Origin of the sequence: Vreelandella maris (genome assembly GCF_013371085.1) — a bacterium.
GTDB lineage: Bacteria > Pseudomonadota > Gammaproteobacteria > Pseudomonadales > Halomonadaceae > Vreelandella > Vreelandella maris.
The window spans coordinates 1-184219 of sequence record NZ_JABWCV010000008.1; the positions used below are offsets into that span (position 1 = coordinate 1).

At 54.8% G+C, this 184219-nt stretch carries 164 protein-coding genes, 3 tRNA genes and 2 pseudogenes; 109 read left to right on the forward strand and 60 right to left on the reverse strand.

The window, feature by feature from the left end; translation table 11 throughout:
• Positions 1 to 155: 155 nt before the first annotated feature.
• On the forward strand, positions 156 to 1118 hold the full coding sequence (locus HUO07_RS08440; protein ID WP_176303206.1) for a ribonuclease Z: 963 nt from the start codon (positions 156 to 158) through the stop codon (positions 1116 to 1118).
• Positions 1119 to 1159: 41 nt separating this feature from the next.
• On the opposite strand, the gene HUO07_RS08445 is transcribed toward HUO07_RS08440, so the two are convergent.
• Positions 1160 to 1579: a hypothetical protein gene (locus HUO07_RS08445; RefSeq protein ID WP_176303207.1), complete on the reverse strand. Its 420-nt coding sequence runs from the start codon at positions 1577 to 1579 to the stop codon at positions 1160 to 1162.
• Between the two features lie 98 nt (positions 1580 to 1677).
• Between HUO07_RS08445 and HUO07_RS08450 the strand changes: the two genes are divergently transcribed.
• The 4 genes from HUO07_RS08450 (at position 1678) to HUO07_RS08465 (ending at position 4092) form a co-directional block, all read left to right on the forward strand.
• The gene (locus tag HUO07_RS08450) at positions 1678 to 2331 is read left to right on the forward strand and encodes a DsbA family oxidoreductase (protein WP_176303208.1); all 654 of its coding nucleotides are present in this window, start codon (positions 1678 to 1680) and stop codon (positions 2329 to 2331) included.
• A 168-nt stretch (positions 2332 to 2499) separates the two neighbouring features.
• Positions 2500 to 2745, forward strand: coding sequence for a type II toxin-antitoxin system CcdA family antitoxin (locus HUO07_RS08455; RefSeq protein ID WP_176303209.1), 246 nt, complete (start codon positions 2500 to 2502; stop codon positions 2743 to 2745).
• Complete coding sequence (locus HUO07_RS08460) at positions 2745 to 3044, forward strand: CcdB family protein (protein WP_176303210.1); 300 nt, start codon at positions 2745 to 2747, stop codon at positions 3042 to 3044. The genes HUO07_RS08455 and HUO07_RS08460 overlap by 1 nt, the downstream gene beginning before the upstream one ends.
• A 298-nt stretch (positions 3045 to 3342) precedes the next feature.
• Entirely contained in the window at positions 3343 to 4092 is a 750-nt protein-coding gene (locus HUO07_RS08465) for a sulfite exporter TauE/SafE family protein (protein WP_101145774.1), read from the forward strand.
• Positions 4093 to 4360: 268 nt separating this feature from the next.
• Here the strand turns inward: HUO07_RS08465 and HUO07_RS08470 are convergent, their stop codons facing one another.
• On the reverse strand, positions 4361 to 5554 hold the full coding sequence (locus tag HUO07_RS08470) for an E22 family MetX-like putative esterase (protein WP_176303211.1): 1194 nt from the start codon (positions 5552 to 5554) through the stop codon (positions 4361 to 4363).
• A 195-nt stretch (positions 5555 to 5749) separates the two neighbouring features.
• On the opposite strand from HUO07_RS08470, the gene HUO07_RS08475 reads away from it, so the two are divergent.
• Positions 5750 to 6967, forward strand: coding sequence for a PcfJ domain-containing protein (locus tag HUO07_RS08475; protein WP_176303212.1), 1218 nt, complete (start codon positions 5750 to 5752; stop codon positions 6965 to 6967).
• A 20-nt stretch (positions 6968 to 6987) separates the two neighbouring features.
• On the opposite strand, the gene HUO07_RS08480 is transcribed toward HUO07_RS08475, so the two are convergent.
• Together HUO07_RS08480 and HUO07_RS08485 are read right to left on the reverse strand one after the other, a co-directional pair.
• The gene (locus HUO07_RS08480; protein WP_176303213.1) at positions 6988 to 8202 is read right to left on the reverse strand and encodes a PDDEXK-like family protein; all 1215 of its coding nucleotides are present in this window, start codon (positions 8200 to 8202) and stop codon (positions 6988 to 6990) included.
• Positions 8203 to 8211: 9 nt separating this feature from the next.
• Entirely contained in the window at positions 8212 to 9396 is a 1185-nt protein-coding gene (locus HUO07_RS08485; RefSeq protein ID WP_176303214.1) for a UbiH/UbiF/VisC/COQ6 family ubiquinone biosynthesis hydroxylase, read from the reverse strand.
• A gap of 98 nt (positions 9397 to 9494) precedes the next feature.
• Here HUO07_RS08485 and HUO07_RS08490 point away from each other — a divergent pair, with 98 nt between their 5' ends.
• Complete coding sequence (locus HUO07_RS08490) at positions 9495 to 10352, forward strand: NAD-dependent protein deacetylase (RefSeq protein WP_176303215.1); 858 nt, start codon at positions 9495 to 9497, stop codon at positions 10350 to 10352.
• Positions 10353 to 10361: 9 nt separating this feature from the next.
• On the opposite strand, the gene HUO07_RS08495 is transcribed toward HUO07_RS08490, so the two are convergent.
• Positions 10362 to 10973: a DNA-3-methyladenine glycosylase gene (locus tag HUO07_RS08495; protein ID WP_217908837.1), complete on the reverse strand. Its 612-nt coding sequence runs from the start codon at positions 10971 to 10973 to the stop codon at positions 10362 to 10364.
• A 94-nt stretch (positions 10974 to 11067) separates the two neighbouring features.
• On the opposite strand from HUO07_RS08495, the gene HUO07_RS08500 reads away from it, so the two are divergent.
• The 4 genes from HUO07_RS08500 to HUO07_RS08515 all read left to right on the forward strand — a co-directional run bounded on the left by HUO07_RS08500 (position 11068) and on the right by HUO07_RS08515 (position 14816).
• Positions 11068 to 12531, forward strand: a complete 1464-nt coding sequence (locus HUO07_RS08500) for a protein adenylyltransferase SelO family protein (RefSeq protein ID WP_176303216.1) — start codon at positions 11068 to 11070, stop codon at positions 12529 to 12531.
• A 43-nt stretch (positions 12532 to 12574) separates the two neighbouring features.
• Positions 12575 to 13621, forward strand: coding sequence for a DNA polymerase IV (gene dinB, locus HUO07_RS08505; RefSeq protein ID WP_176303217.1), 1047 nt, complete (start codon positions 12575 to 12577; stop codon positions 13619 to 13621).
• Between the two features lie 109 nt (positions 13622 to 13730).
• Complete coding sequence (locus tag HUO07_RS08510) at positions 13731 to 14558, forward strand: alpha/beta fold hydrolase (protein WP_176303218.1); 828 nt, start codon at positions 13731 to 13733, stop codon at positions 14556 to 14558.
• 9 nt (positions 14559 to 14567) lie between these two features.
• Entirely contained in the window at positions 14568 to 14816 is a 249-nt protein-coding gene (locus HUO07_RS08515; protein WP_176303219.1) for a YkoF family thiamine/hydroxymethylpyrimidine-binding protein, read from the forward strand.
• A gap of 70 nt (positions 14817 to 14886) precedes the next feature.
• On the opposite strand, the gene mapR is transcribed toward HUO07_RS08515, so the two are convergent.
• On the reverse strand, positions 14887 to 16296 hold the full coding sequence (gene mapR, locus HUO07_RS08520; RefSeq protein WP_176303220.1) for a GntR family transcriptional regulator MpaR: 1410 nt from the start codon (positions 16294 to 16296) through the stop codon (positions 14887 to 14889).
• A 339-nt stretch (positions 16297 to 16635) separates the two neighbouring features.
• Between mapR and ccoG the strand changes: the two genes are divergently transcribed.
• Both ccoG and HUO07_RS08530 read left to right on the forward strand, forming a co-directional pair.
• On the forward strand, positions 16636 to 18063 hold the full coding sequence (gene ccoG / locus HUO07_RS08525) for a cytochrome c oxidase accessory protein CcoG (protein ID WP_176303221.1): 1428 nt from the start codon (positions 16636 to 16638) through the stop codon (positions 18061 to 18063).
• Between the two features lie 58 nt (positions 18064 to 18121).
• Positions 18122 to 18769 carry a hypothetical protein gene (locus HUO07_RS08530; RefSeq protein WP_176303222.1) on the forward strand — a complete coding sequence of 216 codons (648 nt, stop codon included), beginning with the start codon at positions 18122 to 18124 and terminating at the stop codon, positions 18767 to 18769.
• Positions 18770 to 18884: 115 nt separating this feature from the next.
• On the opposite strand, the gene gabT is transcribed toward HUO07_RS08530, so the two are convergent.
• The 5 genes from gabT to csiR all read right to left on the reverse strand — a co-directional run bounded on the left by gabT (position 18885) and on the right by csiR (position 24705).
• A complete protein-coding gene (gene gabT / locus HUO07_RS08535; protein WP_176303223.1) occupies positions 18885 to 20162 on the reverse strand; it encodes a 4-aminobutyrate--2-oxoglutarate transaminase in 1278 nt (425 codons plus the stop codon).
• Between the two features lie 172 nt (positions 20163 to 20334).
• Complete coding sequence (locus HUO07_RS08540) at positions 20335 to 21129, reverse strand: EAL domain-containing protein (protein WP_176303224.1); 795 nt, start codon at positions 21127 to 21129, stop codon at positions 20335 to 20337.
• Positions 21130 to 21434: 305 nt separating this feature from the next.
• The gene (locus HUO07_RS08545) at positions 21435 to 22649 is read right to left on the reverse strand and encodes a CaiB/BaiF CoA transferase family protein (RefSeq protein WP_176303349.1); all 1215 of its coding nucleotides are present in this window, start codon (positions 22647 to 22649) and stop codon (positions 21435 to 21437) included.
• Positions 22650 to 22719: 70 nt separating this feature from the next.
• Positions 22720 to 23898 carry an acyl-CoA dehydrogenase gene (locus HUO07_RS08550; protein WP_101145785.1) on the reverse strand — a complete coding sequence of 393 codons (1179 nt, stop codon included), beginning with the start codon at positions 23896 to 23898 and terminating at the stop codon, positions 22720 to 22722.
• Positions 23899 to 24000: 102 nt separating this feature from the next.
• Positions 24001 to 24705 carry a DNA-binding transcriptional regulator CsiR gene (gene csiR, locus HUO07_RS08555; RefSeq protein ID WP_176303225.1) on the reverse strand — a complete coding sequence of 235 codons (705 nt, stop codon included), beginning with the start codon at positions 24703 to 24705 and terminating at the stop codon, positions 24001 to 24003.
• Positions 24706 to 25033: 328 nt separating this feature from the next.
• Between csiR and HUO07_RS08560 the strand changes: the two genes are divergently transcribed.
• Genes HUO07_RS08560 through HUO07_RS08570 form a run of 3 tightly spaced genes read left to right on the forward strand, consistent with a single transcriptional unit; the run spans position 25034 to position 28585 of the window.
• Entirely contained in the window at positions 25034 to 25993 is a 960-nt protein-coding gene (locus tag HUO07_RS08560; protein WP_176303226.1) for a TAXI family TRAP transporter solute-binding subunit, read from the forward strand.
• Between the two features lie 28 nt (positions 25994 to 26021).
• Entirely contained in the window at positions 26022 to 26534 is a 513-nt protein-coding gene (locus HUO07_RS08565; RefSeq protein WP_176303227.1) for a DUF1850 domain-containing protein, read from the forward strand.
• A gap of 32 nt (positions 26535 to 26566) precedes the next feature.
• A complete protein-coding gene (locus HUO07_RS08570) occupies positions 26567 to 28585 on the forward strand; it encodes a TRAP transporter permease (protein ID WP_176303228.1) in 2019 nt (672 codons plus the stop codon).
• 92 nt (positions 28586 to 28677) lie between these two features.
• Here the strand turns inward: HUO07_RS08570 and HUO07_RS08575 are convergent, their stop codons facing one another.
• Positions 28678 to 31206 carry a penicillin-binding protein 1A gene (locus HUO07_RS08575; protein WP_176303229.1) on the reverse strand — a complete coding sequence of 843 codons (2529 nt, stop codon included), beginning with the start codon at positions 31204 to 31206 and terminating at the stop codon, positions 28678 to 28680.
• Positions 31207 to 31408: 202 nt separating this feature from the next.
• On the opposite strand from HUO07_RS08575, the gene pilM reads away from it, so the two are divergent.
• From pilM to eno, 12 genes are all read left to right on the forward strand, one after another.
• On the forward strand, positions 31409 to 32470 hold the full coding sequence (gene pilM / locus HUO07_RS08580; protein WP_176303230.1) for a type IV pilus assembly protein PilM: 1062 nt from the start codon (positions 31409 to 31411) through the stop codon (positions 32468 to 32470).
• The gene (locus HUO07_RS08585) at positions 32467 to 33084 is read left to right on the forward strand and encodes a PilN domain-containing protein (RefSeq protein ID WP_176303231.1); all 618 of its coding nucleotides are present in this window, start codon (positions 32467 to 32469) and stop codon (positions 33082 to 33084) included. The genes pilM and HUO07_RS08585 overlap by 4 nt, the downstream gene beginning before the upstream one ends.
• Positions 33081 to 33740 carry a type IV pilus inner membrane component PilO gene (locus HUO07_RS08590; RefSeq protein WP_176303232.1) on the forward strand — a complete coding sequence of 220 codons (660 nt, stop codon included), beginning with the start codon at positions 33081 to 33083 and terminating at the stop codon, positions 33738 to 33740. Before HUO07_RS08585 ends, HUO07_RS08590 begins: the two co-directional genes overlap by 4 nt.
• Positions 33737 to 34273: a pilus assembly protein PilP gene (locus HUO07_RS08595; protein WP_176303233.1), complete on the forward strand. Its 537-nt coding sequence runs from the start codon at positions 33737 to 33739 to the stop codon at positions 34271 to 34273. Before HUO07_RS08590 ends, HUO07_RS08595 begins: the two co-directional genes overlap by 4 nt.
• Before the next feature lie 14 nt (positions 34274 to 34287).
• Positions 34288 to 36366: a type IV pilus secretin PilQ gene (locus HUO07_RS08600; protein ID WP_176303234.1), complete on the forward strand. Its 2079-nt coding sequence runs from the start codon at positions 34288 to 34290 to the stop codon at positions 36364 to 36366.
• Positions 36366 to 36953 carry a shikimate kinase AroK gene (aroK, locus tag HUO07_RS08605; RefSeq protein ID WP_008958864.1) on the forward strand — a complete coding sequence of 196 codons (588 nt, stop codon included), beginning with the start codon at positions 36366 to 36368 and terminating at the stop codon, positions 36951 to 36953. The genes HUO07_RS08600 and aroK overlap by 1 nt, the downstream gene beginning before the upstream one ends.
• Positions 36950 to 38056 carry a 3-dehydroquinate synthase gene (gene aroB, locus HUO07_RS08610; protein ID WP_176303235.1) on the forward strand — a complete coding sequence of 369 codons (1107 nt, stop codon included), beginning with the start codon at positions 36950 to 36952 and terminating at the stop codon, positions 38054 to 38056. The genes aroK and aroB overlap by 4 nt, the downstream gene beginning before the upstream one ends.
• Positions 38057 to 38547: 491 nt before the next feature.
• On the forward strand, positions 38548 to 42990 hold the full coding sequence (gene gltB / locus HUO07_RS08615; protein WP_176303236.1) for a glutamate synthase large subunit: 4443 nt from the start codon (positions 38548 to 38550) through the stop codon (positions 42988 to 42990).
• 36 nt (positions 42991 to 43026) lie between these two features.
• Positions 43027 to 44445, forward strand: a complete 1419-nt coding sequence (locus tag HUO07_RS08620; protein ID WP_035564444.1) for an FAD-dependent oxidoreductase — start codon at positions 43027 to 43029, stop codon at positions 44443 to 44445.
• 278 nt (positions 44446 to 44723) lie between these two features.
• On the forward strand, positions 44724 to 46379 hold the full coding sequence (locus HUO07_RS08625) for a CTP synthase (protein WP_176303237.1): 1656 nt from the start codon (positions 44724 to 44726) through the stop codon (positions 46377 to 46379).
• Between the two features lie 12 nt (positions 46380 to 46391).
• A complete protein-coding gene (kdsA, locus tag HUO07_RS08630) occupies positions 46392 to 47267 on the forward strand; it encodes a 3-deoxy-8-phosphooctulonate synthase (protein ID WP_176303238.1) in 876 nt (291 codons plus the stop codon).
• 82 nt (positions 47268 to 47349) lie between these two features.
• Positions 47350 to 48639 carry a phosphopyruvate hydratase gene (gene eno, locus HUO07_RS08635; RefSeq protein ID WP_176303239.1) on the forward strand — a complete coding sequence of 430 codons (1290 nt, stop codon included), beginning with the start codon at positions 47350 to 47352 and terminating at the stop codon, positions 48637 to 48639.
• 510 nt (positions 48640 to 49149) lie between these two features.
• On the opposite strand, the gene fdxA is transcribed toward eno, so the two are convergent.
• Both fdxA and mutS read right to left on the reverse strand, forming a co-directional pair.
• Positions 49150 to 49473: a ferredoxin FdxA gene (gene fdxA, locus HUO07_RS08640; RefSeq protein WP_176303240.1), complete on the reverse strand. Its 324-nt coding sequence runs from the start codon at positions 49471 to 49473 to the stop codon at positions 49150 to 49152.
• 166 nt (positions 49474 to 49639) lie between these two features.
• Positions 49640 to 52201 carry a DNA mismatch repair protein MutS gene (gene mutS, locus HUO07_RS08645; RefSeq protein WP_176303241.1) on the reverse strand — a complete coding sequence of 854 codons (2562 nt, stop codon included), beginning with the start codon at positions 52199 to 52201 and terminating at the stop codon, positions 49640 to 49642.
• 83 nt (positions 52202 to 52284) lie between these two features.
• Here mutS and HUO07_RS08650 point away from each other — a divergent pair, with 83 nt between their 5' ends.
• From HUO07_RS08650 to HUO07_RS08690, 9 genes are all read left to right on the forward strand, one after another.
• On the forward strand, positions 52285 to 52818 hold the full coding sequence (locus HUO07_RS08650; protein WP_176303350.1) for a nicotinamide-nucleotide amidohydrolase family protein: 534 nt from the start codon (positions 52285 to 52287) through the stop codon (positions 52816 to 52818).
• Between the two features lie 103 nt (positions 52819 to 52921).
• Positions 52922 to 53995, forward strand: coding sequence for a recombinase RecA (gene recA / locus HUO07_RS08655; RefSeq protein WP_176303242.1), 1074 nt, complete (start codon positions 52922 to 52924; stop codon positions 53993 to 53995).
• Positions 53996 to 54019: 24 nt separating this feature from the next.
• Positions 54020 to 54484 (forward strand): regulatory protein RecX, encoded by a 465-nt coding sequence (locus tag HUO07_RS08660; protein WP_176303243.1) that lies wholly within the window; start codon positions 54020 to 54022, stop codon positions 54482 to 54484.
• A 223-nt stretch (positions 54485 to 54707) separates the two neighbouring features.
• Positions 54708 to 57317 carry an alanine--tRNA ligase gene (alaS, locus tag HUO07_RS08665; RefSeq protein WP_176303244.1) on the forward strand — a complete coding sequence of 870 codons (2610 nt, stop codon included), beginning with the start codon at positions 54708 to 54710 and terminating at the stop codon, positions 57315 to 57317.
• 239 nt (positions 57318 to 57556) lie between these two features.
• Positions 57557 to 58807, forward strand: a complete 1251-nt coding sequence (locus HUO07_RS08670) for an aspartate kinase (RefSeq protein WP_176303245.1) — start codon at positions 57557 to 57559, stop codon at positions 58805 to 58807.
• A gap of 193 nt (positions 58808 to 59000) precedes the next feature.
• Positions 59001 to 59189, forward strand: coding sequence for a carbon storage regulator CsrA (gene csrA, locus HUO07_RS08675; protein ID WP_007111501.1), 189 nt, complete (start codon positions 59001 to 59003; stop codon positions 59187 to 59189).
• A gap of 133 nt (positions 59190 to 59322) precedes the next feature.
• Positions 59323 to 59415: transfer RNA gene (locus HUO07_RS08680), tRNA-Ser, on the forward strand.
• Positions 59416 to 59478: 63 nt separating this feature from the next.
• Positions 59479 to 59555, forward strand: a tRNA-Arg gene (locus tag HUO07_RS08685).
• Between the two features lie 43 nt (positions 59556 to 59598).
• A tRNA-Arg gene (locus HUO07_RS08690) sits at positions 59599 to 59675 on the forward strand.
• 200 nt (positions 59676 to 59875) lie between these two features.
• On the opposite strand, the gene HUO07_RS08695 is transcribed toward HUO07_RS08690, so the two are convergent.
• Positions 59876 to 60871 (reverse strand): tRNA dihydrouridine synthase, encoded by a 996-nt coding sequence (locus HUO07_RS08695; RefSeq protein ID WP_246286608.1) that lies wholly within the window; start codon positions 60869 to 60871, stop codon positions 59876 to 59878.
• Positions 60872 to 61049: 178 nt separating this feature from the next.
• Here HUO07_RS08695 and HUO07_RS08700 point away from each other — a divergent pair, with 178 nt between their 5' ends.
• From HUO07_RS08700 to HUO07_RS08710, 3 genes are all read left to right on the forward strand, one after another.
• Positions 61050 to 61307 carry an OadG family protein gene (locus HUO07_RS08700; protein ID WP_101147916.1) on the forward strand — a complete coding sequence of 86 codons (258 nt, stop codon included), beginning with the start codon at positions 61050 to 61052 and terminating at the stop codon, positions 61305 to 61307.
• Positions 61308 to 61397: 90 nt separating this feature from the next.
• Positions 61398 to 63218: a sodium-extruding oxaloacetate decarboxylase subunit alpha gene (gene oadA / locus HUO07_RS08705; protein WP_176303246.1), complete on the forward strand. Its 1821-nt coding sequence runs from the start codon at positions 61398 to 61400 to the stop codon at positions 63216 to 63218.
• A 10-nt stretch (positions 63219 to 63228) separates the two neighbouring features.
• Positions 63229 to 64551, forward strand: coding sequence for a sodium ion-translocating decarboxylase subunit beta (locus tag HUO07_RS08710; protein WP_176303247.1), 1323 nt, complete (start codon positions 63229 to 63231; stop codon positions 64549 to 64551).
• A 102-nt stretch (positions 64552 to 64653) separates the two neighbouring features.
• Here the strand turns inward: HUO07_RS08710 and HUO07_RS08715 are convergent, their stop codons facing one another.
• Complete coding sequence (locus HUO07_RS08715) at positions 64654 to 65271, reverse strand: IMPACT family protein (protein ID WP_176303248.1); 618 nt, start codon at positions 65269 to 65271, stop codon at positions 64654 to 64656.
• Entirely contained in the window at positions 65271 to 65675 is a 405-nt protein-coding gene (locus HUO07_RS08720; protein ID WP_176303249.1) for a LexA family protein, read from the reverse strand. The genes HUO07_RS08715 and HUO07_RS08720 overlap by 1 nt, the downstream gene beginning before the upstream one ends.
• Before the next feature lie 197 nt (positions 65676 to 65872).
• Between HUO07_RS08720 and ccmA the strand changes: the two genes are divergently transcribed.
• From ccmA to HUO07_RS08785, 13 genes are all read left to right on the forward strand, one after another.
• A complete protein-coding gene (gene ccmA / locus HUO07_RS08725; RefSeq protein ID WP_176303250.1) occupies positions 65873 to 66520 on the forward strand; it encodes a cytochrome c biogenesis heme-transporting ATPase CcmA in 648 nt (215 codons plus the stop codon).
• Between the two features lie 86 nt (positions 66521 to 66606).
• Positions 66607 to 67320, forward strand: a complete 714-nt coding sequence (gene ccmB, locus HUO07_RS08730; RefSeq protein ID WP_008957503.1) for a heme exporter protein CcmB — start codon at positions 66607 to 66609, stop codon at positions 67318 to 67320.
• Positions 67321 to 67334: 14 nt separating this feature from the next.
• Complete coding sequence (locus tag HUO07_RS08735; RefSeq protein WP_176303251.1) at positions 67335 to 68102, forward strand: heme ABC transporter permease; 768 nt, start codon at positions 67335 to 67337, stop codon at positions 68100 to 68102.
• Positions 68102 to 68293: a heme exporter protein CcmD gene (ccmD, locus tag HUO07_RS08740; RefSeq protein WP_176303252.1), complete on the forward strand. Its 192-nt coding sequence runs from the start codon at positions 68102 to 68104 to the stop codon at positions 68291 to 68293. The genes HUO07_RS08735 and ccmD overlap by 1 nt, the downstream gene beginning before the upstream one ends.
• Positions 68290 to 68799: a cytochrome c maturation protein CcmE gene (gene ccmE, locus HUO07_RS08745; RefSeq protein WP_176303253.1), complete on the forward strand. Its 510-nt coding sequence runs from the start codon at positions 68290 to 68292 to the stop codon at positions 68797 to 68799. Before ccmD ends, ccmE begins: the two co-directional genes overlap by 4 nt.
• Positions 68800 to 68851: 52 nt before the next feature.
• Complete coding sequence (locus tag HUO07_RS08750) at positions 68852 to 70861, forward strand: heme lyase CcmF/NrfE family subunit (RefSeq protein WP_281362643.1); 2010 nt, start codon at positions 68852 to 68854, stop codon at positions 70859 to 70861.
• Entirely contained in the window at positions 70858 to 71385 is a 528-nt protein-coding gene (locus tag HUO07_RS08755) for a DsbE family thiol:disulfide interchange protein (RefSeq protein ID WP_176303254.1), read from the forward strand. The genes HUO07_RS08750 and HUO07_RS08755 overlap by 4 nt, the downstream gene beginning before the upstream one ends.
• Positions 71376 to 71846: a cytochrome c-type biogenesis protein gene (locus tag HUO07_RS08760; protein WP_176303255.1), complete on the forward strand. Its 471-nt coding sequence runs from the start codon at positions 71376 to 71378 to the stop codon at positions 71844 to 71846. The genes HUO07_RS08755 and HUO07_RS08760 overlap by 10 nt, the downstream gene beginning before the upstream one ends.
• Complete coding sequence (ccmI, locus tag HUO07_RS08765; RefSeq protein WP_176303256.1) at positions 71843 to 73081, forward strand: c-type cytochrome biogenesis protein CcmI; 1239 nt, start codon at positions 71843 to 71845, stop codon at positions 73079 to 73081. Before HUO07_RS08760 ends, ccmI begins: the two co-directional genes overlap by 4 nt.
• Positions 73082 to 73114: 33 nt before the next feature.
• The gene (gene smc, locus HUO07_RS08770) at positions 73115 to 76609 is read left to right on the forward strand and encodes a chromosome segregation protein SMC (protein WP_176303257.1); all 3495 of its coding nucleotides are present in this window, start codon (positions 73115 to 73117) and stop codon (positions 76607 to 76609) included.
• Positions 76610 to 77257: 648 nt separating this feature from the next.
• Complete coding sequence (gene zipA / locus HUO07_RS08775) at positions 77258 to 79120, forward strand: cell division protein ZipA (protein WP_176303258.1); 1863 nt, start codon at positions 77258 to 77260, stop codon at positions 79118 to 79120.
• Between the two features lie 155 nt (positions 79121 to 79275).
• Complete coding sequence (ligA, locus tag HUO07_RS08780; protein WP_176303259.1) at positions 79276 to 81309, forward strand: NAD-dependent DNA ligase LigA; 2034 nt, start codon at positions 79276 to 79278, stop codon at positions 81307 to 81309.
• Entirely contained in the window at positions 81309 to 81584 is a 276-nt protein-coding gene (locus HUO07_RS08785) for a YheU family protein (protein ID WP_176303260.1), read from the forward strand. Before ligA ends, HUO07_RS08785 begins: the two co-directional genes overlap by 1 nt.
• Here the strand turns inward: HUO07_RS08785 and mnmC are convergent.
• Entirely contained in the window at positions 81578 to 83596 is a 2019-nt protein-coding gene (gene mnmC, locus HUO07_RS08790; RefSeq protein ID WP_176303261.1) for a bifunctional tRNA (5-methylaminomethyl-2-thiouridine)(34)-methyltransferase MnmC2/FAD-dependent 5-carboxymethylaminomethyl-2-thiouridine(34) oxidoreductase MnmC1, read from the reverse strand. The two genes, HUO07_RS08785 and mnmC, sit on opposite strands and share 7 nt — an antisense overlap.
• Before the next feature lie 157 nt (positions 83597 to 83753).
• The gene (locus HUO07_RS08795; protein ID WP_035564396.1) at positions 83754 to 84053 is read right to left on the reverse strand and encodes a YciI family protein; all 300 of its coding nucleotides are present in this window, start codon (positions 84051 to 84053) and stop codon (positions 83754 to 83756) included.
• Positions 84054 to 84198: 145 nt separating this feature from the next.
• Here HUO07_RS08795 and HUO07_RS08800 point away from each other — a divergent pair, with 145 nt between their 5' ends.
• On the forward strand, positions 84199 to 85119 hold the full coding sequence (locus HUO07_RS08800) for a PHP domain-containing protein (RefSeq protein WP_176303262.1): 921 nt from the start codon (positions 84199 to 84201) through the stop codon (positions 85117 to 85119).
• 103 nt (positions 85120 to 85222) lie between these two features.
• A complete protein-coding gene (locus HUO07_RS08805; protein ID WP_176303263.1) occupies positions 85223 to 85846 on the forward strand; it encodes an L-threonylcarbamoyladenylate synthase in 624 nt (207 codons plus the stop codon).
• Between the two features lie 13 nt (positions 85847 to 85859).
• On the opposite strand, the gene HUO07_RS08810 is transcribed toward HUO07_RS08805, so the two are convergent.
• Positions 85860 to 86744, reverse strand: a complete 885-nt coding sequence (locus tag HUO07_RS08810) for an ion transporter (RefSeq protein WP_176303264.1) — start codon at positions 86742 to 86744, stop codon at positions 85860 to 85862.
• A gap of 91 nt (positions 86745 to 86835) precedes the next feature.
• Positions 86836 to 87750 (reverse strand): CYTH domain-containing protein, encoded by a 915-nt coding sequence (locus tag HUO07_RS08815; RefSeq protein ID WP_176303265.1) that lies wholly within the window; start codon positions 87748 to 87750, stop codon positions 86836 to 86838.
• A gap of 137 nt (positions 87751 to 87887) precedes the next feature.
• Here HUO07_RS08815 and HUO07_RS08820 point away from each other — a divergent pair, with 137 nt between their 5' ends.
• From HUO07_RS08820 to argA, 3 genes are all read left to right on the forward strand, one after another.
• Positions 87888 to 88568, forward strand: a complete 681-nt coding sequence (locus HUO07_RS08820; RefSeq protein WP_176303266.1) for a TIGR00153 family protein — start codon at positions 87888 to 87890, stop codon at positions 88566 to 88568.
• 11 nt (positions 88569 to 88579) lie between these two features.
• Complete coding sequence (locus tag HUO07_RS08825) at positions 88580 to 89845, forward strand: inorganic phosphate transporter (protein ID WP_176303267.1); 1266 nt, start codon at positions 88580 to 88582, stop codon at positions 89843 to 89845.
• A 211-nt stretch (positions 89846 to 90056) separates the two neighbouring features.
• On the forward strand, positions 90057 to 91370 hold the full coding sequence (gene argA / locus HUO07_RS08830) for an amino-acid N-acetyltransferase (RefSeq protein ID WP_176303353.1): 1314 nt from the start codon (positions 90057 to 90059) through the stop codon (positions 91368 to 91370).
• A gap of 48 nt (positions 91371 to 91418) precedes the next feature.
• On the opposite strand, the gene HUO07_RS08835 is transcribed toward argA, so the two are convergent.
• On the reverse strand, positions 91419 to 91985 hold the full coding sequence (locus tag HUO07_RS08835) for a carboxymuconolactone decarboxylase family protein (RefSeq protein ID WP_176303268.1): 567 nt from the start codon (positions 91983 to 91985) through the stop codon (positions 91419 to 91421).
• 44 nt (positions 91986 to 92029) lie between these two features.
• The gene (locus HUO07_RS08840) at positions 92030 to 93355 is read right to left on the reverse strand and encodes an aspartate aminotransferase family protein (protein WP_176303269.1); all 1326 of its coding nucleotides are present in this window, start codon (positions 93353 to 93355) and stop codon (positions 92030 to 92032) included.
• A gap of 163 nt (positions 93356 to 93518) precedes the next feature.
• On the opposite strand from HUO07_RS08840, the gene HUO07_RS08845 reads away from it, so the two are divergent.
• Positions 93519 to 94406: a MurR/RpiR family transcriptional regulator gene (locus tag HUO07_RS08845; RefSeq protein WP_176303270.1), complete on the forward strand. Its 888-nt coding sequence runs from the start codon at positions 93519 to 93521 to the stop codon at positions 94404 to 94406.
• Between the two features lie 9 nt (positions 94407 to 94415).
• On the opposite strand, the gene HUO07_RS08850 is transcribed toward HUO07_RS08845, so the two are convergent.
• The 3 genes from HUO07_RS08850 to HUO07_RS08860 all read right to left on the reverse strand — a co-directional run bounded on the left by HUO07_RS08850 (position 94416) and on the right by HUO07_RS08860 (position 96997).
• A complete protein-coding gene (locus HUO07_RS08850) occupies positions 94416 to 95675 on the reverse strand; it encodes a type II toxin-antitoxin system HipA family toxin (protein ID WP_176303271.1) in 1260 nt (419 codons plus the stop codon).
• Positions 95662 to 95916, reverse strand: a complete 255-nt coding sequence (locus HUO07_RS08855) for a helix-turn-helix domain-containing protein (protein WP_008959029.1) — start codon at positions 95914 to 95916, stop codon at positions 95662 to 95664. Before HUO07_RS08855 ends, HUO07_RS08850 begins: the two co-directional genes overlap by 14 nt.
• 226 nt (positions 95917 to 96142) lie before the next feature.
• A complete protein-coding gene (locus HUO07_RS08860; RefSeq protein WP_176303272.1) occupies positions 96143 to 96997 on the reverse strand; it encodes an SDR family oxidoreductase in 855 nt (284 codons plus the stop codon).
• A gap of 622 nt (positions 96998 to 97619) precedes the next feature.
• On the opposite strand from HUO07_RS08860, the gene HUO07_RS08865 reads away from it, so the two are divergent.
• From HUO07_RS08865 to HUO07_RS22025, 4 genes are all read left to right on the forward strand, one after another.
• On the forward strand, positions 97620 to 98231 hold the full coding sequence (locus tag HUO07_RS08865; RefSeq protein WP_176303273.1) for a hypothetical protein: 612 nt from the start codon (positions 97620 to 97622) through the stop codon (positions 98229 to 98231).
• Positions 98232 to 98254: 23 nt separating this feature from the next.
• Positions 98255 to 98692: a phage holin family protein gene (locus HUO07_RS08870; RefSeq protein WP_176303274.1), complete on the forward strand. Its 438-nt coding sequence runs from the start codon at positions 98255 to 98257 to the stop codon at positions 98690 to 98692.
• Positions 98689 to 99819 carry a DUF3618 domain-containing protein gene (locus HUO07_RS08875; RefSeq protein ID WP_176303275.1) on the forward strand — a complete coding sequence of 377 codons (1131 nt, stop codon included), beginning with the start codon at positions 98689 to 98691 and terminating at the stop codon, positions 99817 to 99819. The genes HUO07_RS08870 and HUO07_RS08875 overlap by 4 nt, the downstream gene beginning before the upstream one ends.
• Positions 99820 to 100255: 436 nt before the next feature.
• On the forward strand, positions 100256 to 100390 hold the full coding sequence (locus tag HUO07_RS22025; RefSeq protein WP_281362644.1) for a hypothetical protein: 135 nt from the start codon (positions 100256 to 100258) through the stop codon (positions 100388 to 100390).
• 53 nt (positions 100391 to 100443) lie between these two features.
• Here HUO07_RS22025 and xseA read toward each other — a convergent pair whose 3' ends face one another.
• Positions 100444 to 101787, reverse strand: coding sequence for an exodeoxyribonuclease VII large subunit (xseA, locus tag HUO07_RS08880; protein ID WP_176303276.1), 1344 nt, complete (start codon positions 101785 to 101787; stop codon positions 100444 to 100446).
• Positions 101788 to 101896: 109 nt separating this feature from the next.
• Between xseA and HUO07_RS08885 the strand changes: the two genes are divergently transcribed.
• On the forward strand, positions 101897 to 102409 hold the full coding sequence (locus HUO07_RS08885; RefSeq protein ID WP_176303277.1) for an opioid growth factor receptor-related protein: 513 nt from the start codon (positions 101897 to 101899) through the stop codon (positions 102407 to 102409).
• Positions 102410 to 102429: 20 nt separating this feature from the next.
• Here the strand turns inward: HUO07_RS08885 and HUO07_RS08890 are convergent, their stop codons facing one another.
• Positions 102430 to 103182, reverse strand: coding sequence for a hypothetical protein (locus HUO07_RS08890; RefSeq protein ID WP_176303278.1), 753 nt, complete (start codon positions 103180 to 103182; stop codon positions 102430 to 102432).
• Between the two features lie 319 nt (positions 103183 to 103501).
• Positions 103502 to 104092, reverse strand: a complete 591-nt coding sequence (locus tag HUO07_RS08895; protein ID WP_176303279.1) for a DsbA family oxidoreductase — start codon at positions 104090 to 104092, stop codon at positions 103502 to 103504.
• Positions 104093 to 104264: 172 nt separating this feature from the next.
• Between HUO07_RS08895 and guaB the strand changes: the two genes are divergently transcribed.
• The 6 genes from guaB to HUO07_RS08925 all read left to right on the forward strand — a co-directional run bounded on the left by guaB (position 104265) and on the right by HUO07_RS08925 (position 109803).
• Positions 104265 to 105734 carry an IMP dehydrogenase gene (gene guaB / locus HUO07_RS08900; protein ID WP_101147940.1) on the forward strand — a complete coding sequence of 490 codons (1470 nt, stop codon included), beginning with the start codon at positions 104265 to 104267 and terminating at the stop codon, positions 105732 to 105734.
• Between the two features lie 97 nt (positions 105735 to 105831).
• A complete protein-coding gene (gene guaA / locus HUO07_RS08905) occupies positions 105832 to 107409 on the forward strand; it encodes a glutamine-hydrolyzing GMP synthase (protein ID WP_176303280.1) in 1578 nt (525 codons plus the stop codon).
• A 133-nt stretch (positions 107410 to 107542) separates the two neighbouring features.
• Positions 107543 to 107980 carry a hypothetical protein gene (locus tag HUO07_RS08910; RefSeq protein ID WP_176303281.1) on the forward strand — a complete coding sequence of 146 codons (438 nt, stop codon included), beginning with the start codon at positions 107543 to 107545 and terminating at the stop codon, positions 107978 to 107980.
• Positions 107961 to 108200, forward strand: coding sequence for a DUF5320 domain-containing protein (locus HUO07_RS08915; protein ID WP_176303282.1), 240 nt, complete (start codon positions 107961 to 107963; stop codon positions 108198 to 108200). The genes HUO07_RS08910 and HUO07_RS08915 overlap by 20 nt, the downstream gene beginning before the upstream one ends.
• Complete coding sequence (locus HUO07_RS08920; RefSeq protein ID WP_176303283.1) at positions 108200 to 108742, forward strand: ImmA/IrrE family metallo-endopeptidase; 543 nt, start codon at positions 108200 to 108202, stop codon at positions 108740 to 108742. The genes HUO07_RS08915 and HUO07_RS08920 overlap by 1 nt, the downstream gene beginning before the upstream one ends.
• Positions 108739 to 109803, forward strand: coding sequence for a beta family protein (locus tag HUO07_RS08925; RefSeq protein WP_176303284.1), 1065 nt, complete (start codon positions 108739 to 108741; stop codon positions 109801 to 109803). The genes HUO07_RS08920 and HUO07_RS08925 overlap by 4 nt, the downstream gene beginning before the upstream one ends.
• Here the strand turns inward: HUO07_RS08925 and HUO07_RS08930 are convergent.
• On the reverse strand, positions 109783 to 110406 hold the full coding sequence (locus tag HUO07_RS08930) for a sce7726 family protein (protein ID WP_176303285.1): 624 nt from the start codon (positions 110404 to 110406) through the stop codon (positions 109783 to 109785). The genes HUO07_RS08925 and HUO07_RS08930 overlap by 21 nt on opposite strands.
• A 468-nt stretch (positions 110407 to 110874) precedes the next feature.
• Here HUO07_RS08930 and HUO07_RS08935 point away from each other — a divergent pair, with 468 nt between their 5' ends.
• From HUO07_RS08935 to HUO07_RS08950, 4 genes are all read left to right on the forward strand, one after another.
• On the forward strand, positions 110875 to 111825 hold the full coding sequence (locus HUO07_RS08935; protein WP_176303286.1) for a DUF808 domain-containing protein: 951 nt from the start codon (positions 110875 to 110877) through the stop codon (positions 111823 to 111825).
• Between the two features lie 102 nt (positions 111826 to 111927).
• The gene (locus tag HUO07_RS08940) at positions 111928 to 112749 is read left to right on the forward strand and encodes a type IV toxin-antitoxin system AbiEi family antitoxin (RefSeq protein ID WP_176303287.1); all 822 of its coding nucleotides are present in this window, start codon (positions 111928 to 111930) and stop codon (positions 112747 to 112749) included.
• Positions 112739 to 113656, forward strand: coding sequence for a nucleotidyl transferase AbiEii/AbiGii toxin family protein (locus tag HUO07_RS08945; protein ID WP_176303288.1), 918 nt, complete (start codon positions 112739 to 112741; stop codon positions 113654 to 113656). The genes HUO07_RS08940 and HUO07_RS08945 overlap by 11 nt, the downstream gene beginning before the upstream one ends.
• Positions 113657 to 113839: 183 nt before the next feature.
• Positions 113840 to 114124 carry an RpnC/YadD family protein gene (locus HUO07_RS08950; RefSeq protein WP_176303289.1) on the forward strand — a complete coding sequence of 95 codons (285 nt, stop codon included), beginning with the start codon at positions 113840 to 113842 and terminating at the stop codon, positions 114122 to 114124.
• Between the two features lie 40 nt (positions 114125 to 114164).
• On the opposite strand, the gene HUO07_RS08955 is transcribed toward HUO07_RS08950, so the two are convergent.
• Positions 114165 to 114539, reverse strand: coding sequence for a GFA family protein (locus HUO07_RS08955; protein ID WP_176303290.1), 375 nt, complete (start codon positions 114537 to 114539; stop codon positions 114165 to 114167).
• Between the two features lie 302 nt (positions 114540 to 114841).
• Between HUO07_RS08955 and HUO07_RS08960 the strand changes: the two genes are divergently transcribed.
• Together HUO07_RS08960 and HUO07_RS08965 are read left to right on the forward strand one after the other, a co-directional pair.
• Positions 114842 to 115204: a glucose dehydrogenase gene (locus tag HUO07_RS08960; RefSeq protein WP_176303291.1), complete on the forward strand. Its 363-nt coding sequence runs from the start codon at positions 114842 to 114844 to the stop codon at positions 115202 to 115204.
• An 11-nt stretch (positions 115205 to 115215) separates the two neighbouring features.
• Positions 115216 to 117306, forward strand: coding sequence for a pyrroloquinoline quinone-dependent dehydrogenase (locus HUO07_RS08965; RefSeq protein ID WP_176303292.1), 2091 nt, complete (start codon positions 115216 to 115218; stop codon positions 117304 to 117306).
• A gap of 360 nt (positions 117307 to 117666) precedes the next feature.
• On the opposite strand, the gene HUO07_RS08970 is transcribed toward HUO07_RS08965, so the two are convergent.
• On the reverse strand, positions 117667 to 118452 hold the full coding sequence (locus HUO07_RS08970) for an AraC family transcriptional regulator (protein WP_176303293.1): 786 nt from the start codon (positions 118450 to 118452) through the stop codon (positions 117667 to 117669).
• A 107-nt stretch (positions 118453 to 118559) separates the two neighbouring features.
• Between HUO07_RS08970 and HUO07_RS08975 the strand changes: the two genes are divergently transcribed.
• Together HUO07_RS08975 and HUO07_RS08980 are read left to right on the forward strand one after the other, a co-directional pair.
• Positions 118560 to 119369: a TSUP family transporter gene (locus HUO07_RS08975; protein ID WP_176303294.1), complete on the forward strand. Its 810-nt coding sequence runs from the start codon at positions 118560 to 118562 to the stop codon at positions 119367 to 119369.
• A gap of 226 nt (positions 119370 to 119595) precedes the next feature.
• A complete protein-coding gene (locus tag HUO07_RS08980) occupies positions 119596 to 120585 on the forward strand; it encodes a virulence RhuM family protein/type II toxin-antitoxin system death-on-curing family toxin (protein ID WP_176303295.1) in 990 nt (329 codons plus the stop codon).
• 229 nt (positions 120586 to 120814) lie between these two features.
• Here HUO07_RS08980 and HUO07_RS08985 read toward each other — a convergent pair whose 3' ends face one another.
• The gene (locus HUO07_RS08985) at positions 120815 to 121333 is read right to left on the reverse strand and encodes a cupin domain-containing protein (RefSeq protein WP_176303296.1); all 519 of its coding nucleotides are present in this window, start codon (positions 121331 to 121333) and stop codon (positions 120815 to 120817) included.
• Between the two features lie 319 nt (positions 121334 to 121652).
• Between HUO07_RS08985 and HUO07_RS08990 the strand changes: the two genes are divergently transcribed.
• Positions 121653 to 122762, forward strand: a complete 1110-nt coding sequence (locus HUO07_RS08990; protein WP_176303297.1) for a patatin-like phospholipase family protein — start codon at positions 121653 to 121655, stop codon at positions 122760 to 122762.
• 258 nt (positions 122763 to 123020) lie between these two features.
• On the opposite strand, the gene HUO07_RS08995 is transcribed toward HUO07_RS08990, so the two are convergent.
• From HUO07_RS08995 to HUO07_RS09020, 6 genes are all read right to left on the reverse strand, one after another.
• Positions 123021 to 123317, reverse strand: coding sequence for a DUF1330 domain-containing protein (locus tag HUO07_RS08995; protein ID WP_176303298.1), 297 nt, complete (start codon positions 123315 to 123317; stop codon positions 123021 to 123023).
• A 79-nt stretch (positions 123318 to 123396) separates the two neighbouring features.
• Complete coding sequence (locus HUO07_RS09000) at positions 123397 to 123942, reverse strand: hypothetical protein (RefSeq protein ID WP_176303299.1); 546 nt, start codon at positions 123940 to 123942, stop codon at positions 123397 to 123399.
• Between the two features lie 85 nt (positions 123943 to 124027).
• Entirely contained in the window at positions 124028 to 125326 is a 1299-nt protein-coding gene (locus HUO07_RS09005) for a PQQ-dependent sugar dehydrogenase (RefSeq protein ID WP_176303300.1), read from the reverse strand.
• Positions 125323 to 125751 (reverse strand): DUF2231 domain-containing protein, encoded by a 429-nt coding sequence (locus HUO07_RS09010; protein ID WP_176303301.1) that lies wholly within the window; start codon positions 125749 to 125751, stop codon positions 125323 to 125325. Before HUO07_RS09010 ends, HUO07_RS09005 begins: the two co-directional genes overlap by 4 nt.
• Before the next feature lie 237 nt (positions 125752 to 125988).
• Positions 125989 to 126732 (reverse strand): SDR family NAD(P)-dependent oxidoreductase, encoded by a 744-nt coding sequence (locus tag HUO07_RS09015; RefSeq protein ID WP_176303302.1) that lies wholly within the window; start codon positions 126730 to 126732, stop codon positions 125989 to 125991.
• 230 nt (positions 126733 to 126962) lie between these two features.
• A complete protein-coding gene (locus HUO07_RS09020; RefSeq protein WP_176303303.1) occupies positions 126963 to 127355 on the reverse strand; it encodes a RidA family protein in 393 nt (130 codons plus the stop codon).
• A 142-nt stretch (positions 127356 to 127497) separates the two neighbouring features.
• Between HUO07_RS09020 and HUO07_RS09025 the strand changes: the two genes are divergently transcribed.
• Complete coding sequence (locus HUO07_RS09025) at positions 127498 to 128436, forward strand: LysR family transcriptional regulator (RefSeq protein ID WP_176303304.1); 939 nt, start codon at positions 127498 to 127500, stop codon at positions 128434 to 128436.
• 144 nt (positions 128437 to 128580) lie between these two features.
• On the opposite strand, the gene HUO07_RS09030 is transcribed toward HUO07_RS09025, so the two are convergent.
• Positions 128581 to 129483, reverse strand: a complete 903-nt coding sequence (locus tag HUO07_RS09030) for a LysR substrate-binding domain-containing protein (RefSeq protein ID WP_176303305.1) — start codon at positions 129481 to 129483, stop codon at positions 128581 to 128583.
• Between the two features lie 201 nt (positions 129484 to 129684).
• On the opposite strand from HUO07_RS09030, the gene HUO07_RS09035 reads away from it, so the two are divergent.
• Positions 129685 to 130263: an NAD(P)H-dependent oxidoreductase gene (locus HUO07_RS09035; protein WP_176303306.1), complete on the forward strand. Its 579-nt coding sequence runs from the start codon at positions 129685 to 129687 to the stop codon at positions 130261 to 130263.
• Between the two features lie 20 nt (positions 130264 to 130283).
• Here HUO07_RS09035 and msrQ read toward each other — a convergent pair whose 3' ends face one another.
• Both msrQ and msrP read right to left on the reverse strand, forming a co-directional pair.
• Positions 130284 to 130904: a protein-methionine-sulfoxide reductase heme-binding subunit MsrQ gene (gene msrQ / locus HUO07_RS09040; protein ID WP_176303307.1), complete on the reverse strand. Its 621-nt coding sequence runs from the start codon at positions 130902 to 130904 to the stop codon at positions 130284 to 130286.
• Entirely contained in the window at positions 130904 to 131920 is a 1017-nt protein-coding gene (gene msrP / locus HUO07_RS09045) for a protein-methionine-sulfoxide reductase catalytic subunit MsrP (protein ID WP_176303308.1), read from the reverse strand. The genes msrQ and msrP overlap by 1 nt, the downstream gene beginning before the upstream one ends.
• A gap of 261 nt (positions 131921 to 132181) precedes the next feature.
• Between msrP and HUO07_RS09050 the strand changes: the two genes are divergently transcribed.
• From HUO07_RS09050 to HUO07_RS09060, 3 genes are read left to right on the forward strand one after another with little or no spacing between them, the layout of a single operon-like run.
• Positions 132182 to 133153, forward strand: coding sequence for a DUF2157 domain-containing protein (locus HUO07_RS09050; RefSeq protein ID WP_176303309.1), 972 nt, complete (start codon positions 132182 to 132184; stop codon positions 133151 to 133153).
• Positions 133150 to 134244, forward strand: coding sequence for a DUF4401 domain-containing protein (locus HUO07_RS09055; protein ID WP_176303310.1), 1095 nt, complete (start codon positions 133150 to 133152; stop codon positions 134242 to 134244). The genes HUO07_RS09050 and HUO07_RS09055 overlap by 4 nt, the downstream gene beginning before the upstream one ends.
• A complete protein-coding gene (locus tag HUO07_RS09060) occupies positions 134234 to 134758 on the forward strand; it encodes a GDYXXLXY domain-containing protein (RefSeq protein WP_176303311.1) in 525 nt (174 codons plus the stop codon). The genes HUO07_RS09055 and HUO07_RS09060 overlap by 11 nt, the downstream gene beginning before the upstream one ends.
• Positions 134759 to 134843: 85 nt before the next feature.
• Here HUO07_RS09060 and HUO07_RS09065 read toward each other — a convergent pair whose 3' ends face one another.
• A complete protein-coding gene (locus HUO07_RS09065) occupies positions 134844 to 136181 on the reverse strand; it encodes a tetratricopeptide repeat protein (RefSeq protein WP_176303312.1) in 1338 nt (445 codons plus the stop codon).
• Between the two features lie 143 nt (positions 136182 to 136324).
• On the opposite strand from HUO07_RS09065, the gene HUO07_RS09070 reads away from it, so the two are divergent.
• Positions 136325 to 137293 (forward strand): AraC family transcriptional regulator, encoded by a 969-nt coding sequence (locus HUO07_RS09070; protein WP_176303313.1) that lies wholly within the window; start codon positions 136325 to 136327, stop codon positions 137291 to 137293.
• A 202-nt stretch (positions 137294 to 137495) separates the two neighbouring features.
• Complete coding sequence (locus HUO07_RS09075; RefSeq protein ID WP_217908839.1) at positions 137496 to 139250, forward strand: mechanosensitive ion channel family protein; 1755 nt, start codon at positions 137496 to 137498, stop codon at positions 139248 to 139250.
• 82 nt (positions 139251 to 139332) lie between these two features.
• Here HUO07_RS09075 and HUO07_RS09080 read toward each other — a convergent pair whose 3' ends face one another.
• The gene (locus HUO07_RS09080; protein WP_176303314.1) at positions 139333 to 142518 is read right to left on the reverse strand and encodes an acyl-[ACP]--phospholipid O-acyltransferase; all 3186 of its coding nucleotides are present in this window, start codon (positions 142516 to 142518) and stop codon (positions 139333 to 139335) included.
• Positions 142519 to 142621: 103 nt separating this feature from the next.
• On the opposite strand from HUO07_RS09080, the gene HUO07_RS09085 reads away from it, so the two are divergent.
• Positions 142622 to 143491, forward strand: a complete 870-nt coding sequence (locus HUO07_RS09085) for a putative RNA methyltransferase (RefSeq protein WP_176303315.1) — start codon at positions 142622 to 142624, stop codon at positions 143489 to 143491.
• Positions 143492 to 143633: 142 nt separating this feature from the next.
• Here the strand turns inward: HUO07_RS09085 and HUO07_RS09090 are convergent, their stop codons facing one another.
• The 3 genes from HUO07_RS09090 to HUO07_RS09100 form a co-directional block, all read right to left on the reverse strand.
• Positions 143634 to 143840, reverse strand: a complete 207-nt coding sequence (locus tag HUO07_RS09090) for a cold-shock protein (RefSeq protein WP_007111402.1) — start codon at positions 143838 to 143840, stop codon at positions 143634 to 143636.
• A 255-nt stretch (positions 143841 to 144095) separates the two neighbouring features.
• The gene (locus tag HUO07_RS09095) at positions 144096 to 144311 is read right to left on the reverse strand and encodes a TIGR02450 family Trp-rich protein (protein WP_176303316.1); all 216 of its coding nucleotides are present in this window, start codon (positions 144309 to 144311) and stop codon (positions 144096 to 144098) included.
• Positions 144312 to 144376: 65 nt separating this feature from the next.
• The gene (locus HUO07_RS09100) at positions 144377 to 144865 is read right to left on the reverse strand and encodes a DUF6438 domain-containing protein (RefSeq protein WP_176303317.1); all 489 of its coding nucleotides are present in this window, start codon (positions 144863 to 144865) and stop codon (positions 144377 to 144379) included.
• A gap of 396 nt (positions 144866 to 145261) precedes the next feature.
• On the opposite strand from HUO07_RS09100, the gene HUO07_RS09105 reads away from it, so the two are divergent.
• Together HUO07_RS09105 and HUO07_RS09110 are read left to right on the forward strand one after the other, a co-directional pair.
• Positions 145262 to 146524 carry a dicarboxylate/amino acid:cation symporter gene (locus HUO07_RS09105; protein ID WP_176303318.1) on the forward strand — a complete coding sequence of 421 codons (1263 nt, stop codon included), beginning with the start codon at positions 145262 to 145264 and terminating at the stop codon, positions 146522 to 146524.
• 63 nt (positions 146525 to 146587) lie between these two features.
• Positions 146588 to 147064, forward strand: coding sequence for a nucleoside deaminase (locus tag HUO07_RS09110; protein ID WP_176303319.1), 477 nt, complete (start codon positions 146588 to 146590; stop codon positions 147062 to 147064).
• 73 nt (positions 147065 to 147137) lie between these two features.
• Here HUO07_RS09110 and HUO07_RS09115 read toward each other — a convergent pair whose 3' ends face one another.
• On the reverse strand, positions 147138 to 147311 hold the full coding sequence (locus tag HUO07_RS09115) for a YqaE/Pmp3 family membrane protein (RefSeq protein WP_035538925.1): 174 nt from the start codon (positions 147309 to 147311) through the stop codon (positions 147138 to 147140).
• A 153-nt stretch (positions 147312 to 147464) separates the two neighbouring features.
• Here HUO07_RS09115 and HUO07_RS09120 point away from each other — a divergent pair, with 153 nt between their 5' ends.
• Complete coding sequence (locus HUO07_RS09120; RefSeq protein ID WP_176303320.1) at positions 147465 to 149525, forward strand: TonB-dependent receptor family protein; 2061 nt, start codon at positions 147465 to 147467, stop codon at positions 149523 to 149525.
• Between the two features lie 72 nt (positions 149526 to 149597).
• On the opposite strand, the gene HUO07_RS09125 is transcribed toward HUO07_RS09120, so the two are convergent.
• The 3 genes from HUO07_RS09125 to HUO07_RS09135 form a co-directional block, all read right to left on the reverse strand.
• The gene (locus tag HUO07_RS09125) at positions 149598 to 152147 is read right to left on the reverse strand and encodes a glucose/quinate/shikimate family membrane-bound PQQ-dependent dehydrogenase (protein WP_176303321.1); all 2550 of its coding nucleotides are present in this window, start codon (positions 152145 to 152147) and stop codon (positions 149598 to 149600) included.
• A gap of 269 nt (positions 152148 to 152416) precedes the next feature.
• Positions 152417 to 153421 carry an NADP-dependent oxidoreductase gene (locus HUO07_RS09130; RefSeq protein WP_176303322.1) on the reverse strand — a complete coding sequence of 335 codons (1005 nt, stop codon included), beginning with the start codon at positions 153419 to 153421 and terminating at the stop codon, positions 152417 to 152419.
• 259 nt (positions 153422 to 153680) lie between these two features.
• Positions 153681 to 154061: a septal ring lytic transglycosylase RlpA family protein gene (locus HUO07_RS09135; protein WP_176303323.1), complete on the reverse strand. Its 381-nt coding sequence runs from the start codon at positions 154059 to 154061 to the stop codon at positions 153681 to 153683.
• Positions 154062 to 154386: 325 nt separating this feature from the next.
• Here HUO07_RS09135 and HUO07_RS09140 point away from each other — a divergent pair, with 325 nt between their 5' ends.
• Positions 154387 to 155457 carry a hypothetical protein gene (locus HUO07_RS09140; RefSeq protein WP_176303324.1) on the forward strand — a complete coding sequence of 357 codons (1071 nt, stop codon included), beginning with the start codon at positions 154387 to 154389 and terminating at the stop codon, positions 155455 to 155457.
• A gap of 125 nt (positions 155458 to 155582) precedes the next feature.
• Positions 155583 to 156074 carry an NUDIX hydrolase gene (locus tag HUO07_RS09145; protein WP_217908840.1) on the forward strand — a complete coding sequence of 164 codons (492 nt, stop codon included), beginning with the start codon at positions 155583 to 155585 and terminating at the stop codon, positions 156072 to 156074.
• 2 nt (positions 156075 to 156076) lie between these two features.
• On the opposite strand, the gene HUO07_RS09150 is transcribed toward HUO07_RS09145, so the two are convergent.
• Positions 156077 to 156955, reverse strand: a complete 879-nt coding sequence (locus HUO07_RS09150; protein ID WP_176303325.1) for a DMT family transporter — start codon at positions 156953 to 156955, stop codon at positions 156077 to 156079.
• A gap of 101 nt (positions 156956 to 157056) precedes the next feature.
• Between HUO07_RS09150 and HUO07_RS09155 the strand changes: the two genes are divergently transcribed.
• Positions 157057 to 157920 carry a LysR substrate-binding domain-containing protein gene (locus HUO07_RS09155; RefSeq protein ID WP_176303326.1) on the forward strand — a complete coding sequence of 288 codons (864 nt, stop codon included), beginning with the start codon at positions 157057 to 157059 and terminating at the stop codon, positions 157918 to 157920.
• Positions 157921 to 158090: 170 nt separating this feature from the next.
• Positions 158091 to 158648, forward strand: a complete 558-nt coding sequence (locus tag HUO07_RS09160; RefSeq protein WP_176303327.1) for a cytochrome b — start codon at positions 158091 to 158093, stop codon at positions 158646 to 158648.
• Between the two features lie 2 nt (positions 158649 to 158650).
• On the opposite strand, the gene HUO07_RS09165 is transcribed toward HUO07_RS09160, so the two are convergent.
• Positions 158651 to 160459, reverse strand: coding sequence for a diguanylate cyclase (locus HUO07_RS09165; protein ID WP_176303328.1), 1809 nt, complete (start codon positions 160457 to 160459; stop codon positions 158651 to 158653).
• Between the two features lie 229 nt (positions 160460 to 160688).
• Positions 160689 to 161555: a LysR family transcriptional regulator ArgP gene (locus HUO07_RS09170; RefSeq protein ID WP_176303329.1), complete on the reverse strand. Its 867-nt coding sequence runs from the start codon at positions 161553 to 161555 to the stop codon at positions 160689 to 160691.
• 207 nt (positions 161556 to 161762) lie between these two features.
• Between HUO07_RS09170 and HUO07_RS09175 the strand changes: the two genes are divergently transcribed.
• From HUO07_RS09175 to HUO07_RS09195, 5 genes are all read left to right on the forward strand, one after another.
• On the forward strand, positions 161763 to 163058 hold the full coding sequence (locus HUO07_RS09175; RefSeq protein WP_176303330.1) for an imelysin family protein: 1296 nt from the start codon (positions 161763 to 161765) through the stop codon (positions 163056 to 163058).
• A 107-nt stretch (positions 163059 to 163165) separates the two neighbouring features.
• Positions 163166 to 164632 (forward strand): di-heme oxidoreductase family protein, encoded by a 1467-nt coding sequence (locus HUO07_RS09180; RefSeq protein WP_176303331.1) that lies wholly within the window; start codon positions 163166 to 163168, stop codon positions 164630 to 164632.
• Positions 164633 to 164655: 23 nt separating this feature from the next.
• Positions 164656 to 165681 carry an imelysin family protein gene (locus HUO07_RS09185; RefSeq protein WP_176303332.1) on the forward strand — a complete coding sequence of 342 codons (1026 nt, stop codon included), beginning with the start codon at positions 164656 to 164658 and terminating at the stop codon, positions 165679 to 165681.
• A gap of 3 nt (positions 165682 to 165684) precedes the next feature.
• A complete protein-coding gene (locus HUO07_RS09190; RefSeq protein WP_176303333.1) occupies positions 165685 to 166773 on the forward strand; it encodes a DUF1513 domain-containing protein in 1089 nt (362 codons plus the stop codon).
• A gap of 139 nt (positions 166774 to 166912) precedes the next feature.
• Positions 166913 to 168565: a multidrug ABC transporter permease/ATP-binding protein gene (locus HUO07_RS09195; RefSeq protein ID WP_176303334.1), complete on the forward strand. Its 1653-nt coding sequence runs from the start codon at positions 166913 to 166915 to the stop codon at positions 168563 to 168565.
• A 20-nt stretch (positions 168566 to 168585) separates the two neighbouring features.
• Here the strand turns inward: HUO07_RS09195 and fhuF are convergent, their stop codons facing one another.
• The 4 genes from fhuF to HUO07_RS09215 all read right to left on the reverse strand — a co-directional run bounded on the left by fhuF (position 168586) and on the right by HUO07_RS09215 (position 171923).
• Complete coding sequence (fhuF, locus tag HUO07_RS09200) at positions 168586 to 169374, reverse strand: siderophore-iron reductase FhuF (RefSeq protein ID WP_176303335.1); 789 nt, start codon at positions 169372 to 169374, stop codon at positions 168586 to 168588.
• A gap of 137 nt (positions 169375 to 169511) precedes the next feature.
• Entirely contained in the window at positions 169512 to 170279 is a 768-nt protein-coding gene (locus HUO07_RS09205) for an ATP-binding cassette domain-containing protein (protein ID WP_176303336.1), read from the reverse strand.
• 107 nt (positions 170280 to 170386) lie between these two features.
• Positions 170387 to 170998, reverse strand: a complete 612-nt coding sequence (locus HUO07_RS09210) for a cytochrome b (RefSeq protein ID WP_176303337.1) — start codon at positions 170996 to 170998, stop codon at positions 170387 to 170389.
• The gene (locus HUO07_RS09215; protein ID WP_176303338.1) at positions 170991 to 171923 is read right to left on the reverse strand and encodes a siderophore-interacting protein; all 933 of its coding nucleotides are present in this window, start codon (positions 171921 to 171923) and stop codon (positions 170991 to 170993) included. The genes HUO07_RS09210 and HUO07_RS09215 overlap by 8 nt, the downstream gene beginning before the upstream one ends.
• A gap of 173 nt (positions 171924 to 172096) precedes the next feature.
• Here HUO07_RS09215 and fhuB point away from each other — a divergent pair, with 173 nt between their 5' ends.
• Both fhuB and HUO07_RS09225 read left to right on the forward strand, forming a co-directional pair.
• Positions 172097 to 174097 carry a Fe(3+)-hydroxamate ABC transporter permease FhuB gene (fhuB, locus tag HUO07_RS09220; RefSeq protein ID WP_176303339.1) on the forward strand — a complete coding sequence of 667 codons (2001 nt, stop codon included), beginning with the start codon at positions 172097 to 172099 and terminating at the stop codon, positions 174095 to 174097.
• Positions 174098 to 174215: 118 nt separating this feature from the next.
• Positions 174216 to 174830 carry a LysE/ArgO family amino acid transporter gene (locus HUO07_RS09225; RefSeq protein ID WP_176303340.1) on the forward strand — a complete coding sequence of 205 codons (615 nt, stop codon included), beginning with the start codon at positions 174216 to 174218 and terminating at the stop codon, positions 174828 to 174830.
• Between the two features lie 12 nt (positions 174831 to 174842).
• Here the strand turns inward: HUO07_RS09225 and ltaE are convergent, their stop codons facing one another.
• Entirely contained in the window at positions 174843 to 175850 is a 1008-nt protein-coding gene (ltaE, locus tag HUO07_RS09230; RefSeq protein WP_176303341.1) for a low-specificity L-threonine aldolase, read from the reverse strand.
• Positions 175851 to 175964: 114 nt separating this feature from the next.
• Here ltaE and HUO07_RS09235 point away from each other — a divergent pair, with 114 nt between their 5' ends.
• The 8 genes and pseudogenes from HUO07_RS09235 to HUO07_RS09270 form a co-directional block, all read left to right on the forward strand.
• Positions 175965 to 177185, forward strand: coding sequence for an NAD(P)/FAD-dependent oxidoreductase (locus HUO07_RS09235; RefSeq protein ID WP_176303342.1), 1221 nt, complete (start codon positions 175965 to 175967; stop codon positions 177183 to 177185).
• Positions 177186 to 177311: 126 nt separating this feature from the next.
• On the forward strand, positions 177312 to 177863 hold the full coding sequence (gene speG / locus HUO07_RS09240; RefSeq protein WP_176303343.1) for a spermidine N1-acetyltransferase: 552 nt from the start codon (positions 177312 to 177314) through the stop codon (positions 177861 to 177863).
• Between the two features lie 776 nt (positions 177864 to 178639).
• Entirely contained in the window at positions 178640 to 179446 is an 807-nt protein-coding gene (locus tag HUO07_RS09245; protein ID WP_176303344.1) for an alpha/beta fold hydrolase, read from the forward strand.
• 29 nt (positions 179447 to 179475) lie between these two features.
• Positions 179476 to 180237, forward strand: a complete 762-nt coding sequence (locus HUO07_RS09250) for a metallophosphoesterase (RefSeq protein WP_176303345.1) — start codon at positions 179476 to 179478, stop codon at positions 180235 to 180237.
• Positions 180238 to 180459: 222 nt separating this feature from the next.
• On the forward strand, positions 180460 to 181380 hold the full coding sequence (gene kdgD / locus HUO07_RS09255; RefSeq protein WP_176303346.1) for a 5-dehydro-4-deoxyglucarate dehydratase: 921 nt from the start codon (positions 180460 to 180462) through the stop codon (positions 181378 to 181380).
• 59 nt (positions 181381 to 181439) lie between these two features.
• Complete coding sequence (locus tag HUO07_RS09260; RefSeq protein ID WP_246286607.1) at positions 181440 to 182465, forward strand: TRAP transporter substrate-binding protein; 1026 nt, start codon at positions 181440 to 181442, stop codon at positions 182463 to 182465.
• Between the two features lie 76 nt (positions 182466 to 182541).
• Positions 182542 to 183078: a TRAP transporter small permease subunit gene (locus HUO07_RS09265; RefSeq protein WP_176303347.1), complete on the forward strand. Its 537-nt coding sequence runs from the start codon at positions 182542 to 182544 to the stop codon at positions 183076 to 183078.
• A gap of 3 nt (positions 183079 to 183081) precedes the next feature.
• Positions 183082 to 184113, forward strand: a pseudogene (locus HUO07_RS09270) (TRAP transporter large permease); the annotation flags it as partial.
• Here HUO07_RS09270 and HUO07_RS09275 read toward each other — a convergent pair.
• Positions 184108 to 184219 (reverse strand): annotated as a pseudogene (locus tag HUO07_RS09275) (IS630-like element ISHsp2 family transposase); the annotation flags it as partial. The pseudogenes HUO07_RS09270 and HUO07_RS09275 overlap by 6 nt on opposite strands.

The window sequence follows — 184219 nt, forward strand, 5'->3', positions numbered from 1 at the left end:
GTCTTCGCGACCCTGCCCACCCTCGACGATGATGACCTCAACACGCTGCTACCCTGGCAGTGGAAAGAGACATTACCGGTCTAAGCGACATCTGCCTAGATGTGGTTAGTGGCTCGCTTACCAAGCAAGTACATAAGCGAGAGCTCGAACAAGTCATGAACCTATTATTCCTCGGCACCTCCGCCGGAGTTCCCACCAAAACAAGAAACGTCTCCGGCATCGCCTTGCGAGAGAGCAAAGGCAAGAGCTGGTACCTAATCGATTGTGGTGAGGGCAACCAGCATCAGGTCTTGCACACGAAGCTGTCGTTCCATTCCTTGAAAGCCATCTTGATTACCCACGTACACGGCGACCACTGTTATGGGCTGCCGGGCATATTGGCGAGTGCGGGAATGGGTGGCCGGAAAGCGCCGCTTACCATTGTGGCGCCCGCAGGTATCAAGGCATGGCTGGAGGCCACCTGTGAGGCCACGCAGCTATGTTTACCCTTCGCCCTGGAGTTTATCGATTCGGACGAGCTGCCAAGCGTTGAGTTTGAAAGCATTGCGGTTACCACGTTCATGCTTTCACACCGGGCGCCGTCCTATGCTTATGGGTTTACGGAGAGAAAAGTCGACGCCGCCTTGGACGTGGATAAGTTAGCGCAAATGGGGGTTCCGAAAGGGCCGTTGTGGGGGCAGTTGAAGCAAGGGTTTGATGTTGAGTTTGAGGGTGAGCGGTTAAAAAGCCATGACTACCTAGTCTTCAAGCACAAGCCGAGGAAAGTGGTGATCGCTGGGGACAATGACCAGCCTGACTTGTTGATGGATGCCTGCTCAGGGGCCCAGGTGCTGGTGCATGAAGCCACCTACACCGAAGAGATGGCCCAGAAAGCCGGTGATGTGGGGCATAGCTACGCCAAGCTTGTCGCCGCGTTTGCCGAATCGGTACAGCTGCCCAATCTGGTGCTGACGCACTTTAGCCCCCGCTACCAGCACCACCCCCTTGCCTCGCCTTCCATTGTTGAGATCCGCCAAGAGGCCCTGCGCGCCTATTCGGGCTCGCTTTACCTGGCGCGGGATTTTAGCGAATACACCCTGGATAAAGCGGGCCACTTTGCTGAAGTGGCGGGCAAATAACTGCTTTAATCCCGCCGCTCCTTGAGTGCTTGCCGCGCAGATCAGTCGCGGCAATAGCCTTCACCTGTTGCGACTATCAGGCAGTCTTCCTTTTCCAATAGCCACTTCATGCCGGTGGCTTCGCCGTCGCCCGCACTAAGCAGCTGTGGGCCGCCCTCGCGGTTGAAGCGAATGCCCTCGGCGGTGGCCTGTCCTTCGAAGGTGCCGATTTGGTCGTCATCCAGGCCGTAGCGCATGTGAAGGAGATAATGGCCCGGGCCTTCAGGCTCGTCCTTGCTGATTTCCAGGAATAATCCTTCAACGCCAATCCATCGGCCAACCCATTGGTCTGTCATCTGATGGTGGGGCTCGCTTTGCTCGGTTGCAGTATCCGGGGCGGGCGCGTTAGATGAAACGGTATTGTTGTTACTGCACGCGCTTATCAGCAGCATGGCTATGAGTGCTAACGCTGCTTTTTCCATGGCTGTCTCCTTGTCAGTACTGCCGTTACTCACTATATACACGTACCATGCTTTCTTTAGTTTGATCGAATTTTGAGAGATGCCGAAGGGGTATACAAATGCAAAGGGTAAGAATTGACCTAGTATCCGATGTGGCTTGCCCATGGTGCGCCATTGGCTACCGGCGCTTGGAGCAAGCGCTAGAGACACTCGATGGCGAGATCGACGTTGAGCTGGTCTGGCAGCCCTTCGAGCTCAACCGCGATATGCCGCCTGAGGGCGAGCCGATCTTGGAGCACTTGTGCCGCAAGTACGGCAAGGACGCGGCGACCATGGAGCAGTCCCAGCGCGAGATTATGGCCGCTGCCGAAGAGCTTGGGCTGGATTTCCGTGGTGCCCTGGAGCGTCGGGCGAATAATACCTTCGCTGCTCACCGCGTGCTGGCGTGGGCCGGAACGCAACACCAAGAGACGGCGCTTCAGTTGGCGCTGTTCGAGGCTTACTTCGGTGAGGCGAAAAACCCCGCCGACCCAGCGGTGCTGCGCGAGAAGGCCATTGAAGTGGGGCTTGACGGCGACACCGCCGAGGCCATCGCCCGCTCCGATCAGTACACTAATGAAGTACGTGAAGCCGAGCAACGCTTTATGGACGCGGGGGTGAGCGCGGTGCCGGGCTTTATCCTCGATGGCCGCTACCTGATCTCGGGTGCTCAGCCCGCCGACGTGTTGGTCGATGCGCTGCGTCAGGTGGCCGAGGAAAACGCTAGCCGCTAATGTCCCGCCGCTCTTTAGTGATCACCGAGCAGGTTAGTCGCGGCAATAGCCTTCACCTGATTTCACTACCAGGCAGTCTTGCTTCTCCATTAGCCACTAGAATAGCAAATTGATGCGCTATAAATATGCGCATATAGTAAGTGCATTGTTATGTGCGAGGAGTGAATCATGCAAGCCGCCGAAGTAACCAAATCCATGCGCAAGCCGACGAACCTATCGCTAGATAGTGCGCTTCTAAAAGAGGCTAAAGCGCTGGGAATCAATGTTTCACGATCAGCAGAGGCAGGGATTGCGGAGGCGGTCAAGCTGCATAAGCAGAAGCAGTGGTTGGAGGATAATGCCACAGCCCTTGCAAGCTCGAATGCATATGTTGAAGCGAATGGATTGCCTCTTGCACGGCACCGTCAGTTCTAATGGCCCGTTTCGATATCTTTGAAAATAAGGGAGGGGATGGCTATCTGCTGGATGTTCAGACAAATCTTCTCAGTGGCTTGAACACTCGGGTGGTCGTGCCCCTGCTGCCCAAATCCTCGGCGCTGTCTCCTGCTCAGAGGCTAAACCCGGTGTTCAACGTTAAGGGCCAAGAGGTTGTCATGGCGACTCAGTACATGGCTGCTGTGCCTGAAAGCGAATTGCGTTTTATTGCGGGTAGCCTTGCTGAGCAGCAAGACGAAATTTCTGCGGCGTTGGATATGCTGTTTTTGGGCTTTTAAGGTTGAGCTTGTCGGAAGGCTCTCGGGCGTACCCCGGAAAGCAACCAGAGCCTATTTGGGACGTTCAAAATGAGTCGATTAAATAAAGAAGAGCAGGATATTCTGGACGCATTTGATTCGGGAGAGTTGCAGCGAGCGACAGATGTTGAGTACACGAATACAAGGCATTAGCAGTATGCTGAGGCGATGCTCAAGAAAGATGCCAGCGACCAGCGCGCTAACGGCCCACACCCTTTAATCTGCTGCGACTGAGTGGGCTATCCGATATATTGCTAGTGGCAATGTATCGGAGGCAGACATGGTTGATTTCGCATCCCTGCTAATAGTGGCGGGCACATTCTTGATTGCGGGAAGCGTCAAGGGCGTCATTGGCCTTGGACTCCCGCCAGTTAGCCTAGCGCTGCTTACCGTCGCGCTGGATCTGCCAACGGCCATGGCGCTAATGCTTATTCCCTCATTTGTGACGAACATTTGGCAGTCAACGGTGGGCGGGAACGCAAGAGCAATCTTGGCTCGCATTTGGCCATTCCTGGCGATGGCGACTCTTACTGTCTGGATTGGTGCGGCCGCACTGACTCGCGTCAATCTCACGTATCTGACGGCGCTCCTGGGCAGTTTGCTGATTATTTACGCTGTCGTGAACCTGGCCGGGATCAAGATTGTTGTACCCAGCCGCCATGAGGTTTGGGCAGGGCCGTTAATCGGCTCGGCGAATGGGGTGCTTACCGGGATGACGGGGTCATTTGCGGTGCCGGGCGTGATGTTTCTTCAGGCCATTGGCCTTCCGAAGAATATGCTGATTCAAGCGATGGGCATGCTATTTATGGTCTCCACGGTGGCTCTCGCGGCGGCGCTGCAACAGGCCAATTTTTTGACACTCCAAACGGGCGTAATGTCGGCAGTAGCGGTGCTGCCCGCGCTCGCTGGTATGGTTATTGGCCAGCGAATTAGAGAACGCTTATCCGAGCAGATGTTCCGCAAGGTATTCTTCATTTCACTTCTGATTCTGGGTGCTTACATTATTGTTAATACTCTTCAGAAGCTTTAAGTGCCTTTCAAAATCAATAGTGGGCGCACTAGGGTTTGTACGAAAAGTCGGCGAGCGATGGCTAGACAAGGCAAAAATCAACGAAAAACGGACCGGGCTCGCGTGCGAGTTTACAGGGTGTAAATGAGCATTTTGATCGGACTCGCGCACGAGATGATTTTTAACGCCGTATAGACGAGTGCAGGCAGTTTTCGTACAAAGCCTAAGTGGTTAAGACGACACCAGAATCGAGCGCTGGCTTTTACCTAAAGCCAGCGCTGAATATCACTTAACGCAAAAACGCCCGCAACGTATCACTCGCCTGGTCGATGGATACCACACCATCCAAGTGGCCTCGATTACCTTCCAGGGTTTCAAGCGTCACGTCGGTGCCATCAGCTTCAATCAGCTCGGCGGTACGGCGCACGCCTTGAGGCGCGAAGACGAGATCGTTTTCGCTGTACAGCATCAGAGTCGGTGCTTCGATGGCGGCAAGTCCTGCCTCTAGCGAATCGCCGTGGCCTGCCATAAAGGTTTGGTTGGCACGCACCAGATAGAGCAGGTGATTGGCATCGGAGGTGGCAGCACGGGCGGCGGCGACATCATCCAGCGTTTGCTCGATCGCATAGCGGGCGTTGAGATCCTGGGCCGGGTCTCGCGCTTCGTCGGCCCAGTCGCGATTAAACGTCTCGTTGGCCCACTGCCAGTGGTTGGCGTTGAGCGTCACCAGCTTCAGCGCTTCTTTTAGGCCGTCGGTGGGCGGCTCGCCATCGTAATAGTCGCCTTCGTTCCAGTTGGCATCCAGTCTAATGGGCGCTGCCCAGGCGCTTAGCGTGGCCAGCAGCCAGGGATCGGCAACGCCGCCGCCAATCACTGAGATTAAGCGTTCTACTCGGTCAGGGTAGGCGCTGGCCCATTCGATGGCCTGTAGTGCGCCCATTGAGGCACCCATCACCGCATGTAGTGATTCAATGCCTTGGCTCTCCAGTAGCTCGCGCTGTACCTCGACAAAATCGCGGATGGTAACGACCGGGAAGTCCATGCCCCAGGGCTCGCCGGTATCAGGGTTGATGGACGCGGGCCCAGTGGTGGTGACGCTGGGGTCATTGGCACCGAGATTGACCAGCGTATCCGAGGAGATGATGTAGTACTCATCGGTATCCAGCGGCTTGCCGGGGCCAATGATCGCATCCCAGTAGCCGGTCGGCTGCCCATCTGTCTCATGGCGGCCTGCCGCATGACTGGTGCCCGAGAAGAAGTGGGTAATCAGAATGACGTTATCGCGGGCGTCGTTGAGCTTGCCGTAGGCTTCCCAACCCACCGTCACGTTGGGAATCGTCTCGCCGCCCTGAGTAGTGTAGCTGTCCATTTCGAAGGTTTGTTTCTCGACGATGCCATCCCAAGCCCAAAGAGGAGAGGCCAAGAGCAGGCCAAGGCCGGAACATAGCGTTACCGTAATCACCGTTTGTCGTGTGAAGGTCATAGGGTTGCCTTAAATGAGGGGTTATTGTGATTGTTATGGGCCATCGGCAGTGGCCGCCCTCTCAGCGTAGTCGACCCTAGCGCATTTTGAACGGATTCAAACCGTTGGCTTGCTGCATCATCATTCAGCACCGTTTAACATATCAAATGCTTGAAGAAGAGCGAGCGGCTAACAATGTTCACTGCGGAAGTCATCATGAGTAATACGCGGCTTTGCACCGTCCTGATGAAACTTATATTTGCCCAAGCCAAGTATTACAATAAGAAGCTTTTCTCCAATCAAACCAAACACTGTGGTGAGAGCTCTGGTTGGCGATCATTGGATCTTTCTGCGCAACTTGGGTATCCGCTAGCGCTTGAGATTCAAGGTTGGCATAGCTCCAAGCCCTTTTCGTGGAGAAGTGTCGGCGACGGAGTCGTTGTTGCGGAAAGCCGCTTTCTTCAAGCCCCCGGCCTCCCTTTGGATATTCTATGCACTCAGGACAACGCCCTTGAGCAGGGTATACCTGTAGAGCTTGTATCGTTGGGCGATAACGTCCCTTTTATGCGTTATGCCCTCTACCAAGCCTGTGCCTGCTTACCCGCTGCCAGACAATTAGCGCAAGACTCTCCGTTACTGCTAATTCTCACGCTTGATTGGGCACAGAGGTTAAATATTGAACAAACTGAATTAGCAGTTCGGCTATCCGAAAAGCGTGCTCGGTTGTTGGAAATGATTGGCCTACCGGGTTCCGCTTCTCTTGCTAGGCTGTTAAGCCGTATTCCATTGACGCCAATCACAAGCTGGCAGCTGGATTCTGTTCGGAAATGCTTGCAACACCCTGACGCCTTGGCGCTACTGCGGCATCTCGCCCGGCCCAACCTTAACCATTTATGGTTCCTGAACCGCTTCCCCGACCCCTGGACAAAGCTGCTGGAAATGATTGAGCAGGACGCGCCGTTGCACGAAATCGTCTGGCTTCAACGTATGGTGGAAGACATCCAACGCCTCGCGCCCAACGCCCCCCAGCTCTACCGCGTGAACGATACACAGGCATTGCAGCAACTGCATGACGATCTGGTGGAGCGTTTCAATGCCTTAAGCCAGGTGAACCGTGCCGCTGCACTAGCTCTGCAATACGGTGATTACCCTGAGGAACCCATTTCCGGCAATGCCGATATCGTCGCGCTGGAGAATTGGGACGCCCTGCTGGCCGAAGGCAAACGAATGCATCACTGCATCGGCAGTTATGCATCACAAGTAGGCGCACGTCAGGTATTTGTCTACCACATGCAAGAGCCAGAAGCGCTGACCATCGCGCTCACCTCGCAAGGCGGCAAATGGGGGTTGCAAGAAGCACGCGGTTATTGCAATGCGTTGCCGAGCGAGGCGTCATTGGCGGCGATACAGCGGTGGTTAACCGCTTACTATTAAACTGAGTTATGAGTTTCTGGTTAGAAGGCGTGTTCATCCACCCATTTGGCTAAATCACCTAGTGCTTTCATCGCACCTGTCTTGGTGTACTCCCGGGGCCAAGCACTCAAAGCCAACCAGCGCCCAGCGGTTTCAGGCCAAGTGTCGTTGCCATGGCCTTCTCTGTACCAAGTACAGTCTGGGTGTTTGGTGACAGGCGTTACCTTTAAAAATGCCTGTTCAATTTTTTTCAGCCAAGGGTCACTGCTTACCTGGCTTTCCAAGTAGGCCCGAATTTCAAAACCGATGCTTTCATCACCTTCCGACTCTGATGAAGGATAATAAACGAGGCATATTTGGGAGGCTCCTCTATTACTCCAAGCACTGGGGAAGAAGCGCCATACTCTTGTCTCTTCACTCCAAATTTCCGGCTTTTTCTTGGTATGGATATCGCTGGTAGCTATTTGCAATGCAGCCGCAATATGGCTTTTACCTTCCGCCATCAACTCCTGTTCGAATTGCTCCAAACGCTGAGATGCTTCATACATGTCATTGAAATGCTTCAATGAAAAATTCAGTTCGACTTTCGTCATTGTCTTTTCTTCAGTTGGGTTGGCGATAGAAGTGAGGTGCTGCAACAACTCCTGATAGAAAATTTGCCATTTCGTCTGATCAGATGGGGCTACGTCTTTCCCGTACAGTTCGTAAGCTGAGGCCAATACTTTCGAGTAGGATAACGTCGGCCAGCCTGCGTTATTGGCGGGTGCCCTAACGCCTTCCTTGGAGTCATCTGGGCATAAAACGCATTTGTAGATTTTAACTTCATAGCTTTTCAGTAAGTCGTCATAGGCATAAAACGGATTATTAGTCGCCGAAGCCCATACTTTATGCTCAATGCCCAATACGAAGTCGTTTCCTGAAACCACTAAGTCCAAGCGCTTGGTCGATTCGCTTTCGACATTCCAGCTCCCTGCTTCCCGTTCGGTGGTGACTGCTTCCCAGTCGATTCGCTGTAGATGGTCATGATCGAATCGCTCTTTACGAACGAGTGCATGCAGAACGGCCTTGGCTAACCAGTGAGGCGCTCCGGGATAACCGCCCATAAAGAAGGCCATTAAGTCGGATAGTCGGTTCTCATTCTGATCAGGTCCTGCAACCGAAAACAAATTGGGTGTCAGGGGGGCCGGTTTGGGCAGCAGTGCCAGCTTCTCGAAAAACCGCTCCAAAGCTGCCAAATCAGTCGATTCTGAATACATTGATTAATCCTAATGAAATTTAAACGGATTTAAGCCGTTGGCTTGCTGCATCATCATGCGTTTGGCGAACGGGAAACGCTCGGCAATCTGCAGGCTTAGATCGCCTAGCTGGCGCAGCGGTTTGGATCCGGTAAACAGGTGATGAAACGTGTCGGTAGCGGCGATCATCGCTTGGTTGGCCGCGCGGCGCTGGCACTCAAAGCGCAGTAGGTTGACGTAGTCACCTGGGTCGCGGCCCTGAACGATGATCTCGGCCAGGGTGTCAGCGTCGTGAAGGCCGATATTTAACCCCTGGCCTGCCAGTGGGTGCACCACATGGGCGGCATCGCCAATCAGCGCTAAACGCTTGCTGATATAGCGGTGAGCATGCTGACGCTTGATGGGAAAACTGGCCCGCGCCACGATGCGGATGAGGTTGCCCAGGCGTTTGGGGAAGGCCATTTCGATGGCGGCTTTCAGTGCATCGTCGTCCAACTGCTCGCGCGCTCTGGTGGTCTCTTCTCTGTCGTACCATACCAAGGAGGCGTTATGGCCGGGCAATGGCAGCATGGCCAGCGGGCCGGTGGGGGTAAAGACCTGCCAGCTAACGTCCTGCTGGGGCAGTTCGGTTTCTACGTTAATGATCATTGCACGCTGATGATAGTCGTAGCTGGTCACGCTAATGCCGGCCAGCGAACGCAGCGTCGAACTAGCCCCATCGGCGCCGACAACCAGGCGGGCGCTTAGGGTTTTGCCGTTATCCAGTTCCAGTAGGCGGCGGTTCGTCGCCGAGACTGTGCTTAACGGCGCACACTGGGTGTAGCAGGTAACGCTGGGCAGCTGTTCTATGCGTTGCCATAGCGCATACTGCAGGGCACGGTTTTCGATAAAGATGCCGAAGTCTTTCATGCCGCTATCTTCAGCGGAGAACAGCGAGTGGCCGGTGCCGTCCTGGTTGGAAACATCGATATGGCGAAACGGGCAGCAACGCTCTTCCGGCAGGGTGGTGCCGCTTGCCTTGATAAATGCCAGCGAGCGAGCATTGAGTGATGAGATGCGCAGGTCATAATCGCCGCTAGGTGGGGTGGGGGCATCGCCTTGCTCAACCAAACCCACGGAGAAGCCCGTATGGCCCAAGCGCGCCGCCAGTGCGGCGCCAACCATGCCGCCGCCGACAATGATGACATCATGGTCGTGTTGCTCAGACTGTTGCATCATATGCTCCTTAAAATGAGGTGCTTTTGCGCATTGCGCAGGCGTTGCTTGTCATACAGTATCGTTGAGTTTGAGCAAGATTGCCTAGAGGTGAACGATTGACGCAGGCCGTGGAAATAGCAAATAACGTTACCCAGGCGGGTGAGGAACTGGCAGCGTTTATTCAACAGCATCCCAAACTGTGGGTGATTACCGGTGCCGGTGTGAGTACCGACAGCGGCATTCCGGACTATCGGGATGCAGATGGCCAGTGGAAGCGCCCGCCGCCGGTGCAGCATGGCGACTTTATGAGTTCTCACCACGTTCGCCAGCGCTACTGGGCGCGCGCGCTGATAGGCTTTAGCGCCCTGCGCGAAGCCCAGGCGAGTGGTGCGCACAGGGCGCTGGCCGCGCTGGAGTCGCGGGGGTTTATCCAGCAGTTGGTGACTCAAAACGTTGATCGTTTGCATCAGCGCGCCGGTTCCCGCCGGGTGATCGACCTGCATGGCCGGGCGGACATGGTGAAATGCATGGTGTGCGACTACCAAATGATGCGCCACGCCATGCATGCTGAAATGGCGCGCATGAATCCAAGTTTTACTGATTTGCAGGCAGGGCATGCTCCGGATGGCGACGCCGATTTAGAGACTGACTTCAGCAGCTTCCGCATTTTCGACTGCCCGCGCTGTAGCGGTATCTTAAAGCCCGATGTGGTGTTCTACGGCGATGTGGTACCCGCCGAACGGCGGCTGGCCGCGCAGGTCGCGCTGGCCGAGGCAGATGCGGTGCTGGCCGTGGGTACCTCATTGATGGTGTTTTCCGGCTACCGTTTCTGCCGCACTGCCCATGAGCGGGGAATGCCGCTGGCGTCGCTTTCGCTCGGCGTTACCAGGGCGGATGCGCTATTGACCCACCAGTGGCGCGCGCCGTTAACACCGGTGCTTGAGCAGGCCGTTCGCTGTTTGCAGCCCTCTTAAAGACTGCAACTAGCGCGCTTTCGATACCCACGCATTATCTTCCAACCAAAGCCGCCAGGGGGCATCGCGGTGCTCGGGCTGGGCGTAATCGATGCCTACACGGGGCCCACTGACGATTGAAGCATCGTGGGTTGCTGCGCTAATCCACAGTTTGTCAGCCTGGGTCATATCATGGCCATACAGCGCTTTACCAATCGTTAAAGCGCGCGTGAGCTTGCCGGGGCCATTGCTGAGTTGTTTGCCCGTTGCCTGACGAATAGCGCGCATGGCGGTTTCGTTAACGGTGGGCTCTACCGCACGAATCAACACCGCACAGGGCGAGCCTTCCGGCTCGGTCACCACGTTTAGTAGCCAGTGCATGCCGTAAACGAGATACACATAGGCGTGGCCAGCGGGGCCGAACATCGCTTCGGTGCGTGGTGATCTGCCCCGGTGGGCATGGCAGGCGGTGTCTTCGGCGCCGCAATAAGCCTCGGTTTCGACAATTCTTGCCGCCATCTGCTCGCCGTTATGCTCGCGCACCAGCCAACAGCCCAGTAGGCCTCTCGCCACTTCGAGTGTGTCGCGATTATAAAAGTCGCGGGGGAGGGGCGTTAGCGCGCTGCTTTTAACATTAGGCAAAGTTGGGCACGGTTTTAACATCATCGCCTCGGCGTTTACTTGAGTAGAGTGCTAGGGTATTAGCTAACCACAGCCAATTGAAGCGGAGTGTATCGTGCTGTCATTTGAACATATTTATGCCACCTTGCCTGAACCCCTCTGGGTCGCCACCCAGGCAACGCCCGTGGCCCACCCTGAGCTGATCGCTTTTAATGCGCCACTTGCCCGTGAACTGGGGGCTAACGACGTGCCAGAAGCTGCGACGCTGGCTCAGTGGTTTAGCGGCAACCAGACCATGCCGGGTTCTCAGCCGGGCGCATTAGGTTATGCAGGCCACCAGTTCGGTAACTTTGTGCCGCAGTTAGGCGATGGCCGCGCGTTGCTGCTGGGTGAAGTGATCGACCAGAACGGCGTGCGCCGCGATGTGCAACTAAAAGGCAGCGGCCGCACGCCGTTTTCCCGCGGTGGCGATGGTCGTTCACCGCTAGGTCCGGTGCTGCTTGAGTACTTGGTCAGCGAGTTTATGGCGGCGATGGGCATTCCCACAACGCGCGCCCTTGCGGCCGTCACCAGCGGCGAGCGCGTAGTGCGGCAAATGGCCGAGCCCGGCGCCGTCTTTACCCGCGTGGCGAGCAGCCATATTCGCGTGGGCACCTTTCAGTTTGCCGCTGCACAGCGGGATGAAGCGTTGCTCAAAGCCTTGGCGGATCATGTGATTGCCCGCCACTACCCCGATGCTGCCAATGCCGAAGACCCCTATATGGCGCTGCTGGAAGCGGTGGTTGCCCGCCAGGCCGTGCTGATCGCCCGCTGGATGAGCGTGGGCTTTATCCACGGCGTGATGAATACCGATAACTGCAGCATTGCCGGTGAAACCATTGATTACGGCCCCTGCGCTTTTATGGAGCAGTTCGATCCGCAGAAGGTGTATAGCTCCATCGACCAAGGCCGCCGCTACGCCTTTGCCAACCAGCCGGCGATTGCCCAGTGGAACCTGGCGCGCTTTGCTGAAACGCTGCTACCGGTAATGCGTGAAGAGGGCGACGCGCTGGTGCAGCAGGCCACAGACGTCATTCGCCGGTTTGAATCACGGTTCAGCGCCGAGCAGCTTCGCCTGCATGCCGATAAACTCGGCTTGGCCGCGGAAAGCCCCCAGGCCGCGCCATTGATGGAAGCACTGGAAAGCCAGATGCATCAGGGGCGAATGGATATGACCGCGACCTTTGATGCGCTCACTCACTACGCCCTTGCACCCAGTGATGAGCACCGCGAGGCGCTGCTGGCGCTGACGACTCAGCCTAACGAGTTGACTGCGTGGCTGGAGAATTGGCAAGCCGAGCAGGTCGCCAGTCAAGACAGCCAGCGCTCTGCCGCCATGCGAAGCGCCAATCCGGTGATCATTCCCCGCAACCACCGGGTTCAGGAGGCTATTGATGCCGCTTACGATGGTGATTTTGCGCCTTTCCACTCCTTATTGGCCGTTGTGACCAAGCCGTTCGATGAATCCGTTGAAGCGCGCCGTTTGGCAGCGCCTGCTACGGAAAATGAGCAGGTACTGAGAACGTTCTGCGGCACCTGAGGCTGTGTTAAACTGTGGTTTTTTACAGGTAGAAGGGTAGCCGGTGCGCAAAATCATTCACTGCGACTGTGACTGCTTTTATGCAGCAGTGGAAATGCGCGATAACCCCGCGCTGCGGGATATCCCGATTGCGATTGGCGGCAGCGTCGAGCAGCGTGGGGTGGTGGCCACCTGTAACTATCCCGCCCGCGAGTTTGGCATTCACTCGGCCATGCCCATGGCCCAGGCACTCAAGCGTTGCCCGCATCTCACCGTGATTCGCGGTGAGATGGCCAAATACAAAGAGGTCGCCCGCCAGGTCTTCGCGATTTATCGTGATGTGACTGAACTGATCGAACCGCTCTCCCTGGATGAGGCCTTTTTGGATGTCTCGGAAGTCACGGTGCATCACGGCAGCGCGACGCTCATGGCCGAAGCGATCCGCGAACGGGTCAGCCGCGAAGTGGGGATCACCGTTTCAGCGGGCGTCGCACCCAATAAGTTTCTGGCCAAGATCGCCAGTGATTGGAACAAGCCCGACGGCCTGTGCGTGATTACGCCGGATAAGGTCGATAGCTTCGTGCAACAACTGCCGGTCAAGAAAATCCATGGCGTCGGCCCCCGCACGGCCGAGAAACTGGCGGGGCTGGATATCCACACCTGCGCTGATCTGCGTACCCGTACGCTGACCGACCTGGTCGAACGCTTTGGCCGCTTTGGTCGGCGGCTACACGAGCTGAGCTGGGGGCGGGACGAGCGCCCGGTGAAAACCCACCGTGAGCGCAAATCGGTCAGCACCGAGCAGACCTACGCCCAGGATTTACCCAACCTCGACGCCTGCCGCCAAGAGCTACCCGCGCTGATCGAAGACCTGGAGCGCCGTTACGCCAGGCTTGACCCGCCACTGGCGGTGCGCGGGCTGATCGTCAAAGTGAAGTTCAGCGACTTTACCCAAACCACTGTCGAACACGCCGACCCCGCGCCCAATCTTGCTCAGTTTGAAACCTTGCTCAATATCGGCTGGTCCCGTGGCGAGCGGCCCGTGCGCCTGCTTGGTGTCGGGTATCGGCTGGCGGAAAACACACAGGAACACCAACTACCGCTGTTTTAATTAGCCTGTTAACCCTTCGCCTGATTGACCCCGTGGCAGGGGCGCGCTAAAACAGACGTATGATAGTTTGAATTGTTCATTTTCCGTTTGGTCACCCACGAGCTCCGCCATGTCTGCTGATGCCGCTTCACGCCCCCGTTTAGTGTTTGCCCACGCCAATGGTTTTCCAGGGTTAAGCTACCGCAGCCTGCTGAACCCGCTGGCAGAGATGTTTGACCTCCACCCGCTGGATCGTCTTGGCCATCACCCTGATTATCCAGTGAATCATAACTGGGGCAACCTGGTGGATGAGCTGCTGAGCTACCTGCCGCAGAGTGATAAACCGCTGCTGGGCGTGGGGCACTCGCTGGGCGGCACCTTGATGGCCATGGCCGCCGACAAGCAGCCCGAGCGTTTTTGTGGAGTGATCATGCTCGACCCACCGCTAATGCTGGGGTCGGATGCCTGGGCGATGAAAGCGGCCAAGCGGTTTGGCTTTATTGACCGAATCACACCCGCCGGTAAAACCCTGGGGCGGCGAAGTGTGTGGCCGAGCCGCGAGGTGATGGCGAGTTCACTGGGTCGTCGGGGGCTGTTTAAGCGCTTTACCCCTCAAGCACTCAACGACTACATTGAAGCAGGGACACGCTTGTTAGACGACGGCAGCGCTGAGCTGACCTTTGATCCTGGCATTGAGGTGGAGATTTTCCGCCATCTGCCGGATCACCTTTCGCGCTTGCCGCAGCGGCTGGGCGTGCCGATCGAGCTGGTGGCCGGTAACGAATCGCACCTGCTGACGGCGTCGCGCATCAAACGCTTGAGGCGCAAAGGGTTAGCGGTGAGCGAGGTTCCCGGCACGCATATGTTTCCGATGGAGCACCCGGATGAGACGCGTGCTGCCATTTTGGCTGCTTGGCAGCGCATTGCTAACGCCAAGCAGTTTTCCCACACAGCGTAAGGAGGCGTTATGTACCTTTCCGTACAGCTTAGCTATTACCCGCTGGCCGATGACTTCAAGCCGGTAGTCAAAGAGGTGGTGAAACGCCTAGAGGCGACGGGACTGGAAGTGCACCCGAGCCGCATGAGCACTCAGGTATTTGGCGAGTTCGATGAGGTAATGGCAGCGTTAAGTGATGTGATGAAGTGGTCGTTTGAGACCCATGGTAAGGCGGTATTTACGGCTAACTTTTTGGAAGGCGACCGTCGGCCTCGGTAACTGAAACAGAGCCTCTGCGTTGGATCAGCCGTGTCCATTCGCTTTGTAGAGCGTGCGATTTTTTATATCGTTAAAACAGGCTCAGTAACTTGCCCAGCGTTTCCATACCGCGTTCGCTGCGTTGGGTCCAGGGATGGCCATAGCTTAAGCGCACACAGTGGCGAAACTGTTGGGTCGCGGAAAAAATCGGCCCTGGCGCCAAGCTAACGCCCTGGTCCAGCGCTGTCTTAAAGAGCTGAAGCGAATCCACCTGTTCGGAGAACTCCACCCACAGGAAGTAGCCCCCAGCTGGGCGGGTGATGCGAGTTTGGGCAGGGAAGTAGCGGTCTGCCGCTGCCAGCATGCTGCCCTGCTGGGCTTCCAGAGCGTGGCGCAGCTTTCGCAAATGGCGGTCATAACCGCCGTGTTGCAGGTAGTCGGCAATCGCTGCCTGTGCGGGCACGGAAGGGGAAATAGTGGTCATTAGCTTCAGCCGCGAGATAGCCTGAGCATAGCGGCCGCCTGCTACCCAGCCGACCCGATAGCCAGGCGCCAAGCACTTTGAGAAGGAACTGCAGTGAATCACCAACCCCTCATCATCAAAGGCTTTGACTGGCGCCGGTGGCGTGCTGCCAAAGTACAGCTCGGCATACACGTCATCCTCTAGCATGGGCACTTGATGGTGTTTTAACAGCTGATACAGCGCTTGCTTATGCGCTTTACTCAGGCTGGCACCGATTGGATTTTGCAGGTGACTCATAAACCAGCAGGCTTTGATGGGCAGCGTCTCCAGTCGCTCTGCCAGTACCTCTAGGTCGATCCCTTCCCGTGGGTGTACCGGAATTTCCACGGCGCGCAGTTTTAGACGCTCCAACACCTGCAGGCTGGCGTAAAATGCTGGGGACTCGATCGCCACCAGGTCCCCCGGTTGAGTGACGCACTGCAGGGCTAAATTAAGCCCTTCCATCGCGCCATTGGTAATCACCAGCTCTGCCATCGGCAAGTGTATGCCGCCCAGCATATAGCGCAGCGCAATTTGCCGAAGCAGGTCGGTATGCCCGGTGGTCATTGCGGCTACCACCTGTTGGGGCGATAGCGCACGCAAACTACGCGTCATACTGATACTCAAGCGAGAGAGCGGAAATAGCTCGGGGTCAGGAAAGGCCGAGCCAAAGGGCACCGTTCGATCATCCTGCAGTGAGTCGAGTACCGAGAACACCAGCTCGCTGACCTCCACCTCCGCTGGGTCGGTGGGCTGAAGCGTCACCCGGGGTTCCCCTAATAAGCGGCGCGCATGTTCACGAACAAAGTAGCCCGAGCGTGCCCGCGCGGTAATCAGCCCCCGGTTCTCAAGTAAATAGTAGGCCTGGAAAACCGTCGAAGGGCTAATGCCGTGATGGCGGCTAGCTTGGCGCACCGAAGGGATTCGCTCGCCAGGGCCAAGCACACCTTCGCTAATCAACGTGGCTATCTCATCGGCAAACTGTTCGTAGCGTTTCATTGGATAAACCGTGGGTGCATGAAATGGAACGCCAGTTGGCTCGCCCCATTGTTGGCAGGCACGGCGCGGCTCTCGATTGTTAGAAAGCCTCATTGTGTTTTATTTGGGAAGTGTAGAACAGACTCAAATACAGTCATAAAAAGCGTATCAGAAAGTCAGGATATGAGGATCAGAGGAGATCTGATACGGCTTATTTCTCTAAAACTGCGCCTGTTTGTATGGGCGCTGCCTAGGCATAGTGGCGCCTAACTCAGTCGCTCCATGACAAAGGCATGATCACCTAGTTAGCGGCGCCCCTCGACCGTATAGGCCTCCGTTCCCTCTTTTCTGGATATCGGTATGACGCAACGCATTCCACTGCAAGACCTGACGACAGAGACAGCGGTTGAACACTACACGCCTACGTCTAAGCTGCCCAGTAGCAAGCCACCGAAACTTGGGCATATTTATGTGCGAGAAATAAAGGGCTTTTTTCAGCGCATTCGACGTGGCTCCAACTGGCTGCTGATGGGGCTCTATTTTGGCTTGCCGTGGCTCCAGTGGGGGCATCGGCCAATGGTTTGGTTTGATCTGTCTGCCCAGGAGTTCCACCTCTTTGCAGCAACGTTTTACCCCCAGGACTTTATCTTACTAACCTGGATTTTGATGATCTGCGCCTTTGGTCTGTTTTTGATCACGGTCGTGGCGGGGCGGGTGTGGTGTGGCTACAGCTGCCCGCAAAGTGTATGGACGTTTTTATTTATCTGGTTTGAACACCGCCTGGAGGGGCCACGGCACCGCCGGATACGCCGTGACACATCACCTAACACGCTTGATACGTTATGGCGGAAAGGTGCCAAACATACCGCTTGGCTACTGATAGCCCTGGGAACGGGCATCACCTTCGTGGGTTATTTTACGCCGGTGGGTGGACTAGTCAGGGAGTTGCTTAGTCTGGATGCGCATCCCTGGGCTGTCTTTTGGATCGGCTTTTTTACACTATTTACCTACTTGAATGCTGGCTGGTTGCGCCATCAGGTGTGCCTGCACATGTGCCCCTATTCACGCTTTCAGTCGGCCATGTTCGATAGCAATACGCTGATTGTTTCCTACGATAATGACCGCGGTGAGCCGCGTCGTAACCATCGAAAAGACGTTGAGGAAGCGCCTGCAGGGGACTGTATAGACTGCGAACTCTGCGTTCAGGTGTGCCCTACGGGGATCGATATTCGTGATGGGCTGCAGTATGAGTGCATTGGCTGCGCGGCGTGTATTGATGCTTGCGATAGCGTCATGGCGCGGATCGATAAACCGCTTGGCCTGATTCGTTACACGAACGAGCGCGCCCTGGAGGGTAAAAAGACACGTTTTTGGCGCCCTCAATTGTTGGCGTATACGGCGGCGTTACTCTCCATGGTGGTGCTGATGGTCGGCTTCTTGAATGCTCGGGTGCCAATTGATGTAGAAGTCGCCCGCGATCGTCAGACATTGTTTGAGGAGACGGTAGAGGGTCGTATTATCAACTACTACAACGTGACGCTGCGTAATCAAGATAGCCAGCAGCATCGCTACGCATTATCGGCGTCTGGGTTGCCAGGACTTAGTTTACAAGGAGTCGACACGTTAGAGTTGGCAGCTAATGAAACGCGGTCTTTACGCCTTGCACTGAATGCCGGTGAGGAGGCGCTGACCCAGCCTAGTCATGCCGTGGAGCTGCATATCATTGCTTTAGATGACCCTTCGATTACCTACACCAACGAGACGCGTTTTTTAGGGCCTATTCGTTAGTAAGCGGGTTAGATAAGTTATCATTAAACTACATAAGACATGGGGCGAGGATATCATCATGTTAACAGCGCTAATTTTTTTGATGATTTTGGTGGGAGTGACGATTTCTTGGTATCAAATCTATCAAATGCATTTCAATATTAATACATATGATAGCGTCAAACTTACGGGTAAGAAAAACAGGCAGTTTGAAAAGCTTAGCGTCAACGAAAAGAGAGCCGTTGAAAACCAAGATACCTCCCTGCTTGATGAAGCGGCTGTTGATATATTCGGTAATGATTTTAATGTGGCAGCATTACGAATTGCTTTTTCTAAAGAGGGGCAGGAAACCTACGGCGTGCCGCTTTTAAGGCGTAAGCGTGGTTTGGTTTTAAATGCATCCAGCGAAAAAGGAACGGGCAGGGTAAGTGCTCGCCATGCGCCTGGTTTCAAGACGGGGCTGCCTTCAATCAATCTGAGAAGCTTTTTAATGGTCGCCGTCATTGCTAACGGTGGGTTGATTCAACTATTGGCGGCGATGAGTATCTATACCATTCACTATGAAGTGAGTGTGTCGGTTTTAAAGTGGATTAATCAACCTGTGATGATTATGTCTATGATATTTTTTATTGTGCTCTTGAACTACTTGATCTCTAAAGTGGATGCTTATCTGCATGACCTTTATCAGGTTGGAAAGTTGAATCGGCTGGCGCCTTTATTCAAGTGATGTTGTCAGGTATGACGTTCTTTTAAATGGGGCGATAGCCACATAGATTAGACAAAAGCTGGCTAGACAAAAACGCCGCCCGATTGGGCGGCGTATGTTTGAATATTGATAATTCTTAGGTCAACGATTCCAGGCAGGACTCAATGATATCCAAACCTTCGTTGAGTACGTCGTCTTGAATGGTGACGGGCATCAGGAAACGGATGGTGTTGCCGTACATACCGCATGACAGCAGGATCAAGCCCTCTTCACGGGCTTTCTTGCACAGCGCGGCCGCCAGTTCAGGGTTAGGCGTGTGATCTGCTTTGTTCGATACCAACTCAAATGCGGCCATCGAACCCATATTGCGCACGTTATCGATGCAGTCAAACTTGCCCGCCCATTCATTGAAGCGCTTCGCCAGCTTGTCGCCCAGTGCTTGGCTCTTCTCCAGAATGTTCTCTTCTTCAAACACTTCCATCACGGCCAGCGCTGCGGCACAGGCGGTGGGGCTACCGGTGTAAGTGCCGCCCAGTGAGTTAGGGCCTGATGCGTCCATGACCTTGTCGGTACCGACAATCGCGGAGATCGGCATGCCGTCAGCCATACTCTTGGCCATGGTCATGATGTCCGGTTCAACGCCGCTATGCTCGATGGCAAACATTTTGCCGGTACGGCCAAAGCCCGACTGCACTTCATCGATGATCATCAGCATGCCGTGCTCATCGCAGATTTCGCGAACCTTGTTCAGGAAGCTGGTAGAGGCTGGGTAAAAACCGCCTTCACCCAGTACCGGTTCCAGCACGATGGCCGCGGTATCTTTGGGGTTGGCATCGGTTTTTAGCGTCATCTTCAGGCCACGAATGGCCTCATCTTCGCTAACGCCGTGATAGGGCACTGGGTAGGGCGCGCGGAAGACGGTGCCTGGCATTGGGCCGAAGTCGCTCTGGTAAGGCGCTACCTTGCCGTTCATCGCCATGGTGAAGAACGTACGGCCGTGGTAGCCGCCGTCAAAGCAGATCACATTGGAGCGGCCGGTAGCGGCGCGAGCGATCTTGACGGCGTTTTCTAGCGCTTCAGCGCCCGAGTTAGCCAGCATGACCTTGGCGTGACCACGAACCGGTACGATCTGGCTGAGTTTTTCAGCGACTTTGACATAGCCTTCATAAGGCATGACCGTCTGGCAGGTGTGCATCAGCTTATCAAGCTGGGCTTTTACCGCCGCGACTACTTTCGGGTGACGGTGGCCCACGTTAAGTACGCCAATGCCGCCTGCAAAGTCGATGAAGCGGTTGCCGTCAACGTCCCAGATTTCAGAATTTTCAGCGCGGTCGGCGAATGCCGTTGCGGGGCTAGCAGCGCCAGCAGCGACGTATTTGTGTTTCAACTCGTTCAGTTCGGCATTGCTGCTCATGGCTTACTTCCTAGATTGATGAGAGATTTTCTTTCAGCATAGTGCGTATCTGTAAGCATAGTGCCTAATAGCGTTACTTACATGGGTGACGATGCAATGACAACGCGATTACGCCTCGCCTGTTTAGCTTGCTACATAGCGGTTGCGGCCTGTCCTAACGATAACGGAAGAATTAAGCCCTGTTTAGCGTTTTAACCGCCAGGCGCAACTCTTGAAGGTGCTCCGTCAAGTCGCCGCTAAGGGCGTTCACCGCGGGCCTGGCAAAATAAAATCCCTGCTGGCGGACAATACCGGCCCGGGCCAGCCACAATGCCTCAGCTCGGGTTTCTACGCCTTCGGCGATGAGTGCCATGTCGAGCTCTTGGGCAAGTAAAATGATAGCGTTCAACAGTGCTTGGCGGCGCGGGTTGCTATCGCAGTGCATCACTAATTCACGATCGATTTTGAGCGTGTCAGGGGTTAAATCAGTGAGCAGGTCAAGGTTGGCGTAACCGTTGCCAAAGTCATCGAGCGCCGTTTTGAAACCCATCGAGCGATAGGCATCAATGATATTGCATAGGTGCTGGCGGTCGCGGACACGCTCGGTTTCGGTGATTTCAAAAATGAGCCGGTTCGTTGGCCAGCCCACCCGCTTTGATACTTCTAGCGTTGCCTGAATACAGGCGTCGGGTTCGTAAACGGCGTTGGGCAGAAAGTTAATCGAAAGATTGGTTTGCATGCCCAGTGCACTGGCCATTTCGATCGCTTTCACGCGACAGGCTTGATCGAAGCGGTAGAGCAAATCACTCGTGACTTGCGAAATAACGCTCCCAGCAGACTCGCCTTGCATACCGCGAACCAGTGCCTCGTAAGTGACGACTTCAGCCAGTGATAAATCCACAATCGGCTGAAAAGCCATGGTGAATGCAAAAGGCAATTCGCCTTCACAGCGTTTACAGCTGCCGTTAACGCGTGCGCACTGGCTCATTGCTACTCCTGATGGTGTCAATTGTCGCTAAAGCGTTCATTGGAAAAAAGCGCATTCTTTACGTTATATGGAAGCGCTTTGCGATGCATATTTTTGCGATGCCCAATTTTTGTAATGCTTAGTTATTGCTGCCTAGTTTCTGCAATGACGAGTTTAAATCTTAATACAGTATCGGTATAGGTTTTGTATAGCAATGTTGCTTGTATCGCGCTTTTGCTTACCGCTTTTCTTTCAGTAAAAAGGCATAAAAAAAGCGCCTATTCAGGCGCTAAAGAAAGGAAGTGGTTTTGACGACAAAAACGCGGCTAAATAATGCCCGCTTCGCGAAGCGCCATACGCTGCTCTGGAGTAATCCCAAGCTCTTCCAACACGCTTTCTGTGTGTTGGCCCAAGTGGGGCGGCGCCGTGGTGGCACTCAGTTGAGCGCCATTAAAGCGGATAGGATTGGCCACTAGATCAACGTGGCCCGCTTGGTCGTGGGGCAGGGTCTGTTTGAGCCCGCGCGCTTTTACATGCGGGTCATCGAAGACGCGATCGAGCGTATTGATCGGCCCGCAGGGCACACCGACCGCTTCAAAGGCGGCCAGCCATTCATCGGTGGTGCGTTGGGCCAGCGCCGCTTCCAATTGCGGTACCAGCAGTGCCCGGTGATTCACCCTGGCGCCGTTGGTGGCAAAGCGTGGGTCTTCAGCCAAGGTTGGTAGCGAAAGCACCATGCAAAAACGCTTGAACTGCTCGTCATTGCCGACCGCCATGATCATATGGCCATCTTGGGTGGCGAACGCCTGGTAAGGCACGATGTTAGGGTGAGCGTTACCCAGCCGCTGAGGCACATTGCCCGATGTCAGGTAATTCAACGCCTGATTGGCGAGCACACCCACCTGGACATCCATCAATGCCATATCAATATGGCAACCAACGCCGCTATCGCGGCGCTGATAAAGCGCGGCGAGTATCGCATTGGCCGCATACAGCCCGGTAAAAATATCGGTAAACGCGACGCCGCTCTTCACTGGCCCGCCGCCAGGTTCGTCATCGGGCTTGCCGGTTAGGCTCATAATCCCGCCCATGGCTTGAATCATAAAGTCGTAACCCGCCCGGTGGGCGTAAGGGCTTTCCTGGCCAAAACCGGTAATCGAGCAGTAGATCAGCTTGGGATTTAGCGCTTTCAGGCTGGCGTAATCCAAGCCATAACGCTTGAGTCCGCCGACCTTAAAGTTCTCTATCAGCACATCCGATTGCGTGACTAACTGCTTAATTACCGCTTGGCCTTCGGGCTTGGCCATATCGACGGTTACCGAGCGTTTGCCGCGGTTAGCGCACAGGTAGTACGCCGACTCTTCAGTGCCCGCCAGCCAAGGAGGGCCCCAATGGCGAGTGTCATCGCCGCTGCCGGGGCGTTCAACCTTGATGACATCCGCGCCCATATCCGCGAGCATCTGACCACACCACGGCCCGGCCAGTACGCGGGAGATATCGAGTACTTTAATGCCGGCCAGTGGTTTGGTTGGCTCGCTCATAAGGGGCTTACTCATAAAGGCGGTTTCCTTGGCTGATGGCGTTTAACGGGCGGTCGTCATTCAGGGATTCTTAAAAGAACGCCTGAATACCCGTTTGTGCGCGGCCCAGAATCAGCGCGTGCACATCGTGGGTGCCTTCGTAGGTATTCACCGACTCCAGGTTGACCATATGGCGAATCACGCCGTACTCATCAGAAACGCCGTTGCCGCCGTGCATGTCGCGCGATTGACGGGCGATATCCAGTGCCTTGCCGCAGTTGTTGCGCTTGATCAGCGAGACCATTTCCGGCGCCCAGTTACCGCTATCCATCAGGCGGCCTACCTGCAGCGCTGCCTGTAAGCCCAGGGTGATCTCAGTTTGCATGTCGGCGAGTTTTTTCTGGATCAGCTGGTTCGCTGCCAGCGGGCGACCGAACTGCTTGCGGTCGAGGGTGTACTGGCGTGCGGCATGCCAGCAGAATTCAGAGGTACCCATGACGCCCCACGCAATGCCGTAACGGGCTTTGTTCAGGCAGCCGAATGGGCCTTTCAGGCCACTAACGTTAGGCAGCAGGTTCTCTTCGGGAACGAAGGCGTTGTCCAGCACGATCTCACCGGTAATGGAGGCGCGTAGCGAGACTTTGCCCTCGATTTTAGGCGTGGTGAAACCTTCGGTGCCGCGCTCAACGATAAAGCCTTTGATCTGGTTATCGTGGGCTGCTGACTTTGCCCAAACCACGGCGATATCGGCAATCGGGCTGTTGGTGATCCACATTTTGGCGCCGGTCAGGCGGTAGCCACCGTCGACTTTTTCCGCCCGGGTAATCATGTTGCCAGGGTCGGAGCCGTGGTCGGGCTCGGTCAAACCAAAGCAGCCCACCATCTCGCCGCTGGCCAACTTAGGCAGGAATTTTTGCTTCTGCTCTTCAGAGCCATACGTTTCGATGGGGTACATCACCAGCGACGACTGCACGCTCATGGCGGAGCGATAGCCGGAGTCAACGCGCTCGACTTCGCGAGCAATCAGGCCGTAGGCGACGTGATTAACGCCTGCACCGCCGTACTCGGGGGAAACGGTAGCGCCCAGCAGGCCAAGCTCGCCCATTTCGGTCATGATCTCGCGGTCAAAACGCTCTTCGCGGAAGGCGGTCAGCACGCGGGGCTGAAGGTTTTCCTGGCAGTAATCGTAGGCCGCGTCGCGGATCTGGCGCTCTTCGTCGGTGAGCTGTTGTTCCAGTAGCAGCGGGTCGTCCCAGTTAAAGTGTGTCATGGCGTGATTCCTAAGTTCGTGGGCAGGAATAAATGCAAAATAGCTGACAATCAATGTATCGCCGTTTTTATAAAATATCTACATTTTTTTAAAACGCAGAATTTAGCGAATGCCGCGCGCCTCAAGCACGCGAGTAATGATCGGCACCGGGGTCATCAAATGGTCGCGCATTAAGCTGTCGGCCTGGGCGGTGTCCCTGGCTAGAATGACCTCCACCAGCGCGGCGTGCTCCTGGCGCTTTAGCTCCAGCGCTTGGGGTGACATCACGGTTTCCTGTAGCCATAGGTGTCGGTAGCGCTCCACCTGGTTAAACAGGGTATCGCGCATCTGCAGCAGGTGAGGGGAGTTGCAGCCACTGGCGATAGCGGTATGGAATGCCTTGTGGCGTTGGTCCCAAATGTCGAGCAGCTCATCCGGGGTGCTGACATCGGTGACCTTGGCCAGCCGGTGGGCCGTGGCCAGCACCATGGCTTCCCAGTCGTCATCTCCGCGCTCGATGGCTAGACGCAGGATTAACCCCTCAAGCTGTGCTCGAGCATCGTAAATGTCGTTGAGTTCGGCCAGCGACATTGGGGCCACCCGGTAGCCACGCTGGCTGATCGCCACCACTAAGCGGTCTGCCACCAGCTGTGAGAGCGCTTCCCGCAGCGGCCCGGTACTGGCGCCGTACTGCTCTTTCAGACGGCTCATCAACAGCTTCTGCTCTGGAGCGTACAGGCCTCGAATAATGTCATGCTTGAGTTGCTGGTAAGCACTGATGGCCAGATTCTGGCGCGGAGCGCCTTTCTCAAAAACATTGAGCTCCATAGCGGTAAGGCTCCTGGGCAACTGACGAAAGAGTAGAGTTATCGACTATTATGAGTAAATAATAACAATTTGGCATAGAGGAATATATTTATACAGAATTTCAACATTTTTCTGCGTCGACCTCTATTAAAGCCTGATCTCAAGATCGAAGCCTAATTAAGGGTGGTGCTGCGCTGATAGCCCTCATTAGCATCCAACGCATAAGCCGTGCTAACTTCTCCACCACCGCTTCCGCATACGCCTCTACGGCATGCAGAAGTTGGGGCTTCAACACCTCCTTTTATTGTCAACCATACCTATAAGTCCAAACAGGACGGAGGAAACGCTCATGCGAACTCTAAAATATGTAGCAGCTGCATCTATGCTCGCGGTCGCGCTCCCTGCAAGCGCCCAACAACTCTCTATCGCGACCGGTGGCACAGGTGGCGTTTACTATCCTATCGGTGGTGGTTTTGCCGAAATGATCAACAACCATATCGAAGGCGCCCAGGCGACTGCTGAAGTCACCGGTGCGTCGGTAGAAAATATGGGTCTGATCATGCGCGGGGACGCTGATTTAGCATTGGTACTGGCCGACACGGCTTACCAGGCATTTACCGGCAGCGGTGATTTCGAAGGCCGTCAGATCGAAAATACGCGCGCATTGGCGTCGGTTTATCCGAATGCCGTGCAGTTAGTGACGCTGGCTGAATCTGATATCGAATCGATCGCTGATCTTGAAGGCAAGCGGGTTTCCGTTGGTGCGCCGGGTAGTGGTACCGAATTAAATGCTCGTGCTTTGCTCGAAGCCAATGGCATTAGCTATGACGACTTCACGCCCCAGCGCCTTAACTTCAACGAAACCGCTGATGCGATTCGTGACGGTGATATCGACGCCGGTTTCTGGAGCGTGGGTCCGCCGACCAGCTCTATTCTTAACCTTGCCGCAACACGCGATATTCGCCTGATTGGCCTGTCTGATGAAGAGATTGCCAACGCTCAGGAAGAAGAAGCGGTATTTGCTCCCTATGAGCTTGCAGCCGGTATGTACGACGGTATGGATGAAGCCGTTACTACCATTGGTATTCCTAATGTTCTCGTCGTTAATGCCGACATGGACGAAGAGCTGGCTTACCAATTGACGCAACTGCTGTTTGAAAACACTGACGAGCTAATTGCGGTTCACCCTGCGGCTAATGACACGACAGTCGAGTTCACCATGAACTCTACGCCTGTGCCGCTGCACCCAGGTGCGCTGCGCTATTTCGAAGAAGTGGGCGCTGAAATTCCGGATCGTCTACGTCAGTAACCGCTAAAGTGCATTGAAGGATATTGCCATGCAGTGGCAGCAACGACTGTTGGCGCTACTGATTGCATGTTTGCCGTTCGCCGAAGTGGGGGCTTCCCCCGCTTCGGCGTCGGCGTTTATGCGCCTAGCCGTCGTGACCCAACAAGGCGACACCCTGGTAGATGAAGCGGTACCTGCGGGTGGTCGCTGGTGCATTAAATGGCAGCACTCCGTCGAGCATTTTACGGTGTTGGATTGCTATCGTAATGCGGCCGGTGTCATGCAACTGGAGCGTAGTCATCAACCTGATTTTGCCGCCGGGCTCGGGCATATCTTTGGCCGCGGTGAGCAGGTGTCTGACGGTGAAGGCGGTTACTGGATTAAGGGTATTAACGAGCCAGTCGCCAATAACCGGTATGTGTTGAGAGTTGGCTCTCCTGCCGTCAACCATCGCGTCGTGTGGCCCGATGGGGAGCATGCGCCGGTGAGCCTAAGTGACCACGCGGCTGGGCAACGCGTGACCATTCAGCTAATCGCCCCTCACGCATCCCCGCGTGAATAAAAACGACATTAGTTAACGCTTCCGAGGACTTCATGAACGAATCCAAGCAACCGCCGAGCGTGATGCCGGGCGGTAATGCGATTCAACCCCGCATGGTGCTGTGGTCAATAACCATTGTGGCGGTGGGTCTCTCCCTATTTCAGCTCTATTCTGCGGGTATTCAGCCGTTAGGGCTTTTTTATCAGCGCAGCATTCACCTGGCATTGATCATGATGCTGGCGTTTTTGATGTTTCCCGCCTTTGGCCCGACCCGCAAACGGGGCGTGTTAGGTTGGGGGCTGGACGTGGTGTTTTTAGCCGGTGCGGTGCTGACCGGCGGCTACTTGGTTTTCAACCTGGATGAGATATTCAGCCGTGCCGGGTTTTGGAACAGTACCGATATTCTGGTTGCCTGTATTGCCACGGTAACCGTGCTGGAAGCCAGCCGTCGCGCGGTAGGCTTCGGTATGACGGTGATTGGCCTGCTGGCGATCGTTTATGCCTTTGCCGGGCCGCGGGGTGAGCTGCCATGGCTGGGCGAGTGGATGCCGGGCATTCTGGAACACCGCGGCTACACCTTTGATCGGGTCGCCGGTCAGCTGTACCTGGGGCAAGAAGGCATCTTTGGCCTGCCGCTAGGCGTTGCGGCGACCTATATCTTTATCTTTGTGCTGTTTGGTGCCTTTTTGGAGTGTACCGGGGCAGGCAAGTTCTTTATCGATATGGCCTATGCGGCGACGGGCCGCCAGCGTGGTGGCCCCGCCAAAGCAGCGGTGCTGGCCTCCGCCGGGATGGGGTCTATTTCCGGCAGTGCGATTGCTAATGTGGTCACCACCGGTGCCTTTACCATTCCGCTAATGAAGCGCTTGGGCTACAAGGCCAAGCAGGCGGGCGGTATCGAAGCGGCGGCGTCGACTGGTGGGCAGATCATGCCACCGCTAATGGGCGCCGGGGCGTTCTTGATTGCCGAATACACCAATACGCCTTACCTGGATATCGTCAAAGTCAGTATCCTGCCAGCGATTATGTATTTCGCCACGGTTTACCTGTTTGTTCACATCATTGCGCTTAAGCAAGGCATGCAGGGGTTACCCAAGGACGAACTGCCGCAGATGCGCCAGGTAATGAAAGAGGGCTGGCACTTCCTGCTGCCACTAGCGGTGCTGGTGTGGCTGCTGGCGATGAGCATGTCGCCGATGCGGGTAGGCTACTACGCAGTGGTCACCATGGTGGCCGTGGCGGTGATTCGCTATGCGCTGTGGTTCTTCTTTGTAGCGCCTCGCCAAGGCCAGCCGGTGACTGCCTCGGCGGTGAAAGATACCATCCGCGCCGGTATTGCCAAATTGATCGAAGGTTTGGAGTTGGGTGCGCGTAACGCGGTCGCGGTGTCAATGGCCTGTGCGGTGGCCGGTATCATCGTCGGGATCGTTGGCTTGACCGGTCTCGGGTTGAAGTTCTCTTCCATGATGTTGGCTTTCTCCGGCGGTAATATCTTACTGGCACTATTAATGGTGCTGCTGGCTAGCCTGGTGCTGGGCATGGGGCTGCCGGTTACCGCCAGCTATATCGTCTTGATCGTGCTGGTGGGCCCTGCGCTTACCCAAGAGTTTGGTATCCCGCTACTGGTCGCTCACTTAGTGGTGTTCTGGTACTCCCAAGACTCCAACGTGACGCCGCCCATCGCCTTGGCAGGCTTTGCCGGGGCGGCGATTGCGGGTAGTAAGCCGATGGAGACCAGCTTCCAGGCGTGGAAGTTTGCTAAGGGGCTCTACCTGATTCCGCTGTTTATGGTCTTCAATCCAGAGATCATTATGGGCGGGCCGGTACCCGTGGTGATCTGGAACGCAGTGATCGCTATTTTGGCATTGGGTGCTTTTGCCGCAGCCTTGGAAGGGTACTTGTTTACCCGCATGTCTTGGCTGCCGCGCATCGCGATTACCGCCGCGATTATTGCCGTGTTCTACCCCAATCTGCTCAGCGAGATTGCCGGTGTGGCGGTAATGGTGGTTGCCATTGGTGCTAACTGGTTGGCCAGCAAACGCGAATCACAGGCAACCCCCGTTAGCGGTTGATTGTTAGCGGTGAACGAAAACCCTAGCAAGAAACGAAAAGGCCCGGAGTTTAGCTCCGGGCCTTTTGTTTGGTGAGAGAAAGGTTGGCTGGGTTAGAAGATCGACTCGGCGGTGCCTGACCCCTGTGAACCGCTGGCTTCTTCAAGCTCACGGCTAATGCGGCGCTGCTGGTAATCTGGCAAATGATCCTGATGGAACAGCTCAGAGATACCACCAGACTGACCGTCCGCTAAACGCTGGCCGGTGTTAGGGTCCACGCGTGCCGTAACGATAGTCTCTGGGCGTTCGGGCACGGCACTCGGCGTACCTTCCAAGGCATCGCCCATAAACTCTATCCAGATGGGTAGTGCGGCCTGAGCCCCATATTCAGAAATGGTTTCGTTACTATCCTTACCCACCCACACCGTGGTTACCAGGTTGCTGTTGAAGCCCGCAAACCAGGCATCACGCTGGCTGTTAGTCGTACCGGTTTTGCCGACGATATCGTCACGGTTAAGGCTTAGCGCACCGCGGCCAGTGCCCGAGGTAATAACGTCACGCAGCATATCGCGCAAGATATACACCGCGGCCGGGTCGGCTACTCGTTTGGCGATCGGGTACTCGCGACCATCAATTTCCACCGTCTCCTGACCCTCGGCACAACTGGAGCAGGCAACCTGGGGGGTCGCTTCATCGATGACTTCGTTATCATCATCACGGGTTACTCGCTCAATAAACCAAGGTGACACTTGAAAGCCACCATTGGCGAGCACTGCGTAGGCGTTGGTCATTTCCATCGGCGTTAAGCTGGCACTGCCAAGTGCTAATGATAAGCCGTTGGGGAGTTGGGCGGGGGAGAAGCCGAAACCTTCCAAGAAGTTAATTGTGTAATCCAGCCCCATGGTCTGCAGCACACGGATGGTCACCAAATTGCGCGAGCGGGCCAACGCTGGGCGTAAGCGCATGGGGCCTTGGAAGTCGCGGCTAGAGTTGACCGGCCGCCACAATGAGTTACTGCCATCGTCAAGTACCACGGGGGCATCGTTAACCACGCTGGCGGCGTTCATCTCGCCATTTTCAAGGGCCGCTAAATAAATAAACGGTTTGAAGATTGAGCCCGATTGACGCCGGGCCTGGACAGCACGGTTGAACTTACTGGCATTAAAGTCAAAACCGCCCTGCAGAGCCAAAATAGCGCCTGTTTGCGGGTCTTGCACCACCAGCGAGCCTTCGGCATCCGGGAGCTGAGAGAGGCGCAGCGAGCCATCATCATTCTCAATCACGCGGATTAGATCGCCACGTACCGCAATCTCAGCCGCTGAGCTTGGCTCGGCACCACGGCTACGCGGGCTCAGATAAGGACGAGCCCAGTTCAAGCCCTCCCAGGCAATGGTCTGTAGGCCACCACGGCGGGTAAGCACCTGCATTTCGCGATCGCTGCTCTCGACCACAATAGCGGGTTGGAGAATGCCGTAATTGGGCGTGCGTTCAAGCACCTGGACCCAGTTACTGACGTCACCCTCGATCCCCTCGACCTCCGTTTGGCTGCGCTGGGCGGCCTGACGGGCGGTCTGACGAATTTCCGGCGACTCGGAAAGTTCCTCTTCAAGGCCTTGGGTCGCGGTTTGCTCCTGTGCTTCCACAAGACTGGAGGCAATGTCGCTCTGCTCTGGCCCGCGCCAGCCGTGACGCAGGTCGTAGTCCGTCAAACCATTGGCCAGTGCTTGGCGGGCGTAGGGCTGCAGCTCGCTATCAATGGTGGTGTAGACACGATAGCCGCCGGTGTAAGCCTCATCGCCAAAGCGCTCTACTGCATACTGGCGCGCCATTTCCGATACATAAGCGGCATCAACCTCGGCTTGGGTAAAGTGGCGGCGTGCGGTGACGGGGTCCTGCACCGCGACTTGATAAGTCTCGTCGTCGATATAACCCAGTTCACGCATGCGGAACAGAATCCAGTTACGACGAATGAGCGAACGCTCGGAGTTAGCCAGCGGGTTGAAGGCAGAGGGCGCCTTGGGCAAGCCAGCAATCATCGCTGTTTGTGCCAGATTCAGCTCGGCGAGCGGTTTGTCATAATAAGTTTCAGCGGCGGCAGCGATACCGTAAGCGCGATTACCCAAGAAAATCTTATTGACGTAAAGCTCGAATATCTCCTCTTTATTGAGTACCTGCTCCATTTGCAGTGCCAGCAGAATTTCGCGAATTTTACGCGTAAAGGTCTGGTCCAGCGTCAGCATGTAGTTACGCGCGACCTGCATGGTGATGGTTGAACCACCGGATTGGATGGTGCCGCCACTCTGCACAAGCTCCACCGCGGCCCTGGCTAAACCACGCGGGTCGACACCCGCGTGGTCGAAATAACTGGCATCCTCGGCGGCAATCAAGGCATTGATCATATCCTGTGGGATTTGATCAAAATTGATCGCCATGCGACGCTCTTCACCAAATTCGCCAATCAATTTACCGTCCTGGGTAAAAATACGTAGCGGCGTGTGCAGTTCGAAGTCCTGCAGTTGGCGAACGTCGGGCAGCCCCGGTGCAAAGTAAATGGCGGCGCCTACTACGGCTAACGCAGTGGCACCGACTAGCGATACAATCAGGAAAAAGAGCGACACAATAAGGGTTCGAAGAAACGTCATGTACGAAGGGCACCCTGGAAAGAATAAAAAGATAGGCATCTAAACGGCCGTATCATGCAATTGGCTGCCATTATAGGAACCTGAGGCGGCGGCCACCAGTGTTGATATGCCGTAAGTTGGTTCGCGTGTGACTTAACTAAAAATCATGTAACCTCAAACGACATGTGAAGACAGGCGACAAGTAGGCGGAGCCGAACCCAATATGCGCTTTCTGAAATCTGGTAAAGGGTTGATCGGCGTCGATATTACATCAGCGACCGTAAAGCTGCTTGAGCTAAAACAGTGCCACGATAACTACCAAGTAGAAAGCTACGCGGTGAGGCCGTTACGCGAAGGCGCAGTGGTCGAACGCCGTATTCGCGATATTGATGACGTCGCCAGTGTACTGAGCCGGGCCGTGGAGCATGCCAAACCCTCTACCCGCAAAGCAGCAGTGGCCGTTCCCGCCAGCGCCGCGATTACCAAAACGTTGACCTTTCCTATCGGGCTAAGCGAAGAGGAAATTGAAGAGCGCATTGTGGCTGAATCCGACCGCCATATTCCTTTTCCGTTCAATGAAGTGGCATTCGACTTTGAATTCCTTGGCCCCGCCCCCTTTGACGATGAGCAGCAGCAAGTCATGCTGGTGGCCTGCCGTCAGCAGGATGTTACCCAGCTCACGGAAACGTTAGAGCGCGCTGGCTTAGAGCCTTCGGCAGTGGATGTGGAAACCTTTGCCATGGAGCGTTCGCTTGCCGAATTGCGTCGCCAGCTAAAGGTAGAGAATGACCCGACCGCCTGCGTTGGCTTGGTAGACATTGGCGCTAATATGAACGCCTTTCACGTTGTCCGTGGTGGCCATATTGTTTATACCCGCGACACCGTTTTCGGTGGCCGCCAGCTTACTGACTCGATTCGCGAGCGTTATGACTTGAGCATGGAAGAGGCCGGTTTCGCTAAAAAACGTGGTGGACTACCTGATGATTACCATGAGCGCGTCCTCAATCCTTTTCTTGAAACCGTGGTGCAGCAGGTGGGGCGCTCCTTGCAGCTTTACTATACCGCCGGGCGTCAGCAAGAGGTGCAACACATTGTGTTGGCAGGCGGGTCGAGCGTGATTCCTGGGCTTGCCGAACGGATTGCTGAAGATAGTGGTATGTCGGTGACCATTGCCAACCCCTTCCAGCGCATGCGGGTCAATAAGCGCTTAAACCTTCAGGCGTTGACCAATGATGCGCCGGCGATGCTCACCGCGGGTGGCTTGGCAATGCGGGTGAGCCAATGAGCATGAATATTAACCTGCTGCCCTGGCGGGAAGCGCAGCGTGAGCGAAATACCCGCAAATTTTATGTCGTCGTGATCGGTATGCTGATACTGGGCGTCGCGCTGGGGCTGCTGATCTCCCATTATTACCAGCTTAAATTGGTGGCCCAGCAGCAGCGCAATGCTTATGTGAGTGATCATATTGAACGCCTTAATGCGGATATCGCGGGCGTGTCACGCTACGTAAGTGATGCCGAACGCCTAGGTGAGCAGATTGCGGTGTTTCAGGCGTTACAGAATGAGCAAACAGCCACTGTGCAGTTGTTTAATGACGTGGCTAATAGCGTGGCTAACGGCGTTATTTATCAACGGTTAGCTAAAAACGGCGCTCAAGTCAGTGTCACAGCGGTGGCCGGCAGCGAACGCCAGGTCTCTGAGCAGTTGCGCCGTATTGCAGCGCTGCCAGGGTTGGGCGTGCCTTCGCTGTCGGCGGTGGAGAGCGAACAGAACGGCGCTGGTCGCGTGTTTCGTTTTGATGTGGAGCAGACCACAGTCGCGGTGCCGCAAGGCGCTGCTCAAGATGTGGAAGAGCAGGGTGTGGCAGAACAGGATGAGGAAGAAGAGGGGGCGTCATGAGCCTTAATCGCGAGCAGTGGGCTATCGAGTGGCAGCGCCTGCGCGATGTCGATTGGCGCGATTTAGACATTAAAGAAGCCGGTGGATGGCCATTGCTGCTAAAAGTGTTGAGCTGTTGTTTGGCACTGCTGGCAGCATTGAGCGTTATGCTGTGGTTCGTTGTGAGCGAACAGCGGGAAGCCTTTAGGGCGGCGCAGCGTGCAGAGGTTAGGCTGCTGAGCGAATACCGCAGTAAAGCCTCGGAAGCCGCCTTTTTACCGGAAATGCGCGAACAGTTGGCGACTCTGGAGGGGCAAATAGCGCGTTTACGCACAATGCTGCCCACCGATGCGGAGATCCCTTCACTGCTTGATAGCATTAGCGATGCCGCCGTTGACAACCGGCTCACCATTGAAACGATTCGGCTGCGTCCAACGCTAACCCAGCCCCATTATGTCGAGCAGCCGCTGGATATACAGGTACGCGGTGACTATCACCAGTTGGCACGCTTTAGTGCTGATATCGCGTCGTTACCCCGCATGGTGACCCAGCACGATTTTACCTTGGAGCCGGTAGAGGAGCGTGGCGATACGCTGCGCCTTTCGCTACTGGCCCGCACTTATCGTTACCTGGAACCGGGCGACCAGCCCCCAACTGACGGGGCGGAGCCACTATGACGCGCACAGCTAAGCTCATAGGAATAATGGTAAGTGTGGTGCTGCTCACGGCCTGTGCGGATGCCGAGTTAACTCAGCTGGAACGCACGTTGGCCAATATTCGTCAGTCACCAGGCGGTCAGCCGCCGGTCATTGCGGTTGCGCTGCCTGAAAGTCGTACCTTGGCTTATTTGTATAGCGAAGACCGCAGCCCCTTTTTACCGCCAGATGCCATTGCTCAGGATGACGCTAATCGTAGCGAGGGCGCGCTTGCGCCTGACCAGCAGCGTACCCCTGAGCCACTAGAGCGCTTTTCTCTGCAGGACCTGCGTTTGGTCGGTACGATGCGTATGGCGGGGCGGCAAGTGGCGATGATCGCCTCTCCTGATGGCAATGTGACCAGCGTGAAAGAGGGCAACTATATGGGCACCGACTATGGACGCATTGCCCAGATAAGCGCTCAAGAAATTCGTGTTACCGAGCGTGTCTTTACCCAGCGGGAAGGTTGGCAACAGCGGCAAGTGTCGCTTGCTATCAACGAAAACAACGAGTAAGCGGATATTAGCTCATGGCAGTTACAGTTTGGCGAATCACTTTTTTAATGACCATGGCCGCCCTATTTTCACTGTTGCCTTCATTGGCAGTAGCGTCAGTGTTGACGGATGTTGACGTGCAGCCCGCCGACAGCGGTGGCGCCAACGTTGATCTTAGCTTCACTGGTGGCGTGCCCGAGCTGCGCAGCTACCGTTTGGAATCACCGCCGCGTGTCACGTTTGATTTGGCTGGCACCCAAAATGGGCTCGCCACCCGACGTTTGAGCATTAATAGCCACGGCGTCGAACAAATTACCGCCCTTGAAGGCAATGGCCGCACGCGCTTGGTGGTCAATCTCAGCGAACCGCAGGCATTTACGACCAGCGTGCAGGAAGGTCGGTTACGTATTACCTTTGCATCTGGCGCAACCCCCGCGCCGACCGCATCGCCTAACCCTTCGCCCACGCCCTCAGCCGGTGTTTCTTCGGCGGGGCTTGAAACCGACGAAGGGCCACAAATTGAAAATATCGATTTCCAGCGCGGTGCCGATGGTGCTGGTCGCTTGTTGGTTACCTTTGACCGCGAAGGGGTTGAGGCGAACGTCCGAGAAGGTGGCCCTGACCAAGTGCTGGTTGACCTGCGCGACGTGGCGATTCCGGATTCGCTTAATCAGGTCTACGATGTCACCGATTTTGCCACGCCAATCACCCGGATTACGCCCCGCGCCAACCAGGGCGACACCCAGTTAGCCATCGCCACCCAGGGCGCTTATGCGATGATCTCTTCGCAAAGTGGCCGCACGCTGACAGTGGAAGTGCAGCCCGCCAGCCAGGAGTCACAGCCCTCTCAGGCGACAGGCGAGCGCTTCAATGGCGAACGCTTGAGTCTTAATTTCCAGGATATCGAAGTGCGTTCAGTGCTAGCGACGCTGGCTGAATTTACCGGGCTGAACTTGGTTGCCAGTGACAGCGTCACCGGCCGTGTGACGCTCAACTTAAATGATGTCCCGTGGGATCAGGCGCTCGCACTGATTCTGCAAAGCCAGGGGTTATCGAGCCGTGAACAGGGCAATGTGATTGTGGTGGCGCCCGCCAGTGAGTTGGCTGAGCTAGAGCGACAAGAGCTAGAGGCGCGTAACCAGCGTAAAACCCTTTCCCCGCTGGTGACTGAGTTTATCGAGATCAAGTATGCCAGGGCTGAGGATTTGGCCCTGCTGCTGCGTGGCGGCGATGGCTTTGGGCTGCTCACCGAGCGCGGCCGTGTCAGTATTGATAATCGCACCAATACGCTGCTGGTACAGGATACCGCCGATCAGGTGCGCGATATTGTACGCACCATCGACCGTTTGGATGTCGCCGTTCGCCAGGTACAAATAGAAGCGCGCATTGTCATCGCCCGAGACACCGCTTCACGCGAATTGGGTATTAACTGGGGGATGTCGAGCACACGCGGTTTTCAAGAAGGTGAAGATGGCAATTTCACTCGTCGTGATATCAATCCTAATGGCATCAACCGTGCCCAAGGCGGTTTGGCCGTCGATTTGGGTGCCGCTACGGGGCCAGGCACCGGTTTTAGTTTTGGCTATTTATCTGGCGATATCTTATTGGATTTGGAGCTGCGCGCGCTGGAGAGCGAAGGCAAGAGCCAGACTATCTCCCAGCCTCGCATTATTACCGCCAATCAGCGTACTGCCCGCATCAGCCAGGGTGAAGAGCGCGCCTTCCAGAGCGTGGATGGCAACGACAACCCGGATACCGAGTTCAAAGAAGCCGAGCTCTCGCTGGAAGTCACGCCGCAGATTACCCCGGATAACCGCATTATCATGGATCTGGTCATCAAAAATGATAGCTTCCGTGAATCAGAATTTGGCGGCGAACCACCGATTGATACCAATCAGATTGAGACCCAAGTGCTGGTTGATAACGGCCAAACAGTGGTATTAGGCGGTATTTTAACCACCGAAGAGCTGCGTCAAATTGCTAAAACACCGCTATTGGGTGATATTCCTTTGCTGGGTAGACTGTTTCGCTATACCGAAGAGAGCAATGAGAAGGTAGAGTTGTTAGTCTTTATTACTCCACGACTCCTAGACGATGGCTTAACGGTTCGCTGATGCAGGATTTACCCAATTTATTTCTCATAGGCCCCATGGGGGCCGGCAAAAGCACCATTGGCCGCCTATTGGCGGCGGAGCTTTCGCGCCAATTTTTTGACAGTGACCACGCCATTCAAGACCGCTGCGGGGCGGATATTCCGTGGATTTTCGATGTTGAAGGCGAGCAGGGCTTTCGGCTGCGCGAAATCCATATGATTGATGAGTTAACCCGTCTCTCCCCCGTGGTTGTCGCTACCGGCGGCGGGGCGGTGCTGCGCGAAGAAAATCGCCGCGCACTGCGCGAGCGCGGCACCGTGGTGTATCTGTTGACCACCGTCGACCAGCAGCTAAAGCGGACTGCGAAAGATCGCAATCGCCCGTTGCTACAGTGCGCTAACCGCGAACAGGTACTCAATGACATGTTTGCTCAGCGCGACCCGCTCTATCGTGCCACTTCGGATATTGCTGTGCGCACCGACCGGCGCAGCCCGCGGGCGGTGGTGAATGAGATCCTGCGCCGGGTGCATCGGCTGGTGGACCCGCTTGAACCCTCCTCTTCGCCTCATTCGGCTGGACCGCTTAACCATAATAAGGTATCGCAATGACCTCGACCGCCAGCGCGCAACGCACACTTCAGGTTGCTTTAGATGAGCGTAGCTACCCGATTCATATTGGCACCGGGCTGATCGGTCAAGCGGATACATTGACGCCTTACCTGGCGGGAAATCAGGTAATGGTGGTCACTAACGAGACTATCGCGCCGCTCTACCTGGAAAAACTCTGTGCTAGCCTGCCGGAGCATTTAGATGTGCGCACAGTCGTGCTGCCTGATGGCGAACAGTACAAAACCATTGAGCAGGTCAGCCGCATTTGGGATGCGCTGCTTGAAGCTGGCTTTAACCGCCGCTGTACTCTGATCGCCTTAGGGGGCGGGGTGATTGGCGATATGGTCGGTTATGCAGCCGCTTCCTATCAGCGCGGCGTGGCGTTTATCCAGGTGCCCACCACGCTACTTTCCCAGGTGGATTCGTCGGTAGGGGGCAAGACCGGCGTTAACCATCCACTGGGTAAGAATATGATTGGTGCCTTCTGGCAGCCCAAAGCCGTGCTGGTGGACATCGATACCCTGAAGAGCCTGCCGCGTCGCGAGCTTTCCGCTGGCCTTGCCGAGGTTATCAAGTACGGTTTTATCCGTGATGAAGCGTTTTTAAGCTGGCTGGAAGCCAATATGCCCGCGCTACTCGACGTAGAACCGGAAGTAGTCGCCGACGCTATTGCGCGCAGTTGCCAAATCAAGGCAGATATCGTTGCCGAAGATGAAACCGAGCAGGGTGTGCGTGCACTGCTCAACCTGGGGCACACGTTCGGCCACGCCATTGAAGCCCATCAGGGCTACGGCAATTGGCTGCACGGCGAAGCCGTAGGCGCGGGCATGGCCATGGCGGCTACGCTCTCAAACCGGCTGGGTTGGATCGATGAAGCAGCACTAGCGCGTAGCCTGGCGGTCATTGAGAGCGCCGAGTTGCCGTTAGCAGCACCGGCCAACATGGCGAGTGAAGACTTTTTAGCTCGTATGCGGTTGGATAAGAAAAATATCGATACGCGGTTGCGTCTGGTGCTACTTAACGCCCTGGGCGATGCCTGCGTTAGCGATGCCACGCCCGTTGATGTTCTCCGCACACTGCTGGATGACTATCCGCGCCGCTAAGTGGCCTATCAATTCCTTTCTATTACTTTCTCCTTCCCGGCAAAGCTGCTCCCTAGCGGGGCAGTTTTAACAGTTTCTTTGCGCTGAGAAAGCTGTCTGTAAACTTAACCCGGTTGCTACGTTTTCAATAATCCGTATGCCTTATGCGCTATCGGCATGGGCGGTTTTCTGTGAATGAGACTAAAGTCTAATGGAAAATAAAGAGTCCAAAAGTGTCGTTTCTTTTCGTTACAAGCCTTTGAAGTATATGTATTTTTTTCTTGAATGAGAGTGCAAATACAGGATTTGAAAAGAGTTTCTCTAACGTTATAAGCACCAGATGATTGCGCAACGTGGGCGCTAATCGCTATGCTGACCGGCCATTTTCTTGCGGCAGCGAACGTGGGAAACACCCATTCTGGGCAGGTTATAAGCATCATAAAAAAGCAAAACCGTCCTTTATACCATAAGCACGCTGCTAAAAAAATACGTTGACTAGTAGAGGCACGCCCATGAATAGAGGTCTTCACCAGCCTGGCGAGTTTCGCGATAACTGTGGTTTTGGCCTGATTGCCCATATGGAAGGCCAGGCTAGCCACGATTTGCTGAAAACTGCCATTGAATCATTGACCTGCATGACCCACCGGGGTGGTATCGCTGCCGACGGAAAGACCGGCGACGGTTGTGGCTTGCTACTTAAAATGCCCACTCCTTTTATGCAGGCGCTGGCCAAAGAGGCGTTTGACGCTGAATTGGGCGAACGCTTTGCTGTGGGCGTGGTGTTTCTGCCCAACGATGACGCCCGTGAAGCAAATGCCCGCGATACCTTAACGCGTGAGCTTGAAGCGCGCGGCCTCAACGTGTTGGGCTGGCGCGATGTGCCTACCGACCCCAGCGTTTGTGGCCCCATGGCGCTGGACTGCCTGCCGCGTATTCGTCAGCTTTTTGTACAGCCTGGCCTGGGTGAGCACTTCGATGTTGATCTCTTTATGGCCCGTCGCCGCGCCGAGCAGGCGCTGCGCGACGAAGAAGACTTCTATGTCGCTTCGCTATCGTCGGAAGTCATCTCCTATAAAGGCTTGGTGATGCCAGAAGATCTGCCGGCCTTTTATCACGACTTGAATGACCCGCGCCTGGAAACTGCCATTTGCGTTTTCCACCAGCGCTTCTCTACCAATACCGCGCCGCGTTGGCCGCTGGCACAGCCGTTCCGGCTGTTGGCGCACAATGGTGAGATCAACACGATTGAAGCCAACCGCGGCTGGGCGAACTCGCGTAAAGCCAACTTCGTTAACGAGCGCCTGCCGGATATCGCCGAGCTGGACGAAATCGTCAACACCACCGGCTCTGACTCCTCCAGTATGGATAACATGTTGGAAGTATTGCTGACCGGTGGCATGGAGCTGCACCGCGCGGTACGCATGATGGTGCCGCCCGCCTGGCAGAACGTAGAGACCATGGACGCTGAACTGCGTGCTTTCTACGAATACAATTCCATGCACATGGAACCGTGGGATGGCCCGGCGGGCGTGGTGATGACCGACGGTCGCCAAGCGGTGTGTATGCTGGACCGTAACGGCCTGCGCCCGGCGCGCTGGGTGATTACCAAAAACGGCTATATCACGTTGGCATCGGAAACGGGCACCTACGGCTATAAACCGGAAGACGTGGTGGCCAAAGGCCGTGTTGGCCCCGGCCAGATGCTTGCCGTAGATACCCAGACCGGCGAAGTGCTGCATACCACCGATATCGATGAGCGCCTGAAATCCGCCTATCCTTATAAGCGTTGGTTAAAGCAGGAGGCCAATTATTTAGAATCGGCGCTAACCGAGCTTGCGCGTTTCCAGAGCATGGATGCCGATTCGCTCAACGTTCAGCAGAAACTGTTCCAAGTGAGCTTTGAAGAGCGCGACCAAGTGCTGCGTCCGCTGGCGGAAAGTGGTCAGGAAGCCGTTGGCTCTATGGGCGACGATACACCGATGGCGGTGCTCTCCAGTCGTCCGCGCCTGCTGACGGATTTCTTCCGGCAGAAGTTTGCCCAGGTCACCAACCCGCCGATCGATCCGCTGCGTGAAGCGATCGTGATGTCGTTGGAAACCTGCTGTGGTGCTGAACTCAACGTCTTTAAAGCGACGCCTGAGCACGCGCATCGCTTGATCTTGACCACGCCGGTGCTGTCGCCACGCAAATTTACCGCGTTGGTCAGCCAGGATGATCCGGCGTTTGCCAGCCACACCATGTCACTGGGTTACGATCTTGAGCAGCAGAGTCTTCATCAGGCGCTCAAGGCGCTCTGTGAAGAGGCCGAAGCACAGGTGCGCGCTGGTAAAGTCATTCTGGTACTCACCGATGCCGAGCTGGCGAAAGGGCTGATTCCCATTCAGGCTGCTCTGGCTGTGGGTGCTGTGCACTCTCACTTAGGCCGTTTGGCGCTGCGTCCCAATGCCAATATCGTGGTGGAAACTGGCTATGCCCGTGATGCTCACCAAATGGCAGTGCTGTTTGGCGTGGGCGCGACGGCGGTTTATCCGTGGCTTGCTTATCAGGTCATGGCGGATATGCACCGTACCGGCGAGCTAACCGGTAACCCGGCTGATGGCCGCGAGAATTACCGTAAAGGCCTGCAGAAAGGCTTGTTCAAGATCCTGTCTAAAATGGGTATCTCGACGCTGGCCTCCTACCGTGGCTCGATGTTGTTCGAGGCGGTGGGCTTGGCGGACGAAGTAATGGATCTCTGCTTTGTCGGTATGGCCTCGCGGATTCAGGGCGCCGGTTTTGCCGAGCTGCAGATGCAGCAGGCGCTGCTGGCGAAAGACGCTTGGATTCCGCGTAAAGGGATTTCTCAAGGTGGCATGTTCAAGTATGTTCACGGCCACGAGTATCACGCTTATAACCCTGATGTGGTGATGTCGCTACAGGCGGCGGTTCAGGAAGGCAGCTACACCAAGTGGAAAAAGTTTGCTCAAATGGTTAACGAGCGTCCGGTCGCCACCATCCGCGATCTACTCAAGCTCAAGCCTGCGGAAACCCCGATTGCGCTGGAGGAAGTAGAGCCGGTTGAAGAGCTGCTGCCGCGTTTTGACAGCGCGGGTATGTCACTGGGTGCGCTTTCACCGGAAGCCCACGAAGCCCTGGCCCAGGCGATGAACGAAGCCGGTGGCCGTTCCAACTCTGGTGAAGGCGGCGAAGACCCGGCTCGTTACGGCACTATTCGTAGCTCGAAAATCAAACAGATCGCTTCTGGCCGCTTTGGTGTTACTCCCGCTTATTTGGTCAATGCAGAAGTGTTGCAGATCAAAGTCGCCCAGGGCGCTAAGCCCGGTGAAGGTGGTCAGCTGCCCGGCGGTAAAGTGAACCAGTTGATTGCCCGGCTGCGCTATGCGGTGCCCGGCGTCACGCTGATTTCACCGCCACCGCACCACGATATTTACTCTATCGAAGATTTGGCTCAGCTGATTTTTGATCTTAAGCAGGTCAACCCAGATGCCCAGGTATCGGTGAAGCTGGTGTCTGAGCCGGGTATCGGCACGATCGCTACCGGGGTGGCCAAGGCCTATGCGGATTTGATTACCGTGTCCGGCTATGATGGCGGCACGGCGGCCAGCCCGCTGACCTCGATCAAACACGCCGGTTCTCCTTGGGAATTGGGCTTGCCTGAAGTGCACCAAGCGCTGCGTATCAACGGCCTGCGCGACAAGATTCGCCTGCAGACCGATGGCGGCTTGAAAACCGGCCTCGACGTAGTGAAAGCCGCGATTCTGGGTGCTGAGAGCTTTGGTTTTGGTACTGCACCCATGGTGGCGTTGGGCTGTAAATATCTGCGCATCTGTCACCTCAATAACTGCGCCACCGGTGTCGCGACCCAGGATGATTTCCTGCGTGATGAGCATTTCCGTGGCACCGTGGATATGGTCAAAAACTACTTCCGCTTTATCGCCGAAGAAGTGCGTGAGCTGATGGCCATGCTGGGTGTACGTAAGCTGACCGATCTAATCGGGCGTACCGATTTGCTTGAAGTGTTGGAAGGCAATACCGCTTCTCAGCGTAAGCTTGATTTAACGCCGCTGTTAGCGAATGACTTTGTGCCTAAAGATGCGCCGCAGTTCTGTAAGGTCAGCCGCAACGTGCCGCATGACCCCGGTGCCAAGAACCAGGAAGTGCTGGCAGCGCTGAAAGACGCCATCGAAAATCGCTCGGGCGGTGAGTTCGACTTTACCATCACCAACTGTGACCGTAGCGTGGCAGCGCTAACGTCTGGCGCGATTGCCAAGCGCTATGGTGAAGAAGGGCTGGAAACGGCGCCGATCACTGCTCGCTTTACTGGTGTAGCAGGCCAGAGCTTTGGGGTGTGGAATGCGCGTGGCTTGAACCTGTATCTCGAAGGCGACGCCAACGATTACGTCGGCAAGGGCATGAACGGTGGCAGTATCGTGATTGTGCCGCCCAAGGTCAGTCAGTTTGAGAGCCATAAAACGGCGATTATTGGCAATACCTGCCTTTACGGTGCAACGGGCGGTACCTTGTTTGCCGCCGGTACCGCGGGTGAGCGCTTCGGGGTGCGTAATTCCGGTGCTTCAGCAGTCATTGAAGGCGCAGGCGACCACTGCTGCGAATACATGACCGGCGGCTTGGTCTGTGTGCTTGGTGAAACCGGCGTTAACTTTGGCGCCGGTATGACCGGTGGGTTTGCCTATGTGTTGGATGAAGAGCGCACCTTCGTGGACAAATACAACCACGAGCTGGTGGAGATTCATCGCGTTAACACAGAGGCCATGGAGGCGTATCGTCGTCACCTTCGTGAAATGATCGAAGCCTACGTGGCCGCGACGGGTTCCGCGCGCGGGGCGGCTATTTTGGAAGACTTCAGCGACTATGCGCGCCACTTCTGGCTGGTGAAGCCAAAAGCGGCCAGCTTAGGTAGTTTGCTGGATCAGTCTCGGCGTCAGCCGCAATAACTCGCTTATGCCCCTCACGCTGACAGGAGAGAGATCATGGCTAACCGTTTAAATAACGATTTTCAGTTTGTCGATGTGGGTCGTAAGGACCCACAGAAAAAAGATGCCCGCGCCCGTGCCAAAGAGTTCGCGGAAATTTACGAGCCGTTCAAGCCTACTGATGCGGCGAGCCAGGCGCACCGCTGCCTGCATTGCGGTAACCCGTACTGCGAGTGGAAGTGCCCGGTGCATAACTACATCCCCAACTGGCTGCAGTTGGTGGTGGAAGGCAACATCATCGAAGCCGCAGAACTTTCGCACAAGACCAACTCGCTGCCCGAGGTATGTGGCCGCGTATGCCCGCAGGATCGTCTGTGTGAAGGCGACTGTACGCTGAACGACGGGTTTGGCGCGGTGACCATTGGTTCGGTAGAGAAGTACATCACCGATACGGCGTTCGCCATGGGCTGGCGCCCGGATATGTCTCACGTGACCTGGACCGATAAGAAGGTCGCCATTATTGGTGCTGGCCCTGCGGGCTTGGGCTGTGCCGACATTCTGGCCCGCAACGGCGTCAAGCCGGTGGTGTTCGACAAGTACCCGGAAATCGGTGGCCTGCTGACCTTTGGTATTCCCGAGTTCAAGCTCGAGAAAAGCGTGATGGAGCGCCGCCGCGCGGTCTTTGAGGAAATGGGCGTCGAGTTCCGCCTCAATACTGAAATCGGCACCGATATCGAGTTCGAAACCTTGATGCAGGAGTACGACGCGGTATTCCTGGGAATGGGCACTTATAAATACATGGAAGGCGGCTTCCCTGGCGAAGACCTGCCGGGCGTTTACAAAGCGCTGGACTTCCTGATTGCCAACGTCAACCGCTGCCTGGGCTTTGAAAAAGATCCCAACGACTATATCTCCATGGAAGGCAAGCGCGTAGTGGTGCTGGGCGGCGGCGATACGGCGATGGACTGTAACCGTACGTCCATTCGCCAGAACGCTACCAGCGTGACCTGTGCGTATCGTCGTGACGAGGGCAACATGCCGGGGTCGCGCCGTGAAGTCTCCAATGCCCGTGAGGAGGGCGTGGAGTTCCTGTTCAACCGTCAGCCGGTGGCGGTCGTCGGTGAAGAGAAGGTTGAGGGCGTGAAGGTGGTGCGCACACGCTTGGGCGAGCCGGACGAAAATGGCCGTCAACGTCCTGAAGTGGTGCCCGGTTCTGAAGAGATCATCGCGGCGGATGCCGTGGTTATCGCCTTCGGCTTCCAGGCCAGCCCTGCGCCGTGGTTCGATAGCTCTAATATCCAAGTCGACGAGCGCGACCGCGTCACTGCACCGGAACACGGTCAGTATGCCTTCCAAACCAGCAACGAAAAAATCTTTGCCGGTGGCGATATGGTGCGCGGCTCTGATTTGGTGGTCACGGCAATTTACGAAGGCCGCCAGGCAGCTGAAGGTATTCTGGATTACTTAGGCGTGTAATTTGTCTTAACCCTGGCTGAGTGGGGCCGAATTGGCCCCGCGACTACCCCGGCATCAGGCCAACGCGAGGGCGCTGTGAACCCATCCGTGGGCGCTACTTTCGCCATCCCTGGCGAAAGACCCTCGCTTAGGCCTGATCCCGGCGTCGCTATGTGCAACGATCTATTGGCTATCTTCGGCAGTTCAAATTGAGCCTTAGGTCGTAATCTGCTAGTCTGTCGACCCATCCTGGCGTGGCTTTCTGCCGTGCCTTCTGATCACGTTTCGACAGGTTATCCATGACACGATATATCTTCGTGACCGGCGGCGTTGTGTCCTCTCTCGGGAAGGGCATCGCCTCCGCCTCGCTTGCGGCGATTTTAGAGGCCCGCGGCCTTAAGGTCACCATGCTCAAGCTCGACCCGTACATCAACGTGGATCCGGGCACCATGAGCCCTTTCCAGCACGGTGAGGTGTTCGTCACAGAAGATGGCGCCGAAACCGACCTTGATCTCGGGCATTACGAGCGCTTTATTCGCACCAAGATGACCCAGCGCAATAACTTTACGACCGGCCGTGTTTACGAGCACGTACTGCGTAAAGAGCGTCGTGGCGATTACCTTGGCGGCACCGTTCAGGTCATCCCGCACATCACCGACGAGATCAAGCAGCGCGTTTACGCGGGCGGCGAAGGTTTTGATGTGGCGCTGGTGGAAATCGGCGGCACCGTCGGTGATATCGAATCACTGCCTTTCCTTGAGTCCATTCGCCAAATCCGTAGTGAACAGGGCGCCAACCGTGCGCTGTTTATGCACCTGACCCTGGTGCCCTACATCAAAACGGCGGGTGAGACCAAAACCAAACCGACCCAGCACAGCGTTAAAGAACTGCGCTCCATTGGTATCCAGCCGGATATTCTGATTTGCCGCAGCGAAGTGGAGCTGGAAGAGAGCGAGCGTCGCAAAATCGCCCTGTTCACCAACGTTGAAGAGCGTGCCGTGGTGCCGCTTCAGGATGCCGATACGATTTATCGCATTCCGCTGATGCTTCATGAACACGGTCTGGACGAAATCGTTTGCGATAAGCTGCGTCTGGAAGCCCCGGAAGCAGATTTATCCGAGTGGGTGAAGGTGCTTGATGCCAAGCTCAACCCGCTCAAGTCAGTCAGTATCGCCATGGTCGGTAAGTACATGGAGCTGCTGGATGCCTACAAGTCGCTCAACGAAGCGCTGATTCACGCCGGCATCCAAGGTCGCATTAAGGTCAATGTCGACTATATTGACTCCGAAGACATCGAGCGTCACGGCACTGAGCGCTTGGCGGGCAAAGACGCCATTCTGGTGCCCGGCGGTTTCGGCGAGCGCGGCGTGGAAGGCAAGATTATGACCGCCCAATTCGCGCGTGAAAATAACGTTCCCTATCTAGGCATTTGCCTGGGCATGCAGGTGGCCGTGATTGAATTTGCGCGCAACGTGGCAGGGTGGAACGATGCCAACTCCACCGAGTTCACCCACGATACCCAGCACCCGGTGGTGGGCCTGATTACTGAGTGGTTGAACCCGGAAGGCAAAATCGAGCTTCGCGATGCGGCGTCTGATTTAGGCGGCACCATGCGCTTGGGCGGTCAGGTCTGTCATCTGGAATCCGGCACCAAAGCGCGCGAAGCCTACGGCTCGGATGAGATTGTTGAGCGCCACCGTCACCGTTTCGAGGTCAATAATCAGTTTATTGATGAGCTCGAGAAGGCGGGACTGGTTATTTCGGGTAAGAGCGTCGACCAATCACTGGTCGAGGTTATCGAGCTGTCGGATCACCCTTGGTATGTGGCCTGTCAGTTCCACCCGGAATTTACCTCCACGCCGCGTGATGGTCACCCGCTATTCTCGGGCTTTGTGAACGCCGCGTTAGAGCATAAAACTGCGCGTAATCGCGCCCATGCGCATTCTCAGGAATAAGAGGGCAACAGCATGGCTTCTCAAGAGCGATCTCAAGAAAGAAATCAAGAGCGTCACATCAACGTTGCCGGCCTAACCGCCGGCAATTCATTGCCGTTAATGCTGCTGGGTGGCATGAACGTGCTGGAGTCGGCTGAGCTTGCCGACGAGGTTGCCCAAGCCTACGTCACGGTGACCCAGAAACTGGGTATGCCCTACGTTTTCAAGGCCAGTTTTGACAAAGCTAATCGCAGCTCGATTCACTCCTATCGCGGCCCGGGCATGGAGAAAGGGCTGCAGATACTGGCCGATATCAAAGCCCGCCACAACGTGCCGATCATTACCGATGTGCATGAGCCTTGGCAGGCTGAAGCAGCCGCTGAAGTTGCCGACATTATCCAACTACCGGCCTTTTTGGCCCGCCAAACTGATTTGGTAGTCGCGATGGCCAAAACCGGCGCGGTCATCAATATCAAGAAGCCGCAGTTTTTGGCACCCCATGAAATGCGTCATATCCTGAGTAAGTTTCAGGAAGCAGGTAACGACCAGCTGATGCTCTGCGAGCGCGGCTCAAGCTTTGGCTATAACAATCTGATTGTTGATATGCTGGGCTTTGGCGACATGAAGCAAACCGGCTATCCGGTATTTTTCGATGTGACCCACGCGCTGCAACGCCCTGGCGGCCGTGCCGACAGCGCAGATGGTCGTCGGGCGCAAGTGGCTGAATTAGCGCGCGCAGGCGTGGCTGTTGGCCTTGCAGGGCTGTTTTTAGAAGCTCACCCTGACCCTGATAACGCCAAATGCGATGGCCCTTGTGCACTCCCGCTGGATCAGTTGGAGCCGTTTTTAACTCAGCTTGCCCAACTGGATGCGCTGATAAAAGGGTTTGAGCCGCTAACCATCCGTTAGCGTGTGGTTTGATAAGCCATGTTTTTGCTGATTAGGGCGTTATATTAATAATTTTATCTGACTTACCGTTAAGGAAACTGCCATGACCAAAATTGTTGCTATCAGTGCGTTGGAAGTGCTGGATTCGCGTGGTAACCCAACCGTACAGGCGAATGTGCGTCTTGACAGCGGCGCTGTTGGTGAAGCCTGCGCGCCCAGCGGTGCCTCTACCGGCTCACGTGAAGCATTAGAGCTGCGCGACGGTGACAAGTCGCGCTATCTGGGCAAAGGCGTGCTGAAAGCAGTCGAGGCGGTCAATGGCAAGATTCGCGATGCATTGTTGGGCATGGATGCGCGTGATCAGCGCGGTTTAGACGATGCCATGCTGGCGCTGGATGGCACGGAGAATAAAGCGAACTTGGGCGCGAACGCGATTTTGGCCGTTTCCCTGGCGGCAGCTAAAGCCGCTGCTAACGCCAAAGGCGTACCGCTGTATGCCCACATTGCCGAGCTTTACGGTCAGCCGGGTCAGTACAGCATGCCGGTGCCGATGATGAATATCATCAACGGTGGTGAACACGCGGATAATAACGTTGATATCCAAGAGTTTATGGTTCAGCCGGTGGGCGCGCCTAACTTCCGCGAAGGGCTGCGCATGGGCGCGGAAATTTTCCATGCTCTGAAAAAAGTGCTTTCGGCGAAAGGCCTCTCTACCTCCGTTGGCGACGAGGGCGGCTTTGCGCCGAACCTGGCGTCTAACGCTGATGCGCTGGCAGTCATCAAACAAGCCGTTGCCGATGCTGGCTACGAGCTGGGTAAAGACGTCACGCTGGCGCTGGACTGTGCCTCTTCCGAATTCTACAAAGACGGTCAGTACAACCTTTCCGGTGAAGGCAAAAGCTACGATGCCCAAGGCTTTACTGATTACCTAGCAGGCCTGTGCGCCGATTACCCAATCGTGTCTATCGAAGATGGCATGGACGAGTCCGACTGGGCAGGCTGGAAAGCGCTGACCGACAAGCTGGGCGATAAAGTGCAGCTGGTGGGTGACGATCTGTTCGTGACCAATACCAAGATTCTCAAGCGCGGTATCGATGAGCAGATCGGTAACTCTATCCTGATTAAGTTCAACCAGATCGGCTCGCTCTCCGAGACCCTGGATGCCATCAAGATGGCCCAGGATGCAGGCTTTACGGCGGTAATTTCGCACCGCTCTGGTGAAACGGAAGACACCACTATTGCCGATTTGGCGGTAGGTACCTGCGCCGGCCAAATTAAAACGGGTTCACTGTGCCGTTCTGATCGCGTTGCCAAGTACAACCGTTTGCTGGTGATTGAAGCGGAACTAGGGGATGTGACCTATCCTGGCCTAAAAGCGATCAAAGGTCAGTAAAGTGCCAATATTGAATGAGGTTTGTAAGTGATGTCTCAAGATTTTGTAAGAGATGTCTTACAAAAGCCGACGAGAATCGCTTGGTTTAAGGTAAGAAAAAGCGAAATTTTCCACTAATTAAAATTTAAGCTTTTGTTTTTAAATATAATTATGGAATTAAGGCGAGTCGCCAAGACTCGCCTTTTTGCATTTTGGCTTTGTTGAGAAGCCTACATGATCTGCCACAATACACGCAGGACAAGGGGAGGCAAGGATGCTTCAGACAGGATGCAACGGGATGTAGGACGGATGCGCCGGGCGATGCAGAGAGGTGAGCCCCGGCAGGGAAGACATCTGAGGAAGTTGATACAGGGAGTGGTCAGAGGAAGTGCTTGGAGCGGGCGGCCTACGGGTCGCCTTTTTTTTGCCTCTCATTTGGCAATGCACGCTTGGCAACCCCATAAAAAACCAGCGCTTTTTCCAAAAAAAGCGCTGGTTATAAAGTAGCAGCAGAGCAGGAGTGAGTTAAACTTAGCGCTCTAACTTCTCAAGCTTACCGGGCTTGCCGTCCCACTCTTCGGCGTCAGGCAGCGGATCCTTCCTTTCGGTAATATTGGGCCATACTTCTGACATTTCAGCGTTAATCTCAATAAACGCCTCTTGCCCATCCGGCAGCTCATCCTCTGAGAATATCGCCTCAGCGGGGCATTCTGGTTCACACAGTGCGCAGTCAATACACTCGTCAGGGTGAATGACCAGGAAGTTCGGGCCCTCGTAGAAACAGTCGACCGGGCAGACTTCCACACAGTCGGTGTATTTGCACTGGATGCAGTTCTCGGTAACGACAAACGTCATCTTGCTATCCCTCTTGCAGGGCCAGGTAGCTCCTGGCCATGGTCAATCGTGAATGGTTATAAATCAGCCGTTTTTTATAAGCTAAAAGTTTGAGCGACATTCTAGTGGTGCGCCTACCTGGCGGCAAGCGCCTTATGGGCTTCTGTATAACCTACTATATGTACTATTAGATCAGGTCTCGCCACTGATACAACAGCGCGAGCGCTTCCCGCGGCGTTAAACCATCCATATCGACATTTTCCAATGCCTCCACCACCGGGTGCGGCGCGGCTGCAAACAGGTCGTTTTGCTGGGGAGCCGTTCGTGGCGCTTGCGCTGTGTTATCTACATCGCGCTGCTCCAGGCTCATCAGCTTCTCACGGGCCCGTTTAATCACATGGCCAGGTACGCCCGCTAATTGAGCAACCTGCAAACCGTAACTCTGGCTAGCCGGGCCTGCTTCAATGCGGTGCATGAACACGATGCTGTCGCCATGCTCGGTCGCCGTTAGGTGGATATTGGCCACACCCTCCATGTGTTCAGGCAGGGCGGTCATCTCAAAATAGTGCGTGGCAAATAGTGTTAGTGCACGCCCCTTGGCAAGATGTTCCGCACTCGCCCAGGCCAGCGATAACCCGTCAAAGGTGCTAGTGCCGCGGCCAATTTCATCCATCAAAATCAAGCTTTGCTGGGTGGCATTGTGTAAAATATTGGCCGTTTCGGTCATTTCGACCATAAAGGTGGAGCGCCCGCCCGCGAGGTCATCCGACGAGCCAATGCGGGTAAATATCCGATCCAGCGGGCCGATCTCGGCGGCATCGGCGGGCACAAAGCTGCCGCAGTGGGCGAGCAGAGCAATCAACGCTGTTTGCCGCATATAGGTCGATTTACCACCCATATTAGGGCCAGTAATAATCAGCATATGCTGGTCGGGGTTAAGCGTAACGTCATTGGGCACAAAGGGCGTTTCGCTAACCTGTTCAACCACAGGGTGCCGCCCCGCCTCGATACGAATGCCGGTGGCCTCGCTCAGCGTTGGGCGCACCCAGCTCAACGCCTCGGCGCGTTCGGCAAAGGCGCACAGCACATCCAGCTCCGCTAACGCTTGAGAGGTGTTTTGTAGCGCGTGAAGACTGTTATTCAGTTCACCCAGCAGGCGGTCATAAAGCCATTTTTCACGGGTCAGGGCGCGGGATTTAGCCGACAGCGCCTTATCCTCAAACTCTTTGAGTTCAGGAATGATAAAACGCTCGGCGTTTTTCAGCGTTTGGCGGCGAATATAGTCAGCGGGCGCCTGTTGCGCCTGGGAGCGTGGCAGCTCGATAAAGTAGCCGTGTACGCGGTTGTAGCCGACTTTGAGATTGGCAAGCCCGGTACGTTCGCGTTCGCGGGTTTCCAGCCGAACAAGATAGTCGCCCGCATTCTCGGCCATGCCCCGGTGCTCGTCGAGTTCGGCATCAAAGCCGTTGGCGATTACCCCGCCATCGCGGATCACTACCGGCGGGTTCTCAACTAGCGCGCGGCTGAGCATGTCAGCCATTTCAGGGTAAGGGCGGATATGCGGGCGCAGGCTATCCAGCGCGCTGCCGTTCTCTACCTCGCCCAACTGCTGTTCAAGGGTAGGCAGAGTGACCAGGGCGTCACGCAGACGCGCCAAATCCCGTGGCCGGGCGCTGTACAGCGCGACCCGGGCCAGAATGCGCTCCACATCGCCCACATCGCTCAACGTCTCGCGCAGCGCCATGTAGGCGGCATCCAGGCATAGCAATGCCACGCCTGCATGGCGGTTCTGGACAATCTCTCGTTGGCGCAGCGGACGGTTCAGCCAGCGTTTGAGTAGCCGCGAGCCCATCGCAGTGGTGCAGGTGTCCAGCACGCTCGCCAGGGTGTTGTCGCTATTGCCTCCCAGGTTAATATCGATTTCCAGATTACGGCGGCTGGCGGCGTCGATCACCACCGCATCGTCGCGATTCTCGACGCTAATCGCGGTCACGTGGGGCAGGCGCGAGCGCTGAGTGTCGCGGGCGTAATCAATCAGCACTCCGGCGGCAATCAGTGCGGTGGTTAAGTGTGCGCAGCCAAAGCCGCGTAAATCCTGCACTTCAAACTGATCGCACAGGCTGCGGGTGGCGCTCTCCAAATCAAACAGCCACTCGCCCTGGCGACGCAGGCTGCGCTTTTGCGACCAGGCATCGGGTAGGGTCAGGCTTTCGGGCACCAGCAACTCAGCAGGGGAGAGACGGGTAAGCTCTGCTAGCATCTCCGCTTCGCTCTCGACTTCCAGTACATTGAAGCGGCCGCTAGAGAGTTCCAGCCAGGCAAGGCCCCAGCTATCTTTACCGGGGGAGACTGATACCAGTACGTTGTCGCGGCGGGCATCGAGCAGCGCTTCATCGTGGAGCGTGCCGGGGGTGACGATACGTACTACTTGGCGATCAACGGGGCCTTTGCTGGTAGCGGGGTCGCCAATCTGCTCACAAATGGCAACTGACTCGCCACCGGCGACCAGACGCGCCAAATAGCCTTCAGCGCTATGGTAAGGTACGCCTGCCATCGGGATGGGTTTGCCGCCCGATTGGCCGCGCTGGGTAAGCGTAATGTCCAGCAGTGCGGCGGCGCGCTTGGCGTCGTCGAAAAATAGCTCATAAAAATCCCCCATTCGGTAAAACAGCAGAACCTCGGGGTGTTCGCGTTTGATCTTTAAATACTGCGTGATCATTGGCGTGTTAGGGGGAATGGCCTGTGACATGGGCGTCCTGATTGAGCAATTTCTTTGAGAAAGCTAAACACAGTATTCTACGCTGAACAGACGACTCACTTGAAGGAGCGACCATAGTGCCCAGCGTATCTAGCCTGAAAAATCTTGATTTGACGCTGTTAGCTCAGCGCCTAGGGCGGCTTTGTCAGCAGTTGAAGGTGGAAGTGACCGCCGCTGAATCCTGCACGGGCGGTGGTATCGCCAGTGCGATTACCAGCACGGCGGGTAGCTCTGCTTACTTTACAACTGGCTATGTGACCTATGCGAACGCGGCTAAGACCCGCCTGCTCGGCGTGCCAGACGCTATACTGGCAGAACACGGGGCGGTGAGCGAAGAAGTAGTGAAAGCGATGGTGCAAGGCGCCTGCCGGGAAAGCGGTGCGGGCTTGGGCGTTGCCGTTAGTGGGGTGGCCGGGCCGGATGGTGGTAGTGCTGAAAAGCCGGTGGGTACCGTTTGGATCGCCTGGGGTGATACTGCCAAGCAGCAAGCCGAGTGTTTCCTCTTCCCTGGGGATCGCCAAGCAGTGCGCGAGCAGGCAGTGCGTCAGGCGCTGGCAGGGCTGGTGGCACGCCTGGATGCACAGGTGAAGACAGGCAAGCAGGAGTAGGGAAGGAAAATAGTTAAGAGAAAGCGTGATCAAGGATTTGTTTACGGCACAATCTTTGGCATACTACTGGGTAATTATACAGCTTGTTATGAGGAATCTCTGAATGGCTCAGGATGACAACCGCACTAAAGCGCTAAACGCTGCACTCACCCAAATCGACCGTCAGTTCGGCAAGGGCACCGTCATGCGTCTAGGCGACGCACCGCGTGTGGTCATGCCGTCGGTTTCCACGGGTTCTCTGGGGCTGGATATCGCGCTCGGCATCGGCGGTCTGCCGTTTGGTCGTGTTTGCGAAATCTTTGGCCCGGAATCATCGGGTAAAACGACGCTGACCCTTTCGGTGATTGCTCAAGCGCAAAAGCAGGGCAAAATATGCGCCTTCGTTGATGCCGAGCACGCGCTTGACCCCAGCTACGCAGAAAAATTGGGCGTTAACCTGGATGATCTGCTGGTTTCCCAGCCGGATACCGGTGAGCAGGCGCTGGAAATTACCGACATGCTGGTACGCTCCGGCGGTGTTGATGTCATCGTTATCGACTCGGTCGCTGCGTTGACCCCGCGCGCTGAAATCGAAGGCGAAATGGGCGACTCTCACGTTGGTCTCCAGGCGCGTTTGATGTCTCAGGCGCTACGTAAAATCACCGGTAATATCAAAAACGCCAACTGCTTAGTGATCTTCATCAACCAGATCCGCATGAAGATTGGCGTGATGTTTGGTTCACCCGAAACCACTACTGGCGGTAACGCGCTTAAGTTCTACGCCAGCGTGCGTCTGGATATTCGCCGCACCGGCTCGGTGAAAGTGGGCGATGAAGTCACCGGTAACGAAACCCGCGTGAAAGTAGTCAAAAATAAGGTGGCACCGCCATTCCGTCAGGCTGAATTCCAAATCCTTTACGGCAAGGGTATCTACCACGCTGGCGAGGTTATTGACCTGGGTGTGCAGTGCAACCTAGTCGATAAAGCCGGTGCTTGGTACAGCTATAAAGGCAAGAAAATCGGCCAGGGTAAAGCAAACTCCGCGCTTTACCTGGAAGAGCATCCAGACATTATGATCGAAATCGAAACGCAAATTCGTGAGCAGCTCTTGGCCAAGCCTGATCCTAAAAAGGAGAAGGAAGATGCATCTGCCGAAGCAGCGGCTGAAGTGGATGCCAACGATGACGATCTGCTCTAAGTCTGTTCTAACCGAGACAATCTAATGGCCTTTATGTCTCAGCGCGATGCCACGCCCCGTGACATCGCGATTGGCTTACTGGCTCGGCGCGAATACTCTCGCGCCGAATTAGCCCAGCGCTTGAAGAAAAAAGCCTTCGACGATACCGCTATTGACGAGTGTTTAGACGCTCTGGCCGAGCAAGACCTGCAATCTGATGCTCGTTTTGCAGCTAGTTTCGTACGTTCGCGCATTCTGCGCGGCCAGGGTGTTATTCGTATTAAAGGTGAATTGCGCCAACGCGGCGTCGACCAGGAAACCCTTAACGCTGCTTTTGAAGAGGTGGAGGAGGGGGAGCAGATTGACTGGTTCGAGCTAGCCAGGGAAACACTGACGCGGCGCTTTGATAGCCCCGGCGAAACACCTAAAGAGCGCGCTCGACGCGAGCGCTTTCTGGCTAGTCGTGGCTTCGATTTTGAGCAAATCCGCTATGCGCTTTCCTGTCTGTAATACATTTTCTCTATCTCTGTAATACTTTTCCCCTGCCTATAAAACGCCTGCTCTTACTTTTCTAATAGCGCTCTCATACGCTTTTCTAGCTATTTGTTTGCCTCTCTGCCACTAAGTGCGGCTTTAGTCGTTTGACAACTGCGCTATAATGGCCTCTTTGCGACCCCTGAGGGTAGCGTCGACAGCGCCCTGGGACACCACGCTTTCTTGTTACGGATACCCTATGAAAAGCGCAGAAATTAGACAGGCCTTTCTCACCTTCTTTGAAGAGCAGGGGCATACGATTGTACCCACCAGCTCTTTAGTGCCGGGTAATGACCCGACGCTGCTGTTCACCAATGCCGGCATGGTGCCTTTCAAAGATGTATTTCTGGGTCGCGACCCACGCCCCTACGTGCGTGCAACATCTGCGCAGCGCTGCGTACGCGCAGGCGGTAAGCATAATGATTTAGACAATGTCGGCTATACCGCACGTCACCACACGTTTTTTGAAATGTTAGGTAACTTCAGTTTTGGCGACTACTTCAAGCACGACGCCATACGCTTTGCCTGGGTATTTCTGACCGAAACGCTGGGTCTGCCTAAAGAGAAACTGTGGGTAACGGTACATGTTAGCGATGACGAAGCTGAGCGTATCTGGAAAGACGAGATCGGTGTTGACCCCGAGCGCTTTTCCAAATTAGACGAAGATAACTTCTGGCAGATGGGCGACACCGGTCCTTGTGGCCCGAGTTCGGAAATCTTTTTTGACCACGGTCCAGAGGTATGGGGCGGCCCTCCCGGTAGCCCGGAAGAAGATGGCGACCGCTACATCGAAATCTGGAACCTGGTGTTCATGCAGTTTGATCGTGATAGCCAAGGAACGCTCAACCCGCTACCCAAGCCCTCTATCGATACCGGTATGGGCTTGGAGCGCGTAGCTGCCGTCATGCAGGGCGTGCATTCCAACTACGAAATTGATCTGTTCCAGAGCCTGCTACAGGCGGCGGCTAAAGCGACCGGGCACCCTGATACCACTACACCTTCGCTGCGCGTGATTGCCGACCACATCCGCTCTTGTGCCTTCCTGATTGCCGACGGTGTACTGCCTTCTAACGAAGGGCGTGGCTATGTATTGCGTCGCATCATTCGCCGCGCGATCCGACATGGTCACAAGCTGGGTGCCGTAGAGCCGTTCTTCCACAAGCTGGTGGACGCGCTGGATGCCGAAATGGGTGATGCGTATCCAGAGCTTCGCGAAGCGAATGACCAGATCACTCGGGTACTGTTGAAAGAAGAAGAGCAGTTTGCTCGCACCCTGGACCATGGCATGGGGCTGTTGAATGCAGCCTTAGCCGAGCTGGATGGCAAGGTGCTGCCGGGTGAAACAGTGTTTAAGCTTTACGACACCTACGGCTTTCCTTTTGATCTCACCGCTGATGTGTGCCGCGAACGCGGCGTCACTCTCGATGAAGAGGGCTTTCAGCAGGCCTTAGAGGCCCAACGCGAGCGTGCCCGGGCGGCTAGCCAGTTCGGCGCTGATTACAGCGCCTCTATTGAACTTGACGGTGAGACCGCTTTTACTGGCTATGACCGCCTGGAGGATCAAGCCAAGGTAACGGCACTGGTCGACAGCGAAGGCAATGCGCTGGCTGCGCTGGAAGCGGGGCAGAAGGGCGTTGTGGTGCTAGATCGCACGCCATTTTACGGTGAGTCCGGCGGCCAGGTGGGCGATACCGGCTACCTGTATGTCGACGGCGGTCGTTTCCAGGTAACGGATACCCAAAAGCAGAGCGGGCATCACTTACACCAGGGCATTATGGTGGAAGGTTCGCTGAGTGTCGGTGCTAGCGTACGCGGCGAAGTGGATGCCAGCCTGCGTACCGCCACGATCCGTAACCACTCGGCGACTCACTTGTTGCACAAAGCGCTGCGTATGGTACTAGGCGATCACGTGCAGCAAAAAGGCTCGCTGGTTAATGCTGAGCGGCTGCGCTTCGACTTTAGCCATTTTGAGCCGATGACTGCCGAGCAGTTGGCGGAAGTCGAACGGTTGGTCAATGAGCAGATACTGGCTAATGCGCCGACTAAAACCGAGCAAATGAGCCTGGATCAAGCCAAAGCCAAAGGGGCGGCGGCGCTGTTTGAGGCCAAATACGCCGAGAATGTGCGGGTACTGACGATTGGTGCCGATGACTTCTCTATCGAGTTGTGCGGTGGTACCCACGTGGCACGCAGTGGCGATATCGGCTGCTGTCATGTGATGAGTGAAGTGGGCATTGCCTCCGGTGTACGTCGTATCGAAGCGATTACCGGCGAAAACGCACTTGCTTACTTCCGCGAGCAGGAAGCTCGCCTTGAGCGCTTGGGGGAACGTTTGAAGACCAAACCTGAGCAAGTTGAAGCGCGGGTAGAGTCTCTGGTTGAGCGCAATCGTAGCTTAGAAAAAGAGCTTGAGCAGCTTAAAGCCAAGCTCGCCAGTGCTGCGGGTAGTGACATGCTGAGTCAGGTGCAAGAGGTCAACGGCGTTAAACTGTTAGCGACACAGTTGGAAGGTGTCTCTGGCAAAGACCTGCGCGGTATTCTTGACCAACTTAAGAATAAGCTCAGTTCCGGGGTCATTATCCTTGGGGTTGCCGACCAGGCGGCGGGCAAAGTCAGCCTGATTGCTGGGGTAACCCAAGATTTGACCGGCCGAGTGAAAGCCGGTGAGCTGGTTAACCATGTTGCCTCTCAAGTGGGAGGTAAAGGTGGTGGCCGCGCGGATATGGCTCAGGCAGGAGGTAGCCAGCCCGATGCCCTGCCGGATGCGTTGAAGAGCGTACCGGCATGGTTGGAAAACGCACTTAGCTAAACCAAAAGGCCGGTGGCATGATTGTCACCGGCCTTATTTATTTAGGAGATCTCTGATTAACTATTGCGCTTGTTCATACGACGTTGAAATTAGCTTCAAAATGCTCATTTACTTTATGTAAACTCCGCTTTTTCATCTAATTTCGCCTTGTCTGAACTGCGCTCATTACGTTAATCAAAGACTCCTAGTGATAAATGTAACTTCACCCTCCATTCCCGAACGCATAGGAAAAACGGCATATGGCACTATACGTACAGAAGTTCGGCGGCACTTCGGTGGGCTCTGTCGAGCGTATCAAGGCCGTAGCGGAAAAGGTTAAGGGCTTCCGCGATCAAGGCCATCAGGTGGTGGTTGTGGTCTCGGCCATGAGCGGCGAAACCAACCGCCTCACGGACATGGCTCAGGCACTTAATGACGATCCCGCACCGCGCGAGATGGATATGCTGCTGTCGACCGGCGAGCAGGTGACGATCTCCCTACTCGCCATGGCGCTGCAGCAAATTGGCGTGCAAGCCACTTCACACACTGGCGCCCAGGTAGGTATCCATACGGACAGCGCCTATACCAAGGCGCGTATCCAGCGCATCGAAACCGACGATCTAAAAGCTGACCTGGAAGCAGGGCAGGTAGTGGTCGTGGCTGGTTTCCAAGGGGTCGATGAGGACGGCAACATCACGACCCTGGGTCGTGGTGGCTCTGACACCACGGGTGTAGCTCTGGCCGCCGCACTTGGCGCCGATGAGTGCCAGATCTACACCGATGTTGACGGGGTGTATACCACCGACCCGCGTGTATGTTCCAAAGCGCAGCGCTTAGAGAGCATTACCGTGGAAGAGATGCTGGAGCTGGCTAGTCTCGGCTCTAAAGTACTGCAGATCCGCGCGGTAGAGTTTGCCGGTAAATACAACGTGCCCCTGCGGGTGCTGTCGAGCTTTCAAGACGGCCCCGGTACCCTAATTGTTGCAGAAGCAGACAAAGACGAGGACGCTATGGAAGAACCACTGATCTCCGGTATCGCCTTTACCAAGAATGAAGCCAAACTGACCTTGCTCAACACGCCGGATGTGCCAGGCGTCGCTTCTCGTATTCTTGGCCCGATTGCCGATGCCAATATCGAAGTCGATATGATCGTACAGAACGTTGCCCCGGCTGGTGACTATACCGACTTCACCTTTACGGTTGCCAAAGGCGATTACAAAGCAACCAAGAAACTGCTTGAAGAGACGGTGATCCCGGATTTAGGTGGTGGTGAACTGCGTGGTGATGACAATATCGCCAAAGTCTCCTTGGTAGGTGTGGGAATGCGCTCTCACGCAGGGGTGGCATCAAAAATGTTCCGCGTGCTGGCTGATGAGAACGTCAATATTCGTATGGTCTCCACCTCTGAGATTAAAATCTCTGTCGTGATTGATGAGAAGCATATGGAGCTTGCCGTCAATGCGTTACACAAAGCCTTCGGTTTAGATAAGACAGATATCGAATCTGAATAACATTAATGCCTTAAATCTTCTACGCTGAAGGGGTACTTGCTGCCATGTGGTGGTGAGCTTTCTTTCAACGGGAGGTTGAGGTGTCATGGAGCCGGAGCCGTTGGTGACAGGCAGCACTATGCCGCATAATGGCCTAGTGTTGCCTCGGTCTGACATATCCCGTTGCATAAAACGTCTGAAAAGGAGATCAGCCATGCTCATCCTAACTCGCCGTGTTGGCGAAACCTTGATGATCGGTGATGAAATCACTGTCACCGTACTAGGTGTGAAAGGCAATCAAGTGCGTATTGGTGTTAATGCGCCTAAAGATGTTGCGGTTCACCGGGAAGAGATTTATCAGCGCATTCAGCGTGAAAGAAATAGCGAAAACGAAGTGGAATAAGACTTGCGGGTTTGCATAATGACGCGATGCTTAAGACGTAAGCTGATAGGTAAGATATGGTCGGCGCGAAAAAAATCGGCAGAGGACTAGACACAAGATCCCTAAATCGGTAATATTCGCGCCGTGCCGTTGAGGAGAGGTGGCCGAGTGGCTGAAGGCGCTCCCCTGCTAAGGGAGTATAGGGTTTATAGCCCTATCGAGGGTTCGAATCCCTCTCTCTCCGCCAATAGCATGACCATTAAGTACTTTTAATAAGTACTGCACTGAAAAGTACATGGTCACAAGGTATGCGCCCGTAGCTCAGCTGGATAGAGTACCTGACTACGAATCAGGGGGTCGGAGGTTCGAATCCTCCCGGGCGCGCCACCTACTTAGTGACAGCATTAGTATAGATTAGTTTTAACATTACGCGCCCGTAGCTCAGCTGGATAGAGTACCTGACTACGAATCAGGGGGTCGGAGGTTCGAATCCTCCCGGGCGCGCCAGATTTCAAAACCCGCTCTCTTATCGAGAGCGGGTTTTCTGTTTCCAGTCTGCCTGCTTGTTTCTAACCTGACTGACTATTTTCCAGCCTGACCGGTATATAAGCTCGCGCTCCGGTCTTGCGATCGTGTGTAGCGCCCCCGCTTTGCGGTAGGGCGCTTTTTTTTGGCTATAAACTGATGAGGCGTTGCAGAAAGGAGTGCTAAGCCAGGGCGGCGTGCTGCTCGTCAACCACAAGGCTATCGAGCAGGAGATCCAGTTCGGTAATGCGCTTCACCCGCTGAAAGTTCTGCTCGGCTTTGGCGCTGCCTTGGCGCATTTGGGCAAGCCACTGTTTTACCAAAGAGACGACAACGCGGTCAGGCAGTTGTTGGCGCTGTAGGGCGGCGTACTCCTTGAGTACATTGGCGCGCATTGCCCAGCTGCTTTCGGGCAACCGCTCACCGGTTTGAAGCCAATGGCGAATGCGTGGGGCGAGCCAAGGGTCCGCGAGGGCACTGCGCCCTAACATCACATCGCGACAGCCTGAAAGCGTGCGCGCTTTCCAGTAATCTTCCAGCGTCCAGATGTCGCCATTGGCGACCACCGGAATGCTTACGTTGCGACGAATCTTGCCGATCCACTCCCAGTGCGCCGGTGGGCGGTAGCCTTCATCGCGGGTGCGCGCATGCACCACTAGCTGTGCTGCGCCACCTGCTTCAGTGGCTTGAGCGCAGGCAACCGCTAAGCGGCGATTAGCGAAGCCCAGGCGAATCTTGGCGGTCACTGGGATTTCCCCGTCTAAAGCATCGTGAACGGCTTTAACCGCTTGGAAGACGCGATCGGGCTGGCGTAAGAGCGAAGCGCCGCCATCGTGGCGATTAACCAGTTTGGCTGGGCAGCCGAAATTAAGGTCAACGCTGACTGCGCCAAGCTTGAGCGCCTGCTGTGCATTCGCCGCTAGAGCAGCAGGATCAGAGCCCAGTAGCTGTAAATGCACAGGAATGCCGCTCGGCGTTGCTACCGGCGGTTGCGCAAGTTCCGGGCAATGCTTATAAAACACTCTTGGCGGTAGGCGTGCATCGACCACGCGGACAAATTCGGTAACCGTCCAGTCGAAACCCGCATGACGGGTCAGCAGATCTCGGGTCAGTGCATCAATCACCCCTTCCATCGGGGCTAGGCCGATTCTGCCGTTTTGTAGTAAATTAACAACCATGTCTTCCACTATCGCGCCATTGCATTCTATTCTGGGTGTGGCAGGTTAGTGTATTCCCCTCACTGCGCCAAGCGCCTTTATCGGTATTGGCGTAATGATGCGCGTATGAACTATTTAAAAATGGTACACAAAGACGGTACTTAGAGACACGCTACTTAGAGATATAGGAGAGCGCCTTATGCAGAATCAAGAACTCTTACAAGATGGGTTGGCGTTGATGGCGCTGGGTATGGGCGTGGTGTTTGTTTTTCTTACCCTTTTAGTTATCAGCGTCACACTGATGTCGAAGCTTATTGGGCGGTTTCAACCCGTTCCGGTACCTGTTGAAGCGGGCAGAAAATCGCCGCCGCCGCCAGCCGCTTCCACTGAGAAAGATGAGATCATGGCGGTGATCAGTGCTGCAGTGCATCGATACCGTTCAACACGGCGTCGCTAACTTTCTCGTTTTTTTCATTTCAGCCCTCTTTTGGCTATTTTTTTGTTATTTTTACTACAAACTTATAACTCTCTACGGTGAGCCAAGACCATGAACGAAACAAAACGCCCACTAGGCATTACCGATGTCGTGCTGCGCGATGCCCATCAATCGCTGTTTGCCACGCGTATGCGCTTGGACGATATGCTGCCGATTGCTGAAAAGCTTGATCGCGTTGGCTATTGGTCGCTGGAAACCTGGGGTGGGGCGACCTATGACGCCTGTATCCGCTATTTGGGCGAAGACCCGTGGGAGCGTATTCGTGCCCTGAAAGAGGCCATGCCCAATACGCCCCAGGCGATGTTACTACGTGGTCAAAACCTGCTGGGCTACCGCCACTACGCCGATGACGTGGTCGATAAATTTGTCGAACGGGCGAAAACCAACGGTGTTGATGTCTTCCGGGTCTTTGACGCCATGAATGATCCGCGTAATTTGGAGCGCGCCATTCAGGCGGTGCGTAACGTAGAAGGCCATGCCCAAGGCACCATCTCTTATACCGTGAGCCCGGTACATACCCTGGATAGCTGGGTCGATCTCGCCAAAACCATTGCCGGTTTGGGCGCAGATTCATTGGCTATCAAGGATATGGCGGGGCTGCTGACGCCCTACACGGCGTTCGACTTGGTGACGCGGCTCAAGAAAGAGCTGTCGATTCCAGTGCATTTGCACTGTCACGCGACCACCGGCCTTTCCACCTCCACCATTTTGAAAGCGGTGGAGGCGGGCATTGATAACGTTGATACCTCAATCTCTTCCATGTCGATGACCTACGGTCACAGCCCGACCGAATCTGTCGTGGCGATGCTCAAAGACACCGGCCGCGATACCGGGTTGGATCTTGAGCTGCTGGAAGATATTGCCGGTTACTTCCGCGAAGTGCGCAAGAAGTACGCCGCCTTTGAAGGCTCGCTGCGCGGTATTGATTCGCGCATTCTGATTGCTCAGGTGCCCGGTGGCATGCTGACCAATATGGAAGGCCAGCTCAAAGAGCAGGGCGCGGGCGATAAGCTGGACGATGTGCTGAACGAGATTCCTCGCGTACGCGAAGACCTTGGCTTTATCCCGCTGGTAACGCCCACGTCGCAAATCGTCGGCACTCAGGCGGTAATGAACGTGATGATGGGCGAGCGCTATAAGTCGATCTCCAAGGAAGTTCAGGCGCTGCTTAAAGGTGAATATGGTGCTGCACCAGCGCCCTTCAACGCTGAATTGCAAAAACGCGTGTTGGAAGGCGGCGAGCCAATTACCTGCCGCCCGGCGGATAACCTCTCACCTGAAATGGATAGATTGGCCGCCGAGCTGAAAGAGAAAGCCAGCGCTGAAGGTATCCGCTTGGCCGAAGGCAAGCGCGAAGTCGATGACGTGCTGACCTTCGCGCTATTCCCACAGATTGGTTTGAAGTTCCTTAAGAATCGTGACAATCCCGACGCCTTTGAGCCCGCTCCCCAGGCGGCTGAGGCGAGTGCTGCCAATGCCCCTGCTAAGGCTAAGGCTGAAAGTAAACCACCAGTAGCTGCCAGTGGCCCAGAAACCTACACGGTTAAGCTCAACGGCAAATCCTTTGTGGTCGAGGTTTCTGAAGGCGGTGAACTGGGCGAGGTGCAAGAGCAAACGGCAGCCAGTACTACTGCACCCAAAGAGGAAGCTCCGGCCCCCAGCGGTGAAAGCATCGATGCGCCGCTGGCGGGCAATATCTTCAAGGTCAATGTACGCCCCGGTGAGCAAGTCGCGGAAGGTGATGTGGTCATCATTCTTGAAGCGATGAAAATGGAAACCGAAGTGCGTGCCAGCAGCGCAGGCACTGTGTCTAAGGTGAACGTCAGCGAGGGCGACAGCGTAGCCGTAGGCGATACGTTGATCGAGCTCTAAGGGCCCAGTAATGGATAAATTAGTCACGTTATGGGAAGGGTCCGGGCTCTATAACCTTGAGCTTGGTCAGGCGGTCATGATTCTGGTGGGTCTATTGCTGCTCTACCTTGCCATTTATAAGAAGTTTGAGCCGTTGCTGCTGGTGCCGATTGGCTTTGGTGGCATTCTGGCCAATATCCCTGAAGCCGGGCTAGCCATTTCTGCGCTCGACCAAGCGATTGAGGTGGCCAAGCCGGCGGTGCTACAGCAAATGGCGGCAGCGCTGGGTGCGTCCCTTGACCCACTGGCGAACGCTGAAGCTTGGCGGGAGTCGCTGCAAATGATGGCACACGATGGCGTCGCACCCGACCAACTGCGTGCTGCGCGAGACATCGCCGTGGGCGTTGGCTACAGCGACGGCATGCTTTATAACTTCTATAAAGTCGCAATCGGCTCGGGTATCGCCCCGCTGATTATCTTTATGGGCGTTGGGGCAATGACCGATTTTGGCCCGTTGCTGGCGAACCCGCGCACGCTGTTTTTAGGTGCGGCTGCCCAGTTTGGGATCTTTGCCACGCTGTTTGGCGCTGTGGTGCTTACCTCGATGGGCGTGATGGACTTCTCGCTTAATCAGGCAGCCGCCATTGGTATTATTGGTGGCGCTGACGGCCCAACGTCTATTTACGTTTCTAGCGTGCTGGCACCTGAACTATTGGGGGCGATTGCCGTGGCCGCCTACGCTTATATGGCGTTGGTGCCGCTGATTCAGCCGCCGATCATGCGTCTGCTGACTACCGAGAAAGAGCGGCAAATTAAGATGACTCAGCTGCGGCCGGTCTCCAAGCTGGAAAAAGTGGTCTTCCCACTGATGCTGTTGATTCTGGTCGCGCTGTTTCTACCCGATGCTGCCCCGCTACTCGGCATGTTCTGCTTCGGTAACTTGATGCGCGAGTGCGGTGTGGTCGAGCGTTTATCGGATACTGCGCAGAACTCCCTGATCAATATTGTGACCATTATTCTGGGGTTGTCCGTCGGCTCCAAATTAATGGCCGATAGCTTCCTGACGTTTGAAACGTTAGGCATTCTCGGGCTGGGCATTGTGGCCTTTGGAATAGGCACCGCCGCGGGCGTATTGATGGCAAAGCTGATGAATTTAGTCAGCAAAATGCCCATCAATCCGTTAATTGGTGCTGCGGGTGTTTCTGCGGTGCCGATGGCGGCACGGGTTGCCAACAAAGTGGGCCTGGAAGCAAACCCGCATAACTTCCTGTTGATGCATGCCATGGGCCCCAACGTCGCAGGGGTTATTGGGTCGGCAGTCGCGGCTGGGGTAATGATTAAATACCTGGGTTAACGCAAAAAGAGTGAGACTACGAGCGCGGCGTACTGACAGGTTCAGTATGTCGCGTTTTTTTTGAAGGGCTTTTTTGAAGTGCTGTTTCGAAGGGCTATCTAGCTAGCGAGTGAGAATATCGATAGCGCTCTTCAAGCGGTTTTCTAGCGGGGAAAGGTCAAATGGGTTGTCCCGTGGCCAACCAATGGTCAGACGAACACCGTCGCCATCGTAATCCGCTTGCTCAATGGGAATAGCCTGCTCTTCGCACCAGGCGCGGGCAATCGCTTCGTTGGCAAAACCGAGCCGCAGGGTATAAAGATCGCGCTCGACCACTTCCCGGGTAGGTAGCGTCTCCAAAGCATGGCTAACCGCCTGGGCGTAAGCGCGGGCCAAGCCGCCGGTACCGAGCTTCGTGCCGCCAAAATAGCGGATCACCACGCAACCGATTTGACCTAATTGGCTGCCCTGCAGAACTTGATACATTGGGCGACCTGCGGTGCCGCCAGGTTCGCCATCATCAGAGAAGCCAATCAAATTTTGCTCGCCGGGTGGGCCAGCAATATAGGCCGTGCAGTGATGGCTCGCATTGGGATGCTCGGCTTTAGCCGCCGCCAGCATGCGAGTGAATGCATCAATATCTGAGGCGTGGCAGGTCCAGGTAATAAAGTGACTCTTTTCGACTTCGATGTCGGTTGTCTGCCAAGACGAAAGAGGGAGTTCCGGCACCCGGTAGCGCATTAATGCTCCGTGATAGTAGGCTTGTTTTGCAGGCCAGCTCTTGGATGAGATTCAACACCCATCACCATGCCGAGCACCTGAATATCACGGTTATGCAAAAAAAGCGCTGGCTGCAACGTATCCTCAGGCCATAGCTCTACGCCAAAGCGGCTGATCGAAAGTTGCTTTAAGACGATTTTTTGCTGGTTGATTTCGGCAACGGCGGTTTCTGTTTGGGCATCATGCTGATAACGCCGAATAATAATGACATCGCCATCGAACAAGTTGCAATCACGCATTGCGTTACCACGCACTTTAAGCGCATAGGTATTGCGACGGGTAATGCTAGGCGTTGGCGCATAGGTACGCGGAACCGAGCGTAAGTGGTTAGGCTTAACGGTAGGTACTGCCATCGATATGGTCATTGAGAAATCTCCATTGCATGTTCTTTCATACAGTGGTTTTCAGTATAGACCTGTTTTTGCATACAGTGCTAGCAGTAATTGGTCTTACGCCATATTGATTGAGGTCATGCTGCGACCCAGCGCCGCATAGAGTGAGTGGCGAGAAACGGGCTTTCCGTGTAGAGTTCGACGCGAAATCAATGTGCCTGGAGAGACTCTTGAGCCTGTGTCTACAAGCCCGACAGCTGTCCTGCGAACGTGATGATCGCTCACTGTTTAAGGGGCTGGATCTCGATATTCGCAGCGGTGAAATCGTGCGAATTGAAGGGCCTAATGGCAGTGGTAAAACTAGCCTGCTTAAAATTCTCTCCGGGCAACTGAGCGACTATGAAGGCGAGCTGTTCTGGAATGGCGCTGCGATGCAGAGTGTCCGTGAACATTTTCTCGCTAATTTGCTCTATTTAGGACATGCCCCCGGCATCAAGTCGGGGCTATCCCCCTTAGAAAATTTAGCGTGGTATCAGGCGCTGAGTGGCGAGAGAAGTGGAGGACAGGGCAGCGGGGCGCATGAAGGCGAGGAGCAGCGCCTGGATGCCCTTGAACAGGTTGGCCTGGCAGGCTTTGAAGACGTGCCCGCCGGTCAACTTTCGGCAGGCCAGCAGCGCCGCGTGGCGCTGGCGCGATTGACGCTGACACCCCGCGCGCTGTGGGTGCTAGACGAGCCCTTCACCGCCATAGATCGCCACGGCGTTGCAGCCCTTGAAAGGCAACTGATTAGACATGCTCAAGCGGGCGGCTGCGTGCTAGTAACGACACACCACGAGCTAGCCGCGTCATCGCTGTTAAGACGCATAGCGCTGGGGTAGAGGAGACCGGATTGCAGGAAACAGGGTTGCAGGAAACAGGGCTGCACAGCTCTTCAGATAGCTCTCTAAACGGATCAGATTCCGTCATGGATGCCCCTTCAGTGCCACTGCTTGAGCATCAGGGCGGCCTGATGATCGCGGTGAAGGCCACGTTGGTGCGTGATTTGACGCTGCTGCTGAGACGTCGCGGTGAAGTGCTCAATCCGCTGGTGTTTTTTGCTCTGGTGATCACCCTGTTTCCGATCGCTATTTCACCCGACCCGGAGCTGTTGGCGACGATTGCGCCAGGGTTGCTATGGGTGGCGGCACTGCTAGCCGCGCTGCTGTCACTAGATAGCCTGTTTCGCAGCGACTACGACGACGGCAGCCTTGAGCAGCTGTTACTCGCCCCACAGCCGCTGGCTGCATTAAGCGTGGCGAAAGTGGCCGTACATTGGCTGCTGACCGGGCTGCCGTTAGCACTTATGGCGCCACTGCTGGGCATTATGCTCGCACTGCCTGCGGGTAGTTACGCGGTGTTGGCGTTGTCGCTGGCGTTGGGCACGGCGAGCTTAAGCTTGATTGGTGCCATTGGTGCAGCGTTAACCGTCGGCTTGGCGCGGGGCGGCGTACTTCTCTCGCTACTAGTGCTGCCGCTGTATATTCCGGTACTCATTTTTGGCGCAGGTGCGGTCCAGGCGGCTATTTTGGGCGACGGTGTCTCTGCGCACTTGGCTATCTTAGGCGCGCTGCTGGCGGCCTCACTTATGTTAGCGCCGTGGGCGATTGCCGCATCGCTGCGTATCAGTATTAACGGTTAAGGACAGGACACGCTATGTGGGCCTTTATACACAAACTGGGATCACCCAAGTGGTTCTATGGCATTAGCGCCAAATTACAGCCCTGGTTTTGGGCCGCAGCGGTGCTGTTATTGGTCACTGGCTCGCTGTGGGGGCTGGCGTTTGCGCCTGCGGATTATCAGCAGGGCAACAGCTTCCGGATCATTTATGTTCACGTGCCGGCGGCCTTTTTAGCTCAATCGATTTTTATCTCCATGGCAGTATCTGGGCTGGTGTTTATGGTCTGGAAAATTAAAGTCGCCGATATGGCGGCGGCAGTCATGGCACCGCTGGGCGCTGCGATGACCTTTGTCGCGCTATTTTCCGGTGCGGTATGGGGTGTGCCGACCTGGGGCACCTGGTGGATGTGGGATGCCCGACTTACCTCCATGCTGATTTTGCTCTTTCTCTATTTAGGCGTGATTGCCCTGCGCGGTGCGTTTACCAGCCGCGATAGTGCCTCACGGGCAGCCTCGGTGCTGGCCATGGTGGGCGTCATCAACATTCCCATCATTAAATACTCGGTGGATTGGTGGTACACCCTGCACCAGCCAGCCTCGTTTACATTAACCTCGCGCCCAACGATGCCCACCGAAATGTGGCTGCCGCTGGTCATTATGGTGCTGGGTTTCTACAGCTTTTTTATTGCCTTGACGCTGATGCGCACGCGCAGCGAGATACTACGCCGAGAGTCGAGCAAGCGCTGGGTACAGGATCTCGTTAACGGCCGGGTAGTGAATGCACAGGCAGAGGAGACGCGCTAATGGCATTTGCCTCATTTTCCGAATTTCTCGCCATGGGTGGCCATGCGCCTTACGTATGGTCTGCCTGGGGGGTAACGGCGCTACTGCTGATTGCCACCGTTTGGCATGCGCGCGTTGAACAGCGTCAGTTATTGAATGGCATAAAGCGTCGGGCACGGCGCGCAAATAGCTTGAGAGGGAACGCCCAATGACCCCTAAACGTAAACAGAAACTCTTCGTCATTTTGGGTTTGGTGTCGTTAACCGCGATTGCTGTCGGGCTAACGCTGTATGCGCTACGTGCCAACATTAATCTGTTTTTTAGCCCGGTGCAGATCGCTCAGGGCGATGCGCCAATGGAACGTCAGATTCGCGCGGGTGGCATGGTGAAAGAGGGCTCGGTGTCCCGTGATCCCGATAGCCTGGACGTAGAGTTTACCGTGACCGATTACGTCGATGACCTAGAGGTGTACTACAGCGGCATCCTTCCCGATCTGTTCCGCGAAGGCCAAGGTGTAGTGGTGGTCGGGGAGCTTCAAACCGATGGCCGTTTGTATGCCGATAAAGTGCTGGCGCGTCATGATGAAAACTACATGCCGCCTGAAGTAGCGCAGGCACTTGAAGAGGCGGGCTATTCGCCGGCTGATTATCAGGCCAAGGCTGCCGAAGTGGGTAAGCGGCTTGATGAAGAGGGCGTCCCCCAAGCAAGCGAGTATTAACCCCTATCGTTTAACCGACTTGCCCTACCGCCAGTGCTAATTCGGAGCGCACATGCTGATTAAAATGATTCCTGAAATTGGCCACTTCGCCCTCATCATCGCGCTGTTGATGGCGATGGTGCAGGCAGTGATGCCCCTGGCCGGTGCAGCGACCCGCCGCCCACTGTGGATGGCGTATGGTCAGCCCATGGCGGCCGGGCAGTTTCTGTTTATTGCCATCGCCTACGCCTGTTTGACCGCGAGCTATATGCTGGATGACTTTAGCGTGGCGAACGTAGCGAATAACTCCAATTCGCTGCTGCCTTGGTACTACAAATTCAGCGCGGTGTGGGGCAACCATGAGGGCTCTGTCCTGCTATGGAGCCTAATGCTGGCAGGCTGGGGCTTTGCGGCGAGCCTGTTCACCGGCAACTTGCCGCGGGATATGGTCGCTCGGGTGATGGGCGTAATGGGCATGGTGTGTGTCGGCTTCTTACTGTTCATCCTGATCACCTCTAATCCTTTTGAACGCTTGCTGCCCGACATGCCTCAAGACGGTGCCGACCTCAACCCGCTGCTACAAGACTTCGGGCTAGTGGTGCATCCGCCGATGCTTTACATGGGCTATGTGGGTTTTTCCGTGGTCTTTGCCTTTGCGATTGCTGCTCTCATGGGAGGGCGCCTAGACGCCGCTTGGACGCGCTGGGCACGTCCCTGGACGAATCTGGCCTGGGCGTTTTTAACCGTGGGGATCGCCCTGGGCAGTTGGTGGGCCTATTACGAGCTTGGCTGGGGCGGCTGGTGGTTCTGGGATCCGGTCGAAAACGCGTCGCTGCTGCCCTGGTTAACGGGGACTGCGCTGGTGCACTCGCTGGCGGTGACCGAAAAGCGCGGCTCGTTTAAGAGTTGGACCGTGCTATTGGCGATTTCGACCTTTTCGCTGTCGCTGATGGGAACCTTCCTGGTGCGTTCCGGCGTGCTCACCTCGGTACATGCGTTTGCCAACGACCCGGCCCGTGGCTTCTTTATCCTGATGCTGCTGGCGATTACGGTGACGCTCTCGCTGCTGGTATTTGCGCTGCGAGCCCCACGAGTTAGCCACAAAGTGGGCTTTAACTGGCTCTCTCGGGATGCGCTGCTGCTGGTCAATAATATCTTTCTGGTCATCATGACGGTCACCGTTTTACTTGGCACCGTCTACCCGCTGATTCTTGACTCACTGGGGCTGGGTAAAATCAGCGTGGGCCCGCCTTACTTCAATGCGCTGTTTGTACCGCTCACCGTGATGATGTGCATCTTTATGGGACTAGGCTCGGTAACGCGCTGGAAGGGGATGGCGGTGCGCGACCTAGTCCGTAAGCTCTGGTTGGCGGGCGTTGCTGCGCTGGTGTTGGGCATACTGATGCCGCTGCTGTATCGCGGTGAGTGGAATCTGTTTGTCTCTTTGGGGATCGTCTCTGCGCTATGGATTGTGCTGCCGATGGTGCGCGATGTATTCGATAAAACCCGTCACGCCAGCTCGTTCATCGCCGGGTTACGCAAACTCTCACTCTCTTACTGGGGCATGGTGTTAGGACACATTGGTGTGGCGGTCACGATTGTGGGTGTTGCGGTGGTTTCCAACTACAACATCGAGCGCAACGTGCGCATGTCGCCGGGCACCACGGTCGAAGTGGCGGGTTATCAGTTCACCATGACGGAGTTAGCCGAGCGTCGCGGGCCAAACTTTTTGGCAGACACCACGATCCTTCAGGTACAGCGTGGCGACACCGGTAGCAGTTTCACCATGCGTCCTGAAAAACGCCTTTATCTCGCGACCGGTATGCCGATGACCCAGGTGGCTCTGCGGCCGGGGCTATTCCGTGACCTGTATGTGGCCATGGGCGAAGACCTTGGTGACGGCAGTTGGGCGATGCGTGTCCAATACAAACCGTTTGTGCGCTGGCTATGGCTGGGTGCCCTGTTTATGGCATTTGGCGGCGTGCTGGCAGTGCTCGACAAACGCTATCGTCGCGCCGCAGTCACCCGTGAAATGCCCCAGGCCGCCACTAAAGCCGATTCATCGCAGGAGGCCACTGTATGAAGCGTCGGTTACTGCTATTACTGCTGCCGGTTTGCTTTTTAGGCTTGGCGCTGTTCTTTTTCCAGGGCCTGTCGCTGGATCCTTCCCAGCGCGATTCCGCGCTGATGGCGCGAGAGTTCCCGGCCTTTGAAGCCACCACGCTGCGCGATAAAAATCGGCGCGTGGATCAATCGCTACTTCAGGGCGACGTCACTCTGGTTAACGTATGGGGTGAGTGGTGCCCCGCGTGCAAGCAGGAGATGCCCCAACTGCTGGAGCTGGCCGACCAGGACATTCGGATGGTTGGGGTTAACTACCGGGATACCCGCGAGAAAGGCATGGAGTTTCTCAGCGAATTTGGCGATCCGTTTGAAGTGAATATTTTTGATCCAGAAGGCGAGCTGGGTTTTGACCTTGGCGTTTACGGCGCGCCGGAAACCTTTCTGGTCGATGCCGACGGCGTTATTCGCTATCACCATAAGGGCTATGTATCGCCGCAAGACGTCCGCGAACGAATCCTGCCGGAGGTGGAAAAATGGCGCTAATGCGAACCATGGCAGCGCTACTACTGCTGGTCATAGCGTTTGGTGCAGCAGCGGGGGGGATCGAACTGCGCGAATTTGACGACCCGGTCATGGAAAAACGCTATCACGATTTAACCGCCTCCATGCGCTGCCCGTTGTGTGAAAACCAAGCCATAAACGATTCCGATGCCCCTATCTCGGGGGACATGCGCGAGCGGGTTTACCAACTGCTGCAAGAGGGGCAGTCGGACATCGAAATCGTCAATCATATGGTCCAGCGGTTTGGCGAATATATTCTCTATAACCCGCGTTTAGAGAGTCGCACCTATCTGCTTTGGGGGCTGCCGATTGCGTTGGTGCTGCTAGGCGCTCTGGTGGTTGTGTTAATGATTCGTGCTCGCCGAAATGCCTCTGCTAAAGCGCTGAGCGCCGAAGAGCGCCAGCGTATAGATGCGCTGATTAACCGTAAGAGGTCTTCATGACGCTGCTCTGGATTGCGATTGCCGTTTTACTGCTCCCCGCGCTGTGGCTGCTGGTAGCGCCGCTAAGAAACGCGCATCGTTTACATGATCAACAACACGCATTTGAAACCAATGACACCTCTGCCGAGCAGAATGTGGCGATTTTTAAGCGTCGTTTAACGTCATTAGAAGCGGCGCGAGAGCGTGGCGACATTGACGCCGATCGCTTTGAAGAAGATCGGTTAGAGCTTGAGCGCAGCCTGCTGGAAGACACCGCCGTGCGCGCGCGCCAGCCGCTCAAGCCAGCAGGAGCGGGACGCCTTATGGTGCCTATCGTTATGGTGGCCGTGGTAGTGGTCAGCGTGCTTTGGTATCAGCAGCAGGGCGCCGAGGGCGACCTCGTGTTACTCGCCGTACAGCAAGAAGTACAGAATGACCCCGAAGGCTCGCTGAGCATGTATATCGAGCGCATGGAAGAGCAGGCCGAGCGTCAGCCGGATAACCCAAACGTATGGAGCGCGCTGTTTCCAGTCTATCGCGAAACCGGGCAGATGCCCCAGGCCGTCGATGCGCTTGAACGCTTGATTGAGATTGAGGGCCGCATTCCACCGCTGCTTGCTCAACTAGCGCAAATTCGTTTCTTTATGGCCGAGCGCGAACTCACCGATGAAGTACAGGCCCTGGTCGATGAAACCCTGGCACAAGACCCGCGCCAACCCACCGTGTTGGGTTTGCTAGGGGTTAATGCTTTTGATAATGGTGATTACGAGCAGGCGATTGATCACTGGCGTCGGGCGATTGCCAACATCGAAGATCCCAATACGGTTACCTCACTACGCGAAGGCATTCGCGTAGCTCAGGAGCGCCTGGGTATCGAGCCTGAACAAACCACCGCCGAGAGCAGTGGCATTCGCGTGCGGGTCTCGCTGGATGAAGCCCTCGCTGAACGCGTTGACGGCGATGACACGGTGTTCATTACCGCGCGTGATTTGGAAGGTGAACTGCCACCGCTGGCCGTGGTACAGGCACAAGTGTCTGAACTGCCCATGACCGTCGTCTTAGATAATAGCGTCGCCATGTCGCCACAAGCGCAAATCTCCCAGGTACGGCAGGCACGTTTAGTGGTGCGCGTTTCGCCCTCTGGTCAAGCCATGCCCCAGCCGGGGGATCTATTTGGTGATCTTGAGAGCGTCAGCGTCGGGCCAATCTCAGATGATGAAGCCGCTGAGGTGGTGATTAACCGTGTCTTTGAATAACCCTGCTTTGAATAACAAGAGCACTATCTCGACATGCGTTTAACCTCGATTCGCTTAGTCGGGTTCAAGTCGTTTGTGGATCCCGTGACGGTACCCTTCGATGGCAATATGACTGCCATCGTGGGCCCCAACGGCTGTGGTAAATCCAACATTATTGACGCCGTGCGCTGGGTTATGGGGGAGTCCTCCGCTAAAACCCTGCGCGGCGAGTCCATGGCCGACGTCATTTTTAACGGCTCCACTGGCCGAAAGCCGATCAGCCAAGCTTCCATAGAGCTCAAGTTCGACAACCGCGATGGCGGTATGGGCGGCGTTTATGCGCAGTATGCTGAAATCGTCGTTAGGCGCTTGGTAACGCGGGATGGGCAATCCAACTACTTCTTCAACGGTCAAAAGTGCCGTCGGCGCGATATCGCCGACCTGTTTATGGGCACCGGCCTGGGGCCGCGCTCCTACGCCATTATCGGTCAAGGCATGATTTCGCGGTTGATCGAAGCCCGCCCCGACGACCTGCGCTCGACGCTGGAAGAGGCCGCGGGCATTTCCAAGTACAAAGAGCGCCGCAGGGAAACCGAAAACCGCATGCGGCGCACCCAGGAGAACCTGGAGCGTCTGGACGATATTCGCGAAGAGCTGGATAAACAGCTAGAGCGTCTCAAGCGTCAGGCCGAAGCGGCCAAACGCTATCAAGATCTCAAGGAGCAGGAGTATCGGCTCAAGGGTGAGCTGGCGCTACTGCGCGGCCGTACCCTGCGGGCGGAGCAGTCCCATCAGGAGAGCCGCGTTCGTGAGTTGGAAATCGCGGTCGAAAAAGATGTCTTCGGCGTTCGTCAGTGCGAAACTCGCTTGGAACAAGCCCGCGAACAGCACGACGAACTCTCTGAAGTGCTCGACCGCCACCAACAGCAGTTCTTTGAAACCACCACGCGCATTGCCCGTCTGGAACAGGATCAGGCCCACCGCCGCAGCCGTGAAACCCAGCTCGCTAATGATATTGCCACGGCTCGCCGCGAATTGGACGAGCAGCGCCGGGTTAGCGAAGGTGACCAGACTCGCCTCGCCGCCATTGATGAGCGCTTTGACGATCTGCTTCCCGAGCACGAAGCCTTAGAGGAGCAGCTCGAAAGCCTTGAACAAGCGCTAGCCGACGCTTCTCCGGCCCTGGAAGCCGCTGAACAGCAGTGGGCCGATGCCGAAACCCGCTGGCGGGATGCCAGTCGTGACGCTGATCGTAGCCAGGATCAACTGCGTGACCTGGAGCAGCGCATTCAGCGGCTGCAAGCTGAAAATCAGCGCCGCCGCCAGCAGCGCAGTGAGGTCGCTGACCTCACAGGGCTACGCGAAGAGCATGCTGCATGCGAAGAGCAGTTAGCGGATGCCCAGCAGCAGGCGGAAGGCTTTCAAGCCCAGCGCGATCAATGGCAGCAGCGCTATAGCGATGCCAAGGCGGCCTACCAGCAGGCGACTCAAACACGCGATCATCAGCGCGCTGAACTGAGCCAACGTCAGGGGGAGCTGGCCTCGCTGCAAGCGTTGATTGATGCGGCACTGGTGGATCACGATCCTGCGATAGGCACGACCCTGGAAGCGCATGGATTGGCAGAGGCTCCCCAGCTGGGCGAGGTGTTACAAGTAGCACCAGGTTGGGAAGCGCTTACTTCCTGGTTGCTTGCGCCATGGCTCAATGCACGTTTAGTCACTCGCCATCAGTTAGCGGCCTTGCCCGAGGCCTTAGCCACCGATTGGCGTTTGATCGATCAAACCTCGCCAGCTCCTTCTGCCTCGGGTCAGCGATTAGACAGTTTGGTCAAAGGCGCAGGCGCGCTGGGCGAGTGGTTAGCAAGCATTCACTATACGCAAACGGCCGAAGAGGCAGAGGCGCAGGTAGCGCATTTGGCGCCCGGCGAAAGCGTGGTGAGCCAGGATGGAGTTTGGTTGGGTCGTGGCTGGCTGCATCAGCAGGCCAACGGTGAAGGAATCGACGGGCTGCTATTGACCCGCCGCCGCTACGACGAGCTATCCGCTAAGCGCGAAAGTGAAGAAGAGGCCTTGGCGCTGGCAGAGGAGCAGTGTGAGGCGGCCAGTGAGACGATTGAAGCGCTGGAGCAGGCTCGGGAACAGCAGTCCGAACAAGAGCGTGCCCACGCCACCACCCTGCAGCAGTTGGCGGTGAAAGAGCGCAGTTTGGCCCAGCGCTTGGAACACCTTGAAAGTCGTGCAACGGAGCTCGATGAAGAACTTGCCCAGCTACAAGAGGATGAAGCAGAGTTAGCGCTTACTCTTGATGAGCAGCGTGCCCGCTGGCATGTAGCAATGGAGCAGCTGGAGAGCACCGCTGAAGTACGGGAAACCAGTGCCGAGCAGCGCAACCGGCAGCGCGAGGCGCGTGATCAACTGACCCAGCAGCATGCGCCGCTCAAAGCGCAGCAGCAGGCGTTGGCACTTGAGCGTGAACGCTTAAGCGCTGAGCGGGATAGCCTGCGCTCTCAGCAGGCGCGCTCGAGCGACTCTGAGGAGCGCCTCTCGCTGCGTATTGCCGAGCTTGAAGAGTCGCGGGAGATGTTGGTCGAGCCCGACGAGCTGGCGGGGGAAGAGCTTGAAGAGCTGCTTCATCAGCGTGAGCAGCAGGAGGGGCGCTTAAACGCGACTCGTCAGCAGGCCCAGGCACTGGCTGAGCAACTGCGTAATGACGAACTTGCCCGCCAACAGCATGAACGTAACCTGGAGCAGAGTCGCGAGCAGCTCCAGCAGCGGCGTATGGACGTGCAGGCGCTGGCACTTAAAGCCGCCACCCAGGATGAGCAGCTAACTGAGCTTGGCCATAACGTCGAGACCCTCGCCGAACAGTTGCCCCAGGAAGCGACGGAAACCCGTTGGCAGGAGCGCCTGGAGAGCACCACGGACAAAATTCGCCGCTTGGGGGCGATCAACCTCGCCGCCATTGAGGAGTATGATCAACAGGCTGAGCGGCGAAATTATCTGGAAGCGCAGCACGCTGAACTCACCGAAGCGTTGGAAACCCTGGAACGGGCGATTAAGCGTATTGACCAAGAAACCCGGGTGCGTTTCCGCGAGACCTTTGACCAGGTTAATGCCGGGCTGCAGGCGCTGTTCCCTCGCGTGTTCGGTGGCGGTGCGGCATGGCTAACGCTAACGGGCGATGATCTATTGGAAACCGGCGTGGCGATTATGGCCCGCCCACCGGGTAAGAAGAACAGCACCATTCATCTGTTATCGGGCGGTGAAAAAGCGCTTACTGCACTGTCGTTGGTATTCGCAATCTTTCAGCTCAACCCTGCGCCTTTCTGTATGCTGGACGAAGTAGATGCGCCGCTGGATGACGCTAACGTGGGCCGTTACGCCCGGCTAGTGAAAGAGATGTCCGAGAACGTGCAGTTTATCTATATCACTCACAATAAAATTGCCATGGAAGCCGCCGAGCGCTTGATGGGGGTGACCATGCAAGAGCCCGGCGTATCGCGGTTAGTCTCGGTGGGTATTGAAGAAGCGGCAGCGCTGGTCGATTAACCGCCTTCGCCCTTAGTCTTCAAAAGTCTTGCTGAGCAAGAAATTAACGATGGCCGTTTAGTGCGTGTACTTGATGAGCGTTGGGATATTAAGGTGCATCTACATCTAACATAACCGGCCGCCCCATCCGTGCGCAGTAGAAGAATTTTGGAAGAGACTGTAACTATAAACAGCAGTTTGTTAATCATGGAGTGATAAATATTAAGCAAATACGCAAAAAAATGTCCTAACGCGCTCAAGTTAACTATATTACCTCTATTAATGTTTGGTATTAGAGCGTTAAGCAGCTTATAAATGGATATTGGCAAAGGGGATAATTAGCACGTTAGTAAGCAAAAGGCTGAAACGGTTATGCACTTCCCAGCTGTCAAAATGGCTTTTCTAGCTTTCGAGGTTCCTTTATAAAGCTATGTATAACGATTAAATCAAAGGCTCATGGCACTTTCGGCTGAAGTTAAGGTCGGACTTTTGCCTTAACCGGCTTCAATAACAGTGTCAAAAGCGTGAAAATAGCGTAATTATCAGCAAAAATTGGCCCTTTTCATAGCAATCGCGCTATGCTTGGTGGCAAGTACTTATTAAATAGCAGTTACCCATATTTAGGCATGGTGCCTTAGCAACCGGCAAGATGACCATGGAACGTTCGACATGGAACTAAGAGAGTGGCTAATCATTTTAGGGCTGGCGTTGGTATCGCTCATCGTTATAGACGGTGTGCGAAGGCTTCAACGTCAGCGTCGTGTACCCCGTTTGGATCAGGCGGAAAAGGATCTTTCAGCTAGTCAGCTAGAAGATGATCCCGATGAAGCTGCTAAAGCCGCAGAGATCAATTGGGAGCTACCCAATGGCGGTGCACGAGTCGTTAAGCCCGCTGACTATAGTGGCTTAGGTAATAAACCAAAGTTAGAGCGTCAAGAGCATCCTGGCCCTTCCAGAGTGCTTTCTGAGTTTAGGCGTTCGGCGTCAGCTAAAGCAGCCAAGCGCAAAGCTGCAAAAGCGGAATCCATCGCTAATTCCCAATCAATAGCAGCAGAAAAAACGGAGCGCCCAGCCGTCGCTAAAGCAAATACTGCGACGACTTCACCCTCCATGCCGACTGAGCATGAGCGCCTTGAACCCAGTATTTCTATGGCAAGCACTTCAATGAACAGCACTTCAAAGGCCAGTACCTTAAAGGCTGCTGAAGTTCCTCAGGACAGAGAGGCCGTATCGCAACACGAAGCCGAGCCAACGGCGGCCGCTGATTCTGCTGCAATGGCTAACGCAACCGCTTCTAACGCGAACGCTGAAGCAACTGAGCCTGCTCGACAGGCCGCTATCAAAGAAGACGCAACGACCCGTGAGGCAGCGGCTTCCACTGACGACATGTCTATTCGTGCAAGCGAAACAGAGACGGAAGCCTCTGTTCAGCCTGATTATGACGCTGAACCGGTACTGCGTGCTGAGCCAGAAGATGCCGTATTTGCAAAACAAGCTAATGATCATTCTCCTAAACGTCGTCAGTTGCGCTCCGATACAGCCGGTGAGCACGACGAGCTCGACGATGACGAAGTGGATGAGTACCGGTTAGTCGACTTTGAAGGTATGGGCCGCTCATTGAAGCGCCGGTTGATTGAGCGTCGTAAAGAGAAGCAGCGCAAAAAGGCTGAGAAAGCGCTGCGAGATAAGGAGCTGGCCAAGCAGAAAGCAGAACGTAAAGCAGTGGAAGCGGAACAGCGGCGTGAAGCGAAAGAAGCCGCCGATGCTGAGCGTGCTCGCGTAGCCCAAGAGCAGGCGCAGGCACGTGAAGAGGCAGCAGCCAATGCAGCGGCCGCGGATAGACTGGCTACCCAGCAGCGAGCGGATGATCAAGCTCGTGAAGCGTCTCGGTACGAAGAGCACCTTTACGAAGAGGGCTACGCTGCTGACTTTGACGAAAGCATCGATTATGCCAGCGATGCTGCTTATGATGATCGCGCTGCTGATGAGCGCGTGGGGAATGATAGCGTCCGCATTCATCCCACATTAGAAAAAGCCCTGCGTCACGATGTGAGCGGCGAACACGCCAAAGAGACACTTTCCAGCGCTGAAGAAGTGGTTGTTATCAGCGTTCTCTCCCGTGACCCAGAAGGTTTTGACGGTAGCAAGCTGCTGGAACTCATGATGGTGTGTGGCTTGCGCTATAGCCGTGAAATGGGCATTTTCCACCGCTTTGAAACGGAAAGTGATGACAGCGAGCTGCAGTTCTCCATGGTCAATGTGGTTAAACCGGGCACCTTCCCCATTGAAGAGATGGGCGAGTTTATGACGCCAGGCATCACGTTGTTGATGCCATTGCCGGGTGCGCTCGATAGCGCTGCCGCGTTCGAGGCGATGGTTGAAACCGCCATGGTCGTGGTACGTCATATGGGCGGCGAACTGAAGGATGAAAACCGCAGTGTGATGACCGCACAAACGATCGAGTTTGCCCGTCAGCGGGTGCGTGAATTTGAGCGTCGCCATCGCCTGCATCGGCATATGCAAGTCCGCTAAATCACATCGGCTGTTCAACACCCGCCTTCTTGCCAGAAGGCGGGTGTTTTTGTTCAATAAGCGCTAATTTTACAGTCGTTCAGTTTTCACGTTCGTTCAATTTTTAAATTGCTTAGGTTTTGCGTTGTCGCTGCCGAGTACTGGAACCCATTCTAATGAGCAAGTCTGATTCTCAACCGTTGGAAGAGATTACCCAGCTGCGGGCCGCCCTGGATGAGGCAAACTACCGCTATTACGTGCTGGATGATCCTACCCTTACCGATGCCGACTACGACCGTCAGCTGCAACGTTTACAGCAATTGGAAGCCAGCCATCCAGAACTGATCACCAGTGATTCACCCACCCAACGCGTAGGCGCCGCCCCCGCCGATGGCTTTCCATCAGTGGCGCACGCAATCCCTATGCTGTCATTGGATAATGCCTTTAGCCGCGAAGATATCCATGCCTTTGCCGAGCGGGTGGCAGAACGGCTGGAGTGCAGTGCGGACGAGGTTGAGTTTACCTGCGAGCCTAAGCTGGACGGTGCGGCGGTGTCGCTGGTTTTTGAGCAGGGCATGCTGGTGAGCGGCGCCACCCGGGGCGATGGGCGTGCCGGTGAAGGTATCACCTCTAACCTGCGCACTTTGCGTTCGGTGCCGTTGAAGCTGATGGGCAAAAACGTACCCGAGCTGCTGGAAGTGCGTGGTGAAGTGATTATGCGTCATGCAGGGTTTGAGGCATTGAATGAGCGCGCTCGGGAAGAGGGCAGCAAGGTATTTGCTAACCCACGCAATGCGGCGGCAGGCAGCCTGCGCCAGCTCGACCCGCGTATTACAGCGAAACGTCCGCTGGAGTTTCACGCCTATCAGGCCGCCCGCCTGGAACCTGATTTAGGCGATACCACCCACAGCGAATTAATGGCGCGATTATCTACGTTAGGGTTTCGCGTAAGTGCAGAGCTGAAAGTCGTCAAAGGCCCGCAAGCTGTCGCTGACTACTGCGAGCAGTTGGGTGAAAAACGTGATGCGCTTGGCTTTGATATCGACGGCGTGGTGATCAAGGTGAATGACCTGCGCTACCAGCGTGAGCTGGGCTTTGTCGCCCGCGCGCCGCGCTGGGCGGTGGCGTTTAAATATCCTGCTCAGGAAGAGGTCACCACGCTTAACGATGTCGAGTTCCAGGTTGGCCGTACCGGGGCAATCACTCCGGTAGCACGCCTTGAACCGGTCACTGTGGCAGGCGTGACGGTGTCCAATGCCACGCTGCACAATGCCGATGAGATTACCCGCCTGGACGTGATGATCGGTGATACGGTCTCCATCCGCCGAGCTGGCGATGTTATCCCTCAGGTAGTCAGAGTGCATGTTGAGCAGCGGCCTGCAGATGCCAGGGCCATTGTTTTTCCTGAACACTGCCCGGTATGTGGTTCGGATATCGAGCGCGTTGACGGCGAAGCGGTGGCGCGCTGTTCCGGCGGCCTCTACTGCGCCGCCCAACGTAAAGAGGCGTTAAAGCACTTCGCCAGCCGTAAGGCGCTGGATATCGACGGCCTGGGCGAGAAACTGATTGTGCAACTGGTCGACTTGGGTTGGGTCAAAACCCCGGCGGACTTGTTTCATTTGACTGTCGAGCAGCTAAAAAGCCTGCCGCGCATGGGCGAGAAGTCAGCCAATAATTTGGTCAACTCGCTTGAAAAAGCCAAATCGACCACCCTGGCGCGGTTTATTTACGCGCTGGGGATTCGTGAAGTAGGCGAAGCCACAGCGGCCAACCTGGCTAATCACTTTGGCACGCTTGAAACCGTCCAAACGGCGGAACTGGCAGCGTTGGAAGCAGTCAACGATGTTGGCCCGATTGTCGCTGCCCACGTGCACACTTTTTTCCGCCAGCCGCACAACCAGGAAACCATTGCCGCGCTGATTGATGCCGGTGTGACCTGGCAGGAAGCCGCCGTTACCCAAGGCCCAACGCCGCTAGAAGGCCAGACCTGGGTATTGACGGGCTCGCTTGAGAGTATGACCCGCGATGAGGGTAAGGCGCGCTTGCAGGCATTAGGCGCGAAGGTAGCGGGCAGCGTGTCGAAGAAGACTACTTGTCTCGTCGCTGGTGAAGCTGCAGGAAGTAAGCTAACCAAAGCCGAGCAGATGGGTGTAGAAGTGATCGATGAAGCGACCTTTATGGAACGTTTGGCAGAGTGGGAGCAGAGTTAATGAGCCGTTTTATTGAAGTGCCCGCAAGAATGCTGCCACCGGAAACGCTCGATGCGCTGCTTGAGGCGTTTGTGACCCGCCAGGGTTACGACACGACCGATACCACGGGCGAGGGCATGCATGGTTGGGTAGCCGAGCTCAAAAAGCAGCTTGAGCGTAACGAACTGATCATCGCCCATGACCTTGAGCTGGAGATGACCGAGGTCATGACCCTAGCACGGTGGCGCTCGTTTGGCCGTGACATAGCCGACGACGAAGAAGAGGGCGACTACTGAGTGCGAATAATCGCGCTGATAATGCGCCGCCCTGGGTGCAAGTGATCGACCAGCGGCGCTTCCAGCGGCATCGGTTCATCGCACATTCTTGAAGCAATCACCTCGGCGCATAGTGGTGCGCTGGCTAGCCCGCGTGAGCCATGAGCCGTCGATATCCACAGGCCTGGGTGGTGTTCGCCAGGCGTCTCTGGCACCCGAGTGGCATCTTTAGCTAGCCGCGCATAGTCGGCCTGCCACGCTTCTGCTGCTGGTACAGGCCCTGCATAAGGGGTTTTATCGGGGCTGGCCGCACGCACCGCCGCGCGACCTTGAAGGTGCTTAGGCGTTAATTCACTACCGGCTTTTTCCAGCTCGGCGACTAAGGCGGGCAACATCTGACGCAGCTCATCAATATTGCGTTGATGATCGTCGGCGGTTACATCGGTGGTTGCGTTATTGGGTATAAAGCTGGCGCCAAAGGTCAGCACCCCATCCAGAGCAGGCGCTACGTAGCCGCCGGCGCATATTACGCGGGTTGGGCCTGCTACCCCATCGGGTAATTTTATCTCGCTAATCTGACCGCGGACCGACTGCAGCGGCAGTTCACTGGTTTGCGCAAAGCGGTTAGCCAAATGCGCACTTGCAATTACCACCTGATCGACATTAAGCGTTCTGGCATCGTCTAAATTGAGCTGCCACCCGGCGGCTGTGCGGGTAAGAGAGCTAACGTCACCCTGCTGGACAGTCACTCCTGGCTGACTAAGTAAGTGCTCACATAGTGCCTTGGGCTGAACCCATCCCGCTTGTGGGTAAAACAGCCCATGGGGTGCGTCAATGGGCATGGCCGCTGCTTCGCTTAGCGCCGGGTTGTTTAGCGCAGTGACAACGTTGCTGGGCAGCGGGTGTTGTTCAATAAAACGCTGCTGGCGGCGTGCTTCTTTATCACTACTCGCCAACTGCACCACGCCGCAAGGTTGCCATAAAGGGGGGGGGGATAACGGCTGTGTGGATAGCTGTTGGGTAAGCCAACGCTGGCTGTACAGCAGCCCGGCAAGGTAAACACGGCTCTGGTGATTCGTCTCGGCAGCCAGCTTTACATACAGCGCACCCTGACGATTGCCTGAGCCGCCCGCGCCGGGGGCTTCGCGCTCAACAACCGTTACCTGAATGCCGCGCCGCGCTAACGCTGCCGCCATCGTGCTGCCCGCCAGCCCAGCACCGACTATCGCAACGTGCTTTACGGCCGCCACGGGCGGCGGGGTAAACCAGGGCATTGCCTGGCGGCGCTGGTCCACAGGCGGCGTTTCGATACTGCCCGCAAGCATTTCCCGCTTGCGACCATAGCCTGGCACTTTCTTCCAGCTAAAGCCTGCGGCTTTCAATCCACGTTTGACGATACCAGCGCAGGTAAAGGTGGCGAATGTCGCGCCGGGGCGTGAACGGGCGGCCATGGCGTTAAATAGCGCCGGCTGCCACATATCGGGGTTTTTAGAAGGCGCAAAACCGTCTAAAAACCAGGCGTCGACTTGGCCATCTAACTGCTCCAGGCGCTCTGTGGTATCGCCGAAATGCAGATCAAGCGTGACACGCTCGGTTAAGTGCAGGCGGTGAATGCCGCTCACGGCAGCTGGCCACTGGGCGCATAGCACCTGTGTATAAGCCGCTAGCGAAGGCCAGGCACTAAGCGCCTGTTCCAGCGCCTCAGGTTCAAGAGGAAACTTCTCTGTGGATAACAGGTGCAGCCGCGCATTGGGCGCTGCATGCTGTTCAAAACAAGCCCAGGCGCAGAGCATGTTCAGCCCGGTACCAAAGCCGGTTTCACCAATGACGAACGGCCTTGCTGCTTTCCACTCAGCAAAGCGCTGAGGAAGATGGTTGGCACCCAGAAAAACATGTTCGGTTTCAGCGCGCCCATCGCCACGGGTGAAATAGACGTCATCAAATGCGGTTGCGTGGGGTGCTCCCTCGTTCCAGGTAAGTAGTGGCGTGGTTAACGCTGCGAGGGCAGGCAAAGCATTAGGACGTTGGGTCACGCAGATATCCGTTTAATGAAAAAGTGGTTAAAAAATGATCAATTTGTCGCCGTCGGCGCTGGCTCTGGCTTAGCGCAAAGCGTCCGCCGGGTTTGCACAGAGTTTTCCACAGGCTCTGTGAAAAAGCGGGCGGACCCTCCACACTCGCCTGTTGGGGTCAAGGCAAAACTTTCTTGAACGGCTTAACAATTACCTTGGCATAGACCCCTGCAATCATGTATGGGTCGGCATCCGCCCATGCATTAGCCTCTTCCAGACTCTCAAACTCCGCCACCACCAAGCTGCCGGAAAAGCCAGCATCGCCGGGATTTTCAGCGTCAATGGCAGGATGAGGGCCCGCTAACACTATCCGGCCTTCGTCACGCAGCGCTTCCAAACGGGCGAGGTGATCAGGGCGAGCCGCTAAACGACGCTCTAAGCTATTGGGCACGTCTTCACTCATAATGGCGTACAGCATGTAGATATAACTCCTTGAAAAGAAGGGGATGAAAAGTGAGCGTTCATTGACCGCGCAGACAGATACGCGCACCATATCTTACCCATTGCGAACGATTTATTCACAGCTGAAAAAGCGCATTCTGACAAACTGCTCACACGGCGTCATGCTTATGCCCCGACTTCCTTATACCTTTGATGCCGATCAGCGTTACCCGGTTGATTTGCACATGCACTCCACTGCTTCTGATGGCGCGCTATCGCCCACTGAGCTGGTAACACTGTGCGCCGAACGCGGGCTGACGCATATGTCGCTTACCGATCACGATACCATGGACGGCATTGAAGAAGCGGGCCGCGCTGCCGAGCAAGCAGGGCTATGTCTTATCCCTGGCTGCGAGTTATCCACACGCTGGCAAGGGGTCAATATTCATGTCGTGGCGCTGATGCCCGGTGGCTTGCAGGGGCCGATGGTGGAAGGCTTGATTCAGCAGCGTGAGGCGCGTATCCAGCGTGCGGAAGTCATTGCCGAACGACTGGAAAAAGTAGGTTTACCCGACGCCCTGGAGAAAGCGCGCCTTCACGCAGGCAGCGACCGCCCCCTAGGCCGCCCGGATTTTGCCCGTGCCTTGGTGGCTGAAGGAGTGGTGCCCGACTGGGCAAGCGCCTTTAAGCGTTACCTAGGCAGCGGCAAGAAGGGCGATGTTAAAGCCCACTGGCCGGAAATCAGCGAAGCCGTGAGCTGGATTGTGGAATCAGGCGGCGTTGCCGTGATCGCCCATCCATTGCGCCATGGCCTCACTCGACGCAAGCGTGGCCTGTTGATGGACACCTTCCAGGCGGCGGGCGGCCAAGCGGTTGAGCTGGTTAGCGGCCAGCAGAACCCGGATAGCACCCGTGACTTGGCGCGCCAGCTGGTCGAGCGTGAGTTATATGCCTCCTTGGGCAGCGATTTTCACTTTCCCGGCAGTCATGCAGCACCCGGCAGTATGAGCTTGGTACCGCGCACGGCAGCGCCCCCGATATGGCAGCATCCGCGCTTGGTGCATCTACGCGATGCCGCCCCCGGCCTGTTAGCGATCGGCTAAGTTTTTATTAGCTTAAGTTCTCGTCAGCTTAATTTATCAACAGCCAAGGTCAGCTATGCTGTAGGTACGCGCTGAGCGAGTGAGTTTTCAAAGGAGCAGTTTTATGAGCCAATATTTCCAGATTCACCCGGAAAACCCGCAAAAGCGGCTGATTGATCAGGCGATTGCGATCATTCGTAAAGGCGGTGTCGTCGCTTACCCTACCGATTCAGGTTATGCCTTGGGCTGCCACCTGGGTGAGAAGAAGGCCATTGAGAAAATCAAATGGCTGCGCTCTCTGGATGATAAGCACAACTTTACTCTGGTATGTTCCGACCTATCGCAAATAGGCACCTACGCCAAGGTGGATAATGACGTTTTCCGTTTGTTGAAAGCGCATACACCAGGGCCTTACACCTATATTTTGGATGCGACCTCCGAAGTGCCGCGCTTACTGCTACACCCCAAGCGTCGCTCCATCGGCGTGCGCGTGCCGGACCACCGCATTACTCACGCGCTGCTGGCCGCGTTGGGCGAGCCATTGATGAGCGTCACGCTGATTCCGGTAGGCGATGATCTGCCCATGAACGACCCAGAAGAGATCCGCGAGCGTTTTGGCGCCCATCTGGACGCCATTATCGACGGCGGCGCCTGCCATCTAGACCCCACCAGCGTTATCGACCTGCGTGAACTACCGCCCACCATCATCCGCGAAGGGCGCGGTGATATCGCGCCCTTCCAGGCTTAGGGTTAGGCGCAAGCTAGTCAGAAGCTGGCTCTTCTTTCTCGTCTTTCTTGCGTGGGTCTTCGCTGTCTTCGTCTAGCCAAGTACCGCAGCGTAGGCAGTAGCGGGCACGTTTTTCATGGCGTTCGTGCCCGCAGCCGGGGCAGGCTTCTTCGGAGTAGCGCTCTTCACGAATCGAGCGAATCACCTGCGCGGAGAATACCCCGGTGGGCACGGCGATAATCGAGTAGCCGAGTAGCATCAGCACCACCGTAATCGTTTTGCCCAGCGAGGTAGCTGGCACGATGTCGCCGTAGCCGACGGTGGTCATACTGACGATGGCCCAGTACATCGACATCGGAATGCTGGTAAAGCCCGCCTCAGGAGATTCGATGGTGTACATCAAGGCCGCAAACAGCGTGATGACCATTAAAATGGCGCTAAAAAATAGCAGAATCTGCCGCATGCTGCGTTTGAGCGCGTCTAACAACAGCCGCGCCTCACCGACAAAGTCCATCAAGCGAAGAATGCGGAAAATACGCAACACGCGCAGCAGGCGAACAATCACCAACCCATGCGCGCCCGGCACCAATAGCACTAGCCAGGTGGGCAACACGGCAATTAAATCAACGATCCCATAAAAGCTCTTTAAATAGAGCAGGGGCCTTTCCAGGCAGTAGATGCGTAGCGCCAGCTCGATGGTAAATAGCAGCGTAAAGGTCCATTCAAGGTAGAAAAAAATATGCCCGTAACGCTCGGCATAAATTTCGACACTGCCCAGCATGATGACCGCAACACTGAGCAAAATCGCCCCAATCAGTGCGATATCGAAGGCTTTGGCACCCGGCGTGTCAGATTCGAAAATGATATGGAATAGGCGGGTACGTAGCCCTTCGGCGCCAGGGGTTAAGTGTAAATTCATTGCATCATCCTGAAAGGGGGGCTCAATACGATCCTTAAAAACAGTCCTTAAAAACAGGCCTTAAAAACAGTCCTGAAATAGCATTAAGCCGTTAGCGTAGCTCGGTTTGGTACGCCAAGCGATGGGCGAGTGCCAACGCAGCGTTACCGTAAGCCGTGCTGGGCTGACCATGGGTATCTAAGCCGCCGGTTAACGCCTGAGCATACGTGCGGGCATCGGCATCCAGCGCAGGGTGGTCGGCGAGGGTTGCTAACGCCTGTTGGGCATCGGTTAAAAAGCTTGCCTGCTGGCTGTCGTGGTAGGCGTCCAGCGCCAGCGTTGCGCGGTGTAGCCACTCTGCCGGGGAGTGTGCTTCGGGTAGTGGCCAGTGCTGGTTGCTAAGTGCATTACCCCGAGATGCTTTGCTGCTATCTGAAGGGCGCAGCGGCACCTGCTCTGAAAGTGTCAGCGCCAATGCCCACAGCGCCTCCGGGTCGCCGTCCTTTAATTCAAGTTCTACCTCGCGGATGGGTGTGCTGTAGCCACCGCTGACAATTTCGCCCTCATCCAGCACCAGCTCGATATGACTGCGCTGGTTGGTTGAACCTGGGTTTACTAAGCCATCGGTTAGCTGCCAGCTGCGCCGCGTGAAATCGGTGCTGAGTTGGGGGGCGAGGGTATTGAGCACGCTGCTAAGCTGGCCTTGAAAGGGGGGCAGTTCGGCAAGGGCTACCAGATCCAGTTCGTGGCCAGGAACTTGCCACTCCCACTCCTGTCGTTGAGATAATCCGCCGCCGCCCTGGCCTGCGGTTTTCACCGTTTGCAGCACTTTGCCATCTATTTTGCGCAGGCGTAGCGCAATATGCGCTTTCGCTAAATCGCCTTCCGGGGTGTCAAAATAGGTATTGGTCAACGTGTGCTGGTGTGAGGGTTTTGACACTAGAAACGGATGGTTACACAGCGTGGCCGGTCCTTCTGGTGCAAGGGCAAGTTTCAGTTCTACTTCCATTGGGATGGGTTTTTTCATAACACTCGCCACCTCGTTATCGTGACATTTAAATGAATATTTGATTACATTTATGAACTTTTCATGACGGCGGCGGGCGCACTCTTTATACTGGCGCCGCCATTTCCAGGCTTCCCGAAAACAGGCTAAAAGGCATTATGGTTACCTCCAATCCTTTTTCTTCGATGTTTGGCCGCTCGCCATTCCAGCCGTTATTGGCCCATATCGTCAAGGCGAATGAATGTGCCGACCAGCTGTTGCCGTTTTTTGAAGCAACGCTTGCCAACGACTGGGACAAAGCAGCCGAGCTGCGCGAAAACGTCACCCGTTTAGAGCATGACGCCGATACGCTGAAAACAGAGCTGCGGTTGAACCTGCCCAACACCATGTTCCTACCGGTGTCACGTTCTGATCTGCTCGACCTGATCAGCGTGCAGGACAAAATCGCCAATAAGACGCGCGACATTACCGGCATTATGCTGGGCCGTAAAATGCGCGTACCGGACGAGCTGGCGGATCCTATGCGCGATTACATCCGTACCAGTGTTGCTTGCGTTGCCCAGGCCCGTCAGGCATTGGAAGAACTCAAGGATCTGCTTGAGTCCGGCTTTGGCAAAAACGTCTCAGACGTCATGCAGAATATGATCCGTGAGCTGCACACCCTTGAGCATCAAGCCGATGATCAGCAGGTGACGATCCGTCGCCAGCTCTTCGCGCTCGAGAGCCAGCTACCGCCAGTAGACGTAATCTTCCTCTACAAGATCATTGAATGGGTTGGTGAACTATCCGATCGCGCCGAGCGCGTGGGTAGCCGCCTGCAGATCCTGACTGCCCGCTAAGGGGACCTTTCATGCAGATTATTGCCCAGCACGGTGACATCTTCATTATCCTGGCCTGTTTGTTTGGCTTCTTCATGGCCTGGGGCGTGGGGGCCAATGACGTCGCCAACGCCATGGGAACCTCGGTGGGGTCGAAAGCGATCACCATCAAACAAGCCATCCTGATTGCTGTCGTCTTCGAGTTCTTAGGCGCGTGGTTGGCGGGCGGCGAAGTGACCAACACGATCCGCAAAGGGATTATCGATCCTGAGTTGTTGCAGGATGACCCGCAGCTGCTGGTATACGGCATGCTGGCAGCGCTGCTAGCCGCTGGCACCTGGCTGCTGGTGGCGTCCATGAAAGGCTGGCCGGTTTCCACGACCCACTCGATTGTCGGCGCGATCGTAGGCTTTGCGGTCGCAGGTCTAGGCCCTGCTACGGTGGACTGGGGCGCGGTAGGCACGATTGCCGCTAGCTGGGTGGTCTCCCCCTTGTTGGCAGGCACCATTGGTTTCGTCCTGTTCAAATCGGTACACCACCTGATCTTCGAGGATGCCAACCCGTTCACGGCCGCCAAACGCTACGTGCCCGGCTATGTATTTCTGGTCGGTTTCATCGTTGCGATGGTCACGCTGACCAAAGGGTTATCCCACGTGGGGCTGGATCTAACCTTCAATCAGAGCCTGCTACTGTCGATACTGCTGGGCCTGGTGATTATGGGCATCGGCTTGATTTTGCAGCGTCGTATCAAGTTTGAGCACAATGCGAACGATCACTTTGGCTATGCCAACGTTGAGCGTGTGTTCGGCGTGCTGATGATTTTTACCGCCTGTGCCATGGCCTTTGCCCACGGCTCAAACGACGTAGCGAATGCGGTTGGCCCCCTGGCTGCTGTCATCAGCGTGGTGCAAACCGGCGGTGAAATTGGCGGCTCTGCGCTGGTACCCTGGTGGGTGCTGGTACTCGGCGGCGGCGGCATCGTGGTAGGCCTTGTTACCTACGGCCATAAAGTCATCGCCACGGTGGGTACGGGCATTACCGAACTCACGCCCAGCCGCGGTTTTGCCGCTACGCTGGCGGCAGCCACGACAGTCGTGTTGGCCTCGGGCACCGGTCTGCCGATTTCCACCACCCACACCCTGGTGGGTGCGATTTTAGGTGTTGGTCTTGCACGTGGCATGGCAGCCCTCAACCTGCGTGTTATCGGTACAATTGCAGCGTCGTGGCTGATTACACTGCCCGCAGGGGCAGGTCTCGCGATTCTGTTCTTCTTTATGTTTAAAGGCATGTTCGGCTAATAAATAGCTAGCAACCACTCAGTACGCCAACGCTCGAACGCATTAAGAACCACCCAAGCAATAAAATAACAGCGGCATCTTCATGTTGATCTGCATTAGATCGCGCAGATTTGCATTAGAAGGTGCCGCTGTTTTTTGTGCTCTGGTAAAGTACCCCATCGGACGTGGACAACGTCGCATGTTTCTTTCACCTGCTGCCGGAGAGCGGCCCTTGGATACGCGCTTCCCCTTTGTTGATTGGTTTCGTAACGCTTCCCCCTATATTAATGCGCACCGGGGGCGAACCTTCGTCATCTTAATTGAAGGCGAAGCGATGGCGTCTGGCCGAGGGGAGCAACTGATTCAAGATTTGGCCCTGCTGCATACCTTGGGCGTTCGGCTGGTCGTGGTGTTTGGTATTCGCCCCCAGGTGCATGAAGCGCTCACCGCGGCGGGCGTAGAACCGACCCGAATCGACGGCCGCTGGGTGGCGGATCGCGCGGTGATGGCCCACGTAGAGCAGGTCGCCGCTCATCAACGGCTATGGCTGGAAGCGCGGCTCTCCCTTGGTCTGCCCAGCACACCGCTGCACGGTGTAGAGCTGAGCGTGATCTCCGGCAACCTGGTGACCGCCAAGCCGCTGGGCGTGCGTGAAGGCGTCGATTTCGACCACAGCGGCGAAGTGCGCCGGGTACGTGCCAGCGCCATTCAGGGCCTGCTGGAAAAAGGTTCGCTGGTGCTGCTGCCCCCGCTGGGCTTCTCCAGTACCGGCGAAGTGTTCGACCTGGACGCCTCTGAAGTCGCTCAGCACGCCGCCGTGGCGCTGAAAGCCGACAAGCTGATTCTGCTCGGCGAATCCGAAGGGCTGGAAGATGACCACGGCGCACTGCTGCGCCAACTCTCGCCAGCGGAAGCCGAGCCGCGCTTGACCAACGCCGTTCCAGGCAGTGAATTAGCCCGCCATCTCCAGGCCGCCTGCACCGCCGCGCGGGAAGGCGTGGCGCGTACGCATCTACTTTCCTGGCACAACCACGACGCTCTGCTGGGGGAGCTGTTCACCCGTGACGGCGTGGGCACCATGATTACCCAGCACCGCTACGAGCAGCTGCGCCCCGCCACACTCAACGATGTGGCGGGCCTGCTAGAACTGCTGGAACCGTTAGAGCGGCGGGGCATGCTGGTCGCGCGTTCCCGTGAGCGGTTAGAGCACGAGATCGATGACTATATGGTAATCGAGCGCGACGGCATGGTGATCGGCTGCGCCGCGTTGCATGTATTTACGGATACCAGCATTGCTGAATTGGCCTGCGTAGCAGTGCACGACAGCTACCGCGGCGGCGAGCGCGGCGAGCGCTTGGTGGAAGCCATGGAGCGCCGTGCTCGTCAGCGTGGGTTGGACGAAATGTTCGTGCTCACTACCCACACCGCCCACTGGTTTGTGGAGCGCGGCTTCCGCGCTGCCAGCCTGGAAGACCTGCCGCCGCTAAAACGCGAAACCTATAACCACGCCCGTAAATCGAAGGTGTTGGTCAAGCAATTAGCGTAATGCGCTTATTCACAGCGCTGGAATAGCTGGTTTGATTACCGGATTGGATTAACTAGTTTCATGCGGCATCAGCGAAAACAGCGCTGGCTGTTGCCGCGCTTCTTGTTGAACAGCGTCATCGATCGGTGTGTCGTAGGTGTTGAGCAGATAGCCCAGCACCGAGTAGAAACCTACCATGGCGATCAGGTCGATCACGGCCTTACGCCGGATCATCTCGGCAAGTTCTGCTTCCTGCGCCTTAGCCAGCATGCGCTCATCGAATAACGCATCCACAGCGCTGACGATAAGACCGTCAAGACCTTCGGGCGTACCACGAATAGCCGTAATGCGGTGTTCGGAGAACCCCAGGGCGAGCGCCCGGCTCACATGATGCGCCCACTCGTAGTCGGAGCCCATACGTAGAGCGGCACGTAAAATCACCACTTCGGTCAGTTCCGGGCCTAACGCACTCTCCTTAACGACGTGTTGGCGTAAGGGCGCCCAGGCGCTAAGCAAGGCCGGGTGATGGGCCATGGTGCGGTACACATTGAGTGCGCCCGCAAAGCTCTCGCGTAAGTCAGCGATCTCCTCAGGCCAGTTAACGTCGGCAATGGGCGGGCAGGGGGACGGTGGCATGGGTGAACTCCAGTTAGATCGTTATTCAGATAGTTGTCGTGTTATTACTCTGCGATAGCCGCGTCGATGGCTTCGGCGATACGCTCAATGATCAAATCGACTTCCTCAGGCGCAATGATATAGGGCGGTGCCAGCAGGATATGGTCACCATGAATACCATCGATAGTGCCGCCCATCGGGTAGCTGATCAGGCCACGCGCCATGGCCTGCCGCTTGATCTTGGCGTGAATCTTTCGAGCCGGGTCAAAAGGCGTTTTGCTTTCCCTGTCCGCGACAATCTCGATACCGCGAAACAAGCCCCTGCCGCGAACATCGCCCACATGGGGCGATGCACCGAGCGCCGCTTCAAGGCCGCTCTGCAATCTCATGCCCATTTTATTAACGTTTGCCAGCGTCTCCGGCCGGGCAATGATCTCGACCACTTTGTTGGCGGCCGCGGCAGCGACAGGGTGGCCCAAATAGGTATGGCCATGCTGAAAAAGCCCAGACCCACTGGCAAAGCTGGCGTAGAGGTTGGCCGATAGCAGCACCGCGCCGATCGGCTGGTAGCCCCCACCCAAACCCTTGGCGATCGTGACGATATCCGGCGTTATCCCATCTTGCTCGCAGGCGAAGACGGTGCCGGTTCTTCCCATGCCACACATCACTTCGTCGAGGATCAGCAGCACGCCGTACTTATCGCAAATAGCCCGCACGCGTTTGAAGTAATCCGCCTCAGAAGCCACCGCCCCTAAGGTGGCACCGACCACGGGTTCGGCAACGAAGGCCATCACCTCTTCAGGGCCAAGTTCGAGAATTTTCGCCTCAAGTTCTTCGGCAAGCCGTGCCGCGTAGGCCTCGGGTGATTCATCGCTGCCCTTATCGCGATACGCATAACAAGGCGATACATGGTGGGTTTCTGGCAGAATGGGCTGAAACTGCTGGCGCCGCATGGCATTGCCACCGGTGGCCAACGCGCCAATGGTATTGCCGTGGTAGCTCTGGCGTCTGGCGATGATGTGACGCCGCTGGGGCTGATTGATCTCGACAAAGTACTGCCGGGCCATTTTCAGCGCCGCTTCAACGGCTTCTGACCCACCCGACACCAGGTAGACGTAATCCAACCCGTCCGGGGCCAAATCCACCAATTTCTCGGCTAGCGCTTCGGCGGCATCGGTAGTGAAGAATGAAGTGTGGGCGTAACAGAGGCTATCGATCTGTGAGCGCATGGCAGCCAGCACTTCCGGGTGGGCGTGACCGACGCTGGTGACCGCAGCGCCTCCTGAGCCATCCAGATAGCGGCGCCCCGCCGTATCCGTGATATAGACTCCCTGTGCTGATGCAGCATGAGGCAACTGCGCGCCGATACTGCGGTGAAGAATACGCGTCATAGTCTCTTTTCCTCATGATCAAAACGGTGAGCAGCTCACATGACAATGAGATTGGCATACTCACAAAGATATTTGCAACAAATAAATCATTAAAATAACATATGAAACATGTAGATCATTTGTTCGCAGAGCCAACCCATATTTCTTCACAGAGCCAACGACTATGCAGCCGAGCGATTCGCTGAGAGAGCAGATGATTGCCCAGTACGATGCCATGTCTGCACAGCTGCAGCAGGCCGCGCGCTACGTGCTAGAGCATCCGCAGGACGTGGCGCTGGTGTCTATGCGTGAGGTAGCGCGCCATGCCGCTGTACAACCCGCCACCATGACACGGCTGGCCAAATTCCTGGGGTTACCAGGCTACGACGAACTGCGGGCGCAGTATGCCGCGGCGTTACGCGATGGGGGCGATGGCTTTGCGGCCAAGGTTCGAAAGCGGGTGGTTGAAGGCAGTGAAAGGGGAGTAAGCGATATCGCCTCGCATATGCTTCAAGGGCTAAGTGCCCAGCTTGCAAAGCTGTGTGAGCCCGATTCGCTACGGCGGCTGGAAGCAGCGGCCGATAGGCTAAAGTCAGCGAGAAAGGTGTACGTGCTGGGTTTACGTTCCAGCCATGCCGTTGCCTGGCACTTCCATTACGTGATGACCCTGCTAGGCGAGCGTTCCGTGCACCTGGATGGGCCTGGAGGAACCGGCGGAGACGCGTTAGTCCGCGCTACCTCTGAGGATGTCTTGCTCGTTATTTCCATCAAACCTTATGCAACCGGGGCGCTGGAACTGGCCCAGTTGGCAAAAGCGCAGGGGGTAGGCATTGTTTCCATTACTGATAGTGAAGTCTCGCCGCTGGTAGCGCTGTCAGAGCAGGCCGTTTTTTGCCCCACAGAAAGCGATAGCTTTTTCCATACGCTAACCCCGGCATTAGCCGTCTCCGAAGTGCTATGCAGCTTATTGGCAGAATTCGATCGGCCCAAAACGCTAGAGGCGTTGCAGCAAGCGGATGAACACCTCTTGCATCTCAATACCTATGCGACGGCTATCCCCAGGCGGCGGTGAGAAGCTGACTTAAACCGACCAGCGTTTTGTCATTTTTTGGCAGTTTTGCTTAATGCGCCGAGACAGGCGCTCTAACAATACATGCTCTGTACCTGGCGTTGCGACCTCCTGCAATGCCTCTATCACAGTGGGTAAAACGCTGAGTATTTCATCGGCGAGACGTTCGCCTAAGCTCATGAAGTATGCAGGTTTAAATCCCAACGCCTGGGCGAGAGAAGCAAGGTGTGAGCGTTCGATACTGCCGGGCTGATCAATGCCAGACACTCGAAATGCAAAGCGGTTCGAGAGACCGCTATAGAGCGTCGTGCACATGAGATCGTAAAACGGGGCTAGTTGAACGCCCTGCGGCGTTTGCAATATAGAGAGGTTTTTGGCGTGGCTGTCATTGTTACCAATAAACAGGGTGAAAAAAAACCACTGCGAAAAACGCAGCAGGTCTTTTGCGGGAACACCCGCCGCCTGAAGTAACTGCCGACACTCAATGAGGCTAGGCCCTCCGTCGCTTTCGTATTTGAGGGTGGAAGGTGTCCCTGCTAATTGGCAAATATCTAGCTGGTGATAACGCTGTAAGTTGCCGTGCTCATCATAAAACCGGTCATAGCGCTTAACTAAACAGGCGCGTGTTTGAGGCTGGAAGGTAGCTTCAGCTACCCCTAGCGCTAACGCGGCGGCTAGTTGCATACAGAGCGTTTCATTAAGCGCAGAACACCACACGCCTTTCAAACCACGGATATCCGGTTTCAAAATATGGCTTGAAGGCGCGGCCCCTTCAGGCAGCGCCGGGCTGCCATCAGCGAGTACCATTAGCAGCAGTTTAGTTTGAGCGCCCGCTAATGAAATTCGCGCTTGGGGAGCAAGTTGCCCGGTTAATTCACCCTGGGTTTCATTATGCAGAAAGTCGTTTATAGCTTCCCAGTCCGTCTTGCGATAGCTGGCTGGTCGAGGCGTTTCACCTTGCGGGAGTAGGGTGTAGCCACTCGCCGTATCACCGCCAATCGACTTTAAAAGACCAAAAACAGTGGTGGTGTGGTGGCGTAGCTCAATATAGCGACGTAGTTCGCCCTCAGGCAGTAGGTTTTCGAAGTAGGCCAGCACACTATCGCCGCTATGTCGTTGTTGAGTCAGCGGTAGCTGGGGCGAAAGGCTATTCGCTTGGTTTTTGGCTAGCCACTCCTGAGTATAGTCAAACCGCAACGGCTGAGTGTTATGCAAACGCCCGACATGCAGTTCCCCCCAGAACAGGTCAAGCGCTTCGCTATGGGCGGCCATGGTGATTCCCTTTGCGCTGTATAATCACTTCCAATCCCATTAGATCCAAAACATCGAGTACTTTTTGTAGCTGCAGGGTTGGCTTGCCGCGCTCAAGGTCGACGATAAAGCGGTTGCCTGTACCCGCAAGTCCGGCAATATCACTTTGCAGCAATGATTGATCACGCCGGGTTTGTTGAACTAGCTTGCCCAGCTCTTCACTGCTGCGAATACGTTTTGCACTCTCTATCTGGGAGGTCATAGCGACTGTCCGATAAAATTACCGTACGGTAATGATAGACCATATTAGTGATCAAAACGCTATGATTATTCCCGATCGGTAACTTTCAGTGATTAGAGAGGCTTTCTGGAAGGAAATATTACCGAACGGGAATATTTCGGTGGTCAGTGATTTTATACGAAACGCATTAACGGGGCAGCCCAAGGCCGCCTCGTTAAAGTGTGCGCTATATCTGAATAACAAACGCTTAGGTATTTAAAATCACGCCACCATTGAGGTGCATGGTCTGGCCGCTCATGTAGGAAGACTCTTCGCTGGCCAGATAAACATACGCAGGCCCCATTTCGCTGGGCTGGCCTGCGCGATTCATCGGTACCTGACCGCCGAATGAGGCTACTTTTTCATCCTCAAAGCTGGCTGGAATCAGCGGGGTCCACACAGGGCCTGGCGCCACGGCGTTTACGCGAATGCCGCGATCCATCAGCGACATCGCCAGCGAGCGCACTAACCCCTGAATAGCGCCTTTGGTGGCGGTGTAATCAATCAGCGTCGCGTTGCCCTTAAAGGCATTGATAGAGGACGTGCAGATGATCGTATCGCCCTTGTCGAGATGCGGCAGGGCAGATTTGGTCAGGTAGAAGTGGCTGAAAATATTGGTCTGGAACGTACGCAGCAGCTGATCATCGGGGATCTCAGTAATATCGTCCCAATCGTACTGCTCAGCGGCATTGTTGATCACAATATTGATCTTGCCGAAGTGATCGAGCGTGCGCTTAACAATATCGCGGCAAAAGTCTGGTTCAGCCACATCGCCTTTTAACACCAAGCAACGGCGGCCTTCCGCTTCGACTAACCGTTTGGTCTCTTCGGCATCTTTATCTTCGTCTAAATAGGCAATCGTGCAGTCCGCGCCCTCGCGGGCATAGTGCACGGCCACGGCACGACCAATGCCGCTGTCGCCGCCGGTAATAATCGCGACTTTGTCTAGCAACTTGTCAGTGCCGCGGTAGCTTTCGCGAATGTACTCAGGCTCCGGGCGCATCGCGTACTCATCACCCGGTTGCTTATCTTGATGCTGGGGAGGTTGCTTTTGATCACTCATGTGCGGTCACTCCATTGTTAGCACGGATGTGTGTCGTTCAAACTGATGATGACTACCTATGACGGATGATTAACAGCGATGGTTAATATCTAAGGCAAACAGTGAATATTCACTCCTCGAATATTCGCCAACCTTCAACGTAGACCAAAGGCGTAGAAACAAGCAAGCCGCCGTTAATTAATGGTCTTTTATAGATTTCAGGGATTTAGCTGAGTTTCAATAACAAGCGTTAAGGTAAAAAACCACTCTATCAAATAAATAACTTATGTTAAGTAAATGGTTGGGTTTTAAATGGCGGCGCGCATAAATTGACAATAATAGAAAGAGCACTATGTTTTAGGGGTACTAGGCTTTAGAAGTGCTGGGTTAAAGAAATACCAGTTTTTAAAAGTACTAACTTTTATAAGCACTTTGCCAAGCACTGTATTTTTAAGGTAATCAATCTATTAAGGAGGATAAGCTCACTAGGAATAAGGGCTTATTTTCTCTAAGTGCATAATTTCATTAACGATTAGGTATTAGCATCGTAGCGTTAATGACATGCACTTAATAGATTCGCAGTGACGCTGATTGTGTTTCACCACGGATGCTGAAAAGTGAGACGACAAGGAGGAAGTGACAAATGACCGATCAAGGAAAGCAGCCCAACACAGGCGCGCCCAACCAGTCCAACCGCTCAACGGAGTCGCTCAAACAGCAAGGACGCGACACGGCCCACGAGGTCAGTGATGCTGCCCATCACCAAGCAGAAAGCTACTTCAATCAACAGCGTGATAGCGCGGCAGAACAGTCCCACAAGTTCACCAGCGTTTTGCAAAAAATGGCTGATGAGTTCGATAACCAGCAGCAGCCCTATTTCTCGAAACAAGCGAGAAAGTTTGCTGATACCACCGAACGGTTTTCCAGCTCATTGCGCGATAAAGATTTACGTACGGTTTGTAATGAAGCGCAAAGCTTTAGCCGTCGTGAGCCCGCGCTGTTTGTAGGCGGCCTGATTGCCGCTGGCTTTTTAGCTTCCCGCTTTCTGCGAAGTTCTAGCCAGCACTCGCATAGTGACGATTCGCACTCACGTTATTCAAATACCACCGACGAGCGCGCAACGGGTCTTCCGATGCAGGAAAACGTACCTGCCGGACAGTCGTCACCAGTTAGCCAATCATCAAGTCTTTCAGGCAGCTCCGTTGCCGGTAATGGAGCAGTAGGTTCATCGGGTCGTGAAAATGGAATGCCCTAACGTAAGGGCCAGGGAGGCATAGAATGGATTCGGATAACAAACCCACGTCGCAAAGTTCATCGGTCGGTACGCTAGTGTCGACGGTGATGCAGGAAATTAGCTCGCTGGTGCGCAACGAAGCCGCGCTCGCCAAGACCGAGATGACCGAGAAAACCCATCAAGCGATGGGCGCCATCGCTTCAATTGCGATGGCCGGTGCGGTACTGATGGGCGGTTTTTTAACCCTGTTGGCAGCGTTAGTCTTTCTGCTTAATGAGGTGCTTCCGCCCGAGACCACACCGTGGCTCTCTGCGTTGATTGTCGGCGTCGTTGTGTCGGTTATCGGTGTGATGATGCTTAAAGCGGGCCAGAAGAAACTGCAGGCGCGTAATTTGATGCCCAGCCGTACGATGCATAGTTTGCAAAGCGACAAAACAACGGCGAAACAGCATCAGCACAACGTCAAGGAGGAGTTGAAATGACGGATCATGACCATCAGCGCAGTCCCGAAGAGATTGAAAAGGATATCAATCAATCGCGCGAGCGCCTTGATTCTACCCTGCATGAAATCGAAGAGCGCTTCTCTCCTCAGCAGCTGTTGAATACCTCCTATGAGTATATTCGCCATGGGGGCGCTAATGAATTCGTGTCTAATTTAGGCACCACCATTAAGCAGAACCCGCTGCCGTTTCTGGTCACCACTGCTGGTCTTGGCTGGTTAATGCTGGCCCAGCGTCACCCAAATGAGCCACGCCATAAGCAGCAGTACGCGTCTGATATGGACCAGCGCTTTTACACTGGCGGGCAGTCTTCATCGGGTACTAGCGGCTCTCATGGCACGCCAGGTATACCCGTACACGAAGGCACACATCCTAATGCTGGAACGCCCACTTACAGCGGTGGTTCAGAAAGCCATAGCGATGGTAAAGGCCGTATGAGCCGGGCGAAAGAAGGCGCCAGCAGCATGAAAGACGGCGCCAAAGGCAAAGCCCAACACCTTGGCGAAAAAGCCAAGCACACCGCACAGCAATGGGGCAGTAAGGCACACCAAATGGGGGATAATATGCGCAATTCTTCATCCCATCTTCAGCATAGTGCTCACGATCGCATGCACGATATGGAGCATCGTGCTCACCAGTCCAAGAGCCAAGCCTCCGATTTTATCCAGGATCATCCGCTAGTGGTTGGCGCACTCGGATTTGCGCTGGGTGCCGCCTTAGGCGGTCTTTTCCCCGCCACCAAGAAAGAGGATGAGTACATGGGTGAGTATCGCGACCGCGTTATGCATAAGGCCGCCGAAACCGGGCAAGCACAAGCGGATAAGGCCCAGCATACGATCCATGAAAAAGCCGAATCGGCTAAGGGTGATTCCCATCGCGCTAACGATGCGAATGTAAACGCCCCGCAGCATCAGGAGGCGGGAATTGTAGGCTCACCCACCCCAACGCCCACAACGGAGCGCTCTGCACCTGAGAGCCATGACCAAAAGCATGAGCATCAGAAACATGACCATCAGAAACATGACCCTCAGAAACATAGCCAGGGCTTGGCGGGGTCGAGCACACCCTCCGGCAACACCCAAGGGTCGGGAACTAACCACACGCCCTAGCATTGCTGATGTTGCTGATAAAAAATGAGTGAAACCAGTGGCCGCTTAATGCGGCCACTGCTCTTTAGTAGGGACGGTTTTGCAAGAACGGTTTAGCTACAAGAGTTGGCATAAAAAGCCAGCACAAAAGCCGCTAACATCGCTAATCGATAGCGGCAAACCATAAGTGTTATTGGGATTCCCAATACGATCCGTTTAAGGCGTGATTAACTAGCAACTTGCTGTTTTTAAATGACTATTTTAAAAGTGATGATTGATTGGACGTCGCGCTGCTGCATTGCAAGTTAGTCAGTAACAGCTAAGGTAAAAGCAGCTTGGATAGGAGGTGAAATTGATAGCCTTCATTCTTGCGTGTATCACGCTATTCAAGGAGCCCAGTTGGCTGAGTTAGCCAGGGCAATAAAGAAACACAGACCTTCACCATAAGGAAAAAGCGATGACTCAAGCCTCCGAGCACGACAAAAAAGCGCCTAAAGACCGCGACGATCATCACGATGATGCCAACCCAATGCCGGATACCCATCACGTTAATAAGGGCTCCGATGACAAAAAGTCGGATGATAAGAAATAAGCTCTCTAACAATGGCTTAGCATTGTGGATACAGTGCTGAACCAGCGCAGGCGCTACTTCTTGTAGCGCCTTTTAATTTCCACGCTCAACCTTCCTTCTCCCAAGCGCAGCTTTAGCTTCTGACCCGGCTGTGTATCTTCCGCACGTCGAACCACCTGGCCCTGCTCATCCTGGGCAATCGCATAGCCACGCCCCAATACCGCCAGCGGGCTGACCGCATTGAGCTCCCGTGCAGCACTGGTTAAGCGCGCCTGACGGTTTTCGAGCTGGCGCTGCATGGCCGCACCCAAACGGCGCTGTAACTGGCTCACCCGCTCGCTTTCTGTGCGATGCAGCCGCGTCATATCCTGGCTGGCTAAGCGTCTATTCAACTGCGCTATCTGAGCTTTCTGATGGGTAAGCGTTTGCTGCATGGCGCGATTCAAGCGCTGATCAAGGGCGGTCAAGTGTTGGCGCTGGCGGTTAAGCTGCTCGCCAGGGTGGCGCAGCTTGGCGCGCAGGGTATCTAACCGCTGGCTGTCGCGCTCTAACCGTGCCTGCATCGCTCGCTGCAGGCGGCTGTGCTGATGCTCCAACTGGCGCTTGAGGGTGTTCTGATCCGGCACTAAGCGTTCTGCGGCGGCAGAGGGCGTGGGCGCGTGCATATCTGCGGCGAAATCCGCCAGGGTGACATCCACCTCGTGACCCACCGCCGACATCACCGGCAGCCGGGAATGAAAAATCGCCCGTGCCAAATGCTCGTTGTTGAAGGCCCATAAATCTTCCAGGCTACCGCCGCCGCGGGTGATCAAGATCACATCGCGCCCGGGGTCTAATCGCGCCTGACGGTTAAGCAACGCCAGCGCCGATATCATCGCAGGCGCCGCTTCTGCACCCTGTACCGGCACTGGAATCAGCGTCACATCCGCCAGCGGCCAGCGCGCTTCCAGCACCGCCAATACATCGCGAATCGCGGCACCAGTGGCGGAGCTCAAGATCAGCAGTTTGCGGGGCGGGAAGGTCAGCGGTCGGGCGTTAGCAAACACGCCTTCGCCTTCCAGCTGCGCCTTCAAGCGCTCGAACGCCGCCAGCAGTTCCCCCAGGCCCGCGGCCTGAACGGCATCGGCAATTAGCTGGTAGTCGCCTCGCGGCTCGAACAGCGACACCCGACCGCGCAGCTTGACCTGATCACCATCGCGCATCGGCGCCGAGACAAACCGCGCCCGCTGGCGAAACAGCGCACAGCGAATCTGCGCCCGGTCATCCTTCAACGTGAAATAGACATGCCCAGAGGCCGGGCGGGAAACGTTAGAGAGCTCGCCCTCCACCCACACTTCGCCCACATCGCGCTCAAGGGTCTGCTTGGCGCGCTGGTTGAGTTGGCTGACGGAGAGTGTAGTGGGCGTTGGTGCGTTCATTGCTGTCCCTTGTTTTAGGGAATCCGGGAATTTTTACGGCTAGTTGCGTAAAATGGCGTCGTTATTACGAAAAATCATTGTATTACCCAGGAGATGACGAGGAAATGCTATGAGCCACCATCCAACACCGCTGATCGCTTTTTACCGTGGCCAGGCAACGGATCATCAGGGGCGTTATATCAATGACATCTGGGCCTTATCTCACTTCTGGTTGGAGCATACCCACGATTATATTCAGTGGCTTTTTCCCATCCCTGAGGTTGGCCGCTTTAACCATTTTGCCCCGCGGCTGACCGATGTCGAGCGTGAAGTATTTCAAGACGATAGCGCGTTACGTGAAAAGCAGCGAGTCTCGCTGGATGTCATGTTGAGCTTTTTGGGTTTAACTCGGGATGGGATCACCATTACTGCCCAACCGAGCCTCAATATCCGCGATCATATTTGGCTCAAAGCAGGCGGGCATAATCACCTGCGTATCTCGCGGATAATTCGTTCTTTGGCACTTTGTCATCAAGACGATCTGGCGCTAGCTTTGCAGGAAGCTGTGGTGCGGATTGGCACAGAGCAGGGCATTGTTTCGGGCGCCTCAATCCAGTATTGGATCGAGGCGCATAAGGAGTAGCCTGTATTATTCGGATATTGTTACTGGCATGCCGCAATAATAGAAAAGCCGTAAAGCCTTACGTCTGGCGTTCCTTCTACGAGGCAGCCTCTTCGGCGTGACGTGATCACTGGGTCTGTCAGTGGTTGGAAGTAGCTGAAGTGATAATCCGTTGCATCTTCAAAACCAGTATGGGCATCAAGTTGTGCCACAATCTTTTCGTGTGTTTTGGCAGAATGTTCCATCCATTGTGACGAATCATCGTGCTGCCTATTGTCAATATGCAGATAGATGGCCATTGGTAACTTGACGATCTTTCGCTTCAAAGCGTTTCCTAAGCTTTTTTCATCAAGCTCAATGAGCTGCTTAACGGCTTTTTGCCACGGACGAACAAGGCGCTGAGTTGGTGTTATATCTTCATTATCAATACAGCGGCCATTAACAGGCACACGAATGACTTTCAGCTCGACGAGAAAGCTCGTGCGACGGTAATCGAAGATAATGTCCACTCGACCTTTTCCACTAGCTTCATCCATCTGGCGAGTCACTTGAACTTCAGTGGCTATATGACCGACTTGTTTATCAAACGAGTCACTGAGCAACGCCTTGATCACCGTACCGTAAAGCTCTCGCTCATTGGGAATACGCGTATTGCTGATGAAATGACGTGTATCAGGGGCGTCAATCGCTTCGCCGAAAGCACTGCAAAACGTCACCATCATATCGCGAGAAATACGCGCACCCTTGATGTTATCCGGATTGCTGTAATAGAGCTGACCAGGCTGTTCTACCATTATTTTCATTTCTCAAAAATTGGTACAGTATGTATTGCCTAATCGTGCTTTGCTACCCAGCGTTTTGGAAAGGCCTGATGCAACCCCATGATTAAGCTACTCTTGTCCTTGAGTTTACTCAGTAACCGTAACGATCTTTATGCGAGGTGATGTTTTAAACGTGCGCTTCAATACACTCTGTCGCTCATGCCGCAGCGTGTATGCACTGCCTCAATAGGTAGGATGTCTCACCTCGCCCACATCACGCTCAAGGGTCTGCTTGGCGCGCTGGTTGAGTTGGCTGACGGAGAGTGCCTGGGGAGTAGGGGAAGCCATAGGATTAAGCCCGCTCTAATAAATAACGTTTTAACGCCGCAGGATCAGGCACGCCCTGAATCACTTCGCCATCGATCACCAAGGTCGGCACCGACTGAATGCGCGCCTCTTCCACCGCGTGGCGCTGCGCCGCTTGGTGCTGCTCGCGGTAACGGCCTTCGGCCAGGGCATCCAGCACCGCTTGGCGCTCCAGGCCCACCGACTCACCAATATCCGCCAGTACCTCGGGGTCGCCAATATCGCGCTCCTGCTGGAAAAACGCTTTTAAGGCCGCCATTGAATAGGGGTGACCCAATCCCCGCTCTTCGGCCATGGCAAACACTTCAAAGGCTTTATCAGTGCGCGGCTGTGGGGAAATATTGGGCAGCGTAATAGGCACGCCGAGCTTTTCCGCCATGGGGTAAACCGAATCGCGCCAGATCTTGGGCAGGTAAGGGTCTTCCACCTTCAGCGTAGGCACTGGGGCAGGGCGCAGCTCGAAAGGCCGCCAGCGAATTTCTACATCCATACCGTCGGTTGCTTGAACAATCGCCTCTTCCGCCAGCAGGCAGAAGGGGCAAACATAATCGGTATATACAATGATTTCCTGAGGCAACAGAACGCCCTCCGCGTCGTAAAAATGTCCAGTCAGCAGCCTAACATTAAACGTCATTAGCAATTGGTATAAGCACAACAGCCTGACTGCATTGCTGGAGCACCCCTCAAAACGCTATAATAGGCGATTAACCTTTCACGCCCCACTTCCTCTCAATCAGGGTGTTGCCGCTATGCTACGTATGGCCCAAGAAGCACTAACGTTCGATGACGTTCTTCTCGTTCCCGGCTTCTCCGATGTCCTCCCCAAGGATGTCAGCCTCAAAACCCGCCTGACCCGCAATCTATCGCTCAACATTCCGCTACTTTCTGCTGCGATGGACACCGTTACCGAAGCGCGTCTAGCGATTGCGATGGCTCAGGAAGGGGGCATTGGCATCATCCATAAAAGCATGACCATGACCCAGCAAGCCGCTGAAGTGCGCAAGGTCAAAAAGCACGAAAGCGTGATTGTGAAAGACCCGGTCACCGTGAGCCCCAAGGCCAAGCTCGAAGACCTGCTCGCCATGGCGCGGGAGTACGGCTTCTCCGGTTTCCCCGTGGTAGAAGGCGAAACCCTGGTAGGCATCGTGACCGAGCGCGACATGCGCTTCCAGCCTAACCACGGCGACAGTGTAGAAGCGATCATGACGCCGCGCGACCGGCTGATTACCGTCAAAGAAGGCACCGATCTCGAAACCAGCAAAGCCAAAATGCGCGAACACCGCATCGAAAAAATGCTGATCGTCGATGACGAATTCCACCTGCGTGGCCTGGTCACCTTCCAGGATATCGAAAAAGCCCGCACCTACCCCATGGCCGCGAAAGACAGCGACGGCCGTTTGCTAGTCGGCGCAGCGGTCGGCACCGGCCCGGAAACGCCGGATCGCGTCGCGGCACTGGCTGAAGCTGGCGTGGATGTGATTATCGTCGATACCGCCCACGGCCACTCCCAAGGCGTGATTGATCGCGTTCGCTGGATCAAACAGAACTTCCCGGCCATTCAGGTGATTGGCGGCAACATCGCCACCGGCGCCGCTGCCAAAGCACTGGCCGAAGCGGGTGCGGATGCCGTGAAAGTCGGCATCGGCCCTGGCTCAATCTGCACCACGCGCATCGTTGCCGGTGTTGGCGTGCCGCAAATCACCGCGGTTTCCAACGTGGCCGAAGCGCTCAAAGAGTTCGACATTCCGCTGATTGCCGATGGCGGCGTGCGCTACTCCGGTGATTTGGCCAAGGCGATAGCCGCTGGCGCCAGCGCCGTGATGGTCGGTGGCCTGCTGGCCGGTACCGAAGAAGCGCCGGGTGAAGTCGAGCTTTACCAGGGCCGTACCTACAAAGCCTACCGTGGCATGGGCTCCATGGGGGCCATGTCCCAGAACCAAGGCAGCGCCGACCGCTACTTCCAGGATAAGAGCGAAGGCGCCGAGAAACTGGTGCCGGAAGGCATCGAAGGCCGCGTCCCCTATAAAGGCATGATGAGCGCCATCGTTCACCAGCTAATGGGCGGCCTGCGCGCTTCCATGGGCTACACCGGCTGCCGCGACATTCAGGAAATGCGCACCAAGCCGGAATTCGTACAAATTACCGGCGCTGGCTTCAACGAATCCCACGTCCACAACGTGCAGATCACCAAAGAAGCTCCCAACTATCGGGTGAGCTAACCAGCGTTTTTAGTTAAAACGGCGGCGGGCACAACAGCTCGCCGCTTGCTTTTTGGCCTTACCAGCGGCACCCACACCGCTTAACCGAGACCCCGCCATGAGTGACATTCACGCCCACAAGATCCTGATTCTCGACTTCGGCTCGCAGTACACCCAACTGATCGCCCGCCGCGTTCGCGAGATCGGCGTATATTCCGAAGTCCGCGCGTTTGATATCACCGAAGAAGAGATCCGCGAGTACAACCCCAACGGCATTATCATGGCCGGTGGCCCGGAATCCGTGACGGAACTGGACTCCCCGCGTGCACCGCAGTGCGTGTTTGAAATGGGCCTACCGGTGTTTGGTATCTGCTACGGCATGCAAACCATGGCCGAGCAGTTGGGCGGTAAGGTAGAAGGCTCTAACCAGCGCGAATTCGGCTACGCGCAGATTCAAATCGACGAAAACAACGCGCTGTTCAAAGACATCAGAGACCACGTAGACGCGAAAAGCGGCAAAGCCCTGCTGGACGTATGGATGAGCCACGGCGACAAGGTCGCCCAAGCGCCCACCCAGTTCACCGTGACCGCTTCTACACCGAGCTGCCCGATTGCCGCCATGGCCTGGGAAGAGAAGCAGTTCTACGGCGTACAGTTCCACCCGGAAGTGACCCACACCCTGCAGGGCCAGCGCATTCTCGAGCACTTCGTGCTGGATATCTGTAAAGCCGAAAAGCTCTGGACGCCTGCACAAATCATCGAGGACCAGGTACAGCGCGTGCGCGAGCAAGTGGGCGACCGCCACGTACTGCTCGGCCTTTCCGGCGGCGTGGACTCTTCTGTGGTTGCCGCGTTGCTGCACAAAGCGATTGGCACCCAGCTAACCTGCGTATTCGTCGACAACGGCCTGCTGCGTAAAGCGGAAGGTGACCAGGTCATGGAAACCTTCGCCAAGCACATGGGCGTGAAGGTGATCCGCGTAGACGCCGAAGACCTGTTCCTCGGCAAGCTGAAGGGCGAAAAAGACCCGGAGGCTAAACGCAAAATCATCGGTAACACCTTCATCGACGTATTCGATGAAGAGGCCAGCAAGATCGACGGCGTCGAGTTCCTGGCCCAGGGCACCATCTACCCGGACGTGATCGAATCCGCCGCCTCCAAAACCGGCAAAGCGCACGTGATCAAATCCCACCACAACGTCGGTGGCCTGCCGGAAACCATGAAGCTCAAGCTAGTCGAGCCGCTGCGCGAGCTGTTTAAAGACGAAGTGCGCAAACTCGGCCTGGAACTCGGCTTGCCCTACGATATGGTCTATCGCCACCCGTTCCCTGGCCCTGGCCTGGGCGTGCGTATTCTAGGCGAAGTGAAGAAGGACTACGCCGACATCCTCCGCGATGCCGACGCTATCTTCATCGAAGAGCTACGCGCCTCTGGATGGTACGAAAAAACCAGCCAAGCCTTCTCCGTGTTCCTGCCGGTGAAATCGGTAGGCGTAGTCGGCGACGGCCGCCGCTACGAATGGGTCATCGCATTACGCGCAGTCGAAACCATCGACTTCATGACCGCCCGCTGGGCGCACTTGCCCTATGAGCTGCTGGAGAAGGTTTCCAACCGAATTATCAATGAGTTGGAAGGGGTTTCGCGGGTGACTTATGATGTCTCCAGCAAGCCGCCTGCTACTATAGAGTGGGAGTGAGTGCTTACTCGTTAGTCGCACATATAAATCCGCCGAAAGGCGGATTTTTTTATAAATTGAAATTTGGATGTTGGTCGTTATATCATCAAATGAGGTCTCTAAATTAATTTTTCTAAAATAACCTGAGATTTATATGTTAAAAGAAAAGGTTTTTTGCACAAAAAGAAATGCTTTTATGATAAGCCTATTAACTTGCTTAGTTACAACAGTTTTCTTGTTAGCATTTTTTGTGTTTTTTTCTTCTCCTGGTGTGGTTGATAAAATAAGCAACTTTAATCTAATTTCTGTTCTTTCTGCAAAGGATGAATGCTCAAATAATGAGTGTCAGATAACAAAATTACTTCCAGGGGATTCAGAGTCTTTAAGCCTAAAAGAGGTTTGGGGGTTTCAGTCTTCTTTATATCAAACTGTAATAACATTTTTGATAGCTATAAATGGTTTTATAGCTGCATTGTCTGTTTTGTATATAAAAACAAACTCAGAAGATAAGGCTGAAGATGCAGCAAAGAGTTATGTTGAGGGTGATAGTTTTAGTGTGTTTATTGAAAAAAATGCTGACACGAAAAAGTAGGAAAAAGCTACGCCAGCTTCAGCAAGATTATTCCAGCACCATAGAAACATTTGATTTGGAAATTAATGGTATAAGCGATTTAAAGGAAAATGTAGAATCACTTAAAAATGAAAATTCCGATCTAAAGAGGCAGCTTAATATTATATCAAAAAGGTTGGCTGAATTAGATGAAAAAGAAAAAGAAGGTGGTAGTTTTGAACTTAATAGGAGGGCTAGATAGTGGCTTTTATTCGTAAAGGAATGGTTAAGGAAAGAAAACTACCTGAATTTGAGGAGCTATCTACACCTGAGGACTTGATAAAACTGGCTGAGAGCAAAGGGTTAGATACTAATCCAATAAATATTTCAGAGCTAGCTCAAGAGTTAGGAGTGACTGTAAGGTTTGAGCCTCTTGAGGATGAGGTCTCAGGTAGTCTTGTCAAAGAGAAACGCTCTGGAGCCTGGGTCATGACAGTTAATTCTTTGCATCATCCACATAGACAAAGATTTACGATAGCACATGAGCTCGCTCATAGAATATGTCATGCTGCGAATAGTGATAATTTTGAAGATAAAACTTTTTTCAGAAATGGGGACAGTAATTGGATGGAAGCCGAAGCTAATCAATTTGCTGCAGCTTTATTAATGCCAGAAAATAGCTTTGTAAATTATATTGATAACGTTTCAGCTAAAGTTGAAGATTTGGCCAATTATTTTCAAGTTTCATCTATGGCTGTAAGAGTTCGTGCAAGAGTTTTGGGGTATGAAGGACATAACTTATGAGTGAGTTTTTATATTTTCCTATGATAAAAACTAGAGATGCTGAACTGCGTTGCTTTAGCAATATTGAGGAGGACAAATTTAAGAGTTTACTTCCGATATATGAGTTGACGAAATCAAGGAAAACGGTAAAGACTCCAGATGGTGATATTTATCGGCGTATGAAGAACATAGGTGAGATACAAGGTGAAAGACCTTTTATCTTAGACTTGTGTACTGATGATAAATATATAAACCCACAGATTGAACAGCTTCTTTCTCCACATATGGGTTTCAAGGACTGGCAGTATTTTATTTTTGATCTCCATAATGATCTAAATATCATACCCATGATCCATGTTTATGAGGATGAGGGAAAAGTGGCTGCTGAAGTCGAAGCTTTTGTTAAAGCTGCTTCTGAGAGAACTAGTTTTTTAGCTGTGCGCTTACCCTATGATTTAGGTGGAGAAAGCGTTTTTCATTACTTGCAGCCGATTTTTAGTTCATTAAGTGAAGGTTGTAAAATTTATGTGATATTGGATGCTGGATTTATAAGGAATGAAGTGGCTGGTGATGTGGCAGATAAGTTTATTGACAGCTGCTCTGGTTTAGAAAATGTGTCTCAATATGTAGAAGATATTATCATTATGTCGACAAGTTTTCCCTCTAATGTGGCAAAAGAGGGAGGAGGAGACTCTGAAGGTAAGTTTGATATTTTCGAAGAAAATATTTTTCAAAAAGTGGTAGAAGAAGTTGATGTGAAATATGGTGATTATGCCTCTATTAATACTGAGCAAATTGAGATTAAAGGTGGAACTTTCGTTCCTAGAATCGATATAGCAAGCCTTGATGGATTTAGCTTTACATATAAGCGTCATAGACGTAATGCGGGTGGCTATGTGAAGTGTGCAAGAGAGGTTGTTCAAGACGTTTCTAATTATGTATCTTTAGATACATGGGCTGATGATGAAATTAAATTGGCAAAAGATAATACACCGACAGGAATTAGTCCGGCTTTTTGGATATCAGTACGTATGAATTACTATATTGAAACAAGGTTGCGCTTAAGAAGTTCTTCTAAATAATTTAGTAGGCGATTTTTTTGTTAGTGTAAAGATGTCATCTTTATTTATAATGTCTCCTTTTTCTATTTTCACTAGCTTTGAAGCTATTTCATATCTTTCTTTAAAGTTTAATCGTGACCATTTTCTGATTGTTTCAATAGAATATATCGATGAGATGTGTTTGCAAAGTTCATGTTTTGACTTTATTTTTTTTAGAAATGCATTTTTTCTAAGAAAGCTAATTGGGAGAGTGCTGCAAAGACTTTCCTTGTTATGGTTTTTAAATTTATTCGACTTTCTTATATGCTTTATTTCCTTATTTGAAACAATCAAAATACCTATTGATCTTGGTGTGTTGGTTCTTACTTCTTTTAGGTTTGTTTCTTCACACACAACATAGCAATAATCAAAATACGATTTATAGCTATCGAGCTGATAGCTAAGTCTAGCTGTTCTGTCAGTTGCACTCTTGATTTCGTATGAGGTCAACTCCATCTCATTCAGGAGAGCTAAGTCTGCTCTTCTTTCACCAAACTGAAAGGGGAATTCAATACCCATAATATAGTCTGGATATTGATTAGAGATACTGTCTGCCAATATAACCTTTATTTCTAGCTCAGTCATTTTTTGCGCGCGCGAAATTTGAATGTTTCTATTCTAGCATATGCCTTAATGTTTTTGTTCGATAAGCATGCAATTTTTATGATTTTAACTTTATTTGACTGAGCTTGGCTTAGTTGCTTAATACCTTATATGTGGTTTTAAGATCTTTAGATTTTAATGTTTAGTTGCAGGTTGATTGTGGTTTATGTTGATGATGATTGTTATGCCCAATTTGTGATGATATTAATAAAAAACAAGCATTAAATTGCCGGTAAGTATCTGCTTGTTCTCTTTATGAACTTTCCCCTAGATTAGTACCCTGCTCTCAATAAGCCGATCAAACTGATACCACTCATTGAAGAGACGCAATCGGGGCAGTTTAATTGAGCGGGAAGGAATCAAGACTGCCCCTGGCACAGAATGAGTCCGCTCACCCCAACCCGCTATGTGCTTTACTATCTGCACCTGTTATTCACGGAGGAAACATCCATGGCCATAGGCGGCTTGATAGGATTACTGGACGACATTGCCGCATTGGCGAAGTTGACTGCAGCATCACTGGACGATGTGAGTGCCGCCGCTGGGCGTGCGACGGCGAAGGCGGCCGGGGTGGTGGTGGATGATACTGCGGTGACGCCGCAATATTTGCAGGGGGTGGTGGCAGCACGTGAACTGTCGCTTGTGAAGCAGATCGCGCTGGGGTCGATCCGCAACAAGCTGATTTTTATCCTACCGGTGGCGCTGCTGCTGAATCACTTTTTGCCCGCGCTATTGCCGATCATCCTAATGGTGGGCGGTACCTACTTGGCCTTTGAGGGCGCTGAGAAAGTCTGGCACAAGCTTTCCGGCAAGCATGACGACGACAAGCCAGCGGTAGAACAAGGGCCGGAAGCCGAGAAAAAGATCGTGAGTGGTGCTATTCGGACCGACCTGATTTTGTCTGCTGAAATCATGGTGATCGCGCTGGCCACGGTCTCCCATCAGGGGTTCTGGTCACAGCTGGCGAGCCTGGTGGTGGTCGCGTTTGTCATCACTATTTTGGTGTATGGCGTGGTCGCGCTGTTGATCAGGATGGATGATATCGGCCTGAAGCTCGCCCAGCGGGATAGTTCGAGCATGCAGACCCTGGGCCGTGGTCTGGTGACGGCCATGCCCAAGGTGCTAGCGACCATCTCGGTCGTGGGCACCGTCGCCATGCTCTGGGTGGGCGGGCATATCCTGATGGTCAATCTGGGTGCCGATGGCACGGGTTGGTTCAATGCACCCTATGAGTGGGTACACCATATTGAGCTAGGCATTAGCGAGGCCACCGGTGCTTTGGGCGGCACGCTGGGCTGGAGCTTTAATACGCTGTGCTCAGCGGTGATTGGCTTTTTGGTGGGCTCGGTGGTGGTGGGTGTGGTGCATCTACTTCCCGTTAAGAAAGCGCAACATATCTAAATTCTTTAAAAATCAGATATTTTGTTAACTCAAAGTACCCCATATTTAATTTTTTCAAAGAAAGCATGGTTGACCCTTTGGTAAAGTGCTAATTTGTGAACCATGAGTACACATAAAAAAGCAATACTAAAGAGCGTGGTTGACGCCATACCTTCAGGGTTCATGGTGGATACCGCATGGCTTGAACGCTACGGTGTCAGCCGTTTCCTTGCTCGCAAATACGTCGATAACGGCTGGCTGGAGCGCGTTAACCGCGGCGTCTTCCGACGCCCCGCGCCGAACGCAACAACGTCGGCCACCATCGATTGGAAAACCTGCTTGCTCTCCATGCAGCATATTATGCGCTATGACATCCATGTCGGCGGTACAACGGCACTTGCCCAACAAGGCTACGATCACTATCTGCGTTTGGGCAGCAATGCGCCTGTCTGGGTATATGGCGACGCCATACCCAATTGGCTTAGTAAGCTGCCACTCAACGCACCCATCGAAACTCGCAGTACCTCATTGTTCGACAACTCATCGCTTGGGTTGGCCAAGGACAACATCGACACCGAAGACACGCTGCCATGGGAATGGACGCTTAAGATGTCGGCACCCGAAAGAGCGGTTATGGAAGCTATGGACGAGCTGCCCGACCATGAGAGTTTTCACAATCTCGATATGCTATTTGAGAGCCTGACAACGCTGCGCCCGAAACTACTGTCAGCTCTGCTGCAGAGTTGTAAGAAGATCAAGGTAAAGCGGCTGTTCTTTGTCTTTGCCGATCGCCACGACCACCCCTGGCGCAAGCGCCTTGATCCAACAGCATTCAATCTTGGGAGTGGCGACCGTGCACTGGTAAAAGGGGGGAAAATACATCCACGCTATCGCATCATGGTGCCTGAAGCGTTTGTAAGGACGGAGACCAACGATGGCACGTGAAACCTATGAGGCACAGGTCGCACTTCTTGTGCGTATTCTCCCGCATGTCGCCAAGGAGGATGTATTCGCACTCAAGGGCGGCACGGCGATAAACCTGTTCTATCGTGATCTTCCACGCTTGTCGGTCGATATCGACCTGACCTATCTGCCGGTGAAAGATCGAAACGAGAGCCTTTCCGAGATCAACAACGCGATGGATCGCATTGCGGGGGCCATTGAAGGCGGTATCGTGGGATCCAAAACACAACGTATCAAGGGCGGCGGTGGTGGTGCCACTCGTCTTCTTGCCCGCATGGGCGGCGTCGAGATCAAGATCGAAACCTCTCCGGTAACACGCGGCGTCGTTCATGATCCTGAAACGCTTTCCGTCTCCGAAGCTGTTGAAGATGAGTTCGGCTACGCAGAGATGCAGGTTGTCTCCTTCGAAGATCTGTTCGGCGGTAAGTTAAACGCAGCCGTCGACCGTCAGCATCCGCGCGACCTTTACGATGTGAAGCTGCTTTACGATAACGAGGGCCTAACGGATGATCTATTTCGCACCTTTCTGATCTATATTGCGAGTTCGTCGCGCCCCGCGCATGAGCTGCTGAACCCGAACCTAATCGATCTTGATAAGACTTATACTCAAGAATTTGAGGGAATGACCAGAACCTCCGTCAGCCTCGAAGAACTCTTAAACACACGTAAACGATTGATTGCAGATATTCATTCTCGCTTCGATGAGAACACAAAGCGATTCCTACTGAGCCTACATGAAGGAACACCCGATTTTGATGGCATTGATCGACCACAGGCGTCGGAAATGCCCGCCGTACGCTGGAAACTCATCAATCTAGAAAAACTGAAAAACGAAAATGTCGCCAAGCATGCTGAGCAACGGAGAAAGCTGGAAGTGCTGCTAGGGTAGGGAGACCGGAGTGGCGCCCTCGGCGTGATATGGAATGTGGGCATCAAGCTTCACTATTTAAGTCGTTGTTTAATGCGTCCATCGAGAAATCTTCCACGAATCTGCAGGGGCTGCAAAAGCCGTGGATCGGATTGTGGCGATTTAATTATTCAGGCCGATCCCCACAAAGAGCGTATCGACAAGATGTTTACCCGCTGGCTTAAACGCCACTGGCAGCGGCTAGGGGCTGAGGTCAACCTCAATCAGCTCAACAGTTTGGTGGAGGATAAAGACATGTTGGCAGAAAATTTGGAAAACTGGGCTCAGCAAGAACGCCAAGTAGGCATTCAGGAAGGCGAAAAGCTAGGTATTGTGAAAACGGTCCGTAATCTGCTCAAACTAGGGGTGCTGAGTGATGAGCAGGTTGCTGAAGCGACAGGCTTGGCGCTAGATGAAGTGGCTGAACTGCGTATTGAAGGTAAGCGCTGATCGATTGCCTTCTGACCTAAGCGGCAGCCCTTGAACCTGCTCAATCTTGCCGATCCCGGTCATATCGCTCCATGGCAGGGAAAGGCGGCAGCCAATGTTCGCGGCGAATGTTCCAAAGCTCATACGTCGGTTTCAGTTGATTCGGTGCATCAAGGGCACCAAGGTGTATTTCGATTTCTTCCTCGCTTACCGAAAAAACCGACGAACCACATGTCGAACAGAAGTAACGCCCCTGATAACTCTGCGGTTCGCCTTCGATAATGACAGCCTGCTTGGGATAATCAGCAGCCGCATAGAAAAGCGCCCCGTGATGCTTGCGACAATCCATACAGTGGCAAATACCTACCCGAAGCGGCTCGCCATTGGCCACGATTCTGATCTTACCGCAGAGACAGCCACCTGTTAGTTGAGCCATCGTTAATCTCCAGAAGAGTCATACCTCCTGAATTCAAAGTAGGTGGCACTTTCGGTTTTGTCTTGCTGCCATCTCGTTTGTATTTAATGGTCGTCAATTTAATGACCGTAAACTGACATAAATCGAGAAAGACAGGATTTAACACATAAGTTAAACAAGTGATCCTTTACAGGGCCGAGAAAGACTACTTGGATTAAGTAAGAGGGCGCTTCAATTTATAAAGGCATTTTGTAAAAGCATCGCTAGTGGGTTTGCCAAGCGCTCTTGATAGCAATAAACCACGAACAACGGAGGTACTTGGTTTGGCTACCGATAACGCATCTCGGAGTGTGGGCGGTTGGTTTCTGCTCGTGTTCGCCATCATTTTGGTCATCCTCGGCCTGATTCTTGCCGCTGGCGGGATCTGGCTGGTGACGCTGGGAGGCTCCTGGTATTACCTCATTGCCGGTCTGGGGCTGATCATTTCGGGTGGCTTAATGGCCAGGGATTCGCTCACGGGCGTCTGGATCTATTTCTTGGTGCTGTTTGGCACGCTGATTTGGGCCTTATGGGAGGTGGGCTTTTCGCCATGGGAGCTGCTGCCCCGGGTATTCGGTTACATCGTCCTGGGTGCCATCGTCTTGGCGCTCCTGCCTACTCTCAAACGCCGTCAAGCCGCTATATGAGGAGCGCTGCCATGTTCACGTCACAGCGAGTGCTGGCCTATGTCGTCAGCCTGTCACTGGCGACGCATGCCGTTGCCCAGGATGCCGAGGGTGAAACCGAAGCCCCGGAGGGGCCCACCTCAAGCGAGGCCCAGACACCGACCTTCTCGGCGACGCCGCAGCCCAGCGATGACCCAGCGCCCGGCGATTGGGCCGCCTGGGGACGAGAGAGCAGCGCTTCACGTCATTCGCCGCTGGATGAAATCACGCCCGACAATGTCAGCGATTTGGAGGTTGCCTGGACTTATCGCACTGGCGATATGCCGGAAGAAGGGGAGGGCAAATACGCGCCTGAAACGACACCGCTCAAGGTTGGCGACAATCTGTATCTCTGCTCGGCCATGAACATCATGGTCTCCCTGGATGCACGGACCGGCGAGGAGCAGTGGCGCCATGATCCCCAGGTCGATCCAGGTGCCATCCCCTATAGCGCCAGCTGCCGCGGCGTGACCTATTACGAAGTTCCGGATGCCGCCGATGACGAGCTCTGCGCAACCCGCATCATCGAGGGGACGTTGGATGCTCGATTGATTGCCGTCGATGCGCAAACGGGCGAGCTGTGCCAGGAATTTGGTGACGGCGGTACGGTAGACCTATGGGCAGGCATCGGCGAGAAGGTTCCCGGTTGGTACTCCGTCACCTCTCCACCGGTCGTCGTCCAGGGCGTTCTGGTGACCGGTGCCCAGGTCAAGGACGGGCAAGCGGAGGATGCGCCATCCGGCGTGATTCGCGGCTACGATGCCGTTACCGGTGAACTGGAGTGGGCCTGGGACATGGGCAAGCCCAATCTGGATGGGCTGCCACCTGAGGGCGAGACCTATACCCGAGGCACGCCCAACATGTGGACCACTGCTTCCTCCGATGAGGCGTTGGGTTACGTCTACCTGCCGATGGGCAATTCCTCGGTCGACTACTGGGGCGGGAACCGTAGCGAGGAAGAAAATGAATTCTCGACCTCGCTCGTTGCCATCGACGTCAACACCGGCGAACCGGTCTGGCACTTCCAGACCGTCCATTACGATGTTTGGGACTATGATCTCGGTTCGCAACCGACTTTGGTTGATTTCCCACGAGATGACGGCAGCACGGTGCCAGCGATCATTCTGCCCTCCAAACAGGGCGATATTTACGTACTCAACCGTGAAACCGGCGAATCGCTATTTCACGTGGAAGAGGTTGAGGCGCCCACTGGCGGTGTTGAGCCAGATAACCTCTCGCCCACACAACCTAGTTCAGGTTATCACTCCCTCGCTTTCCCGAACCTAGAAGAGAAGGATATGTGGGGGATGACGCCCATTGACCAGTTGTGGTGTCGTATTCAATTCCGCCGAGCCTCCTATAAAGGCATGTACACGCCGCCGACCGTGGGTCAGCGCTTCATTCAGTACCCCGGATACAATGGCGGCAACGACTGGGGCAGTACAGCGGTGGACGCCGAGCGCGGCATCATCATTGCCAATTACAATGACATTCCCAACTTCAACCGTCTCATCCCCCGTGAAGAAGCCGAGGAGCGTAATCTTCGACCCATCTATGCAGGCGGTGACAACACCGATAGAGAGTCGGATGGGCCCGCTGAAGGGGCTGGCGACCCACAAGTAGGTGCGCCTTATGCGATCGACGTCAATGCCGGCTGGCGAGCGCCGGTTACCGGCATGCCCTGTACCGCGCCTCCTTATGGCGGCATTCGCGCCATCGATCTCGCGAGCGGTGAAACGCTCTGGGACGAGCCATTGGGCACGGCACGCAAGAATGGCCCCTTCGGCATACCGTCGCACATGCCGTTCAAGATCGGCACACCCAACAATGGCGGTCCACTACTCACGGCCAGCGGACTGATATTCATCGCTGCTGCCACCGACGATCTGATTCGCGCCATCGACACGGAAACCGGTGAGGTGCTTTGGAACGATGTACTGCCGGCCGGTGGGCAGGCCAACCCCATCACCTATGAGGCGGATGGTCGCCAATACGTAGTCATCGGGGCTGGCGGGCATCACTTTATGGAAACACCGATAGGCGATTATGTAATCGCCTACGCGCTACCGGAAGACGGGAACTAAGATCGCTGTCTTGGCTGAGCCAGTATTCGACTGGCTCAGCTATCAGCCTGTGAGGATGAATATGGGAAGGGCTGACAAGAAAGACAAGCGTCCTAACAAGCCCTCTGAATGCCCATGAGCCGAATATAAACCTTAATCGGCTCATAAAATGATCCGAATAGATGGTGCAATCAGCTCATTTATATTTGGGAATAGCGCAACTGGCCGTCTTTTTAACCGAGTAACTGTGCACCTGCTTCATCGCCGTCCCGTTCATTTGAGTCATTTAAGGCTCATGAGGGCTTTTCTGGGTCTTTAAATGCTCACTGTGGATCAGGCTGGGCGAGGCCGTGACTATCTAACGTCTGTACCAACTACTTTTTACGCTTCCTGCTGACGATTAGCCGCCCGAACAAATGCGCTGGGAGATTGGCCGAGCACTTTGCGAAACATGCTGGAGAAAGCGGCAGGGCTGTCGTAGCCCAGTTCCAGTGCGGTTTGAGTAACGGAACTGCCGGACAGCAGCCTGGGAATCGCCGCCATCAGGCAGGCTTGTTGGCGCCATCGGCCAAAGGAGAGCCCGGTCTGCTGACGAAACAGGCGATTGAAGGTGCGCTGACTGCAATGCAACTGCCGGGCCCACTCTTCGGGAAGGGTGTGAATGTTTGGCTGGCCGAGAAACTCTCTGCACAGACTGGCGAGCGGAAGGTCATGGGGCAGGGGCGCAAACAGTGGCAGGGCCTGAGCCTGTTCCAGTTCGCATAGGAGTAGTTGAGCCAGGGCACCGTCGCGGCCGTTTTCATCATAGAGCGCGGGGATGTGGGCGGAAGCCAGCAGTAGGTGATGCAGGAGAGGCGTCACGACCAGCACCTCACAGCGGCTCGAAGCGCGTGGCGCGACATGGGGCTCGATATACAGGCTTCGGGTGCTCACCCCGTTCATGCGCACTTGGTGCCGTTTGCCCGCAGGTAGCCAGACGCCGCTATAAGGCGGCACCATCCAAGTGCCGTCATCCGTGTTCACCTCCATCACGCCGGTCATGCCATAGAGAAATTGGGCACGGCGATGGGTATGAAAATCGAGCAGTGTGCCGGGGCGGTAGTCAGTGCCGATGGCCACCACGGGCCGTGCGACATGATCCACCTCTGACAGGGGCGTATTTAGCATTAGCGTTAACCTGGCTGAAACGCGGTGATGGTTGTCCGAATGACGAATGTCGGCCAAGCCTCGCCAGCATATAGTGCCTGCTGTTTCGTTTCATCAGGAGAGTGCCGGTGTATAGCGTATTGCTGCTTTGTGGCGGGGTGGCGGGAGTGACCACCGTGTTGTTCGGTTTCGGTGGCGGGTTCGTGGTGGTTCCCTTGCTGTATACCCTGCTGATTGCCGTCCATGGGCCGAATAGTGGTATTGGTCAGGCGGTCATGCATATCGCGGTGGCTACCTCGACGGCATTGATGGTATTTGCTGCTTCCCTGTCCACATGGCGCCATCACCAACGGCAGACCGTGCAATGGCAACTGGTGCGTCCGCTGGTGGGCTATATCGCCGTGGGCGCTGTGCTGGGTGCGGCGGCTGCCGTGTCGTTAAGTGGCGAGTGGGTGCGCTGGGCGTTCATTGGTTATCTAGCCCTCACGATTGTGGATGCCATTTTGCGGCCCGGTTTTCTGCATCAGTCAGGGAGTGATGTGCGTCCTATGCGGCGTGGGGTGACGGCGATGACGGGGACATTGATTGGTGCGGTGGCCGCCTTGCTGGGCGTTGGCGGCAGCGTGATGACTGTACCGCTCATGCGTCGGAGAGGCGCGAGCATGACGGCAGCCACTGCCATGGCCAATCCGTTGTCGTTGCCCATGGCGGTGAGTGGCACCGCGACGTATGTGTTGCTGTCGGCAAATCATCCAGCGTTGGGGGGCTGGTATGCCGGTTATGTGGATCTGCGCGCCTTGCTGGTACTCGCAGTGGGCTCATGGCTCGGTATTCGCCTGGCGTCGACCTGGATCGGGCGCATCCCTGATCGTATGCATGCCAGGGTGTACCTGCTATTGCTGACCATGGTGCTGGTGGTGATGGCTTTTGTGCATTGAAGCGCCCACTTTTGCTAGGCAGTTTTATTTGGTAGAGCCAGGGTAATATTTAGCTGTATGAATAAACAGTTTTTATGATAAGGTTTACTTAACCTCTAATGTTGGGCGCGCTTGAGTCTCTCTTTTAGTATGGAAAGATGAGTACTGCTGGATTGAGCACTGCTTGCTTGGGAGGTGCTTGTTTTGAAAACGTAAAGCGCTTTATGTAAACCTGGGGGCAACACTCATGAATGATCAGCAAATACAGATATTCACCAGCGAAGATGGGCAATCACATCTAGAAGTAACGCTGGAACAAGAGACCGTTTGGTTGAGTTTAGAACAGATGACGAATCTATACGGTAGAGATAAGTCTGTGATATCTCGCCACATTCGCAATATCTTTATTGAGGGTGAGCTTGAAAGGGAGCCAGTTGTTGCAAAAAATGCAACAACTGCCGCTGACGGTAAGATCTATCAGGTTGAGTACTACAATTTAGATGTGATTATTTCAGTCGGCTATCGAGTGAAATCTCAGCGTGGTGTGCAATTTCGTAAGTGGGCAACGCAAGTATTAAAAGACCACTTGGTTCAAGGTTATACCTTAAATCAACGCCGCCTAACCGAACGTGGCATAGAGTTTGAGCAGGCGGTAAGTTTGCTCAGCCGAACCCTGACCAATCAAGGCTTGGTTTCAACCGAAGGCGAAGCGGTAGCCCGCGTGATTAGCGATTACGCTCGTTCCTGGAGCCTGCTGCAAGGTTACGACGAGCAACAGTTAACCGAGCTAAACATCAAACAACCCGGTATGCACTCACTGGCGTTGGAAGAAGCCTTGAAAGCCATTGGCGAGTTAAAACAAACCTTAATTGCTAAAGGCGAAGCAACTGAACTGTTTGGGCAGGTGCGGGGCGACGGTTTGACCTCAGCCTTGGCCACCATCGAACAGGGTTTTGGCGACGAACTGTTTTATCCCAATGTGGCAACCCGGGCAGCGCACCTGCTTTACTTTGTGATTAAAAACCATCCATTGGCCGATGGAAATAAGCGCTGTGGGTCGTTTCTGTTTCTATGGTACTTGCGTCGCAACGCAGCTTTGCTGGCCCGGCCCGTTGAGCAACTGATCAATGATAATACGCTTGTAGCATTAGCGCTGTTAGTGGCTGAAAGCCTACCCGATCAGAAAACGTTGATGATTCGGCTGATCGAACATTTCACACTGCTGAAAGAAGAATGAAGCTATCAATACTGAGGCGCTGAGATCTCATGCGATGCCACGCATAAACTGCATGGAAGAAAGCGTGAAGGCCAACTGGCTTATGAGCCGAATATAAACCGTATTCGGCTCATAAAGTGAGCTAATTAGTTGGTGTGCTGGCGCTTGGAGATGACGCTGCAGCAAAAGATTGTTGAGCTAAGCCCAGCGTCATCTCACTTCTCCATATAAGAGCAGAGCTTTTCGCCGGTTAAGCGCCTTCCCCCCAAAGCGCTGCTAGCGGCCCGCCTACCGGGGAATATCCAGGTAAGGCAACGTCAGCCACTCGCGCTTGTGCTGCTTCCAGCTGTGTGGGGTCGCCGCGCTCTATCTCAGGCTCTTGCCCCGGTGGGTAGGCACCGACCATGCAGAAATCATCGCTTGCCTCCACGCTGGCGTGCCCCATCCCTGCGGGCAGCACTAACACATCACCTGCTTTAAGCACCGTCTCTTGGCCGTTAGGGCCACCCAGCCGCGCCCGGGCCTGGCCACGGAAGATGCCCAATGCCTCGTGGGCAGTGGAGTGGAAGTGGTCGAAGTCGTACAGGTGGTAGCGCCACGCCGGTAGCCAGCCGTGGCGTTGGAACATGGCTTCGAACGACTCGGCTCGTTCTTCTGCGCTGCCAGTGTCGAGCACCTGACGGTAGATCAGTACCGGCAGTGGTGAATTGGGATAGCCGGTCGTTTCATCGCTGTCCAAATGGAGCGTTTCAGGTGGCGGAATTTGCACTATGACCTCCTTGTGCTGATGTTAGCGGCTAAGTGAAGAAACACATGGTTTAGCCTAGCAGCGCTTTTGCCATATTGCCGCTTTGCTGGGTGTTGGTGGCAGCGTGATGACCGTATCCATGACTGAGTATGGTTGGATAGGCTGAACACTAATCGAATGGGATACCCCGCCGTGCAGACATTTACCCTGGCATGTGAAGGTTGAGCTATCTTGATTAGACGCTTGAAGGGGGGAGCAACAAGCCCATTTATCGGTTAATGCCGACGTCTATTGTGCCCCGCGCCTATGGTGAATAGTGGTATTCCGATTGGGAGGTCCAATGTCTGAGCAAAACATACTTATTTTGTCTGGCGGGAACGCGCTGGGTGCTTATCAGGGCGGTGCTTATGAAACACTGCACGAAGAAGGCTTTCATCCTGACCAAATTTTCGCCGTCTCTGTTGGCGCGGTCAATGCTGCGCTGATCGCTGGCAATCCCCCAGAAAAACGTATTGATGCTCTGCGTAGCTTTTGGAATACCGCTGTACAAGAGGGGATCTGGGTTTTTAGGCCTGCCTGGACAACTACATGGGACAGTAAGCGCAGGCGTGCCCTGCAAAGCATGCTGCTTGGCAGCCCTGCTGTTTATTTCGCACGTTTTCCAGGCGCTTTCTCCATGCTACCGGCCATGCCTACCGATACGAGCCTCTTTGATCTCGCTCCCTTGCGTGAAAGTTTAGATCGGCTGGTTGATTGGGATCGGGTGAATAACAGTGACATCCGGCTGGTCATCGTCGCCGTGGATGCCAACAGCGGAGAGGAAATACGTTTCGATACCGCCTCCTCATCTATCAACGTCGACCATCTGCTGGCGAGTTGCGGTTTTATTCCCTTTTTCCCGCCAACGCCGATTGATGGCCAGTTAGTGGTGGATGGGGGAATGACTTCAAACCTCCCTTTAGAGGCGGCCTTGGAGGAAGCGGGTACAGAAGATCGGCTATGTATTGCTCTGGATTTATTCCGGCGCAGTGGACCTGATTTCAAGACGGTAGGGCAGGCGATGGATCGTCAGTTGGAGCTGCTTCTTTCGTCCCAAAGCTGGCGGGCGCTGCGCGCCCTGCGTCAACGTCATGAGCTACGCCGTCAACTACGCCTACTGGCGGAGCAGATCCCCGAACAACAGCGCAAAGACCCCGCTTTGGCGTCAGCCTTGGCAGAAGGGACTCACACTGATAGAGCCACTACGCTACTTACGCTCAGCCACGCGGGCGTGCCCCAAGATACCGAGATGAGAGCCTTCGATTTTTCACGCCCTTCACTTACCGAACGATGGGAGGCGGGCCGTTTAAATATGCGTCACGCTTTGGAGAGTATAGGTGCCCAACGTGCCGCCCCTGGTGAGTTTGTTGTGCACGGGTTTAATGGGGGCGAGCCTAGCGCACTCGTATAGGCATTCGGGCGATTGGCAGTAGTTGTCAGCGTCTAAAACTGATGCGTAACGCTGAAGAAGGTTGCTGTTATTTATAATTCACAAACTGCTGAGCCGCCCGAGCGGAATCATCATCGGTTTCCTTGCCGTTGGCCAAAGCGACCAGTAGCGGGCGGCCAGGTTGAGTTCGTGGAGTACCGAAATCAGGCCTTGGCCGCTTAGTTGTTCACTGTCCAAGTTTATGGGGTCAGTTCATTTTTAGGCGAGGGTTTTGGCGCTTTACGCTTCTTGAACACCATCAACGATAAAGACGCGGTAGTCGGCACCCTGGAAGCGGTGCTTGCGGGCTTCCTGATAGGCGGAGCTTTCATACCAGGCGCGGGCGGCGGCCATATCGGGGAAGCGCAGAATCACGGCCCCTTCCATGGCGCTGCCTTCCAGCACTTCAAAATCACCGTAGAAGGCTAACGGCTGCGGGTCGTGGCCTTCACGAGCGGCTTTTGCCTTCTCGCCGTAGCGCTCCATTTCCTTGGCGTCGTGGGTGTGTTCGCGAGTCAGTACGACATAAGCGGGCATTCAGTTCTCCTGATGTCATCGTTTATCGATCCGCTAGAGCATATCACCGCCTAACAGCGGAGCCACATTAGAAAGATCGTTATTCAGCTTTACTGGAAATATCGGCTGTTAGGGGCGGCACCGGTTCAGGCGCTGACTCTATCAACGCCACAGGCTCCAGTTGCTCGTTTTCCAGCGTTGCCAGGACAATCTCGTAACAATCGTCGATATGGCTGTTGCCCATGTATTTCATGGTGGCAAAGCTGATGCCGCCCGCAACGGCGCTGCCCAGGAAGGGCACATATTTCGACGCACTTTTTGCCGAGATCCTGCCAGCCATTTTTTTGAACATCATCGTGATCAATTTACGGGTGATATATTTACCCGCCATTTTGCTTCCAGTCGTTGAGATGGAGCTCATTACAAATAGCCGGGTCTCTGTATCCAGGCTCTCGATCTGTTCCGGCGATAAGCCAAATTGCTCGTTAATCTTCGGGATCAAGCGCAGCAATATAGCGACGTCAGAACCGATGTTCACACCGGGAATGGGGATAATGGCGGTGCCAGCAGAAAGACTTGAGCTCTTCGTTACCATCGAGCGACACGACTGTTTAACGGCTTCGAGCTCTTCCAGTGATCTGATCATATAAATCCCTTTTAAAACAAACGGAAAAAGCGGCAGCCTAAGTGGCTACCGCCTTCTTCACGCTATTGAATAACACAGAGTGCGGTTAATCATTGCCGTCATAGGTGACGCGCCACACGGCATTGGTCAGGTCATCGGCGATGATGAGGGCGCCGTCTGGGTCGATAGTGACACCGACGGGTCGACCGCGCGTTTGGTCGTCGCCGTTGAGAAACCCGGTAACGAAGTCAATCGGGTCGCCATTGGGTTCGCCGTTGCTGAAGGGCACGAAAACGACTTTATAACCAACAGGGTCATTGCGGTTCCAGCTACCGTGCTCACCGATAAATACGCCTTCCGCGAACTCATCGCCCATCTCGGGTATGGAGAAGGCGAGGCCAAGCGGCGCTACGTGTGAACCCAGGCTGTAATCGGGCACCACGGCTGATTCCACCTTTTCAGGCGCTTGTGGGCGGACGCGTGAGTCGACATGCTGCCCCCAATAGCTATAGGGCCAGCCATAGAAGCTGCCTTCCTGCACGGTGGTGAGGTAGTCAGGAACGAGGTTGGGACCAAGCTCATCCCGCTCGTTGACCACGGCCCATAGCTGGTCAGTCTCTGGCTGAATGGTCAGCGCGGTGGGGTTGCGTAGGCCAGTGGCATAAGGCCGATGCATGCCCGTTTCGGTATCAATTTCCCATACCTCGGCCCGATTAACTTCCGCCGCCATGCCGCGCTCGGTGATGTTGCTGTTGGAGCCGATACCCACGTACAAGTAGTCACCGTCGGCGCTAGCGGTCATCGCTTTCGTCCAGTGGTGATTGATTTCAGCGGGTAGCTTGGCGAGTTCCTCCGGCGGCCCGCTGGCTTCGGTTTGGCCTTCCTCGTAGTCAAAGCGGACGACCGCATCCTGGTTGGCTACATAGAGGTTGTTATCCACCAATGCCAGCCCGTAGGGCGCGTTGAGGTCTTCGGCAAACACCGACTGTTCGTAGTTGCCATCGCCATTTTCATCGCGCAGCAGGGTTAAGCGATTGCCGCTCTCAACACTGGTGGTGCCCTGGCTTTTGATATACCCGGCAATGAAGTCTTTTGGCTTCAACTTGGGGGCATTGCCGCCGCTCCCTTCGGCCACCAGAATATCGCCGTTGGGCAATACCAGCGTTTGGCGCGGTATCTGAAGGTCGGTAGCAATGGCGGTAATGGTGTAGCCGTCGGGCGCGGTGGGCTGCTGGTCACCCCATTCGGCGGGCTCGGGGACTGTCATGTCTGGTAAAAGCCCGCGCTGAGGTTCAGGCAGGTCGGGGTTTGGGCCGTACTGTTGTGCGTCTTGGGCGCTGGCGCTACTTGCCATCAGAAGTATCGAGAGAGGTGCAGCATAGACATAGAGGCTGTGAAGCTTCATGGCTTACCTCCAGCGCCTAGGCGAGAAAAGCCGACCCATGTGGCTGTGCCAGCCAGTAGCACCACAACGATAGAGAGGGCAAAGCCAGCTGGCATCATGGCCCAGGCATCCCGCGCATGCGCCAGCGCATTAACAAAGGCCAGTATCCAGGTAAGCAGTAGTAGCGCTGGGTAAATCATGAGCGCCAAGCCGCGGTGCGAAGAACGAAAGAAGCCAATAATGGCACATAACAATGCAAGCCCTGTGAAGACAAGCCCACCCACGTTTAACCAGGAAGCAAAAGTAGCCCATTGAATATGGTAGGTCGTTGAGTAGGCGTAATCGCATAACATGGCGCCAAGAAAGAGCGGTGTAGACCCAGCAAGCATTACGGCATGAAACGGGTTTGGCCCGTTTCGATAAGTACGATTGTCGGTGGCTGTCACGGCAAACTCCTTATGCAGTTCAAGCTAATTAATTTACCTAAGCTGTCATGACGTATACGCGCATCCAGCCCAGGCAACGACATCATGTTCGTTGTGGCGCAGTATAGTAGACGATTCGGAACTTTCCCAAAGCGGAGCGGGCAGGTGGTTAGCCGCACGTGATGCTCATGAATGCTTACCATAAGAACTCTTTAATGCTGCCACGAGACCGCTTTTTGTGAGGAGATGCGGGGGAAGTCACATCTTACTGAGCATCTCGACCGCTTGATTGAAGTGTCCATCCCGCTCTGCCCAGCGCAGGAACTTCACTTTCTCGACCAAAATTTCCTTGGGTGTCGGTTGCTGGCTAAACAGCGTCATGACTTCTTCGATGTAGTCGTTGAGCGGCATATAGCCTTCACGGGTAGACTGGCCTGGGGTCAGCTCTGTTTGAACGGCAGGGGGCGCAAGCTCGATGATCTCGACCTTCCCCTTGAGCTGTTCGCGAAGCGAAATCGTGTAGGAATGGATGGCCGCCTTGGTGGCGTTATAGGTGGGCGTTCCGCTCAATGGCACAAACGCCAGTCCTGAAGAGACGTTTACGATCACCGCATCGGGTTGGTTGACGAGGTGATCGGTCAGCGCGTTCGTTAGCCGGATTGGCCCCATCAGGTTAGTAACGATGGTCTGCTCGGCATCGCGCAGATCTCGATGGCTGGACAGGTCTTCCCGCCGCATGATACCTGCATTGTTGATCAGCATATTGAGGTTGGGGTACTCAGCGATAACCCGCTCAGCGAAAGCTTCGATGGACGTTGGGTCTTCGACATCGACGACCATCGCATGCATGTTTTGCTGGCCAGCAATGGTTTCCTCCAGCGTTTTCATGTGCCGTCCGGCGACGATAACGGTGTTGCCAAGCGCATTGAAGCGTAAGGCAAGTTCACGGCCAATCCCAGAGCCGCCACCGGTGATAAGAATCGTATTTCCTGATGTTTTCACTGTGCACCTTCCCTTTAACGTGATGATGATATCTGTATGCCCACGGCCATTAGGCGTTGGCATTAACGGTTGAACCACTATCATGTTAATCAATCGGTAATGGCGGGGCTTGTCCTGCTTTGTACAAAACTTGCCTGATCCTGCAGGCATGAGGCTCAGTGCGTTTCACAAGCACTTCAAATACATGAACTCGCTTATGTCGGGGCAGTGCCAGCAGCGGCTGCGCTTGTTTACTCGGGTACCCTAGCAATGACTTTGATTTCAAAGTCGAATCCCGCCAGCCATGTCACGCCGACCGCCGTCCAGTTGGGGTAGGGTTTTTCCGGAAACGCGCGCGCCTTGGCTTCCAACCAGATAGGGAACTGGGCTTCGGGGTCGGTATGGAAGCTCGTCACATCGACGATATCGTCGAAGCTTGCGCCTGCTGCTTCCAGCACACTCTGTAGGTTGTCGAAAGCAAGCTGCACCTGGGCGGCGAAGTCCGGCTCGGGCGAGCCGTCTTCACGGCTGCCAACCTGGCCCGATACAAACAGAAAGTCGCCTAAGCGGATGGCGGCGGAATAGGTGTTCTGCTCATAAAGCGCCTGGCGGCCCTTGGGAAAAACAACGTTACGTTTAGCCATGGTGTACCTCCATCATTAGGTCGAAAGCGACCCCTTGTTGTCGATGAAGTCACTTTAAGCCTGCCTGAGTGGTGGATAAACGGCGAATTCTGTTCAACATTGTTTGTATATATCAAACAATCAAAAGGTGCTTGGCATAGTCATGGATCGTTTTAACGCAATGCAGGCCTTTGCTCGGGTCGTGGAAACAGGCAGCTTTACCAAGGCCGCTGAAACACTACATATGAGCAAAACCAGTGTGACGCAGATGGTGCAACAGCTAGAGGCCCGGCTGCGTGTCAAACTGCTCAACCGGACCACGCGTCAGGTGAACGTCACGGCGGACGGAGCGGCATATTATGAGCGTGTGATAAAGCTTTTAGCCGATATGGATGATGCCGAAACCAGCTTGTCCAACGCCTCGGTGCAGCCGCGCGGACGACTGAGAGTGGATGTGCCCAGCCCGTTTGCGCGAATGATCTTAATCCTCGCTTTCCCCGCGTTTCATGCTCGCTATCCCGATATTCAACTCGACATGAGGGTGAGTGATCGTATGGTGGATCTGATCGGCGAAAGCGTGGATTGCGTGGTGCGCGGCGGGGAGCTTACCGATCTATCGCTGGTGGCACGACGCGTGGGGGATCTAACGCTGGGTGTTTACGCCGCACCAAGCTATCTGGAAAGGAGCGGTCACCCAACGCACCCGCAAGCGCTGTCGCTCCCGCCTCATTATATTGTCGGATTCAGATGGGCACGCGATGGCTTGGCTTTTCCTTATGCTCTGTGCCGCAATGGAGAGCGTGTTGCCGTGCAAGGGCGCCACATGATCTCCGTCGACGATGGGAATGCTGGGCTTGCCGCGGGTCTGGCGGGACTCGGTGTGCTTTGGCTACCTGATTACATGGCTAGAGAGCATGTGTCTCGCGGCGAACTGGTGCGCTTGTTTGACGACTGGTACATCGAACCGATGCCAATGTACATCGCCTTTCCGCCGAATCGGCACGTTAGCGCCAAGCTGCGTGTGTTCATTGATTGGGTAGTGGCGTTGATGGAACAGCATGCGCCTCGGCTAGATCGAAAAAGTAAACCCGCTAACGAATGAGGGAGCGGTTTGTTCTACCATGATGCGCGCCAGGCGCTCCAGGGACAGTTCGAGCCGCTCGATCAAGCCTTCCAACAATACCCGGCGGTCGGCGGGCACGTTGCCGTAATGAAGTCGAACAGGGTTAGCGACGTTATAAGCCCTTTATCCTTGCAAATACTTCCCTGGTAGCCGCTCAGCCAGATACTCCATAAATAAGCGTGTGCGCTGAGAAAGCGTGGCTTGGCGGTAGTAAACGGCGTTCACGGCTTGAGTCTGCAGCTCGGTATGGTCGGGCAATACGTCGACCAGTAACCCCTTCTGGCGGGGAGCGATGGTCATAAAGTCGGCCAGGCAAACAATACCTTCTCCGGCGATGGCTAGCTCTATTAGCGTGCTGCCGCTGGAGGCCGACAGCGTAGGTGTGATGTGTAAACGCTTGCCGTCGGCGCCGGTGAGCGGCCACTGATTAAGGTGTTCTAATTGACTAAAGCCCATCAGGCTGTGTTGCGTTAATTCATCAATGTTTTGCGGAGCACCGTGGCGTTCAATATAGGTGGGGCTGGCGAGAAGTCGCAGCGGGCTATGGCCTAGCAGGCGGGCGTGAAGGGAGGAGTCTTCCAAATCGCCGATGCGAATGGCTAAATCGACCCTCTGTTCCAGCAGGTCGACAAACCGGTCGTGGGTATCCAGTTCGAGCGTAATACCGGGGTAGCGGGCGCGGAACTCGCCAATCACTGGCACGATCACAAACTGCATAAAGCTAGGGGCGGCGTTGACCCGGAGCCTGCCTTGAGGCTGGTTGTGGCGATCCAGCATGGCTTCTTCGGCTTCGTCCACGGCGGCCAGAATACGGCGGCAGTGGTTCAGAAATGTTTCGCCTTCTTCCGTCAGTTCCAAACGGCGCGTGGTGCGACGCAGTAGTGTGGCACCGAGTTTCTGCTCCAGGCGATTGAGCGCACGGCTTACCCCGGAAACGGTAATGCCTAGCCTTTCGGCGGCGCCGGTGATTGAGCCGCTATCCACTACTGTCACAAAGGCTTGCTGCTCTTCAAGGGTACTTTTCATGATGTGCTTCTCTTAACGTGCTTTTCACAACGTTCTCAAACGCCTTAATGATCAGCTAATAGTATTATTGATTTAAAATCAAAAGTGTCTTGCCGCAGCATCGCTTCTTTTTTTTCGCCATAACTCCCACAATACGCGCCATTAACATCATGTCTACTTTCGTTAGCGATGATGATGAACCTCTTTGGGAGAAAGTGCTAAATGAAGATCCTGCTGATTAATGGTGGTAAAGCCTTTGCGCACTCTGGCGGTGAACTCAACAATACGCTACACGGCGTGGCGGTGAGTACGCTGACGGAGATGGGCTACGAAATTCGGGAGACGGTGATTGATCAAGGCTACGATCTTGAAACCGAGGTGCAAAACTACCTATGGGCAGACACGATTGTGTACCAGATGCCTGGCTGGTGGATGGGCGCGCCCTGGATCGTGAAGCGTTACATTGATGAAGTGTTCACCGAGGGTCACGGTTCGCTTTACGCCAGTGATGGCCGCAGCCGCCAAGACCCAACCAAGCAGTATGGCAGCGGTGGTTTGCTACAGGGCCGTCGCTATATGCTGTCGCTGACCTGGAACGCCCCCTTGGAAGCGTTCGAAGAACCGGATAACTTCTTTGAAGGGCGTGGCGTGGATGGTGTTTATTTCCCGTTCCATAAGTCTCAGGAATTTATCGGCCTAGAGGCGCTGCCGACGTTTATTGCCAACGATGTGATGAAAGTACCGCAGGTAGACCGCAACCAAGCCGATTACCGCGACCATCTGCGTAAAGTGCTTGGCTAAGCTTTGCACGTCATATATCCCTAAGCACTACTAAACCGATAACGTAGTTTAGGTAGCGCGCGGGCTACTGGGGGCAGGCGGGTGACCATCACCAGCGCCGCGATAGCGGCATACATCGCCCACTCCTGCATATCCGCGCGCACCACCCAGAAGAAGTGGAGCAGTACCAGACCCAAAATGGCGTAGGAGAATTTGTGCAACGGCTTCCAGCGCTTGCCCAGTCGCTTCATCGCCCAGCGGTTGGACGTGGCGCCCAGTACAGCAAGGCCGACCAGCGCGATCATGCCGACAATAATGTAGGGGCGTTTGACGATTTCGCTGCCTAGCAGCGCCCAGTTGAGGCCGAGAATAAACAGCGCGTAGCTGAGCAAGTGCAGGGTAGCGTAGGCGAGAGTCCAGAGGCCCAGTTGGCGCCGGATCAGCGCAAAGCCTTTCCAGCGGGTGAGTTTGGTTAACGGCGTAAGGCTGAGGGTGAGCAGCAGCATCCACAGCCCACCGATGCCGAGATTCAGCAGCAGGTAGCGCCCCGGTTCTGGACCGGCGGCGTTATTCGCTACCTGCCAGCTCCAGAACAGCAGGGGTGCTAGCGCGGCCAGAAACACGCCCACGCGCCATGCTAACCATATACGTGGGCTGGCCATTAGTAATTTTCCTTCAAATTCATACCCGCATAGAGCTCGGCGACTTCGTCGGCATAGCCATTAAACATTAGGGTATCGATGGTGTTGGGGTTGAAGAGGCTGTTGGGCAAACGACGCTCGGTGGCTTGGCTCCAGCGGGGGTGGTCGACGTTGGGATTCACATTGGCGTAAAAACCGTACTCGTCGGCGGCGATCTTCTGCCAGGAATTCACCGGCTGTTCTTCCGTTAGCGAGATTCGCACAATCGACTTAATGCTCTTGAAGCCATACTTCCAGGGCACTACCAAGCGCAGAGGGGCGCCGTTTTGGTTGGGCAGTTCGCGGCCGTACATACCCATGGCCAGTAGCGTTAGCGGGTTCATGGCTTCATCCAGGCGCAGGCCTTCCACGTAGGGCCAATCAATGATTGAAAACGAGGAGCGCTGCCCGCGCATTTGCTCTGGATCGACGAGGGTTTCAAAGCGTACGTATTTGGCTTTGCTGGTCGGGTCGGCGCGTTTGATGATATCGGCCAGCGGAATACCCAGCCAGGGAATCACCATCGACCACGCCTCCACGCAACGCAGGCGGTAAATACGCTCTTCAAACTGTGACGGTTTGGCGAAGTCCTCTAGGGCAAAGCGACCGCCGTTATTGACCTCACCATCGACCACCACGCTCCAAGGTTCCGTCTTCAGACTGCCCGCATGGCGGGCAGGGTCGCCCTTGTCGGTGCCGAATTCGAAAAAGTTGTTGTAGCCGCTGGCATCATCAAAGGGGGCGATCTTGTCTTTTTTGGGGTCGCTGGGCGTAATCGCGCCCCACTGAGTCTCGCTGATTTTTTCCTTCAACCACGCTGGCGCATTGCCATCAGGAACATCCGAATAATCGGCATTAGCTTGGGCGTGGCCGGAAAGGGCCAGCCCCGCACCCAAACCCGCCATACCCCCCATGAAGCGTCGGCGGGAGAGGTAAATAGATTCCGGCGTGACATCAGATTCGTGTAAGTCACTCGGTTTGGCAATCTTTATTAGCATGGGTGTCTCCTAAGGGGTTAGGCCGGGCGGGCTGTAACACGTGCTATAACAACGTTTTCGATGAGTCTCAATTCGATACTGGAACAAGTAAAAGGTTCTACATAACTTGTAAGAAATAGTCTCTAAAAACAAGTAATGGTGAATCTATTTTACTTGCCGTAGGCGCTGGCTCTACGAATGATAGGAAGGCCTAGTTTAATCCCTTCTACCAAAGACACATTATTAGGCTTGATGTCTCTCCTCTATCGACAAGGAACCCCCATGGCATCTACCCGCCGTGAACTGATATCACTGATAGAGCAGGGCGTGATACCGCCTGAAGAGCTGACGCGCGCGGTGCAAGCCTCTGGGCTGTACCCATCAAATCGCGCCTGGGCCGGGTTTGTTGATCGATTGCTACTGTGGCTAGGCGGGCTGGCGTTGGCCTTCGCGGTGCTGTTTTTCGTAGCTTATAACTGGGCCGAGATGGGCCGTTGGCTGCGCTTTGGCGTGGTACAGGCAGCGTTGGTGCTGGCGGTAGTTGTCGCCACTTGGCCCAAGGACAGCCTCATGGTTCAGCGTGCGGCGCTAACATCGGCCACTTTATTGGTGGGCGTGCTGTTGGCGCTGTTCGGGCAGGTGTACCAGACCGGTGCCGACCCGTGGCAGCTATTTTTTACCTGGGCAGTGCTGACGCTTCCCTGGGTATGGGTGGCACGTTTTGAGCTGCTGTGGATGCTTTGGCTCGGGTTAATGAATCTGGCTATCGGGCTCTATTTCCGCACCTGGGGCGGGCCGTTTGGCGTTTTGGCCAGTAGCGATGCCGCGCTTTGGGGGCTGTTTGAGCTTAACACCCTGGTATTAATCATCTGGGAGTGGGGCGCCCGTTACCGGGGCTGGCCACGGCAGTGGGCACCACGCTTGCTCGCGGTGGGCAGTGGGGTGCCCATGACGCTGTTAGCAGTAACGTTGATCACTGATGTCGGCCTCGTATGGTCGCCAGTGTTGGTGATTTACCCACTCTGGTTGGCGGCGCTGTATAGCATTTACCGCTATTGGCGGCCTGAGCTGTTTATGATCGCGGGCGGCTGTGTCTCGGCGTTAACGGTGACCACACTGCTGCTTGCCAGGCTATTGCTTTGGGAAGGTGATTGGCAGGAGGGAAGCCTGCTGTTGATCACCATCGCGGTGCTGGCGATGGGCGCCGGGGCCGTGGTATGGCTGAAGCGGCTACATCGGGAGCTTGCCCAGTGACGAACAACGTTAATGATTTAAGCGTTAGGCTCAGCCAAGCGGGTATTCCGCTAAACGAGCCCACTTCCCCAGCGCAACTACAAACGCCTTGGTTCGTACGGGCATTGCAGGCCTTTTCAGGCTGGTTGGCAGCGCTGTTTCTGCTCGGCTTTATCGCCATGGGCGTTGTGTTTGTAGTGGAGAGCCCAGCGGCGTCTATGGGCTTGGGGCTTGCGATGATCAGTGCGGCTTATGGGCTGTTTCGCCGGGCTCGCAGCGATGTGCTGGAACACCTGGCGCTGGCCATTAGCTTGGCTGGGCAACTGCTAGTTGCCTGGGCATTGGTGGAGTGGTGGGAAGCCTCTCCTGACTCGCTTTGGGCGCTGCTGGGGTGGTCTCTCTTTGGCCTACAGTGCGTACTGGCGCTGATAATGCCAAGCCAAGTGCATCGCGGGTTTTCTGCCTTTGCCGCCAGCTTGGCTCTCTATATGGCGTTGGCAACGAGTGCTATGGCAGCGGTGGCGAGCGGACTTGTACTGCTGGCAATCACGCTGCTTTGGCTGAATGAGTTTCGTTGGCCTGGGCGTTTTAAGGATGTGCAAGCGTGGGGGTACGGCTTGCTGTTGGGCCTGTTGGTCATTCAATGGCTGGCTCATAGCGGGCAAGCGTTACCGCTGCTAAATGACATGACGGATAGCGCTTGGGCGGGGTTAACGCCGTGGTTAAGTGTTGCATTGTTAGCGCTGGCGTTACTGCTGGTTTTTCTAAGCGTGTTTCAGCGCTTTTCTTCATCCAGGGGGCGCTGGGCGGCCTACCCTTGCGCGGCCGCACTGCTCATCGTGTCACTTTATGTGCCGAGTGTCGGGCAGGGCGTGGTGGTGATGTCATTAGGCTTTGCCATTGGTCATCGTGTGCTGGTGGGCGCTGGTGTGCTGTCGCTACTGTTGGGGATTGGCAGTTATTACTACTGGCTGGAGTCCACGCTGTTGCTGAAGTCACTCACGCTATTGGTAATAGGAGGACTGCTACTGTTATTGCGCTGGGCATTACGCCAGTGGTTAAGCACACCGGTTGCCACGTCAGACGATGGGAGTTTAGACCATGATGCTTAGCGTTAAGTGGTCCCGGGCTGTTGTCATTGCGGCTACATTGCTGATCCTGGTAGTGGTGAACGGGTCAATCTGGCAGAAAGAGCGCCACTTAGCAGAAGGCGAAGTCGTTTATCTGGAGCTGGCGCCAGTTGACCCGCGCTCGTTAATGCAGGGCGACTACATGGCCCTTAACTTTGCACTTAGCAACGATATTCAACGTGCGCTTCAAAGTCGACATGGCAGCGACACTCCAAAAGCGCATGATGGCTACGCTATCGTGCGCTTGGACGAACAGCGCATTGGCCATTTTCAGCGATTGGCAGACGGCGAAGGCACGTTGGGTAACGACGAACGGCAACTACAGTATCGGCTGCGCAATGGTCAGGTGCGCTTCGCCACCGATGCGTTCTTTTTTCAGGAAGGCGATGCTGAACACTATGAGCTGGCTCGCTATGGTCGGTTTCGTATCAACGATGATGGCGAACCCTTGCTGGTTTCTCTTCACGATGAAGCTCTTGTGCATCTCAGCCCTTGAAAACTTCAGCCCTTTAGCCCTCCATCCTATCAATGAAGGGCGGGTGCTGCCGCTTACGTTGTTGGGTAGCACCCGCCTTCGGGTTTTAGGCGATCTGTTGCTCCGTGACGACCGGGGCGGTGGCCCGGCGCAGGAAGTCGCGGTTGATGGGGCTATGTGGCTTTAGCGCCAAGCGTTCGTTGGCCATTCCTTCAGCCAGTTCGCGATTTCCGCCACGTAAGGCGGCTTCGGTCAGCGTCCAGTCGATGATATCGCGCTGGGCGTGACTGCCGCCGAAAACGTTGGCGATAAAGCGCACCGGGTGCAGGCGCTCGGCTGCGGTGTCGTAGTGGCCGCGCCAGAAGGCTACAAACCCCTCGGCTAAAGGCAGACCGATATGTCGGGCCCAATTCGCAGTCTCGGAGCTGCGGCCGGGAGTGCGAAGCGTTGCCAGCAGCGCTTCCACCCGATCCTCGCGTCCGGCGCCCAGATAGGCCATCACGGCATGCCAGTCGTTGAAGGGATAAAGCGTGCCGTCTGCGTGCTGATCCCAGGCTGCTGCCAGCTCCTGCCAGCGTGAGCCCACGTCCTGACCGGTAAGAGTTAGCCGCCATAGCAACGCTGAGGCATCAATCATATCTAACACAACGTTGCTGCGCGCCTGACGAATCGGGCCGTCATAGAGGGTTAGCACATCCTGGGTGTTGCCGAGGTCGAGATGGCAGAGGGCGAGATGCCACCAGTTGTGAACCTTGAACAGGTTATCGTCACCGGACCAGTAAGGCTCACGCGCGGTCATCCAGCCGATGCCGTCCTGAGCTCGGCCCTGCATTTCCATCACGTGGGCCACGGCGTGATGCGCCCAGCAGTCGAGCGGCTGCACATCCAGCGCCTGCCGGCCAATCTCTTCTGCACGAGCGTAGTCGCCTGTCTCCTCCAGTCCGAAGGCGTAAAAACCCATGGCGATTGAATGCCCAGGAATGTCCGGCGACCACCGGGGCAGCACACGGGCGAGCCGGTCACGTAGATTGCGGGCATTAGCGCGATAGAAGTCGATCAGGTGGCCAGCCTGCAGAGCGAGTAGGTCGTGTGGATAGCGTAGATTATGGTAATCCAGGGCGAGCCCCGCGGCGGTCCACTCGCCTGCAAGTAACTGATCGAGGGCGGCGGCATGGGAGGCTTCTCGGTCATTCAATCGGGATTGTTTGACAGCGAACAGGTCGGTCTTGGCGGCGTCTGCAGCGGCGGGCTCTGTGGCCAGGGCAAATAGATAGGCTCTGGCAATGCGTGCCATGGTGAATTTGGGGGCGGCTTCGATGGCCTGATTCAGCGGGGTAACAGGGTCGCCGCGATACAGATTGAAGGCGTCGATGGCGTGGTGGTAAAGCTTTCGTGTTTCGGTGGTGGCGCCGGGCAGGGCGTTACCTTGGCGGTCAGTTAACATCAGCATGGCTCCATTGTTGGTTGTCATTATTGGCGGCGGCCTGTCCGCTCACCAGTCTGCTAGACTACGTTGAGGCACGGGAAACCATAATGGCCGAGGCGCCGGTGTTGTTGTCCGATCCGCCGTGATAGAGACACAAACCCATGGATGCTGCACTTGATGTGCTGCGCATGATCCGCTTTACCGGTGGCATCTTTCTTGATGCCGAGTTTTCTGCGCCCTGGTGTGTGGTGGCACAGGTCACTCCGGAAGATTGTCGCCCGTTCACCCCCGTGCCTGAAGGCATCCTGGCCTATCACTACGTCAGCGCTGGTCAACTACTGTTACAGGTAGGCCAGGATCTGCCGGTAGCCGTGTCGGCCGGGCATATTGTGCTTTTGTCGCGTAACGATCCGCATCTACTTGGCAGCGAGTTGGGCGGCCCACCCGTCAGCGTCGACAACCTTCTACAGCCCATGCATGAAGGCGGGTTGGCTCGGATCATCCACGGGGGCGGTGGCGAAACCACCCGTCTGTTGTGTGGCTTTTTGCACAGCGAAACGCCCTGCAATGCATTGATCGGCGTGCTGCCTAGTGTTATGACACTGAACGTGGCCGAGGGGGCAGCCAGGGCATGGATCGAAAGCTCCTTCCGTTTTGCCGCCGCGGAATTAACAGCGGGCACTGTACGTTCGCCCACGTTGCTTGCCCGACTCGCCGAACTGCTTTTCATCGAGGCGGCACAGCTCTATCTCACGCGTTTGCCGCCCGAGCAGCGTACCTGGGTTGGCGGATTGCGCGACCCCTTCGTCAGCCGAGCGCTGACCCAATTGCATGGCTTCCCCGAGCGTCACTGGACGACGCAAGATCTCGCCCGCCAGGTCGGGCTCTCACGCTCTGCGTTTGCCGAGCATTTCACTGAGTTGGTGGGTGTGCCGCCGATGCGTTATCTGGCGAGATTGCGTATGCAGACCGCCGCACGTCGCTTGCGCGAGACACTGGCGCCCATCTCGCTTATCGCACTAGAAGCGGGGTACGAGTCAGAAGCCGCTTTCAGCAAGGCGTTCAAGCGTGCATTAGGGACACCGCCGGCGACATGGCGAAGGCGGCATCGCGCACCGGAGGAACCATGAATTTAGTTAATGAACACAAATACAGATGATCCTCAGCGCGGTCCTACGACGCCTTGCACTCTGTAGCTTGCACCCTACAGAAAGGTAGGCTGTAATTCTTCTTTTCACTGACAAGGATGGCGCCAAGATGACCCTTGGGCGGGCTATTAATTAGCGTGTCGGTGGTTGGCAACGTGGTTCACCTACTTCAATTAAGGTATGTATGAAAGTAAACAGCTCGTGGTTCGCATGGTGTTTGTTGGTAGTAGTGCTGACATTTTCCGGCCTATGCGCAGCGCAAACTCAAGGAGGAGAGAGCGAGAACAGTCGGTGGTTTACCGTCGATGCGATAAATAGTGGCCTGGGAGAACCGCCTGAAGAAGCAAATCGAGTAACACCCCGTGAGTCAATCAGAAGTTTCCTTGAACTGACGGATCAGGAGGAGTATGAAGCCGCTGCCCATATGCTCAACCTTTCCGAATTCGCAGTAGATGAGCAGCCAGAACAGGGGCGTGAACTGGCCCGGCAACTGGCCGAGATTTTCCAGCGCGGGGAATGGTTGAGTGTGTCTGACCTGCCGGGGCGGGAAGATGCTGTTATTGAAGACTCTTCGGGCCAAAACCCGCGTGTCGGTGAGGCGCGCCGCAATATCGAAGTCTCCTCTATGCAGGCCAATGGAGAAACTTACGATATTCGTCTGGGTAGGTATCGGGTCGGTGATCAAGAGCCCGTCTGGCTGATCATGCCCATTAGCGTGTCATATATTCCAGTGCTGTATGAGCAGTACGGTCCGTCAATGCTAGAAGGCTACATCCCAGAGCGCTTCCAGGCGTCGTTTGGCCTTCTGCGGATTTGGGAATGGATCGCTATTCCGCTCTTTTTGCTGGTCGTCGGCATGGTGGGGTGGGGAGTCCATCATCTGATCGGGTTGATGTCGAAATGGTTGCCTTCCGGCGTGTCGAGCATTTTTGCTAGTCAAATTGGTATGCCTGCGGCGCTGATTGCGATGTCATTAGTCACCCAGGGATTGCTGGATTATGTGGTGTCATTTTCGGCGGTCGCCACGACGACCTTCCGAGTGCTGTTAATCAGTATTTTAGCCTGGGGAGCAGGGACGATAGCGCTGCGCTTAGTGGATACCATTATGCTGCGGATGACGCGGCGCTTAGTGGGCGAGATTGATGACACGAAACCGCGAGACGAGCGCAGGCTGCTAACCTCTCTCTACGCGCTGCGCCGTATTATTATTCTGATCACCGTGACCGGTGTATCGATTTATATACTGGGGCAGATCCAGCTCTTTGAATCCCTCGGCCTTTCTATCCTAGCCTCTGCCAGTGTGTTAGCGGTACTAGTGGGTGTCGCGGGGCAAGCGGTGCTGGGTAATATCCTGTCGTCGTTTCAGCTGTCGTTTGCCAAGCCTATTCGTATTGGTGATCTGGTGGTTTTTGAAGGCCAGTGGTGTTATGTAGAAGGCATTTTTTATACCTTTATTCGGCTGAGGTCATGGGACGAGCGGCGTTTGATTGTGCCCGTCACCTATTTTACGTCTAAGCCTTTCGATAATTTGTCGGTGAAGAGCACCAAGATGTATCGGACGCTAGAGCTGACACTCCACCTCAGTGCCGATATAGGGTTGTTAAGAGATAAATTCCTCGAAGTAGCCAAAGAGGAAAATAGCGTTATCGAACACCATAAATTGCTGTGTTACGTGACCGCTCAAACAGGAACGGCACAAACCGTCACCTGTTACCTTATGACGTCAGACCCGCTAGCGGGCTGGACGGCAGAGATGAACGTGCGAGAGAGGCTATTGGCGTATATCCGTGATAACTATCCCGAGTGGTGGCCAAGAGATATCGTGGTGATCAGCCACAACGATATCGCCCGCGGCGAGCAGGGCACCCGCTCGTCGGGGACGGGTAGTTCCGAAAAAAACAGTTCTGAGGAAAATAGCCCTGAAGTAGATAATCCTTAGGCGGACTCATCAGCAGGCAAGTAGGCAGCTCAAAACGCTGCCTTACTATTACCTATGAGGGGAGAGTTTCTCCCCTTTAAATTTAAAGCTGAGCATCACCATTGTCTGCGTTGGCTGGGTGATAATAACGGTCAATCAGCGTCAAAAAACCGTCTTCGTCAATGAACCCTCTGTCCCCCGTGATATACCAGCGTTGGCCATCCATTTCGTGGATCGCCTGGGCAGTGCGCTGTGGTTCGTTGAGGTAACCCTGCATAATCTGGGGGCCGCTAATTAACACCATGCCTGCTTCTCCGGTAGGAAGTTCCTCGAAGCTTTCTGGCTTGACGATTTTGAAACTGGTGCCGGGCAGCGGCATACCTACGGTACCTGGTTTGCTGCCGCGCTGTACCTGCTGGTAATTAACGCCCAGAGCGTCGGGTAGATTCACGGAGGCCACGGGGGCAACTTCGGTGGCGCCGTAGCCTTCATAAACGGGTTTGTGAAACTTCAGCTCGAAACGGATGCGCGCAACCTCGTCGAGCTTTTCGGCTCCGGCAACTACCACCCGTAGGCTTTCCAGCATCATCGGATGCACGGCTGAATTGCTGACAAACATCGACAGGAAGCTGGACATGCTAAACAAAAGGGTAGCTTTGTGCTTGGCAACGGCGCCAGCAATGCCGACAGCATCCGCGGGGTTGGCATGGCAGATCAGCGGCAACCCTTCGATTAACGGAAGCAACTGGGTCACCGTGAAGCCAAAGACGTGAAACAGAGGCAGCGACCCCATAACTACATCGTCGCTCTGGGTATTGAGCACGTCAGAGGTCTGTTTAATATTGGCCATCAGGTTGCGATGGCTCAACATTACCCCCTTGGGGGAGCCCTCGCTGCCGCTTGTGAACACAATGGCCGCGGTGGCATCAGTATCGTGACTATGGCAGAAACCATGTCGTATCAGCCATGTCGGGAATAGGCGAACGGCTAACCAGGTACCCAAGCGCTCGGCGGTGCCAATGTCGCTCTGCAGGTGCTCTAGATAGACCACCTGCTTCCCGTTTAGTAATTGGCTGATGTTTAACCCGCTCTTTTCCAGTTTCTTCACAAACCGTTGTGAGGTGAAAACGACTGCAATTTCCGCCTGGGAAAGCGCAGACGCGAGCACTTCCTGGGGGGCGGTGTAGTTGAGGTTTACTACCGTTTTGCCGGCCAGCAGTGTGGCCATGTTGGCAATGACGCCGGTGCTGCTGGTAGGTAGCAGTAGGCCAACGTTCTGACTTGGATTGAGTTTGCGAATACGTTTCGCCAGTAACAGGCTGGCGCTTAACGCTTGGCTTGCATTAAGCGGGCTGCCCAGGGTGTCCGCCAAGGCAAGGTCGCTAGGCCGTCGTTTGACAGTCTGAATCCAGGCATTGGGTAGCGTCGGCAGTTCGTCCATGGCTCTCTGCCAAGAGCGGGTTGCCTGTTCAAAAATACGCCGTTTAAGCACATCGGCAGGGGTATCTTTGGGTAGCGGCTTGCCAAACGCGACGATCACCGAACGGTGCAGTGGGGCGTTACGCATCTCTTTTAATTTGCTGGAGGAGCGGGAGAACTGGCTGCCCCATAGGCCACGTAGGTAGAACGGTACGATTTTGACGTCTGGATTTGCCATGTCACAGGCGCGCTCGTAACCACGGCGGAATTCGCCCAGTTGACCAGTGCGGCTGATGGCCCCTTCAGGAAACAGACACACCACTTCTCCCGCATTGAGCTGTGAGGCCACATCGGCGAGCGCCTGTTCGGCACCGCTGCCGCGCTCAATGGGAATACAGCCCAGCGCTTTGAAGAACCAGCGGAGGTACCAGCGCTGGTAAACCGATTTCAGCATCACAAAGCGCACTGGGCGAGGGCTGGCGATCTGCACCATGGCCCAGTCCACCCAACTGATATGATTGCCCAGTAGCAGTACGCCACCCTGGGCGGGCAGGTTCTCCAGGCCATACACATCTACCCGATAGCGCCGGGTCAGCAAGAAGCTTAATAGAAAGCGCACCAGACTTTGCGGCAGTTTGAAGATTGTATAACCGCCGCCCACCATCGCCACGGTAGCGATCAGTAGCAGCAGATAGTGGCTATCCACACCCGCCAGCGCGAACAGCGCCGTGAGTACCAAAAAGCTCAGCATGGCGATGTTCTGGAACCAGTTGTTGGCGGCCAGTACGGTGCCTAACTCTTTGTCGGCAGCGTGAAACTGAATCAGTGCATTGAGGGGGACGATAAACAGACCGCCCATGATGCCAATAAAAACAAAATTCACTGCCTGGCTAGCGGGCGTAGTTAACAGCGGCAGGCACCATAAGCCGACGGCCACGCCGATAGCGCCCACGGGGATTAGACCGGTTTCAATGCGGTTGTGAGATAACTTGCTGGCCAACAGTGAGCCCAGCGCAATGCCGATACCGCTGGCGGCTAGAATGCCTTGTAGTACCAGTGTGTTACCGACGTTGAGGGCATCTTTGGCATAGGCGGGGAAGGCCGCGAGTAGCACTTGGCCCACTGACCAAAAGGTGGCAAGGCCGATAATGGAGAGCCTGAGGACTGGCTGACGGGCGATAATCCTCAGGTTATCTTTAAGCGCCGTACCCTTGAGGTAGCGTTGCCAGGTTAGCGGCGTATCGGAGCGGGTGGTTTCATCCAATGGCAGGCGATACAGCGTGATGACTTGGATAACGCTATTGAGCACTAATAGCCAACCCAGTGGGGCTGTTTGGCGTAACAGCTGCGCTGGCGTTTGCTTATCAGACGAGACCCAGGTTTCAAACAGCGTCGTAAAAAACACTGTTCCTGCCAGGATGGCAGCAATGGTGATGGCCTGAACGAGTCCGTTGGCTTCCGCTAGGCGAGGTTTGCCGAACAAGCCTTTTACCAAGCCATATTTGGCCGGAGAGTAGAACGCCGACTGGATGGCGAGAAGTAGCGTCATGGCAAATGCCAGCCAAAACCAACCCTGATAGTAAGCAGCGGTAATGCCCAGCGATACCGCTACTGCGATCCAAGCAGAGACACGTAGAATACGCACTTTGGGGTAGCTATCGGCTACGTGACCAGCCGGGCTGAACAGCAAGATGAATGGCAGTAGAATCAGCCCATTCACAAGCGCGGTGAGTACTACCTGAGTTTCGCCATCGTAACTTTTGAAGATTGTGTTCTGGATCACGATTTTGTGCCCCAGATCCACAAAGGCATTGAGAAAGATAGCGATCAGGTAGGGCCAGGCGCCTGTTATGCGCAGCAGTCGATACATGGTGTGTTAGCCTTTACCGTATTTTTGCGTTATCGCACTCTCAATGACGTACTTTCTTAACCACATTTTTATACACTATCTCTTAATTTAAGATGAAACACCTATGAGCATGAGCCCTTTTCAGGCACTGGCTTGCCCGCTGGATGGTGAACCGCTACAGCTTGCGGACAATGTATGGCGTTGTGCGGCTGGGCACAGCTTTGATATTGCCAAGCAGGGGTACGTGAACCTTCTGCCTGTGCAGCAGAAGCGCTCCCATGACCCTGGTGATAGTAAAACCATGGTGGCAGCCCGGCAGCGCTTTTTAAACGCGGGGCACTATCAGCCCATTGCAGATGCGATCAGTAGCGCTGTACTGCGCCATATTGAGGAGCCGCCTACGTCAGGCAGCTCGCCGCTAAGTTGTCTGGACGCGGGCTGTGGGGAAGGCTATTACCTGCGTCAACTGGCCCAGGCCGCGCCAATCTCGCAATCACTGGCGCTGATAGGGCTGGATATTTCTAAATGGGCAGTGCTCGCAGCGGCGAAGCAGGACAATAAGCAGACGCCGACAAGTCGTTGGGTGGTGAGTAGCAATGCGCACTTACCCGTAGAGGCGGGAACACTGGATAGCGTTCTGTGTATGTTTGGCTTTCCTGTGTATAGCGAATTTTCCAGGGTATTAAAAGCCGGTGGAGTGCTGCTCCAAGTGGAGGCGGGGCCAGATCATCTGCGAGAGCTACGGGAAATTATCTACCCCACATTAAAGCCAGAGCGTTCAAATGAGGCGGGAGTGCCGGAAGGTTTTGCCCACCATAGCAGCGAGAACGTGCGTTACACGCTAGCGCTAAAGGGAGCTGAGGAGATCGCCGATTTATTGGCGATGACACCGCATCTTTATCGGGCCAGTGTGGAAGGGCGTGCGCGCGCAGCGGCACTGGAGGAATTGGTCACAACGGTGGAAGTGCGAGTAGTACAGTGGCTTCGAGTTTAGCCGTTGCCTAAAGTAGGGTTTTTTGGTGAGCATGCTTGTCACGTTAACAGTGCCCAAACGCAACAAGGCCCGCATAAGCGGGCCTTGTCGTTCGAACCTCGGAAGGTTCGAGCAAATTCTAAAGCGCTATGTCTTAATAGACTTAGGAAATTTGCTTGATGTTTGAAGCTTGAAGGCCTTTCTTACCCTGGGTAACGTCAAAAGAAACGTTAGCGCCTTCTTGCAGGGTTTTGAAGCCGTCTGCTTGAATTTCAGAGAAATGGGCAAACAGGTCATCGCCGCCGTCAGAAGGAGCAATAAAACCGAAGCCTTTAGTATCGTTGAACCACTTAACTGTGCCAGTAGACATAGTAAAAATCCTTTCGCGCAATGCGCTTTGTAAAGTTCCTGGTATCACCCAGATTAATAGCGGATAAAACAAGGAATACAATTACAGTCTTGCCGAAAGATTTTGTACTCGTCTATCTCGTACATTTCTAAATCTTTTTCGTACACTTCTGAAACCATGCTTGCTTGCTAACCAACTGGCGCTACAGTGTCATGAAATGTAGCTCGTGTCAAACCCTTTGTTGATTATCTTACCTTTGCGCTCACTGAGTAGCCTCTATCGCCAGCCCACTTTCCACACGCTGTCATCTTTTAAGCTTTGCCACGGCAAAATGAGTTCGCGATGAGAGTACACAGCCTCAATCACGACCTCTACTACGTTCTCTTCTTCATCGCGCAGCAACTGGGTAACCATAAAGTGCTTCTCTTTATTGCTTGGCTGGGCAGCCGTCCATTTGCTGTGGTGTAGCTTGCTCGGATTGATCGTATGCATTGACGCTCCTTGGCAAAGATATCGCTTGTTAGCTGCCATCAGTGATTATGCACTGACTATTGCGCTTACTGTTGTACCCAGTTTTCAATGCCAAGTTCTGCATTGAGGCCTCTTAGGGTCTCGGTGCGTTCGCGACCGTTTGCAGAGTGACAGCCTGTATCGTGTTCAAGCACTGCTTGTTCGCCATCCTGGTTAACCCACGTCACTGTGTAATGTGGCAGGTCGGTGGCACGGGGTTCGCAATCAAGGGTTTGCTGCGTTGTGCCCATGTCGGGTTGCATCGCAGCTAGCCGCTCTTGCAGCGAACGAAAGACAGTCGCATTGCCTGCCTGAGTGCGCTCACCTTCAACGGCCGTGTGACGTTCACCTATGTAGCGGGTTGTACCATCCGCCTCAACCGCAACGCTATAGACAGGGCAGGTACCGTAGCAAGGGCCTACTTCATAACGGATTTCAGCCAGGCTATTTTCGCTGGGCGTGGCGGAATGCTGCGCGCAGCCCGCTGTCATTAGCGCCAATGTGGATACCATTAAACAGGTAATAGAAAAACGCATGCGAAAACTCCTTTTCTTGTAAAGATAATCTGACTTGATACGTTATTTGCAGAGGACTTCATTCGTGCCAGCAATACCTTAATGCTTGAATGAGGGGATTCGGCTTTGCAGTGTACGTTAACGCCAACAGTTTCCATAAAGTAATCGCTAAATTAACAAACATGCACAAGGCTGTGCATGTTTGAGGCGTCTGTGCTCTATAAAAGCCAACGGGCCTGCGATAGTGGTGAGCTGTTTCTCCGGCTGTCTGCAGAGAAAGTGCGTACCGCCTTGATTTATTGTCGCCTTCCTATCTTGTCGATATCGCTGTGCCACACTAATAGAATGAGATGTATAAGTGGGGCACATGCTTCTCACATTAGACCTGCTCACACATGTAAACCTATAGGGACTTAAATGACTCGCATATGGAAAGCCTATTCACAGGCGTCGTTGATTTTACGCGTCACCATCGCACTGGTGCTGGGCGTTTTGGTCGGGTTGGTGGGTGGTGAGCCGGTAGCGGTCTGGCTGGCGCCGTTAGGCGATTTGCTCCTCCGGCTGCTTACTTTTCTGATTGTTCCGATTGTGCTGTTTACGCTGATGGTGGGTGTGAACCAGTCACGAGAGGGCAGTGCAGGACGTATTGGCGGCAAGGTATTTGGTTACTATTTAGCGTCATCGGCATTAGCGATCACCGTGGGTTTAACTATCGCTTCCCTGTTCAATCCGGGTAGCGGAATGAGGCTGGAGGAGGAAGCCAGCTTCTCGGTGCCGGATAACCCTGGCGTTGTGGATGCCCTGCTTAATATCGTGCCCAGTAATATTATCGGTGCATTCGCCGAGCTCAATATGCTGGGTATTATTTTTACAGCGCTGGTGTTTGGCATCGCCTTGTTAAAAATGCGGCAGTCTGAACGTCAGCAGGCGATGGGCGAGCGTCTGTATGAGGTGATTGAAGCGCTCAATGAGGTCACCTTAAAAGTGATGTCGGGCGTCTTGCACTACGTGCCCATCGGCGTGTTTGCGATTGTCGCCGAAACGGTAAGCCAGCAGGGGATGGAAACGCTGCTATCGCTGGGCGACATGGTGGTGGTGCTGTATATCGCACTCGCCACTCATTTGCTGATTTATTGCGGCATCATGCAGCTGTTTGGCGTCAAGCTACTTACCTTCTTTCGTGAGGCACGTACGCCCATGGCAACCGCGTTTGCCACCCAAAGCAGCTCAGGCACACTGCCACTCACTATTAATGCTGCGCATCGGCTGGGAATTTCCAAAAGCATCTATGGCTTTAGCCTGCCACTAGGGGCTACCTTGAATATGGATGGTGCGGCGATTCGTATCGCGATTTCGGCGGTCTTTGCTTCCAACGTGATTGGCGCGCCGCTGGATTTCATTAGCATGGTGCAGATAGTGCTGATTGGCACGTTGGTGTCGGTGGGTACCGCAGGCGTGCCAGGCGCTGGGATCATTATGATCGCCACGGTGTTTGCTCAAGTGGGACTGCCAATAGAGACGGTTGCGCTGCTCACTGCCATAGATGCATTGGTAGGTATGGGGGCTACGGCGCTTAACGTGACAGGCGATTTAGTGGGTACCTCCGTTGTCGCCCGAAGCGAAGGCGAAGAGTTGAAAGAGACAGCTCTGGAAGATACGTCCGCCACGGCAAAGGTGTAGTAAGAAAGGGATAGTAAGAAAGGGATAGTAAGTCAGCGCCGTTGATTTAAAGGAGAACTCACGATGAATGATCGAGAACTCACCTATCTGAGGCGCGCCATTGAACTGGCTGAAGAGGCCCTTGAGGCAGGCGATGAGCCCTTTGGGAGTGTGCTAGTAAGTGCTGACGGTGAAGTATTGGCAGAAGACCGTAACCGCATTGCCGGTGGTGATTCCACCCAACACCCTGAGTTTGCTCTGGCACGCTGGGCAGCAAAGCATATGACGCCAGAAGCGCGAGCAGCGGCGACTGTCTATACTTCAGGCGAACATTGCCCCATGTGTGCTGCTGCCCATGGCTGGGTAGGGCTGGGGCGCATTGTTTATGCGAGCTCATCAGAGCAGCTAAGTAGTTGGCTAGCGGATTTAGGGGTTGGGCCGCCACCTGTTGCCACTTTGCCTATTCAACAGGTGGTGCCCGGGCTGAAGGTAGAAGGCCCTATTCCTAAGCTTGATGAGAGCGTGCATGCATTGCATCAGCGTCGACATGGACACCCTTAGTTAATGTCACAAAAAAGCCGCCTAAGCGTTAGCTTAGGCGGCGTCATACTCAATCAGCAAACAACTTCAAATGCTAGTGCTTCAAAATCACATAAAACGCATGAATGATGCCCGGAATGAAGCCAAATAGCGTTAGGATAATGTTCAGCCAGAAATGCCCTTTAAAACCGACCTCAAAAAATACGCCGAGTGGGGGAAGTATAACGGCAAAAATCATCTTAATCGGATCAGTCGCTGTAAACGCCATGAAGCCTCCTTTGCTTTCAGGGGTGTAACTTGTACAAGTGTAGGCACTGTCGGAAGTTTTATCCAGGCCTTGGTGAATAAGCTGAGACTAACCCAATAGAAAATCGTTCATTTACGCTTTCAATTTCCACTAACACTATCTGGGAGGGACCCCATGCCCAACATAACATTGAAAGTCACCACCGCGTCTTTAGGGGTGTTGAGCTGCTTTGTAGCAAGTCAAAGCTGGGCTCAAGAGGGCCCGACGAACAACATTAACCTGGCCACCGTGGAGGTGACCGCGCCTCGTTTGGCGCGTGAGCTATATGATACGCCCGCGGCGGTTTCCACCATTGACCGCGAAGCCATTGCGCAAGGTCAGCAGCGTGCGCGATTGGATGAGTCACTGGTGCGTGTGCCGGGTGTTTTTCTGCAGAACCGCGATAACTTCGCCCAGGGCCAGCGCATTTCCATCCGCGGTTTTGGTGCTCGCGCGCCGTTTGGCGTACGCGGGATTACCGTGATGGTCGATGGTATTCCCTACACGCTGCCGGACGGTCAGGCGCAGTTAGATGCCATTGACCTGGACAGTGCCGAGCGTATTGAAGTCATCCGTGGGCCTTCTTCGGTGCTTTATGGCAATGCGGCAGGCGGAGTGATTGATATCATAACAGCGGATGGGCACGATAACCCTGGTTCAAGCGTGCGTACCGAGGTGGGAAGCGATGGCTACCGTAAGGCGGTCGTGCAAACCGGTGGCGCCCAAGGGGATTGGTCGCACCATGTGAGCTTTTCAGCGCTTAATGTCGATGGCTATCGAGAGCAGAGCTCCACGGAAAAGTACCTGCTGAACGCCAAGCTACGTCGCGAATTAGGCAGCGACCGAGCGTTAACCGCGATTATCAATCTGCTCGATAACCCCCGCTCTGAAGATCCTGGCGCTTTAAACGCCAGAGAAGTAGCCGCAGGGCGTGATCAAGCCGCGCCTAACTCGCTCGCCCTAGACGCTGGGCAAAATGTCGATCAACAGCTTCTTGGCTTACAGTACGAAGATTTGTCTGCCGGCCCTGGTGAGTTCTATTTAAAAGGCTTTGTTGCACAGCGTGATTTTGAGCAGCAGCTACCCTACGTGGGCGATAGCCGTATCGGCTACCAGCGTGATTATCTGGGCGCGAGTGCTGAGTATCACCATGAAGTCAGCTTGGGCAGCCTGCCGCTGAGCTATATCACCGGTGTCGATGTGGCGCGTCAAGACGACGAGCGCTTTAGGAACGATGTAAATGGCCAAGGCGTTGTCGGTGAGCAGTTGGCGGAAGAGACCCAAACGGCGACCTCCGCTGGGGTATTTGCCCAGGGCGATTTAGCGCTGACCGAGCAGGTAACGCTCTCGCTTGGCGCACGCTTTGACCGAGTGGAGCTAGAAGTAGATGATCGCTATTTGGACGATGGCGATCAAAGCGGTGACCAGACCTTCAATGAGTGGAGCGGTTCGGCGGGGTTAAGTTACCGTTATCGTCCGCAGCATCAAGCCTATATCAATACCGGTACGGCGTTTGAAACGCCGACGTTCTCCGAGTTTGCCAATCCGGCAGGCGGTGGTTTTAACCCGTCGGTGTCGCCGCAAAAAGCCTGGAATCGTGAAGTGGGGCTGCGGGGCTACGTTGAACCGCTGGCCATGGATTACGATCTGGCGCTATTTTCGGTGCGCGTGCGTGACGAGCTCGTGCCGTATGATGACGGCGGCCGCACCTTCTACCAAAACGCAGGCGACACCGACCGCGACGGCATCGAACTGGCGCTCGGTTGGCAGTTGGCCGACCAGTGGCGGTTGGATAGTGCTCTGACGCTAGCGCGCTATGAGTTTGATCAATTTGCCACACCAACGGAAAGCTTTGGTGGCAACCGCATCCCCGGCTTACCTGAACAGACCTGGGTCAACCAGCTAACCTGGGAAGGAATTGATGAGCGCTTTGCGACCCTGGAAACCCAATACGTGGGTGACTTGGTGGCGGACAACGCCAATGAAACCGAGGTCGATAGCTACTGGCTGGTCAATCTGCGTGTAGGAGATGGCTGGCAGTTGGGCAGCGATACGCGGCTAAATGCCTATGTGGGCGTGCGCAATCTATTGGATGAAGAGCACTACGCCAATGTTCGCTTGAACGGCACCTTTGGCCGCTTTTACGAGCCTGCTCCCGGGCGCAGTGTTTATGGCGGCTTAGAAGTACGTTTCTAAGCCTTCAGCCATAAAAAAACGGGCGGCCCATTGGGTCGCCCGTTCTCGTTGGTGGGTCATTAGCTCGACCGGTTACTCAGGTAGCGCGTAGCCAATCACATAGTCACCCATCTTGGTGCCAAAGGTGCCGTGACCACCCGCCGTGACCACCACGTACTGACGACCATCTTCGCCGGTGTAGGTCATGGGGGTGGCTTGGCCACCTGCTGGCAGGCGCGCTTTATACAGCTCTTCGCCAGTGGTGATGTCGTAACCGCGCAGGTACTGATCCAGCGTGCCGCTCAGAAACGATACACCGCCCGCAGTAGTGATCGGGCCGCCGAGTGCGGGAACACCGACATTCAGCCCAATCGGCAGGTCGAAAGGCATGCTGTCGCGTGTCGTACCATTACGGTGTTTCCATACCACTTCTGCGTTTTGTAGATCGATACCGGCCACATCGCCCCATGAGGGCGCTTGGCAGGGCAGGCCTAGCACGGAAAGCAGTGGGCCAAGCTCAACGGCATAGGGGGCGCCTGCATTAGGCTGCAAACCCTGTTCGCTAGCCGAACCTTGTCCTTCTTCTACCTCTTCGCGAGGTACCAACTTGGAAACAAATGCCAAGTATTTAGCGCCGGTGAATAGTGCTTGGCGTTCAGGGTCAACGGCGACGCCACCCCAGTTCATTACCCCGACATTACCCGGATAAACAATACTGCCTTCCAACGAAGGCGGTGTGTACTGTCCTTCATAACGCAACGAGTTGAACTGAATGCGGCACAGCATCTGGTCAAACGGTGACGCCCCCCACATGTCGCGCTCGGTGAGCGGGGGTGGCAGTAGGTTAAGCGCTGAGCGTGGCTGTGTTTCCGCTGTCCAGTCGCCTTCAACAGCGCCTTGCGGCGCAGGCACTTCTTCGATGGGCACGATTGGCTCACCGGTTTCACGGTTCAAGACGTAAAGGCTGCCTTGCTTGGTCGGTTGAACCACCGCGGGCTGGGTACCTTCATTAGTGGCCAGGTCAATCAGCACCGGTTGCGCAGGTGTGTCCATATCCCACAGGTCGTGGTGAACAAACTGGTAAACCCATTCAACCTGGCCATCTTCCAGGTTAAGGGCTACCAGACCTGCACTATAGGTTTCATCGTTTTCGCTACGGTTAGCGCCATACTGGTCAGGCGTCGCGTTGCCCATGGGCAGGTAAACCATGCCGAGTTCTTCATCGACGCTAATCGGTGCCCATACGTTAGGCGAGTTACGTGTGTAGGTTTCGCCTTCAGCTAGTGGTTCGGTGTCATCGGGGTTGCCGCTATCCCAGTTCCATACCAACTCGCCGGTATGCACGTCGAAGGCACGGATGACACCAGAAGGCTCATCAGTGGAACTGTTGTCGGTAACGTGTCCGCCAAGAATAACCAGGTTTTCCGTTACCGTTGCAGGCGAGGTGGAGTAGTAACCACCAGGGTCGAAGTCGCCAATATTGTTGGTCAAGTCGACTTCACCATTCTCGCCGAAGTTGGCGCACCGTTCACCGGTGTCGGCATTCAGCGCAATTAAACGTGCATCAGCGGTGGGCAGGTAAAGCCTGCGTGGACACATGACATCCGTTTCGCTGAGCATGGGTTGCGCGTTACCTGCGCCTTCAGCACCAAACATCAAAGACAGGAACGAGAGGTCCAGGCTGAATATATCGCTGTTATCGAAAATGTCGAAGGAGAGCGCGGTATCACTCGTCGCGGCACTATTGTTGCCGGTCTCGCTGCCGTCTGCTGCTTCGCTAGTGTCTGAGCCAGCCGCGTAATTAGCTGCATCGTAGTAGGCGAGGCCGCGGCAGGTCATATGGGCCCAGAGTGAGAAATCCTCGGCACCCTGCGTGCTAACCTCTGGGTCAAACTCCCACAATGTTTCCCCTGTTTCCGGGGAGAGCGCCATCGCGCGGCTGTGCGAGGTACAAATATATAGGCTGTCGTTTACTTTAAGCGGGGTATTCTGGTTGGTGATTTCGGGCGGCGCGCTGGGTCCTGCCACATCGCCGGTTTGAATGCGCCATACCTCTTCCAGTTCACCGATGTTGTCAGGCGTAATCTGTTCAAGCGATGAGTAGTGAGTGCCTGCATTGGTGCCGCCATAGGCAGGCCAGTCGTCTCCCGCTACTTGCGCAGGGTTAACGGTGCTAGCCGCTTCGTTGGGGTTGGAGATCGTCCCTTCAATTCTGTCTGGGTCGCTCAGCTGACTCGCAATAGCCACCAAGATGGCAGCAACAATGCTACCTGCCAATGCCAAGCTGCCGCCCCGTGAATGTAACGGTTTACGCCACCAGGGAAGCAGTAGAATAATCCCGATTAGACAGAGAATCGCAACGCGTGGCACCAACTGCCACCAGTCTAAGCCGACTTCCCATAACGCCCATACGAGCGTCGCAAACAAGATAAGCGCATACAGCCAGAGCGCTGCGCCCCGGCGCATGGCCAGTAAAACACCGCTGGCGATAACGCCTATGCCGGTAATTAAATAATAAGCACTGCCTCCTACGCTAAGCAGCTTGCCGCCGCCAATGGCCAAGGCAAGTCCCGCCGCAACTAGCAAAAGGCCAAGCAGTAATAGCGGCGGCCATCTGCTGTGCGTACGTGAGTGTTCATCCATGAGGTAACCCCTATTTAACAACGAGTGAATGCCACTTGGCAGTGGCTGCAAAGCGGCGATTCCGCAAAGTGCCCTAACCCATCAGCAAGGCCGATGGGTTAAAACACATCTCAATAGCTAATCGATTTTAATAATCAATTCGCTTTTGGTCTAATGATTTCTGGTTGGCCAGTGCGAACAATGATCAATAAAAAAGCCGCACTATCAACGTAGCGCGGCTTTTGGGGTGTGGGGTAGGGAGCACCTGTAAGTTTAATCTAACGCAACGATTAGCTGTCTAGTTTGACCAGCATCTTACCGGTATTGCCGCCCTCAAACAGGGCCAAGAAAGCCTCTGGGGTGCTCTCTAAACCCTCTTTCACGGTTTCTTTATAAGCCAGTTTGCCAGCGGCGACTTGCGGGGCCACTTCGTTTAGGAAGTAGGGATAACTCGACCAGTGATCCGCCACGATAAAGCCCTGCATTTTAGCTTTACGGGTGACCAGTTGCGACAGGTTGCTGGGGCCTGGAGTGGGCTCTGCGTCGTTGTAACCGTCGATCATACCGCACACTGCGATTCTGGCGCCTTCATTTAACTGGCTGAGGGCAGCTTCCAGGCAAATGCCACCCACATTTTCATAATACACATCAATACCGTTGGGGCTTGCGAGCTTAATGGCGTCGCTTAATTCATGCGCATTGCGATCGCGATAGCTGACCGGTTCGACACCCAGTGACTCAAGCCAAGCGAGCTTATGGGCAGCGCCTGCAATGCCCACAACATGGCAGCCTTTTGCTTTGGCTAACTGAACCGCCAATGAGCCAACTGCACCGCTGGCCGCACTGACCAGAACGTTATCGCCCGGTTTGCACTCAGCAATCAAATTAAGACCGGTCCAGGCGGTCATGCCGGGCATGCCTAACACACCCAGGTAAGCCTGTTCAGGAACATCAAGGTCGGGTAGTGGCGTCACCCCTTGGGCAGGCAGTTGGGCAATATCACGCCAGCCGCCCATATGGCTGACACGATCGCCCACCTTGAGGCTTGCGTCATTGGATTCGATCACTTCGCCAATGGCGCCGCCTTCCATGGGTTGGCCGAGTTCAAATGGGTCTACATACGTGCGAACGCCATTCATGCGGCCCCGCATATAAGGATCCACAGAGAGCCAGCGATTACGAATTCGCACTTCTCCGTCGGCTAGCTCAGGCAGCGTTTGCGTCTCCAGTTTAAACAGAGAGCGATCGGGTAGGCCCTGGGGGTAATCAGTAAGCGTATAAAAATGTGACTGCATAAATGCCTCCTGCGAATAAATGGCGCCTTGAGCTATCTGTTTCAGCTAAGCGCGTTGAACTCCTTGCAGCATAGAGACCATTAGCTTGCTTGCAAGTTCGCCATGCATGAGAAAGCGGTAGGAGATAAAGCACCTCAAAAGAAACAGGGCGACCATTGCTGGTCGCCCTGTATTTATAGAGTGGCACTATTTTGACTGGTTTACTGTCGCATTAATTAGGCTAAGGGGTATCACACACCAACCAAGAATGTGTTATCCGTTAATCCAACAGCGTTACCATAACCGGTGCTGTACCGCGGCGTAGCATGCCAAGCTTCACTGCCGCGCGTTTGGATAAATCAATAATGCGCCCTTTAACGAAGGGGCCGCGGTCATTGATCAATACTTCTACCTCTTGCCCCGTGTCCGGGCGCGTCACCAACACCTTCGTGCCAAACGGCAAACTAGGGTGGGCGGCTGTCAGTGCCTGCTGGTCAAAGGGCTCTCCACTCGCTGTGGTGGCTCCTTGAAAGCGGTCACTGTAAAAGGAGGCGACGCCTTCCTGTGTATCTGTTTCGTGTGCGAAAGCACTATTAGCAGCGCTACCAACTACTACCGCTGCCAAACAAATCGTTCGGATCAGTCGTTTTTGGGCTCCCATAGGAGTACCTCAGTTTTGCGTATTACGGATCCCGCATTCTTTGATGAGGTGCCGAGTAGGCCTTGCGATAGTACCCTTGTCGTTGCGGGTCAGCAAGCTTTGAGAAGATCGACGCAATTAGGTTCAATTTCAAGATTTTTTAATCGCAATGTTCGTGCCCTTGAGTTTCAGTGACTTATCAACCCAGGGGTTAAGTTAGTAAAAAATCAGATTTGTGCAATGCAGTATTTTTTATCAAACGCTCACTTGATTTCGTTAAGCATCTTATAATCACGTTTGCTTAATTTATTAATGATTGTCATTACAACTTAACAAGGGATCGTTCATGGCTAAATCGGCTTCGCTAGCATTTGAATTGGTGGCGTTGGGCGGCGCTGCCGTCGGTTTTCTGGCTGCTCAGGTTATTCCCTTGCAGCTGCAAACTGCTGAGGATAAGCCCACCAAGAGGCTCATTCTTGCAGAGCCTTTACGCGGGGAAATAACCTTGGCTAGCGAGCTTAACGGGAACGATGGCAGCCGCTTTGTGCGCTATGCAATCTCCCTAGAAGAAGATGAAATTGTTGAAATCTCTCTTGATGGTGCCTTGGAAGGCGTTGTGGCCCTTTACGATGATCAGCTTCAGCTACTCGATAATGCGCCTGTTGTTCGCCACCGTATCGAAGAAAGCGGTGACTATGTCGTGGTGGTAAGCGGGGCCGATGCCTATAGCTATGGCCCATTTACCATTGATAGCCGCAGCGTAGAGCTCACCGATGCCGACACGGTAATAATAGGCGAATCATTTGACAGCTGGTTGCAGGGCGATGCCGATGAAATAGCGCTGAACATAGAAGAGGCGGGCCTTTACCAGCTTGAAATGCGCTCTGATGATTTTGACCCCTACTTAGCCATAGAAGGACCCAACGGCTATACCCGTGAAGATGATGACAGTGCCGGTGATTTAGACGCCCGCATTGCCGATTTCTTTGAGGCCGGTGAATACACGCTGACCGCGCGCAGTGCTTATGACGATGGCAATGGGGTTTATACCCTTTTAGTGGCGCCTCACGAACTACCGGGCGATGGCGAGCTGCGCAACGATGGGTCACTCACTGCCGATGGATCGCTAAGTGGTTGGTACAGCGGTGAACCACTGATCTATCAGTTGGAGCTGGCAGAGAGCTCGTTGGTTACCATAGAAATGCGCTCCGCTGATTTCGATACGTTGATTGAAATTAGTGGACAAGGCGTTGCAGCCAGCGACGACGACGGCGCAGGGGGCACCGATTCCCGTCTTCAAGAGCAATTGCTGCCTGGTACTTATACGGTAAGCGCAAGCGGTTTTAGCGCTACCGGTAGTGGTTTGTTCGAATTAAATATTGAAATGGAACCGACGGAAATTCCTCCTCAACTTTAATTACTAGCTCACTTATCCCGGTAAATTTATTTAAACCAGCTAGGCTGAAAAGGCATTGCCAAAAGCACGCATTGTGTCTGCTTTAGCACTGTTTACTGTCATTCAATAATAGGCATGGATCGCTTATGAACCAACAAATCAAAACACGCCGTTCAGCACATTTAATGGTGGTTGACCCGCAAGGTCAGCTACTGCTTTTTCGCCATCATGATGAGCGTCAAGCGCCTTTTTGGACCACTGTAGGCGGCGAATTGCTTGAAGGAGAGGATTACCCCAGCACGGCAATGCGCGAGCTGAAGGAAAAAACGGGGTTGACCTGCCCCCTCGGCCCGCTATTGCGCGAACGAGATAATATTGACGCCGTGGCAGGCTCTCCGCCAGCCCGCTGGCTTGAACGCTACTTTCTGGTGCGCTGCCCGCCAATGGCTGAAATTACCACTGCCCATTGGAGCGATGAAGAACCTTCTACTATTCAGGCCAGTCACTGGTGGGCTCGGGAAGAGATGCGCGAGGCCGCCCCCGCGCTTTTTAAACCCAGGTGGATACCTGAATTGCTGGACGACATTCTATCTAGCGAGCCAGCGATTAAAGTAGCCGAGGTGAATCTGTTTAAGTAAGCCTAGCGGCTAGCTTTAAGGCAGCCAACCACCACCAGCACTGCCGCTGTGGGTAAGCGCCAGTCGAGCACACTCATGCCTGCTAGAACCAGTAGCAGGGCGGCCAGTATCGGCACGCCATACGCTAAGCTGCCCACTAGGCTGGCGTGCCCCCAGCGCAGTGCTTTGTCCCAAGCCACCATGGCCACGCCGTAAGGGCCTAACCCCAGTGCAATGCCTGCTAGTAACGCTTCCCCGCTGGGTAAAGGGAGTTGTCCTTCAAGTAGCAGGCTAGCCGCCACGGCAATAGCACAAGCGATCAACAGCAGTCGTGGCAGTAGCGGTGTCAACGCCACTGGGGCTGCCTGGCTGAGCCATGAATAAAGCGCCCAACAGCAGGCAGCCAGCAGTGCTAGTGCGTAGCCAGTGGTAGCGCTCCCTAATCCGCCGCTGATGGCTTGAGGAACCAGCAGTAACGCTGCGCCTGAAAACGCAATCAGCGCACCGACAACGCCTGCGATGCGCAGACGGCCAAAGCGGCTCCACTGACTAAGAAGCACAAAGAGCACGGGCCAGGTATAAGTAATCAGCGCCGCTTCAGCGGCGGGCGCTAGCCGCATACCAATAAAGTAAGTACTCACAGCACCAAAAATAAGCAACGGAATGCCCACCCAGACACTTAACTGCCAACCCGCGCCGCTGGCAGCAACATTAACGCGGCGGCTCAGCGGCAGCGTTGCCAGTGCCCCCGCAAGCAGTGTTACGGCGGTTAGCTGTAAAGGCGGTGTCGCCTTGGCAAACTCTGCCAGTAGCGGCGCGGCGCTCCAAAGCATCACGGCCACCAGTGCCGCACCAACACTGTACCAACGTGGAAAAAGGGCGGGGGAGTGAACGCGATGCATCGGAGGTCTCCTTGATTTGAGCATGTGCTGAGCAGCATACTCATCATCAATGCATCACAGTATCGATCTTTTATGATCGTTTTGATCAAGAATGGTGATATATGCGCGCGCCCACCCTAGACCTAACCCTGCTTCGTACTCTGGTGGCAATTTCGGATACCGGCAGTGTGACCGCCGCCGCCAAACGCTTGGCTTACACGCAGTCTACGGTGAGTATGCAGCTGCAGAGGCTGGAGGCGCAGTTATCGCTAATACTGCACGAGCGGGAAGGACGGCGAATACGCTTTACTTCAGAAGGCGAGCGCCTACTTAATCATGCCCGGCGGCTGCTGGCGCTTAATGATGAAGCATGGAGTGATATGCAGGCGCGCCAAGTTACCGGTGACCTCACGTTAGGCATACCGGAAGATTACGCCTCGCTGCTGCCCTCGGTGTTTGCTTACTTTAATCAGCTCTACCCGGCGGTGGGGCTCAAGGTGATCTGCGGTACCAGCGCCCATCTCGTAGAGCAGGTAAAAGCCAAAGAGCTTGATCTGGCACTGGTGACACGCCAACGCAACTCGCCAGGGGGCGATGTAATCCGTCGAGAGCCTTTGCTGTGGGCCGTCGGAATGCACCAGCAGCCGCTGCTAAGCGATCCATTGCCATTAGCGCTTTATTCGCCGGGGGCTGACGTGTTTCGTGAAGTCGCCGAGCAGGCGCTGCAGTCGGCAGGGCGCAGTTGGCGTGTTGCCTATACCAGCCAATCCATGGCCGGGCTGGCGCCGATTGTGACCGCGGGGCTCGCGATAGTGGTGGTGACGCGCAGCATGCTGACGCCGGCGCTAAGGCCACTAGATGAGAGCAGTGGCCTGCCTGCGCTGCCAATGATCGAGCTGGCGCTTCACCGCGCACCCCACCGGCCCTCAGAGCCAGCGCGGCGCTTGGGTGAGTTAATACGTGAGCAATTAGCCGTGCCGGACTAGGCTATATAAACGCCGATCGTGGCGATTCAACTGTTCCCAGCAGGTAGTAGAGGAGAAGCATTGGATAAAAGTAACACTTAACGTTGAGGGCAGCGAAGTGCTTTAATCAGCGGAAGGGAACGTTACTGACTAGACTAAAAAGCAAATAAATTTGCTGTTAGGAGCACTACATGCACGAACTGGATCGTTATATCTACCCGCACCGGGTGCTGCACTGGCTAGTGGCGGGTGCCGTGTTACTCTCGTTGGCTAGCGGTTTGACGCTAGGCTTTCTGGGGTTTGAGCGCACCGTTGCGTTGGTAGGCAATACGCTCACGAACTTGCTTTATACCAGCCACAAAACGCTCGGCGTATTGATATTATTGCTGATGACGCTGCGCATTATTACCCGGCTGGCGTTTGTGGTCCCAGATCATGAACCACCTTTAAATGCGTTCGAGCGGATTGTTAGCTCCAGTGTGCACCACTTGCTCTATTTAGCGCTCATAATTATGCCTTTACTGGGCTGGGCCGCCACTGCTAGCGGCGGCTTTCCAGTAGAGTTTTTCCACTGGCATTTGCCCGGTTTACTTGCTGAGCGTGAGCAGCTCTCTGAACAACTTTTCATGTGGCATGGGCGGTTAGGTTGGATCATTTTAGGCTTAGTGGTACTACACGTTGCTGGCGCGATATTCCATTGGAAAATCAAGCGTGACAACGTTATGAAGCGCATGAGCCTGTTTGACTAGAATTAAGAACTCGCCGAGCCGTAGCGATAGTAAGCGGCGGCTTGGCTTGATTTAACTGCATACATATTGCTATCAGCTTCACTCAGCAAGCTTTCAAGCGTGGCATCATCTGCGCCGTGACAGGTGCTTACCCCAATACTGACGCTAACGCTGACTTGCTCACCGCCGGGAAGGTTGATCGGTGAACGGATGGCTTGGTCAATACGCGCCAGAATAGGCGTTAGCGTATCGCCGGTGCCTATATTCTCCATGATAATAATGAACTCATCGCCTCCAAACCGGGCACAGTGATCATTAGTGCGCGCTAAGTGGATGATGCGTTTGGCTATTTGCTGTAAAACAAAGTCGCCTGCTTCATGACCATAATTATCGTTAATAGGCTTAAAGCGATCCAGGTCGAGCATTAATAGCGCCAAACGATGACCATGCTGACGATTACGCTGTAGAGCTCCCTCGGCAGAACGCATCAGTCCATGGCGATTCAGCAGGCTAGTGAGTACATCATGATTGGCCAAATGCTCCAATGCTATGGTGCGGGCAGCGACTTTTCGTTCCAATAGGGCTTCCTGTTTCTTGAGTGCTGCTAACATCGCGCTTTGAGTTCTTTCCTTTTGCCGCTTAAGTTTATTGAAACGCGATGCTAAGGCAAACGAGAGCAATAACATTTCCAGTGCTGAGCCAATTTGAATACCGTGCAGAGTAATAAAGTTGGCTGGAAGTAGGCTCAGGTTACGCAGCGCAAAGACACCAGCACCTAGTAAAAAAAGCGACCAAGCAAATACGAACAGCCGAGCACTGGGTACGCGTTGCAAACTACAGTAGCTGCCGCATAGCAGGAGCAGTAAAGCGGCCATAAAGCCCGTCACATCCATGAGGTGAAGCGCCGAGGGAATGGGTAATAACAGTGTGGCAATCACTGTCAACCAGCAGTAACTGCGAAAGGTACTCAATACGTTGTGCCAGCGGGGACAATAGACTTTAGTGTTAAGAAAACTTTGCGCAAACAATGTGGCCATGGTGGAAGCGAAGGTAAAACCGAGTGCCACGAGACGAGCCGTGTTATCACCCAGAAAGCTCCAAAACATCAGTGTTCCGATGCCGTTAAAGGTCAGAATAGCGAGAGCAAAACCGCCGACAAAGAGCGAATAGTGAAGAAAAACCCGTTCCTTTAAGCCAAAAAATAGCAGTAAGTTATATAAACCCATTGCCAGCAGCATGCCGAAGTAGGTAGCCAGCCAAAAATTATGGCGATCGTTTTGGGTATAAAACGCCTCGGGCGTTATTAGCTTGTAGTTGAGCATTTTGCTGCCTGAGGCAGCCACATGGGTATACAGCGTTACGCGTTCATGGGCAGCAAGCTCTAGTGAAAAAACCGCCTGACGATGGGCTAGCGCACGCTGTTCAACTGGGACTGCACTACCGCTGCGCTGCGCCTCAATGCTCTGCTGGCGCAGTGTGTAAAGTGTGACGTAATCCAAGAATGGGTACTCAAACTGTACCATCCAGCGCTGGGTTTCTGGCGAGTCATTACGCACTTGTGTTCTAAGCCACACATCATGACGGGTATAGCCGAAGTTTAAATTTTCTTCGTGATGGGAGTGCTTAAAATTAGGCGGGTGAGAGAGTAAGCTATTAAGTGTGATTGATTTATCAGTTGCATGCCAAAATTCACTGTAAGGAGCAAGCGAGTAGCTCGCTTGGTTTGGCGATGCTGATAAGAGGGTATTTGCATGTGCCCAAGGTATCCAACATCCAGCCAACAGCAGCAGTAGGCTGATATACACACCTGCCTTTAAACGTCGAACATGCATATCACATCGCTTTTTTAGTTTTTATTCCGCTCTTTGTTCCCTGGGTTCCCTTACCCCTACCAGGGGCCGCCCATCGTTATATTATAGCGCTTAGGTAAACGTGCAATTTACTCGCCGTTTGGCACTAATGCAGCAGGAGAAAATATCGTCACCAAATTTTTCTGTGCTGCTTGATGGGCACTTTCAGTGTAGACAAGTTTGTAAAATTAACTGTTTAAAACTTCCATACTTAATAAAAGATATGACCTAAATGTTGGGTAAGTCGTTGAATTAATTCTCCGCTGTGACGCCAAAAATGCCAGTAGAGCGGCACCGATAAAGAGTAACCTGGCGCCACGCTGACCAGTTGGCCGCTTTGCATGAGTTCCTTTGTCTGCAGCTGCGGCATCATGCCGTAACCCATCCCCGCCGAGGCTAAGCGAACAAAACCTTCTGAAGAGGGGCAGAGGTGATAAGGAAAGTGGCTGTGGAAACCAAACAGCGCCATAAACCGATGCTGTAACTGGTCGTGGGGGCCGAAAACGATGGCTGGTGCACGCTGAAAGTTCTCTGTCGTCGGACCATCTGAAAAATAGCGCTCAACGTAAGCGGGTGTCGCCAACGGGTGATAGCGCATTTCTCCCAGCGCTACGCAACGCGCACCCGCAATCGGTTGCGGTGTGGCGCATAGGCAGGCGGCGACATCTCCATCGCGCAACCGCTTGAGTCCGACATCTTGATCTTCAATCACAAGGTCCAGTAATACGCCTTCCTGCTGACAAATAGTGGCAACAGCCTCGGCCCACCAGGTGACTAGGCTGTCCGCATTAATTGCAATACGCAGGCGCGGCGCCTGATCATCTAAGGTGGGTAGTGAGCCACGCAGGTCACGCTCTAATAGCTGTACCTGCTGGTAGTGGGTTAACAGCCGCTGGCCAGCAGGGGTTGGAGCTAAATGCGGGTGCCGAACCAGCACTGGCTGGCCAAGGCGAATTTCCAGTGCTTTTATACGTTGGGACACGGCAGATTGTGACAGCCCCAATTCATCCCCCGCGCGCTCAAAGCCGCCGCACTCCACCACGGTCGCCAAGGCATGAAGCAGTTTGTAATCGAGCATGACGGTTTCCCACGGTAGCACTAAGTGACATAAGCCAAAAAATGGCGATAAAACGGTGTAGCGCTTTTTATTTAGATTCAAATAAGATTGAATCTCATAAGCTAATGAATTACATTTCAGGCGGAGCTAGAGCACCAGAATCCTCACGGATTGCCTAGCACTTTATGTGAGTAGTTTCTGTAATGCCACAGCCTAAAGGACACCGTAATGCCCGCCATCATGCTCCGTCGCTCTCTTGCTGGCATCGTTGCGCTTAGCGCGCTGATGCCTTTTGCCCCAGTTGCTATCGACACCGCTGCTGCCGACACCGTTAGCGCTGACGCCGAGGTTGAACACTACGCCGATCTGGCGCATGCCAATTACGCCGATGCACTGAAGGCTGCCCAAGCATTGAACGAGCGTATCGACGAATTGCTCGCCAATCCCACGGCTGAAGCACTGAGTGCAGCCAAGCAAGCCTGGCTGCAGGCGCGGGTGCCTTATCAGCAGAGCGAAGTGTTTCGTTTCGGTAATGCGGTGGTGGATGACTGGGAAGGGCAGCTCAACGCCTGGCCTCTGGACGAAGGCATGATCGATTATGTCGAAGGCGACGACTATCAGCATGAGCTGGGTAACGAAGGCGCTACTGCCAATATTATCGCCAATGAGCAAATCACTGTCGGCGGCGAAACTCTGGACGTCAGCGCGATTACCCCGGAACTCCTTGCTGACCTGAACGAAATAGGCGGCTCGGAAGCCAACGTCGCCAGCGGCTATCACGCCATCGAGTTTCTGCTCTGGGGGCAGGATCTGCATGGCTTTGAGGCAGGCAGCGGCGAACGACCGGTGAGTGATTACCAAACCGGTGACGACTGCACCCATGGCCACTGCGATCGCCGCGGTAGCTACCTGGATGCGGTGTCAGATCTGCTTGTTAACGACCTTGAGTGGATGGTGGCCCAGTGGGCACCAGAAACCGAGGGTAACTACCGTCAGGAACTGCTCGCCGAAGGCGATCAGGAGGGCCTACGCCGTATGCTGTTCGGTATGGGCTCGCTCTCTTTGGGTGAGCTGGCGGGTGAGCGCTTAAAAGTCGCCCTTGAAGCCAACTCTTTTGAGGATGAGCACGACTGCTTTAGCGACAATACCCACAACTCCCACTACTACAACGGCCAGGGTATTCAGAATATCTACACCGGCAGCTATCAACGCCTTGATGGCAGTGTGGTAGAGGGAGCTTCGCTGCAAGACCTGTTATCTCAGCAAAATGCTGAGCTGGCCGATACACTCCATGAGCAGCTAGAAGCCACGATGGCGCGTCTTGATGCTATCAAGGAGGCGGCTGAAGCGGAAAGCTCGCCGATGGCCTTCGATATGATGATTGCCCCGGGTAACGAGCAGGGCAGTGAACTGATCAACGAGGCGATCCTTACCCTAGTGGCGCAAACAGGGTCTATCGAACAGGCCGCAGGCGAGCTGGGCGTGACCTCCCTGCAGCCCGATGATGCCGGTCACCGGTTCTAACCTGGGCTAGCGTCTACCATGAGCCGCCGATAGTGTTGCTATCGAGCGGCTCTGTTGGTTTTTGTCGAATGGCTTGTATTCAGTATCATCCCTCGCAAGGTATCACCATGTACCGCTTACTCCGGTTTATTGTCTTAGCCAAGTGGGTGCCCAGCACATTAGCCCACAGCAGTTTATTACTGTTCTTGCTGGCCATGCCCCTGCAGGCAGCCGAATCACCTACCCAGGATTACCTCATTCAGTTACCGCCTATACAGACCTCGCCCATGAGTGGCGGCGATGGCTCGGTAGAGCAGTTTGACCATAACGCCTATTCGTTGCCGCTGGGTAATATGTCGATGACCAAGCGTCTGGATTTCAGCGTTGGCAACAGCTTCTTTCGCAACCCTTGGGTGGCGGCGCCCGCCAGCACCGAGGCCCGGGATGGTCTGGGGCCACTCCTGAATACCAATAGCTGCCAGGGCTGCCACCTTAAGGATGGTCGGGGGCACCCACCCACCGGCGACGAAAACCCCATCGCGCTGTTTCTGCGCCTCTCGCTACCCGCTAGCCAAGCGGGCCCAGAGACACTGGAGCAGCGGGGCGCGCTTCCGGTACCTAATTACGGTTTGCAGCTACAAACCGCGGCGATTAGCGGTGCCAAGCCCGAGGCCAAGCTGGTGATTGAGTATCGCCCTCGGGAAGTGAGCTTCGCCGATGGCACCAGCGTCACCTTGCAGGCGCCGATCTACTCGATTGCCGAACCCGCCTACGGAGAGCTGCCGGAGTCACTGCAAACCTCGCCGCGGTTGGCGCCGCCAATGATTGGCCTGGGCCTGCTAGAAGCGATTCCAGAAGCTGACCTTATCGCTGCCGCAGACCCTGATGATGCTGATAAAGACGGGATTTCCGGCCGCTACAACCAAGTATGGGATGTGCGCAGTGGTACCACGGTGCTAGGGCGTTTCGGCTGGAAAGCCGGTGAGCCCAGCATTGAGCAGCAGGGCCTGCACGCCTTTGCCGGCGATATGGGGCTGACGTCCAGTCTGGTGCCACAAACCGACTGCATGGAGAGCCAGGGGTGCGATGAGTTTCCTAACGGTGGCACGCCCGAAGTCAGCGATGACGTGGCCGACTTCGTGACCTTCTACGCCTCCAGCCTGGCGGTGCCGATGCGCCGTGATATGAATGACCCCGCGGTAAAACAGGGCGCTGAGCGTTTTAACGCGCTTGGCTGCGCGAGCTGCCATACACCGCGCCAGCGCACCGCTGCGGATGCTGCCCGTCCGGCGCTAGCCAATCAGGAAATATGGCCCTATAGCGACCTGCTGCTCCACGATCTGGGCGATGCCCTGGCGGATCATCGCAGTGAGTTCCAGGCCGATGGCCGCGAATGGCGCACCCCGCCGCTGTGGGGCATCGGCTTGACGCAAACGGTTAACCCCCGGGCGGGTTTTCTCCACGATGGTCGCGCCCGCACCTTGGAAGAGGCGATACTCTGGCACGGTGGCGAGGCAGAAAGCGCCACCCAGGGCTATCGGGCACTGCCCGCCGACCAGCGGGCGGAACTTATCCGTTTCCTTGAATCCCTGTAAGTCATGACTGTTAAGGAGTTAACGTGATCGCATCTCTTCGCCGCCTGAGTTTGCTGGCCTGCGCGCTACTTGCGACGCCGCTCTCTTTCGCGACAGACACCCCTACGCCGCGGGACATGTGGCACGGCGCGGTGGAGCTTCAGTATGCCGAACTGAGTGCCGCCTCCGAGCGTCTGGAAGCCAGCGCCGCACGCTTTTGCCAGAGCCCAGACGAAGCTCTCAGGCAGCGCCTGGAAAATGACTGGCTGAGCGCCTATCAAGCCTGGCAGGCGGTGCGTTTTATCCAGTTCGGCCCGGCCGAGCAGAATAGCCGAGGCTGGCAGCTGCAGTTCTGGCCAGACCGTAAAAACCTGGTAGGCAGTAAGGTGCGCGGCTGGCTGAAGGCAGCCGAAGCCCCAGATGCCCAAGATATCGCCAGTGACAGCGTAGCGATCCAAGGCTTCCCCGCCCTTGAATACTTGCTTTATGACGACGCCATGGATGAACAGGCCCTGAGCGATCCTGCAGCCTGCGACTTGATGCAGGCCATCACCACTCATCTTGCGGATACCACGACCGCTCTGCATCGCGACTGGCAAGCCTTTGGCGAGCATTATCTGGAGACTGCCGACTATACCGAAACCACACTGGCCAGCGCTATCCAGACCCTCGAGCTACTCGAAGATAAACGGCTCGGTGAGCCTATGGGCCTTAAAGGCGCGCCCGCCAATGGCTACTTGGCCGAAGCATGGCGTAGCGGGCAAACGGTTCGATTGGTAGAGAGCAGCCTGGAGGGGCTGCGTACCGGCTTCTTGCCGGGGCTCACCGCGCTGTTGCGCGAGGCCGATGCACTGCCGCTCGCCGAGGCGTTTCGTGACCAGTTGGATAAAACACTCGTTCAGGCTAGCGAACTGCCACCGGGCTTGGTGCCTTCCCTTGAAGACGAAGAGGCGTTTCGCGGTCTGCAGTCGCTCTACCTCGACATCAGCCAGCTACGCCATCTACTGGGTAACGAGATCGCAGGTGAACTCGGGTTGGTGCGTGGCTTTAACTCCAGCGACGGAGATTAAGCCATGCATCGACGCCAGGTACTCAAAGCGGGGTTGGGCAGCGTCGCCATGGCGCTGACTCCGCTGAGCTGGGCGCTGCCAGCACGGGAGGAAGCCGCTTGGCTGTTCAGCGCGGTAGACGACCCTAGCGGGGCGCATTACATCGCCGGGGTGGCATTGGATGGTCAGACCCGCTTTATGATCGAAGTACCCGAGCGCTGCCATGGAGGCTGTCTGCGGCCAGACTCCCGCCAGGCAGTATTGTTTGCTCGCCGCCCTGGCACGCGGATGTATGTGATCGATGGCGACAGCCGTCAATTAGCCCACACCATTGCGGCCGGAAAGGGCTACCACTTCTACGGGCATGGCGTTTTCGACCTGAGTGGGCGATACCTGTATGTCACCGCCAACCGTTTGGAGGACAGCGCCGGGCTAGTGCGCGTTTACGACGCTGCCAACGCCTACGCCCATGTGCGTGATATGCCGCTGGACGGTATTGGCCCCCATGAGCTCAAACTGATGCCGGATGGAGATACCCTGGTGATTGGCTTGGGGGGTATCCAGACTCATCCTGACTACGGCCGGGTCAAACTCAATCTCGATACCATGGCCCCGGCGCTGATGCTGCTGGATCGCCACAGCGGTGAGATACTGGCACGTCACGAACCTTCGCACCATCAGCTCAGCTGCCGTCATCTGGATGTGGCGGCGGACGGTGCCGTGATCGCTGGCTACCAGTTTGAAGGCCCCGAGTGGGAAATCCATCCGCTGACCTGCCGACTTGACAGTGATGGTCATTTCTCTGAGCTGACACTTGACGATGAGCTGACGGCCAGCTTGAACCATTACACTGCCAGCGTGGCGTTTAGCCGTGTTTCTGGCAATGTCCTGGTGACCGCCCCCCGCGGCAACCGGGTACTACTGCTGGATGCTGCGCAAGGCACGCTTGTTGCCAGCCTGGCGCTGCCCGACGCCGCCGGTGCCCGCTGCGACGGTAACGGTGGCTTTCTGGTCTCCTCCGGCCAGGGCGGGCTCTACCGTGTTACGCCTGACTTAGCGATGCCCGAGCTTCTCGCCAGCCTGGAACTGCGCTGGGATAACCATCTAACATGATTTTCAGAAAAGCGGCTTGGAATAGTATGCCGTATCAGTGACTAGGTGGCCGCATAATCATCCCATGATAATGACACCTTCTTGGTAAGAGGCACTGCTGTTAAACTTCAGCGCTCTTTTCAGGAAGGCAAGGAGACCCATGGAACTGCTTCACTTAGTATTTCGCCACTACCGCTGGCCTTTTATGGGCGCCATTGCGTTGAGCCTATTGAGCGCTGGACTAGGGGTTGCGGTGATTGCCTTCATCAATCAGCGCTTAATCGAGGTCGGCAGTTTGGCGGCATTGCCACAGTTTCTAGGCCTGTTAGCGGTATTGCTGGCGGTGACGCTGGGTACGCAGTTGGCGCTTACGTTGCTGGGTCATCACTTTGTATTCGATCTACGCTCCCGCTTGGTGAAGCGAATTCTCGATACGGATATTGAGCGTTTAGAGCAGTTGGGTAATTCCACCTTGTTGGCCAGCCTTTCCAGTGATGTGCGCAACATCACCATTGGGTTTGTGCGCCTGCCGGAACTGATTCAAGGCGTCGTGCTGACGCTGGCTTCGGTCGCCTATTTGGCGTGGCTCTCGCCCCAAATGGTGGTTATCACCGTGCTATGGATCGCCTTCACGATGGGGGTGGGTTGGTGGCTGGTCTCGAAGGTGTACCGCCACTTTCACCTCGTGCGAGAGAGCGAGGATCGCCTTTACAAGGATTACCAATCAGCAATAGAAGGGCGCAAGGAGTTGGCGCTCAACCGTGACCGCGCCCGACATTTTTTTGACGAGCGTTACACGCTCAATGCCCGGGACTACCGTTACCACATCATCCGTGCCGATACCTACCACCTCAGTGCCAATAACTGGTCTAACATCATGATGTTGGGCGCTATCGGCGTGGTGTTTTTCCTCTCTAATGGGTTGGGCTGGGCCAACACCACGGTGGCTTCCACTTTTGCGCTGACGCTTTTATTTCTGCGCACGCCGTTAATCCAAGCAGTAGGCGCTTGGCCCACACTGATTAGTGCCCAGGTCGCCTTCGATAAGTTGAGCAGCCTGGAGCTAGCCGAATACCAGCCAAGTTTTGCGGTGGACGATACGCTGACCGACTGGCAGCGCATTGAACTTGAAGCGGTCACCTACCACTACCCCGCGACTGCCCAGGGCGAAGGGTTCCAGGTGGGGCCTTTAAATATGACCCTTGAGCGTGGTGAGCAGGTATTTCTGATCGGCGGCAACGGCAGTGGTAAGTCGACCCTGGCCAGGTTGCTTTCTGGGCTATACCGCCCGCAAAGCGGCGCCATCAAAGTCGATGGCCAAGTGCTCAACGCCGATCAGTGGGAGGCCTTTCGTGCCCGCTTCGCCAGTGTGTTTACTGATTTTCATCAATTCGACCAAACCATGGGCCCCGAAGGGCAGCCTGCCGACCCTCAGGTCGTTGATACCTGGCTTGAGCGACTGCAGATGCAGCACAAATTGCAGTGGGAGGGCGATCGGGTCATCAACACTCAGCTCTCCCAAGGGCAACGCAAGCGCCTGGCGCTTTTGCTGGCGATTGCTGAAAAACGCGATATCTTACTGCTGGATGAGTGGGCGGCGGATCAAGACCCGCAGTTCCGACGCCTATTTTACCGCGAGCTGTTACCGCACTTAAAAGCAATGGGGAAAACCGTGTTTGCCATCAGTCATGACGACAGCTACTTCGTCCACGCTGATCGCTTGCTGGAGATGGCGAAAGGGCAACTTAGCGAGCTGAAAGGCGAGCAGCGTGCGCGAGCAAGCGAGGACGCGGTTGCACAAATCAATAGCTAACAGCGCAGAAGGCGGGGGTTTTAGCCGGTGGTCTGCTTGGCGCGCTTACGCGCTTGTAGGTCGCAGCCCTCGAGCGGGCAGGTGCCGCAGACATCAAATTCATCCAGTAAATAGCGCAGGCAGCAGAGCTTGCGCACCCGCTTAACTTCCTCACTACCCTTGGGCGTAAAGTAACGCACCGGCTGAAACAGCGGGTTGCGCTTACCGTTAGGGAGCGTACGCGTTTCTAACAGCGCTTTAGCTGCTTCAAGCGCTGCTTCATTTGCGAGCGGGTGCTCGGCCAGCGCGTTGATGTAAAAGTCCAGGTAGCCACCGGCATTGCTCCAAAATACTCGCTGTGCCGCGCCGGAGATAGCCGCTAATTGCTCAATCAACGGTGCCCAGTGCTGCTCAATCAGCGTAGCGAAGCGCTCAAGCGGGTCATTGGTGGTTAATGGCGAGCCTTCATGAGGTAGCCAAAGCCGTGCCGTCGCGCCGTTTTCGTTGAAGATCACCTGTACATCATCCAATCCCACCGGCAGGTCTCGGTTGAGCAACAGGTTGGCCGTGAGCGTAGGGACGGTCAGCGCGCTGAAGTGCCACTTGGACCATAGGGAGACGACTGCCCGCGAGTCACCGTTTGGATATTGAGACGAGAAGCGTGCCAAGTCCTGTTTGAGCCAATTGATATCCCGCCAGCGAGTGGCTTTGAACGCTTCCAGCAGTGGCATTCCACCCACTAAGGGGGGCGAAAAGTTAGCCAGCGGCCCGGTATAGCAGGCGGCCAACGAAGGCTCGAACAGTGGCGGCTGACGCAGGGCAAGGGGCATAACCGAACTCCAACACTAGGCGCTGGGAAATAAACAGTGGCTTAGGTTAAACGGTAATGACTATCAATTAAAGGTGTTTGTTGAGAATGACTATGTTTTAAATGACTACGTTTTAAATGACGGCTTAAACGGTAACGTCATTGCGCAACGGCGATATTGTGCTCTCCGTTGGGGTGTTTCATCACCTGCATTGGCAGGCCATAAATCGCCTCTAAGGTACTACAGCTCATCAAATCACTGGGGCTGCCATGCGCCAATAAGCGGCCGCTATGTAGCGCCATCAGCTCGTCGCAGTAGCGTGAGGCCATATTGATATCGTGCAGCACGATAATCACGCCCAGGTTCAACTCATCACACAGCTTACGGATCAGCGCCAGCACTTCCATTTGGTGCGCGATATCCAGCGCTGCCAGTGGTTCATCCAACAGCAGGAAGCGGCTGCCCTGGGCAAGTAGCATCGCCAGCCACACCCGCTGGCGTTCCCCTCCGGAGAGCGTATCCACCAGACGGTCTGCAAATGCTTCGGTGTGCGTGAGGGCAATAGCGCGCTCTACGGCGTCTTTATCTTTTTGCGTATGACGCCCCAAGAGCCCATGCCAAGGATAGCGGCCAAAGCCCACCAGCTCACGCCCGGTCAAGTTTTCGGCACTCGGCAAATGCTGTGGCAAATACGCCACTTGGCGTGCGAACTCGCGGTTTCCCCACTCATTGAGCGGGCGTTGGTCAAAGTGGATATTGCCCTGGGAGGTAGGCTGCTGCTGGGCCATCAGCTTAATTAACGTCGATTTTCCCGAGCCGTTATGGCCAATCAGACCGTATACCTTGCCCTCATGAAAGGTGTGTTCAATGGGCGCTAAAAGCGGCTTGCCATTGATTTCAAAGGTGGCGCCTTTGACCTCGAACATGAATGACTCCTGGCGGAAGGGTAAAGAGTAGTAGGTACATTCTAGTGCTAATAGTTCTCATTTGTAACCTGGTGGCAATAATAAAATGTCTATCAACCTCGGCTCCTTTAACCCATCAAACGCGCCCATATTGAATCCCTGAGCCATAAGCGACGAACCAGGGCAATAACGATATGGCCGATGATGAGTCCAAAGAGCAGCCAGGAGAGTGGACTATGCAGCACGTCGGCAGGAGCCATCATCCAGGTGATGTTACGCTCTGCTTCGGGCAGTAATTCAAGGCCGTAGAATTGGAGCGCTCCACCACGGCCATACTGTCGCAATAGACCAAAAGCGGGCAGCCACAGCAGCAGTCCATAAAAGGTGATATGGACGATACGTGCCATTTGGCCGCTAATTCCCGGTGGAGCCAGTGGGCGATGCTGACGATTACTCAATGCCCAGCCAAGGCGGGCCAGGGTCACGAGTAAGATTAGCAAGCCCAGGGAACCGTGCGGGCCAATGCTTGATAGGAAGACTGTGAGTGTGTTTTCGCCCATGGCTCGCCAAGCCAGTACGACGATAAATTGAAATAAAACCAGCGCCGCCGTAAGCCAGTGTAAAGCCCGACTAATACGCCCAAAGTGATGCGGGCTGTCTCGCCAGCCAATAGGCGTTTGAGCTGGCTTGCTTGTGTGGCTACTGTTTAGCGCCGTGTTGTTTGCTGTTCCCTTAACCATTGGCCTTGCCCAGGCGCCAGTAGCCCATGCTGGTAACGTACTGTTTGGGTAGCCCGCACTCGTTAATCAAATAGCGGCGTAGCTGCATGGCGACCTTGGTTTCAGCGGCGATCCAGGCGTAGAAGGGTGCGCTGTCATCCAGGGTGGCGGGTTCCCAGAGTGGTCCCTCCTCATCGTCGCTTTTGTCCTGGGGAGTGGGTGACGTAGGTGTGCCGCCTAGCGCTTGAATTTCTTTTTGTAAATCGATATCACGCAGCGCTCGCATTAGCAGTTCACCGTGTTGGCAGCCAGGTTCAGCGTCGCGGGCCAGCCAGCGCAGCTTGGCGGCCTGGGGCAGCGGCTGAACGTCGTCGCCACGAGGCACTTCGAACAGTGCTTCGACTTTGGGTTTGAGCGGCAAATCATCAAGGGTTTCCAGAATGCCGGCAGCAGCGGGTAGGGCGGTTTCATCGGCGATGATCAGAATACGGCGTACGCCTTGTGGCGGCTTCCACTCGTAGCCTAGCTTTGGGCCATCCGCATTGGCGGTAGGAGCTGTCATGGCCAAGCGGTCGCCGGGGCGGGCATGCATTGCCCAGCGTGATGCGGGCCCCGTGTCACCGTGGAGCACGAACTCCACGTCCACCTCGGCTTTTTCCGGGCGCAGAGCGCGGATAGTGTAAGTGCGCGCGGAAGGTCGCTGGGCTTCCGGCAGGGCACGGTAGGCGCTATACCAGTCGTGCTCATCCAGTTTGGCGATTTCAAATAAAGGGTCGAGAGTACCGCCTCCTTCCGGGAAGAACAGTTTGACGCGCTGATCCGGTGCGTAAGTGCTCATCTGGCTAACGGCGGGGCCGCTGAACGTAAATCGAACTAATGAGGCGCTGACCTGGGTGCGCCGGGCGAGGGTGATATCGAATAGCTGGTAGCTCGGTTTGGCTGCCATAGAATTGCCTCCCTTGATAAAGGTGTCAATTGTAGTGCTAATCGTTATCATTTAGAATCGATAGTTATCATTCAATGACTGACTTCCAAACACGATTAAGGCTAACCAATGACGCTGCTGCCTACCGCCGCCCCTTCGGCAAGTGCCTCGTTTATGAAAGGGGATTGCTCGCTATGTTAGGCACTGCTCAATTCGCCCAGCGAATGGGAGGGATGTCGCCAGCGAAAGCCTGCCTGTTGCTTAGCCTGCCGATGGTGGTGCTGTTTTGGCTGGGGCTGCAGGGCCAAGGCGGTTTTGCGCTGGGACTACACGCCCTTGTAGCGCCCTCTTTTGAGAACGTTGACGAGCTGCTGCTTTATTACGCTTGGTGGCCGCGCCTCTCGATTGCTTTGCTCGCCGGTGGCGGCTTGGGACTGGCCGGGGTGCTGATGCAGCAGGTGCTGCGCAATCCGCTGGCTTCACCCACCACACTCGGGGTGGCATCGGGCGCTAACCTGGCGCTGATGACGGCCACCTTGCTGGCACCGGGGCTGCTGGTGGCCGGGCGAGAATGGGTAGCTTTGCTGGGCGGTGCGCTGGCGGTAGGGCTAGTGTTCCTGCTTTCGTGGCGTCGCGGGCTGGCGCCCATCGTGGTGGTGTTGGCGGGCCTGGTGGTGAATCTCTATTTAGGAGCGCTCTCCACAGCGCTCCTGCTGTTCAACCACGAAGCGCTCTCGGGGCTGTTGATTTGGGGCGCTGGTTCGCTGGCGCAAAATGGTTGGGACGGCGTTGCGATACTTTGGCCCCGGCTGGCGATTAGCTGCGTGGCCGCGTGGTTTTTGCTGCGCCCCTTGGCGGTGCTGGAGCTGGATGATGCCAGTGCCAAGAGCCTCGGTGTATCGCTTGCCTATCTACGTTTTGGGGGCATGGGACTGGCGGTGTTTATTACCGGCAGCATTGTTAGCGTGGTGGGTATTATTGGTTTTATCGGTTTGGCCGCACCCAATATCGTGCGCATGGCGGGTGCGCGCCGGTTAGGGCCACGGCTACTCTGGTCGACCCTTTTGGGGGCCGTACTGCTTGCCACGACGGATCTATTGCTACAGCAGTTTTCGGGCATGGCGGCCGCCTTTATTCCTACCGGGGCGATCACCGGTGCGCTAGGGGCGCCACTATTAATGTGGCTTATTCCGCGCTTAAAACTGCAGGGCGATCGGCCGCCAAAAAGCGCGGGAGTATTCACGCATCGCCACCCTGCACCCTCGCGGTTAGCTGCTGGGTTACTGCTCGCGTTACTGGGGGCTACGGTTCTGGGTTTGATGTTTGGCCAGGGCGTCGATGGGTGGTATTGGCTAGCGCCCGATAACTGGAATGTTATGCAATGGCGCATGCCCCGGGTGATGGCAGCGGCGGCCAGCGGGTTGATGCTGGCGATTGCGGGCACTATTCTTCAGCGCCTTTCCGCCAACCCCATGGCCAGCCCTGAGGTGTTAGGCATTAGTGGTGGCTGCGCCATTGCGCTGATTTTAGGGATTTTCCTGCTACCTGAGCCCACCAATATGATGCTGATTGGTGTAGGCACCTTAGGGGCGTTTGCGACCCTGCTGGTGCTGGTCGGCATCAACCGCAAAAGTGGTTTTCTCCCTGAACGCTTACTGCTCACCGGGGTAGCGATCAGTGCGCTGTTTGATGCGGTTCGCAGCGTAATGCTGGCAGGTGGCGATCCTCGTGGCCAGCAGGTGATTGCTTGGCTGGCGGGATCCACCTACTACGTGGATATCACCAATGCGGTGGTGGTAGGGGGCATTGCCGCCGCGCTGGCGCTGATCACGCTACCCTTCACCCGCTGGCTGGATATCTTGCCGTTAGGCGCACCAACCGCCAAAGCTCTTGGCGTAACACTCAACCGCGCCCGCTTGGCGTTACTACTATTAGTGGCGCTGCTCACTGCCTGCGCCACTCTCGTAGTGGGGCCGCTTTCGTTTATTGGCCTGCTGGCGCCGCACATGGCGCGATTAGTGGGCTTTTCCCGGGCTAAGCAGCATCTGCTGGGCGCGGCGTTGATTGGTATGCTGCTGATGGTGCTAGCGGATTGGGTCGGGCGTCAGGTTATTTTTCCCTATGAGATACCAGTGGGTTTGGTCGCCTCCTTAATTGGCGGTGCTTACTTTATGTGGGGGCTGCGGCGACTTTAACCATATAAGAAAAACTAATGCCCCATTAGCAGGATGATTTTTAGTTATCACGGCTGCCCGGTACCTTAGTGCAATCTTTTAAACTTAGCGCACTTATTTTGACACTGAGGATTGGGCAATGTGGGAAAGTTACCTCACCGGGCTGCTGGTATGCGGCGGTATTATCATGGCGATTGGCGCGCAGAACGCTTATATCCTAGGGCTGGCTATTCGCCGCGAGTATCACTGGTGGTCGGCAGGCCTCTGCATGAGCGCGGATATTATCCTGCTTACGGCGGGCATGTTTGGGGTGAGCGCCTTCCTGTTGACGATGCCCAGTGCGCTGGAGGCGATGCGCTGGGTCGGCGTGGTATTTTTAAGCTGGCTGGCGGCACAGGCACTATTTCGGGCTGTTAGCGGTCGGCAAGGGCTGAGCGCCGAAGCGGGCAAAGCGCGTAGCTTAACCAAAGTTATTGTTGCCACCCTTGCCGTCACCGTGCTCAATCCCCAAGTGTACTTGGACACACTGCTGCTGATACCGGCCATCGGTGCCCAGCAGGAGAGTGCTGGTGTTTTTGTGGCGGGCGCCTCCACGGCTTCCATACTCTGGTTTAGCCTGCTGGCTTGGGGTGGCGCCGCGCTTTCGCCCTGGCTATCAAAGCCTATTGCATGGCGCATTATCGATGGCCTGATAGGATTAATGATGGCGGGTATAGCCGTTCATCTCGCCCTGGATGCTTCCTCTTTTCACTAGGCCGATTCGCCATTAATGACGGCTGAAATAGGCCTCCATCACGGCGACTACTTTTTCAATATCCGCATCGTTGATATCCCGATGGACGACAAAACGGGTGGCGTAAATTAACTCAATGAGTATGCCATGCTCCTTAAGCCATGCGGCGAGTGGCTGCACATGAGCGTCTGGAAAACGAGCAAATACCATGTTGGTAGCTTGTGAGGTGATCTCGACGCCTGGCAGCTTGGCTAAGTTTTTGGCCAATAGGGCTGCACGGCGGTGATCTTCGCTTAGATCGGTAACGTGGTGATCCAGGGCGTACTGACAGGCCGCAGCGATAATGCCCACTTGACGCATACCACCGCCCACCATCTTGCGTAAACGGCGGGCCTTATCAATCAGCGCTTGCGAACCCACCAACGCCGATCCCATCGGTGTCCCCAGGCCTTTTGAAAAACACAGGGAAACGCTATCGAAGGGCAGGCAAAGCTGCTTGAGCGATGTGTCGGTTGCGATGGCGGCATTAAACAAACGTGCGCCGTCTAGGTGCGTGGCCAATCCGCGATCCCGCGCTAGGTCGGTCGCTTTTTGCACATAGTCGGCCGAGAGCACCTTGCCGCCAATGGTGTTTTCCAGTGCCAGCAGCTTGCTGCGTGCAAAGTGGAAATCGTCGGCTTTAATGGCAGCGCTGATTTTTTCCAATGGCAATGCGCCATCGTCCGCATTCTCGATGGGCTGAGGTTGGATACTGCCCAAGACCGCAGCGCCACCGCCTTCATAGCGGTAGGTATGCGCTGACTGACCAACGATGTATTCATCGCCGCGTTCGCAGTGGGCCATCAGCGCCACCAAGTTACTTTGTGTACCGCTGGGGAAAAGTAGCGCCGCCTCTTTTCCGGCTAGCTCCGCTAGATTGGCTTGAAATGCATTCACCGTTGGGTCATCGCCCCACACATCATCACCGACCGGCGCGGCCATCATGGCTTCCAGCATGGCGGGCGTGGAGCGAGTCACCGTATCGCTGCGCAAATCAATCATGCAGAACTCCTTTTGTGTGTAAAGGCAACAACTTAGATTAAATTTTTTGAGCAAGATCATAAGAACCATCTATGGTTAACAGCATACTGCATGTCACTCACACATAGGCACCCCATGGATTTAAAAAGTGGCTACCCCTTTTGGGCCGTCAAGAATGGCCTGCTGAAAGCATACCCCCCGCTTGCGCGCGATCATCAATGCGATGTGGTCGTGATTGGTGGTGGTATTACGGGGGCGTTGATTGCAGATGAGTTAAGCCGCCATGGCCATTATGTCGTGGTGCTTGAGCGTCGCGATGTGGGGTGGGGCAGTTCCGCCGCCAGCACGGCTTTATTGCAATATGAAATCGATACGCATATGACTGAGCTGGCGAAGCTTTATGGCGAAGCAAATGCTCTACTCGCTTACCGCGCCTGTGCCGACGCGATCAGAGAACTCGAATCATTAGCGGCAGGGCTGGGTGATGTGGATTTTGCGCATCAACAAAGCCTTTATTATGCCAGTAGTGAAGAGGATGTTGCGCCACTCAAAGAAGAGCTAGCGCTGCGTCAGAAGCATGGTTTTGATGCTTCCTGGCTTGATAAAGAAACAATTTTAGCGGAGTACGATTTTGCAGCACCGGGCGCTATTCTTACCCAATTGGCCGCCAGTATTGATCCCTATCGTATGGCTTATCAGCTGTTTGCCAGGCTGGTGGAGCGTGGTGGTGAGGTCTATGACCGCACAGAAATGGAGACAATGGCGCCGGATGAAGAGGGTGTCACGCTGACACTAACCAATGGCACCACGCTGCGTTGCCAGCATGTGGTGATGGCGGCAGGCTACGAGTCTCAATCCTGGTTGCCAGAGAGCGTGGCGATCAACCGTAGTAGCTATGCATTTATCACCGACCCGCTCTCCCCCAAAGCACTGGGTAAATTACGCCATACCATGGTGTGGGAGTCTGCGCGGCCCTATCTCTATCTACGAACTACCTGCGATGGCCGCTTGCTTGTAGGTGGTGACGATGATGATGAAGACATCCCCCAGCGTCGCGATGCGCGGGTCGAAGAGAAAGCCCAGGGGCTGGCGAGCAAAGTAGAGGCGTTGTGGCCTAAGCTGGATATTAATCCAACGTTCTCGTGGGGCGGTACGTTTGCCGAAACCAAAGACGGATTGCCATTTTTTGGCCCCCATGAGGCCCATGGGCCCCGCGTACACTTCGCCATGGCATATGGTGGCAATGGCATTAGCTACAGCATGATCGGTGCAAAATTACTGCGCGCGCTGATCGAAGGAGAAGAGCATCCGCTGGCTGAGCTGTTTTCTTTCAAGCGACTAGCCAAAATGAACTGACTATCGGAACCTCTCTATCATCGAAAAACGAAGGCCTTACCGAAGACGTTAAACGCGCCTTAAAATTTCGCAGCGAGCTGATGAGAAGCGGGTATCCTTAAGGGATACCCATCAGAGTAGAGGACAATGAGTCACACACTTTTTTTAAGGGCCCTGGAGCGCAACGATTTGCGCTTTGTCCACGAGCTCAATAATAACCAGAGCATAATGTCGTACTGGTTCGAGGAGCCTTACGAGTCATTTGACGAACTGGAAGAGCTGTATAACAAACACATACATGATAACGCCGAACGACGCTTTGTCGCCGAAGATAGCCATGGTAACGCGATTGGTTTAGTGGAACTGATCGAGATCGATTACATCCACCGCAGTGCCGAGTTTCAAATCATCATTGCTCCCGATCATCAGGGCAAAGGGTTTGCTCGCTCGTTGATCCACCAAGCGTTGCACTACTCATTCACGATCTTAAACCTGCACAAGGTGTATCTCATTGTGGCGGTGGAAAACGTCAAAGCGATCCATCTTTACGAGGAGAGCGGTTTTATTGAGGAAGGGCACCTAGTGCAGGAGTTCTTTATCAATGGCAAATATAGGGATGTGAAGCGTATGTATATCCTGCAGGACGCCTACCTCGGCCAGATAGATAGCGTCGATGCGCCAGAATCTAACTGGCTGTAAGCGTTACAGCAAAACGCCCTAATAAAACTACACAATAAAACGCCTCGCGGATACGAGGCGTATGAATAGTGTTAACTACTTATCCCTTTAGCCTAAGTAGGCCTTGATCGCGTCAAAGGCCGCGCGCTGTTGCCGTGCGCGGTGTGCCCATACTTCCATAATATCGGCATCCCTTGTCTGTCCTTGATTCACTGAGTGTTGCATAGCGTCCACTCCTTTTCAGAGGTTAAGTGAAAGGCCTTATTTATAGCCTTTTTGTACACAAATTAATTTGTGCGAAGCAGCATTTTAGTTCTGGGTAGAATAATAAGGGCTTTTTCGAGCTTCGGGTAGTCCAAATGATGTAGGTAATTTGCCATTTTGTGTAAGCATATGCTTACAATTAGCCTACTGACACCTCTATCCATTTGAATGAAAAAGTTTTTCATAGTCATAAAAAAGCCGGGAATGACCCCCGGCTTCGGTGATTATCTTTTAGTCTTAAAGAGTCAAAAGCACCTGAATTAACCCAAATAGGCTTTCAGCGCCTCGGCTGCGGCACGATGCCACTGGGCATTCAAGCCCCAAAACTCCAGAACTTCATTGTCGCGTGCACGGGAGGGTATGAGAAACGTCATAATATGGTCCTCCTAATGGGACTACATATGAAGTATAGCCTCTTTATGCTGCGATGCAGCATAAAAGGTTGTTATAAAACCTCTGGGTAAAGGGGAACAAGCTTAAAATAAAATATGTTATTGTTAATAAAAGACTAAAAATAACGATAGTATCTTCTAATGACTCATCTCTCTTCCGCCTCGGTTGTACACCATGACAGCATGATAGATGCCCCAGAGGGGCGACTATTTACACGTGTCTGGCAACCAGCCAGTGCCGCGTCCCTTGAACAAAGCCCTATCGTACTGCTGCACGACTCACTAGGTTGCGTTGAGCTATGGCGTAGCTTTCCTGCGGCGCTGTGTGCAGCCACCCAGCGCACCGTAGTCGCCTATGATCGCCTTGGTTTCGGCCGTTCTGATGCCCGCCACGACACGTTGTCATTGTGTTTTATCGATGATGAACCGGCTCAAGGTTTCTCTGCCCTTCGTGATGCATTGGGTATTAAGCGCTTTATTGCCATTGGGCATAGTGTAGGCGGCTGTATGGCTGTTCACTGCGCGGGGGTATATGCCGATGAGTGCGATGGTTTGATTACCATCTCTGCCCAGGCGTTTAACGAAGCACGAACGCGAAACGGTATTGTGGAAGCCAAAGGGGTATTTCAGGCGCCAGAACAGCTTGCCAAGCTGGAAAAATATCATGGTGATAAAGCCCGTTGGGTACTCAATGCCTGGACAGAAACCTGGTTAAATCCAGCGTTTGAAAACTGGTCATTAACGCCAGCATTGGCGCAGGTGACGTGTCCCAGCTTAGTTATTCATGGTGAGAAAGATGAGTATGGCTCGCACCGTCAGCCGGAGCGTATGGTTCGCTATATCAAAGGCCCTGCACACGGCGAAATGCTGGCCAATATTCACCATGTCCCTCATCGTGAATGTGAAGCCGATGTAGTGAGTTTGGTCCACCAGTTTGTTGAACGCTAGCTATAGTGATGAAAGCCACAAGGAGCCTTATGCGCCTGCGTATTTTGTCTGATCTACACTTGGAGTTTTTCGACGGCAGCCGTGAATTGCCAGAAGTGGACGCCGACGTGGTGATTCTAGCTGGCGATATCCATCGCAAGAGCGAAGGGCTTGCCTGGGCGCGTCACCGATTCCCGGACAGGCCCATTATTTATGTACCTGGCAACCATGAGTTCTACGGAACATGCATGCCGCAGCTGCGTGAAGAGTTGGCGAGCGAAGCCGAACGCCTCAATATCGAGCTTTTGGATAATCGCGCGGTAACCCTCGACGGCGTGCGCTTTTACGGCACAACACTGTGGACGGACTTCGCGCTCTATGCCAATGACCCGACCCAAAACCCTGCCCATACCGAGTCAAAAGCACTGCGTTATATGCCCGATTTTAAGATTGTCCAATCATCGCCAGGCGTGACCTTGACGCCTCAAATGAGTCAGGAATTGCATAGCGAGGCGCTTGGCTGGCTAGAAAATGCTCTTGCTCAGCCGTTTAACGGGCCAAAAGTGGTCATTAGCCACCACGCGCCGCTGCACGACTGTATTCCCGGTCAATATTTGGGCGACGCTCTTTCCCCGGCGTTTGCCTCACACCTGCCTCAGCTCATGGGCAAAATGGACATATGGGTGCATGGGCATGTTCATGAGCCTGTCGATATATTGCTTAACGGTACTCGTATCATCGCCAACCCTGGTGGTTACCCCTATGAGTTCACTCCTGAGTTGTTTAAGTCAGGTTTTGTGATTGACGTATGAAAAATTATTTATTTCATTGAATTGCGTCTAAGTGCTGGTTATTTCGGGTGACTGTTTGGGTTTCCGTAGGAATTCTACTTTGGTTTAAATTTGACGACTTTCGCTTGCGCCATATCGACTCGATACTTATCTTCCTAGTTGTATGATGTATTACATAGGATGTTGGCCAGATGATGGCGTCTGTTCATTCAATGGTCAGCGCATTTACAAAGAGGGCGCAATGTGACGTTTTCAAGAGAAGCAGTAACCAACGCCATCGGTGATGGTTTGCTATCGTTTCCCATCACGGACTTCGATAGTCATGGCCGTTTTGATGAAGCGAGTTATCGCAAACGGCTTGAATGGTTTATTAGTCATGAAATTTCAGCAGTCTTCGTTGCAGGTGGCACTGGCGAGTTTTTCAGTCTCTCGCTTGACGAGTATCGTGACATTGTTCGTGTCGCTGTTGAGGTAATCGACGGACGTTTGCCGGTAATCACAAGCGCAGGGTTAAGCGTAGAGACAGGCAAAGCCTTTGCGAAAGCAGCGGAAGAGGCGGGTGCTGACGGTATCCTTTTAATGCCTCCCTACCTCACCGAGTGCCCACAAGACGGTTTGGTTGAGTATGCTCGTCAGATTTGCGATGCCACCGACATCAACGTGATTTATTACAACCGCGGTAACGGTATTTTGAACGCCTCTTCGGTGCAGCAACTCGCCGACCACTGTCCTAATTTGGTGGGGCTAAAAGATGGTAAAGGCGATATTCAGGCGTTAAACACAATCATTAAAACCGTGGGTGACCGCTTGGTGTATATCGGCGGCGTGCCCACGGCAGAAATTTTTGCCGAAGCCTATGTCTCGATCGGTGTGAATACCTATTCGTCAGCCGTTTTCAACTTCGTACCGGAAATGGCCGTCACGTTTTACAAGGAGTTGCGTAAAGGCAATAAAGAGGTCGTGAAGCAGATTACCAACGACTTTTTTATTCCTTTCGTGGATCTCAGGGATCGAAAAGCAGGCTATGCCGTTAGCCTCATCAAAGCAGGTGCTGAAATCGTAGGTAGGCCTGCCGGTAGTGTTCGCGCACCGCTGGCAATGCCGACCAGCGATGAATGTCAGACACTTGAAGCCCTAATCAATGTAGCAAAAAAAAACTCATAAATATTCACCCGACCAACCAGCATTAATAAATTAACGCCAATAATAAGAGGATGTTAGACATGCTTACACATAACAACTGCATGAAAGCCAGCTTTATCAAAGGTCGCACTTTAAAGACGTTAGCCCCCATCGCCAGCGTGGCTGCATTAGTCGCCATAGCGCTACCTGCGCAAGCTGAAGACTGGCGTGGTTGGAATATTCACCCTGACGGTTACCCCAACACCACTGCTTTAGAAGAGTTTGCCGACGCCGTGGTGGAGCAAACGGAAGGGCGCGTTAACCCACGTGTTTACAACAATGCGGTACTGGGGGATCAGTCCGACGCTATCGAGCAAACCCGCAACGGGGCGCTGGATTTTGCCAATTTTAATATGGGCCCGATGGGGCCGATCGTTCCAGAAACCAATGTGTTCTCGTTACCCTTCCTGTTCAATGACGTTGAACATATGCACACGGTAATGGACGGTGAAATTGGTGAGCGCTTTGCTGATGCGCTAGAAGATAAAGGCTTGGTGGTGCTTTCCTGGTTCGATTCAGGCGCCCGCAGTATTTATAACACCCAGCGCCCTATCAAAACGCCTGAAGATGTCGAAGGTTTAAAGATCCGGGTAATGAATAACGATCTTTACGTCGACATGATTGCCGCCATGGGCGGTAATGCTACGCCGATGTCTTACGGCGAAGTGTACCAAAGCTTAACCACCGGCGTACTTGATGGGGCTGAAAATAATTATCCCTCTTTTGAATCAAGCAACCACTATGAAGCAACGGGTTACTACTCGTTAACCGAGCACTTGATCATCCCCGAGTGTTTGTGCGTGGCTAAATCCAGCTGGGAGGAACTCTCGGAAGAAGACCAAAAAATTGTTCGTGAAGTAGCCGAAGAGGCTTCCACACGTCAACGTGAGCTATGGGTGGAAAGCTCCGAAGAGAGTCGTCAGATTGTTCTCGATTATGGTGTTGAGATTAACGAAGTAGACGATAAAGCCGCCTTCCAGGCACTTATGGAGCCTATGTATGAGGAATTTATCGCCAATAACCCTGGCACGGGTGAGCTAATCGAGGAAATTCGCGCCACCGAGTAATACTGACACCCATAAGCTTCCGGCAGTTAGCTAGCGGTTACGTAGACGCTGTCGGAAGTTAAAAAGGAAATGTGCCGTGAGTATCGAACTTGAATCGTCCGTCGATAAAGAAGACGCAGAACATAGCGGCTCACTGAATCGAATTTTAGATAGTGTTGCCAGTTTATGCCTCCTGGTGGCGGGTGTTTTGTTAGTTGCCTTGATTGCTATCTTTGGATGGTTAGTCTTTGGCCGTTATGTACTTAACAATACCCCTACATGGGTTGAACAGGCCTCGCTAGTGCTTGTTGTTTATATAACCTGTTTAGGCGCAGCGGCAGGTGTCAGGCATCATAGCCATCTTAATATCGATTTTATACGCGAGAGTTTTAGCGGTTCTTTACGTAGCTTAATGCATCACCTTGCTGACCTTTTTATTCTTTCCTTTGGCGGATTTATGGCCTTTCAGGGGTGGACGCTCGTCATGTCAAACCTGAACCGAGCTATCCCGATGATAGGATTATCAGAAAGTTGGCGTGCAGCCCCACTAGTAATATGTGGTGTGTTAATCATGCTTTTTTCAGCCTCTGATATAACGCAGCGCTTAATGACTCGAAAAGTTAAGAGGGTATAAACGATGGGTCTTATTATTCTTTTCGGGATCTTTTTTTTAGGGCTTATAGTTGGCGCACCGGTTGCGTTTGCTGTTGGCTTAGCCGCCGTTGTTACCTTCCTCTATGAAGGCTTGCCATTGTTCGTGGCTTTTCAGCGCATTCTCTCCGGTATTTCCGTCTTTTCGTTACTCGCGATTCCCTTCTTTATCTTTGCCGGTGAGTTAATGATGCACGGTGGTATCTCCACTCGCCTTGTGCGCTTAGCATCGGCGATGGTGGGCAAGGTGCGTGGCGGTCTGGGAATGGTGAATATCAGCTCTTCCATGCTGTTCGGGGGAATCTCTGGCTCGGCAGTAGCGGACACCTCTGCTTTGGGTTCTATCCTGATCCCAGTAATGAAAGAGAAAGGCTACGATGCCGACTATGCTGTCAACGTCACCGTGACCTCATCAATTGCGGGCGTGGTGATTCCTCCTAGCCATAACATGATTCTTTATGCGGTCGCAGCAGGCGGTGGCATTTCCGTTACTCAATTGTTTATCGCCGGTATTGTTCCGGGGATTTTGATGTGCCTTAGCCTAGCCGTTGCTGCCTACATCGTTGCGGTGAAACGTGGCTACAAAGGTGAAGCATTCCCTGGTTGGTATGCACTGATGATTAGTTTTGTCGCCTCGCTGCCTGGCCTGATGACGGCTGTCATCATCGTGGGTGGGGTGCTGTCAGGCATTCTAACCGTCACGGAGTCGGGTGCCTTCGGGGCTATCTATGCCATTGTGGTGACCGGTTTGGTTTACCGCGAATTGACCTGGGCATCGTTTAAAGCAGCCGTGATTCAGGCAGTAAAAACCACCTCGCTGGTGATGATCTTGGTGGGGTGTGCATCGGCCTTTTCCTACTTGCTCGCGCTTTATAATGTTCCGGAAATGCTGACAACAGGCCTGATGGCTATTTCCGATAAGCCGCTAGTTATTTTCCTAATGCTTAATATCATCCTGTTGATTTTAGGGATGATTATGGACATGGCGGCGTTAATTCTTATCTGTAAGTGCCTATTCAAAATTAATCGCGTGATCAGTTCCGTAACCACCGAGTAAGCGGTGTACCTCTTCATGTAGACGTTCAAACGAGAGATAGGCACTCAAGGGCAGCCAGGTGTACTTC

Excerpts from the sequence above, each read along its gene's own strand:
- HUO07_RS09050 (WP_176303309.1), top strand. The coding sequence starts at position 132,182 with ATGGCATCTACCCGCCGTGAACTGATATCACTGATAGAGCAGGGCGTG.
- HUO07_RS09165 (WP_176303328.1), bottom strand. The coding sequence starts at position 160,459 with ATGCATGTTCGACGTTTAAAGGCAGGTGTGTATATCAGCCTACTGCTG.
- guaA (WP_176303280.1), top strand. The coding sequence starts at position 105,832 with ATGAGTGACATTCACGCCCACAAGATCCTGATTCTCGACTTCGGCTCG.
- HUO07_RS08620 (WP_035564444.1), top strand. The coding sequence starts at position 43,027 with ATGGCTAACCGTTTAAATAACGATTTTCAGTTTGTCGATGTGGGTCGT.
- HUO07_RS08870 (WP_176303274.1), top strand. The coding sequence starts at position 98,255 with ATGGATTCGGATAACAAACCCACGTCGCAAAGTTCATCGGTCGGTACG.
- HUO07_RS08825 (WP_176303267.1), top strand. The coding sequence starts at position 88,580 with ATGCAGATTATTGCCCAGCACGGTGACATCTTCATTATCCTGGCCTGT.
- HUO07_RS08915 (WP_176303282.1), top strand. The coding sequence starts at position 107,961 with ATGCTGACACGAAAAAGTAGGAAAAAGCTACGCCAGCTTCAGCAAGAT.
- HUO07_RS08855 (WP_008959029.1), bottom strand. The coding sequence starts at position 95,916 with ATGACCTCCCAGATAGAGAGTGCAAAACGTATTCGCAGCAGTGAAGAG.
- csiR (WP_176303225.1), bottom strand. The coding sequence starts at position 24,705 with ATGGAGCTCAATGTTTTTGAGAAAGGCGCTCCGCGCCAGAATCTGGCC.
- mutS (WP_176303241.1), bottom strand. The coding sequence starts at position 52,201 with ATGTCACAGGCCATTCCCCCTAACACGCCAATGATCACGCAGTATTTA.
- msrQ (WP_176303307.1), bottom strand. The coding sequence starts at position 130,904 with ATGGCCAGCCCACGTATATGGTTAGCATGGCGCGTGGGCGTGTTTCTG.
- HUO07_RS08550 (WP_101145785.1), bottom strand. The coding sequence starts at position 23,898 with ATGACACACTTTAACTGGGACGACCCGCTGCTACTGGAACAACAGCTC.
- HUO07_RS09155 (WP_176303326.1), top strand. The coding sequence starts at position 157,057 with ATGCGCGCGCCCACCCTAGACCTAACCCTGCTTCGTACTCTGGTGGCA.
- HUO07_RS08530 (WP_176303222.1), top strand. The coding sequence starts at position 18,122 with ATGTTAACAGCGCTAATTTTTTTGATGATTTTGGTGGGAGTGACGATT.
- HUO07_RS09000 (WP_176303299.1), bottom strand. The coding sequence starts at position 123,942 with ATGATCAGATCACTGGAAGAGCTCGAAGCCGTTAAACAGTCGTGTCGC.
- HUO07_RS08455 (WP_176303209.1), top strand. The coding sequence starts at position 2,500 with ATGCAAGCCGCCGAAGTAACCAAATCCATGCGCAAGCCGACGAACCTA.
- HUO07_RS08925 (WP_176303284.1), top strand. The coding sequence starts at position 108,739 with ATGAGTGAGTTTTTATATTTTCCTATGATAAAAACTAGAGATGCTGAA.
- HUO07_RS08480 (WP_176303213.1), bottom strand. The coding sequence starts at position 8,202 with ATGTATTCAGAATCGACTGATTTGGCAGCTTTGGAGCGGTTTTTCGAG.
- HUO07_RS08850 (WP_176303271.1), bottom strand. The coding sequence starts at position 95,675 with ATGGCCGCCCATAGCGAAGCGCTTGACCTGTTCTGGGGGGAACTGCAT.
- HUO07_RS08585 (WP_176303231.1), top strand. The coding sequence starts at position 32,467 with ATGAGCATGAATATTAACCTGCTGCCCTGGCGGGAAGCGCAGCGTGAG.
- HUO07_RS09025 (WP_176303304.1), top strand. The coding sequence starts at position 127,498 with ATGGATCGTTTTAACGCAATGCAGGCCTTTGCTCGGGTCGTGGAAACA.
- HUO07_RS08720 (WP_176303249.1), bottom strand. The coding sequence starts at position 65,675 with ATGACCATATCGATGGCAGTACCTACCGTTAAGCCTAACCACTTACGC.
- HUO07_RS08785 (WP_176303260.1), top strand. The coding sequence starts at position 81,309 with ATGAGCCGTTTTATTGAAGTGCCCGCAAGAATGCTGCCACCGGAAACG.
- zipA (WP_176303258.1), top strand. The coding sequence starts at position 77,258 with ATGGAACTAAGAGAGTGGCTAATCATTTTAGGGCTGGCGTTGGTATCG.
- HUO07_RS09180 (WP_176303331.1), top strand. The coding sequence starts at position 163,166 with ATGTACCGCTTACTCCGGTTTATTGTCTTAGCCAAGTGGGTGCCCAGC.
- HUO07_RS09175 (WP_176303330.1), top strand. The coding sequence starts at position 161,763 with ATGCCCGCCATCATGCTCCGTCGCTCTCTTGCTGGCATCGTTGCGCTT.
- HUO07_RS08840 (WP_176303269.1), bottom strand. The coding sequence starts at position 93,355 with ATGACGCGTATTCTTCACCGCAGTATCGGCGCGCAGTTGCCTCATGCT.
- HUO07_RS08565 (WP_176303227.1), top strand. The coding sequence starts at position 26,022 with ATGCAGTGGCAGCAACGACTGTTGGCGCTACTGATTGCATGTTTGCCG.
- HUO07_RS08800 (WP_176303262.1), top strand. The coding sequence starts at position 84,199 with ATGCTTATGCCCCGACTTCCTTATACCTTTGATGCCGATCAGCGTTAC.
- HUO07_RS08560 (WP_176303226.1), top strand. The coding sequence starts at position 25,034 with ATGCGAACTCTAAAATATGTAGCAGCTGCATCTATGCTCGCGGTCGCG.
- HUO07_RS09030 (WP_176303305.1), bottom strand. The coding sequence starts at position 129,483 with ATGAAAAGTACCCTTGAAGAGCAGCAAGCCTTTGTGACAGTAGTGGAT.
- HUO07_RS09080 (WP_176303314.1), bottom strand. The coding sequence starts at position 142,518 with ATGTATCGACTGCTGCGCATAACAGGCGCCTGGCCCTACCTGATCGCT.
- ltaE (WP_176303341.1), bottom strand. The coding sequence starts at position 175,850 with ATGATTGATTTGCGCAGCGATACGGTGACTCGCTCCACGCCCGCCATG.
- HUO07_RS09120 (WP_176303320.1), top strand. The coding sequence starts at position 147,465 with ATGCCCAACATAACATTGAAAGTCACCACCGCGTCTTTAGGGGTGTTG.
- HUO07_RS08600 (WP_176303234.1), top strand. The coding sequence starts at position 34,288 with ATGGCAGTTACAGTTTGGCGAATCACTTTTTTAATGACCATGGCCGCC.
- HUO07_RS08595 (WP_176303233.1), top strand. The coding sequence starts at position 33,737 with ATGACGCGCACAGCTAAGCTCATAGGAATAATGGTAAGTGTGGTGCTG.
- HUO07_RS09060 (WP_176303311.1), top strand. The coding sequence starts at position 134,234 with ATGATGCTTAGCGTTAAGTGGTCCCGGGCTGTTGTCATTGCGGCTACA.
- ligA (WP_176303259.1), top strand. The coding sequence starts at position 79,276 with ATGAGCAAGTCTGATTCTCAACCGTTGGAAGAGATTACCCAGCTGCGG.
- HUO07_RS08995 (WP_176303298.1), bottom strand. The coding sequence starts at position 123,317 with ATGCCCGCTTATGTCGTACTGACTCGCGAACACACCCACGACGCCAAG.
- HUO07_RS09125 (WP_176303321.1), bottom strand. The coding sequence starts at position 152,147 with ATGGATGAACACTCACGTACGCACAGCAGATGGCCGCCGCTATTACTG.
- HUO07_RS09070 (WP_176303313.1), top strand. The coding sequence starts at position 136,325 with ATGGATGCTGCACTTGATGTGCTGCGCATGATCCGCTTTACCGGTGGC.
- HUO07_RS09245 (WP_176303344.1), top strand. The coding sequence starts at position 178,640 with ATGACTCATCTCTCTTCCGCCTCGGTTGTACACCATGACAGCATGATA.
- HUO07_RS08465 (WP_101145774.1), top strand. The coding sequence starts at position 3,343 with ATGGTTGATTTCGCATCCCTGCTAATAGTGGCGGGCACATTCTTGATT.
- HUO07_RS08865 (WP_176303273.1), top strand. The coding sequence starts at position 97,620 with ATGACCGATCAAGGAAAGCAGCCCAACACAGGCGCGCCCAACCAGTCC.
- HUO07_RS08485 (WP_176303214.1), bottom strand. The coding sequence starts at position 9,396 with ATGCAACAGTCTGAGCAACACGACCATGATGTCATCATTGTCGGCGGC.
- ccmI (WP_176303256.1), top strand. The coding sequence starts at position 71,843 with ATGACGCTGCTCTGGATTGCGATTGCCGTTTTACTGCTCCCCGCGCTG.
- HUO07_RS08715 (WP_176303248.1), bottom strand. The coding sequence starts at position 65,271 with ATGCGCTACCGGGTGCCGGAACTCCCTCTTTCGTCTTGGCAGACAACC.
- HUO07_RS09085 (WP_176303315.1), top strand. The coding sequence starts at position 142,622 with ATGAGCATGAGCCCTTTTCAGGCACTGGCTTGCCCGCTGGATGGTGAA.
- csrA (WP_007111501.1), top strand. The coding sequence starts at position 59,001 with ATGCTCATCCTAACTCGCCGTGTTGGCGAAACCTTGATGATCGGTGAT.
- alaS (WP_176303244.1), top strand. The coding sequence starts at position 54,708 with ATGAAAAGCGCAGAAATTAGACAGGCCTTTCTCACCTTCTTTGAAGAG.
- HUO07_RS08545 (WP_176303349.1), bottom strand. The coding sequence starts at position 22,649 with ATGAGCGAGCCAACCAAACCACTGGCCGGCATTAAAGTACTCGATATC.
- mapR (WP_176303220.1), bottom strand. The coding sequence starts at position 16,296 with ATGAAACGCTACGAACAGTTTGCCGATGAGATAGCCACGTTGATTAGC.
- HUO07_RS08755 (WP_176303254.1), top strand. The coding sequence starts at position 70,858 with ATGAAGCGTCGGTTACTGCTATTACTGCTGCCGGTTTGCTTTTTAGGC.
- ccoG (WP_176303221.1), top strand. The coding sequence starts at position 16,636 with ATGACGCAACGCATTCCACTGCAAGACCTGACGACAGAGACAGCGGTT.
- HUO07_RS09225 (WP_176303340.1), top strand. The coding sequence starts at position 174,216 with ATGTGGGAAAGTTACCTCACCGGGCTGCTGGTATGCGGCGGTATTATC.
- HUO07_RS08440 (WP_176303206.1), top strand. The coding sequence starts at position 156 with ATGAACCTATTATTCCTCGGCACCTCCGCCGGAGTTCCCACCAAAACA.
- HUO07_RS08885 (WP_176303277.1), top strand. The coding sequence starts at position 101,897 with ATGAGCCACCATCCAACACCGCTGATCGCTTTTTACCGTGGCCAGGCA.
- aroK (WP_008958864.1), top strand. The coding sequence starts at position 36,366 with ATGCAGGATTTACCCAATTTATTTCTCATAGGCCCCATGGGGGCCGGC.
- HUO07_RS09235 (WP_176303342.1), top strand. The coding sequence starts at position 175,965 with ATGGATTTAAAAAGTGGCTACCCCTTTTGGGCCGTCAAGAATGGCCTG.
- HUO07_RS08890 (WP_176303278.1), bottom strand. The coding sequence starts at position 103,182 with ATGGTAGAACAGCCTGGTCAGCTCTATTACAGCAATCCGGATAACATC.
- HUO07_RS08570 (WP_176303228.1), top strand. The coding sequence starts at position 26,567 with ATGAACGAATCCAAGCAACCGCCGAGCGTGATGCCGGGCGGTAATGCG.
- HUO07_RS08710 (WP_176303247.1), top strand. The coding sequence starts at position 63,229 with ATGGATAAATTAGTCACGTTATGGGAAGGGTCCGGGCTCTATAACCTT.
- HUO07_RS09195 (WP_176303334.1), top strand. The coding sequence starts at position 166,913 with ATGGAACTGCTTCACTTAGTATTTCGCCACTACCGCTGGCCTTTTATG.
- HUO07_RS08835 (WP_176303268.1), bottom strand. The coding sequence starts at position 91,985 with ATGCCACCGTCCCCCTGCCCGCCCATTGCCGACGTTAACTGGCCTGAG.
- guaB (WP_101147940.1), top strand. The coding sequence starts at position 104,265 with ATGCTACGTATGGCCCAAGAAGCACTAACGTTCGATGACGTTCTTCTC.
- HUO07_RS08935 (WP_176303286.1), top strand. The coding sequence starts at position 110,875 with ATGGCCATAGGCGGCTTGATAGGATTACTGGACGACATTGCCGCATTG.
- HUO07_RS08460 (WP_176303210.1), top strand. The coding sequence starts at position 2,745 with ATGGCCCGTTTCGATATCTTTGAAAATAAGGGAGGGGATGGCTATCTG.
- HUO07_RS08820 (WP_176303266.1), top strand. The coding sequence starts at position 87,888 with ATGGTTACCTCCAATCCTTTTTCTTCGATGTTTGGCCGCTCGCCATTC.
- HUO07_RS08815 (WP_176303265.1), bottom strand. The coding sequence starts at position 87,750 with ATGAAAAAACCCATCCCAATGGAAGTAGAACTGAAACTTGCCCTTGCA.
- ccmD (WP_176303252.1), top strand. The coding sequence starts at position 68,102 with ATGGCATTTGCCTCATTTTCCGAATTTCTCGCCATGGGTGGCCATGCG.
- HUO07_RS09190 (WP_176303333.1), top strand. The coding sequence starts at position 165,685 with ATGCATCGACGCCAGGTACTCAAAGCGGGGTTGGGCAGCGTCGCCATG.
- HUO07_RS08930 (WP_176303285.1), bottom strand. The coding sequence starts at position 110,406 with ATGACTGAGCTAGAAATAAAGGTTATATTGGCAGACAGTATCTCTAAT.
- HUO07_RS09100 (WP_176303317.1), bottom strand. The coding sequence starts at position 144,865 with ATGCGTTTTTCTATTACCTGTTTAATGGTATCCACATTGGCGCTAATG.
- oadA (WP_176303246.1), top strand. The coding sequence starts at position 61,398 with ATGAACGAAACAAAACGCCCACTAGGCATTACCGATGTCGTGCTGCGC.
- HUO07_RS08940 (WP_176303287.1), top strand. The coding sequence starts at position 111,928 with ATGAGTACACATAAAAAAGCAATACTAAAGAGCGTGGTTGACGCCATA.
- HUO07_RS08735 (WP_176303251.1), top strand. The coding sequence starts at position 67,335 with ATGTGGGCCTTTATACACAAACTGGGATCACCCAAGTGGTTCTATGGC.
- ccmB (WP_008957503.1), top strand. The coding sequence starts at position 66,607 with ATGGATGCCCCTTCAGTGCCACTGCTTGAGCATCAGGGCGGCCTGATG.
- HUO07_RS09210 (WP_176303337.1), bottom strand. The coding sequence starts at position 170,998 with ATGGTTAAGGGAACAGCAAACAACACGGCGCTAAACAGTAGCCACACA.
- HUO07_RS09035 (WP_176303306.1), top strand. The coding sequence starts at position 129,685 with ATGAAGATCCTGCTGATTAATGGTGGTAAAGCCTTTGCGCACTCTGGC.
- fhuF (WP_176303335.1), bottom strand. The coding sequence starts at position 169,374 with ATGCCCCTTGCCCTGCGTCAGCCGCCACTGTTCGAGCCTTCGTTGGCC.
- HUO07_RS08955 (WP_176303290.1), bottom strand. The coding sequence starts at position 114,539 with ATGGCTCAACTAACAGGTGGCTGTCTCTGCGGTAAGATCAGAATCGTG.
- eno (WP_176303239.1), top strand. The coding sequence starts at position 47,350 with ATGACCAAAATTGTTGCTATCAGTGCGTTGGAAGTGCTGGATTCGCGT.
- HUO07_RS08510 (WP_176303218.1), top strand. The coding sequence starts at position 13,731 with ATGTCTGCTGATGCCGCTTCACGCCCCCGTTTAGTGTTTGCCCACGCC.
- HUO07_RS09020 (WP_176303303.1), bottom strand. The coding sequence starts at position 127,355 with ATGGCTAAACGTAACGTTGTTTTTCCCAAGGGCCGCCAGGCGCTTTAT.
- HUO07_RS08670 (WP_176303245.1), top strand. The coding sequence starts at position 57,557 with ATGGCACTATACGTACAGAAGTTCGGCGGCACTTCGGTGGGCTCTGTC.
- HUO07_RS09250 (WP_176303345.1), top strand. The coding sequence starts at position 179,476 with ATGCGCCTGCGTATTTTGTCTGATCTACACTTGGAGTTTTTCGACGGC.
- fhuB (WP_176303339.1), top strand. The coding sequence starts at position 172,097 with ATGTTAGGCACTGCTCAATTCGCCCAGCGAATGGGAGGGATGTCGCCA.
- speG (WP_176303343.1), top strand. The coding sequence starts at position 177,312 with ATGAGTCACACACTTTTTTTAAGGGCCCTGGAGCGCAACGATTTGCGC.
- HUO07_RS09130 (WP_176303322.1), bottom strand. The coding sequence starts at position 153,421 with ATGCAGTCACATTTTTATACGCTTACTGATTACCCCCAGGGCCTACCC.
- HUO07_RS09145 (WP_217908840.1), top strand. The coding sequence starts at position 155,583 with ATGAACCAACAAATCAAAACACGCCGTTCAGCACATTTAATGGTGGTT.
- HUO07_RS08625 (WP_176303237.1), top strand. The coding sequence starts at position 44,724 with ATGACACGATATATCTTCGTGACCGGCGGCGTTGTGTCCTCTCTCGGG.
- HUO07_RS08470 (WP_176303211.1), bottom strand. The coding sequence starts at position 5,554 with ATGACCTTCACACGACAAACGGTGATTACGGTAACGCTATGTTCCGGC.
- HUO07_RS09105 (WP_176303318.1), top strand. The coding sequence starts at position 145,262 with ATGACTCGCATATGGAAAGCCTATTCACAGGCGTCGTTGATTTTACGC.
- HUO07_RS08450 (WP_176303208.1), top strand. The coding sequence starts at position 1,678 with ATGCAAAGGGTAAGAATTGACCTAGTATCCGATGTGGCTTGCCCATGG.
- gabT (WP_176303223.1), bottom strand. The coding sequence starts at position 20,162 with ATGAGCAGCAATGCCGAACTGAACGAGTTGAAACACAAATACGTCGCT.
- HUO07_RS09170 (WP_176303329.1), bottom strand. The coding sequence starts at position 161,555 with ATGCTCGATTACAAACTGCTTCATGCCTTGGCGACCGTGGTGGAGTGC.
- ccmE (WP_176303253.1), top strand. The coding sequence starts at position 68,290 with ATGACCCCTAAACGTAAACAGAAACTCTTCGTCATTTTGGGTTTGGTG.
- HUO07_RS08660 (WP_176303243.1), top strand. The coding sequence starts at position 54,020 with ATGGCCTTTATGTCTCAGCGCGATGCCACGCCCCGTGACATCGCGATT.
- HUO07_RS09110 (WP_176303319.1), top strand. The coding sequence starts at position 146,588 with ATGAATGATCGAGAACTCACCTATCTGAGGCGCGCCATTGAACTGGCT.
- HUO07_RS09260 (WP_246286607.1), top strand. The coding sequence starts at position 181,440 with ATGCTTACACATAACAACTGCATGAAAGCCAGCTTTATCAAAGGTCGC.
- fdxA (WP_176303240.1), bottom strand. The coding sequence starts at position 49,473 with ATGACGTTTGTCGTTACCGAGAACTGCATCCAGTGCAAATACACCGAC.
- HUO07_RS09150 (WP_176303325.1), bottom strand. The coding sequence starts at position 156,955 with ATGCATCGCGTTCACTCCCCCGCCCTTTTTCCACGTTGGTACAGTGTT.
- HUO07_RS09090 (WP_007111402.1), bottom strand. The coding sequence starts at position 143,840 with ATGTCTACTGGCACAGTTAAGTGGTTCAACGATACTAAAGGCTTCGGT.
- HUO07_RS08700 (WP_101147916.1), top strand. The coding sequence starts at position 61,050 with ATGCAGAATCAAGAACTCTTACAAGATGGGTTGGCGTTGATGGCGCTG.
- HUO07_RS09095 (WP_176303316.1), bottom strand. The coding sequence starts at position 144,311 with ATGCATACGATCAATCCGAGCAAGCTACACCACAGCAAATGGACGGCT.
- HUO07_RS08845 (WP_176303270.1), top strand. The coding sequence starts at position 93,519 with ATGCAGCCGAGCGATTCGCTGAGAGAGCAGATGATTGCCCAGTACGAT.
- HUO07_RS08950 (WP_176303289.1), top strand. The coding sequence starts at position 113,840 with ATGTTTACCCGCTGGCTTAAACGCCACTGGCAGCGGCTAGGGGCTGAG.
- pilM (WP_176303230.1), top strand. The coding sequence starts at position 31,409 with ATGCGCTTTCTGAAATCTGGTAAAGGGTTGATCGGCGTCGATATTACA.
- recA (WP_176303242.1), top strand. The coding sequence starts at position 52,922 with ATGGCTCAGGATGACAACCGCACTAAAGCGCTAAACGCTGCACTCACC.
- smc (WP_176303257.1), top strand. The coding sequence starts at position 73,115 with ATGCGTTTAACCTCGATTCGCTTAGTCGGGTTCAAGTCGTTTGTGGAT.
- HUO07_RS09140 (WP_176303324.1), top strand. The coding sequence starts at position 154,387 with ATGGCTAAATCGGCTTCGCTAGCATTTGAATTGGTGGCGTTGGGCGGC.
- HUO07_RS08695 (WP_246286608.1), bottom strand. The coding sequence starts at position 60,871 with ATGGTTGTTAATTTACTACAAAACGGCAGAATCGGCCTAGCCCCGATG.
- HUO07_RS08910 (WP_176303281.1), top strand. The coding sequence starts at position 107,543 with ATGTTAAAAGAAAAGGTTTTTTGCACAAAAAGAAATGCTTTTATGATA.
- HUO07_RS09115 (WP_035538925.1), bottom strand. The coding sequence starts at position 147,311 with ATGGCGTTTACAGCGACTGATCCGATTAAGATGATTTTTGCCGTTATA.
- HUO07_RS09135 (WP_176303323.1), bottom strand. The coding sequence starts at position 154,061 with ATGGGAGCCCAAAAACGACTGATCCGAACGATTTGTTTGGCAGCGGTA.
- HUO07_RS08805 (WP_176303263.1), top strand. The coding sequence starts at position 85,223 with ATGAGCCAATATTTCCAGATTCACCCGGAAAACCCGCAAAAGCGGCTG.
- HUO07_RS08575 (WP_176303229.1), bottom strand. The coding sequence starts at position 31,206 with ATGACGTTTCTTCGAACCCTTATTGTGTCGCTCTTTTTCCTGATTGTA.
- HUO07_RS08860 (WP_176303272.1), bottom strand. The coding sequence starts at position 96,997 with ATGAGTGATCAAAAGCAACCTCCCCAGCATCAAGATAAGCAACCGGGT.
- HUO07_RS09065 (WP_176303312.1), bottom strand. The coding sequence starts at position 136,181 with ATGTTAACTGACCGCCAAGGTAACGCCCTGCCCGGCGCCACCACCGAA.
- HUO07_RS08810 (WP_176303264.1), bottom strand. The coding sequence starts at position 86,744 with ATGAATTTACACTTAACCCCTGGCGCCGAAGGGCTACGTACCCGCCTA.
- kdsA (WP_176303238.1), top strand. The coding sequence starts at position 46,392 with ATGGCTTCTCAAGAGCGATCTCAAGAAAGAAATCAAGAGCGTCACATC.
- HUO07_RS09005 (WP_176303300.1), bottom strand. The coding sequence starts at position 125,326 with ATGAAGCTTCACAGCCTCTATGTCTATGCTGCACCTCTCTCGATACTT.
- HUO07_RS08515 (WP_176303219.1), top strand. The coding sequence starts at position 14,568 with ATGTACCTTTCCGTACAGCTTAGCTATTACCCGCTGGCCGATGACTTC.
- aroB (WP_176303235.1), top strand. The coding sequence starts at position 36,950 with ATGACCTCGACCGCCAGCGCGCAACGCACACTTCAGGTTGCTTTAGAT.
- HUO07_RS09205 (WP_176303336.1), bottom strand. The coding sequence starts at position 170,279 with ATGTTCGAGGTCAAAGGCGCCACCTTTGAAATCAATGGCAAGCCGCTT.
- HUO07_RS08945 (WP_176303288.1), top strand. The coding sequence starts at position 112,739 with ATGGCACGTGAAACCTATGAGGCACAGGTCGCACTTCTTGTGCGTATT.
- xseA (WP_176303276.1), bottom strand. The coding sequence starts at position 101,787 with ATGAACGCACCAACGCCCACTACACTCTCCGTCAGCCAACTCAACCAG.
- HUO07_RS08965 (WP_176303292.1), top strand. The coding sequence starts at position 115,216 with ATGTTCACGTCACAGCGAGTGCTGGCCTATGTCGTCAGCCTGTCACTG.
- gltB (WP_176303236.1), top strand. The coding sequence starts at position 38,548 with ATGAATAGAGGTCTTCACCAGCCTGGCGAGTTTCGCGATAACTGTGGT.
- HUO07_RS08760 (WP_176303255.1), top strand. The coding sequence starts at position 71,376 with ATGGCGCTAATGCGAACCATGGCAGCGCTACTACTGCTGGTCATAGCG.
- HUO07_RS08475 (WP_176303212.1), top strand. The coding sequence starts at position 5,750 with ATGAGTAATACGCGGCTTTGCACCGTCCTGATGAAACTTATATTTGCC.
- HUO07_RS08990 (WP_176303297.1), top strand. The coding sequence starts at position 121,653 with ATGTCTGAGCAAAACATACTTATTTTGTCTGGCGGGAACGCGCTGGGT.
- HUO07_RS08445 (WP_176303207.1), bottom strand. The coding sequence starts at position 1,579 with ATGGAAAAAGCAGCGTTAGCACTCATAGCCATGCTGCTGATAAGCGCG.
- HUO07_RS22025 (WP_281362644.1), top strand. The coding sequence starts at position 100,256 with ATGACTCAAGCCTCCGAGCACGACAAAAAAGCGCCTAAAGACCGCGAC.
- HUO07_RS08540 (WP_176303224.1), bottom strand. The coding sequence starts at position 21,129 with ATGAGCCAGTGCGCACGCGTTAACGGCAGCTGTAAACGCTGTGAAGGC.
- HUO07_RS08980 (WP_176303295.1), top strand. The coding sequence starts at position 119,596 with ATGAATGATCAGCAAATACAGATATTCACCAGCGAAGATGGGCAATCA.
- msrP (WP_176303308.1), bottom strand. The coding sequence starts at position 131,920 with ATGCTAATAAAGATTGCCAAACCGAGTGACTTACACGAATCTGATGTC.
- HUO07_RS09160 (WP_176303327.1), top strand. The coding sequence starts at position 158,091 with ATGCACGAACTGGATCGTTATATCTACCCGCACCGGGTGCTGCACTGG.
- HUO07_RS09215 (WP_176303338.1), bottom strand. The coding sequence starts at position 171,923 with ATGGCAGCCAAACCGAGCTACCAGCTATTCGATATCACCCTCGCCCGG.
- HUO07_RS08875 (WP_176303275.1), top strand. The coding sequence starts at position 98,689 with ATGACGGATCATGACCATCAGCGCAGTCCCGAAGAGATTGAAAAGGAT.
- HUO07_RS08795 (WP_035564396.1), bottom strand. The coding sequence starts at position 84,053 with ATGCTGTACGCCATTATGAGTGAAGACGTGCCCAATAGCTTAGAGCGT.
- HUO07_RS08970 (WP_176303293.1), bottom strand. The coding sequence starts at position 118,452 with ATGCTAAATACGCCCCTGTCAGAGGTGGATCATGTCGCACGGCCCGTG.
- HUO07_RS09075 (WP_217908839.1), top strand. The coding sequence starts at position 137,496 with ATGAAAGTAAACAGCTCGTGGTTCGCATGGTGTTTGTTGGTAGTAGTG.
- HUO07_RS08750 (WP_281362643.1), top strand. The coding sequence starts at position 68,852 with ATGCTGATTAAAATGATTCCTGAAATTGGCCACTTCGCCCTCATCATC.
- HUO07_RS08590 (WP_176303232.1), top strand. The coding sequence starts at position 33,081 with ATGAGCCTTAATCGCGAGCAGTGGGCTATCGAGTGGCAGCGCCTGCGC.